General features: G+C 69.9%; 209 protein-coding genes, 1 tRNA gene, 6 pseudogenes and 1 riboswitch (2 of these 217 cut by a window edge). Of the genes and pseudogenes, 137 read left to right on the forward strand and 79 right to left on the reverse strand.

Annotated elements, in window-relative coordinates; all coding sequences use genetic code 11:
* On the reverse strand, positions 1 to 89 hold the 5' end (the start) of the coding sequence (locus G6N10_RS15525) for a hypothetical protein (RefSeq protein ID WP_085095018.1). 427 nt of this gene lie to the left of the window's left edge; only the first 89 of its 516 coding nucleotides appear in the window; the start codon lies at positions 87 to 89; its stop codon lies beyond the left edge, outside the window.
* Between the two features lie 469 nt (positions 90 to 558).
* Between G6N10_RS15525 and G6N10_RS15530 the strand changes: the two genes are divergently transcribed.
* Positions 559 to 720, forward strand: a complete 162-nt coding sequence (locus tag G6N10_RS15530; protein ID WP_163742530.1) for a hypothetical protein — start codon at positions 559 to 561, stop codon at positions 718 to 720.
* Positions 721 to 888: 168 nt separating this feature from the next.
* Here the strand turns inward: G6N10_RS15530 and G6N10_RS15535 are convergent, their stop codons facing one another.
* Both G6N10_RS15535 and ponA2 read right to left on the reverse strand, forming a co-directional pair.
* On the reverse strand, positions 889 to 1,851 hold the full coding sequence (locus G6N10_RS15535; RefSeq protein ID WP_085095016.1) for a metallophosphoesterase: 963 nt from the start codon (positions 1,849 to 1,851) through the stop codon (positions 889 to 891).
* Positions 1,852 to 1,913: 62 nt separating this feature from the next.
* A complete protein-coding gene (gene ponA2 / locus G6N10_RS15540; protein WP_085095014.1) occupies positions 1,914 to 4,358 on the reverse strand; it encodes a transglycosylase/D,D-transpeptidase PonA2 in 2,445 nt (814 codons plus the stop codon).
* A gap of 268 nt (positions 4,359 to 4,626) precedes the next feature.
* Between ponA2 and G6N10_RS15545 the strand changes: the two genes are divergently transcribed.
* A complete protein-coding gene (locus tag G6N10_RS15545; protein WP_085095012.1) occupies positions 4,627 to 4,980 on the forward strand; it encodes a WhiB family transcriptional regulator in 354 nt (117 codons plus the stop codon).
* Between the two features lie 6 nt (positions 4,981 to 4,986).
* On the opposite strand, the gene G6N10_RS15550 is transcribed toward G6N10_RS15545, so the two are convergent.
* Positions 4,987 to 6,117: an ArsA family ATPase gene (locus tag G6N10_RS15550; protein ID WP_085095010.1), complete on the reverse strand. Its 1,131-nt coding sequence runs from the start codon at positions 6,115 to 6,117 to the stop codon at positions 4,987 to 4,989.
* Positions 6,117 to 7,124 (reverse strand): ATPase BagA, encoded by a 1,008-nt coding sequence (locus G6N10_RS15555; protein WP_085095008.1) that lies wholly within the window; start codon positions 7,122 to 7,124, stop codon positions 6,117 to 6,119. The genes G6N10_RS15550 and G6N10_RS15555 overlap by 1 nt, the downstream gene beginning before the upstream one ends.
* A gap of 48 nt (positions 7,125 to 7,172) precedes the next feature.
* Between G6N10_RS15555 and G6N10_RS15560 the strand changes: the two genes are divergently transcribed.
* Genes G6N10_RS15560 through G6N10_RS15570 form a run of 3 tightly spaced genes read left to right on the forward strand, consistent with a single transcriptional unit; the run spans position 7,173 to position 8,604 of the window.
* Positions 7,173 to 7,334 carry a Sp36 family protein gene (locus G6N10_RS15560; protein WP_109750471.1) on the forward strand — a complete coding sequence of 54 codons (162 nt, stop codon included), beginning with the start codon at positions 7,173 to 7,175 and terminating at the stop codon, positions 7,332 to 7,334.
* Positions 7,335 to 7,336: 2 nt separating this feature from the next.
* Positions 7,337 to 7,798 (forward strand): RidA family protein, encoded by a 462-nt coding sequence (locus tag G6N10_RS15565; RefSeq protein WP_085095006.1) that lies wholly within the window; start codon positions 7,337 to 7,339, stop codon positions 7,796 to 7,798.
* Between the two features lie 5 nt (positions 7,799 to 7,803).
* Positions 7,804 to 8,604 carry an MBL fold metallo-hydrolase gene (locus tag G6N10_RS15570; protein ID WP_085095004.1) on the forward strand — a complete coding sequence of 267 codons (801 nt, stop codon included), beginning with the start codon at positions 7,804 to 7,806 and terminating at the stop codon, positions 8,602 to 8,604.
* Between the two features lie 267 nt (positions 8,605 to 8,871).
* Here the strand turns inward: G6N10_RS15570 and crp are convergent, their stop codons facing one another.
* Both crp and G6N10_RS15580 read right to left on the reverse strand, forming a co-directional pair.
* Positions 8,872 to 9,546, reverse strand: coding sequence for a cAMP-activated global transcriptional regulator CRP (gene crp, locus G6N10_RS15575; protein ID WP_085095002.1), 675 nt, complete (start codon positions 9,544 to 9,546; stop codon positions 8,872 to 8,874).
* 105 nt (positions 9,547 to 9,651) lie between these two features.
* Entirely contained in the window at positions 9,652 to 9,936 is a 285-nt protein-coding gene (locus G6N10_RS15580) for a hypothetical protein (protein WP_133055114.1), read from the reverse strand.
* A 150-nt stretch (positions 9,937 to 10,086) separates the two neighbouring features.
* On the opposite strand from G6N10_RS15580, the gene nth reads away from it, so the two are divergent.
* The 4 genes from nth to marP are packed head-to-tail and all read left to right on the forward strand — an operon-like array spanning position 10,087 to position 13,381.
* Complete coding sequence (nth, locus tag G6N10_RS15585) at positions 10,087 to 10,767, forward strand: endonuclease III (RefSeq protein ID WP_085095104.1); 681 nt, start codon at positions 10,087 to 10,089, stop codon at positions 10,765 to 10,767.
* Positions 10,768 to 11,394, forward strand: coding sequence for a TlpA disulfide reductase family protein (locus G6N10_RS15590; RefSeq protein WP_085094998.1), 627 nt, complete (start codon positions 10,768 to 10,770; stop codon positions 11,392 to 11,394).
* A complete protein-coding gene (locus tag G6N10_RS15595; RefSeq protein WP_085094996.1) occupies positions 11,394 to 12,197 on the forward strand; it encodes an NUDIX hydrolase in 804 nt (267 codons plus the stop codon). The genes G6N10_RS15590 and G6N10_RS15595 overlap by 1 nt, the downstream gene beginning before the upstream one ends.
* On the forward strand, positions 12,194 to 13,381 hold the full coding sequence (gene marP, locus G6N10_RS15600) for an acid resistance serine protease MarP (RefSeq protein WP_085094993.1): 1,188 nt from the start codon (positions 12,194 to 12,196) through the stop codon (positions 13,379 to 13,381). Before G6N10_RS15595 ends, marP begins: the two co-directional genes overlap by 4 nt.
* A gap of 15 nt (positions 13,382 to 13,396) precedes the next feature.
* Here the strand turns inward: marP and G6N10_RS15605 are convergent, their stop codons facing one another.
* On the reverse strand, positions 13,397 to 14,356 hold the full coding sequence (locus G6N10_RS15605; protein WP_085094991.1) for an alpha/beta fold hydrolase: 960 nt from the start codon (positions 14,354 to 14,356) through the stop codon (positions 13,397 to 13,399).
* 4 nt (positions 14,357 to 14,360) lie between these two features.
* Positions 14,361 to 14,864 (reverse strand): phage holin family protein, encoded by a 504-nt coding sequence (locus G6N10_RS15610; RefSeq protein WP_085094989.1) that lies wholly within the window; start codon positions 14,862 to 14,864, stop codon positions 14,361 to 14,363.
* A 150-nt stretch (positions 14,865 to 15,014) separates the two neighbouring features.
* Here G6N10_RS15610 and G6N10_RS15615 point away from each other — a divergent pair, with 150 nt between their 5' ends.
* Positions 15,015 to 15,734, forward strand: a complete 720-nt coding sequence (locus tag G6N10_RS15615; RefSeq protein WP_085095102.1) for a S1 family peptidase — start codon at positions 15,015 to 15,017, stop codon at positions 15,732 to 15,734.
* 7 nt (positions 15,735 to 15,741) lie between these two features.
* On the opposite strand, the gene acs is transcribed toward G6N10_RS15615, so the two are convergent.
* Complete coding sequence (gene acs / locus G6N10_RS15620) at positions 15,742 to 17,706, reverse strand: acetate--CoA ligase (RefSeq protein ID WP_085094987.1); 1,965 nt, start codon at positions 17,704 to 17,706, stop codon at positions 15,742 to 15,744.
* A gap of 99 nt (positions 17,707 to 17,805) precedes the next feature.
* On the opposite strand from acs, the gene G6N10_RS15625 reads away from it, so the two are divergent.
* Positions 17,806 to 18,546: a Fic family protein gene (locus tag G6N10_RS15625; RefSeq protein WP_085095100.1), complete on the forward strand. Its 741-nt coding sequence runs from the start codon at positions 17,806 to 17,808 to the stop codon at positions 18,544 to 18,546.
* 429 nt (positions 18,547 to 18,975) lie between these two features.
* On the opposite strand, the gene G6N10_RS15630 is transcribed toward G6N10_RS15625, so the two are convergent.
* The gene (locus G6N10_RS15630; protein ID WP_085094985.1) at positions 18,976 to 19,839 is read right to left on the reverse strand and encodes an HAD-IB family hydrolase; all 864 of its coding nucleotides are present in this window, start codon (positions 19,837 to 19,839) and stop codon (positions 18,976 to 18,978) included.
* Positions 19,840 to 20,246: 407 nt separating this feature from the next.
* On the opposite strand from G6N10_RS15630, the gene ssd reads away from it, so the two are divergent.
* From ssd to G6N10_RS20490, 7 genes are read left to right on the forward strand one after another with little or no spacing between them, the layout of a single operon-like run.
* Entirely contained in the window at positions 20,247 to 21,308 is a 1,062-nt protein-coding gene (gene ssd, locus G6N10_RS15635) for a septum site-determining protein Ssd (RefSeq protein WP_085094983.1), read from the forward strand.
* Complete coding sequence (locus tag G6N10_RS15640) at positions 21,305 to 22,468, forward strand: TadA family conjugal transfer-associated ATPase (protein ID WP_407663988.1); 1,164 nt, start codon at positions 21,305 to 21,307, stop codon at positions 22,466 to 22,468. Before ssd ends, G6N10_RS15640 begins: the two co-directional genes overlap by 4 nt.
* Positions 22,465 to 23,241 (forward strand): type II secretion system F family protein, encoded by a 777-nt coding sequence (locus G6N10_RS15645; protein WP_085094981.1) that lies wholly within the window; start codon positions 22,465 to 22,467, stop codon positions 23,239 to 23,241. Before G6N10_RS15640 ends, G6N10_RS15645 begins: the two co-directional genes overlap by 4 nt.
* Positions 23,238 to 23,810: a type II secretion system F family protein gene (locus G6N10_RS15650; protein WP_085094979.1), complete on the forward strand. Its 573-nt coding sequence runs from the start codon at positions 23,238 to 23,240 to the stop codon at positions 23,808 to 23,810. Before G6N10_RS15645 ends, G6N10_RS15650 begins: the two co-directional genes overlap by 4 nt.
* Before the next feature lie 21 nt (positions 23,811 to 23,831).
* Positions 23,832 to 24,047: a DUF4244 domain-containing protein gene (locus G6N10_RS15655; protein ID WP_085094977.1), complete on the forward strand. Its 216-nt coding sequence runs from the start codon at positions 23,832 to 23,834 to the stop codon at positions 24,045 to 24,047.
* 59 nt (positions 24,048 to 24,106) lie between these two features.
* Positions 24,107 to 24,382, forward strand: coding sequence for a TadE family type IV pilus minor pilin (locus tag G6N10_RS20485; RefSeq protein WP_234810514.1), 276 nt, complete (start codon positions 24,107 to 24,109; stop codon positions 24,380 to 24,382).
* 28 nt (positions 24,383 to 24,410) lie between these two features.
* Positions 24,411 to 24,737, forward strand: coding sequence for an Rv3654c family TadE-like protein (locus G6N10_RS20490; protein ID WP_234810513.1), 327 nt, complete (start codon positions 24,411 to 24,413; stop codon positions 24,735 to 24,737).
* Here G6N10_RS20490 and G6N10_RS15665 read toward each other — a convergent pair.
* Both G6N10_RS15665 and G6N10_RS15670 read right to left on the reverse strand, forming a co-directional pair.
* Entirely contained in the window at positions 24,734 to 25,747 is a 1,014-nt protein-coding gene (locus G6N10_RS15665; protein WP_085094972.1) for a PAS domain-containing protein, read from the reverse strand. The genes G6N10_RS20490 and G6N10_RS15665 overlap by 4 nt on opposite strands.
* A gap of 140 nt (positions 25,748 to 25,887) precedes the next feature.
* A complete protein-coding gene (locus G6N10_RS15670) occupies positions 25,888 to 28,191 on the reverse strand; it encodes a DNA 3'-5' helicase SftH (RefSeq protein ID WP_109750474.1) in 2,304 nt (767 codons plus the stop codon).
* A 220-nt stretch (positions 28,192 to 28,411) separates the two neighbouring features.
* Between G6N10_RS15670 and G6N10_RS15675 the strand changes: the two genes are divergently transcribed.
* The 3 genes from G6N10_RS15675 to topA all read left to right on the forward strand — a co-directional run bounded on the left by G6N10_RS15675 (position 28,412) and on the right by topA (position 32,294).
* Positions 28,412 to 28,615, forward strand: coding sequence for a cold-shock protein (locus tag G6N10_RS15675; RefSeq protein ID WP_005138711.1), 204 nt, complete (start codon positions 28,412 to 28,414; stop codon positions 28,613 to 28,615).
* Positions 28,616 to 28,744: 129 nt separating this feature from the next.
* Positions 28,745 to 29,323 (forward strand): hypothetical protein, encoded by a 579-nt coding sequence (locus G6N10_RS15680; RefSeq protein WP_085094969.1) that lies wholly within the window; start codon positions 28,745 to 28,747, stop codon positions 29,321 to 29,323.
* A gap of 157 nt (positions 29,324 to 29,480) precedes the next feature.
* Positions 29,481 to 32,294: a type I DNA topoisomerase gene (gene topA, locus G6N10_RS15685; RefSeq protein WP_179962843.1), complete on the forward strand. Its 2,814-nt coding sequence runs from the start codon at positions 29,481 to 29,483 to the stop codon at positions 32,292 to 32,294.
* 4 nt (positions 32,295 to 32,298) lie between these two features.
* Here the strand turns inward: topA and G6N10_RS15690 are convergent, their stop codons facing one another.
* On the reverse strand, positions 32,299 to 33,921 hold the full coding sequence (locus tag G6N10_RS15690; protein WP_407663989.1) for an adenylate/guanylate cyclase domain-containing protein: 1,623 nt from the start codon (positions 33,919 to 33,921) through the stop codon (positions 32,299 to 32,301).
* Positions 33,922 to 33,997: 76 nt separating this feature from the next.
* On the opposite strand from G6N10_RS15690, the gene G6N10_RS15695 reads away from it, so the two are divergent.
* Together G6N10_RS15695 and G6N10_RS15700 are read left to right on the forward strand one after the other, a co-directional pair.
* Positions 33,998 to 35,212 carry a DNA polymerase III subunit delta' gene (locus tag G6N10_RS15695; RefSeq protein ID WP_085094965.1) on the forward strand — a complete coding sequence of 405 codons (1,215 nt, stop codon included), beginning with the start codon at positions 33,998 to 34,000 and terminating at the stop codon, positions 35,210 to 35,212.
* A gap of 42 nt (positions 35,213 to 35,254) precedes the next feature.
* A tRNA-Thr gene (locus G6N10_RS15700) sits at positions 35,255 to 35,330 on the forward strand.
* A gap of 112 nt (positions 35,331 to 35,442) precedes the next feature.
* Here the strand turns inward: G6N10_RS15700 and G6N10_RS15705 are convergent.
* The 4 genes from G6N10_RS15705 to G6N10_RS15720 are packed head-to-tail and all read right to left on the reverse strand — an operon-like array spanning position 35,443 to position 38,669.
* A complete protein-coding gene (locus tag G6N10_RS15705) occupies positions 35,443 to 36,513 on the reverse strand; it encodes a tyrosine-type recombinase/integrase (protein ID WP_085094963.1) in 1,071 nt (356 codons plus the stop codon).
* Positions 36,510 to 36,704 carry a helix-turn-helix transcriptional regulator gene (locus G6N10_RS15710; RefSeq protein WP_085094961.1) on the reverse strand — a complete coding sequence of 65 codons (195 nt, stop codon included), beginning with the start codon at positions 36,702 to 36,704 and terminating at the stop codon, positions 36,510 to 36,512. The genes G6N10_RS15705 and G6N10_RS15710 overlap by 4 nt, the downstream gene beginning before the upstream one ends.
* Positions 36,701 to 38,224 carry a replication initiator gene (locus G6N10_RS15715; RefSeq protein ID WP_133055113.1) on the reverse strand — a complete coding sequence of 508 codons (1,524 nt, stop codon included), beginning with the start codon at positions 38,222 to 38,224 and terminating at the stop codon, positions 36,701 to 36,703. The genes G6N10_RS15710 and G6N10_RS15715 overlap by 4 nt, the downstream gene beginning before the upstream one ends.
* A 31-nt stretch (positions 38,225 to 38,255) precedes the next feature.
* Positions 38,256 to 38,669: a hypothetical protein gene (locus G6N10_RS15720; RefSeq protein ID WP_085094957.1), complete on the reverse strand. Its 414-nt coding sequence runs from the start codon at positions 38,667 to 38,669 to the stop codon at positions 38,256 to 38,258.
* Positions 38,670 to 38,800: 131 nt separating this feature from the next.
* Between G6N10_RS15720 and G6N10_RS15725 the strand changes: the two genes are divergently transcribed.
* Together G6N10_RS15725 and G6N10_RS15730 are read left to right on the forward strand one after the other, a co-directional pair.
* Positions 38,801 to 39,643: a GntR family transcriptional regulator gene (locus tag G6N10_RS15725; RefSeq protein ID WP_085094955.1), complete on the forward strand. Its 843-nt coding sequence runs from the start codon at positions 38,801 to 38,803 to the stop codon at positions 39,641 to 39,643.
* Positions 39,640 to 40,281, forward strand: a complete 642-nt coding sequence (locus G6N10_RS15730; protein WP_085094953.1) for an HAD family hydrolase — start codon at positions 39,640 to 39,642, stop codon at positions 40,279 to 40,281. The genes G6N10_RS15725 and G6N10_RS15730 overlap by 4 nt, the downstream gene beginning before the upstream one ends.
* A gap of 93 nt (positions 40,282 to 40,374) precedes the next feature.
* Here the strand turns inward: G6N10_RS15730 and pstS (G6N10_RS15735) are convergent, their stop codons facing one another.
* From pstS (G6N10_RS15735) to G6N10_RS15750, 4 genes are read right to left on the reverse strand one after another with little or no spacing between them, the layout of a single operon-like run.
* The gene (gene pstS / locus G6N10_RS15735; RefSeq protein ID WP_085094951.1) at positions 40,375 to 41,499 is read right to left on the reverse strand and encodes a phosphate ABC transporter substrate-binding protein PstS; all 1,125 of its coding nucleotides are present in this window, start codon (positions 41,497 to 41,499) and stop codon (positions 40,375 to 40,377) included.
* A gap of 50 nt (positions 41,500 to 41,549) precedes the next feature.
* Positions 41,550 to 43,010 (reverse strand): FAD-dependent oxidoreductase, encoded by a 1,461-nt coding sequence (locus G6N10_RS15740; RefSeq protein WP_085094949.1) that lies wholly within the window; start codon positions 43,008 to 43,010, stop codon positions 41,550 to 41,552.
* A 19-nt stretch (positions 43,011 to 43,029) separates the two neighbouring features.
* The gene (gene pstS / locus G6N10_RS15745) at positions 43,030 to 44,124 is read right to left on the reverse strand and encodes a phosphate ABC transporter substrate-binding protein PstS (protein ID WP_085094947.1); all 1,095 of its coding nucleotides are present in this window, start codon (positions 44,122 to 44,124) and stop codon (positions 43,030 to 43,032) included.
* Positions 44,125 to 44,174: 50 nt separating this feature from the next.
* Entirely contained in the window at positions 44,175 to 44,867 is a 693-nt protein-coding gene (locus G6N10_RS15750; RefSeq protein WP_085094945.1) for an arsenate reductase/protein-tyrosine-phosphatase family protein, read from the reverse strand.
* A 202-nt stretch (positions 44,868 to 45,069) separates the two neighbouring features.
* Between G6N10_RS15750 and lpdA the strand changes: the two genes are divergently transcribed.
* Positions 45,070 to 46,464 carry a dihydrolipoyl dehydrogenase gene (gene lpdA / locus G6N10_RS15755; RefSeq protein WP_085095094.1) on the forward strand — a complete coding sequence of 465 codons (1,395 nt, stop codon included), beginning with the start codon at positions 45,070 to 45,072 and terminating at the stop codon, positions 46,462 to 46,464.
* Between the two features lie 72 nt (positions 46,465 to 46,536).
* On the opposite strand, the gene G6N10_RS15760 is transcribed toward lpdA, so the two are convergent.
* Both G6N10_RS15760 and G6N10_RS15765 read right to left on the reverse strand, forming a co-directional pair.
* The gene (locus tag G6N10_RS15760) at positions 46,537 to 46,929 is read right to left on the reverse strand and encodes a MerR family transcriptional regulator (protein WP_085094943.1); all 393 of its coding nucleotides are present in this window, start codon (positions 46,927 to 46,929) and stop codon (positions 46,537 to 46,539) included.
* Positions 46,930 to 46,940: 11 nt separating this feature from the next.
* Positions 46,941 to 48,482: a SulP family inorganic anion transporter gene (locus tag G6N10_RS15765; protein ID WP_085094941.1), complete on the reverse strand. Its 1,542-nt coding sequence runs from the start codon at positions 48,480 to 48,482 to the stop codon at positions 46,941 to 46,943.
* Between the two features lie 211 nt (positions 48,483 to 48,693).
* Between G6N10_RS15765 and G6N10_RS15770 the strand changes: the two genes are divergently transcribed.
* The 14 genes from G6N10_RS15770 to G6N10_RS20495 all read left to right on the forward strand — a co-directional run bounded on the left by G6N10_RS15770 (position 48,694) and on the right by G6N10_RS20495 (position 60,616).
* Positions 48,694 to 49,068, forward strand: coding sequence for an ArsR/SmtB family transcription factor (locus G6N10_RS15770; protein ID WP_085094939.1), 375 nt, complete (start codon positions 48,694 to 48,696; stop codon positions 49,066 to 49,068).
* Positions 49,065 to 50,153 carry an ACR3 family arsenite efflux transporter gene (gene arsB, locus G6N10_RS15775; RefSeq protein WP_085094937.1) on the forward strand — a complete coding sequence of 363 codons (1,089 nt, stop codon included), beginning with the start codon at positions 49,065 to 49,067 and terminating at the stop codon, positions 50,151 to 50,153. The genes G6N10_RS15770 and arsB overlap by 4 nt, the downstream gene beginning before the upstream one ends.
* A gap of 10 nt (positions 50,154 to 50,163) precedes the next feature.
* Positions 50,164 to 50,835: an arsenate reductase ArsC gene (locus tag G6N10_RS15780; RefSeq protein WP_109750470.1), complete on the forward strand. Its 672-nt coding sequence runs from the start codon at positions 50,164 to 50,166 to the stop codon at positions 50,833 to 50,835.
* Positions 50,836 to 50,875: 40 nt separating this feature from the next.
* Complete coding sequence (locus tag G6N10_RS15785; RefSeq protein WP_085094935.1) at positions 50,876 to 51,292, forward strand: arsenate reductase ArsC; 417 nt, start codon at positions 50,876 to 50,878, stop codon at positions 51,290 to 51,292.
* Complete coding sequence (locus G6N10_RS15790; RefSeq protein ID WP_085094933.1) at positions 51,289 to 51,705, forward strand: arsenate-mycothiol transferase ArsC; 417 nt, start codon at positions 51,289 to 51,291, stop codon at positions 51,703 to 51,705. Before G6N10_RS15785 ends, G6N10_RS15790 begins: the two co-directional genes overlap by 4 nt.
* Positions 51,705 to 52,097, forward strand: coding sequence for an arsenite efflux transporter metallochaperone ArsD (gene arsD, locus G6N10_RS15795; protein WP_085094931.1), 393 nt, complete (start codon positions 51,705 to 51,707; stop codon positions 52,095 to 52,097). The genes G6N10_RS15790 and arsD overlap by 1 nt, the downstream gene beginning before the upstream one ends.
* Positions 52,098 to 52,132: 35 nt before the next feature.
* Positions 52,133 to 53,104, forward strand: a complete 972-nt coding sequence (trxB, locus tag G6N10_RS15800; RefSeq protein ID WP_085094929.1) for a thioredoxin-disulfide reductase — start codon at positions 52,133 to 52,135, stop codon at positions 53,102 to 53,104.
* Positions 53,101 to 53,433, forward strand: a complete 333-nt coding sequence (gene trxA, locus G6N10_RS15805; RefSeq protein ID WP_085094927.1) for a thioredoxin — start codon at positions 53,101 to 53,103, stop codon at positions 53,431 to 53,433. The genes trxB and trxA overlap by 4 nt, the downstream gene beginning before the upstream one ends.
* A 58-nt stretch (positions 53,434 to 53,491) precedes the next feature.
* On the forward strand, positions 53,492 to 55,276 hold the full coding sequence (gene arsA / locus G6N10_RS15810; RefSeq protein ID WP_085094925.1) for an arsenical pump-driving ATPase: 1,785 nt from the start codon (positions 53,492 to 53,494) through the stop codon (positions 55,274 to 55,276).
* The gene (locus tag G6N10_RS15815) at positions 55,273 to 56,340 is read left to right on the forward strand and encodes a permease (RefSeq protein WP_085094923.1); all 1,068 of its coding nucleotides are present in this window, start codon (positions 55,273 to 55,275) and stop codon (positions 56,338 to 56,340) included. Before arsA ends, G6N10_RS15815 begins: the two co-directional genes overlap by 4 nt.
* Positions 56,341 to 56,371: 31 nt before the next feature.
* On the forward strand, positions 56,372 to 56,608 hold the full coding sequence (locus G6N10_RS15820) for a thioredoxin family protein (RefSeq protein WP_085094921.1): 237 nt from the start codon (positions 56,372 to 56,374) through the stop codon (positions 56,606 to 56,608).
* A gap of 13 nt (positions 56,609 to 56,621) precedes the next feature.
* On the forward strand, positions 56,622 to 57,446 hold the full coding sequence (locus tag G6N10_RS15825; RefSeq protein ID WP_085094919.1) for a sulfite exporter TauE/SafE family protein: 825 nt from the start codon (positions 56,622 to 56,624) through the stop codon (positions 57,444 to 57,446).
* A 96-nt stretch (positions 57,447 to 57,542) separates the two neighbouring features.
* Complete coding sequence (locus G6N10_RS15830; RefSeq protein WP_085094916.1) at positions 57,543 to 58,592, forward strand: ArsO family NAD(P)H-dependent flavin-containing monooxygenase; 1,050 nt, start codon at positions 57,543 to 57,545, stop codon at positions 58,590 to 58,592.
* Between the two features lie 1,307 nt (positions 58,593 to 59,899).
* A complete protein-coding gene (locus G6N10_RS20495) occupies positions 59,900 to 60,616 on the forward strand; it encodes a Fic family protein (RefSeq protein ID WP_234810511.1) in 717 nt (238 codons plus the stop codon).
* Positions 60,617 to 60,661: 45 nt separating this feature from the next.
* On the opposite strand, the gene G6N10_RS15840 is transcribed toward G6N10_RS20495, so the two are convergent.
* Both G6N10_RS15840 and G6N10_RS15845 read right to left on the reverse strand, forming a co-directional pair.
* Complete coding sequence (locus G6N10_RS15840; RefSeq protein WP_085094912.1) at positions 60,662 to 60,973, reverse strand: DUF3303 domain-containing protein; 312 nt, start codon at positions 60,971 to 60,973, stop codon at positions 60,662 to 60,664.
* Positions 60,974 to 61,077: 104 nt separating this feature from the next.
* Positions 61,078 to 62,097: a beta-ketoacyl-ACP synthase III gene (locus tag G6N10_RS15845; protein WP_085094910.1), complete on the reverse strand. Its 1,020-nt coding sequence runs from the start codon at positions 62,095 to 62,097 to the stop codon at positions 61,078 to 61,080.
* 64 nt (positions 62,098 to 62,161) lie between these two features.
* Between G6N10_RS15845 and G6N10_RS15850 the strand changes: the two genes are divergently transcribed.
* From G6N10_RS15850 to G6N10_RS15865, 4 genes are all read left to right on the forward strand, one after another.
* Positions 62,162 to 62,548: a DUF6394 family protein gene (locus G6N10_RS15850; protein WP_085094908.1), complete on the forward strand. Its 387-nt coding sequence runs from the start codon at positions 62,162 to 62,164 to the stop codon at positions 62,546 to 62,548.
* A gap of 3 nt (positions 62,549 to 62,551) precedes the next feature.
* The gene (locus G6N10_RS15855; protein ID WP_085094906.1) at positions 62,552 to 64,288 is read left to right on the forward strand and encodes an NAD-binding protein; all 1,737 of its coding nucleotides are present in this window, start codon (positions 62,552 to 62,554) and stop codon (positions 64,286 to 64,288) included.
* 382 nt (positions 64,289 to 64,670) lie between these two features.
* Positions 64,671 to 67,079: a PE-PPE domain-containing protein gene (locus G6N10_RS15860; protein ID WP_085094904.1), complete on the forward strand. Its 2,409-nt coding sequence runs from the start codon at positions 64,671 to 64,673 to the stop codon at positions 67,077 to 67,079.
* A 453-nt stretch (positions 67,080 to 67,532) separates the two neighbouring features.
* Positions 67,533 to 69,881, forward strand: coding sequence for an alpha/beta hydrolase family protein (locus tag G6N10_RS15865; protein WP_085094903.1), 2,349 nt, complete (start codon positions 67,533 to 67,535; stop codon positions 69,879 to 69,881).
* 65 nt (positions 69,882 to 69,946) lie between these two features.
* On the opposite strand, the gene G6N10_RS15870 is transcribed toward G6N10_RS15865, so the two are convergent.
* Positions 69,947 to 70,324, reverse strand: coding sequence for a carboxymuconolactone decarboxylase family protein (locus tag G6N10_RS15870; protein WP_085094901.1), 378 nt, complete (start codon positions 70,322 to 70,324; stop codon positions 69,947 to 69,949).
* A 481-nt stretch (positions 70,325 to 70,805) separates the two neighbouring features.
* On the opposite strand from G6N10_RS15870, the gene G6N10_RS15875 reads away from it, so the two are divergent.
* The gene (locus G6N10_RS15875) at positions 70,806 to 72,032 is read left to right on the forward strand and encodes a hypothetical protein (protein WP_085094899.1); all 1,227 of its coding nucleotides are present in this window, start codon (positions 70,806 to 70,808) and stop codon (positions 72,030 to 72,032) included.
* Positions 72,033 to 72,110: 78 nt separating this feature from the next.
* Here G6N10_RS15875 and G6N10_RS15880 read toward each other — a convergent pair whose 3' ends face one another.
* On the reverse strand, positions 72,111 to 73,886 hold the full coding sequence (locus tag G6N10_RS15880; RefSeq protein WP_085094897.1) for a hypothetical protein: 1,776 nt from the start codon (positions 73,884 to 73,886) through the stop codon (positions 72,111 to 72,113).
* Positions 73,887 to 73,890: 4 nt separating this feature from the next.
* Positions 73,891 to 74,868 carry a UDP-glucose 4-epimerase GalE gene (gene galE / locus G6N10_RS15885; RefSeq protein ID WP_085094895.1) on the reverse strand — a complete coding sequence of 326 codons (978 nt, stop codon included), beginning with the start codon at positions 74,866 to 74,868 and terminating at the stop codon, positions 73,891 to 73,893.
* Positions 74,869 to 74,937: 69 nt separating this feature from the next.
* Between galE and G6N10_RS15890 the strand changes: the two genes are divergently transcribed.
* Positions 74,938 to 75,876, forward strand: coding sequence for an SDR family NAD(P)-dependent oxidoreductase (locus G6N10_RS15890; RefSeq protein WP_085094893.1), 939 nt, complete (start codon positions 74,938 to 74,940; stop codon positions 75,874 to 75,876).
* 463 nt (positions 75,877 to 76,339) lie between these two features.
* Here G6N10_RS15890 and G6N10_RS15895 read toward each other — a convergent pair whose 3' ends face one another.
* The 3 genes from G6N10_RS15895 to G6N10_RS15905 all read right to left on the reverse strand — a co-directional run bounded on the left by G6N10_RS15895 (position 76,340) and on the right by G6N10_RS15905 (position 78,273).
* Positions 76,340 to 77,185: a PDDEXK family nuclease gene (locus G6N10_RS15895; protein ID WP_085095090.1), complete on the reverse strand. Its 846-nt coding sequence runs from the start codon at positions 77,183 to 77,185 to the stop codon at positions 76,340 to 76,342.
* An 84-nt stretch (positions 77,186 to 77,269) separates the two neighbouring features.
* Positions 77,270 to 77,614 carry a DUF2304 domain-containing protein gene (locus tag G6N10_RS15900; protein ID WP_085094891.1) on the reverse strand — a complete coding sequence of 115 codons (345 nt, stop codon included), beginning with the start codon at positions 77,612 to 77,614 and terminating at the stop codon, positions 77,270 to 77,272.
* Entirely contained in the window at positions 77,611 to 78,273 is a 663-nt protein-coding gene (locus tag G6N10_RS15905) for a polyprenyl-phospho-N-acetylgalactosaminyl synthase PpgS (protein ID WP_085095088.1), read from the reverse strand. The genes G6N10_RS15900 and G6N10_RS15905 overlap by 4 nt, the downstream gene beginning before the upstream one ends.
* A gap of 271 nt (positions 78,274 to 78,544) precedes the next feature.
* On the opposite strand from G6N10_RS15905, the gene G6N10_RS15910 reads away from it, so the two are divergent.
* The gene (locus G6N10_RS15910) at positions 78,545 to 78,988 is read left to right on the forward strand and encodes a hypothetical protein (RefSeq protein WP_133055112.1); all 444 of its coding nucleotides are present in this window, start codon (positions 78,545 to 78,547) and stop codon (positions 78,986 to 78,988) included.
* A 1,114-nt stretch (positions 78,989 to 80,102) separates the two neighbouring features.
* Complete coding sequence (locus G6N10_RS15915; protein WP_163742533.1) at positions 80,103 to 81,221, forward strand: DUF5631 domain-containing protein; 1,119 nt, start codon at positions 80,103 to 80,105, stop codon at positions 81,219 to 81,221.
* On the opposite strand, the gene G6N10_RS15920 is transcribed toward G6N10_RS15915, so the two are convergent.
* From G6N10_RS15920 to G6N10_RS15930, 3 genes are read right to left on the reverse strand one after another with little or no spacing between them, the layout of a single operon-like run.
* Entirely contained in the window at positions 81,218 to 82,474 is a 1,257-nt protein-coding gene (locus G6N10_RS15920; protein WP_085094887.1) for a polysaccharide biosynthesis protein, read from the reverse strand. The two genes, G6N10_RS15915 and G6N10_RS15920, sit on opposite strands and share 4 nt — an antisense overlap.
* A 28-nt stretch (positions 82,475 to 82,502) precedes the next feature.
* Complete coding sequence (locus G6N10_RS15925) at positions 82,503 to 83,828, reverse strand: M1 family metallopeptidase (protein ID WP_085094885.1); 1,326 nt, start codon at positions 83,826 to 83,828, stop codon at positions 82,503 to 82,505.
* Positions 83,825 to 87,709: a Pls/PosA family non-ribosomal peptide synthetase gene (locus G6N10_RS15930; protein WP_085094883.1), complete on the reverse strand. Its 3,885-nt coding sequence runs from the start codon at positions 87,707 to 87,709 to the stop codon at positions 83,825 to 83,827. The genes G6N10_RS15925 and G6N10_RS15930 overlap by 4 nt, the downstream gene beginning before the upstream one ends.
* Before the next feature lie 206 nt (positions 87,710 to 87,915).
* Between G6N10_RS15930 and G6N10_RS15935 the strand changes: the two genes are divergently transcribed.
* Entirely contained in the window at positions 87,916 to 88,881 is a 966-nt protein-coding gene (locus G6N10_RS15935) for a TerC family protein (protein WP_085094881.1), read from the forward strand.
* A 169-nt stretch (positions 88,882 to 89,050) separates the two neighbouring features.
* Here the strand turns inward: G6N10_RS15935 and G6N10_RS15940 are convergent, their stop codons facing one another.
* On the reverse strand, positions 89,051 to 89,539 hold the full coding sequence (locus G6N10_RS15940) for an inorganic diphosphatase (protein WP_085094879.1): 489 nt from the start codon (positions 89,537 to 89,539) through the stop codon (positions 89,051 to 89,053).
* Positions 89,540 to 89,671: 132 nt separating this feature from the next.
* On the opposite strand from G6N10_RS15940, the gene dacB reads away from it, so the two are divergent.
* The 4 genes from dacB (at position 89,672) to hpt (ending at position 93,657) form a co-directional block, all read left to right on the forward strand.
* The gene (gene dacB, locus G6N10_RS15945; protein WP_085094877.1) at positions 89,672 to 91,051 is read left to right on the forward strand and encodes a D-alanyl-D-alanine carboxypeptidase/D-alanyl-D-alanine endopeptidase; all 1,380 of its coding nucleotides are present in this window, start codon (positions 89,672 to 89,674) and stop codon (positions 91,049 to 91,051) included.
* A complete protein-coding gene (locus G6N10_RS15950; RefSeq protein WP_085094875.1) occupies positions 91,048 to 92,085 on the forward strand; it encodes an Rv3626c family coenzyme F420 biosynthesis-associated protein in 1,038 nt (345 codons plus the stop codon). Before dacB ends, G6N10_RS15950 begins: the two co-directional genes overlap by 4 nt.
* Entirely contained in the window at positions 92,064 to 93,020 is a 957-nt protein-coding gene (gene tilS, locus G6N10_RS15955; protein ID WP_085095086.1) for a tRNA lysidine(34) synthetase TilS, read from the forward strand. Before G6N10_RS15950 ends, tilS begins: the two co-directional genes overlap by 22 nt.
* 64 nt (positions 93,021 to 93,084) lie before the next feature.
* Entirely contained in the window at positions 93,085 to 93,657 is a 573-nt protein-coding gene (gene hpt, locus G6N10_RS15960; protein ID WP_109750469.1) for a hypoxanthine phosphoribosyltransferase, read from the forward strand.
* Between the two features lie 7 nt (positions 93,658 to 93,664).
* Here hpt and G6N10_RS15965 read toward each other — a convergent pair whose 3' ends face one another.
* Together G6N10_RS15965 and G6N10_RS15970 are read right to left on the reverse strand one after the other, a co-directional pair.
* A complete protein-coding gene (locus G6N10_RS15965) occupies positions 93,665 to 94,396 on the reverse strand; it encodes an SIMPL domain-containing protein (protein ID WP_085095084.1) in 732 nt (243 codons plus the stop codon).
* A gap of 10 nt (positions 94,397 to 94,406) precedes the next feature.
* Positions 94,407 to 95,288, reverse strand: a complete 882-nt coding sequence (locus G6N10_RS15970) for an alpha/beta fold hydrolase (protein WP_085094871.1) — start codon at positions 95,286 to 95,288, stop codon at positions 94,407 to 94,409.
* Positions 95,289 to 95,440: 152 nt separating this feature from the next.
* Between G6N10_RS15970 and ftsH the strand changes: the two genes are divergently transcribed.
* From ftsH to G6N10_RS16055, 17 genes and pseudogenes are all read left to right on the forward strand, one after another.
* Positions 95,441 to 97,831, forward strand: a complete 2,391-nt coding sequence (gene ftsH / locus G6N10_RS15975; protein ID WP_085094869.1) for an ATP-dependent zinc metalloprotease FtsH — start codon at positions 95,441 to 95,443, stop codon at positions 97,829 to 97,831.
* Positions 97,832 to 97,848: 17 nt separating this feature from the next.
* A complete protein-coding gene (gene folE / locus G6N10_RS15980; protein WP_085094867.1) occupies positions 97,849 to 98,469 on the forward strand; it encodes a GTP cyclohydrolase I FolE in 621 nt (206 codons plus the stop codon).
* Positions 98,466 to 99,305, forward strand: a complete 840-nt coding sequence (gene folP, locus G6N10_RS15985; protein ID WP_085094865.1) for a dihydropteroate synthase — start codon at positions 98,466 to 98,468, stop codon at positions 99,303 to 99,305. Before folE ends, folP begins: the two co-directional genes overlap by 4 nt.
* Positions 99,302 to 99,661, forward strand: coding sequence for a dihydroneopterin aldolase (folB, locus tag G6N10_RS15990; RefSeq protein WP_085094863.1), 360 nt, complete (start codon positions 99,302 to 99,304; stop codon positions 99,659 to 99,661). The genes folP and folB overlap by 4 nt, the downstream gene beginning before the upstream one ends.
* Positions 99,658 to 100,173, forward strand: a complete 516-nt coding sequence (gene folK, locus G6N10_RS15995) for a 2-amino-4-hydroxy-6-hydroxymethyldihydropteridine diphosphokinase (RefSeq protein WP_085094861.1) — start codon at positions 99,658 to 99,660, stop codon at positions 100,171 to 100,173. The genes folB and folK overlap by 4 nt, the downstream gene beginning before the upstream one ends.
* Positions 100,170 to 100,646, forward strand: a complete 477-nt coding sequence (locus tag G6N10_RS16000; RefSeq protein ID WP_085094859.1) for a DUF3180 domain-containing protein — start codon at positions 100,170 to 100,172, stop codon at positions 100,644 to 100,646. The genes folK and G6N10_RS16000 overlap by 4 nt, the downstream gene beginning before the upstream one ends.
* 86 nt (positions 100,647 to 100,732) lie before the next feature.
* A complete protein-coding gene (locus G6N10_RS16005) occupies positions 100,733 to 101,983 on the forward strand; it encodes a DUF6779 domain-containing protein (RefSeq protein WP_163742536.1) in 1,251 nt (416 codons plus the stop codon).
* A gap of 129 nt (positions 101,984 to 102,112) precedes the next feature.
* Complete coding sequence (locus G6N10_RS16010; protein WP_085096784.1) at positions 102,113 to 103,024, forward strand: Rossmann-like and DUF2520 domain-containing protein; 912 nt, start codon at positions 102,113 to 102,115, stop codon at positions 103,022 to 103,024.
* Positions 103,021 to 103,955, forward strand: a pseudogene (gene panC, locus G6N10_RS16015) (pantoate--beta-alanine ligase); the annotation flags it as partial. The gene G6N10_RS16010 and the pseudogene panC, both read left to right, overlap by 4 nt.
* Before the next feature lie 4 nt (positions 103,956 to 103,959).
* Positions 103,960 to 104,379, forward strand: a complete 420-nt coding sequence (gene panD, locus G6N10_RS16020) for an aspartate 1-decarboxylase (RefSeq protein ID WP_085096778.1) — start codon at positions 103,960 to 103,962, stop codon at positions 104,377 to 104,379.
* The gene (locus G6N10_RS16025; protein WP_085096775.1) at positions 104,379 to 105,173 is read left to right on the forward strand and encodes a type III pantothenate kinase; all 795 of its coding nucleotides are present in this window, start codon (positions 104,379 to 104,381) and stop codon (positions 105,171 to 105,173) included. Before panD ends, G6N10_RS16025 begins: the two co-directional genes overlap by 1 nt.
* A gap of 43 nt (positions 105,174 to 105,216) precedes the next feature.
* Positions 105,217 to 106,722, forward strand: a complete 1,506-nt coding sequence (gene lysS / locus G6N10_RS16030; RefSeq protein ID WP_085096771.1) for a lysine--tRNA ligase — start codon at positions 105,217 to 105,219, stop codon at positions 106,720 to 106,722.
* A gap of 92 nt (positions 106,723 to 106,814) precedes the next feature.
* On the forward strand, positions 106,815 to 107,165 hold the full coding sequence (locus tag G6N10_RS16035; RefSeq protein WP_085096768.1) for a histone-like nucleoid-structuring protein Lsr2: 351 nt from the start codon (positions 106,815 to 106,817) through the stop codon (positions 107,163 to 107,165).
* A gap of 243 nt (positions 107,166 to 107,408) precedes the next feature.
* Positions 107,409 to 109,928 (forward strand): ATP-dependent protease ATP-binding subunit ClpC, encoded by a 2,520-nt coding sequence (gene clpC1 / locus G6N10_RS16040; RefSeq protein ID WP_085096765.1) that lies wholly within the window; start codon positions 107,409 to 107,411, stop codon positions 109,926 to 109,928.
* Positions 109,929 to 110,012: 84 nt separating this feature from the next.
* Positions 110,013 to 110,103, forward strand: a riboswitch (cobalamin riboswitch).
* 10 nt (positions 110,104 to 110,113) lie between these two features.
* On the forward strand, positions 110,114 to 110,332 hold the full coding sequence (locus tag G6N10_RS16045; RefSeq protein ID WP_085096762.1) for a CbtB domain-containing protein: 219 nt from the start codon (positions 110,114 to 110,116) through the stop codon (positions 110,330 to 110,332).
* Between the two features lie 20 nt (positions 110,333 to 110,352).
* Positions 110,353 to 111,192, forward strand: coding sequence for a CbtA family protein (locus G6N10_RS16050; protein WP_085096759.1), 840 nt, complete (start codon positions 110,353 to 110,355; stop codon positions 111,190 to 111,192).
* A complete protein-coding gene (locus G6N10_RS16055) occupies positions 111,189 to 111,731 on the forward strand; it encodes a histidine phosphatase family protein (protein ID WP_263993519.1) in 543 nt (180 codons plus the stop codon). The genes G6N10_RS16050 and G6N10_RS16055 overlap by 4 nt, the downstream gene beginning before the upstream one ends.
* Positions 111,732 to 111,743: 12 nt before the next feature.
* On the opposite strand, the gene G6N10_RS16060 is transcribed toward G6N10_RS16055, so the two are convergent.
* The 3 genes from G6N10_RS16060 to G6N10_RS16070 form a co-directional block, all read right to left on the reverse strand.
* On the reverse strand, positions 111,744 to 113,042 hold the full coding sequence (locus tag G6N10_RS16060; RefSeq protein WP_234810573.1) for a serine hydrolase: 1,299 nt from the start codon (positions 113,040 to 113,042) through the stop codon (positions 111,744 to 111,746).
* Positions 113,043 to 113,073: 31 nt separating this feature from the next.
* A complete protein-coding gene (locus G6N10_RS16065; protein WP_085096754.1) occupies positions 113,074 to 113,388 on the reverse strand; it encodes an antibiotic biosynthesis monooxygenase family protein in 315 nt (104 codons plus the stop codon).
* Between the two features lie 68 nt (positions 113,389 to 113,456).
* Positions 113,457 to 114,692 (reverse strand): low temperature requirement protein A, encoded by a 1,236-nt coding sequence (locus tag G6N10_RS16070; RefSeq protein WP_234810572.1) that lies wholly within the window; start codon positions 114,690 to 114,692, stop codon positions 113,457 to 113,459.
* 56 nt (positions 114,693 to 114,748) lie between these two features.
* Here G6N10_RS16070 and G6N10_RS16075 point away from each other — a divergent pair, with 56 nt between their 5' ends.
* A complete protein-coding gene (locus G6N10_RS16075; RefSeq protein ID WP_085096748.1) occupies positions 114,749 to 115,507 on the forward strand; it encodes an alpha/beta fold hydrolase in 759 nt (252 codons plus the stop codon).
* Here G6N10_RS16075 and G6N10_RS16080 read toward each other — a convergent pair.
* Positions 115,504 to 116,409 carry an iron-sulfur binding domain-containing protein gene (locus tag G6N10_RS16080; protein ID WP_085096746.1) on the reverse strand — a complete coding sequence of 302 codons (906 nt, stop codon included), beginning with the start codon at positions 116,407 to 116,409 and terminating at the stop codon, positions 115,504 to 115,506. The two genes, G6N10_RS16075 and G6N10_RS16080, sit on opposite strands and share 4 nt — an antisense overlap.
* On the opposite strand from G6N10_RS16080, the gene G6N10_RS16085 reads away from it, so the two are divergent.
* Both G6N10_RS16085 and G6N10_RS16090 read left to right on the forward strand, forming a co-directional pair.
* Complete coding sequence (locus tag G6N10_RS16085) at positions 116,408 to 117,037, forward strand: carbonic anhydrase (RefSeq protein ID WP_085096743.1); 630 nt, start codon at positions 116,408 to 116,410, stop codon at positions 117,035 to 117,037. The genes G6N10_RS16080 and G6N10_RS16085 overlap by 2 nt on opposite strands.
* A gap of 85 nt (positions 117,038 to 117,122) precedes the next feature.
* Positions 117,123 to 117,908, forward strand: a complete 786-nt coding sequence (locus G6N10_RS16090; protein ID WP_179962845.1) for a hypothetical protein — start codon at positions 117,123 to 117,125, stop codon at positions 117,906 to 117,908.
* 4 nt (positions 117,909 to 117,912) lie between these two features.
* Here the strand turns inward: G6N10_RS16090 and disA are convergent, their stop codons facing one another.
* Genes disA through G6N10_RS16105 form a run of 3 tightly spaced genes read right to left on the reverse strand, consistent with a single transcriptional unit; the run spans position 117,913 to position 121,047 of the window.
* Complete coding sequence (gene disA, locus G6N10_RS16095; RefSeq protein WP_085096740.1) at positions 117,913 to 118,992, reverse strand: DNA integrity scanning diadenylate cyclase DisA; 1,080 nt, start codon at positions 118,990 to 118,992, stop codon at positions 117,913 to 117,915.
* Between the two features lie 6 nt (positions 118,993 to 118,998).
* Positions 118,999 to 120,453 (reverse strand): DNA repair protein RadA, encoded by a 1,455-nt coding sequence (gene radA / locus G6N10_RS16100; protein ID WP_085096737.1) that lies wholly within the window; start codon positions 120,451 to 120,453, stop codon positions 118,999 to 119,001.
* 30 nt (positions 120,454 to 120,483) lie between these two features.
* Entirely contained in the window at positions 120,484 to 121,047 is a 564-nt protein-coding gene (locus G6N10_RS16105) for a copper chaperone PCu(A)C domain-containing protein (RefSeq protein ID WP_308206100.1), read from the reverse strand.
* A 292-nt stretch (positions 121,048 to 121,339) separates the two neighbouring features.
* Between G6N10_RS16105 and carD the strand changes: the two genes are divergently transcribed.
* The 5 genes from carD to rlmB are packed head-to-tail and all read left to right on the forward strand — an operon-like array spanning position 121,340 to position 125,402.
* The gene (carD, locus tag G6N10_RS16110) at positions 121,340 to 121,828 is read left to right on the forward strand and encodes an RNA polymerase-binding transcription factor CarD (RefSeq protein WP_085096734.1); all 489 of its coding nucleotides are present in this window, start codon (positions 121,340 to 121,342) and stop codon (positions 121,826 to 121,828) included.
* 8 nt (positions 121,829 to 121,836) lie between these two features.
* Positions 121,837 to 122,520, forward strand: coding sequence for a 2-C-methyl-D-erythritol 4-phosphate cytidylyltransferase (gene ispD, locus G6N10_RS16115; protein ID WP_085096731.1), 684 nt, complete (start codon positions 121,837 to 121,839; stop codon positions 122,518 to 122,520).
* Complete coding sequence (ispF, locus tag G6N10_RS16120; protein WP_085096728.1) at positions 122,517 to 122,996, forward strand: 2-C-methyl-D-erythritol 2,4-cyclodiphosphate synthase; 480 nt, start codon at positions 122,517 to 122,519, stop codon at positions 122,994 to 122,996. The genes ispD and ispF overlap by 4 nt, the downstream gene beginning before the upstream one ends.
* Positions 122,997 to 123,024: 28 nt before the next feature.
* On the forward strand, positions 123,025 to 124,461 hold the full coding sequence (gene cysS / locus G6N10_RS16125) for a cysteine--tRNA ligase (RefSeq protein ID WP_085096725.1): 1,437 nt from the start codon (positions 123,025 to 123,027) through the stop codon (positions 124,459 to 124,461).
* Positions 124,461 to 125,402 carry a 23S rRNA (guanosine(2251)-2'-O)-methyltransferase RlmB gene (rlmB, locus tag G6N10_RS16130; protein WP_085096722.1) on the forward strand — a complete coding sequence of 314 codons (942 nt, stop codon included), beginning with the start codon at positions 124,461 to 124,463 and terminating at the stop codon, positions 125,400 to 125,402. The genes cysS and rlmB overlap by 1 nt, the downstream gene beginning before the upstream one ends.
* A gap of 16 nt (positions 125,403 to 125,418) precedes the next feature.
* Here the strand turns inward: rlmB and G6N10_RS16135 are convergent.
* Positions 125,419 to 126,349: pseudogene (locus tag G6N10_RS16135) on the reverse strand (MBL fold metallo-hydrolase).
* On the reverse strand, positions 126,346 to 127,116 hold the full coding sequence (locus G6N10_RS16140; RefSeq protein WP_085096719.1) for a LamB/YcsF family protein: 771 nt from the start codon (positions 127,114 to 127,116) through the stop codon (positions 126,346 to 126,348). Before G6N10_RS16140 ends, G6N10_RS16135 begins: the two are co-directional and overlap by 4 nt.
* Positions 127,117 to 127,189: 73 nt before the next feature.
* On the opposite strand from G6N10_RS16140, the gene G6N10_RS16145 reads away from it, so the two are divergent.
* Genes G6N10_RS16145 through G6N10_RS16160 form a run of 4 tightly spaced genes read left to right on the forward strand, consistent with a single transcriptional unit; the run spans position 127,190 to position 130,885 of the window.
* Positions 127,190 to 128,104: a metal ABC transporter solute-binding protein, Zn/Mn family gene (locus G6N10_RS16145; protein ID WP_407663991.1), complete on the forward strand. Its 915-nt coding sequence runs from the start codon at positions 127,190 to 127,192 to the stop codon at positions 128,102 to 128,104.
* Positions 128,091 to 128,900 (forward strand): metal ABC transporter ATP-binding protein, encoded by an 810-nt coding sequence (locus G6N10_RS16150; RefSeq protein WP_085096716.1) that lies wholly within the window; start codon positions 128,091 to 128,093, stop codon positions 128,898 to 128,900. The genes G6N10_RS16145 and G6N10_RS16150 overlap by 14 nt, the downstream gene beginning before the upstream one ends.
* A complete protein-coding gene (locus tag G6N10_RS16155; protein WP_085096713.1) occupies positions 128,901 to 129,758 on the forward strand; it encodes a metal ABC transporter permease in 858 nt (285 codons plus the stop codon).
* Positions 129,759 to 129,793: 35 nt separating this feature from the next.
* Complete coding sequence (locus tag G6N10_RS16160) at positions 129,794 to 130,885, forward strand: Rv3575c family transcriptional regulator (protein ID WP_085096710.1); 1,092 nt, start codon at positions 129,794 to 129,796, stop codon at positions 130,883 to 130,885.
* Here the strand turns inward: G6N10_RS16160 and otsB are convergent.
* Positions 130,882 to 131,631: a trehalose-phosphatase gene (otsB, locus tag G6N10_RS16165; RefSeq protein WP_085096707.1), complete on the reverse strand. Its 750-nt coding sequence runs from the start codon at positions 131,629 to 131,631 to the stop codon at positions 130,882 to 130,884. The two genes, G6N10_RS16160 and otsB, sit on opposite strands and share 4 nt — an antisense overlap.
* A 1-nt stretch (position 131,632) precedes the next feature.
* A complete protein-coding gene (gene kstR / locus G6N10_RS16170) occupies positions 131,633 to 132,307 on the reverse strand; it encodes a cholesterol catabolism transcriptional regulator KstR (protein ID WP_085096811.1) in 675 nt (224 codons plus the stop codon).
* 104 nt (positions 132,308 to 132,411) lie between these two features.
* Between kstR and G6N10_RS16175 the strand changes: the two genes are divergently transcribed.
* Positions 132,412 to 134,508, forward strand: coding sequence for an acyl-CoA dehydrogenase family protein (locus G6N10_RS16175; RefSeq protein WP_109750532.1), 2,097 nt, complete (start codon positions 132,412 to 132,414; stop codon positions 134,506 to 134,508).
* Positions 134,509 to 135,095: 587 nt separating this feature from the next.
* On the opposite strand, the gene G6N10_RS16180 is transcribed toward G6N10_RS16175, so the two are convergent.
* Positions 135,096 to 135,701, reverse strand: a complete 606-nt coding sequence (locus G6N10_RS16180) for a hypothetical protein (RefSeq protein ID WP_085096701.1) — start codon at positions 135,699 to 135,701, stop codon at positions 135,096 to 135,098.
* Positions 135,702 to 135,723: 22 nt separating this feature from the next.
* A complete protein-coding gene (locus G6N10_RS16185; RefSeq protein ID WP_085096698.1) occupies positions 135,724 to 136,782 on the reverse strand; it encodes a ferredoxin--NADP reductase in 1,059 nt (352 codons plus the stop codon).
* Between the two features lie 166 nt (positions 136,783 to 136,948).
* On the opposite strand from G6N10_RS16185, the gene hsaA reads away from it, so the two are divergent.
* The 5 genes from hsaA (at position 136,949) to G6N10_RS16210 (ending at position 141,966) form a co-directional block, all read left to right on the forward strand.
* On the forward strand, positions 136,949 to 138,139 hold the full coding sequence (gene hsaA / locus G6N10_RS16190) for a 3-hydroxy-9,10-secoandrosta-1,3,5(10)-triene-9,17-dione monooxygenase oxygenase subunit (RefSeq protein ID WP_085096695.1): 1,191 nt from the start codon (positions 136,949 to 136,951) through the stop codon (positions 138,137 to 138,139).
* 14 nt (positions 138,140 to 138,153) lie between these two features.
* On the forward strand, positions 138,154 to 139,005 hold the full coding sequence (gene hsaD / locus G6N10_RS16195) for a 4,5:9,10-diseco-3-hydroxy-5,9,17-trioxoandrosta-1(10),2-diene-4-oate hydrolase (protein WP_085096692.1): 852 nt from the start codon (positions 138,154 to 138,156) through the stop codon (positions 139,003 to 139,005).
* A gap of 14 nt (positions 139,006 to 139,019) precedes the next feature.
* Positions 139,020 to 139,919: an iron-dependent extradiol dioxygenase HsaC gene (hsaC, locus tag G6N10_RS16200; RefSeq protein WP_085096689.1), complete on the forward strand. Its 900-nt coding sequence runs from the start codon at positions 139,020 to 139,022 to the stop codon at positions 139,917 to 139,919.
* Positions 139,916 to 140,497, forward strand: coding sequence for a 3-hydroxy-9,10-secoandrosta-1,3,5(10)-triene-9,17-dione monooxygenase reductase subunit (gene hsaB, locus G6N10_RS16205; RefSeq protein WP_085096686.1), 582 nt, complete (start codon positions 139,916 to 139,918; stop codon positions 140,495 to 140,497). Before hsaC ends, hsaB begins: the two co-directional genes overlap by 4 nt.
* Before the next feature lie 119 nt (positions 140,498 to 140,616).
* On the forward strand, positions 140,617 to 141,966 hold the full coding sequence (locus G6N10_RS16210) for an MFS transporter (RefSeq protein WP_085096683.1): 1,350 nt from the start codon (positions 140,617 to 140,619) through the stop codon (positions 141,964 to 141,966).
* Here the strand turns inward: G6N10_RS16210 and G6N10_RS16215 are convergent.
* The 5 genes from G6N10_RS16215 to fadD3 all read right to left on the reverse strand — a co-directional run bounded on the left by G6N10_RS16215 (position 141,963) and on the right by fadD3 (position 147,857).
* Positions 141,963 to 143,078, reverse strand: coding sequence for a pyridoxal phosphate-dependent aminotransferase (locus tag G6N10_RS16215; protein WP_085096807.1), 1,116 nt, complete (start codon positions 143,076 to 143,078; stop codon positions 141,963 to 141,965). The genes G6N10_RS16210 and G6N10_RS16215 overlap by 4 nt on opposite strands.
* Positions 143,079 to 143,129: 51 nt before the next feature.
* Complete coding sequence (gene ipdE2 / locus G6N10_RS16220; RefSeq protein ID WP_085096680.1) at positions 143,130 to 144,083, reverse strand: acyl-CoA dehydrogenase IpdE2; 954 nt, start codon at positions 144,081 to 144,083, stop codon at positions 143,130 to 143,132.
* The gene (locus G6N10_RS16225; RefSeq protein WP_085096677.1) at positions 144,080 to 145,036 is read right to left on the reverse strand and encodes an acyl-CoA dehydrogenase family protein; all 957 of its coding nucleotides are present in this window, start codon (positions 145,034 to 145,036) and stop codon (positions 144,080 to 144,082) included. The genes ipdE2 and G6N10_RS16225 overlap by 4 nt, the downstream gene beginning before the upstream one ends.
* Before the next feature lie 127 nt (positions 145,037 to 145,163).
* Positions 145,164 to 146,309 (reverse strand): acyl-CoA dehydrogenase family protein, encoded by a 1,146-nt coding sequence (locus G6N10_RS16230; RefSeq protein ID WP_085096674.1) that lies wholly within the window; start codon positions 146,307 to 146,309, stop codon positions 145,164 to 145,166.
* Complete coding sequence (gene fadD3, locus G6N10_RS16235) at positions 146,310 to 147,857, reverse strand: 3-((3aS,4S,7aS)-7a-methyl-1,5-dioxo-octahydro-1H-inden-4-yl)propanoate--CoA ligase FadD3 (RefSeq protein WP_085096804.1); 1,548 nt, start codon at positions 147,855 to 147,857, stop codon at positions 146,310 to 146,312.
* Between the two features lie 54 nt (positions 147,858 to 147,911).
* Between fadD3 and ipdE1 the strand changes: the two genes are divergently transcribed.
* The 3 genes from ipdE1 to G6N10_RS16255 all read left to right on the forward strand — a co-directional run bounded on the left by ipdE1 (position 147,912) and on the right by G6N10_RS16255 (position 150,259).
* A complete protein-coding gene (gene ipdE1 / locus G6N10_RS16240) occupies positions 147,912 to 149,069 on the forward strand; it encodes an acyl-CoA dehydrogenase IpdE1 (protein WP_085096671.1) in 1,158 nt (385 codons plus the stop codon).
* Between the two features lie 20 nt (positions 149,070 to 149,089).
* Positions 149,090 to 149,878 (forward strand): (5R,7aS)-5-hydroxy-7a-methyl-1-oxo-2,3,5,6,7,7a-hexahydro-1H-indene-carboxyl-CoA reductase, encoded by a 789-nt coding sequence (ipdF, locus tag G6N10_RS16245; protein ID WP_085096802.1) that lies wholly within the window; start codon positions 149,090 to 149,092, stop codon positions 149,876 to 149,878.
* Between the two features lie 171 nt (positions 149,879 to 150,049).
* Entirely contained in the window at positions 150,050 to 150,259 is a 210-nt protein-coding gene (locus G6N10_RS16255) for a hypothetical protein (RefSeq protein WP_163742138.1), read from the forward strand.
* Here the strand turns inward: G6N10_RS16255 and G6N10_RS16260 are convergent.
* The 3 genes from G6N10_RS16260 to G6N10_RS16270 form a co-directional block, all read right to left on the reverse strand.
* Entirely contained in the window at positions 150,243 to 150,992 is a 750-nt protein-coding gene (locus G6N10_RS16260; RefSeq protein ID WP_163742141.1) for a hypothetical protein, read from the reverse strand. The two genes, G6N10_RS16255 and G6N10_RS16260, sit on opposite strands and share 17 nt — an antisense overlap.
* Before the next feature lies 1 nt (position 150,993).
* Complete coding sequence (locus G6N10_RS16265) at positions 150,994 to 153,141, reverse strand: hypothetical protein (RefSeq protein ID WP_085096665.1); 2,148 nt, start codon at positions 153,139 to 153,141, stop codon at positions 150,994 to 150,996.
* Positions 153,142 to 153,205: 64 nt separating this feature from the next.
* Positions 153,206 to 154,204 carry a hypothetical protein gene (locus tag G6N10_RS16270; RefSeq protein WP_085096662.1) on the reverse strand — a complete coding sequence of 333 codons (999 nt, stop codon included), beginning with the start codon at positions 154,202 to 154,204 and terminating at the stop codon, positions 153,206 to 153,208.
* 111 nt (positions 154,205 to 154,315) lie between these two features.
* On the opposite strand from G6N10_RS16270, the gene G6N10_RS16275 reads away from it, so the two are divergent.
* The 13 genes from G6N10_RS16275 (at position 154,316) to G6N10_RS16335 (ending at position 174,479) form a co-directional block, all read left to right on the forward strand.
* Positions 154,316 to 155,035 (forward strand): DUF4190 domain-containing protein, encoded by a 720-nt coding sequence (locus tag G6N10_RS16275; protein WP_234810571.1) that lies wholly within the window; start codon positions 154,316 to 154,318, stop codon positions 155,033 to 155,035.
* Between the two features lie 73 nt (positions 155,036 to 155,108).
* On the forward strand, positions 155,109 to 155,759 hold the full coding sequence (locus tag G6N10_RS16280) for a DUF4190 domain-containing protein (protein WP_085096659.1): 651 nt from the start codon (positions 155,109 to 155,111) through the stop codon (positions 155,757 to 155,759).
* Between the two features lie 18 nt (positions 155,760 to 155,777).
* A complete protein-coding gene (locus tag G6N10_RS16285) occupies positions 155,778 to 156,347 on the forward strand; it encodes a hypothetical protein (RefSeq protein WP_085096656.1) in 570 nt (189 codons plus the stop codon).
* Positions 156,348 to 156,355: 8 nt separating this feature from the next.
* A complete protein-coding gene (locus G6N10_RS20615) occupies positions 156,356 to 159,235 on the forward strand; it encodes a vWA domain-containing protein (RefSeq protein ID WP_085096653.1) in 2,880 nt (959 codons plus the stop codon).
* Positions 159,235 to 162,783: a tubulin-like doman-containing protein gene (locus G6N10_RS16295; RefSeq protein ID WP_085096650.1), complete on the forward strand. Its 3,549-nt coding sequence runs from the start codon at positions 159,235 to 159,237 to the stop codon at positions 162,781 to 162,783. The genes G6N10_RS20615 and G6N10_RS16295 overlap by 1 nt, the downstream gene beginning before the upstream one ends.
* Positions 162,784 to 162,785: 2 nt before the next feature.
* Positions 162,786 to 165,437 (forward strand): hypothetical protein, encoded by a 2,652-nt coding sequence (locus G6N10_RS16300; RefSeq protein ID WP_085096647.1) that lies wholly within the window; start codon positions 162,786 to 162,788, stop codon positions 165,435 to 165,437.
* Positions 165,438 to 165,439: 2 nt separating this feature from the next.
* Entirely contained in the window at positions 165,440 to 167,461 is a 2,022-nt protein-coding gene (locus tag G6N10_RS16305; protein ID WP_085096643.1) for a SaeA-related protein, read from the forward strand.
* Positions 167,458 to 169,881 carry a GAP1-N2 domain-containing protein gene (locus G6N10_RS16310; protein WP_085096640.1) on the forward strand — a complete coding sequence of 808 codons (2,424 nt, stop codon included), beginning with the start codon at positions 167,458 to 167,460 and terminating at the stop codon, positions 169,879 to 169,881. Before G6N10_RS16305 ends, G6N10_RS16310 begins: the two co-directional genes overlap by 4 nt.
* Positions 169,881 to 170,792: a hypothetical protein gene (locus tag G6N10_RS16315; RefSeq protein ID WP_133055146.1), complete on the forward strand. Its 912-nt coding sequence runs from the start codon at positions 169,881 to 169,883 to the stop codon at positions 170,790 to 170,792. Before G6N10_RS16310 ends, G6N10_RS16315 begins: the two co-directional genes overlap by 1 nt.
* Before the next feature lie 11 nt (positions 170,793 to 170,803).
* On the forward strand, positions 170,804 to 171,964 hold the full coding sequence (locus tag G6N10_RS16320) for a hypothetical protein (RefSeq protein ID WP_085096796.1): 1,161 nt from the start codon (positions 170,804 to 170,806) through the stop codon (positions 171,962 to 171,964).
* A 52-nt stretch (positions 171,965 to 172,016) separates the two neighbouring features.
* Positions 172,017 to 172,616 (forward strand): TetR family transcriptional regulator KstR2, encoded by a 600-nt coding sequence (gene kstR2, locus G6N10_RS16325; protein ID WP_085096634.1) that lies wholly within the window; start codon positions 172,017 to 172,019, stop codon positions 172,614 to 172,616.
* Between the two features lie 11 nt (positions 172,617 to 172,627).
* The gene (gene fadA6, locus G6N10_RS16330) at positions 172,628 to 173,791 is read left to right on the forward strand and encodes a steroid 3-ketoacyl-CoA thiolase FadA6 (protein WP_085096631.1); all 1,164 of its coding nucleotides are present in this window, start codon (positions 172,628 to 172,630) and stop codon (positions 173,789 to 173,791) included.
* Positions 173,792 to 173,795: 4 nt separating this feature from the next.
* Entirely contained in the window at positions 173,796 to 174,479 is a 684-nt protein-coding gene (locus tag G6N10_RS16335; protein WP_234810574.1) for a M15 family metallopeptidase, read from the forward strand.
* On the opposite strand, the gene G6N10_RS16340 is transcribed toward G6N10_RS16335, so the two are convergent.
* Positions 174,400 to 175,065 carry a TetR/AcrR family transcriptional regulator gene (locus G6N10_RS16340; RefSeq protein ID WP_085096628.1) on the reverse strand — a complete coding sequence of 222 codons (666 nt, stop codon included), beginning with the start codon at positions 175,063 to 175,065 and terminating at the stop codon, positions 174,400 to 174,402. The genes G6N10_RS16335 and G6N10_RS16340 overlap by 80 nt on opposite strands.
* Positions 175,066 to 175,099: 34 nt before the next feature.
* Between G6N10_RS16340 and G6N10_RS16345 the strand changes: the two genes are divergently transcribed.
* The gene (locus G6N10_RS16345; protein WP_085096625.1) at positions 175,100 to 175,783 is read left to right on the forward strand and encodes a DUF899 family protein; all 684 of its coding nucleotides are present in this window, start codon (positions 175,100 to 175,102) and stop codon (positions 175,781 to 175,783) included.
* A 1-nt stretch (position 175,784) separates the two neighbouring features.
* Here G6N10_RS16345 and ipdC read toward each other — a convergent pair whose 3' ends face one another.
* The 4 genes from ipdC to echA20 are packed head-to-tail and all read right to left on the reverse strand — an operon-like array spanning position 175,785 to position 179,240.
* Positions 175,785 to 176,861: a (3aS,4S,5R,7aS)-5-hydroxy-7a-methyl-1-oxo-octahydro-1H-indene-4-carboxyl-CoA dehydrogenase gene (gene ipdC, locus G6N10_RS16350; RefSeq protein ID WP_085096622.1), complete on the reverse strand. Its 1,077-nt coding sequence runs from the start codon at positions 176,859 to 176,861 to the stop codon at positions 175,785 to 175,787.
* Positions 176,858 to 177,604, reverse strand: a complete 747-nt coding sequence (gene ipdB / locus G6N10_RS16355) for a cholesterol ring-cleaving hydrolase subunit IpdB (RefSeq protein WP_085096619.1) — start codon at positions 177,602 to 177,604, stop codon at positions 176,858 to 176,860. Before ipdB ends, ipdC begins: the two co-directional genes overlap by 4 nt.
* Positions 177,601 to 178,488 carry a cholesterol ring-cleaving hydrolase subunit IpdA gene (gene ipdA, locus G6N10_RS16360; protein ID WP_085096616.1) on the reverse strand — a complete coding sequence of 296 codons (888 nt, stop codon included), beginning with the start codon at positions 178,486 to 178,488 and terminating at the stop codon, positions 177,601 to 177,603. The genes ipdB and ipdA overlap by 4 nt, the downstream gene beginning before the upstream one ends.
* A complete protein-coding gene (gene echA20 / locus G6N10_RS16365; RefSeq protein WP_085096613.1) occupies positions 178,485 to 179,240 on the reverse strand; it encodes a (7aS)-7a-methyl-1,5-dioxo-2,3,5,6,7,7a-hexahydro-1H-indene-carboxyl-CoA hydrolase in 756 nt (251 codons plus the stop codon). The genes ipdA and echA20 overlap by 4 nt, the downstream gene beginning before the upstream one ends.
* A gap of 54 nt (positions 179,241 to 179,294) precedes the next feature.
* On the opposite strand from echA20, the gene G6N10_RS16370 reads away from it, so the two are divergent.
* Positions 179,295 to 180,071 (forward strand): SDR family oxidoreductase, encoded by a 777-nt coding sequence (locus G6N10_RS16370; protein ID WP_109750531.1) that lies wholly within the window; start codon positions 179,295 to 179,297, stop codon positions 180,069 to 180,071.
* 28 nt (positions 180,072 to 180,099) lie between these two features.
* Positions 180,100 to 181,005 carry an SDR family oxidoreductase gene (locus G6N10_RS16375; protein ID WP_085096610.1) on the forward strand — a complete coding sequence of 302 codons (906 nt, stop codon included), beginning with the start codon at positions 180,100 to 180,102 and terminating at the stop codon, positions 181,003 to 181,005.
* A 92-nt stretch (positions 181,006 to 181,097) separates the two neighbouring features.
* Here G6N10_RS16375 and G6N10_RS16380 read toward each other — a convergent pair whose 3' ends face one another.
* A complete protein-coding gene (locus G6N10_RS16380; RefSeq protein WP_163742539.1) occupies positions 181,098 to 182,378 on the reverse strand; it encodes a histidine phosphatase family protein in 1,281 nt (426 codons plus the stop codon).
* Between the two features lie 231 nt (positions 182,379 to 182,609).
* Here G6N10_RS16380 and G6N10_RS16385 point away from each other — a divergent pair, with 231 nt between their 5' ends.
* The gene (locus tag G6N10_RS16385; protein ID WP_163742543.1) at positions 182,610 to 184,661 is read left to right on the forward strand and encodes an HNH endonuclease signature motif containing protein; all 2,052 of its coding nucleotides are present in this window, start codon (positions 182,610 to 182,612) and stop codon (positions 184,659 to 184,661) included.
* A 6-nt stretch (positions 184,662 to 184,667) separates the two neighbouring features.
* Here the strand turns inward: G6N10_RS16385 and G6N10_RS16390 are convergent, their stop codons facing one another.
* From G6N10_RS16390 to G6N10_RS16400, 3 genes are read right to left on the reverse strand one after another with little or no spacing between them, the layout of a single operon-like run.
* Positions 184,668 to 185,147, reverse strand: a complete 480-nt coding sequence (locus G6N10_RS16390) for a nitroreductase family deazaflavin-dependent oxidoreductase (RefSeq protein ID WP_085094147.1) — start codon at positions 185,145 to 185,147, stop codon at positions 184,668 to 184,670.
* A gap of 9 nt (positions 185,148 to 185,156) precedes the next feature.
* Positions 185,157 to 185,537: a DUF8021 domain-containing protein gene (locus G6N10_RS16395; RefSeq protein ID WP_085094145.1), complete on the reverse strand. Its 381-nt coding sequence runs from the start codon at positions 185,535 to 185,537 to the stop codon at positions 185,157 to 185,159.
* Entirely contained in the window at positions 185,537 to 186,688 is a 1,152-nt protein-coding gene (locus G6N10_RS16400; protein ID WP_085094143.1) for a steroid 3-ketoacyl-CoA thiolase, read from the reverse strand. Before G6N10_RS16400 ends, G6N10_RS16395 begins: the two co-directional genes overlap by 1 nt.
* Before the next feature lie 144 nt (positions 186,689 to 186,832).
* On the opposite strand from G6N10_RS16400, the gene G6N10_RS16405 reads away from it, so the two are divergent.
* From G6N10_RS16405 to G6N10_RS16470, 15 genes are all read left to right on the forward strand, one after another.
* Entirely contained in the window at positions 186,833 to 188,077 is a 1,245-nt protein-coding gene (locus G6N10_RS16405) for a cytochrome P450 (protein ID WP_085094141.1), read from the forward strand.
* 29 nt (positions 188,078 to 188,106) lie between these two features.
* Entirely contained in the window at positions 188,107 to 189,105 is a 999-nt protein-coding gene (locus G6N10_RS16410) for an acyl-CoA dehydrogenase family protein (RefSeq protein ID WP_085094139.1), read from the forward strand.
* Positions 189,105 to 190,265: an acyl-CoA dehydrogenase FadE29 gene (fadE29, locus tag G6N10_RS16415; RefSeq protein ID WP_085094137.1), complete on the forward strand. Its 1,161-nt coding sequence runs from the start codon at positions 189,105 to 189,107 to the stop codon at positions 190,263 to 190,265. The genes G6N10_RS16410 and fadE29 overlap by 1 nt, the downstream gene beginning before the upstream one ends.
* Positions 190,262 to 191,239, forward strand: coding sequence for a bifunctional MaoC family dehydratase N-terminal/OB-fold nucleic acid binding domain-containing protein (locus G6N10_RS16420; RefSeq protein ID WP_085094135.1), 978 nt, complete (start codon positions 190,262 to 190,264; stop codon positions 191,237 to 191,239). The genes fadE29 and G6N10_RS16420 overlap by 4 nt, the downstream gene beginning before the upstream one ends.
* The gene (locus G6N10_RS16425) at positions 191,236 to 191,640 is read left to right on the forward strand and encodes a MaoC family dehydratase (RefSeq protein ID WP_085094133.1); all 405 of its coding nucleotides are present in this window, start codon (positions 191,236 to 191,238) and stop codon (positions 191,638 to 191,640) included. Before G6N10_RS16420 ends, G6N10_RS16425 begins: the two co-directional genes overlap by 4 nt.
* Positions 191,641 to 191,642: 2 nt before the next feature.
* The gene (locus G6N10_RS16430) at positions 191,643 to 192,797 is read left to right on the forward strand and encodes a 17-hydroxy-3-oxo-4-pregnene-20-carboxyl-CoA lyase (RefSeq protein ID WP_179962902.1); all 1,155 of its coding nucleotides are present in this window, start codon (positions 191,643 to 191,645) and stop codon (positions 192,795 to 192,797) included.
* Between the two features lie 197 nt (positions 192,798 to 192,994).
* Positions 192,995 to 193,714 carry a response regulator transcription factor gene (locus G6N10_RS16435; protein ID WP_085094129.1) on the forward strand — a complete coding sequence of 240 codons (720 nt, stop codon included), beginning with the start codon at positions 192,995 to 192,997 and terminating at the stop codon, positions 193,712 to 193,714.
* Positions 193,715 to 194,110: 396 nt separating this feature from the next.
* On the forward strand, positions 194,111 to 195,595 hold the full coding sequence (locus tag G6N10_RS16440; RefSeq protein WP_085094127.1) for an AMP-binding protein: 1,485 nt from the start codon (positions 194,111 to 194,113) through the stop codon (positions 195,593 to 195,595).
* A 10-nt stretch (positions 195,596 to 195,605) separates the two neighbouring features.
* Positions 195,606 to 195,827: an acyl carrier protein gene (locus G6N10_RS16445; protein WP_085094125.1), complete on the forward strand. Its 222-nt coding sequence runs from the start codon at positions 195,606 to 195,608 to the stop codon at positions 195,825 to 195,827.
* On the forward strand, positions 195,824 to 197,212 hold the full coding sequence (locus G6N10_RS16450; protein ID WP_085094123.1) for a flavin monoamine oxidase family protein: 1,389 nt from the start codon (positions 195,824 to 195,826) through the stop codon (positions 197,210 to 197,212). Before G6N10_RS16445 ends, G6N10_RS16450 begins: the two co-directional genes overlap by 4 nt.
* The gene (locus G6N10_RS16455) at positions 197,209 to 198,177 is read left to right on the forward strand and encodes a KamA family radical SAM protein (protein WP_234810475.1); all 969 of its coding nucleotides are present in this window, start codon (positions 197,209 to 197,211) and stop codon (positions 198,175 to 198,177) included. Before G6N10_RS16450 ends, G6N10_RS16455 begins: the two co-directional genes overlap by 4 nt.
* Positions 198,178 to 198,354: 177 nt before the next feature.
* Entirely contained in the window at positions 198,355 to 199,854 is a 1,500-nt protein-coding gene (gene istA / locus G6N10_RS16460; protein ID WP_085100250.1) for an IS21 family transposase, read from the forward strand.
* Entirely contained in the window at positions 199,851 to 200,024 is a 174-nt protein-coding gene (locus tag G6N10_RS20620; protein WP_276509296.1) for a hypothetical protein, read from the forward strand. The genes istA and G6N10_RS20620 overlap by 4 nt, the downstream gene beginning before the upstream one ends.
* Before the next feature lie 11 nt (positions 200,025 to 200,035).
* Positions 200,036 to 200,581 (forward strand): IS21-like element helper ATPase IstB, encoded by a 546-nt coding sequence (gene istB, locus G6N10_RS16465; RefSeq protein WP_276509313.1) that lies wholly within the window; start codon positions 200,036 to 200,038, stop codon positions 200,579 to 200,581.
* A gap of 282 nt (positions 200,582 to 200,863) precedes the next feature.
* Positions 200,864 to 201,409, forward strand: coding sequence for a hypothetical protein (locus tag G6N10_RS16470; protein ID WP_322790474.1), 546 nt, complete (start codon positions 200,864 to 200,866; stop codon positions 201,407 to 201,409).
* On the opposite strand, the pseudogene G6N10_RS16475 reads toward G6N10_RS16470, so the two are convergent.
* Positions 201,351 to 202,662 (reverse strand): annotated as a pseudogene (locus G6N10_RS16475) (IS256 family transposase). The gene G6N10_RS16470 and the pseudogene G6N10_RS16475 sit on opposite strands and share 59 nt — an antisense overlap.
* A gap of 136 nt (positions 202,663 to 202,798) precedes the next feature.
* Between G6N10_RS16475 and G6N10_RS16480 the strand changes: the two are divergent.
* A pseudogene (locus G6N10_RS16480) lies at positions 202,799 to 202,978 on the forward strand (integrase core domain-containing protein); the annotation flags it as partial.
* Here G6N10_RS16480 and G6N10_RS20760 read toward each other — a convergent pair.
* The 9 genes from G6N10_RS20760 to G6N10_RS16525 form a co-directional block, all read right to left on the reverse strand.
* Positions 202,940 to 203,251 (reverse strand): hypothetical protein, encoded by a 312-nt coding sequence (locus G6N10_RS20760; RefSeq protein WP_163742546.1) that lies wholly within the window; start codon positions 203,249 to 203,251, stop codon positions 202,940 to 202,942. The pseudogene G6N10_RS16480 and the gene G6N10_RS20760 overlap by 39 nt on opposite strands.
* Positions 203,241 to 205,556, reverse strand: a complete 2,316-nt coding sequence (locus tag G6N10_RS16490; RefSeq protein WP_085100111.1) for a heavy metal translocating P-type ATPase — start codon at positions 205,554 to 205,556, stop codon at positions 203,241 to 203,243. The genes G6N10_RS20760 and G6N10_RS16490 overlap by 11 nt, the downstream gene beginning before the upstream one ends.
* A gap of 77 nt (positions 205,557 to 205,633) precedes the next feature.
* The gene (locus G6N10_RS16495) at positions 205,634 to 205,846 is read right to left on the reverse strand and encodes a heavy-metal-associated domain-containing protein (RefSeq protein ID WP_085100108.1); all 213 of its coding nucleotides are present in this window, start codon (positions 205,844 to 205,846) and stop codon (positions 205,634 to 205,636) included.
* Positions 205,847 to 206,475: 629 nt separating this feature from the next.
* Entirely contained in the window at positions 206,476 to 207,879 is a 1,404-nt protein-coding gene (locus G6N10_RS16500) for an IS1380 family transposase (protein ID WP_163742322.1), read from the reverse strand.
* Between the two features lie 120 nt (positions 207,880 to 207,999).
* On the reverse strand, positions 208,000 to 208,812 hold the full coding sequence (locus tag G6N10_RS16505) for a class I SAM-dependent methyltransferase (protein WP_085092600.1): 813 nt from the start codon (positions 208,810 to 208,812) through the stop codon (positions 208,000 to 208,002).
* A 149-nt stretch (positions 208,813 to 208,961) separates the two neighbouring features.
* Positions 208,962 to 209,972, reverse strand: coding sequence for a cation diffusion facilitator family transporter (locus tag G6N10_RS16510; RefSeq protein WP_085092599.1), 1,011 nt, complete (start codon positions 209,970 to 209,972; stop codon positions 208,962 to 208,964).
* On the reverse strand, positions 209,969 to 210,391 hold the full coding sequence (locus G6N10_RS16515; RefSeq protein ID WP_085092598.1) for an ArsR/SmtB family transcription factor: 423 nt from the start codon (positions 210,389 to 210,391) through the stop codon (positions 209,969 to 209,971). The genes G6N10_RS16510 and G6N10_RS16515 overlap by 4 nt, the downstream gene beginning before the upstream one ends.
* A gap of 40 nt (positions 210,392 to 210,431) precedes the next feature.
* Entirely contained in the window at positions 210,432 to 211,631 is a 1,200-nt protein-coding gene (locus G6N10_RS16520) for a sensor histidine kinase (RefSeq protein ID WP_085092597.1), read from the reverse strand.
* Positions 211,628 to 212,383, reverse strand: coding sequence for a response regulator (locus G6N10_RS16525; RefSeq protein ID WP_109750368.1), 756 nt, complete (start codon positions 212,381 to 212,383; stop codon positions 211,628 to 211,630). The genes G6N10_RS16520 and G6N10_RS16525 overlap by 4 nt, the downstream gene beginning before the upstream one ends.
* Before the next feature lie 188 nt (positions 212,384 to 212,571).
* Between G6N10_RS16525 and G6N10_RS16530 the strand changes: the two genes are divergently transcribed.
* A complete protein-coding gene (locus G6N10_RS16530) occupies positions 212,572 to 212,796 on the forward strand; it encodes a hypothetical protein (RefSeq protein ID WP_163742549.1) in 225 nt (74 codons plus the stop codon).
* A pseudogene (locus G6N10_RS16535) lies at positions 212,793 to 213,399 on the forward strand (pyridoxal-phosphate dependent enzyme); the annotation flags it as partial. The gene G6N10_RS16530 and the pseudogene G6N10_RS16535, both read left to right, overlap by 4 nt.
* 41 nt (positions 213,400 to 213,440) lie before the next feature.
* Here G6N10_RS16535 and G6N10_RS16540 read toward each other — a convergent pair.
* Positions 213,441 to 214,757 (reverse strand): IS256 family transposase, encoded by a 1,317-nt coding sequence (locus G6N10_RS16540; RefSeq protein ID WP_011896149.1) that lies wholly within the window; start codon positions 214,755 to 214,757, stop codon positions 213,441 to 213,443.
* A gap of 150 nt (positions 214,758 to 214,907) precedes the next feature.
* Here G6N10_RS16540 and G6N10_RS20510 point away from each other — a divergent pair.
* The 11 genes and pseudogenes from G6N10_RS20510 to G6N10_RS16590 form a co-directional block, all read left to right on the forward strand.
* A pseudogene (locus G6N10_RS20510) lies at positions 214,908 to 215,249 on the forward strand (hypothetical protein); the annotation flags it as partial.
* 970 nt (positions 215,250 to 216,219) lie between these two features.
* The gene (locus tag G6N10_RS16550) at positions 216,220 to 217,743 is read left to right on the forward strand and encodes a multicopper oxidase family protein (RefSeq protein WP_085099983.1); all 1,524 of its coding nucleotides are present in this window, start codon (positions 216,220 to 216,222) and stop codon (positions 217,741 to 217,743) included.
* Positions 217,744 to 218,382: 639 nt separating this feature from the next.
* The gene (lpqS, locus tag G6N10_RS20795) at positions 218,383 to 218,799 is read left to right on the forward strand and encodes a putative copper homeostasis (lipo)protein LpqS (protein ID WP_133055186.1); all 417 of its coding nucleotides are present in this window, start codon (positions 218,383 to 218,385) and stop codon (positions 218,797 to 218,799) included.
* 111 nt (positions 218,800 to 218,910) lie between these two features.
* Positions 218,911 to 220,020, forward strand: coding sequence for a PLP-dependent cysteine synthase family protein (locus G6N10_RS16555; RefSeq protein ID WP_085099980.1), 1,110 nt, complete (start codon positions 218,911 to 218,913; stop codon positions 220,018 to 220,020).
* Entirely contained in the window at positions 220,017 to 221,279 is a 1,263-nt protein-coding gene (locus G6N10_RS16560; protein ID WP_407663992.1) for an MFS transporter, read from the forward strand. Before G6N10_RS16555 ends, G6N10_RS16560 begins: the two co-directional genes overlap by 4 nt.
* Positions 221,280 to 221,523: 244 nt before the next feature.
* Entirely contained in the window at positions 221,524 to 221,910 is a 387-nt protein-coding gene (locus tag G6N10_RS16565) for a BlaI/MecI/CopY family transcriptional regulator (RefSeq protein ID WP_085099974.1), read from the forward strand.
* Positions 221,907 to 222,848 (forward strand): M56 family metallopeptidase, encoded by a 942-nt coding sequence (locus G6N10_RS16570; protein ID WP_085099971.1) that lies wholly within the window; start codon positions 221,907 to 221,909, stop codon positions 222,846 to 222,848. The genes G6N10_RS16565 and G6N10_RS16570 overlap by 4 nt, the downstream gene beginning before the upstream one ends.
* 435 nt (positions 222,849 to 223,283) lie before the next feature.
* Positions 223,284 to 225,515 (forward strand): heavy metal translocating P-type ATPase, encoded by a 2,232-nt coding sequence (locus G6N10_RS16575; protein ID WP_085099968.1) that lies wholly within the window; start codon positions 223,284 to 223,286, stop codon positions 225,513 to 225,515.
* A 133-nt stretch (positions 225,516 to 225,648) separates the two neighbouring features.
* Positions 225,649 to 226,353, forward strand: coding sequence for a F510_1955 family glycosylhydrolase (locus G6N10_RS16580; RefSeq protein WP_308206007.1), 705 nt, complete (start codon positions 225,649 to 225,651; stop codon positions 226,351 to 226,353).
* A gap of 169 nt (positions 226,354 to 226,522) precedes the next feature.
* On the forward strand, positions 226,523 to 227,038 hold the full coding sequence (locus G6N10_RS16585) for a YncE family protein (RefSeq protein WP_179962846.1): 516 nt from the start codon (positions 226,523 to 226,525) through the stop codon (positions 227,036 to 227,038).
* A 59-nt stretch (positions 227,039 to 227,097) separates the two neighbouring features.
* Positions 227,098 to 228,125, forward strand: the 5' portion of a protein-coding gene (locus tag G6N10_RS16590; RefSeq protein ID WP_085099962.1) for a tyrosine-type recombinase/integrase. The gene runs 112 nt beyond the window's last position; 1,028 of the gene's 1,140 nt are visible here — the first part of the coding sequence; its start codon is at positions 227,098 to 227,100; its stop codon lies off the right edge, out of view.

Below are 228,125 nucleotides of genomic sequence, written 5' to 3' on the forward strand. Positions count from 1 at the left end.
AGCCGCTTGGTCTTGGTGTGGTGCAGCTTCGTGCCCTCGGCGTGGTCGGTCAGGTCGGCCTGGATCTGGTCGGTGATGTTGGCGTTCATGTCGTGCTCCTTCCGGCGTTGTGGCTGATACCCGGGGGGGTATCGAAATTCAAGTTAATCACCGAGGATCGTTCGCACACAAGTTCGAAACCGTCACCCGGGGTCACGGCCGGGGTCACCGGATGGTTCGTAGAGGGCAGTAGAGGATGTCACACCACCGTATGCAACACCGCCGATAAGAGCGGTCGAGGTGGTCGTGACTGGGGATTCCGGGGAGGGCTGCGCTTCGTCCCGAACGAAGCACGCTACCAAGCTGCGCCACACCCCGAGTGAAGCCTGGACAGCGTATCGCACCGATACCCCCGGAAGCCAAACGCCCTCCTGTCGGTGGTCGGGGCCACACTTGAGGCGGTCGCCGAGGGCGATCACGTAACGGTTCGGGATTAACGCGGAGTGTCGGGGAGGTTATACGCAGCAGACAACGCAACCTTTGACAGGACCACACCTGCTGGGAAGGAAGTGGGCGATCATGACCGCTCTGGGTGCGACCATTTACGGCGGCTTCTTTGTCCTCGCGGCGCTCTGGCTCGGGCTCACCCGTGAGTCGGCCGACGCCGAGATCGACGACTACAACGACACCGCCGCGCCCAAGCGCGCACGGGTGCTCGCCGGGCGCGGCGTGCTGCGCTGAGCCGGCCCACCCGGTTCCTCGCGGGCTCGTTCCTCGCCCGCTCGTCAGTCAGCCGGCGCCTTTACGGCTGACCTTTCCTCGCGGGCTCGTTCCTCGCCCGCTCGTCAGTCAGCCGGCGCCTTTACGGCTGACCTTTCCTCGCGGGCTCGTTCCTCGCCCGCTCGTCAGTCAGCCGGTACTGACCGCCGTGGGCCGCTTGCGGTCCAGCCCGAGGTCGGCGTCGCGCCCGCCGGTGGGCGCCGCGGTCAGCGTCAACAGGGTGGCCTCCGGGCGGCAGCAGAACCGCAGCGGCGCGAACGGCGAGGTGCCGATCCCGCCGGACACGTACAGCGCGGTGTCGGTGCCCCACCGCGAGGCGCCCCGGGCCCGGGTGCGGTCCAGATCGCAGTTGGTGACCAGCGCGCCGTAGAACGGCAGGCGCAGCTGCCCGCCGTGGGTGTGCCCGGCCATGATCAGCTGGTAGCCGTCGTCGGCGAACCGGTCCAGCACCCGGGTGTAGGGCGCGTGCACCACGCCGAGGCGCAGGTTCGCCGCCGGGTTCGGCGGCCCGGCGATGGTGTCGTAGCGGTCCCGCTCGATGTGCGGATCGTCGACGCCGGCCGCGGCGATGGTCAGCCCGGCCACCTCAATCTCGCGGCGGGTGTGGGTCAGATCCAGCCAGCCGCGCTCGGTGAACGCCGCCCGCAGGTCCTGCCACGGCAGCGGGTTGCCGTGCACCCGGTGGTCCTTGTCGGTGAGGTACTTCGCCGGGTTCTTCAGCGTCGGCCCGAAGTAGTCATTGCTGCCGAACACGAACACCCCGGGCACCGCCAGCAGGTCGCCGAGCGCCTGCACCACCGCGGGCACGGCGCGCGGATGCGACAGGTTGTCGCCGGTGTTGACGACGAAATCCGGCTCCAGCGACGCCAGTTCGCGCAGCCAGGCCTGCTTGAGCTGCTGGCCCGGCCGCATGTGGATGTCGGACAGGTGCAGCACCCGCAGCGGGGTGGAGCCGGGGGAGAGCACCGGCATGGTGACCTCGCGCAGCGCGAAGGCGTTGCGTTCGATCAGCGAGGCGTAACCGACACCAGCGATTGCAGCACCGAGGGACACCGCGGCCGTGGTCTTGAGGGCGGGCAGAACTGCGGGCATGGCCTCAGCCTACTGCCCGGCTGCCACCGGCACCCGGGTTCACGGTCGCACCGGCCCGCGGCCTACGGCGGCGGCGGTGGCGGCGGCGGCCCGAGCACCGGCACGGTGATCGGCGGCAGACCCGGAATCTCCACCACCGTGGAACCGAACTCCTGCGGGGGCATCGGCAGCCCCACCGGCGGCGGCGGGGGCGGCGGCGGGGCCGGCGCGACGCCGTTGCTCAGCAGGATGGTGACGATCGAGCCCGGAATGGTTTGGCCGTTCGGCGTCGTCCCGGTCACCGTCCCGTAGCTCGACGAGCTGTTGACGTACGACGGGTTCTCCGCCACCTGGAAGCCGACCTCGGTGAGCCGCTGTCGGGCCTGCTCCTGGGTCAGCCCGGCGACGTTGGGCACCCGCGAGTTCGGGCCGCCGTCGACGAACCGCGGATCGGTCGGCGGCAGCACCACGTCGCCGAAGTTGGTGGCGATCGGCTTCATCGCGGCGAACCAGCTGCGGGCCGGCTCGTTGCCGCCGAACAGGTTGCCGTCGCCGCACTGTCGCAGCGGGAACGAGCACAGCTCGCCGGGGTTGTTGGAGTCGTCGTAGATGTAGTTGGCTGCGGCCAGGGTGTTGGTGAACCCCAGGAAGCCCGACGAGCGGTGCGCGTCGGTGGTGCCGGTCTTGCCCGACATCGGCAGGTCCCAGCCCACGCTGCCGGCGGCCGGGGCGGCGGTGCCGCTGCCCAGGTGGTCCTTGCTCAGCGCGACGGCCAGGGTGTTGGCCAGCCCCTCGGGCACCACCTGCTCGCAGGTCTGGGTGGTCACCGAGATCTTCTTGCCGTGCCGGTCGGTGACCTCTTCGATCGGGTTCGGCGGGCACCAGGTGCCGCCGGAGGCCAGTGTGGCGGCCACATTCGACAGCTCAAGGGCGTTTACCGCGAACGGCCCCAGGGTGAACGAGCCGATGTTCTGCCGCTTGATGAAGTCGGCCAGGCTCTCGTTCTTGTCGTTCTCGTAGGCGCGGGCGGTGCCCGGGTCGGCGTAGGACCGCAGGCCCAGCTTGATCGCCATGTCGACGGTGCGCGGCACCCCGATCTGCGAGATCAGCTTGGCGAACGCGGTGTTCGGCGACGTCGCCAGCGCGTCGGTGACGTTCATCGGCGAGCGGTACGACGAGCCGCCGGAGTTCTGCACGCACCAGGTGTCCTTGGGGCAGCCCTTGATGCCGCCGCTGCCCAGGCCCTTGGCGTCGAAGCGGTTCGGCACGTCGAGCATGAAGTTGGTGCCCATGCCCAGCTCGAGTGCCGCGGCCACGGTGAACACCTTGAAGATCGATCCGGCGCCGTCGCCGACGAGGGAGAACGGCTGCGGCTGCATGGTCTGCCCGAGCGCGTCGTCCAGCCCGTAGGTGCGGTTGCTGACCATCGCCAGCACCGGATGGCTCTCCTTGCCCGGCCGGATGATGTTCATCACGCTGGCGACGCCCGCCGCGTCCGTCGGCGCGAACTGGTCGACGGCGCCCTTGGCGGTGGCCTGCACGTCGGGATCCAGCGTCGTCTTGATCAGGTAGCCGCCCTTGGAGACCTGCTCCTTGCTCAGGCCGGCGCGGGCCAGGTACTCCTGCACGTAGTCGCAGAAGAACGCCCGGTCGCCGGCGGCGATGCAGCCGCGCGGCAGCTCGTTGGGCTGCGGCAGGATGCCCAGCGGCTCCTGCTTGGCGGCCCGTAGTTCGGCGGCCTTGGCCGGGACGTTCTCGATCATGGTGTCGAGCACGATGTTGCGCCGGGCCAGCGCGCCGTCGGGGTTGACGTAGGGGTCCAGCGCGCTTGTCGACTGCACCAGGCCCGCCAGCAGCGCCGACTGCTGCCAGTTCAGGTTGATGGCGTCGATGCCGAAGTAGGTCTGGGCGGCGTCCTGGATGCCGAAGGCGCCGTTGCCGAAGGACACCAGGTTCAGGTAGCGGGTCAGGATCTCCGGCTTGGTGAACGTCTTGTCCAGGGTGAGCGCCATCCGGATCTCGCGCAGTTTGCGGGCCGGGGTGGTCTCGATCGCGGCGCGGCGCTCGGCGTCGGTCTGGGCCAGCACCAGCAGCTGGTAGTTCTTCACGTACTGCTGCTCGATGGTGGAGCCGCCGCGGGTGTCGACGTCACCGGAGGCGTAGCCGGCCACGCCGGTCAGCGTGCCCTTCCAGTCGACGCCGTTGTGCTCGGCGAACCGCTTGTCCTCGATCGAGACGATCGCCAGCTTCATGGTGTTGGCGATCTTCTCGCTGGGCACCTCGAACCGGCGCTGCGAATACAGCCAGGCGATGGTGTTGCCCTTGGCGTCGACCATGGTGGTCACCGCGGGCGCGTCGCCCTCCAGCAGCTGCGCCGACCCGTTGGCCACCACGTCGGTGGCCCGGTTGGAGGCCAGCCCGACGATCCCGGCGATCGGGAACAGCATCGCGGCCACCAGCACGCTGGCGAGCAGGCAGCACCAGGCCAGCTTCACGATGGTCCCCGCGAGTTGCGGACGGTCCGACATGGCTACAGCGTAACGGCGGTGTTCGTGGCCCGGCAGGGACTCCCGTACTGGCCGGTAGAACCGTGATTCGGCCGGGCCGAGACGGCCGTCCCAAAAAAGTGCGGGGCCCGGTGTTGCATTCCGTGGCCCCGCGGGCCTAACTTAAACACACAATGCGACATACGTAACACACGTATATGCACTGTGGCGCAGATCGCAATGGCGTTTACGTAACGGTCTGAGCCGTAGGAGCGCCGCCTCGGGCGGCCAGAGCGATAGGGGATCGCAGGTGTCAGTGAGCCGGCCAGCATCGCGCAGGACCAACATGTCGGCGGTCAACGGTGTCCTTCAGGGCGCCGAGGCCGAAGCCCGAATTGCCTGGGTCTCCAAGGCCCGGTGCCGCGGCGCCGATCCCGATGAGCTCTTCGTCCGCGGCGCGGCGCAGCGCAAGGCCGCCGTCATCTGTCGGCACTGCCCGGTGATCAGCGAATGCGGCGCCGACGCGCTGGACAACCGCGTCGAGTTCGGCGTCTGGGGCGGCATGACCGAGCGGCAGCGCCGCGCCCTGCTCAAGCAGCACCCCGAGGTGGTTTCCTGGGCCGACTTCTTTGCCGCCCAGCGGAAGCACCGCAGCGTCAGCTGACCGCGCTCAGCCGGCCTGCAGTTCCCCGGTGATCTGATCGGCGATCGCCCGCAGCGCATCCAGGTCCGACACATCGAACGGCAGCGACGGCACACCCACGATCCGCACGTGCGGGTTCGCCCCGGTGAACCGCGACAGCAGCCGGATCTCCCGCTTGGCCGTCAGCGCCCGATCCGCGTGGATCCGCAGCACCCCCGCGCCCAGCGAGGCCGGGTCGGTGCTTTCCAGCTCGATGGCCCCGTCGATCGCCCGCTCCGCGGTCAGCGCCGAGAGCGTCGGATGGGTCCGGTTCAGGATCAGCCCGGCCAGCGGCATCGCCTCCTGGGACAGCCGGTCGACGAAGAACGTCGCCTCCCGCAGCGCGTCCGGCTCGGCCGCCGAGACCACCACGAACTGGGTGCCGCGCCGCTTGAGCAGCTCGTAGGTGCGGTCCGCGCGATCCCGGAACCCGCCCAGCGTGCTGTCGAGCGACTGGATGAACGACGAGGCGTCGGCGAGCATCTGCGAGCCGAGCACCGTCGACATCGCCTTCATCGCCAGCCCGACGGCGCCGGCCACCAGCCGCCCGATACCGCGGCCCGGGGCCAGCAGCAGCCGCCACAACCGGCCGTCCATGAAGCTGCCGAGCCGCTTGGGCGCGTCCAGGAAGTCCAGCGCGTTGCGCGACGGCGGGGTGTCGACGACGACGAGGTCCCAGCGATCCTGGGCCAGCAGCTGGCCCAGCTTCTCCATCGCCATGTACTCCTGCGTGCCGGCCAGTGAGGTCGCCACGGTTTGGTAGAACTGGTTGTTCAGGATGCTCTCGGCGAGCCCGGGCTCGGAATTCTCGATCACCATCTCGTCGAAGGTGCTGCGCATGTCGAGCATCATCGCGTGCAGCTCGCCGGGCACCTCCTCGGGCAGCGGCACCCGCTGCGGGGTGTTACCCAGATCGGTGATGCCCATCGACTGGGCCAGCCGCCGGGCCGGATCGATGGTCAGCACCACGACGGTGCGGCCGTACTCGGCGGCGCGCAGCGCCATCGCCGCGGCGGTGGTGGTCTTGCCGACGCCGCCGGCGCCGCAGCACACCACCACCCGGTTGGCCCGGTCTTTCAGGATCGCGCCCAGGTCGAGGGCCTTGTGCGTGCCGGTCATCACCGCACTCCTTGCTCGGCCAGCACCTCGGCCAGTTCGTAGAGGCTGCCCAGGTCGACGCCGTCGTTGATGGCGGGCAATTCCAGTCGGGGGACCTCGACGTCGTCGAGCGCGGCGGCGCTGTTGGCGCGGGTCCGGATCAGCGACGCGTGCTCGATGGTCTCGGTCAGCAGGCCGGCGAAGTCCTCGTCGGACGGGTTGATGCCTACCCCGGCCAACTCGGCCCGGATCGTCGTGGCGTCCAGGTCGCCGTCGGCGGCCGGCTCGAGCACCTCCATCGGCAGGAACGCCGGGATGTTGCGGTTGACGATGACGGCGCCCACCGGCAGCTCCAAGGACCGCAGCTCACCGACCGCCTCCACCGTCTCCTGCAGCGGCAGCGACTCCAGCAGGGTCACCAGGTGCACGGCGGTCTGGTCGGAGTGCAGCAGCTTCACCACGCCCTCGGCCTGACCGTGCACCGGCCCGCCCTTGGCCAGCTGGGAGATCGCCTTGGTGACGTCGAGGAACTTGCCGATCCGCCCGGTCGGCGGGGAGTCGACCACCACCGCGTCGTACACCGGCCGGCCGGACTTGTCGACCCGGGTGACGGCCTCCTTGATCTTTCCGGTGATCAGCACGTCGCGCAGGCCCGGGGCGATGGTGGTGGCGAACTCGATGGCGCCGATCCGGCGCATCGCCCGGCCGGCCAGACCCAGGTTGTAGAACATGTCGAGGTATTCCAGGAACGCCGACTCGATGTCCAGCGCCAACGCGTTGACCACGCCGCCGCCATCGGCGGTGGCGATCTTGGTCTCCTGGTAGGGCAGCGGCGGAACGTCGAACAGCTGCGCGATGCCCTGGCGGCCCTCGACCTCGACCAGCAGCACCTTGCGGCCGCCCGCCGCCAGCCGCAGGGCCAGCGCCGCGGCCACGGTCGACTTGCCGGTGCCGCCCTTGCCGCTCACGAAATGCAGCCGAACTTCGGACAACCGGGTCGGCCAACCGACGGGAGAAGGGGGCGCCATGAGAGCAGCCTAAACAACGGCGCTGGGGGCGGCGTTAAGCTCGGCAATATGACCCAACCGCAAGCCTGGGAATACGCGACCATTCCACTGCTCACCCACGCCACCAAGCAGATCCTCGATCAGTGGGGCGCCGACGGCTGGGAGCTGGTCTCCGTGCTGCCCGGCCCGACCGGCGAACAGCACGTGGCCTACCTGAAGCGGCCGAAGTGAGCATGGCGGCGAAACCGTCCGAGCGCCTCGCCGAACTGGGCTACTCGCTGCCCGAGGTGGTTCGGCCGCTGGCCGCCTACCTGCCCGCCAAGCGGGTCGGCGAGCTGGTCTACACCGCGGGCCAGTTGCCGGTGCGCGACGGCGCGCTGCTGGCCACCGGCAAGGTCGGCGCCGCGGTCAGCCCCGGCGACGCCGCCGAGCTGGCCCGGATCTGCGCGCTCAACGCGCTGGCCGCGGTCGACTCGATCGTCGGCATCGACCAGATCGTGCAGGTGGTCAAGGTGGTCGGCTTCGTCGCGTCGGCACCCGGCTTCAACGGCCAGCCCGGCGTCGTCAACGGGGCCTCGGAGCTGCTCGGCGAGATCTTCGGCGAGGCCGGCGCGCACGCCCGCTCGGCGGTCGGGGTCTCCGAGCTGCCGCTGGACGCCCCGGTCGAGGTCGAGCTGATCGTCGAGGTCAGGTAGCCGCGATGGCCGCGCCGACCGAGCACCCGGCCTACGGCGTGCTGCGGCCGGTCACCGACACGGCCTCGGTGCTGCTGTGCGACAACCCGGGCAAGATGACCCTGGAGGGCACCAACACCTGGGTGCTGCGCGGGCCCGGCGCCGACGAGATGGTCGTCGTCGACCCCGGTCCCGACGATCACGAGCACCTGGCCCGGCTGGCCGAGCTGGGCCGCATCGCGCTGGTGCTGATCAGTCACCGGCACGGCGACCACACCGACGGCATCGACACCATGGTGTCGGCGACCGGCGCCGTGGTGCGCTCGGTGGGCAGCGGTTTTCTGCGCGGGCTCGGCGGCCCGCTGACCGACGGCGAGGTGATCGACGCGGCCGGGCTGCGGATCACCGTGCTGGCCACCCCGGGCCACACCGCCGACTCGGTCTCGTTCGTGCTTGAGGGCACCCGCGGGCAAAACGGCGCGGTGCTCACCGCCGACACCGTGCTGGGCCGCGGCACGACCGTCATCGACAGCGAGGACGGCGGGCTGCGGGACTACCTGGACTCGCTGGACCGGCTCGGCGCGCTCGGGCCGCTGCGGGTGCTGCCCGGACACGGCCCCGACCTGCCCGACCTGGTGGCCGTCACCGACATGTACCGGGAGCACCGGCAACAGCGGCTGGACCAGATCCGCGCGGCGCTGCGCGAGATCGGCGAGGACGCCGGCGCGCGGGCGGTCGTCGAGCACGTCTACACCGATGTCGACGAGAACCTGTGGGACGTCGCGGAATCGTCGGTGCGCGCCCAACTGGACTACCTGCGCGGCTAGCGGGCCGGAGCAGCCGTCGTCGCCCAGCGCCCCGCGCCGGAGCAGCCGCCGTCGCCCAGCGCCCCGCGCCGGAGCAGCCGTCGTCGCCCAGCGCTCACTTACGTACACCCAGATCGGCGTGTCGCGTGCAGGGATGAGCGCTCGCGGAAAGGACCGTCGCCCAGCGCGCAACCGTGTACACCCACATCGGAGTGTCACGTACCAGGTTGAGCGCTCGGCGGCAAAGGGCTGCCGCGCTCTGCGGAAAGGGCTACCGAGCTTGCGGCGTCACCGCGCTCGGCGGGCCAGCCGTTCGCTGTCGCTGATCAGCACGCTCTTGCCCTCCAGCCGGATCCAGCCGCGCTGGGCGAAGTCGGCCAGCGCCTTGTTCACCGTCTCCCGCGACGCGCCGACGAGCTGCGCGATCTCTTCCTGGGTCAGGTCGTGGGTGACCCGCAGCGCGGCGCCCTCCTGGGTGCCGAACCGCTGGGCCAACTGCAGCAGCTGCTTGGCGACCCGGCCCGGCACATCGGTGAAGATCAGGTCGGCGAGGTTGTTGTTGGTGCGACGCAGCCGCCGGGCCAGCACCCGCAGCAGCTGCTCGGCGATCTCCGGGCGGTCCTGGATCCACGCCTTGAGCGCGTCGCGGTCCATCGAGACCGCCCGCACCTCGGTGATGGTGGTCGCCGACGACGTCCGCGGGCCCGGGTCGAAGATCGACAGCTCGCCGAACATGTCCGACGGGCCCATGATGGTCAGGAGGTTCTCCCGGCCGTCCGGCGAGCGGCGGCCGATCTTCACTTTGCCGGAGATGATGATGTAGAGCCGGTCGCCCGGCTCGCCCTCGGCGAAAATGGTGTGTCCCCGAGGGAAGTCGACGGGCTGCAGCTGTTTGGTCAGCGCGGCGACGGCGGTGGGTTCGACTCCCTGGAAGATTCCGGCCCTGGCCAGGATCTCGTCCACGTTGCCCCTCTACAGTTCTCTGGTGGTCTGATACGCGCCGACCAGTGTGGGAATCGGCAGCGCTTCGGCCAGTGTAAAGGTCGTCACACCGGCAACGAGGTCACGCTACACATCATTGGTGCGCCGAGTCGGCTGAAACTGCGGATTCATCGCCGCCGGGCGGAAAACTCGGGTCGGCAGCCCCGGCTCGTCGAGCACGCTCATCAGCGGGTACGGCGGCCCGGAATTGGCCGGCGCGCCCCCGATGGCGCGCGGCCGGCTCCGCTCGATCAACTCCAGCAACTCCCGTTCGCCGTCGTCGAGTTTGCCGAGCAGCTTCTCCACGCGCTCCAGCGCGAACGTCCCCAGCATCAGCAGGCTGGGGACCAGCGTGGGGATCAACCATGACACGAATCGCAGTTAACACCGGCAATATCTCAGGGCGATCACGTTTTGCCGACCGCTCGGTCGCACTTCGGCGCGTCGGCATCGCCTACCCTGTGACGGGTGACGAAGGCCAAGCAGGAGACCCGGTTGGGGCTGGTCCGACGGGCCCGGCGGATGAACCGGAAACTGGCCGTCGCGTTCCCGCAGGTGTACTGCGAACTGGACTTCACCAACCCGCTGGAACTGACCGTCGCGACCATCCTGAGCGCCCAGAGCACCGACAAGCGGGTCAACCTGACCACCCCGGCCCTGTTTGCTCGATACCGCACCGCGCTGGACTACGCCTCGGCCAACCGGGTCGAGCTGGAGGAGCTGATCCGCCCGACCGGCTTCTACCGCAACAAGACGTCCGCGCTGATCGGGCTGGGCCAGGCCCTGGTGGAACGGTTCGACGGCGAGGTGCCCGCCGCGATGGCGGAGCTGGTCACGCTGCCGGGCGTCGGCCGCAAGACCGCCAACGTGGTGCTCGGCAACGCCTTCGGTGTCCCCGGCATCACCGTCGACACGCACTTCGGCCGGCTGGTCCGGCGCTGGGCGTGGACCGATGAGGAGGACCCGGTCAAGGTGGAGAAGGCGGTCGGCGAACTCATCGAGCGCAAGGAATGGACCCTGCTCAGCCACCGGGTGATCTTCCACGGCCGCCGGGTCTGCCACGCCCGCAAGCCGGCCTGCGGGGTGTGCGTGCTGGCCTCGGACTGCCCGTCCTACGGCATCGGCCCGACCGACCCGCCGACCGCGGCGAAGCTGGTCCGGGGCCCGGAGACCGAGCACCTGCTCGCGCTGGCGGGGCAGTAGATGACCGGCACCGGCCGCACCATGATCGCGGTGATCGCCGTGCTGGTCGCGCTGGTCGCGGTGTTTGTGCTGGAACTGCGCGGGTCGCCGGCCGAGCCGGACGCCCCTGCCCCGGCGGTCGACGCCGCGGCGCTGGCCCAGGCCCGCGCCGACGCCGCGCTGCCGCCGTGTCCGTCCGGCGGCGACGGCACCGAGGTCGCCGCGCTGGCCGAGGTCACCGTGGCCTGCGCCGCCGACGGCGACCCGGTCCGGGTGGGCCCGGCGCTGGCCGTCGGCACCCCGGTGGTGCTGAACCTGTGGGCGTACTGGTGCGCGCCGTGCGCGGCCGAGTTGCCCGCGCTGGCCGAGTACCAGCGCCGCGCCGGGGACACCGTCACGGTGGTCACCGTGCACCAGGATCGCAACGAGGCGGCCGGGGTCGCCCGGCTGGCCGAACTGGGCGTGCGGCTGCCCACCCTGCAGGACGCCGACCGTCGCATCGCCGGTGCGCTGGGCGTTCCGAACGTGATGCCCGCCACCGTCGTGCTGCGCGCGGACGGTACCGTTGCCCAGATCTTGCCGCGGGAATTCGCCCACGCCGACGAGGTCGAGGCCGCGGTCGCCGCGGCGCTGGAGAAGCCCCGGTAATGCCGGTGGCCGGTGCGGTCCGGAACGACGAAGAGGTGGTGCGCATGCCGATGCCCGGGTCCCCCGAGGTGTCCCCGGCCTGGCTGCGCCCGCTCGTCGACAATCTCGACGGGGTGCCCAAGGCCTATCGCCGCCGGGTGCCGCTGGATGTCCTGGCCGCGATCACCGCGGCCAGCGCCACCGCGTCGCTGACCGGGACCCGGCGCGACGCCGCCGTGCTGGTGCTGTTCTCCGGTGCCCCCGACGCCGGGCCCGACGGCGGCCCGCCCGCCGACGCCGACCTGCTGGTCACCGTCCGCGCCTCCACACTGCGCCACCACGCCGGGCAGGCCGCCTTCCCGGGCGGTGCCGCCGACCCGGAGGACGCCGGCGCGGTGTCGACGGCGCTGCGGGAGGCCGCCGAGGAGACCGGCCTGGACACCTCCCGGCTGCGCACATTTGCCACCCTGGACAAGATGTTCATCCCGCCGTCGAACTTCCACGTGGTGCCGGTGCTGGCGTACTCCGCCGACCCCGGCCCGGTCACGGTGATGGACCCGGCGGAGACGGCGATGGTGGACCGGGTGCCGCTGCGGGCGTTCGTCAACCCGGAGAATCGGCTGATGGTGTACCGCGCCACCGGCAGCAAGCGGATGGCCGGGCCGGCGTTTCTGCTCAACCGGATGCTGGTGTGGGGCTTCACCGCGCACGTCATCTCGGCGATGCTCGATGCCGCCGGGTGGGCGCGCCCTTGGGACAGTAAGCGTGTGATGGAACTCGATGATGCGATGGCGCTCGTCGGTGGAGAGGACTTGACCCGATGACGTCGTCGCAGTGGCTGGACATCGCGATCGTTGCGGTGGCGTTCGTCGCCGCGGTGTCCGGCTGGCGCTCCGGCGCGCTGGGCTCGCTGATGTCGCTGGTCGGCGTGGTCCTCGGCGCGGTGGCCGGCGTGCTGCTGGCGCCGCACCTGGTGTCCGGCATCGACGGCGACCGGATGAAGCTGTTCGCGACGCTGTTCTTGATCCTGGCGCTGGTGGTGATCGGCGAGATCGCCGGCGTGGTGGTCGGGCGGGCGGTCCGCGCGGCGCTGGAGAACCCGGTGCTGCGGGTGGTCGACTCGGTCGTCGGGGTGGCCGTGCAACTGGTGCTGGTGCTGGCCGCGACCTGGCTGCTGGCCACCCCGTTGACCACCTCGGGCCAGCCGAACCTGGCCAACGCGGTGCGCGGTTCGGTGGTGTGGGGCTACGCCGACTCGCTGGCCCCGGAGTGGCTGCGCGAGGTGCCCAAGCGACTCTCGGCGCTGTGGAACACCTCCGGCATGCCCAGCGTGCTTGAGCCGTTCGGGCGCACCCCGATCGCCGAGATCAGCGCCCCGGACCCGGCCCTGGCGACCAGCCTGATCGTCGAGACGGTGCGCCCCTCGGTGGTGAAGATCCGCGGCGTCTCGCCGGGCTGCCAGAAGGTGCTGGAGGGCACCGGGTTCGTCTTCGCGCCCAACCGGGTGATGTCGAACGCGCACGTGGTGGCCGGTTCGGATTCGGTCACCGTGGAATCCAACGGGCAGAGCTACGACGCGACCGTGGTGGCCTACGACCCCAACGCCGACATCTCCATCCTGGCGGTGCCGGAACTGCCGGCCGCCGCGCTGGAGTTCAACGACGACCGGGCCGACCCCGGCACCGACGCCATCGTGCTCGGCTATCCCGGCGGCGGCGACTTCCAAGCCACCCCGGCCCGGGTGCGCGAGGTCATCGAGCTCAACGGCCCGGACATCTACCGCACCACCACCCTCAACCGCGAGGTGTACACGATCCGCGGCACGGTCCGGCAGGGCAACTCCGGTGGTCCACTGATCGACCGCAGCGGCCGGGTGCTCGGGGTGGTGTTCGGCGCCGCCGTCGACGACGACGACACCGGTTTCGTGCTGACCGCCGAGGAGGTCCGCCGGCAGCGGGACAAGGTCGGCAACTCCGAGCGGGTGCCGACGGGGTCCTGCGTCGGGTAGGAGTTGCCCGGGAGGTCAGGCCCGCAGCTCACCGAGGAACCGCCCCAGCTGGTCGTTGACCGCGTCGGGGGCCTCCTCGTGCGCGAAGTGCCCGGCCCCGGGGATCGTGACGAAGCGCCCGTGCGGCGCCCAGCGCCTGCTGCGGGTGACGGCGTCGGCCAGCACGTAGGGGTCGGCCGCGCCGTGCAGGTGCAGCACCGGGATGGTCAGCGGGCGGTCCATCGCCCGCATGAAGCGCCTGCCCTCCGAGCGCAACTGGCTGCGCACCGCCCAGCGCTCGTATTCCAGCGCGCAGTGCGCCGCGCCGGGGATCCGGAACGCCACCCGCAACTGCGCGATGGTCTCGGCGAAATCCGCGGTCTGCTGCCAGGCCGGCGAGGCGCGGTGCCGGATCAGCGCCTCGAGTTCGCGGGCGTTGTGCCGGGTCAGCTGGTGTTCGGGCCAGCGCGGCAGCTGGTGCTGCAGCAGCGTCGGCAGCAGCGCGCGGCCCTGGTCGCGACGGGTCAGCGCGGCGCGTTTGAGGGCCGCCGGGTGCGGCGAGCTGACCACGGCGATGGCGTCGACCCGCCGCGGATGCAGCACCGAGGTGGCCCAGCAGACCAGCCCGCCGTCGGCGTGCCCGACCAGGGTGGCCGAGGTGTGCCCGAGCGCGCCGATCAGGCCGGCGGTGTCACCGGCCAGCGTCCAGCCGTCGTATCCGCGGGGCGGCTTGTCGCTGCCGCCGTACCCGCGCAGGTCCACCGCGACCACCCGGGCGCCGGTCAGGCCGCGCAGTTGGTGGCGCCAGGACCACCAGAAGCCGCCGAACCCGTGCAGCAGGATCACCAGCGGCCGGTCGGTCGGTGCGACGGCGGTGTCGGCGTCGGTCAGCGGGTCGGCCTCCACCACGTGGAAGCGGATGCCGTTGGCGTGCACGTCCAGGTGGCGCCACGGACCGCCGAGTCGGACGGCCGACGGGTCCGGCGGCGCTACCAAACCGTCACCAGCCGGACGGGTCGGTGGTCTTTTCCGGGACCGGGCGCGCAGTCGCGGCCCGGTCCCCGCCGGAGAACATCGCGCGGGCGTCCTGCACCGTCCCGATGGTCATCCGGGGCCCGCGGATGCGGCGAACCTTCAGGTAGGCCAGGAAGCCGAGCAGCGCGGCCAGGGCCAGCATGACCACGAAGACGATCAGGAACGCCGCCCAGCGCACCAGCCAGACGTCGAGGACCTCCACGGCCAGGAAGAAGCCGATGAACGAGGAGTACAGCAGCACCACGATCGCGGCGATGGCGAACCCGCTGCCGGCCACCCCGCGCTTCACGTCGCGGGTGATCTCGGTCTTGGCCAGCTCCACCTCGGCGCGCAGCAGGGTGGACACCTGGACGGTGGCTTCCTTGACCAGATCCCCGATCGAGGACTCGTCGGTGACCGCGTGCGGGTCCACCAGGGGGATGGACGTCACGGTCGCGGGTACGCCGTTGCGACGGTCAGCTTTGCTCACGGACGATCCTCCGGGGGTCGTGGCGGGTGCACCTTATGTTGCCATGCGGGCCGCGGTGGCACGAGCCCGGGAGTTCTCGCCGGTAGGCTGGTGCGGCGAAACACCTGCGGTCGTGGTCGGGAACTGCAGCCGTTGATCCGGGAGGTTGTGGTGCGGTCCGATTGGCGCAGGTTTGCCGGTGTGCGGATGCTCGTCGCGGGGTTGGGCGTTGTCGGGGCGGCGGTGCTGATGCCGCTGGCCGGCGGCGGGACCGCCGGCGCCGCGGAGAAGGTGGTGCTCGGCGGTGGCTCCGGCATCACCATCGACGGCGACGCGCACTGCACGCTGACCGCCATCGGCACCGACGTCCGCGGTGACCTGATCGGCTTCACCTCCGCGCACTGCGGCGGCCCGGGCGCGCTGGTCGCCCCGGAGTCCGACGAGGCCCTGGTGGTCGGCGAGATGGTGGCCGGCAACGAGGCGCTGGACTACGCCGTCATCCGCTTCGACCCGGCGCTGGTCACCCCCACCAACAACGTGGAGGGCTTCGTCATCGACGGACTCGGCCCGGACCCGGCGTTCGGGCAGGTGGCCTGCAAGCTCGGCCGCACCACCGGCCAGTCCTGCGGCGTGACGTGGGGTCCCGGACAGGATCCGGGCACCATCGTCAACCAGGTCTGCGGCGCGCCCGGGGATTCCGGGGCGCCGGTGACGGTCAACAACAAGCTGGTCGGGATGATCCACGGCGCCTACAGCGACGCGCTGCCGACCTGCGTGGTCAAGTTCATCCCGCTGCACACCCCGGCGGTGACGATGTCGTTCAACACCCAGCTGGCCGACATCACCGCGAAGAACCGCCCGGGCACCGGGTTCCGTCCGATCGGGACCTGACCGGGCGCTACTTGGCCGCCCGGATCGCCTCGAAGACGCTGGCGTCCAGCAGGGCCGAGGTGTCACCCAGCGGCCTGCCCTCGGCGACGTCGCGCAGCAGCCGCCGCATGATCTTGCCGCTGCGGGTCTTCGGCAGCTCGGGCACCACGTGGATCTCCCGCGGCTTGGCGATCGGCGAGATCTCCCGGGCCACCTCGGCGCGCAGTTCATGGACCATGTCGTCGCGGCCGAGCTCCTTGGCGTGCTCCTTGAGGATGACGAACGCGCAGATCGCCTGCCCGGTGGTGGCATCGGTGGCCCCGACGACGGCGGCCTCGGCCACCCCGGCGTGCCCGACCAGCGCGGACTCCACCTCGGCGGTGGAGATCCGGTGCCCGGAGACGTTCATCACGTCGTCGATCCGGCCGAGCACCCAGATTTCGCCGTCGCTGCCGTAGCGGGCGCCGTCGCCGGCGAAGTACCAGCCCTGCTCGGCGAACCGCGACCAGTAGGTCTCCACGAACCGATCCGGGTCGCCCCAGATGCCGCGCAGCATCGCCGGCCACGGCTTGTCCAGCACCAGGTAGCCGGTGGTGTGCTCACCGAAGTCCGGCGACGGCGCCAGCTCGTTGCCGTCGTCGTCGACGATCTTGGCCGAGATGCCCGGCAGCGCGCGCATCGCCGAGCCGGGCTTGCAGTGCGTGACGCCGGGCAGCGGGGCGATCATCGCCGCGCCGGTCTCGGTCTGCCACCAGGTGTCCACGATCGGGGTGTTGTCCTGGCCCATCACGTGCCGGTACCAGCGCCAGGCCTCCGGGTTGATCGGCTCGCCGACCGAGCCGAGCAGCCGCAGGCTGGACAGGTCGTGCTCGCGGACCAGCTCGCGGCCCCACCGCATGAAGGTGCGGATGACGGTCGGGGCGGTGTAGTAGATCGTGACGCCGTACTTGTCGATGACCTGGAAGTGCCGGTGCTCGTCGGGGGAGGCCGGGGTGCCCTCGTAGAGCACCTGGGTGGCGCCGTTGGCCAGCGGTCCGTAGACGATGTAGGTGTGCCCGGTGACCCAGCCGATGTCGGCGGTGCACCAGTAGACGTCGGTCTCGGGCTTCAGGTCGAACACGTAGTAATGCGTGTAGGCGGCCTGGGTGAGGAAGCCGGCCGAGCTGTGCACGACGCCCTTGGGCTTGCCGGTGGTGCCCGAGGTGTAGAGCAGGAACAGCGGGTGCTCGGAGTCGAAGGCCTGCGGGGTGTGCTCGTTGGAGACGGTGCTCATCGCCTCGTCCCACCACAGGTCGCGGCCCGCGGTCATCGGGGTGTCCATCCCGGTGCGGCGCACCACCAGCACGTGCTCGACGGTGTTGGCGTCGGGGTCCAGGCCCTCGAGGGCCTCGTCGACACCGGTCTTCAGCGGCACCGCCGCGCCGCGGCGGAACTGTCCGTCGGTGGTGATGACCATCTTCGCCTCGGCGTCCTCGATCCGGGCGCGCAGCGCGGTCGAGGAGTAGCCGGCGAACACCACCGAGTGCAGGGCGCCCACCCGCGCGCAGGCCAGCATGGCCACCACCGCCTCGGGGACCATCGGCATGTAGATCGCGACCCGGTCGCCCGCGGTGACGCCGAGGTCGGTCAGCACGTTGGCGGCCCGGCAGACCTCGTCCTTGAGCTCGGCGTAGGTCAGCGACCGGGCATCGCCGACGGGTTCGCCCTCCCAGTGAATGGCCACCCGGTCGCCGTGCCCGGCCAGCACATGCCGGTCCACGCAGTTGAAGGCGACGTTGAGCTTGCCGCCGCCGAACCACTTGGCGAACGGCGCCCCGGACCAGTCCAGCACCTCGGTGAAGGGGGTGTTCCAGCTCAAGCGATTGGCCTGGGTGGCCCAGAAGGCGAGCCGGTCCGCGTCGGCCTCGTCGTACATAGCCGCAGTCGCGTTGGCGCTTGCAGCGAACTCCGCCGAGGGCGGGAACAGTGGCAGCTCGGGTTGCGTCTCGGTCATTCCTGTGAGACTAGTCACCGAACGTTGCATTTCGGTTGCCAGTCACAGATTCCCGGCCGGAATCCGGCTGCGGCGGGTCCGCGAGTAGCGTTGGCCGCCGTGAGCACCGACCCGTTGGCCCCGTTGGCCCAGCTGCCCGGGGTGGCAGAGGCCGCCGACGCGGCCCGCGACGCGCTCGGTAAGGCGCACCGCCATCGCGCGAACCTGCGCGGCTGGCCGGTGACCGCGGCGGAGGCGTCGCTGCGGGCGGCGCGGGCCTCCTCGGTGCTCGACGGCGGCGCGCTCAAGCTCGACGAGGACTCCGCCGCCGACCCGGTGTTCGCCGGTGCGCTGCGGGTGACCCAGGCGCTGGAGGGTGGCGAGACCAACCTGATCGGGGTGTGGCGGCGGGCCCCGCTGCAGGCGCTGGCCCGGTTGCACATGCTGGCCGCGGCCGACCTGGTGCCGGAGGACGCGCTCGGCCGGCCCCGACTCGAGCCCGAGGTGTCGGCGCGGCTGGATCTGCTGTCCCGGTTGGTGACGGGCGGGTCGAAGGTACCCGCGCCGATCCTGGCGGCGGTCGCACACGGGGAGATGCTGGCGCTGGCCCCGTTCGGCAGCGCCGACGGCGTGGTGGCCCGCGCGGTCAGCCGGCTGGTGACGATCGCGACCGGCCTGGACCCGCACGGGCTCGGCGTGCCGGAGGTGTTCTGGATGCGCCGCCCGGGTGACTATCGCAGCGCGGCAGCGGACTTTGCCTCGGGCACCGAGCAGGGACTGCGCGACTGGATCCTGCTGAGCTGCCGGGCGATGCAGGACGGCGCCCGCGAGGCGCTGTCCATCGCGGACGCGAAGAAGTAGCCGGGCGCGAAACGTAAAAGCGGGCGGCGCCCCGAGGTGTCTCGGATCGCCGCCCGCTAGCACGGAGTACCGGTTACCAGGCGTGCTGGGTGGGTTGCGCGGGGTGGCCTCGGCGTTCTTGCGAGACGACCCATCGCGGCCCCACCCCTGGGGTCATATGCATGGATTCGTGATTCGCAGTTACGCAGGCCCGCAACACTTCTGCCCTGTCAGCGGCTATGGCTCCGCGTGGGTGCCGGGGTCCGTGCTGGGTAGTCCGGGTCGGGAGGCGGAACCTTCTCTTCTGGTTCGGTCTTGGCCTTCCCGGTCTGCCGTGCCTCCTTTGTACTACGTGACGGCCGTCACAGCAAGCACCAAACCGCGCAATGTGCCAAATCCGTTATCCGCGTCCCGATTTCGGCGCCGCCGGGCGCGTTCGGTCGGTGGCGCTCAGTCGGTCGCGCCGGGGCGGTGCAGCAGCGTGTAGGCGGCCGCGCCGGCGGCCAGCGCGCTGATCGCGACGGCGGCCGTCGTCGCCACCGCCGCCGTCGACGGGGCCGGCAGCCGGTCCCGCAGCGACACCGAGTTGGTGAACGTCCGCACCGGCCAGTCCCGGGCGGCGGCCTCCTTGCGCAGCGCCCGGTCCGGGTTGACCACGGTCGGGTGGCCGACCTCGGAGAGCATCGGCAGGTCGGTGATCGAGTCGGAGTAGGCGTAGCAGTGCTCCAGCTGGTAGCCCTCCAGCTCGGCCAACTCCCGGATCGCCTCGGCCTTGGTCTCGCCGTAGCAGTAGAACGCGATTTCGCCGGTGTATTTGCCGTCCTGCTCGACCATTGTGGTGGCCATTGCGTGGGTGGCGCCCAGCGCCTTGGCGATCGGGGCGACCACCTCGTCGCCGGAGGTGGACACGATCACCACGTCGCGTCCGCACAGTCGGTGCGCGGCGATCAGGTCGGCGGCCTCGGCGAAGATCAGCGGAGTCACCACGTCGTGCAGGGTCTCGCTGACCACCGCTTTGACCTGCTCGACATCCCAGCCCGTGCACATAGCGGTGACGAACGAGCGCATGCCCTCCATCTGGTCATGATCGGCGCCCGACATGAGAAATAGAAATTGCGCATAGCTGGATTTGAGAACGGCGCGCCTATTCAGCAGTCCTTGATTAAAAAAGTGTTTGCTAAACGCGAAGACGCTGGATTTTGCGATGACCGTCTTGTCGAGATCGAAGAACGCGGCGGCGCGGACGGGGCCGGTCGTAGAGAGGGCATCGTCGCCGTTCGCGGCGGGTCCGGGAGCGGCTTCGGTGGCGGGCACGAGTCAAGGATAGGCACATCGCCGCCGCGTACCGTCATGGCCTGCAAAATGGCAGTTCGCACCATGTGTCAGAGACTGAAAAAATGCACTCTATGTCGAAAGTTCGTGCCATTCGGACACTTGCACATCATGCACTTTCGGTGTGTATAGTAGGCATTACCCGGCTTACGCTGGGGGTGTTTCAGCCCGACCCCCCGGGGCTGAAATACGACGACCTCCGCCTCCTCCCCCCCTGGCGGGGGTCGTCCCTTTTCTGGGGGAAGTTCGCTGAGGCGCAGCCCCGAATCTTCTTGGCTTTTTCTCAGGTTTATTTGTCGGCCCGGATATTCGTCCCCAAACGCAAATCCATCCCCAGCCGTGCCGCGACGACCGGCACCCGATGACCCGCGGGCCGCACGCTGGCAGACATGCCCGCCGCCGGAATCCTCAGCATCCTCGCCGGAGCCGACCTGTCCGGCGATCTGGACCGGGTGGCGGCCGCCGCCGGGCTGCGCATCGCGCACCAATCCCGCACCTTGGGCCTGGACCGACGGGCCTGGGACGCGGCGACGGTCATCGTCGTCGACGCCGACGGGGCCCGGCGCGCCGCGGCCCGCGGGATGCCCCGGCGCCCCGGCATCGTCGTGGCCTGTGCCGCGGTCCCCGGCGAACCGGACTACCGGGCCGCGGTGTCCGTCGGCGCCCAGCAGGTGCTGCGCATCCCGGCCGAGGACACCACCCTGCTGCGGGTCATCGCCGACGCGGTGCGCGCCGCGCCGCGGTCGGCGGCCACCGGCGCGGTGCTGGCCGTCGTCTCCGGGCACGGCGGCGCCGGCGGGTCGCTGTTCGCGACCGCGCTGGCCCACGGTGCGGGCACCGCGCTGCTGGTCGACCTGGATCGGCACGGTCCCGGCATCGACCTGATGCTCGGGAGGGAGAACCAGAGCGGCCTGCGCTGGCCGGACATCGTCGTGCAGGAGGGCGGCCTGGACTGGGACGCGGTGCGCGCCGCGCTGCCCGGTGACGACGGGGTCAGCGTGCTCTCGCACCGCCGCGGCTCCGAGAAGGAGATCCCGCCGGGGGCGGTGTCCGCCGTGCTCGAGGCGGGATCGCGCGGCGGAGCGACGGTGATCTGCGATGTGCCGCGCTGGCCCGGCCCGGCCGGCCGGGCCGCGCTGGCCGCCGCCGATCTGGTCGTGGTGCTCGGCCAGGCCACCGTCGGCGGTGCCGCCGGCAGCGCCGCCACCGCGCGGGCGATGCGGGCCGGCAACCCGAACGTCGGCCTGGTGGTCCGCGGCCCCGCCCCCGGCGGACTGCGCGCCGAGGACGTCGCCGCGGCCGCGGGCGTCCCGCTGCTGGCGGGCATGCGCCCCGAACCGAAGGCGGCGCAACGGCTGGAACGCGGCGCGCTGCGGCCGCGGCCCGGCGGGCCGCTGGGCCGGGCCGCCGCCGCGGTGCTCACCGCCGTGACGCGAGCGAGCTCACCATGACCGCCGCGCAGCTGGCGGCGCCGCTGATCGACCGGGTCCGGGAGCGACTGGCCGCCGAGCCCGGGCCGCTACGCCCGGCCGTCGTCGCCGCCGCCATCCGGGCGGAGTCCGGCGGTGTGCTCGGCGACACCGAGGTGCTCGCCGGGCTGCGGCTGCTGCAGACCGAACTCACCGGGGCCGGGCCGCTGGACCCGCTACTGGCCCGCCCCGGCGTCACCGACGTGCTGGTCAGCGGACCCGACTCGGTGTGGGTCGACGACGGAAACGGCTTGGCGCGCAGCACAATCCGATTTGACGACGAGGCCGCGGTGCGCCGGTTGGCACAGCGGCTGGCGCTGGCCGCCGGTAAGCGCCTCGACGACGCCCAGCCCTGGGTCGACGGCCTGCTGACCGGCTGCGGTCGCCACCCCGTCCGGCTGCACGCCGTGCTCCCGCCGATCGCCACCGACGGCACCGCGATCTCGCTGCGGGTGCTGCGCCCGGCCGAGCAGAGCCTGGCCGCGCTGGTCGCCGCCGGCTCCATCGCCGCGCCGGCGGCCGCGCTGCTGGGCCGGGTGATCCGGGCCCGGCTGGCGCTGGTCGTCACCGGCGGGACCGGGGCGGGCAAGACCACGCTGCTGGCCGCGCTGCTGGCCGAGGTGCCCCCGGGCGAGCGGATCGTCTGCGTCGAGGACGCCGCCGAGCTGGCCCCGCCGCACCCGCACCTGGTCCGGCTGGTCGCCCGCGGCCCCAACATCGAGGGCGCCGGCGAGATCACCGTCCGGCAACTGGTGCGCCAGGCGCTGCGGATGCGCCCGGACCGGATCGTGGTCGGCGAAGTCCGCGGCGCCGAGGTCGTGGACCTGCTGGGCGCACTGAACACCGGGCACGACGGCGGCGCGGGCACCGTGCACGCCAACAGCCCCGCCGAACTGCCCGCCCGGCTGGAGGCGCTCGCGGCGCTCGGCGGCCTGGACCGCGCCGCCCTGCACAGCCAGCTGGCCGCCGCGATCCGGGTGGTGGTGCACCTGGGCCGCGATCGCGCGGGCCGGCGCCGGCTGACCGAGATCGCGGTGCTGCGGCCGGACGGCGGCATCGCCACCGCCTGGCACGTCGAACGCGGCCGCGGCCCGGGCGCCGACCACCTCGACGCGCTGATCCGCGCCGGGGAACCGCGATGATCACGGCCCTGCCGGCCGCCGCGCTGCTGGTTGCCGCGCTGCTGATCGCACCCGGCCCACCGCGGCACCGGCTGGGCCTGTCGCCGCGGTCTCCGCGGCGGCCGCCCGCCCTGGCGTTTGCCGCGCCGCTGCTGGCCGCCGCGCTGGTCTCCCCGGCGCTGCCACCGGCGATCGCGCTGCTCGGCGCGACCGCCTGGGCCCGGCGCCGCGCCGCCCGCCGGCGCCGCGACGCCGAGGCCGAGGCGCGCGCGCTGGCCGACGCGCTGGAGATGATGGTCGCCGAACTGCGGGTCGGCGCGCACCCGGTGCACGCCCTGGCGCTGGCGGCCGAGGAGACCGGCGGCCCCGCCGGTGCCGCGCTGAGCGCCGTCACCGCGGCGGCCCGGCTCGGCGGTGCGGTGCCCGCGGCGCTGGCCGCCGCCGCGGACCGCTCCGCGCTGCCCGGGCACTGGCACCGGCTGGCGGTGGCCTGGCGGCTGGCCGGCGAGCACGGCCTGGCGATCGCGGAGGTGCTCGCCGCGGCCCACCGCGACGTGCAGGAACGCCGCCGCTACGCCGACGAGGTGGCGGCCGGGCTGGCCGGCGCCCGGGCCACCACCGCGATCCTGGCCGGGCTGCCCGGGCTGGGCCTGCTGCTCGGGCATGCGCTGGGCGCCGACCCGTTGGCCTTCCTGACCGGCCCCGGCGGCGGATGCCTGCTGCTGGGCACCGGATTCCTGACGGCCGGGCTGCTGTGGGCCGGCCGGATCACCGATCGGCTGACCCGGCCATGACCGGCGCCGCGGTCCTGCTCGCCGCCGCGCTGCTGGCCTGGCCCGGCCCGCCGCGGCACCGGGTCGGGCCGGACCGGCGCCCGATCGGCCGCCCGGCGCGCGGCGCGCGGCGATCCGATCCCCTGGCGCTGGCCGCGGCGTTCGACGTGCTGGCGGTCTGCCTGCGCGCCGGCATGCCGGTGCCTGCCGCCGCCCGGGCCGCGTCCGCCGCCGCGCCGCCGGAGCTGGCCGGGCTGCTGCGCGGCGCCGCCGACCTGCTGGCCCTTGGCGCGGACCCCGCCCGGGCCTGGGCCGCACCGACCGGGCGCATCGAGCCGAGCTGCGCGGACCTGCTGCGGCTGGCCCGTCGCTCGGCGTCCTCGGGCACCGCGCTGGCCCAGGGCGTCACCGAACTCGCCGACCGGGTCCGCCAGGACGCCCGGCACCGCGGCGCGGCCGCCGCCGAGCGGGCCGGGGTGCTCATCGCCGGCCCGCTCGGGCTGTGCTTCCTGCCGGCGTTCGTCTGCCTCGGCATCGTCCCGGTGATCGCCGGGCTGGCCGGCCGGGTACTCGGCTCGGGAGTGTTGTGAAACCGCGAAGGGAGAACACAGATGAGGAAACGACGCAAAAGCCATTTGGGTCAACGGCTTTCGGCTCGGACCTGGGCGCTGGCCGCCGACGAGGCGGGCATGAGCACCGTCGAATACGCGATCGGCACCATCGCCGCGGCCGCCTTCGGGGCGATCCTCTACACCGTGGTGACCGGGGATTCGGTGGTCGCGGCGCTGACCGGGATCATCGGCCGGGCGCTGAGCACCCGGAGCTGACCGATGACCGCGGCGCGGGCACCGTCGAGGCGGCGCTGGCGATCGCCGCGCTGGTCACCGTGCTGGTGCTGGCGGTGGCCGGGCTCGGCGCGCTCTCGGCGCAGGTCCGCTGCGTCGACGCCGCCCGGGAGGCGGCCCGGCTGGCCGCCCGCGGCGACACCGACGGCGCGCTGTCCGCCGCCGCGGCCGTCGCCCCGCGCGGGGCCACCATCCGGATCGAGCCGGCCGGGGACACCGTCCGGGCCCGGGTCCAGGTGCCGGTGCCGCTGCTGCCGGGCCTGGCCGTCACCGCGACCGCGCTGGCGGCGGCCGAACCGGGATCGCGGCGGGGGTGACCGCGGCGCGGCGACCGTGCTGGCGGCGGTGCTGGTTGTCGTGCTGGTCACGGTGACCGGGTTCGCGGCGTGGCTGGGGGCCGCCGTCGTCGCCCGGCACCGGGCCCAGTCCGCCGCCGACCTGGCCGCGCTGGCCGCCGCCGCGGCGCTGCCCGCCGGCGCCGACGCGGCCTGCCGCCGGGCCCGCCGGGTGGCCGCCGGGGCGGTCGTCACCGACTGCCGCGTCGAGGGCCTGGACCTGGTGGTGGTCGTTGAGGTCGGTGTTCCGGTGCGGCTGCCCGGCCTGGCGCCGGCCACCGCCCGCGCGGCGGCCCGCGCCGGACCGGTCGCCGAGAACTCACCGGCCGACAGCTAGCCCGACGTCCGGGCCCGATCGTCTTCGGCCAGTTCGCATTCGGTGGCCCGCCGCATCGCCATCAGACCGGTGAACACGCCGGGCTCCAGCTCGATCCGGTTGATGGTGATGTGCACCGGAACCCAGTCGGATTCGGTGTGCGACAACCGCACGATCCGGGACGCACCGCCCGGATCGAACTCGGCGGGCATGCTCTGCAGCCGCTCCAGGTCGTCGGGGTGCACCGAGTCGGCGCGCCAGTCGTAGTAGGGCGACGGTTCGTCGAGCCACTTCAGCAGTGCCCAATTCCTCAGGTCGACCAGCGCCCGGTAGGTGCCCGGCGTCGCCAAGCCCTCCAGGATCCGCTGCGCCAGCGAATCCGGTTCCACCACACCGCTTTCCCGCTCACTGACCCAGTTCATCCCGCGCAGCAGCACGTGCTCGGTGCCGTCGTCGGCCTCCTCCACCACCACCCGGGCGACGAACGAACCGGTCAGCGGGCTGCCGTCGGCGGCGACGAGGTCCCAGGTCTCGTAAATGGTGTCGTCGGGCTCCCGGCGCAGCGCCAGCGCCAGCAGCTTGGCCTCGCCGGTTCGCAGGGCGCCGGCGGACAGATCGCTGGCGAAGGACCGGCCGTGCACCGGCGCGTTCTCCGGATCCTCGCCGCGGTTGATCAGCGCCTGCGGACTGTCGGTCGCCTCCCCGATGGTCAGATCCCAGGTGATCGGGCCGGGCAGCGGACGCTCCGGCGGCTCCTCGTCGGCCGGGCCGATCCACACGTGCACGCCGTGCACCCGGCCGTCGGTCATCGTCACCGGCTCGGTGCGGATGACCCGCTTCTGCTTGGGGGTCAGGCTGGCCAGTCCGGCGTTGTTGGCGACGGTCTCGGCGACGGCGGTCTGGATCGCCGACAGGTACGGGCTGCGGCGCAGGTAGCTGCTGATCGGAACCAGGTCCTTGGCGAACTTGCCCGCCGCGACGACGACGGGTTCGCTGCCCAGGGTCTCAAGCAGCAACCACTCTTGGTGCATACCGAGGATCTTAGCGGCGCGGGCCCGCCGATCGTGCCGTCAGCTGGCGGCGGCCGGGCATCGGTCCAGCTCGGCCGGCACCGGATCGCCGCCCGGCCGAGGTGGGCTTGGCCACCGCGGGCCGCCGCGGGTGACCCGGGTCATAGCGTGCGCCCGATCCGATCCAGCACCAGCCGCAGCACCGCCACCGCCCCGGCCTTGTCCAGCGGGTCGTTGCCGTTGCCGCACTTGGGCGATTGCACGCAGGACGGGCAGCCCGCCGGGCATTCACACGCCTCGATCGCCGCCGCGGTGGCGCCCAGCCACACCGCGGCCTGCCGGTAGCCCTGCTCGGCGAAGCCCGCCCCGCCGGGATGCCCGTCGTAGACGAACACCGTGGGCAGCCCGTCGACCGGGCCGATCGCGGTGGACAGCCCGCCGATGTCGCCGCGGTCGCAGCTGGCCACCAGCGGCAGCAGCCCGATCGCGGCGTGCTCGGCGGCGTGCAGCGCCCCCGGGATGCGCAGCGCGTCGACGCCGGCGGCGGCCAGCGCCTCGACGGTGATGGTGTACATCGCCGCGACGGTCGGCAGCGTCTGGCTGGGCATGTCCAGCTCGACGAAGTCCAGCACCTCGCCGCCGGAGCGCCGGCGCAGGAACCCGGTCACCTGGTGTTCGACGGTCACCGGCACCACCCCGAGGGTGACGTCGTCGAGGATCCGCTGCTCGCCGGCCCCGGTGACGGCGATGTCGACGCGTTCCCGCGACGACGTGCGGTAGCCGGGATCCTCGGCGTGCACGAACGCCACGCCGTCGGCGAAGTCCAGCGCGTCCACCAGGTACGTCTCGCCCTGATGCAGGTACACCGCGCCGGGATGCACGCTGGCCGGTGCCTGGCCGACCCCGGTGCTGCCGAGCACCCGTCCGGTGCCGGTCTCCAGGATCGCGATCTGCCCGCCGGAGGAGCCGCGAATGTCGACGCCGGGGTGCGGGTCGGGGCCCGGGGTGGGGAAGTACCGCCCGGCGCGGTGCCGCAGCAGCCCGTCGTCGATCAGGTCGTCGACCACCGGCTCGGCGTCCCAGTCCCGGACTTCGGCCTCGGTCAGCGGCAGTTCGGTTGCCGCGCAGAGCAATTGGGGCCCCAGCACGTACGGGTTGGCCGGGTCGATGACCACCCGCTCGACCGGCTTGTCCAGCAGCGCCTCGGGGTGGTGCACCAGGTAGGTGTCCAGCGGGTCGTCGCGGGCCACCAGCACGATGAGCGCGCCCTGCCCGCGCCGGCCGGACCGGCCGGCCTGCTGCCAGAACGACGCGACGGTGCCGGGGAAGCCGGCCAGCACGACGGCGTCCAGCCCGGACACGTCGATGCCGAGCTCCAGGGCGTTGGTGGTGGCCAGCCCGCGCAGCGTGCCGTCGGCCAGCGCCCGTTCCAGCGCGCGACGGTCCTCGGCCAGGTAGCCGGCCCGGTAGGAGGCCACCGTGTCGACCAGGCCCGGGGCGATCTCGGCGAGCCGGGCCCGGGCGCCCAGCGCGGTCAGCTCGGCGCCGTGCCGGGACCGGACGAAGGTCAGGGTGCGCGCGCCCTCGGCGACCAGCCCGGCCATCACGGTGGCGGCCTCGGCGCCGGCCGAGCGGCGCACCGGCGCGCCCTGCTCGCCGGTGACGTCGGTGCGCAGCGGCGGTTCCCACAGCGCGACGGTCCGGGTGCCGTGCGGGGAGCCGTCGACGCTGACCTCCTCGACCCGCTGCCCGATCAGCTCGGCGGCGGTCTGCCCGGGCGCGGCGGTGGTGGCGCTGGCGAAGATCACCGTCGGGTCGGCGCCGTAGCGGGCCGCCAGCCGCAGCAGCCGGCGCAGCACCATCGCCACGTTGGAGCCGAAAATGCCGCGGTAGTAGTGGCATTCGTCGACGACGAGGTAGCGTAGGCCGCGCAGGAACACCGACCAGCGGGCGTGGTTGCGCAGCAGCGACAGGTGGATCATGTCCGGGTTGGAGAAGATCCACCGGGACCGGTCCCGGGCGAACCGGCGGATCTCGGCGGCGGTGTCGCCGTCGTAGGCGCTCGGTGCGACATCGGTGAGCCCGGCCGCCCCGGCCAGGGCGTGCGCGACGGCCAGCTGGTCGTGCCCGAGCGCCTTGGTCGGCGCCAGGTACAGCGCCCGGGCCCGCGGCTCGGTGGCCAGCGCGGACAGGATCGGCAGCTGATAGGCCAGCGACTTGCCCGAGGCGGTGCCGGTCGAGATCACCAGGTGGCTGCCGCGGTGGGCCAGGTCGGCGGCGCGGGCCTGGTGCGACCAGGGCGCGGTGATGCCGCGGCCGGCGAACGCCGCCGCGACGTTCGGGGGCACCCAGGCCGGCCAGTCCGCCGGCACGCCGGCGGTCGCCGGGAGCTGCGCGACGTGCCGCACCGGGTCGCCCTCGGCGTCGCCGACCAGGGGTGCCAGCAGCTCGCTGCCGAAGTTCACGGTCACATCCGGAATTGTTCACCAGATTGTTTCGGCAGGGCTGTCGCGGTGCTTCCGGACGTGATTGGATGAGGGCGGTCGCAGCTTCTGTGTGGTGTCAAAACTTTCGCAGGATCGACGTTGCGGTCGTTGTTCCTGCGAAGGATGGCGGTCACAACGGGCCACGGTGCTCCGAAGTGGTGTGCCGTACCCGAGAAGTACAGTAAGGAAAGATCGAAAGATGCCACAGGGAACTGTGAAGTGGTTCAACGCCGAAAAGGGCTTCGGGTTCATTGCCCCCGAGGACGGCTCCGCCGACGTTTTCGTCCACTACACGGAAATTCAGGGGTCGGGCTTCCGCACCCTGGAGGAGAACCAGCGCGTGGAGTTCGAGGTCGGCCAGAGCCCCAAGGGCCCGCAGGCCACCGGCGTCCGCGCGGTGTGAGTCAACCGACGTAAACGCAATCCCCCCGATCCACCCGCCCGGGTGATCGGGGGGATTTCGTTTTGTCTCCCGGGCGCGTCCACCCCGTCGCTGCCGACCGACCGGGCGTCGCTGCCCTAGTGTCGAGGGATGGATCAGCTGTCGTTCTTCTCGGCTGAGTCGGTGCCGCCCGCGGTCACCGACGTCACCGGGTTGCTCGCGACGGCCGGCCAGATCCTCACGGTGCGCGACGGGGTCCGGGTGTCGGTGGTCGTCGATCAGTTGTGGCGGGCGGTCGCCATCGCCGCGATGATCGTCGAGTCCGGGCTGCAGGCCGAGGTGACCCACACCGAGGAGAACACCCCGCTGGTCCGCACCGCCGTCGACGCCCGGCTGGTGCCGATCGCGATCGGCTGGACGCGCGGGGCGGTCAAGACGGTGCCGGCGGACTGGGTGCCGGGCTCGCGGGAGCTGCGGATCTGGACGCTGGCCGCGGGCAGTCCCGACGGCGACCGCTACCTGCTCGGCCTGGACCCGCACGCCCCCGACACCCATTCGCCACTGGCCTCGGCGCTGATCCGGGCCGGTATCGCGCCCACCCTGATCGGCACCCGGGGCAGCCGTCCGGCGCTGCGGATCAGCGGCCGGCGCCGGCTGTCGCGGCTGGTGGAGAACATCGGGGAACCCCCGGCGGACGTCGAAGCGTTCGCACATTGGCCACGGGTATGACACGGTGACCACAGGCCCTCGGCTTGCACAGGCCGCGGCAGAATGCAAGATTGGCCGCGGCGGCACGCGCTGACGGGCCGCACGACATATATAAGGACAGACGGCCCGCGGCCGTCCGCAGTGGGAGCGTAGGGGCAAGTTGGCTGGCAACGGAACCGTGAAGCGACTGGTCATTGTCGAGTCGCCGACCAAGGCCCGCAAGATCGCCGGGTACCTGGGCCCCAACTACATCGTGGAGTCCTCCCGCGGCCACATCCGCGACCTGCCGCGCAACGCCGCCGACGTGCCGGCCAAGTACAAGCAGGAGCCCTGGTCCCGGCTGGGGGTCAACGTCGACTCGGACTTCGAGCCGCTCTACATCGTCAGCCCGGACAAGAAGAGCACGGTCACCGAGCTCAAGAACCTGCTCAAGGGCGTCGACGAGCTCTACCTGGCCACGGACGGTGACCGCGAGGGCGAGGCCATCGCCTGGCACCTGCTGGAAACCCTCAAGCCGCGGATCCCGGTCAAGCGGATGGTGTTCCACGAGATCACCGAGCCGGCCATCCTGGCCGCCGCCGAGAACCCCCGCGACCTGGACATCGACCTGGTCGACGCGCAGGAGACCCGCCGCATCCTGGACCGGCTGTACGGCTACGAGGTGTCCCCGGTGCTGTGGAAGAAGGTCGCCCCGCGGCTTTCGGCGGGCCGGGTGCAGTCGGTCGCGACCCGCATCATCGTGCAGCGCGAGCGGGAGCGGATGGCGTTCCGCAGCGCCGGCTACTGGGACATCGTCGCCGAACTCGACGCCAGCGTGTCCGACCCGGGCGCCACCCCGCCGGTGTTCAGCGCCCGGCTGGTCAACGTCGACGGGCTGCGGGTGGCCACCGGCCGGGACTTCGACTCGCTCGGCGCGGTCAAGAAGCCCGCCGAGGTGGTGGTGCTCGACGAGGCCGGCGCCAACGGGCTGGTCGCCGGACTGTCCGGGGCCGCGCTGACGGTGTCGTCGGTGGAGGAGAAGCCCTACACCCGGCGGCCGTACGCGCCGTTCATGACCTCGACGCTGCAGCAGGAGGCCGGGCGCAAGCTGCGGTTCTCCTCCGAGCGCACCATGAGCGTGGCGCAGCGGCTGTACGAGAACGGCTACATCACCTACATGCGTACCGACTCGACGACGCTGTCGGCCAGCGCCATCGACGCCGCCCGCAACCAGGCCCGGCAGCTCTACGGCGAGGAGTACCTGCACCCGACGGCGCGGCAGTACACCCGCAAGGTCAAGAACGCCCAGGAGGCGCACGAGGCGATCCGGCCGGCCGGCGACACCTTCGCCACCCCCGACGCGGTGCGCCGCGAGCTGGAGAACGACGAGTTCCGGCTCTACGAGCTGATCTGGCAGCGCACGGTGGCCTCCCAGATGGCCGACGCGCGGGGCACCACGCTGAGCCTGCGGATCGCCGGTGCCGCCGCCGACGGCCGCGACGTCACCTTCGCCGCCAGCGGCCGCACGCTGACCTTCGCCGGCTTCCTCAAGGCCTACGTGGAGACCGTCGACGAGCTGGCCGGCGGCGAGGCCGACGACGCCGAGCGGCGGCTGCCGAACCTGCGCCAGGGCCAGCAGGTCAGCGCCAACGCACTGACCCCGGACGGGCATTCGACCAACCCGCCGGCCCGCTACACCGAGGCGTCGCTGATCAAGGCGCTGGAGGATCTCGGGATCGGCCGGCCGTCGACGTACTCGTCGATCATCAAGACCATCCAGGACCGCGGCTACGTCTACAAGAAGGGCAGCGCGCTGGTGCCGTCCTGGGTGGCGTTCGCCGTGATCGGTTTGCTGGAGCAGCATTTCGCGCGGCTGGTGGACTTTGACTTCACCGCCGCGATGGAGGACGACCTCGACGCGATCGCCGGCGGACAGGAGCGCCGCAGCAACTGGCTGCGCAACTTCTACTTCGGCGGTGAGCACGGCGCGGAGGGCTCGATCTCGCGGGCCGGCGGGCTCAAGCAGCTGGTCGGCGGCAACCTCGACGGCATCGACGCGCGGCTGGTCAACTCGATCAAGCTGTTCGACGACGCCGAGGGCCGCGCGGTCAACGTCCGGGTCGGCAACTACGGGCCCTACCTGGAGCGGATGGTGCTCGGCGAGGACGGCGAGCCGACCCCGCAGCGGGCCAACCTCAACGATTCGCTGACCCCCGACGAGCTGACCCTGGAGCTGGCCGAGGAGCTGTTCGCCACCCCGCAGGACGGCCGCAGCCTGGGCGTCGACCCGGAGTCCGGGCACGAGATCATCGCCCGGGAGGGCCGGTACGGGCCGTACGTCACCGAGGTGCTGCCGGCCCCGCCGGAGGATCCCGAGGACGGGGTGGGCGCGAAGAAGTCCAAGAAGCCGACCGGCCCCAAGCCGCGCACCGGGTCGTTGCTGCGCAGCATGGATCTGCAGACGGTGACGCTGGAGGATGCGCTCAAGCTGCTGTCGTTGCCGCGGGTGGTCGGGGTCGATCCGGACAACGGCGAGGAGATCACCGCGCAGAACGGCCGGTACGGGCCGTACCTGAAGCGCGGCACCGATTCGCGTTCGCTGGCCACCGAGGACCAGATGTTCACCGTCACCCTGGAGGAGGCGCTGAAGATCTACGCCGAGCCCAAGCGTCGGGGACGCCAGGCCGCGGCCACCCCGCCGCTGCGCGAGCTGGGCACCGATCCGGTGTCGGGCCAGCCGATGGTGATCAAGGACGGCCGGTTCGGCCCGTACGTGACCGACGGCGAGACCAACGCCAGCCTGCGCAAGGGCGACGAGGTCGCGACGATCACCGACGAGCGGGCCTCCGAGCTGCTGTCGGACCGTCGGGCCCGCGGGCCGGCCAAGAAGGCCACCCGCAAGGCTCCGGCCAAGAAGGCCGCCGCGAAGAAGGTGGCTGCGAAGAAGGTCCCGGCCAAGAAGACGGCCGCCAAGAAGACGGCCGCCAAGAAGGCCGCAGCCAAGAAGGCCTAGCGGCTTAGGTCTGCACCTCGTCGAGCGCGGCCAGCCGGATCGGCCGGGCCAGCTGGGTGGGCTCGGTGCGCCCGCGCAGCTGCACGATCTCCCCGACGTTCCAGGCCAGCGCCTCGGCGTCGGTGGCGTCGGCGACGGCGGTGGCCGAGGCGAGCACCCGGTCGGGCTCCAGCTTGGCCAGCTCGGTCAGCCGGGCGGCCTCGTTGACCGGGTCGCCGATCACCGTGTACTCGAAGCGGGCCTGCGCGCCGATGTGCCCGGCGATCGCCCGCCCGGCCGAGACCCCGATGCCGAACTCGTCGCCGAGCAGCGGCAGCAGGTTGTCGTGCAGCTCGCGGGCGGCGGCCAGCGCGGCGCCGGAGGTGTCGGGGTGTTCCAGCGGTGCGCCGAAGATGCACAGCGCCGCGTCGCCCTGGAACTTGTTGACGAACCCGCCGTAGCGGTCGACGGTGTCGACGATGACCCGGAAGAACTCGTTGAGCAGGATCACCACCTCGCCGGGCGGGCGGGTGGCGGTCAGGTACGTCGAGCCGACCAGGTCGACGAACAGCACCGCCACGTCGCGCTCCTGGCCGCCCAGCTCGGTGCCGCGCTCCAGGGCCCGGCGGGCCACGTCCTCGCCGACGTAGCGGCCGAACAGGTCCCGCAGCCGCTGCCGTTCGGCCAGGTCGCGGACCATGTCGTTGAACCCGGCCTGCAGCAGCCCGAGCTCGGAGGCGTCGTAGATCTGCATGTGCGCGTTGTAGTTGCCGCGCTGGACCTCGCCGAGTGCCCAGCGCAGCTGGCGCAGCGGGTCGGCGATGGACATCGCGGCCAGCACGGTGCCGGCCAGGCCGATCACCAGCGCCGCGCCGGCCAGCATCAGGATCGGGGTGAACAGCTGGTCGGGGGAGGCGTTGAGCACGTTGGTCTTGCCGGCGACCACCGCCAAGACGATCGAGAGCACCGGGACGCCGGTGGACAGCACCCAGGTCAGCACCAGGCGCTGGATCACCCCGGCGGCGTGGAAGTTCTCCGGCACCCCGCCGCGCAGCGCGGCCACCGCCACCGGGCGCAGCACCCGCTCGGACTGCAGGTAGCCGATGATCGAGGTGGCGGTCGCGCCCAGCGCGGTGGCCACCGCCAGCACCGGGGCGGACTGCGCGGCGACCGGCCAGCTGGCGCTGATGAACACCACGCCGCCGATCAGCCAGTTCGTTGCGCTGATCATGGTGCGGTAGATCGGCATCCGCAGCGCGCGGGTCCGGGCCAGGTCGGTGGCGGCCGGGTCGGGGTCGGTGAGCAGCCCGTCGCGGCGCTGCCAGCGGAACACCGGGGCCAGCAGCCACAGGCTGTAGATGGCGCCGATGGTGAACGCGACGAACAGGTAGATCAGGAACACCGCCAGGTTGGTCGCCGGCAGGTCCTGCAACTGCACCCGGTCCTCGCCGGGCAGCCCGAACCGCAGGAAGCCCAGCACGAACAGTGCGCCGATGATGTCGGCCTGCAGCATGCCCAGGGTGAACACCGGCCAGGGCGTGCGGACCACCCAGCGGGCGAACGCACTGATGCGCGCCGGGTGCAGCCAACCGAGGTTCACCGGTAAACCGTATCCGGCGGGAGCGGTGAATCTGAACCGCTTCACCACAGTTGGACCCCGATGGGGCGGTAATCGGCGTGCGAGCCGGGCGTGGGCGTCGGTGCCGGGCACTATTCTGTCGGTGATGTCCCGGGTATTTGCGCGGCTGGTCGGCCAGGATGCGGTCGAAGCCGAGTTGACGGCCGCCGCCACGGCGGCCCGCGGTGACACTGCTCACAACGCGGGCGCCGGTTCGGCGATGACGCACGCCTGGCTGATCACCGGCCCGCCCGGATCGGGCCGATCGGTCGCCGCCCAGTGCTTCGCGGCCGCCCTGCAGTGCACGTCAGAGGGGGTGCCGGGGTGCGGGCAGTGCAAGGCCTGCACGACGACGATGGCCGGCACGCACGGCGACGTCCGCCGGGTGGTGCCCGAGGGACTTTCGATCGGCGTGGCCGAAATGCGCGGGATCGTGCAGATCGCGTCGCGCCGGCCCAGCACCGGCCGGTGGCAGGTGGTGGTGGTCGAGGACGCCGACCGGCTCACCGAGGGAGCGGCCAACGCGCTGCTGAAGGTGGTGGAGGAGCCGCCGGCGGCGACGGTGTTCCTGCTGTGCGCGCCGTCGGTCGATCCGGAGGACATCTCCGTCACGCTGCGCTCGCGGTGCCGGCACGTCGCGCTGACCACCCCGTCGGTCGAGTCGATCGCCCGGGTGCTGACCGATGGCGACGGCCTGAGCGAGGAGGAGGCGCACTGGGCGGCCTCGGTCAGTGGCGGGCACGTCGGACGGGCCCGCCGGCTGGCCGTCGACCCGGAGGCCCGGCAGCGCCGGGAGCAGGCGCTGGCGCTGGCCGGCGAGGCGACCATGCCGGGTCGGGCGTTCGGCGCGGTGGAGGCCCTGGTGAAGGCGGCCGACGAGGAGTCCAAGGCGCTGACCGCCGACCGCAACGTCGCCGAGACCGAGGAACTGCGGACCGCGCTGGGGGCCGGGGGCACCGGCAAGGGCGCGGCCGGGGCGATGCGCGGGGCCGCCGGCGCGCTCAAGGACCTGGAGAAACGGCAGAAGTCCCGGGCCACCCGGGCCGCCCGCGATGCGCTGGACCGGGCGCTGATGGACCTGGCCGGCTACTTCCGGGATGCGCTGATGGTGTCCTCGGGGGCGGGTGCGGTGACGGCGAATCACCCGGACATGGCCGAGCGGACCGCCCGGCTCGCCCAGCACGCGCCGCCGGACCGACTGCTGCGCTGCATCGAGGCGGTGCTGGACTGCCGCGAGGCGCTGGCCGGTAACGTCAAACCCAAGTTCGCCGTCGACGCGATGGTCGCCACGGTCGGCCAGGCGCTGCGTTCCGACCAGTAGCCCCGGGCCTGTAGACTCTGCTGCGCCCGGTGCGCCGGGCACGCCGCCTTAGCTCAGTCGGTAGAGCAATTCACTCGTAATGAATAGGTCAGGGGTTCGATTCCCCTAGGCGGCTCCATTTTGTCCACGCACGTCAGCCCGGCTCTGATGGCTGGCGGGCCCGGTCAGACCGGCCACCGTGCCGCCATTGTGGGCACGCTTTGGGCACATCACCCGGTGCCCGGGGATTCTCACGTCGGTTTCCTCAGGTCGTTTAGGGCGGCGGCGACGGTGTCGAGTTCGTCGTCATAGAGATGGGCGTAGATGCGGGCGGTGGTCGTGATGGAGGCATGGCCCATCGCCTTTTGAATCCATCGGAGGTCCGCACCGGCCAAGCGGGCCAGACTGCCGAATGTCCGCCTCAAGTCGTGCGGTGTCACGCCCTCCAAGCCCAGCGACTCGATCGCCTTGTCCCATCCTGACCGGGCGCGCCAGTTTCCGTTCCGGAGGTGGCCGCCCTCAGGTGCCGGAAACACCAAGTCGTTCGGGCGGCGACCCTCGATCCTGGCCTTCAGGATGTCCCGGAGAAACGCGGGAATGCCGATATCGCGAGTCGAGGCGACACTCTTGGGGACATCGACGTCCATGTGGCCCGCGACTTCGGTCGCCCGCTCGAAGACCCGCACCCGATTGCGCGCCAGATCAACGTGGAGGACGCGCAAGCCAGCAGCCTCCGACCAGCGCAGCCCGAGGTAGGCCATGCACAGCACGATGTCTCCATGCTCGCCGAGTTTGTCGGCGAGGGCGTCGACCTCGTCAGCGGTCAGGATGCGCTCCCGGGCCGGGGGACGGGCCGGGAGGTCGACGCCCCGCGCGACGTTGTGGGGCAGCCGGCGGGTAGAGACACCGTGCTCGAGAATGAGGCACAGGACTCGGTGGGCGTATCTGACGGTCTCGGCTCCTTTGGTCTTCGACAGCGAGGCGACCCAATCGGCGACATCGCCGTGCTCGATCTTGCCGATCGGCCACAGCTGGAACTGATTAAGCGCATGTTGCATCGCGACGCGGTAGTTCTGCGGCGTCGTCTTCCGGCGGTGGGTCAGAGTAGTGCGCTCGTACTCCTGCCAGAGGCTGAGCAGTGTCATGCGCCCGCGCTGCGGGTCCACGAACTCGCCCCGGCGCATCCGACCACGCAACTCGGCTTCGAAGTCCTCGGCGTCACGGCGGCGGTCAAAGGTTCGTGAACGCTGGCGCTGATCCGGGGTGCGATAGCGGACGCGCCAACGCACCCGGCCGGCGGCATTGAGTCGCTTCTCGATCACGCGGCCCTCTTCGTCTCTTCGATCCAGCGGAGGACCGCGGCCGCGTCGAAGCGGCGATGCTTGCCGATCTTGAAAGATGGCGGCCCCTCGCCATGGATCGCCCAGTGATGGACGGTCGACACCGGGACGCACAGGATCTCGGCGACGTTCTTGACCGTCAGCAGCCGGGGGAACGTAATGCCGTCGTTCATCGTCTGTCCTTCCTCTGGGTGATTGCGTCTCGCGTCTGTTCGGCCCGCCACTGCGCGTACTCCCGTGATCGCGCTGCCGCCGCAAGCGCGAGGGCCCTGTCGCCGCTGCGTGTCCAGCCGCTCCCTTGGAAGGCCCACGCTCCGACGATCAGCGTCGAACTCTCCTCGTCCGCGAGTAGCCGCTCTTCGAGTCCCGTTGGGTCAAGCGGCTTGCCGCGGCGCTCGAGGTCGGCTCGCAAGAGTTGGAAGCGATGCCGGGCACGTCGCAGCGCTCCGAGGGTGATCGAGTATCGCCGCGACTTGGTCGAGAAATGACCGCGAAAGCCAAGCGTCCGGTTCCGCTTGAACAGCAGCAGATATGGAGAATCCTCACCCGCCGCCATGCCGCGGGTGGCGAGTTCCTTGCACGTCTGCTCAAGCTGCCGCAGATGAGGGCCGCGGAGTTGCCCGTGATCCAGTTCAGCGACGTCTTTGGTGGCGTACTTCGCGAGATAGCCGGCGACCTGCTCGGCATGTAGCGAATCCGTTTGGTAGTCAACGCCTTTGGCCCCGCGAACCGGTCGGATGTCGATCTGGGTGCCCCATTGGATGAGTCGGCTGGTGTCCTCGGCGTCGATGGCAGGCGCGAAGTACTCGACACCGTTGATCACGCGTCGGAACGTCTCCGCCAGCTCGGCCTCGTCCAACGGCGATGGTGAGCCAGGGCCTGACGGTCCGTCGAGGCGGAACAGGGCGTGGAAGTGGACAAGTCCTCTTGTCTGGAACTCAGCTACCTTCGCGTACTGGAGCGACGCCGACTCCCCCAGCGATTCCTCGGGTACGTCCAACTTCGCGGCGATCGCCCGGCGCAGTGCCATCACCGTCCGGCGCCAGAGTTCAGGGGCCCACCAGTTCCAGACGACCGCGCCTTCCCAGTCGTAGCACTCGTCACAAAGCGGGGCGCCGCCGTGAGGGTCGTGGGGTTCGTGAATGGCCATGCAGCTCGTCGGCCGTCCGTGCCGACAAGTCTCTGACATGTCGCGGGGTCGGCACCGGCCGCCGGCAGTAGAACCTCCGACCGGCCGCGGCCCGTGAACAGAGCCGAACGAGGGAGCGGTGAACGTAGCGAACAGCACGGGATTACTGGCCACGCCGGTCGATACGGTTTTGCCGCCGACCAGGCCCGCTCGAAGCATCTCGAACGTGTCGCGGGCGTAGACCCGGGAGCAGGACGGACATACGTCGGCGCGTCTGTTGCCGCAGGGGCGGTAGACGACGCCGAGCGGGGACTGGTCGGACGAAAAGGTATCCAGCACTTGGCCTGTCGCGGCGTCCACGGTGGTCGAGCTTCCGACCAGGCGCACGGGGTTCGCGCAGTAGCCGACCCTCGCCGCGGTATCCGCCCATGCATCGAAGGACCCGTCTGCGATCCGTTGGATCAGCGCTTCCGTGGTAGCCGAGCTGAACTCGGCGATATCGAGCGGTGCGGTGTCCCCGAACCCGGGAAATCCTGAGTTCGGGGACACCGCTGATGCGCTCACTTGAGTGCCGATTCCTGATTGCGGCCGAGGACTATGCGGCGCCCTTGTCCACTGCGCTACCAGGCGCAAAGATGCCGTCGGCGCGGAAGGACCACGCGATGCGGGGTCGCGATCCGGTCTCGTCGATGTAGGGCAGTGCCGTCAGCCCGGCGAACTCGATCGGCGTCCACGGGAAAGGCGTCTTGTTCGCCGGGACGACCGGCTGGGTCTTGGACAGGAACTTCACCGTCACGGCCGTGTCGCGCTTGGCGGCGTCCGGATCAGCGTCGAGGACGGTCGCCTGCCACATTGGCAGCCCGGACTCCTTCTCGACCGACTGGGGCCGAACGCCGTCCGGTCCGATCGGGGAGTTGAAGTCGAGGACGGGCTCGATGCCGCCCTTCAGGTACGCGCCGCTGGGGAACACGGCCGAGTGGGCGAGGGGGATTCGCTTCTGAATGGTCAACGGTAGATCCCTTCAACGGTTTGGCTAGCCATTTCCAGCCAACCGCAGTATATGGACAACCATGCCGTTCATGTCAAGGGTTTAGGGCCGTGTTGGCCAGGCGGGCTGATCAACTCTGTACGCTCAGCTGCATGAGCCTTGACCTGGATGACCCGAGGCCGCCGTATCAGCAGGTGGCCGCCAAGCTGCGGGCGGCGATACTGACGGGGAAGCTGGCACCGGGGGAGCGGTTGCCCACGCAGGTCGAGTTGTCGAAGACCTATGGCGTTGCGCGAATGACTATTCAGCAGGCGCTGCGCATCCTCAGGGACGATGGTCTGATCGCGACCCGGCAGGGGAGTGGCATGTTCGTGCGGCAGCGGACAACGCGGCCGATCGCACTGAGACCCCATATCGAGCAAGGCTTCAAAAGCCCTCAGGTGCGCATCGACTTTTCGGGCTATACGGCAGAGACGCTCAACGGCATTCTCACCGAGCCGCTGGACCAAATTCGTAACGGCAGCTTGTCACCCGAGTCGATTCGACTGCGACTTCTGCTGCCAGACCTCGGTGCGTCGTTGGCTCTCCCAATCGCCGTCGATCGTGACGCGACTCAGTCGCAACTCGCCCGCGAGAGAATGGCGGCGATCAGCGACCGCCATGTCGGGCTGATCCAGGCGGCTGTCGAGGAACTTGTAGGATTGGATCTGGTACCCGATGCGAAAGTAGCTGTGCGCCTTTACGAATCGGCACCCCTGTTTAAGGTCTACATCATCAATGACGCCGAAACCTTCTTCGGTTACTACCCCGTTATGCGTCATGACGTGACGCTCGATCGCAAGAGCGTCGCGATCTACGACCCAATGGGTAAAGACGCTGTGATGTTCCACTACAGCGACGATGGTGACCCGGATTCGACCTCAACCCAGTTCCTCACGCAGACCCGTAACTGGTTCAACAGCATTTGGGACTCGATCGCTCAGCCGCTTCCATGACTGACGCCGAGGCAATCATCGCAAGCGCCGGCGCGCTGCTCCTTGATTTCGATGGGCCGATCACTGCGCTCATGCCGGCGCCACTGAATGCCGAGGCCGCTGATCGGGCACGTGCTGCGCTGCAACATGTTTCGCTTCCCGACGAGATCCAGTCAACTACGGATCATCTGGCCGTTCTGCGCTATGTCGCAGCGTTCATGCCCGCCGAACTGAATCGCGTGGAGGCCGCCTGCTCTTCTGCAGAGGTCGCCTGCGCGCGACGCAGCCAGCCGAGTCCGGAGATACGGACAATGCTCAGAAATGCGCAACGCCAAACGATTCCCGTCGCGATCGTAAGCAACAACAGCCAGTCCTCGGTCGAGGAGTTCCTACAACGCTTCAGTTGGACCGCACCGATCCAGGTGCTCGCATGCCGAACACCGGCGACGGTGCTGAGGTTGAAGCCGGACCCGTACCTCGTGCGTACAGCTGTTGAACAGCTCGATGTGGACGCTGGCCGCTGTGTCTTCGTCGGTGACTCGGCCACCGATGTCGAGGCGGGGCGGGCAGTGGGAGTGCGAGTAATCGGATTGGCGAAGACGCCGCAACGTGGGCAGGAGCTGCTCGACGCCGGTGCTGTAGCCCTGATCGAGCGTTAGCGGACGCCGCCAGCTCGGCGCCATAACTCCTGATGGAAGGATGGCGGATCCGCCGGAGATTTGCAGTTGGAGAACGCTGAGCCCACGGATTCTTTAGGTGATGCTGTTGACCGCGGTGGCGATTTTGCTTTGAAATTCCGCGGGCAGAGGGATGTAGCCGACCTTGTTGAGGTCGGTTTGGCCGACGGTGACCGCTGCTTGGAGGAAGGCTTTGACGGCTTCGCCGGTGGTCGGGTCGGGGTAGCGGGAGCAGACGATCGCGTAGCCGGCGAGGAGGATGGGGTAGCCGAATTTCGCGCTGGGCTGGAAGGCCGGGGTCATGTCGAGGACCAGGTTGTTGCCTTGGCCGGTGATCGTGACGGGGGCGATGGAGGTGCCCGTCCAGTCGGTGCCGATGTGGGTGATGCCGGCGGGGGTTTTGATGTCAGCGGTCGACAGTCCCTGGTTGATTGCGGAGGACCATTCGTTGTAGGTGATCGCACCCGGGGTGGTTTTCACCGCTTCGGCTGTGCCCTGATTTCCGGGGGCGCCTTGGCCCACGCCGCCCTTGAATGTCTTCCCGGCGCCGCGTGTCCACGACCCCGCTGATGCGGTCTGTAGGTATTGCTGGAAATTGTCGGTCGTCCCTGATTCGTCGCTGCGGTGCACGACCCGGATTTCTTCGGCGGGCATGGATGTGCGGGGGTTCGGATGCGCCCTGCCGGCCGGCAAGTTCAGTGCCTCGATTGCCGGGTCGTCCCACCGGGTGATGGCACCGGAGAAGATGCCGGCCAGGGTGGGGCCGTCGAGGATCAGGACGTCAACGTCGGGGAGGTTGTAGGTGATGGCGATCGGTCCGAATACGATCGGGATGTTGAGCGCGTCGGCGCCGCCGCAGCGCTGTTTTGCAGCGTCGTACTCCTTGCCTTGAAGTGGTGAGTCGGAGCTGCCGAAATCGGTTTTTTTGCTGAGGAATTCCTGGATTCCGGCTCCGGATCCGTTGGCGGTGTAGGTCAGCGTTCGTCCCGGGCATGCGTCTTGGTAGGCCTTGGTGAAGTGGGCTATTGCGGCGGTTTGGGCGGTCGAGCCGCTGGCGGTTAGGTCTTGTTTGCCTGCGCAGGCGACGGTGGCGTCCTCGGCGTAGGGCTGCACGGGCCCGGTCCGGGAACACGATGCGGTGAGCAGGGCGGCTGCTGCGGTGATCGCGGCCGTCGCGGCCAGGAAACGGTTGTTGGCCATGGTGGTTGACTCCTTGGAAAGCGGTGACGAGGGCCTGTTTGCGGACGGTCTCAGAGCGGGGCGGATGAGGCATCCCGACGGCCGTTGGCGGCGTGCAGATCCCGCCGTTGGGCATCGAGTTGGTGTTCGCGGGTCCACGCTTGGGCGGCGATTTGGGTGGCGTCCCAGGGGGAGCCGAGCGGGGGTGTGTAGGACAGGTCGAGCTCGTTGAGGCCCTCGACTGTCATTGAATGAAACAGGGCTGCTGCGTAGGTGTCGACGCGTTTGGACACCTCGGCGCGGCGGTGACCGACGAGTTGGGCTCCGAGGAGCCGCCCGCTGGCGGCGTCTCCGGTGATGCGGATATGCAGGGGGGTAGCGCCGGGATAGTAGGCCTTGTGATCGTCGGGGGCCGATGATGTGGTCACGGGCTGCCAGCCGGGGTTGACCGGGCGGGCCTCGTGTTCGCGAAGGCCGGTGCGGGCGGCCACGAGGTCGAACACTTTGACGACCTGGGTGCCCAGGCTCCCAGCGAAGCGGGCTTTGCCGCCGAGGGCGTTCTCGCCGGCGACGCGGCCCTGTTTGTGGGCGGTGGTGCCCAGCGGCAGCCAGGTGATGCCGAGGAGCCGGTGGTGGGTGTGCACGCAGTCCCCGGCGGCGAAGACGTCGGGCAGGGTGGTGCGCATGGCCTCGTCGACGGCGATGGATCCCTTGACGCTCAGCTCAGCGCCGGCATCTGCGGCCAGTGCGGTGTCGGGTGTCACGCCGACCACTACCAAGACGACGTCGACGACGCGGACGGTGGTCTTTCCATGGTGGGTGGTTGTCAGCGAAATCGCCCCGGTCTGGGTCCGCGCGATGGCCGTGACGGTGGTGTCGGTGAGGACCTCGACGCCGTTGCGTTCCAGTTCGGCGTGGATCAGCGCACCGAGTTCGGGGTCCACGGTGGGTAGCACTTCGGGCAGGGCTTCGATCTGGGTGACGGCGATTCCCCGGGTGGTGAGGGCTTCGGCCATTTCCAGTCCGATGTATCCGGCTCCGACGATGGCCGCTGTCTTGGGGTTTCGATTCGTCAGGGATTCCATCACCGCGAAGGTGTCTCCCATGGAGTGCAGAAGGTGCACCCCGTCGGCGGGTCCCAGCGCATCGGGGCCGTGCAGTCCGGTGATCGGTGGGCGAAAACTCAGTGCTCCGGTGCCGACAATCAGCGCATCGTAGGGCAGCAGGCCGGGATTTCCGGCCGGGTCGAGGACCTCGAGGGTGTGGTCGGCGGGGTTGATGCGGGTGGCCCGGGTGTCGGTGCGGACCTCCATCCCGGTGGCTGCCAGGTCGGCGGCGGTGCGGTGGGCGAGGTTGGTCCAGTGGGTGACTTCGCCGGAGACGTAGTAGGGGATCCCGCAGATGGAGAAGTTGGGGTAGGCGTCGGCGACCACCACCGTGACGTGGGTGTCGGGGTCGAGTTCGCGGGCCCGCAGGGCGGCGCTGATTCCGGCGTCGCTGCCACCGACGGCGACGATACGGCGAGTTGTCATGGGCGTGGCTCCTGAGGGGTCATCTGATGGCGTTGACGGCGTCGGCGACTCTTGCCTGGAATTGGTCGGGCAGCGGGAAATAGCCGTGGTCTTCCAGGTTGACTTGTCCTTGGGTGACGGTGGACTGCAGGAATGCCCGCACCGCGGTGCCGGTCTGGGGATCGGAATACGTCGAGCACACCAGTTGGTAGGTGGCCAGCACGATCGGGTAGGCGCCCGGCTCGGTTGGGTTGTAGAACGTCGAGGTGTCGAGCACCAGGTTGTTTTCAGCACCGGTGATGGTGGCGTTCGCGATGGTCTTCTGCACGGTGGCCGCGTTGATCGTGACCGGTTCCGGTCCCGCGGAGGTCAGGATCTTGGCGGTCTTGAGTCTCAGGTCCTGGGCGAATGACCACTCGTTGTAGCTGATCGCGCCCGGGGTGTTCTTCACGGTCGCCGAGGTGCCCTCGTTGCCGGCGGAGCCCTGGCCGACGCCGCCGTTGAAGACCTTTCCGGTTCCCTTGCCCCACGCGCCGCCCGAGGCGGCATCGAGGTAGCGCTGGAAGTTGGCGGTGGTGCCGGAGCCGTCGCTGCGGAAGACCACCCGAATCGGTTCGTCCGGAACAGCGGGGTTGCGATCTTTGATCGCCGGGTCGTTCCACCGGGTGATGGACCCGTTGAAGATCCTGGCCAGCGTCGGGGCGTCCAGGACCAGCGTGTCGACGCCGTCGAGGTTGTAAGTGATGCCCAGTGGGCCGAAGACCACCGGCAGATTCCAGGCTTCCGAGCCGCACCGCTGGCGGGCCGTGGTGTACTCGTCGCCGGCCAGCGGGGAGTCCGAGCCGCCGAAATCGGTTCGGCCGTCCAGGAATTCGCTCACCCCGGCCGCGGAGCCGTTTGAGGTGTAATCCACCGTCTTCCCTGGGCAGGTCTTCTGATAGACCTCGACGAACCGGGCCATCGCGTTCGCCTGCGCGGTCGACCCGCTGGCGACCAGGGTGTCCTTGCCGCCGCACTCGACCGTCGCTGACTCCGCGTAGCTGGGCCGGCCTTGATCGCTGCCGCATCCAGCCACCAGCAGCACGGCCGCGGCAACGATGGACAGGGTGGCGGAGCGGTTCAGCGAAACAACCATGGCAGATGCCCTTCGGTTTGGACTGATTGACATCGGCGGCCCTATCGGTTTCACGGCCGTCGCCGCCGTTGGCCGCCGTCGACAGTCACAGCCAGCCGGTCGATCCGGGCAACCAGCTCGTCGAGGGCGTGATCGAACGCCCGGGCGCCCCCCGCCGTTACGGGATCGGCGATCGACCAGTGCAGCCGCGCCGTCTCGGGAGGCAGCTCTTCGTGAACGTTGTCGCACACCGCCACGATGAGGTCGGTGGGGCGGCGCACGTCGTCGAGGTGGCGCGGACGGCCGGGCCGCATCGCCAGGTCATGGCGGGCCGCCGCGGCGAGCGCGCCGGGGTGCACCCGGGCAGCGGGTCGGGTGCCGGCCGAGGCCGCAGGCAAGCGGCTGCGCCGATTCCACACCGCGACCGCTAGTTGGCTGCGCGCGGAGTTCTGGCTGCACACGAACAACACCCGTTCGAACTGCAGCGACACCGGCGGCACCAGCAGATCCAGCGCGGCGGGGATCAGTTGCAGGTAGGTGCGGCGACGATCGCCCTCGGAGCGGACCCGCCGCAGCAGGCCGGCGCCTTCCAGCACACCCAGATGATGGGCCAGCAGGCTCGAGGACATCGACACCGCACGTTGCAACTCCGACGGTGAGGCGTCCGCCAACAGCAGTCGGTCAACGATCGTCAACCGGCCGGGATCAGCCAGGGCCGCATGAACCTGCACGCGCCGCAACGCCTCGGGAGAAAGCTCAACCATGATTGAGTCAATGTGCGCTGAGTGAGATCGGTGTAGCAACGGATGCACCGAAAGTCCGCCAGCCCTTCACCTGCTGTTCATTGCGGCGTCGGATCCGGTTCGCCGTCGGCGCCCCTGGCGCGGGCGATGACCGAACCGCGCCGGCGAAGATGTGTCGGTTCGGCACTTGTGCGAGGCTGCTTCGCCCATGGATTCTGGGGTGATGACTCACTATGACGTTGTCGCTCTCGGTGGCGGTCCCGGCGGCTACGTGGCCGCCATTCGCGCCGCCCAGCTCGGCCTGAACACCGCGGTGATCGAACCGAAGTATTGGGGTGGGGTGTGCCTCAATGTCGGGTGCATCCCGTCGAAAGCGTTGTTGCGCAACGCCGAGTTGGCCCACATTTTCACCAGGGACGCTCAGACGTTCGGGATCAGCGGGCAGGTGAGTTTCGACTACGGGGCGGCGTTCGACCGCAGCCGCACGGTGGTCGACGGGCACGTCGCCGGTGTGCACTTTCTGATGAAGAAGAACAAGATCACCGAGATCAACGGCTACGGCCGCTTCACCGACCCCAACACCATCGAGGTGAGCCTCAACGACGGCGGCACCCAGATCGTCACCTTCGACAACGCGATCATCGGCACCGGCAGCAGCGTGCGCCTGGTGCCGGGAACCTCGCTGTCGGCCAACGTGGTCACCTACGAGGAGCAGATCCTGTCCCGGGAGCTGCCGCGCTCAATCGTGATCGCCGGCGCCGGCGCCATCGGCATGGAGTTCGCCTACGTGATGGCCAACTACGGCGTCGAGGTGACCATCGTCGAGTTCCTGCCGCGGGCGCTGCCCAACGAGGACGCCGAGATCTCCAAGGAGATCGAGAAGCAGTACAAGAAGCTCGGGGTGACGATCCGCACCGGCACGAAGGTGGAGTCGATCAGCGACGACGGGTCTGCGGTGACCGTCGTCGTGAGCAAGGACGGCACGACCGAGGAACTCAGGGCCGACAAGGTGTTGCAGGCCATCGGGTTCGTCCCCAATATCGAGGGCTTCGGGCTGGAGACCACCGGTGTGGCGCTGACCGACCGCGGCGCGATCGCGATCGACGACTACATGCGCACCAACATCGCGCACCTGTACGCCATCGGTGATGTGACCGCGAAACTGCAACTGGCCCATGTCGCCTCGGCGATGGGGGTGGTGGCCGCCGAGGCCATCGCCGGCGCCGAGACGATGCCGCTGGGCGACTACCGGATGCTGCCGCGGGCCACGTTCTGCCGACCCCAGGTCGCCAGCTTCGGACTCACCGAGGAACAGGCTCGCGCGGAAGGCTATGACGTCACGGTGGCGAAGTTCCCGTTCAGCGCCAACGGCAAGGCCCACGGCCTGGCCGAGCCCACCGGGTTCGCGAAGGTCATCGCCGACGCCAAATACGGTGAGCTGCTCGGCGCGCACCTCATCGGGCCCGACGTCTCGGAGTTGCTGCCCGAACTCACCTTGGCCCAGAAGTGGGACCTGACGGTCACCGAGTTGGTCCGCAACGTCCACACCCACCCCACCCTGTCGGAGGCGCTGCAGGAATGCTTCCACGGCCTGGCCGGCCACATGATCAACCTGTAGGGCCCGCCAGGACTTCGACTACTCGGTGATCGTGAGAGTCGCCGTCCACGGCGTAGTGGTCTGAGTCGAGTCCTAATTTTCAGCGCCGAAGACCTCGTCGGCCCGCGCGGTGAGTAGTTCGGCCAGTTCTTCGGCGTAGGCGAGTTGTGTGCGCAGTCTGGTGGCGCTTTCTTGGGCTTTGGTTCGGCAGTGCTGCAGGTAGTTCGCCGCGGTAGTGCGCTGCTGTTGCGATGCCCCGGCGTCGTTGAGGGCATCCAGTGAGTCCAGGAGGTCTCTCATCTCGGTGAGGGTGAATCCCAGTGGTTTCATTCTGCGGATGACGAGCAGGCGGTCGATGTCGGCTTCGGTGTAGAGACGGAACCCGCCGGTCGAGCGCGCCGATGGGGTCACCAGCCCGACCTCGTCGTAGTGGCGCACGGTCGTGATGGACAACTCGGTGCGTGCCGCGACGTGTCCGATCTGCATGTGCCCGTAGGTCAATGTTCTGCTCCCAGATTTCCGGAGAGCAGGTCGTGGCGGTCGGCGGAATCGGTGTTCAGGCCGATGATGTCGACGTGTTTGCCCTTCGCGCGGTACTTCGTGGTGACCGCGTCCAGGGCCGCGACGGTGGAGGCATCCCAGATGTGGGAGTCGGACATGTCGATCACGATATTGCGTGGATCGTCGATGTAGTTGAACTGGTACACCAGGTCGTTGCTGGAGGCGAAGAACAACTCACCGGTCACCCGGTAGACGACGGTATCGGGGGTGCCGTCGTGGTCGTCGTCGGTTTCCGCGATCTTCTCCACGGTGACCATGTGGGCGACGCGGCGGGCGAAGAGCACCATCGCGGTCAAGGCGCCGACGATCACCCCGTAGGCAAGGTTGTGCGTGACGACGGTGACCACAACGGTGGCCAGCATGACCATGGTCTCGCTGCGCGGCATGCGGCGCAGCGTCGCCGGTGTGATGCTGTGCCAGTCCATCGTGCCGACCGAGACCATGATCATCACCGCCACGAGTGCGGCCATTGGGATCAGGGCCACGATGTCACCCAGCCCGACGACCAGACCCAGAAGAAACAGCCCGGCCAGGAACGTCGAGATCCTGGTGCGGGCACCGGACACCTTGACGTTGATCATGGTCTGGCCGATCATCGCGCAGCCGCCCATGCCGCCGAAGAAGCCGGTCACGACATTGGCGACGCCCTGGCCCCAGCCTTCGCGGGTTTTGTTGCTGTGGGTGTCGGTGATGTCGTCGACCAGCTTGGCCGTCAACAGGGATTCGAGCAGTCCCACCAATGCCATCGCCAGGGCGTAGGGGGCGATGAGTGTCAGGGTCGACCAGGTCAACGGAACGTCGGGAAGGAACCAGGCCGGCAGGCTCGAGGGCAACTCTCCTTCGTCGCCCACGGTGGGAATCTGTACCGAGAACACGATCGCCGCAGCGGTCAGGAGCACGATCGCGACCAAGGGCGCGGGAATGATCGTCGTCAGCTTCGGCAGGAACACCATGATGATCAGGCCGACGGCCACGAACGGGTACACCAGCGCGGGCACCCCCAGTAGATGGGGCAACTGGGAGGTGAAGATCAAGATCGCCAGGGCGTTGACGAAGCCGACCATCACGCTGCGCGGAATGAACCGCATCAACCGGGCAACGCCCGCAACGCTGAGCAGGATCTGGAAAACCCCCGCAAGCAACACCGCCGCCACCAAATAGTCCAGCCCGTACTGTCGGGCCAGGGGCGCGACCACCAGGGCGATCGCACCGGTGGCCGCCGAGATCATGGCGGGGCGGCCTCCGACGATCGCGATCGTCACCGCCATCGTGAACGAAGAGAACAACCCGACCCGGGGATCGACGCCAGCGATGATCGAAAACGAGATCGCCTCCGGGATCAGCGCTAGAGCCACCACCAGACCGGCGAGCACCTCGGTCCGCAGCCGTTTCGGGGATCGCAACGCCGCCATCACCGACGTGCTGGGATCACCGGCTTCGCGCACAGCGGATGAAGGCGAAATCGGTTGAGACGACACAGTTGTCCGTTCGGTCCAGGCACCGCAGTGGCACATAATCGTTTAGGGGAGTCTGCTGCGTAGTCGCGAGAGCAACGCGATAGCGCAACCGCAGCGATGGGAATCACGCGGCAAGCCAACACCGCCGACCCTACTCTCACCCGAGGTTAGAGTGTGAATCCCACAGGCCCAATGGGTTGACCCCTGATTGGACGCCTGTCAATATCGACCTATGTCGAATCACGGGTTGTCCGGGGATGCCTGTCCGGTGGCGCCACTGGTGGCTGAGCCGCTGAGCTTGGCCTCGGCGGTGGAGATGGCCGCGAAGTTCAAAGCCCTGGCGGATCCGGTGCGCCTGCAGCTGCTGAGTTCGGTGGCCAGCCATGCCGGGGGTGAGGCGTGCGTGTGCGACATCTCCGCCGGTGTGGAGGTGTCCCAGCCCACGGTGTCGCATCACCTCAGGGTGCTGCGCGATGCGGGGCTGCTGACGTCGCAGCGCCGGGCCTCGTGGGTGTACTACGCGGTGGTGCCCGAAGCCTTGGCCGCGCTGTCGGGGCTGTTGAGCGTGGCCACTGATTCCGCCGCGGCAGTGGGGGTTTCGGCATGACCGACACGGTCAGTCCCGAAGCGCCGGTCGCCGGCCGGCTGTCCACCCTGGATCGTTTCCTGCCGGTGTGGATCGGTGTGGCAATGGTGGTGGGCCTGCTGTTGGGCCGCTGGATCCCGGGGTTGAACACCGCCCTGGAGAAGGTCCAGATCGACGGCATCTCCCTGCCGATCGCCCTGGGTCTGCTGATCATGATGTACCCGGTGCTGGCCAAGGTCCGCTACGACCGTCTCGACACCGTCACCGGTGACCGCAAACTGCTGATCAGTTCGCTGGTGTTGAACTGGGTGCTCGGCCCGGCCCTGATGTTCGCCCTGGCCTGGCTGCTGCTGCCGGACCTGCCGGAATACCGCACCGGGCTGATCATCGTCGGCCTGGCCCGCTGCATCGCCATGGTCATCATCTGGAACGACCTGGCCTGCGGGGACCGTGAGGCGGCCGCGGTGCTGGTGGCCCTGAACTCGGTGTTCCAGGTCATCATGTTCGCCGCCCTGGGCTGGTTCTACCTGTCGGTGCTGCCCGGCTGGCTGGGCCTGGAGCAGGCCGGAATCTCCGCCTCGCCGTGGCAGATCGCCAAATCGGTGCTGATCTTCCTCGGGATCCCCCTGCTGGCCGGCTACCTGTCCCGCCGACTCGGCGAGAAGGCCAAGGGCCGGCAATGGTACGAAAGCAAATTCCTCCCGAAGATCGGCCCGTGGGCACTTTACGGCCTGCTGTTCACCATCGTGATTCTCTTTGCCCTGCAGGGTGATCAGATCACCAACCGGCCGTGGGACGTGGCCCGCATCGCCCTACCCCTGCTGCTGTACTTCGCGATCATGTGGGGCGGCGGATTCCTGATGGGCGCCGCACTGGGACTTGGGTACGCCCGGACCACCACCCTGGCGTTCACCGCGGCGGGTAACAACTTCGAGTTGGCGATCGCGGTGGCCATCGCCACCTTCGGTGCCACCTCCGGGCAGGCCCTGGCCGGGGTGGTCGGCCCGCTGATCGAAGTACCAGTCCTGGTCGGGTTGGTCTACGTATCCCTGGCGTTGCGGAAACGCTTCCCCGCACAGCCCAGCCCAGCAACCCGCCAACCGTAAAGGAGTCGCGATGCACGACAACGAGACCGCCGCCGCGCACACCACCGCCGATCTGCTGATGCCCCAGGCGGTGCTGTCGCGGGCCGCGCAGAACCTCGCGGCGAGATATGACGGGGTGTTCTCGCCACAAACGGTGGAGAGGTATGTGTTCGAGTCGTATGCCTCGCTGCGCCGCACCGCCCGCATCCACAACCACCTGACTGCTCTGGCCACCCGGTTCGCCGCCGACCGACTGACCGCGCTGGCGCAGGCGCAGGGCGCAGCACCCAAGGATGTGCCGGAGGTGTTGTTCATCTGTGTGCACAACGCGGGCCGCTCGCAGATGGCCGCGGCGCTGCTCAACCACCACGGTCAGGGGCGGGTCCATGTGCGCTCCGCCGGGTCGGCACCCGCGGAGGAGATCAACGCGCAGGTCATCGCGGCGATGGCCGAGATCGGGGTTGATCTGGGTGAGGAGTACCCCAAACCGTTGACCGACGACGTGGTCGCCGCCGCCGATGTGGTGGTGTCCATGGGCTGCGGGGACGCCTGCGCGGTCTATCCCGGCAAGCGCTACCTCGATTGGGCGATCGACGATCCGGCCGGTCAGCCCTTGGACGTGGTGCGGGCGATCCGCGACGACCTCGATACCCGCATCCGTGCACTGCTCACCGACCTGACCGCCCCGTTCTTGTCCGCATGACCTCCCCATCCGATCTCATTCCGAAAGGGCGTTTACTGACATGGCTTCTCGTCCCAGCGTGTTGTTCGTATGCATCCACAATGCGGGCCGTTCCCAGATGGCTGCGGGCTTCCTGCGCGACCTGGCCGGGGATGCCGTCGAGGTCCGCTCCGCGGGCAGCGACCCGGGCCCGAGCATCAATCCGGCCGCGGTCGAGGCGATGGCCGAGGTCGGTATCGACATCTCCGATCAGTCCCCGAAACTGCTCACCCATGAGGCGGTCGAGACCTCCGATGTGGTGATCACGATGGGCTGCGGGGACGCCTGCCCGGTGTTCCCCGGCATCAGCTACCGCGACTGGCAATTGGAGGACCCGGCCGGCAAGGGTATCGGCGCCGTGCGCCCCATCCGCGACGAGATCCGGACCCGGGTGCAGTCCCTGGTCGCCGAACTGCTGCCCGCCCAACCAGCCTCATGACCAAGCCCTCGGTGCTGTTTGTCTGCGTGAAGAACGGCGGCAAGTCCCAGATGGCCGCCGGACTGATGCGCAAGGTCGCCGGTGACCGGGTCGAGGTGTACTCGGCGGGCACCGCGCCGGGTTCGGCGATCAATGCGCTCTCGGCGCAGTCTTTGCTCGAAGTCGGTGTCGACATCACCGGCGAGCACCCCAAGCCGATCGACCCGGCCCTGCTGGGCGAGGTGGACCTGGTGGTCACCCTGGGACGTGAGGCCCGCGTCGACGTGCCTCCTGGGACCCGGCTGGAGAACTGGGACACCGACGAACCCTCCGAGCGCGGCATCGAGGGGATCGAGCGGATGCGGCTGGTCCGCGACGACATCGCCACCCGCGTGGACACACTCAACGAACAGCTGACCGAGAAGGAGAAGTGATGAGCAAGATCGAGGTATTCGAGCCGGCCCTGTGCTGCGCCACCGGGATGTGCGGGGAAGACGTCGACCAGGCGCTGGTCACCTTCTCCGCCGACATGGACTACATCCGCAGCAGCGGCGGTGACATCGCCCGCTACAACCTGGCCAGCGAACCGCAGGCCTTCGCCGACAACGAGGCCGCCAAAGCCTTCCTGCACGTGTCCGGCTCGGCCGGGCTTCCCCTGATCCTCGTCGACGGGGTCACCGCCATGACCGGGCGTTACCCCGACCGGGCGCAACTGGCCAGCTGGGCGGGTCTGGACACCGCCCCCGCCGGGGGCACTGAGCTGGGCCTCACCGCCGCGGCGTCCGAGGGTGGCTGCTGCGGCGGTGCGGCCTCCAGCTGCTGCTAACCCGACACCCTTCACGCACCCACAGAAAGACGGTTATGAGTTCACAACCCGTGCATGACGTCATCGTCATCGGATCCGGCCCGGCGGGCTACACCGCGGCGATCTACGCCGCCCGCGCCGAGTTGAATCCTCTTGTCTTCGAGGGCACCTCGTTCGGGGGTGCGCTGATGACGACTACCGAGGTGGAGAACTATCCGGGCTTCCGCAGCGGTATCCAGGGGCCTGAGCTGATGGAGGAAATGCGCGAGCAGGCCCTGCGGTTCGGCGCCGACCTGCAGATGGAGGACGTCGAATCGGTGTCGCTGGACGGACCGGTCAAGGAAGTCGTGACCGCCGGCGGCCAGACGCACCGGGCCCGTGCGGTGATCCTGGCCATGGGTGCCGCCGCCCGCTACCTGGGCGTGCCCGGGGAACAGGAACTGCTCGGCCGCGGAGTCAGCGCGTGCGCCACCTGTGACGGGTTCTTCTTCAAGGAGCAGGACATCGCCGTGATCGGCGGCGGCGACTCGGCCATGGAGGAAGCCACCTTCCTCACCAAGTTCGCCCGCAGCGTCACCATCGTGCACCGGCGCGAGGAGTTCCGGGCCTCCAAGATCATGCTGGAACGCGCCCGCGCCAACGACAAGATCCGCTTCCTGACCAACACCACCGTCATCGCGGTCGACGGCGAGAGCACGGTGACCGGCCTGCGGGTCCGCAACGCCCTCACCGGTGTGGAATCCACCCTGGCAGTCACCGGGGTGTTCATCGCCGTCGGGCACGACCCTCGCTCGGAGTTGGTCCGCGGAGCCGCGGAACTGGACGCCGAGGGCTACGTGGTGGTCCGCGGCCGAACCACCGCCACCTCAGTCGAGGGTGTCTTCGCCGCCGGGGACCTCGTCGACCATTCCTACCGGCAAGCCATCACCGCTGCGGGCAGCGGCTGCTCGGCGGCTATCGACGCCGAACGGTGGCTGGCCGACACCCACCACACCGCCACCACCGCGATGATCGGAGCACACCAATGAGCACCACCAGCACCCCGCTGACCGTCACCGACGACTCCTTCGCCGCGGACGTCCTGGCCAGCGAAACACCTGTCCTGGTGGACTTCTGGGCAGCCTGGTGCGGGCCATGCAAGATGGTGGCCCCCGTACTGGAGGAGATCGCCAAAGAGAAAGCCGGGGTGCTGACGGTGGCCAAGATCGACGTCGACGCCAACCCCTCGACCGCCCGTGACTTCCAGGTCGTCTCCATCCCCACACTGATCCTGTTCAAGGACGGCACGCCGCTCACCCGGATCGTCGGCGCCAAGGGCAAAGCCGCTCTCCTCACCGCGATCGCTGACGTCATCTAGCGGCAGCATCGTCGAACACCCTTCCCTGCTGTGCCACCGACCAGAGGACCCGTTCCCGATGAAGTTCCTTGACCATCCGCCGCGCTTTCTGTTCTTCACCGGCAAGGGCGGGGTGGGCAAGACCTCCATCGCGTGTGCCACCGCGATCACCCTGGCCCGGCAGGGCAGAACGGTGCTGCTGGTCAGCACCGACCCGGCCTCCAACGTCGGGCAGGTGTTCGGGCTGACGATCGGCAACGCCATCACCGCGATCCCCGACGTGACGGGCCTGTCGGCGTTGGAGATCGACCCCGACCAGGCCGCCGAGGCTTACCGGGAACGCATCGTTGGACCGGTGCGCGGGCTGCTGCCCGAGGCGGAGTTGGCGTCGATCACCGAACAACTCTCCGGGTCGTGCACCACCGAGATCGCCTCGTTCAACGAGTTCACCGAGCTACTCACCGACGCCGGCGGTCAGATCGGGTCATTCGACCATGTGCTGTTCGACACCGCCCCGACCGGCCATACCATCCGGCTGCTGCAACTGCCCGGCTCCTGGACGGACTTCCTCAACGAAGGCAAGGGCGACGCCTCCTGCCTGGGCCCGCTGGCCGGCTTGGAGAAGCAGCGCGCCGTCTACGCCACCGCCGTGCAGGCGCTGGCTGATCCGACCCGCACCCGGCTGGTGTTGGTGGCCCGCGCGCAGACCTCGACGCTTGCTGAGATCACCCGCACTCACCGGGAACTGGCCGCGATCGGACTGACGCATCAGTACGTGGTGATCAACGGTGTGCTGCCCGCCCCCGCCGATGACGGCGACCCGCTGGCCTCGGCGATCCACCGTCGCGAACAGGCCGCGATCGCCGCCCTGCCTGAGGAACTGCGGGCGCTGCCGCTGGATCAGGTGGAGCTCAAGGCGACCAACATCGTCGGAATCGACGCCCTGGCAACACTGTTCATTCCGGACGTCAGGGCAGACGAGGCCGAGGTGCCTGCCGTCGAGGTGCCTGACGCGCCCCTGGCCGCGCTGATCGACCAGATCGCCGCCGGCGACAAGGGCCTGATCATGTGTATGGGTAAGGGCGGGGTCGGCAAGACCACCGTGGCCGCCGCGATCGCCGTGGCATTGGCCCAGCGCGGCCACCCGGTGCACCTGACCACCACCGACCCGGCCGGCCATCTCACCGACACTCTGCACGGCACCCTGGAGCACCTGACCGTGTCCAGCATCGACCCCGTCGAGGCCACCCGGGCTTACCGCGAGCACGTCCTGGCCACCAAAGGCGCGGACCTCGACGAGCAGGGCCGGCTGCTGCTTGCCGAGGACCTGCGCTCACCCTGCACCGAGGAAGTCGCTGTCTTCCAGGCCTTCTCGAAGGTCATCGCCGAATCACGCCGACATTTCGTGGTCGTCGATACCGCCCCGACCGGACACACCCTGTTGCTGCTGGATGCCACCGGCTCCTATCACCGCGAAGTTGCCCGCCAGTTGGGCGACCGGCACTTCACCACCCCGCTGATGCGGCTGCAGGACCCCGAGTCGACCAAGGTCATCATCGTCACCCTCGCCGAGACCACCCCGGTCCTGGAGGCCGCCGGCCTCAAGAGTGAACTCGAACGCGCCGAGATCCACCCCTGGGCCTGGGTCATCAATAACTCCCTGGCCGCCGCCGAGCCCACCGCACCGCTGCTGCGCCGCCGCGCCGCTGCCGAGACCGCCCAGATCGACACCGTGCGAAACGATTACGCCGACCGCATCGCCGTGGTGCCCCTGCTGCCGGTGGAACCCGTCGGCATCCCCGCCCTCACCCAGCTCGCCAACGCCCGCGACACCGTCGCTGCCGACCGTACGGTGAACAGGTGAGTATCGCCTCCCGCCATGTCTCCGACGCCGGTCCGGGTGGCCCGTCGGAACGCACGCGGACCCTCGGCGTTCTGCTGCTCGCCGCACTCGTCTGGGCCGCCCTCTATGCCCTGAACGAGTACATCTGGGATGCGATCGTCGGTTGGCTGGGACTCGATCTGCAGACCCGTGCCGTCGGTGCGGTGCATTTCTTCCTCTACGACACGGTGAAAATCTTCCTGCTGCTCACCGGACTGATGTTCGTGGTCGGCATGCTGCGCGCGAGCCTCGATCTGGACAAGGCCAGGGACTACTTGCAAGGCCGCGGACTGTTCGTCGGGTTGGTGCTCGCCGTCGTTCTCGGCGTCGTGACGCCGTTCTGCTCGTGCAGTTCAATTCCGCTGTTCATCGGGTTCGTTGCCGCGGGCATCCCGCTGTCGATCACGCTCACGTTCTTGATCGCCTCACCGCTGATCAGCGAGATCGCCGCGATCATGATCGGTGACCAGTTCGGCTGGCATATCGCTGCGGTCTATGTGGCCGCCGGCAGTGTGCTGTCCCTGGTGATCGGCTGGATCTTCTCGCGCTTCGACCTCACACGGTGGGTCGAGCCCATGGTGTTCGCGACGAAGGTGGGGGCGCTGCGCGCCGACGGGCACGTGCCCACGCTGGCTGAGCGGGTCGATGCCGCGCTCGAGGAGACCAAGGACATCTTCCGCAGCGTGTGGCTGTGGGTCCTGCTCGGAGTCGGCATCGGCGCGGTCATCCACGGGTGGGTTCCCGCCGACTTCTTCGTGCGTTTCGCCGGACCGGACAACCCGTTCGCGGTCGTGGTCGCGACCTTGGCCGGGGTGCCGCTCTATGTCAACGGCGCCGGCGTCGTGCCCATCGCCGAAGCCCTGTGGGCCAAAGGAATGTCGCTGGGCACGGTGATGGCGTTCACGATGAGCACCATCGCCCTGTCGATTCCGCAGGCGGTCATGCTGCGCCGAGTGCTCAAGCCACCTCTGTTGGCGATCTTCTTCGGGACGGTGACCGTCGGAATCATGATCATCGGATTCCTGTTCAACCTCGTTGGCCGATAGCCCAACCCCTTCAACGAACGGAGTTGTTCTCATGATCGTCAAAATCCTCGGTCCCGGCTGCCGCAACTGTCACAGCCTGGAGGAACGCACACGGGAGGCGCTGGCCCAACTGGGACTGGACGCCGAGATCCAGGCTGTCACCGACTACGCCGAGATCGCCGGCTACGGCGTGATGAAGACCCCCGGACTGGTGGTCGACGAGGAAGTCCTCGTGGCCGGAAAGGTCCCCAGCGCCAAGGAAATCGCCCAACTCCTCGCCGCACGCTGACGGCCCGCCGTCAGTGAGTGAACCGGTCTTCCCCGCAACATCTCATCCGGCGACCACGTCCAGGTCGCTGACCGCAGCGATTCTGGCCGGGGTGTCGGTCGGGGCTCTGGGCGGCCTGATCGGGTTGGGGGGCGCCGAGTTCCGGTTACCGCTGCTGATCGCAGTGTTCGGGTTCGCCGCTTTGCAGGCCGTGATCGTCAACAAGGCCATGAGCCTGATCGTCGTGCTCACCGCTTTGCCCGCTCGGCTGATCGCCGTGCCCTTCTCCGAGGTCGCGGCGCAGTGGACGATCATCGCCAATCTGCTGGCCGGCAGCCTGGCGGGGGCGTGGATCGGCGCGACGTGGGCCACCAGAATGCGGTCGGCGACTCTCTACCGGATTCTCGCAGTTCTGCTCGTCGTGATCGCTGCGGCCCTGGCGGCATTTCACCTGAACACCGTTGAGCCCCTTGCTCTTCCGCCCGCGATACAGCTGATCGCCGGACTCATCGCCGGTGCGCTGATCGGTGTTGTGGCCGCCCTCATGGGAGTCGCCGGCGGAGAACTCCTGATCCCCACCATCGTGCTTCTCTACGGCATCGACATCAAACTGGCCGGCAGCCTGTCGCTGGCGGTGTCACTGCCCACGATGCTGGTTGCCTTCGCCCGATACAGCCAAGACGCCAGCTTTCACATCCTGAACGCCAACAAAGCATTCGTCCTCACCATGGCAGTCGGCTCCATCCTGGGCACCCTGCTCGGCGCAGCGCTACTCACGGTTATCCCCAGTGGCGCGATCGTCCCCGCTCTGGTGCTGATCCTGCTCGTCTCGGCGGCTAAAGTCTGGGCTCACCGTTAACGCTCACGGCACTGGTTCGGTGAGTCAAGAAATGGAGCGGACTGTGCGATCCGGCGCCGACAGCGATCACCCGGCACGTTCTGGGAAGGTGCCGGGATGAGCAGCGAGGACGTCGACGTGGCCGTGATCGGGGGCGGTCAGGCCGGACTTGCCGCGGGCTACTACCTACGCCGAGCGGGGCACCGCTTCGTCATTCTCGACGACCAGCCAGCCCCGGGTGGTGCCTGGCCGCACACCTGGGCGTCGCTGACCCTGTTCTCCCCGGCCTCGTACTCATCCCTGCCGGGATGGCCCATGCCCAACTGGCCCAACGGCTTTCCCCCCGCACGGCACGTCGTCGAGTACCTGCGCGCCTACGAACAGCGCTATGAACTCCCCGTGCGCCGCCCCGTCCACGTGGACAAGGTCATCCGCGACGGTGACCACCTTGTGGTGATGACGTCCGCAGGCCAGTGGCGTGCCCGAGCCGTGATCAGCGCGACCGGCACCTGGCACCAACCCTTCTGGCCGATCTACCCCGGTGCCCGCGACTTCCGCGGCCAGCAGCTGCACACCGTGCACTACCGCGACGCCGCCCCCTTCGCCGGCAAGCACGTCGTGGTGGTCGGCGGCGGAAACTCCGCCGCCCAACTGCTCGCCGAGATTTCCGAAACCACCACCACGACCTGGGCCACCCACACCCCGCCGCGGTTCCTGCCCGACGACGTCGACGGCCGGGCGCTGTTCGATATCGCCACCAGACGTGCCGCCGACCTCGCCGCCGGGCGCCCCGACACCGGCGGCATCGCCAGCCTCGGCGACATCGTCATGATTCCCACCGTGCGTGCTGCCCGGGAACGCGGCGTGCTGCACGCCGTCCCGATGTTCGAGGGGTTGAACGCCGACGGGGTCTACTGGGCCGACCGCGAGCAACGCGCCGACGTCATCGTGTGGGCAACCGGCTTCCGCCCCGCACTGGCCCACCTGCGACCACTGCACCTGCGGGAACCCGACGGCACCATCGCCGTCGACGGCACCCGGGCCGTCAAAGAACCCGCCCTGCACCTGCTCGGATACGGCGACTGGACAGGACCAGGCTCGGCAACAATCATCGGCGTCGGCCGCACGGCCCGCGCCGCTGTGGAACAACTGCTGGTTGAAAACTGAAAGCCCTGCCCTCACTCGTCGTGCTGCCGTCGAGGCGCCGAACTAAGACGTAAGCGTAGGGTCCTCGGATTCGTCACGAAAGCCGGAAGAACCAGATCGCCAAATGGAGTGGCGCAGGCGATAAAATAGTAGGAGGCCCCGCTGGGGATCGGGTCCCGTGAGAACTTTCCTTACTGATTCAAGCGCGCCTTCGGCGCGGTAGATACGAGACACGGTTCGCACCCGATCTTCCAACGGATTCCGGTCGGTAAGACCCTCCGTCTGTGAATTCACGCCGCGGCGGCCGCGACGGCGACGGCAACCCTCTGGGCCCTTACCGGCGGACGCAAGCTCGCCGCCCGCTCGTCGTCGGGCACTCGCTCCTCCTCGGGCACGCCGCCGCCTGGGGGCGGCGGCTGGGGCCCCCACCCCACCCTCGTCGTCGCTCGGCCGCGCCGCCGGCGTTCGGCGCCACCGGTAAGACCCGCCGGGCCGCCGGCTCTGTCGCTCAGGGCGGCCGCCGCGGTGTGCAATTCACAGCCTCCGGGCCATTACCGCCTTCATCCTGTGATCAGATCATCGGCCGCGACCGCCTCATCCGCCGCGTGATGGCGGGCCAGGAAGCAGCGCGGAACGTGGGCACATTTTGGGCACAAGCCACACGAAGCGCTTGGATCAGTTGGACCGAGTTCGTACGGTTCGTGCGGTTCGCGAGGGTTCATTCCGGCCGACCCGAGGCGGGAAACCTCTCGTAATGAATAGGTCGGGGGTTCGATTCCCCCAGGCGGCTCCATCGTGGAGTCGGCGAGGCTGATCCCACATACAGGTTCCGGTGGTCGGGGCCGCATCTGTGACGCAATCCCCGTAGAGGTGCAGCGCCGGTGGCCCGACGGCTCATGACGGCCAAAAGTGTACGATGTCCTCAAAGTAAACGAACAGTACGAAATTTCGCGCGTATCGGCAGGTGGACACGTCGAAATCATTCGGTTTGTATTGTTTTGACGCAAGCGTACGAAGCGTCAAGAGGTCGACGACAGGGTTGGGATGTGGCTGGTAGGGGACGGCCGGCTCGAAGCGAGATCTACCACCGTCTAGATACGCAGATTGCTGAGCTTTGGAACAGGCTCGGCGGCCTACCAAGCCCGCTGGAGGCTGCAGGGATCTGGCGAGGAATCTGGACGGCTGAAGCTCACCATTCGACGGCCATCGAGGGGAACACGCTCGTCACATCCGAGGTCGAGCAACTCCTGGAGGAGGGCCGCGCTGTCGGAGCCAAGCGCCTCCGGGAGTACATGGAGGTAAAGGGGTACGCAGACGCTGCGGACTGGGTGTACAAGGAAGGCATCCAGCCATCGAGTTACGACCCCGGGCAGATCATCACCATGCAGGATGTGCGTCGAGTGCACCATGAGGTGATGACGTTGGTCTGGAGGGTCGAGCCCCACCCCGACGCAACGCCAGAGGAAGGTCCCGGCTCGTTTCGTCAGCACGACATAGCAAAGTTCGCCGGGGGGATGAAGCCGATCCCTTGGCCACTTGTGGATTCTGCGATGACCGATTGGCTACGCCAGGTCAACGCCATAGAGCCGCGCTCCGCGAACTTTCCCGAAGAAATTGCAAAGGTCCACAGAGACTTTGAAGCCATCCACCCATTCCTTGATGGCAACGGACGTACCGGACGATTGGTCCTCAACCTGATTCTGGTTCGGATGGGTTACCCGCCAGCCATCATCTACAAGGGTGATCGAGACAAGTACTTGCGAGCGCTGCAGCGGGCCGACGGCGGTGACTGCGGAGCGCTGGGAGAGTTCATTGCTCGCGCGATCCTCGACAACCTCTACAAGTTCATCGTCCCTGCGATAGCTGGACCCGCGCGTCTCGTTCCGCTTGGCGCACTGGCTACCGACGCAATGAATGCGGCCACATTGCGGGTTGCTGCCAATCGAGGAGCGCTACAAGCAACCAAGGGTGCAGACGGTCAGTGGAGATCGAGCCGCCTGTGGGTTGATGAATACGCCGCTAACCGATACAAGCGCAGGCGCTAGGCAGCCCCAGGCGGCTCCAGCTTGGAGTCGGCGCGATCCCCGGCCTCAGGGGACCGACTCCAGGAAGTCGATTCCGGCGATCATCGCCTGGATCCCGTCGGCGATGTCGACGACGGGCACGACCTGGTAGTCGAGCATGAAGGCGAATTTGCCGGCGGTTTCGGTGATGTCGGCCGGATTGTCGGTCTCGATCACCGCGGCGCCGCCGGACCCGTCGAGCCGGGCCAGGAACTGGTGATAGGTGGTGGTCTCCGGCAGCGTCCACTTGGAGTAGACGGCCAGCCCCCGGCGCAGCGAGGCCTCGTTCTCCTGCGCGGAGCCGGTGAGCCGGTAGGTCCAGGACACGAGATATTTCATTTCATCCCTCTCACGCAACAGGGATGACGGGCGCCACCCCCGGTAACGAGCCTAGGAAGGCTCGGGGTGGGCGGCGTCGTGCAAACGGTTGATCTTTGCCCGGACTACGTCGCCGCCGGCGGCGGTGGCATCCGCACCACCTGCGCGGCGTAGCTCAGGCCCGCGCCGTAGCCCAGCAGCAGGGCCAGATCGCCGGCCTGGGACGCGCCGCTGCTCAGCAGTTCCTCCATCGCCAGCGGGATGGAGGCCGCCGAGGTGTTGCCGGTGTGGGTGATGTCGTTGGCGACCACCACCTCGGGCCCCAGTTGCAGGCTCTTGGCCAGCAGTTCGGTGATCCGGACGTTGGCCTGGTGCGGGACGAACGCCTGCAGGTCCCCGGGGCCGATCTTGGCCAGCTCCAAGGCGCGGGCGGCGACCTTGCTCATCTCGAAGGCCGCCCAGCGGAACACCGCGGTGCCCTCCATCCGCAGGTAGGGGCGGACTCCGGTGGGGTTCTCGGTGTAGTCGATCCAGTCGATGTCCTGGCGCACCGCGGCGCCCTGGCTGCCGTCGCTGCCCCACACCGTCGGGCCGATGCCCGGCTCGGAGGTTTCGCCGACGACGACGGCCCCGGCCCCGTCGGCGAAGATGAAGCAGTTGCCCCGGTCGGTCATGTCCAGGGTGGGGGAGAGCTTCTCCGAGCCGATCACCAGCACCTTGGCGGCGCTGCCGGCGCGCAGCATGTCCGCGGCGATGGAGATGGCGTAGCCGAAGCCCGCGCAGCCCACGTTGACGTCGAATCCGGGGGTGCCCTGCGCGCCGACGCCGGAGGCGACCAGCGGGGCGCACGCCGGGGTCTGCACGAAGTGCGTGCTGGTGGCGACGATGACGGCGTCGATGTCGGCGCCGGTGAGCCCGGCGTTGGCGATGGCCCGGCGCCCGGCCTCGATCGCCATCGACGCCGCGGACTCGTCGCGGCCGGCGAACCGCCGGGTCTTGATGCCGGTGCGGCTGACGATCCACTCGTCGGAGGAGTCGATGCGCTGGCAGATCTCGTCGTTGGTGACGACCCGTTCGGGCCGGTACGCCCCGATGCTCAGCAAACCGACGTGCTCGATGCCGGCGGTAACCGCGATCTCACCCATACCGGGTGATGTTAGGGGCGTGGTCCCGGGCCTGGTACGCGGTTCGGCCGGATACGCTCAAGCGGTGAACTTGGAAAAAGTGGTTTTCGGCTTTTTCGTATTGCTGGCGGCCACCCTGAATTTCGGGTTTTTCATCGGCGACATCTCCGATCCGCAGGTCCACAATGTCGTCGAGCTGTTTTTGGCGGTGGTGGTGAACCTGATCGCGACGGTGCTCAAGTTCGGTGACCGCACCCAGATGGGCGCGATTCACCTGGCCGCCAGCCTGGTCGCGGTGCTGCAGTTGCTGGCCGCCGCGACGATGTGGGTGTGGGCGACCCAGGTGTCGGCCGAGGGCCTGAACGCCCAGCACACCGCCAGCGTGGTGTCGCTGTCCGGTGGCGCGCTGCTGGCCAACCTGGTGTCGATCACCCTGCTGGTGGTGGAGACCTCCTCGTACCGGCGCCGCTGAGTCGTGATCAGCCCGAGCAAGCTGCTGAACTTCCGGCCGCGCCGGGTCGAGTCGCGCGGCCGGGCGCGGGTGGCGGTGCCGACCGGCATCGAGACGACCGACGCGTTGTTCGTCCTGCTGCGCCGAATGCGGGCGCCGCTGATCGTGGTGATCGTCGGGTTCAGCGTCTCGACGGCCGGGATGATGGCGATGCCGGGGGTGGATGCGGCGGGCAATCCGTACCGGTTGACGCTGTTCGACGCGTTCTATCAGATGACGATCACGCTGACCACGGTCGGCTACACCGAGGCGCCGCACGCGTTCAGCTATCCGCAGCGGATGTGGCTGACGCTGTCCATCTTCATCCTGGTGATCTCCTGGGCGTACACCATCGGTGCGTTGCTGGCGGCGTTGGGGGACAACGCTTTTCGGGAGTCGCTGGCCCGGCAGCGGTTCCGCCGGCGGGTGGCGAGGATCCGTGAGCCGTTCCTGTTGATGCTCGGCTACGGCACCGCCGGGCGCACCGTGAGCCTGGGGCTCGACGAGCAGCGGCGCCGGTTTGTGGTGGTCGACCGACAGAAACACCAGATCGATGCGGCCAGCATCGACGCGCACACCTCCGATGTGGCCGCGCTGGAGGGCGACTGTGTCAACCCGGCGGTGCTGGGCATGGCCGGGCTGGGCAAGGACAACTGCCGCGGGGTGCTGGCGCTGACCGACGACGACGAGGCGAACCTGGCCGTGGTGATGTCGGTGTCGCTGCTGCGCCCGGACCTGCCGGTGTACGCCTGCTGTCAGGCCCGCGACGTGCAGTACCGGATGGAGGACTTCTCGCCGGCGGCGGTGATCAACCCGAACGACCGCTACGGCGGATACCTGGCGTTGGTGCTGCTGCGCCCGATCACCCACCAGCTGCTGACCTGGCTGATGGACAACGACGAGAACCGGCTGCCGGAGCTGCGCACCGGGCTGGCGCACGGCCGCTGGGTGGTGTGCGGGGACGGTGAGTTCGCCGAACAGGTGACCGCCGATCTGACCGAGCTCGGCCTGGACGTGCATCGCCTGATGCCGACGCTGGGTCCGCTGGATCTGCACGAGACGGTCGGCTTCGTGGCCGGCACCGACAACGACATGACCAACATCGCGCTGGCCGAGCATGCCCGGCTGGCCAACCCGGAGGTGTTCGTCTCGATCCGCCAGCGCGACAGCATGCACCAGTCGCTGCTGGACGCGCTGGACGTGGACTCGGTGTTCGTCTGGACCGACCTGGTGGCCCGGGAGGTGCTGGCCCGGGTCGTGCACCCGAACTTCTGGCGGTTCGTCGAGGAGGCGGTGCAGCAGGGCGACGAGTGGGCCGAGCAGACCCGCGATCGGCTGGTGCGGCGGTGCGGGAAGAAGGTGCCCGAACGCGCCGCGGTGGTGCTGTCGCCCGAGGAGGCGCCGGCGGTGGCCCGCTGGCTGGCGGACGGCAACACCCTGACCGTCGGGCAGCTCACCCGTCATCCCGACGACCGGCGCCGGCCGCTGTCGCTGCTGATGCTGATGGTGGTGCGCGGCGATCAGCTGATCCTGACCCCCGACGACGACACCGAGCTGCAGATCGGTGATCACCTGCTGCTGGCCGGCACCGACGACGGCCTGGCCGACCTGTCCGATGCGCTGTTCTATTCGGCGACCATCGAATACCTGGCGACCGGGCGCGAGGTGGCCACCACCTGGGTGTGGCGGATGCTGACCGAGCGGCGGCGGGCCAGGCGGTAGGGGCGGCTTCCTGGGTGGACCCTGGGCGCGACGCTCCGCATAATCGCACTTATTCTGCGATTTTCAGCTAACCGGGGTGCGACGGCGGGTGGACGTTTCGGTGGTCTGGGGCCGAATTGGTGTAGTCCCGAACTGCTCCTCCGCGACAGCTCGCCCGAGCCGCGATCATCAGGTCGGATAATCGAAACTCGTTGATGCTCAGGCGCGTTCGGGAGCAGTGCTCTTGTAACACGTTCCAGTCGAGGGTTTGCGGATTTCTACCGCGCGGTAGCGACCGTCGGTTGTTTGACTAGGGAAATTCCCTGCCGGAATTGGCGAAAGTGGGCTGCGCGAGGACCTATGTTTTCGGTTCAACAAACTGAAGATTTCCTGAGGGGGGACGATGGGGCAGCGTCGGCGGAAGCGCGGCAAGGCGGCATTGGTGGGCGGCGCGGCACTCGCGGCGGCCGTCAGCATGGGGATCGCGCCGACGGCGCAGGCCATCACCAGTCAGACGACGGTGGTCGGGGTGCCGGAGTGGCTGCAGTCGATCGTCGGGGACGGCGGCGGCGTCATCGCTCCGCCGGGCACCAGTGCCGAGGACGTCTACAACGTGCTCGCCACCCAGGACCCTGGCCCAATGGTGGGCTGGGGTGTTGCGCCCAACGGGGTGGAACTGAAGCCGGAGTGGGTGACCTGGGTGGACAGCATCATCAACTACGGGTTGGGGCGCTGCGTCGGCGGGTGCACGTCCCATGGGCAATGGGTTTCGCCAACCGGGGTGTTCAACGACAATCTGAAGCCGAAGATTCTGTCCGGTGAGATCGATCTGCAGGAATTGCAGGGTCTGGAAATAACTGATGTCGGGACCATCACCGGTCTGATCAACAAGCTCGGCATGCGCGACTCGCTCTACCTGTATTCCCTCAGTGACGCACTCAGCGACGAAAACTGGTCGGAGGCAGGGGTTCTGGCGAGCGTGTTGAACTGGACTGCCTACATTCAGAACACGAACCTGATCGGGTTCGGCGACGGCAATCTTGTTGTGGCCGACGCCTACCGACAGTTTGTCCAGGCCGTCAAGGACGGTGATGTCCCGGTCGGTGCACCGCTCACCGAGGGCACCGAACTGACCATCGTGTCGGGCGGTGAACAGAAGGACAAGAAGCTCTCTGCTACCTGGAGTAACGGGTTCAGCCCGAAGATCACCTACCCGGACGCGCCGGGCGTGGAGTTCACCACCAACGATGGCGGCGTCGTCGACATCACCGCCGTCGTGCTGGCAATGCTGCGCAATCCGGGCCGGGGCAACGGTGGCCTGTACACCCGGTTCAGGCCGCTCTACGAAGCGCTCAATGGCGTCGACCCGCTGTCTCCGGAGCGCGAGAACGTACTGCCGGATGGGGTTACCGAAGCGGATCTGTTCAACCTGGTGGCGCCGGAACTGAAGGACCTCGACCTGTCGGAGGTCGACAATGTCGGCGAACTGATGACGGTGCTCAACTCGGTCAACCTCGGCGCCACCGATCTGGATGTTGACTCGATGCTGTCGAACCCCGAGCAACTGGGCGAACTGCTGGATCTGCTGAACGCGGTCAACCACCAGAAGATGCTGGTGACCATCAAGGCGGACGCGACCTGGGCCTACGACTACATGTCCGATGCCCCGGTGACGGCCAACCCGATCGCCTGGGCGAACTCCGCGATGTCGGTGCTGTCGCTGCTGGACCTGGCCGGGGTGACCGGCGACGGGGACATTTCGAAAACCGGCCTGACGATTTACCAGGTGCCCGAGGGCGAGCGTGACGCAGGCACCTACTACCTGACCCTGACCCAGAATCAGTTGCCGCTGGTCGCTCCGCTGCGCCTGCCGGCCCAGCTGATCAGCAAGGCCACCGGCGAGCAGATCGGCACTCCGGTCGCCGACACCTTTGAGCCGTTGCTGAAGATCCTGACCAACATCGGTTACACCGACGTCATCACCCCGCAGCAGTTGGCCAACGGCGAGTTTGACCCGGCCAAGTACGACGCCTACGACCGCAGCTATCTGGAGATGCACAACCCGGTGCTGTTTGGCACTCAGACGCTGGAGCTGCGCGAGATCGCGCAACTGCAGGGCGATCTGCTCTCCGCGGTTGGCCAGGGGCTGCACGACGGTTGGAACTCCTCGGTCCGTTCCACCGCCTACCGGCTGATGGACGCCCTCGGCGTGGAGCGCAGCGAGGAACTCGACGAGGTGCTGGCGGCCCCGGCCGACGCCATCCGCAAGGTGGGCGCGGAGGCCGGGGCGACGGTCAGCGACGCGCTGGTCAAACTCCACGACGCGCTGCCGCAGGAGATCCAGGACGTCATCAAGACCGATACCCCCGAGGAGCAGGAGCGCCTGGGCGAGGTCTACAAGTTCGTCGGTGAGGGGCTCGTCCCGGTCAAGCAGGGCGTCGATCAACTCAACGCCGAGGTGACCGGGGGCCTGGCAGAGGCCGATGCCGGCCTGACCGGCGGGCGGCTGACCAAGGCGGTGAAGCAGCTGACCGCCAACCCGGTGGGCCCGGTGCTCGATGCCGCGACGGACCTGCAGAAGCGCGGGACCAAGCTGCAGAGCAGTCTGACCAAGGCGCAGAAGGATGCCGACGACGTCGTCGAGTCGGTGAAGTCCGGCAACCCGAAGGACATCGGCAACACGGTCAAGGCCAAGGTCGACAAGCGCGTCGACCGGGCCAAGAAGGACCTGGACAACGGGGTCGCCAAGGTGAAGGAGACCGTGAAGAAGGTCAAGGACGCCGTCAAGAAGGTCACCAAGACCGGCGAATAGTCACTCGGAACGGTCGCGTTCCGTCCAGACCCACGGTGGGGTCCCTGCTGAGGCAGGGGCCCCACCGTCGTTTGTGACGGCTGTTTCGGCCACGGCGCGATGCCGCCAACCTTCAGCAGAATCTCAGATGCTTGGTCGCACCGCGCTGCCACCAAGTATTTATTTGCGTGTGCTGGCTATCGTCGGCGTGCGGTGCTGTTGTGGGGCGCGACGTGCAGTCTCGGTTGTGGCTACTTGGCTGAATCCCCTGGTGGGGGCCGTGCGGCCCGCGTTGGGGGGCGGTTGTGCGGGCAGGCGCCCGCACCCGTGCCGCCGCGGCGGGGCGAACCCTAGGTGTTTGCTGACGCAACCACATGAACATAACCGCACCTATCGTGATGAAAGCCTGAGAGCGACCTGATAGATTTCGGTACAAGTTGTTATCTACGTCACGTCGCACAAGGAGCACGGCTCATGTCACAGCCCACCCCCACCCCGCTGCTCAAGGCCAAGTCGCAGGCGATCCGCGCGGCGGCCGCCGCGACCGCGATTACTGCGGCCACCGCTCTTACGGTCGGATTGGTGGGCCCCACGGCCGTCAGCTACGTGTCCAGTGCCGGCCAGAGCGAGGTTTCGGTCACGCAACCGCGCACGGTCAGCGCCGATGTTCAGCTCGCCGCCATCGGCGACATGATCGGCATTTACGGTGTCGGCCCGGTTTTTCAGGCGCTGCGTATGGCCGGGATGGGCAACCCGAGGTCCATCATCACCGGGGCGGTGAATCTGATCGGAAACGACGCACTCACCCAAGCGGCCGAGACGCTGCTCGATGCGCTGGAGGCGATTTCCCCGATTGATGCGCGCGTACCGGGCTTCGGACCGGCGGGTGTGTACGACGCGGTGAACGGGTTGGAATACAGCGCCGGGATATTCGGCGGTTTGGATGACATCGTTGAAATCCTTGAAGATTTGGAATGGATTCCGGGTTTGGGGGATGACATCGCCGCCGTGGCAAATAACCTTGCCACCGTGCTCAACCAGCGTCGTGCCATCATTCTGGGGACCGGCCTCGGTGGCACTGACGCGGCGATTGCGCTGCGTCAAATGATCGCTGATGTCCAGTCCGACAGTGAACTGTGGGGTGACGATCACAACGGAGTGACCGGGGTAGTCGCCGTGTTGCTACGTAACCCGTCTCGGCCCGGGGGCGGCCTGATGGCGTTGGTTACCCCGATCAGTGATTTGGTGGGGCTGAACTTCAGCAACCCTGAGGCCGGTAGTTTTACAAACGAGGATGCAGAGTCCAATGATTCCGGCTTGGCGACCAAGGTTCTCAACATCAGCATTACCGATATCGGGTGGAAATACGATCTGGTCTCCGACGCCCCGTCGTCAATGAATCCGCTGGCTTGGGCGAATTCCGTTGCCGGCGTCGTGATGCCGACGTACCTGTTGCCGGCCGACTTGTCCACGGCCGGGGGTGCGATCGGCGACATGATTTACCCCGGCGTGGTGAATGCACTGATGGATGCGGCGCAGGTGACCCTGGATCCGACCGGTGGGCAGGGTAGCTCGCTGCTTCTGCAGGGGACGGAGCTTGAGGTGGTGGGTGACGCGGTGGACGGAGTGCTCGGCGATGTGCTCGGCGCCATTGGCGACTCGGTCGGCCTCGAGATTGACTTCCCGTTCGCCGGTGACGCCACCTATATCACCTACGACTCCGGAAACCTTCCGCTGTTGGAACCGTTCCACGTTCTGCCGCGCCTGCTCGGCTACACGGGTGCAACCGTCTCCACTCCGATCGTGGACTCGTTCGAGAACGTCCTCACCCAGATGGTGGACGCCGGATACAAAGACGTCAAGGTCACCGACGTCGACGGTGACGGAGTTCTCGAATTTGCGCGCACCACAGCTGGAATCGCCGCGGGTGCTGCGGAACAGACCGACCTCTTCCTCTTGCCGGACTACCTCAACTGGGCGCAACGGTTCGAGATTCCGCAAACAGTGTTCGATTCCACGATCTCGGGCATTCAGGACAGCCTGCTCAACCCGGCGGCCTACAAGTACAACCTGTGGGGCTGGAACGCGGGCGAGTTCATCAACGACAATGAACTTCTGCTCAGTGTCTCCGAAGCGGTCAACAACGGCATTGATGCGGTGAAGGGGCCGATCAATCAGCTGATCAATAGCGGCCAAGAAGCTCTGGGTCCTGTGGCCGAGACCTTGGACACGGCATCCGGTCAGGTCAACGGTCTCCTGCTGGCAGCCCGGGGTGTCGTCGGCGGCAAGGTTGATGTGAGTCCGTACCTGTGGGATGCGAACCGCAAGGTTAACGATCTCACCAGCGGACTGGATGACGGTGGGATCCCGGGTGTGGTGACGCGGGCCTTCGAGAGCCTGACCGGTGGTTTGGCCGGCTCTCAGACGCAGCAACTCCGCGTCGCCTCCGATCCGGAGCCGTCGTCCGCGAAGGATGCGCTCGCAGCCCTTGGCGGGAAAACACTGCTTAGCGACAGCAAGTTGTCAAACGATGCGAAAGAGGTCGCGGCGGCACTAAAGGATCCGAGTGCGGCGCTCAAGGGTGTCGGTGACGGAGCCCGAATCAAGGAATCCCTCGGGAAGGTCAAGGGCAACCTGGCCGCCGAGAAGACCCGCGCCGACCGGCTCGTCGGCGCGGTGAAGTCGGGCAAGCCCGAGAACGTCGTCAAGACCGTGACGGGGAACGCCAAGGAACGCGTTACTCAGGTGGCGAAGGATCTGAACGACGGGGCCAAGAAGGTCGAGAAGACCGTGAAGAAGGTCACCGGGCAGGACGCGGCCTGACCAACCCAGCCAAGCTCAAGTGCCCTCGCCGAAATGGCGGGGGCACTTGGGCTTTCGATGGCTGGTTAGCGCTCGAACGCCTTGATCGCGGCGTCCTTGGCGGTGTTGGCCGCCGGGAAGCCGGCGTAGCCGGTGGAGTGGTAGACCACCTCGGCGAGTTCATCCTTGGTCAGCCCGTTGCGCAGCGCGATCGCAAAGTGCGACTCCAGTTCGTTCTCGGCGCCGAGCGCGATCAGGATGCCCAGGGTCACCAGCGAGCGGTCCCGTCGTGACAGGCCGTCCCGACTCCACAGCCGGCCGAAGATCGACTCCACCCCGATGTCCATCAGCTCGGGGGCGAAGTCGGACTTGGCGGCGAAGTCGACGTCGGCGTCGTCGTCGGGCAGCAGGCCCGGCAGCATCTCGCGGAACACTGCGAGGCCCTGGGCGCGGAAGTTAGACATGCTCAGTATTCTGCCACGGCACATTCGCCGGCTGGTCGGGCCGGTTGGCGTCGGCGGCGGCCACCGTTGAGCGAAACCCGGGGCAGGCGCCGCCCGGCACAGCTAAAACTCAGGAGATTCACCCACTTTGTGGCCGGCGTGGGTGGGGCTCGCGGGTTGCCCGGATGCCGGTGAACGGCCTGCGGACATTGCCCGCGCATCTCTGCTCCCGCGGCTCGGGGCGCCGATGTGCCGCCAAGGAGGCTGGTCAAGCCACGTGAGCTGGGTGGATGGGACATGCTGCCCGGCGTCCCCGGCTACCGGATCGCCGGGCCGCCAGCCGGGGCGCCCGAATTCTGGCCGATTCCTGGCGAAAGTCGCTGCTCAGAAGGGGCGGCGCTCTTGCGTACGACAATAGCTCGACTTACGTCGCAATATCTCAGGAAAAGTTCAGTTAGCGTGCCTCGGGGAGTCAATCAAGGATCAATCCGAGGGGGAAACAATGAGGACCAACGCGCGACCACTCGCCACCGCCGGTGTGGCCATCGTGGGGGCCGGCCTGCTTGCCGTGACACCGATCACCGCGACCAACGGCGACACCATGGCGCTGCGGGCCAGTGACCAGTCCGTTGCACTGACCGCCGCGTTCAGCCCGACCGCGTCGCCGGAATCGCTGCTGTCGGTGACGGCCGGACGCCTGCTGGAGCAGATCCGCCAGGCGCCGCTGGTGCCGGCCGTGATGGTGCTCGCTGCCGTCGGCGGCGACACCCAGCGGCTGTACTCGCAGACCCGGCAGGTCATCGACATGCCGCTGTACGTCCTGGATCCGACGTTCGAGGCCGTCGCCAATGGCCTGCCGGCCGGGATCGGCGGGGGCACCGACCACGACACGTCGACGACCGCGGGCGACGGCGAGATCATGAAGTTCCGCAACCAGGTCCAGGCCGCGCAGACCGAACTCCGCAACGGGATTGCGGACAGCCTGGGCGTGGTCCCCGACGGCACGCTTGGCGATACGAACTACGCCTGGACCGCATCGAACCTGCTGCTCAAGTCGAGCATCGACAGCGCCAGCCTGGCCGTTCAGATCCCGATGGCGCTGGTGAAGCTCACCGAGGCCGTCGTGTCCGGGGAGAGCGCGGAGAACGTGTACAAGATCGCCCGCGACATCGTCGACGGGCCGCAGTGGGCGATCGACTCCGGCATCGACGGTGTCGCGACGATCCTGCCGGAGTCGCTCGGCGGGGGCACCGACTACATCCGGGGCGTCGAAACGTCCCAGGACGGTGCGCTGCTGAAGTTCCGGAACAAGGAGATGCTGGGCCTGCGCAACCAGGTCCGGGTGGGTGTCGCCGGTCTCGTCGGCGCCGACACCGTGGATAAGAACGGCATCCTGCCGGGTGAATCCGGCTACACCCCGTCCGTCACGACGACGTCGCTCAGGACCGCGGACACCGACTCGGGCACGGACCTGCGGGCGCAGCTGTCCAAGCAGACCGAGAAGCTCCTCACCGGCGAGAACAGCAGCGTGAAGAAGCGCGTCAACGAGGTCAAGGGCATCGCCAAGGACGTCGGCAGCCTCAAGCTGGACTCGGCGGGCAAGAAGGCCGGCGAGGCGGTGATGGCCCGCGTCAAGCAGGCCGGGCAGGACCTGGAGAACGGCGTCAAGAAGGTTCGGGAGACGGTGAAAAAGACCTTCTCCAAGAAGGACTCCGGCGACCAGTCGTAGCCGAGACGACGGGAGCGGGGCGGTGCCGACGGGCATCGCCCCGCTGCTGCGTTCGGCGGTCCCGGCCGGTGGGTACCGCTACAGCGGCGCCAGGTAGCCCAGCGGCCCCGAGGCCAGGCACACCGCCAGCGCGGCGGTGTTGGCCCGCACGGTGATCGCCTGCCCGGCCCCCGGCAGCCGGACGAACACTCGGTTCAGGCCCGGATGCACCGGCACCTTCACCTCGGTGCCCTCCTCGAGCGACATCAGCAGCGAACCCTCGGAGTTGGCCAGGTAGTTGATCTCGGTGGTCCAGTCCGACGGCAGCAGCGGGCCGTCCAGCGGCATGCGCACCGGCGCCTCGGTCTGCACCAGGTAGCCGCACTCGGGCACCGGGCCGGGCAACAGCGTCCGCACCCAGGTCACCTTCGCCTCCAGCAGCCGGCCGGCGGAGTCGAACATCCGCAATTTCGTTGTGGCCGGGGCGAACTCGGGGCGCTGCGGCAGCAGCGCGAACAGGTGACTGGCCAGGTTCTCCGGGTACTGCATGCGCTGCAGGATCATCGGGTCGACCTCCTGATCCAGCAGCGGGGCATCGGAGTCGGCGCGCGCGGCGGCCAGCGTCGACCGGGCGTTCTGCAGATACCCGCGGGTCGGGTTGTCGCGCCAGCTGGTCAGGAACGTCGCCGTCGAATACAGGCTCGAGGCCAGGAACGCCGCCAGCACCCCGGCCACCGCCAGGGTGCGGGCCGGCGAGGCGTCCAGTCGGTGCGCCGACGGCCGGTTCGGGGCGCAGAACCCGACCGCGGCCAGCAGCGCCAGCACCATCACCAGGTCCGGGAAATACCGCAGCGTCTGCGCCAACTCCAGGGCGGTGAACTGCGAGGACCGCATCAGATAGATCGGGATCTGACACGCCACCGAATAGCCCAGCGCCACCAGCCACACCGGCGCCAGTCGCTGCTTGCGGGCCAGCGACACCGCCACCGCCGCTGTCAGCGCCACCCAGCCGAGCACCATCACCGCCGTCGGCGGCACCCCCCACGGCGAGGCCGGCGCCCAGCGCTGCCAATCCCACGGCCCGCCCACCAGGCCGGGCACGATGCCGTGGGTGAACGAGCGCTGCAGCAGCCGCCACGTCATCGGCAGGTCGGTGCTCCACCGGCCCTGATCGACCACCGAAATGTACAGCCCGATCCACCCCGCGGTGATCGCCAGCAACGTGACCCACAACGCCCGGCCGCGGCGCCACACGCTCTGCGCCGCCGGCCACAGACCGCCGCCGGACCGCACATAGGTCAGCAGCGTGGCCACCGCGAACGCCACGAACGGGATCACCGCCGACTTCTCGAAGAACAGCAGGCCGCCCAGAAATACCAGCGCCCCGCCGATCGCGTGCCGACGATTCCCGGTGCGCACCAACAGGATCGCCTCCGCGCATACCCAGGCCAGCGCGGCCTGCAGCGGCAGCGCATTCAGCCCCGCGGCCCACCACGCGAACGACGGAACCCCCAGCGGGGTGAACAGCGCGAACGTCAACGGCACCAGCAGCACCGGCCGCCAGCCCAGGATCACCCACAGCGCCCGCAGCAACGCCAGCGACGCCAGCAACTGCAGCAGCACCAGGCTCAACGCCGGGCCGGCCCACACCAGCGGCGCCGCCCGGGTGATCAGCCCGCCGAGCAGGAACGCCCCGGGCATCACGTGCCCGTCGTGATCGTCGAACAGGTAGCCCGCCGACAGCAGCGGCTGGGTGCCGGCCCGGCCGACCAGCACCAGGTCGTCCCAGTAGAAGTAGCCGCCGAAGGCCAGCACGGCGCGCACCGACAGCTGCACCGCGATCAGCACGGCGGCGGCCAGCGCGACCCGGTTCAGATTGCTAGCCCGGATATGCGTCTCCCGCCCGCTGCCGGGCGTGCCAGGCGCTGGCCACCATGTCGGTCAGGGAATGCCGCATCCGCCAGTCCAGGTCGCGGGCCGCCAGCTCGCCGGCGGCCACGATGCGGGCCGGGTCGCCGGGCCGGCGCGGCGCGATCTCGGGCTCGAAGTCGATCCCGGTGACCTCGCGCATGGCGGTCATGATCTCGCGCACCGAGGTGCCCGAGCCGCTGCCCAGGTTGTAGACCGGCTCGACCGGCTGGCCGCTCTGCAGCCGCCGGGCGGCCGCGACGTGCGCCATCGCCAGGTCGGCGACGTGGATGTAGTCGCGCACGCAGGTGCCGTCGGGCGTCGGGTAGTCGGTGCCGTTGATCCGCGGGGTCCGGCCGTGGAACAGCATGTCGAACACCAGCGGGAACAGGTTGAACGGGCTGACGTCGAACAGCTCGTCGGACCCGGAGCCGACCACGTTGAAGTACCGCAGGCTGGTGTGCTGGAACGCGCCGGCCGCGGCGACGTCGCGCAGCAGCCACTCGCCGATCAGCTTGCTCTCCCCGTACGGGGACTCCGGCCGGGTCGGGGTGGACTCGTCGACCAGCTCGGTGTCGGGGGTGCCGTAGGTCGCCGCGCTGGAGGAGAACACGCACTTGTCGACCCCGGCGTCGGCCATCGCCGCCAGCAGCGTCACCATCGCCGACACGTTCTGGGTGTAGGTGTGCAGCGGCCGGGTCACCGATTCGCCGGCGTACTTGTATCCGGCGATGTGAATGACGCCGACGACGTCGTGCTCGGCCAGGGTGGCGCGCACCGCGTCGCCGTCGAGCAGGTTCGCCCGGACCAGCGGGACGTCGTCGGGCACGAACTGCGGCAGACCGGTCGACAGGTCGTCGATCACCACCACCGCGATGCCGTCGGCCCGCAGCGCACGCACCACGTGCGCACCGATGTATCCGGCGCCGCCGGTCACTAGCCAGGTCACGGTGTCCCAGAGTATCGACCGCGCTGAATCTTTGCTGCCCGGACCGGGCCCGCTGGGTACTGTGGCACGGTGCGTGCACTGGTCACCGGCGCGGCCGGGTTCATCGGGTCGACGCTGGTCGATCGGCTGCTCGCGGACGGGCACTCCGTCGTCGGGGTGGACAACTTCGCCACCGGCCGGGCCCGCAACCTCGAACATCTCGCCGAGCACCCGGAGTTCTTCTTCGTCGAGGCCGACATCGCCGAGGCCGACCTGGTGGCGGTGTTCGCCGAGTTCAGCCCCGCCGTGGTGTTCCACCTGGCCGCCCAGATCGACGTGCGGGCCTCGGTCGCCAACCCGGCCTTCGATGCGACGGTCAACGTCACCGGCACCCTGCGGGTCGCCGAGGCCGCGCGCCAGACCGGGGTGCGCAAGGTGGTGCACACCAGCTCCGGCGGCTCCATCTACGGGGTGCCGTCGTCGTTCCCGGTGTCCGAGACGGTGCCGGTGGACCCGCGTTCGCCGTACGCGGCGTCGAAGGTGTGCGGCGAGCTCTACCTGCAGACCTTCGGGCACCTGTACGGGTTGGCGTGCTCGCACATCGCGCCGGCCAACGTCTACGGGCCGCGCCAGGACCCGCACGGCGAGGCCGGGGCGGTCGCGATCTTCACCCGGGCGCTGCTGGAGGGCACGCCCACCACGGTGTTCGGCGACGGCTCCAACACCCGCGACTACGTCTACGTCGACGACGTGGTCGACGCCTTCGTGAAGGCCGGCGCCGGGGCCGGCAACGGGCAGCGGTTCAACATCGGCACCGGGATCGAGACCTCGGACCGGGCGCTGCACACCGCGGTCGCGCGCGCGGCCGGGGCGCCGGACGACCCGCAGTTTCGCCCGCCGCGGCTCGGGGACCTGCGGCGATCGTGCCTGGACAGCTCCCGAGCGGCCGCGGTGCTGGGCTGGGCGCCCAAGGTGTCGCTGCCCGACGGGATCGCCCGGACGGTGGAGTACTTCCGCGGGCTGGGGTAGGGGCTTCTTCGGGTGTGGCTGTTACGGCCGTCGTACCCACGCATGTGCCGCTTCCTCAGCAGTTTCGGCTGTCGCCCCGTCGTATGTGGCTGCCTGAGCGGCCATTTCGGGCCGTCGCCCCCACGATTTGTGTTGCTTCCCGGCTGTTTCGGCCGCCGCCCCCACGATTGGTGCTGCTTCCCGGCAGTTTCGGCCGTCATCCGCGTCGGATGTGGCTGCGTGAGTGGCTGTTTCGGCCGCCCCCGCGTGGTGTGTGAAAATATTTTCACTCTCGCGCTCGACTGTGAAAATATTTTCACACACGACGGGAGCAGGCCTTCGAGCCTGTGGCGCGTGATATCAACTGGGGCCCGCGATGCGTGTGTGCCGTCGAACTGCTGCAGCACCCCGCCGTCGCCGCCGAAACCCCCGTCGCGCGCACGTCCCGCAACCCGAACCCGCCGAAACCCCCGTCGCCCTCGATTCAGCTCCGGCGCTTGGCGAGCGCCTCGTTCACCCAGCCGGCGATGGTGGATTCACTGTCGTCGCTGGTCACCCGGATGACGATCCAGCCGTCGTGCTCCAGCCGAGCGATGCGTCGGCGGTCGGTTCGGAACTGCCCTCGATTGGTGCGGTGGTGGTCGCCGTCGTACTCGATGGCGATCTTCCACTGCGGCCAGCCCATGTCGAGGTAGGCGTACACGTATTCGTCGTACTCGTCGTAGACCGGGATCTGCGTCTGCAGCGGCGGAAATCCCATCCGGCCCAGCGCCAACCGCAGCCAGGTCTCCCTCGGCGACTGCGCGCCGCCGTCGACCAGCGCCAGGGTGCGGCGGGCCTCGGCGATGCGACGCCGGCGCGGGGACTGCCCGGCGAGCACCAACGCCGCGGCGGGCGTCGTCTTGGTTGCCTGCAGCAGCGCATCGATCGCCTTGACGGCTTCGTCCCGCGGGTACCAGCAGGCCAGGTCGAGGATGGTGCGGGCGACCGTGGTGACCGTCATGCCCTGCAGCGTCATGGTGTCCCCGTCGCGGAGCCGATCGCTGTGGACGACGACCCCCGGGTGCCGGTGCCGGTTGGTGTAGATCAGCTCGGCGGGCTGGTCGGCGTCGATCCACTTGCTGCCGTGCAGGAGCGCCGCGGAGTATCCGGCGATCGTCCCGCGTCCCCGGGACCAGCGCCACGCCGCGCGCACCCGGTGCATCGCGGTGGGGGTGCTGCCGGCGCGCAGGTACACATTGGGCAGCAGGCGAAGGTGGTGGTTGGTCAGCTGATAGGCCGTGACGTTGTTCTCGCGGCGTTCGGCGCCCCCGATGAATACCTCGTCCATGGTGCCGACTGTGCCGACGATGCCGCGCCGCGGCACTTCAGTTGTGACCGGGCTGTGCATGAATCCGCGGCTCGGGGCCCGTCGTCAGGCGTCGTCGGCGGGGACCTGGGCGTTTTGCAGCGCGACGGCCCGGGCCAGCCGCGCATACTTGACCTCCAGGTCCCGGAACCTGATGTAGGTGCTCATCGTGGTGAAGATGAACACGATGGTCAGCACGTAGGTGATCAGGTCGGCGCCGCGGGTGACCCCGAGCAGGCGCGCCAGCGTGGTGGTGTCTTCGGGGCGCAGGATCGCCCAGATCGCGGCGATGACGAACAGCAGGAAGCCGACCTTGACCCAGGCGCGGCTCTTGGCGCTGGAGCGCGACCGCATCAGGTAGAACAGCAGCGCGACGATCGAGCCGATCAGCAGGATCTGGATCCAGTTCATCGCGGCAGCCTCTTGCGCAGGAAGCCGTCGAACACGATGTTGATGCCGTTGAGCAGCGGCTGGCCCTTGGACATCGAGTAGTCGGTGTAGAGGATTTCGACGGGTTGTTCGGCCACCCGCCAACCGTTTTCGAGGATCAGCGCGATGAACTCGCTGGCGTGACCCATCCCGTTGACGGTGATGTCGAGGTCGCCGGCGACGGTGCGGTTGAACACCCGCAGGCCGTTGTGTGCGTCGGTCAGTTTGAGTTTGCGGCTGGTCGGGCTCAGTGCGGCGACGGTCTTGAGGACGATCCGTTTGAGGATCGGGACGCCGGTTGGCGGGCCGGCGGCGAAGCGGGTGCCCACCACGATGTCGACGTCGCCGTGCCCGAGCCGCTCGATCATCGCGACGACATCGCGCACCTGATGCTGGCCGTCGGCGTCGAAAGTGGCGAACACCTGAGCGCCGGGACGCTTGCGGGCGTACTCGACGCCGGTCTGGATCGCCGCGCCCTGGCCGAGGTTCACCGGGTGGGTGACGACGTGCGCGCCGGCCTGCCGGGCCAGGGCCGGGGTGTCGTCGTGACTGCCGTCGTCGACGACGACGACGTTGGGAAAGGTCGCGCGCAGGTTGCCGATCACGTCGGCAATGACGCTCGCCTCGTTGAAGGCGGGCATGATGATCCAGGCATGGTGGTACGACTCGTCGATCCAATCAGCGTACGTGCTTGGCCCGTCAATACGCGCGGCGACCTGCGGCAACGCCGGACTCACAGCGACTTCCCAGCATCGACGGGATCGTGCCGAACCGAATAGCGCATTCCGTTTGGAGGGCTACGCTTTTCCTATGGCGTCGTTGCCGCCACCGCCCGCGGGTGTTCCGGGTTGGGCGTCGGCTCCGGCCAGGGGGTCCGGGCCGTCGCGTTGGACTGCGCGGGTCGCGCTCCTGGTGGCGTTCCTGGCCTGCATCCTCGGCGTGATCGGTTGGTTCCGGCCGGTGGTTCCCGATCCTGTTGCCGCGCCGACCTACAGCGACGAGGAGGTTGCCGCGGCGACGGCGAAGGTGTGCGCGGCGTTTGAGGAAGCGTGGACGGCGATCAGCGTGACGTCGCAGGCGGAAGCGGGGGATGATCTATCGTTGAAGTACGCATATGCTGCAAATTCCCGGCTAGCGCTAGTTACAGGCAGTGCCTCAATTGAGCGCAGTCTCGACCCCCCTGCGCCAGTCGATCTTGTCGACGATGTTGACGCCTTCTCGGGGGCGGCGTTGAAAATGGCAATTTTAACGTTGTCTGGAACTTCGCAAAGCGACCAAGCGTATGGCTCTGCGAAGTCGGATCTCGTTGAGAAAAAAGATGTCTTGAGAAAATCATGTGGCCCAGGCCCTCGATAGGTGCGACCCTGCGGGTGGGTTGATCGGCATGACTGATTATCCGCCGGGTCAGTGGACGCCATTGCTGATTGGCCGACAATGGCCGAGTTCGTCTACTGTTGCCGCGTTGAACCTCGCACACACCAACAGAAGTGTCACTGAAGGAGAGTTTCGGACGTTTGCGGCGACATTGCAGCGGGCGGTAGAAGGTCCGCTGGTTGATCAGCAGGGCGTCACAGCTGATGACATGCGCTCCGCGTTACGGTCAGCACAGGTTGATGCTTTGGCTATAGCGGACGTCAGTCGGTCCAAGGGGCAGGCTTATTCTCGGGCGCTGGACGCGATCGAAAATCTTCGAGCTGGCCTAACAAATTATGCAGAAAGGGGTAATCAAGAGATATCTGAGATTCAAAAATCGAAGTCAGAAAATGGGATGAAAGTCTCAAAAATTCTAGACGTGATCCTGCGGTATCAAAACCAGTCCGACCATGCGGCCGGTCTCGCCGCCCAGACGATTATGCAGGATGCGCAATCAATTTCTGAACTGCAGGGAGGCCCGTTGCTGCGTGAGCTTGCCACGATGGGTGGACTCAATCCGGATCGGGCCTCAGGGCGTGCCGGTGAGCAGGAAATCCGAAAATTTGTTGAACAATATCTTGAAAGTGCGGATTCTGTAGATGGCATTGGTGACTCGCCAGGGCTGAGTTCAGGTGTGGGGGATTCGTGGTCCGCTTCTCCAGGCTCTGATGTTCAGCAGCCTGGGCAGGGCGTATCGGTTGCCCCAGAGTTGCCCTCTGAAGCGCCAATAGTCGGGGGTGGACGTCCGCGCGACCTGACTCCAGATCGATTAGGGGATTCCCTTGCTGCAGGGATACCTGGAGATTTTCAGTTCGCTTCTGGCGGACCTGTAGCTACCTCGCGGGATGGGCTGACCTCGAATACTCTGCCCGGAAACTCCATCACGCTCGCACCCCCGGTTAGCAGATTCGAAGTTCAGAATGGGCCGGTACCCGTGCAGAACTTGCAGTTTGGTACCGGGTCACCATTGCCAGGGACCGCCCCGCCCCTCCCGCCCGCCCTCACCCCCCAAGGCCTCGTCGACAACTTCACCGAGGGCATGCGCACGGGCACGCCAATGTCGATCGCCACGGGTGAGGCCGCCTCGGCGGCGCTCCCGGTCCACCCGTCGCCCGTCGCGCCGATGCCGACACCAACGCCGCCGCCGCTGCCACCCGTCGAGCCGGGGCACGTGGAGTACGCGGCTGCGCCGCCGGGGCCAGCGGCACCGGCAGAGAACAGCTACCAGCCGGTGGTGCTCGGGCAGGCGCCGCCGGCTGCCGTAGTGCCTCCCGCCCCAATGGCGCCAACACCACCGCCGGCACCCGCGGTGCTGCCGACCTACGGCTCGGACCTGCGCCCCGCCGCCCCCGCACTCCCACCGCCGCTGCCGCCGGCGCTGCCGGCGGCAGCGGCGGTGGGACCGGCAGCCGGCCACGGCCTCATCAACCAGCCCGCCGTCGTCCGGCAACCCGTCACCCCGAACCCGCTCGCGGCTACAGCAGCCCAAGCCCAAACCCAGGTCCCAGCGCCCACCGCCGCGGCCTTCGCAGTCGCCACCGGCGCGACCATCGGGGCACTCGGCGAGGAGCAGGCGGCTACCGAGCATCTGCGGCGACTCCTCAACGCCGTCGCCCGCCAACAGCCACTGCTGGCCTGGGCGATCGGGGAACACCCGGACGGCAGCACCGTCGTCGTCACCGACCTGGCCAGCGGTTGGCTGCCTCCCGGCATCGAGATCCCGGCAACGGCATCGGTTCTCGACCCGCGACCACGCCGCGGCGGGATCGAGGAGTTGCTCGGCGCGGCCGTCCGCGCGGTTACCCACCTGCCGGGCCAGCACATTCGCCAGGGCGGCGAACCGGTCAACCTGTCCACCCGCCCGGTGTCTGCCCCGCCGATCGACGATCTGGGCTGGCAACTCGGCAGCGCCACCCAGTGGCGGGACGGGCTGCCCCGGCTGGCGCACACCCTGGCCCGGGCGGTCGCCGCCGGCACCGGGGTGCTCGACAGTGAGATGGCGCTGCTGCGTGAGCATCTGGGCGCCGCGGCGGCCGCGGTGCTCGCCGGCTACCCGCACCCCGATCCGGCCGCCGTGGGCAACTGGCAGCTCCTGGCCTGCATCGGGGCGCTGGCCGCCGGACGTGCACGCGCGGCGAACTACCACCTGGCCTGGTTCCTCGCGCTGAACCCTTAGGTCCGCGCCAGCGCCCCCAGGTGCACCGCGATCCCCACCAGCGGCCCGCACACCAGCGCCACCACGGTCCGCTGCTCGAGTTCCAGCGGCAGCATCAACAGCAGCGCCGCCGCGACGGTCGCCCCGACCCACCCCAGCGAGTAGGCCCGGTGCAGCGCGGCGGCCACCGTCGCGGCGCCGGTCACGGTGAGCACCGCGATCGCCACCGCGCCGGCGGTCAGCCAACCCAGCAGTGCCCCGGGGGCCACGTACTCCGGGCCGAAACCGGCCCGCATCAGCCACGGCCCGGTCAGGTAGGCGGCTACCACACCCAGCCCGCCGATCACCGCGACCAGCGTCACCGGCCGCATCAGCGCCCGCAGCCGATGCCCGCGCTCGTCGACGAAATGCGCAATCAGGTTGCCCTGCATGGCGGTCAGCGGCACCAGCAGCGGCGCCCGGGTCAGCGTCACCGCCAGGATCACCACGCCGCCGGTCGCGCCGAGCTCACCGGAGGTGGCCTGCAGCAGCACCGGGAAACCCATCACCAGGATGGCGCTGGCGCCGGCCGCGGCCACCGCGTGCGAGGCCCCGCGCAGAAACGATCGGGGCGTCTCGTGGGCCACCAGCCCCGCGGCGTGCCGGGTGATCGGCGAGGCGAGCAGCAGCAGCAGCCAGGCCACCGACCCGGCAACCGTCGCCCACAGGAAACCGCCCAGGCCCCACCCGATCAGCACCGTCGCCACCGCGACCGCGACCCGGATGCCGGCGTCGGTCACCATCAGCGCGCCGTACTGGGTCCACCGGTTGTCCCCGGCGAGCACCCCCAAAAGTGTTGCGTGCAGGCAGAAACAGGCCAGCCCCACCGCCAGCAGCAGCACCGACAGCACGGTGTGCTCGACGAAAACGTGCCCGGCCCAGCCGATTGCGGTCCCGACGATCAGCAGCCCGGACACCAGCCCGACCCCGGCGGCCACCCGCATCGGATGGGTGACCGCGCCCGCCGGAGCGCCGACCGTGCCCGCCGACCGCAGTGCCACCCCCGAAGAACCCCCAGCCCCGGCCAGCCGGATCTCCCGGGTGCTCTGCTGCAGCAGCCCGTTGGCCGCCCCGGTGAACAGCCCGAACGCGCCCCAGAACACCCCGAAGATGGAGAACCCGGCCGGCTCCAGATCGCGGGCGGCCAGGTACAGCACCAGATAGCCGCACACCGCGGTCACCGCGGTGGCCACCCCGACGCGGGCCACGCTGGACCGGGTGGCGGGTCCGGTCACCGCGCGGCCAGTCGCGAACCGGCGGTGATCACGGCGCGTCCAGCGGCGGCACCGGCCGGGAAAACAGCCAGGCGTCCCACAGCCAGCGCAGCGACGAGCGGTGATACTTGGCGGCCAGGCCGAGGAAATCGTCGGTCACCACCGAGGAATGCCGGTAGCGCGTCGTCCAATCCTGCAGCAGCGCAAAGAAGTTCTCGTCGCCGATCTCGCAGCGCAGCACGTGCAGGGTCAGCGCCCCGCGCTTGTACACCCGGTCGTCGAACATGTCGGCCGGGCCCGGGTCGGCCAGCAGCAGGTCGGCGGGGGCGTCGGTCAGCTTGCGGTGATAGCGCCGGGCCAGGTCCCCGGCCGACAGCCCGCCGGCGTGCTCGGACCACAGCCATTCGGCGTAGCAGGCGAAGCCCTCGTGCAGCCAGATGTCGCGCCAATGCCGCACCGTCACGCTGTTGCCGAACCATTGATGCGCCATCTCGTGGGCGATCAGCCGCTCCGAATCCCGGCTGCCGTCACAGTGATTGGCGCCGAAGATGGACACCCCCTGGGCCTCCAGCGGAATCTCCAGCGAATCGTCGGTGATCACCACGGTGTACCCCGAGGACAGCGGGTAGGGCCCGAACAGCGTGGTGAACAGCTGCATCATCTGCGGCTGCTTGTCGAAGTCGACCGCGAAGCTGCGCTTGAGCCGGGCCGGCAGCACCGCCTGCATCGGCACCGGCGACTTGGGGATCCGCACCGTCTCGTACATGCCGATCTGCAGGGTGACCAGATAGGCCGAGGTCGGTTCGGGCAGTTCGTAGACCCAGGTGGTGCGCCCGGCCCGCGCCTTGCGGGACACCAGCTCGCCGTTGGACACCACCCGGTACGGGCTTTCCGCGCTGATCTGGATGTGATAGCTGGCCTTGGCGCTCGGGTGGTCGTCGCACGGGAACCACGACGACGCCCCGTTGGGCTGCCCGGCGACCAGCGCACCCTCCTCCAACTCCTCGAAACCGACCTCACCCCAGGGGGTTTGCAGCGGTCGCGGCGAGCCGGAATAGCGGACCGTCACGGTGAATGCCGCGCCGGCCGGCAGTGGCGCGGCCAGGGTGATGTTCAGCTTGTCCCGCGCGGCCCGGAAGTCCTTGGGCGCCTTACCGTTAACCAGTACCTTCGAAACCCGTAGTGCCGCAGACAGATCCAGTGAGAAACTGGACAGTGAGGCCAGCGTGACGGCGGTGATCGTCACCGTCCCCTCCAGCCGGTTGATCGCGACCTTGTAGTCCAGCGCCAACTCGTAGCGCGACACCCGGTAGCCGAAGTTGCCGACCCCCGGGAGGTAGGGGTCGATGACCGGCGCCTTCTTCGTCTTGCTCATTTCTTTTTCTTCTTCGAAACCTGCCACGGCGCAATCGGATTGCCCTGCCAGCGGGTCGACGGCGGGACCTCGTCGCCGCGCATCACCAGCGAGGCCGGGCCCACCGTTGCGCCCGCGCCGATCCGGGCGGCCGGCAGTGCCACGCAGTGCGTGCCCAGCGTCGCGCCGTCCTCCAGCACCACGGTATCCATCCGCATGATCCGGTCGTGGAACAGGTGGGTTTGCACCACGCAGCCGCGGTTGACGGTCGCCCCGTCGCCCAGCCGCACCAGATCCGCCTCGGGCAGCCAATAGGTTTCACACCACACCCCGCGCCCGATCGAGGCGCCCAGTCCGCGCAGCCACAGGTTCATCACCGGGGTGCCGGAGGCGGCGCGGGCGAACCACGGCGCGGCGACCGTCTCGACGAAGGTGTCCGACACCTCGTTGCGCCACACGAACGACGACCACAGCGGATGCTCGACGGTGCCGATCCGGCCGACGGTGATCCACTTGGCCGCCACCGCGATCACCCCGGCGATCGCCCCGGCGGCAAGCAGCACCAGCCCGCACCCGGCGGCGGCCACCGCGAAACCGAACCGCAGTGCCAGCCACTGCAGCGCCACCAGCACCGCGACGCCGATCGTGAAGCTCGCCATCACCGGGATCACCCGGCAGGTCTCGGCGATCGAGCGGGCGATCTTGAGCCGCAGCGCCGGGTGGAAGGTGCGCACCGCGTCGGCGTCGGTGGGCTGACGGCGCAGCCGCATCGGCGGGCTGCCCAGCCACGACGAGCCGCGCTTGGCCTTGCGCGGGGTGGCCGAGAGCACCGCGACCAGCCCGTCGTCGGGCACCCGTCGGCCCGGCTGGGTGATGCCGGAGTTGCCCAGGAACGCCCGGCGGCCGATCGTCGCCGTCGCCACGTGGATCCAGCCGCCGCCCAGCTCATAGGAGGCCACCGAGGTGTCGTCGGCCAGGAACGCGCCGTCCTCCACCACGGTGAACTTCGGGATCAGCAGCGCGGTGGAGATCTCGGTGCCGCGGCCGATCTTGGCGCCCAGCAGCCGCAGCCACGGCGGGGTCAGCAGCGCGGCGTAGATCGGGAACAGATAGTTCCGGGCGGCGTCCATCAGCCGCTCGGTGGCCCACAGCTGCCAGCCGCAGCGGCTGCGGACCGGGTGGTAGCCCTCCCGCAGGCCGATCGAGGCCAGCCGCACCAGCAGCACCGTCAGCAGCGCGTAGCTCGCGAACGAGGCCAGCGCGGCGACCGGCACCCACGGGGCGGCGGCGAGCATCGCCTCGGGCAGGGTTGCGGTGGCGCGCACCGCGTACCCGAGGATCGCCAGCCCGACGGCCAGCGCGGCCAGCGGCAGCGCGGCCAGCAGCATCGAGGTGATCCCGTAGATCGGCACCCAGTGCACGGCGCGCGGCGGGCGGTGATCGGGCCAGGGGTGCCGGGCCTTGCCGGACTTCACCGCCGGCGAGCCCCGCCAGAACTGGTTGTTCTTCACCTTGCCGACCACCCCGGAGCCCGGCGCGACGTCGGCGTTCTTGCCGATCACCGCGCCCGGCAGCAGGGTGGTGCGGGTGCCGATGGTGGCGTCGTTGCCGACGATCACCGGCCCGACGTGGAACAGGTCCCCGTCGATCCAATGCCCGGACAGGTCCACCTCCGGCTCGATCGAGCAGCGGTGCCCCAGCGACGCCATTCCGGTGATCGGCGGCGCGGAGTGCAGGTCAACGCCCTTGCCGACCTGGTTGCCCAGCGCGCGGGCGTAGTAGACCAGCCACGGCGCGCCGGCCTGGTTCTCCGCGCCGGACGCCTCGGCGAGCCGCTCGGCGATCCACACCCGCAGGTGCTCGGAGCCGCCGCGCCGGTAGCTGCCCGGCTGCAGGCCCGACAGCATGGTCCGGGCGGCCAGCGCGGCGATCCCCATCCGGCCGACCGGGGTGATGAACAGCAGGAACGCGATCGTCACCCACCACCAGCTGATCGGCGCCAGCCACGGCACCGGGGTCAGCGCGGCGGCCACATTGTTCAGCAGCGCCAGCCAGGTCACCCACTGCAGTCCGGACAGCGTGGCCAGCGGGATGGACAGCAGCACCTGGGCGAACTGGGTGCGCCGCGGCGTCGGCGCGACGATCCGCGGCTCCACCGCCTTGGCCGGGTTCATCTCGTCGAGGAAGCCGGCCAGCGAACCGAGCCGGGGATGGTCGTAGAGCTGGGCGACGGTGACCTCGGGATAGCGCCGGCGCAGCGCGGCGACCAGCTGCGCCGCCGACAGCGAACCGCCGCCGAGGGCGAAGAAGTCGGCCTCCGGACCGTCGATCGAGGCGCCGAGCACATCGCGCCACAGCTCGGCCAGCCAGCCCATGGTGCCGCCCAGGTCGGGGCCGTCGTTGTCGGCGCCGCCGGGCGGCGGCCAGGGCAGCGCATCGCGATCGACCTTGCCGGAGGTTCGGGTGGGCAGCTCGTCGATCAGCACCAGCCGGGGCACCAGCGCCGCGGGCAGCGCGGTGGCCAGCGCGGCGCGGGCCGCGGCCAGGTCGAAGTTCGGGTCGGCCGAGGCGATGTAGCCGACCAGCAGGGGAGTGCCGCTGGCGGTCTTGCGGACCGCCGCCGCCCCGCCGGACACCCCGGGCAGGTGCACCAGCGCGTTGTCCACCTCGCCGAGCTCGATCCGCCGGCCGCCGACCTTCACCTGGTCGTCGGCGCGGCCCTGGAAGTACAGGCCGTCGGGCTCCAGCCGGACCAGATCGCCCGAGCGGTAGGCCCGCGACCAGCCCAGCGTCGGCATCGGCGCGTACTTCTCGGCGTCCTTCTCCGGGTCCAGGTAGCGGGCCAGACCGACCCCGCCGATCACCAGCTCGCCGATCTGCCCGTAGCCCACCGGCACGCCGTCGGCGTCGACGACGGCCAGGTCCCAGCCCGGCAGCGGCAGCCCGATGCTGACCGGGCTCTCCCCGTCCAGCCGGGAACCGCAGGCCACCACCGTCGCCTCGGTGGGGCCGTAGGTGTTCCACACCTCCCGGTTGTCCTCGCCGGCGGCGAGTCGCTCGGCCAACTCCGGCGGGCAGGCCTCGCCGCCGAAGATCAGCAGCCGCACCTGCTCGAGCGCCTCGGCCGGCCACAGCGCGGCCAGCGTCGGGACGGTGGACACCACGGTGATGTCCCGCGACACCAGCCACGGGCCCAGGTCCATGCCGCTGCGGACCAGCGAACGCGGGGCGGGCACCAGGCAGGCGCCGTGCCGCCAGGCCAGCCACATCTCCTCGCAGGACGCGTCGAAGGCCACCGACAGCCCGGCCAGCACCCGGTCGTCGGGGCCCAGCGGGTTGTCCTGGCAGAACATCTGCGCCTCGGCGTCGACGAACGCGGCGGCGTTGCGGTGCGTGACGGCGACACCCTTGGGGGTGCCGGTGGACCCGGAGGTGAAGATGATCCAGGCGTCGTCGCGGCCCAGCGGCCGCCCGGCCTGCCAGCCGCGCGACGAGCCGGGTCCGCGGACCAGGCCCTTTTCGGTGATGATCCCGACCACCTGCGCCTCGCCGAACACCAGCTCGGCGCGCTCGGGCGGGTCGTCGGCGTCGACCGGAACGTAGGCCGCGCCGGCGGCCAGGGTGGCCAGGATCGCCACGTACAGCGAGTAGCTGCCCGACGGCATCAGGATGCCGATCCGGTCGCCGCGGCCGATGCCGCGGGCGGCCATCCAGGCCACGCTGGACTCGATGTCGGCGATCAGTTCGCTGTAGGTCAGTTGGACGGTGCCGTCGTCGATGGCGGCGGCGTCGGGGTAGCGCGCCGCGGTCTCGTAGAGGATGTCGACGAGGGTGCGCGGCGGGGTTGCGCGATCGGACAGCCGGTACTGGTCGGGAATGGCACGCACGTCCTCAGCTGTCACACCGCGATCCTATGCCGGGGCTCGCGGGCCACGATTTCCCCGCGCCGGGCGCAGCTGTCACACTGTTGGGCGAGGGGAGTATTCCTTCGCCGCGGTGCCGTCATCACGTCGACTGCCACCAGGAGACCGGTGCCGCGGGTCGGGTTCGCGACGGCGGCCCGGCGGCAGAGACCTCGGGCGTATTTCCGCGACCGGAGGCTTCTCGTATGCACGTATCCACCCTGGAATGGGCGATCACGCTGAGCGTGACCATCGCCGTCCTGCTGTTCGACGTCATCGTCATCGCCCGCCGTCCGCACGAGCCGACGATGCGCGAATGCGGCGTCGCCCTGTCGGTGTACGTGGGTCTGGCGCTGGCGTTCGGCGCGTTCGTCTGGAACTTTCACGGCAGGCAGTTCGGCCTGGAGTTCTACGCCGGCTGGCTCACCGAGTACAGCCTGTCGATCGACAACCTGTTCATCTTCATCATCATCATGGCCAGCTTCCGGGTGCCGCGGAAGTACCAGCAGGAGGCCCTGCTGGTCGGCATCATCCTGGCGCTGGTGTTCCGCGGCATCTTCATCGCCCTCGGCGCGGTCGCCATCGAGCGGTACTCCTGGGTGTTCTACGCGTTCGGCGCGTTCCTGATCTACACCGCGATCAAGGTGGGCCGCGACTCCGACCACAGCGACGACACCGAGAACGCCGTCGTCCGGTTTGCCCGCAAGCGGCTGAGCTTCACCGACACCTGGGACGGGCTGCGGCTGTGGGTGCACGAGGACGGCAAGCGGCTGATGACGCCGATGTTCCTGGTCATCCTCGCCCTCGGCAGCACCGACCTGATGTTCGCGCTGGACTCCATCCCGGCGATTTACGGGCTGACCCAGCAGCCGTACCTGGTGTTCACCGCCAACCTGTTCGCGCTGATGGGGCTGCGCCAGCTGTACTTCCTGATCGGGGACCTGCTGGACCGGCTGGTCTACCTGCCGCAGGGGCTGGCCGTCATCCTCGGGTTCATCGGCGTCAAGCTGATCCTGCACGCCCTGCACGAGAACAGCCTGCCGTTCATCAACGACGGCCGGGGCCTGCACGTGCCGGACATCCCGACGCTGTGGAGCCTGGCGGTGATCATCCTGACGCTGTTCGTCACGATGATCGCGAGCCTGATCAAGACCCGGATGGCGCGGCGCTGAGCCGGGCGCTGCGTGGTTGCGCCCAGCGCTCACCTGGGTACGGGACACGCCGACGCGGGTGTACCAGGTTGCGCGCTCACGGCAAAAAGGGGCCGCGCTACAAGGGCGAGCGCGCCAAAAGGGGGTACCAGGGTGAGCGCGGCAAAAGGGGGCCGCGCCCCAAAAAGGCTCAGTGCCCGGTGGCCTTGAAGCGCTCGATGGAGCGCTGGATCTCGGCCTCGGCCTCGTCGCGCCCGACCCAGTCGGCGGCCTTGACGTACTTGCCCGGCTCCAGGTCCTTGTAGTGCACGAAGAAGTGCTTGATCGCGTCCAGCTCGAAGCTCGACACGTCGGTGATCTCCTTGATGTGGTCCCAGCGCTTGTCGCCGGCCGGCACGCAGAGCACCTTGGCGTCGCCGCCGGCCTCGTCGGTCATGTTGAACATGCCGATCGGGCGGGCCTCGACGATCACACCGGGGAACACCGACTGCGGCAGCAGCACCATGGCGTCCAGCGGGTCGCCGTCCTCGCCGAGGGTGTCCTCGATGAAGCCGTAATCGGCCGGGTAGCCCATCGGGGTGTAGAGGTGGCGGTCCAGGCGCACCCGGCCGGTGGCGTGGTCGACCTCGTACTTGTTGCGGTCGCCCTTGGCGATCTCAATGGTCACGTCGAATTCCACGCCGCACGGCTCCTTCGGTTGGGACAGGCTCGGCGGGAACTTTATCGCGGCCGCGCCCGCCGGCCCAGACCCCGCCCCCGCCACGGCGCGCGCACCGACCCGCGGCGCGGCCGGGGCGATACCCTGCATGCCATGCATCCCAACCGCTGGCGCCGGGGCCGCTACGTCGCGTTCGGCTCGGTGGTGCTGACGCTGATCGTGGTGGCGGTGATGGTCGCCGCGCTGCTCGCCGACGGGGACCGCACGCCCGACGCCGCGCTGCCGCCGGTCCCGGCCGCGATCACCCCCGACCCCGGCGTCGTCCCGGTGTCGGCGACGGCGCCGATGCCGACAACCAAGGGCCTGGCCGCCGCGCTGGCCGGGCCGCTGGCCGACCCGGACCTCGGCGCGCTGACCGGCCGGATCGCGGATGCGCTGACCGGCAGGCAGCTGTGGGCCCAGGGCGCCGACGTGCCGATGCAGCCGGCGTCGACCAACAAGGCGCTGACCGCGGCCGCCGCGCTGCTCACGCTGGACCGCGAGGACCGGCTGACCACCCGGGTGGTGGCCGCCGACCAAACCGACCAGCCCGGCGTCATCGTGCTGGTGGGCGGCGGGGACACCACCATCTCCACCGCCGCGCCGGGCACCCCGACCTGGTACCGGGGCGCCGCCCGGATGTCCGACCTGGCCAATCAGGTGCGCCGCAGCGGCATCAAGGTGACCGCCGTGCAGGTCGACACCTCGCTGTACAGCGGCCCGAAGCTGGCACCGGGCTGGGACCCGGAGGACATCGAGGGCGGCGACATCGCCCCGATGGAGTCGGTGATGATCGACGGCGGCCGGGTCCAGCCGACCACCGTCGAATCCAAGCGGTCGATGACCCCGGCGCTGGACGCCGGCCGCGCGCTGGCCGCCGCGCTGGGCGCCGACCCGGACACCGTCACCACCGCACCCGGCCCGGCCACCGGCCGCGAGCTGGCCTCGGTGCAGTCCGCGCCGCTGATGCAGCGGCTGACCGAGATGATGAACGCCTCGGACAATGTGATGGCCGAGGCGATCGGCCGCGAGGTCGCCGCCGAGCTGCACAAGCCGCTGAGCTTCAACGGTGGGGTCGCCGCCGTCACCGCCGCCCTGACCGGGATCGGCATCAACCTCAAGGGCGCCGTGCTGCGCGACGGCAGCGGCCTGTCGGTCGACGACCGGCTGACCGCCACCACCCTCGACGAGGTGATGTCGGCGGCCACCGGCTCGCAGCACCCGCAGCTGCGCCCGATGCTGGATCTGCTGCCGATCGCCGGCGGCAGCGGCACCCTCGGCGACCGTTTCCTGGGCGACGCCAACCGCGCCACCGCCGGCTGGTTGCGCGCCAAGACCGGCTCGCTGACCGGCACCAACGCGCTGGCCGGCGTCGTCACCGACCGCTCCGGGCGGGTGCTGACCTTCTCCTTCCTGTCCAACGGCGCCGGACCGACCGGCCGCACCGCGATCGACAACCTGGCCGCGGTGCTGCGGACCTGCGGCTGCACATGACCGAGGCCAGCCCGGCGCGCGCGGTGGACTGGGCGATCGCCGCCGAGCTCGGCGCCCGGCTGGCCCGGCCCGGCCCGCCGATCTCCGACTACACCCGCAGCCAGGTGATCGCCGCGCTGGCCGACGCCGCCCGGCGCGCCGAGCCGCTGGTCCGCGAGGTCAGCGGCCTGTCGGCGGGCGGCCCGGTGCCCGAGGCCGGCATCGTCGACCGGGCGCAGTGGATCCGCGCGGCCGCCGGCGGCATGCGCGCCATGCTGGGGGGCGCCGAGCCGGGCCCCGGCCCGGGCGGGCTGGCCGGGCTGGCGGCGGCGGCCGCCGGCCGGATCGCCGGCGTGCAGACCGGCGCGGTGCTGGCGTTCATCTCCTCGGGCATCCTCGGCCAGTACGACCCGTTCGGCGCCGACGGGCCCAAGCTGCTGCTGGTGTACCCCAACATCGTCGCCGTCGAGCGGCAGCTGCAGGTGCGGCCCGAGGACTTCCGGCTGTGGGTGTGCCTGCACGAGGTCACCCACCGGGTCCAGTTCACCGCGAATCCGTGGCTGGCCGGCTACATGTCCGACACCCTGGCGGTGCTGACCGCCGACGCCGGCGACGACGTGACCGCGGTCCTGGGCCGGCTGGCCGACTACGTCCGGGACCGCCGGGACGGCGTGATCGGGCTGCTGCGCGCGGCGGCGGCCGAGCCGCAGGCCGCCGCCCTGGACCGGTTGCTGGTGCTCGGCACTCTGCTGGAGGGCCACGCCGACCACGTGATGGACGGCGTCGGCCCGGCCGCGGTGCCCTCGGTCGGCACCATCCGGGCCCGCTTCGACCGGCGCCGCGGCCGCCAACAGTCGCCGATCCAGCGGGTGCTGCGCGCCCTGCTCGGGGTCGACGCCAAGATCGCCCAGTACACCCGGGGCAAGGCGTTCGTCGACGCCGTCGTCGGACAGGTCGGGGTGGCGCGCTTCAACGCGATCTGGACCGGCCCGGACACCCTGCCGCTGCCCGACGAGATCGACGTTCCGCGGCGCTGGATCGACCGGGTGCTGTGAGCGCCGCCGCCCGGGTGCGCGCGGCGGTGGCCGGGTTCGCGGCGGGCGTCGACGGGCCGTGGTGCGTGGCGCTGTCCGGCGGCGCGGACTCGCTGGCGCTGACCGCCGCCGCGGCGGCGCTGCGCCCGACCGTCGCGCTGATCGTCGACCACCGGCTGCAGGACGGGTCGGACCGGGTCGCGGCGAGGGCCGCCGAGCAGGCGCTGGGGCTGGGCTGCCAGGCCGCGGAGATCCTGACGGTCACCGTCGGGGCGACCGGCGGCCCGGAGGCCGCCGCCCGCACCGCCCGCAACGCCGCGCTGCAGGACGGCAGGGGCGGCCGGCCGGTGCTGCTCGGGCACACCCTCGACGACCAGGCCGAGACGGTGCTGCTGGGGCTGGGCCGGGGCTCCGGGCCGCGGTCGATCGCCGGCATGCGGACCTGGGCCCCGCCCTGGGGCCGGCCGCTGCTGGGCCTGCGCCGCGCGGTCACCGCCGCCGCCTGCGCCGAGCTGGGGCTGACCCCGTGGGCCGACCCGCACAACACCGACCCGCGCTTCACCCGGGTCCGGCTGCGCACCGAGGTGCTGCCGCTGCTGGAGGAGGTGCTCGGCGGCGGGGTCGCCGAGGCGCTGGCCCGCACCGCGGCCGCCCTGCAGGAGGACGGCGACGTGCTCGACGACGCCGCCGCCGCGGCGCTGGCCGGCCTCGACGAGCCGATCGCCGCGGCGGCGCTGGCCGGCCTGCCGACGGCGGTGCGGCGACGGGTGCTGCGCGGCTGGCTGCTGGCCGGCGGCGCGGTCCGGCTGACCGACCTGCAACTGCGCGCGGTCGACGCGCTGGTCACCGACTGGCGCGGCCAGGGCGGGGTCGCCGTCGGCGGCGGCGCCCCCGGCGCGCGGTTGTTCGCCGAGCGCCGCGACGGGGTGCTGCGACTGCGTCAGGAGCCGATCTGAGCGCCCGGGCGGGCCGGTGAACCCGGGGTGTTCGCGGCCGGGGCGCGCATGGCACGCTGTCCAGGTGTCCGCGCACCCCGAGCTGTATCCCGGTGACATCAAGTCGGTCCTGCTGTCCGAGGAAGCCATCGCCACCCGGACCGCCGAGCTGGCCGAGCAGGTCGCCGCCGATCACCGCGCCAACGGCGGCGATCAGGACCTGCTGCTGGTCACGGTGCTCAAGGGCGCGGTCATGTTCGTCACCGACCTGGCCCGCCGGCTGCCGGTGCCGACCCAGCTGGAGTTCATGGCGGTCAGCTCCTACGGGCTGTCCACCTCGTCGTCGGGGGTGGTGCGCATCCTCAAGGACCTCGACCGCGACATCAACGACCGCGATGTGCTGATCGTCGAGGACATCGTCGACTCCGGGCTGACGCTGTCCTGGCTGCTGCGCAACCTGGCCACCCGGCATCCGCGGTCACTGCGGGTCTGCACGCTGCTGCGCAAGCCCGAAGCCGTGCGCGCCGACGTGGACATCGCCTACATCGGCTTCGACATCCCCAACGAGTTCGTCGTCGGCTACGGGCTGGACTACGCCGAGCGCTACCGCGACCTGCCCTACATCGGCACCCTGGAGCCGCACGTCTACACCAGCTGAGCTGGGGTCAGTTCAGTTCCCAGTCCACGTTGACGGTGAAGCCGACGGTCTGCTGGCCCGGCTCCAGCGGCACCGGGGAGGCCATCGCGGCGCGCGGGCCGACCGGGTTGGGCGGCAGCTCGACCTGATCGGCGGACTCGGAGATGGTCAGGATCTTGCCGAGCTGCATCCCGGCCATCTCGGCGTACTGCTCGGCGCGGTCCCGGGCATCCTCGAACGCCTGGGTCCGGGCGTCGCGGACCAGCTGGGAATCGTCGCTGATGGTGAACTTCACCGAGTTGATCCGCAGCGCGTCGCCGCCGTTGAAGACCACGATGCCGAGGATTTTCGAGGCCGAGCCGACGTCGCGGATGGTCACGTTGATCGAGTTCGACGCCTGGTAGCCGGTGATCGCGGTGCCGTCCGGCCCGAACTGCGGCTGCAGCGTCACATTGGTGGTGGCGATGTCGGACTTGCTGACCCCGGCGCCGACCAGCGCGTCGATCACGGTGCGCTGCCGGTCGTTGGCCTGGTTCATCGCGGTGGTGGCGTCGGCGGCGGTGTAGTTGATCGCCGCCATGGTGTTCAGCGTGTCGGGGGTGCCCTGCACCTGGCCGGTGCCGGTGACGCTGACCGTGCGCGGGGTGCCGTTGGCGCTCGGCGGCGGGGCGTCGCAGCCGGCCAGGCCGACGGCCAGCGCGGTGATCGCCGAGGCGGTGCCGAGACGGACGAGGGTGCGGGATCTTCCGGCGCTGGGCATGTCCTGCACCCTAACTGTTGCGCCAGTCGGCCAGGGCCGGGCTGCACAGGAATTCGATCAGCTCGGCGTTGACCTCGGCGGGGCACTGCTGGGTCAGCCAGTGCCCGGCGCCGTCGATGATTCGCTCCCGGTACCGCCCGACGGCGACCTGGCGCGCGCGGTCGGCCCGCAGGAACCCGGCCAGCGGGTCCGCGCCGCCGACGATGAACAGGGCCGGGGTGTCGAAGGTGGCGCCGGCCAACTCGGGGGTGCTCGCCCAGTTCCGGTCGAAATTGCGGTACCAGTTCAGCCCGCCGGTGTACCCGGTGCGGGTGAACTCCGCGACGTACCGGTCGAACGTCTCGTCGTCGAGCCAGTCCGGGCGCCCGCCGAACACCCCCGCGACGGTGCCGGCCGGGTCGGCGCCCAACTCGGCGTCGGCCACCCCGGGCCGCTGGAAGCGCAGGATGTAGAAGTCCGGGCCGAACTTCGCGAACGCCTCGGTGGGGGCGATCTTCGCCCGCGGCACCGGTGGCACGCTGATCCCGACGGTGCCGGCCACCCGGTCCGGGTGCAGCATGGTCAGGTTCCACACCACCGTCGCGCCCCAGTCGTGGCCGACGAAGACCGCCCGGTCGGCGTCGGTGAGCGCGTCGAGCAGCCCGATCAGGTCGCCGGTCAGGGCGTGGATGTCGTAGTCGGTGACCGCCTCCGGCCGCGACGATCCGCCGTAGCCCCGCTGGTCGGGGGCCAGCACGTGGAATCCGGCGGCGGCCAGCGCCGGGATCTGCTGCCGCCAGCCCAGGGCCAGGTCGGGGAAGCCGTGGGCCAGCACCACCACCGGGTCACCGACCCGGCCCGCCTCGGTGACCCGCAGGCTCACTCCGTTGACGGCGACATTTCTGACCGGCATCGGTCCAGCCAAGCACGTTGCGCCGGGCGGGTCGAGGGGCCGGATTCCGACGGGCGGGCCGCTCCCCGTCGGCGTCACGGTAACCTGTGAGGTGCCCCGGGAGCGCACGTGGAAGGACCTGACCGGCCCGCACCTTCGGCCGAAAGCCAACGATGAACCGAAAAACTGTCGTCCGTACGTTGACCGTAGTCTTCGCCCTGCTCGTGGTGGGCCTGTTGATCTTCTATTTCAGCGACGACACCCGCGGCTACAAACCGGTCGACACCTCGGTGGCCGTCGCCCAGATCGCCGAGAACAACGTCGAATCCGCGCAGATCGACGACCGGGAACAGCAGCTGCGGCTGGACCTCAAGGACGGCAAGGCCGCCACCGAGGACTCCACCAAGATCATCGCCAAGTTCCCGACCGGCTACGCGGTTCCGCTGTTCAACGACCTGAGCGCCAAGGGCGCCAAGATCAACACCACCGTCAACCAGGGCAGTGTGCTGGGCTCGCTGCTGATCTACATGCTGCCGCTGCTGCTGTTGATCGGCCTGTTCGTGATGTTCTCCCGGATGCAGAGCGGCGGCCGGATGGGCTTCGGCTTCGGCAAATCCCGGGCCAAGCAGCTCAGCAAGGACATGCCCAAGACCACCTTCGCCGACGTCGCCGGCGCCGACGAGGCGGTCGAGGAGCTCTACGAGATCAAGGACTTCCTGCAGAACCCCAGCAGGTATCAGGCGCTGGGCGCCAAGATTCCCAAGGGCGTGCTGCTCTACGGTCCGCCCGGCACCGGTAAGACGCTGCTGGCCCGCGCGGTCGCCGGCGAGGCCGAGGTGCCGTTCTTCACCATCTCCGGCTCGGACTTCGTCGAGATGTTCGTCGGCGTCGGCGCCTCCCGGGTGCGCGACCTGTTCGAGCAGGCCAAGCAGAACAGCCCGTGCATCATCTTCGTCGACGAGATCGACGCCGTCGGCCGGCAGCGCGGCGCGGGCCTGGGCGGCGGCCACGACGAGCGCGAGCAGACCCTCAACCAGCTGCTGGTCGAGATGGACGGCTTCGGCGACCGGCAGGGCGTCATCCTGATCGCCGCCACCAACCGGCCGGACATCCTGGACCCGGCGCTGCTGCGCCCGGGCCGCTTCGACCGTCAGATCCCGGTGTCCAACCCGGACCTGGCCGGCCGCAAGGCGGTGCTGGCGGTGCACGCCAAGGGCAAGCCGATCGCCGCCGACGCCGACCTGGACGGGCTGGCCAAGCGCACCGTCGGGATGTCCGGCGCGGACCTGGCCAACGTGATCAACGAGGCGGCGCTGCTGACCGCCCGGGAGAACGGCACCATCGTCACCGGGGCGGCGCTGGAGGAGGCCGTCGACCGGGTCGTCGGCGGGCCGCGGCGCAAGAGCCGGATCATCAGCGAGCACGAGAAGAAGATCACCGCCTACCACGAGGGCGGGCACACCCTGGCCGCCTGGGCGATGCCGGACATCGAGCCGATCTACAAGGTGACGATCCTGGCCCGCGGGCGCACCGGCGGGCATGCCGTCGCGGTCCCCGAGGATGACAAGGGCCTGATGACCCGTTCGGAGATGGTCGCCCGGCTGGTGTTCGCGATGGGCGGACGGGCCGCCGAGGAACTGGTATTCCGGGAGCCGACGACCGGCGCGTCCTCTGACATCGAGCAGGCCACCAAGATCGCCCGCGCGATGGTCACCGAGTACGGCATGAGCGCCAAGCTCGGCGCGGTGAAATACGGCACCGAGCACGGGGATCCGTTCCTGGGCCGCACCATGGGCAGTGCGCCGGACTACTCGCACGAGGTGGCCCGCGAGATCGACGAAGAGGTCCGCAAGCTGATCGAGGCCGCGCACACCGAGGCCTGGGAGGTGCTCACCGAGTACCGCGACGTGCTTGACGAGCTGGCCGGCGAGCTGCTGGAGAAGGAGACCCTGCACCGCAAGGAGCTCGACCGGATCCTGGCCCGGGTGACCAAGCGGCCGCGGATCACCGCGTTCGACGACTTCGGTGGGCGCATCCCGTCGGACAAGCCGCCGATCAAGACCCCCGGCGAGCTGGCCATCGAGCGCGGCGAGGAGTGGCCCCGCCCGACCCCGGAGCCGGCGTTCAAGGCGGCGATCGCCCAGGCCACCGCCGAGGAGGCCGCCCGCGAGCCCGGCCAGCCCGGCGGCAATGGGGCGCCCAACGGCGCCCCCGGCTACCAAACCCCCTACGGCGCACCGAGTTACGCCGGCCAGGGCAGGCTCGGCCCCGGTGCCCCGGACTACGGCACCCCGGAGCACGGCGCCCCGGACTACGGCGCCCCGGCCGGCTGGCATGCGCCCGGCTGGCCGCCCCCGGAGCAGCCGCCGCGGCACTACCCGGCGCCGCAGAACCCGCCGCCGCCGGCGCACTACCGGCCGCCGGACTACCCGCAGGCCGGGTACCCGCCCGCGGGGTACCCGCAGGCTCCGGCCCCCGAGGGGCAGGCGCGGCACCGCCAGCAGCCGCCGCCGGAGCAGTACCCCGACGACGCGAACCGGCCGCGCCCGCCGGCCCATGGGTGAATACCAACGGAGGCCCGATGACGACGCAGGCTCACCCCGCGCCCCGGCAGGCCGGCGCCGAGGACTACCCGGTGTTCGACCAGCCCCGCGCCGAGGCGGCGGTGCGCGAACTGCTGCTCGCGATCGGTGAGGATCCGGACCGGCAAGGGCTGCGGGACACCCCGGCCCGGGTCGCCCGATCCTTCCGGGAGATCTTCGCCGGCCTGTACAGCGACCCGGATGCGGTGCTGGACACCACCTTTGACGAGCAGCACGACGAGCTGGTGCTGGTCAAGCAGATCCCGATGTACTCGACCTGCGAACACCACCTGGTGTCCTTCCACGGCTTCGCCCATGTCGGCTACATTCCCGGCGTCGACGGCCGGGTGACCGGGCTGTCCAAGATCGCCCGGGTGGTCGACATGTACGCCAAGCGCCCGCAGGTGCAGGAACGGCTGACCGGTCAGATCGCCGACGCGGTGATGCGCAAGCTCGACCCCCGCGGGGTCATTGTGGTGGTCGAGGCCGAACACCTGTGCATGGCGATGCGCGGGGTGCGCAAGCCCGGCGCGGTCACCACCACCTCGGCGGTGCGCGGACAGTTCAAGACCGACAAGGCATCTCGCGCCGAGGCGCTGGAACTGATTCTGCGTAAATGACCCCCGGTCTGGGCAGTGGCGTCCAGGTGCTGGGCGTCGTGAACGTCACCGATGATTCGTTTTCCGACGGTGGCCGCTTCCTCGATCCCGAACGCGCTGTGGCGCATGGCCTTTCGCTGCTGGCCGACGGGGCGTCGATCATTGATGTGGGCGGCGAGTCGACCCGGCCCGGCGCGGTGCGCATCGATGCGGAGGTCGAACTGGGCCGGGTGCTGCCGGTGATCCGGGCGCTGGCCGGCGCTGGCGCGACGGTCAGCATCGACACCATGCACGCCGACGTCGCCGCCGCCGCGCTCGCGGCCGGGGCCGGCCTGGTCAACGACGTCTCCGGCGGCCGCGCCGATCCGGGCATGGCGCCGCTGCTGGCCGAGGCGTGCGTGCCGTGGATCCTGATGCACTGGCGCTCGGTGTCCGCCGCGGCGCCGCACGCCGTCCCCGCATACGCCGACGTGGTCGCCGAGGTGCGCACCGAACTGCTGGCCGCGGCCGACGCGGCGGTGGCCGCCGGCTGCGCGCCGGAGAACCTGATCATCGACCCGGGCCTGGGCTTCGCCAAGGACGCCCAACACAATTGGGCGCTGCTGCACGCGCTGCCGGAGCTCGTCGCCACCGGGCTGCCGGTGCTGGTGGGGGCCTCCCGGAAACGTTTCCTCGGTGCGCTGCTGGCGGGCGCCGACGGCGCGCTGCGGCCGCCAGCCGGCCGGGAGGTCGCCACCGCGGTGATCTCCGCGCTGGCCGCCGAACACGGCGCCTGGGGCGTGCGGGTGCACGACGTCGCCGGCACCGTCGACGCGGTCCGGGTGGCCGGGGCCTGGAGTGCCGGAGGACCGCGGTGACCGACCGAATCGAACTGCGCGGCCTGACCGTCCGCGGCAACCACGGGGTCTTCGAGCACGAGCGGCGCGACGGCCAGGACTTCATCATCGACGTCACGCTGTGGATGGACCAGCGCCGCGCCGCGGCCAGCGACGAGCTGGCCGACACCTACGACTACGGGGTGCTGGCCCAGCGCGCCGCGGAAATCGTTGCCGGGCAACCCCGCAACCTGATCGAGACGGTGGCCGCGGAGATCGCCGAGGACGTGCTGGCCGACGCCCGGGTGCAGGCCGTCGAGGTCACCGTGCACAAGCCGTCCGCGCCGATCCCGCTGAACTTCGCCGACGTGGCCGTGGTGGCACGGCGATCCCGGTGAGTACAGCGGTGCTGTCGATCGGCAGCAACCTCGGGGACCGGCTGGCGCTGCTGCAGTCGGTGCTCGACGAGCTGGCCAGCCGGGTGCGCGCGGTGTCCGGGGTGTACGAGACCGACCCCTGGGGGCCGGTGCCCCAGCAGGCCTTCCTCAACGCCGTCGTCATCGCCGAGGCCGAGCTGGACCCGATCGGCTGGCTGGAGCTCGGTCAGGCCATCGAACAGGCCGCCGGCCGGGTCCGTGAACTGCACTGGGGCCCACGCACCCTCGACGTCGACGTGATCACCGTCGGCGATCCGGCGCCGGTGCGCCGGGACACCGAGCGGCTGACCCTGCCGCACCGCTACGCCCGGGAGCGGGCCTTCGTGTTGGTGCCGTGGCTGGACGCCGACCCGGCCGCCGAACTCGAGGTGGACGGGGTGCTGCGCCCGGTCGCGGAGCTGCTGGCCGCACTCGGCCCCGACGAGCGGGCCGCGGTGCGGGCCACCGACTGGGAGTTACGCCGTTGCGGATGACCCGGATTCGTGAGCTGCTGGTCGTCGCGGCGCTGGCCGCGGTGGCCGGATTCCTGGCGGTGCTGCAGATGTACCGGTGGTTTCCGCCGATCACCTTCCGCAGCGGCATCTCGCTGCTGGTGCTGGCGATCGGGGAGGCCGGCTGGGGCTGGTACGTGCGGCGCAAGATCGCCGACGGCGAGATCGGCGTCGGCGGCGGCCGGCTGCACCCGCTGGCGGTGGCCCGCAGCCTGATGATCGCCCAGGCCTCGGCGTGGGTGGGCGCGCTGGTGTTCGGCGGCTGGGCCGGCATCTCGGTGTACCTGCTGGAGCACCGCGGCACGCTGGCGGTGGCCGCCGCGGACACCCCCGGCGCGCTGGCTGCGGCGCTGTGCGCGCTGGCGCTCGCCGCGGCCGGGATCTGGCTGCAGCACTGCTGCAAATCCCCGGGCGAGAGCACCGAGGACCCGGACGCCGACGCCCTGGAGGACTGAGGCCGCCCGGGGTCGACGGGCGCCGGGTGCGGAAACGCCGAGGCACGTCACCCGGTTTGACCAGTGCCCGCGGGTACAGTCAGCCCATGACCGATCTGTCCCGCGGCGCCCGCAACCGGCGCGGCGGCCGCAGGCCGGGGTGGCTGCTGCTCACCGTCTTGTTGGTGCTGACCATCGTGGCCGGCTCGGCCCTGGTGTTCAGCAGCAGCGTCGAGCTGCTCAAGCTTGCCGTCGTGCTCGCGCTGTGGGCCGCGGTGGTGGGCGCCTTCGTGTCGGTCATCTACCGCCGCCAAAGCGAGGCCGACGCCGCCAAGGTCCGCGACCTGAAACTGGTTTACGACCTTCAGCTGGACCGCGAGATCTCCGCGCGCCGCGAGTACGAGCTGTCGGTGGAGAGCCACCTGCGCCGCGAACTCAGCCACGAACTGCGCTCGGCGGCCGCCGACGAAGTCGCCGCGCTGCGCGCCGAATTGGCCGCGCTGCGCACCAATCTGGAGATTCTGTTCGACACCGACCTCGGGCACCGCCCGGCCCTGGAGCACGAACAACTCGCCGCCATCGAAAACGAACGCGGCTATCACGAGCCCGATCCGACCTTCGGGCCGCCGGACCGGGTCGCCAGCAGCCGGATCACCGCCACCCGCGAGGAGTACCGGCCCGGCCGCGATGAGGACGACGTGGTCCGCACCGCCGAGACCCCGATCATCGACGTGCCCGAGGAACCGCTGGAGCCGGTCGGACGGTCCGAGGGCCGCCGCGGTTCGCACCGCCGGGCCGGGCACGAGTCCTGGGCCATGCCGCCGGCCCCGCCGCCCGCACCGCCGGTCGTGCCCACCCCACCGCCCGCCCCGCCGGTGCCCCCGCCGCCCGCGCACTATCGGCCGTCCCCACCGCCGCAGCCCCAGCAGCCGTACCAGCGCCCGCCGGAACCGCACGTCCCGGCGCACGCCTCGGCCGACGCCCCGGTGCTGCGCCCGGCCCCGGCCCCGCCCGCCCCGCCGCCGGCCCCCGAGCCGCCCGCGCACGCCGCGGGCCCGGCGATGACCCCGCCGCCCGCCCCGGTCCCGCCGCCGGATCACGAACCCGCCGAGTCGGCCCCCCGCGGCAGGCACGCCGGCGGGCAGCAGCGCCCCGGCCGGCACGCCGGGGGTGCGTCCCCGGCACCGTTCGCCGGGCAACCCGAACCCGCGCCCCAGCCCCAGCCCGAGCCCGAGCCCGAACCCGCCGGCCGGCACCGCGGACCGGAGTCCGGCACGCCGGAGACCGCCGCCGAGTTGCTCGCCCGGCTCAACAAGACCCCCGGCGGCGGCGGCAGGCGCAGGCGCCGCGAGGACTGATCCGGTCGCCAGTGAGGTGCGGCACATCGCTGGGGAGCTGACCGGCGTGCGCGCTAATATCGCCGTGACCGTCCGGTACCCGCCACGCGGGACTGGAACGAACGACGAAATCTCTGTGAGGGTGCTGCGATGGAGCAGCTCGATGGGTTGCGCCCGGCCCGGCTCAAGGTCGGCGTCATCTCCGCCGGCCGGGTCGGCACCGCGATCGGCGTCGCGCTGGAACGCGCCGACCACGTCGTCGTCGCGACCAGCGCCATTTCCCCGGCGTCGCGCCGGCGCGCCCAGCGGCGGCTGCCCGACACCGAGATCCGGCCCGTCGACGAGGTCGCCGCGGCCGCCGAACTGCTGATCCTGGCCGTCCCGGACGCCGAACTGCCCGGCCTGGTGCACGGGCTGGCGGCGACCGCGGCGGTGCGCCCCGGCAGCATCGTGGTGCACACCTCCGGCGCCAACGGCACCGCGATCCTGGCGCCGCTGACCGAGCTCGGCGCGCTGCCGCTGGCGATCCACCCGGCGATGACCTTCACCGGCGCCGACGAGGACATCGACCGGCTGTCCGGGGCCTGTTTCGGCATCACCGCCGCCGACGAGATCGGCTACGCCATCGCCGGCTCGCTGGTGCTGGAGATCGGCGGCGAACCGTTCCGGGTCCGGGAGGACGCCCGCACGCTCTACCACGCCGCGCTGGCGCACTCCAGCAACCACCTGGTCACCGTGCTCGCCGACGCGATCGACGGGCTGCGCGCCGCGCTGACCGGCCAGGAACTGCTCGGCCAGGAGCTCGTCGGGGATGCCCCCGGCGGGCTGGCCGAACGCGTCATCGCCCCGCTGGCCCGCGCCGCGCTGGAGAACACCCTGGCCCGCGGGCAGGCCGCACTGACCGGCCCGGTGGCTCGCGGGGACGCCGCGGCCGTCGCCGGTCACCTGGCCGCCCTGACCGAGGCCGACCCGAACCTGGCGGCCGGTTACCGCGCCGCCGCGCTGCGCACCGCCCAGCGCGCCCACGCCCCACAGGAGGTTTTCGAGGTGCTCACCCGATGACGCCGCAGCCGAGGTTTGTTGCCGGCGAACTCAACGTCTACCGCGATCCCGCGCAGATGACCGCGGTCAGCCGGGTGCTGCGGCGCACCGGCCGGCGGCTGATGCTGGTGCCGACCATGGGCGCCCTGCACGAGGGGCACCTGAGCCTGGTCCGCGCCGCCAAGCGGGTGCCGGGCGCGGTGGTGGTGGTGTCCATCTTCGTCAACCCGCTGCAGTTCGGGCCGGGCGAGGACCTCGACGCCTACCCCCGCACCCTGGATGCGGACCTGGAGCTGCTGCGCGCCGAGGGCGTGCAGATCGCGTTCACCCCGACCGCCGCGCAGATGTATCCCGACGGGCCGCGGACCACCGTGCTGCCCGGGCCGATCGGCGACGAGCTGGAGGGCGCGTCGCGGCCGGGGCACTTCGCCGGGATGCTGACCGTGGTCGCCAAGCTGCTCGGCATCGTCGCCCCCGAGCGGGCGTTCTTCGGTGAGAAGGACTACCAGCAGCTGGTGCTGATCCGGCAAATGGTCGCCGACCTCAACATCGACGTCACGGTGGTCGGGGCGCCGATCGTCCGGGAGGCCGACGGGCTGGCACTGTCCTCGCGCAACCGCTACCTGGATCCGGTGGCCCGCGAGCAGGCCACCGCGCTGTCGGCGGCGCTGCTGGCCGGCACCCGGGCCGCCGGCGAGGGCGCCGAGGCGGCGGTGGCCGCCGCCCGCGAGGTGCTCGACTGCGTGCCGGACATCGAGGTGGACTACCTGCAGGCCCGCGGCGTGTGGCTGGGACCGCCGCCGGCCGTCGGCCCGGCCCGGCTGCTGGTCACCGCCCGGGTCGGTGGCACCCGACTGCTCGACAACGCCGCGATCGTGATCGGCGGATCGGCCGGCACCGAACACGCCCCGGACGCCGGATAGCCCCGGACCCCGACAGCCCAGGAAGGCACCCACATGCAGCGCACCATGCTCAAGTCCAAGATCCACCGCGCCACCGTCACCCACGCCGATCTGCACTACGTCGGTTCGGTCACCATCGACGCCGACCTGATGGACGCCGCCGACCTGTTGGAGGGCGAGCAGGTCACCATCGTCGACATCGACAACGGCAACCGGCTGATCACCTACGCGATCACCGGTGCCCGCGGCAGCGGGGTGATCGGAATCAACGGTGCCGCAGCGCATCTGGTGCACCCCGGGGACCTGGTGATCCTGATCGCCTACGGGGTGATGGAGGACGCCGAGGCCCGCCGGTACGAACCGCGGGTGGTGTTCGTCGACGCCGACAACGTCCCGGTCGACCTGGGCGCGGACCCGGCGTTCGTGCCCGAGGACCTGGCCGGCGAACTGGTGTCGCCGCGGGGGCTGCCCTGATGCTGCTGGCCGTCGACGTCCGCAACACCCACACCGTGGTGGGGCTGATCGCCGGCAGCGGTGAGCACGCAAACGTGCTGCAGCACTGGCGGATCCGCACCGAACCCGAGGTCACCGCGGACGAACTCGCGCTGACCATCGACGGGCTGATCGGTGAGGACACCGAACGCCTGACCGGAGCGGTGGCGCTGTCCACGGTGCCGTCGGTGCTGCACGAGATCCGCAACATGGCCGGCCAGTACTGGCCGAGCGTGCCGACCGTGCTGGTCGAACCCGGTGTGCGCACCGGGATCCCGCTGCTGGTCGACAACCCCAAGGAGGTCGGCGCCGACCGGATCGTGAACTGCCTGGCCGCCTACCGCAAGTACGGCACCGCGGCGATCGTCGTCGACTTCGGCTCGTCGATCTGCGTGGACGTGGTCAGCGCCAAGGGCGAATTCCTCGGCGGCGCGATCGCCCCCGGCGTGCAGCTGTCCACCGATGCCACCGCCGCCCGCTCGGCCGGGCTGCGCCGCGTCGAGCTGACCCGGCCGCGCTCGGTGATCGGCAAGAACACCGTGGAATGCATCCAGGCCGGCGCGGTGTTCGGCTTCGCCGGTCTGGTCGACGGCCTGGTCAGCCGGATCCGCCGCGACATCGACAGTGCCGAGGTCGCCGTCGTCGCCACCGGGCACACCGCACCGCTGCTGCTGGAGGTGCTGGAGACCCCGGCCCGGCACGACCGGCACCTCACCCTCGACGGTCTGCGGATGGTGTTCGAACGCAACCGCGACGGCGCCGCCCGGCGCGGCTGAGCCGTCCGGCCGGTGCCCCGGCGACCCACTAGGCTGGCACGACGTGAGCGCTGCCGAGATCGACGACGACCTGCCCGAACAGTTCCGCATCCGCCAGGCCAAGCGGGAGCGGCTGCTGGCCGCGGGCATCGAGCCCTACCCGGTGACGGTGCCGCGCACCCACAGCCTGGCCGAGATCCGCGCCGCCCACCCCGACTTGGAGCCCGACACCGCCACCGGCGCCATCGTCGGCGTCGCCGGCCGGGTGGTGTTCTCCCGCAACTCCGGCAAGCTGTGCTTTGCCACCCTGCAGGACGGTGACGGCACCCAGCTGCAGGTGATGATCAGCCTGGCCGGCGTCGGCGCCGAGGTCCTGGAGGCCTGGAAGACCGACGTCGACCTGGGCGACATCGTGTTCGTACACGGCGAGGTGATCAGCTCGCGGCGCGGGGAACTGTCGGTAATGGCCGACTCCTGGCAGCTGGCGGCCAAGGCGCTGCGCCCGCTGCCGGTCGCGCACAAGGAGATGAGCGAGGAGTCCCGGGTGCGGCAGCGCTACGTGGACCTGATCGTGCGTCCGGCCGCCCGCGAGACCGCCCGCACCCGCGTCAAGGTGGTCCGCGCGCTGCGCAACGCGCTGGAACGCCGGGACTTCCTCGAGGTCGAGACCCCGATGCTGCAGACCCAGCCCGGCGGCGCGGCGGCCCGGCCGTTCGTCACGCACTCCAACGCGCTGGACACCGACCTGTACCTGCGAATCGCGCCGGAATTGTTCCTCAAGCGCTGCGTGGTCGGCGGGTTGGATCGGGTATTCGAGCTGAATCGCAACTTCCGCAATGAGGGCGCCGATTCCACGCATTCCCCGGAATTCTCGATGCTGGAGACCTATCAGGCCTACGGCGACTACAACGACTCGGCGGTGATGACCCGCGAGGTTATTCAGGAGGTCGCCGACGAGGCGCTGGGCACCCGTCTGGTGTCGTTGCCCGACGGCTCGGACTATGATCTCGACGGCGAATGGCAGTCGCTGGAAATGTATCCATCATTGTCGGCGGCGCTCGGCGAGGAAATCACCCCGGCGACCGCCGAGGATCGACTGTGGGCAATCGCCGATCGGCTCGGGGTGGAAATCGCCCGGGACCGCGGATACGGGCACGGGAAACTCGTCGAGGAACTCTGGGAGCACACCGTCGGCGACGGGCTGTGGGCGCCGACGTTCGTCCGGGACTTCCCGGTGGAGACCACGCCGCTGGTCCGCCAGCACCGCAGCATCGACGGCGTCACCGAGAAATGGGACCTCTACGTGCGGGGTTTCGAGCTGGCCACCGGGTACTCGGAGCTGATCGACCCGATTGTGCAGCGGCAACGGTTCGTCGCCCAGGCCGCCGCCGCCGCGGCCGGTGACGACGAGGCGATGCTGCTCGACGAGGACTTCCTGGCCGCGATGGAGTGCGCGATGCCGCCGACCACCGGCACCGGAATGGGGCTGGACCGGCTGTTGATGGCGCTGACCGGCCTGTCAATTCGGGAAACGGTTTTGTTCCCGATTGTCCGCAGGCACGGCAACTGATTAGGTGATTTACCGGCTGCGGAGCAAATGCGGTACATTGGGCCGCGGATTCCCAAATCGGCGAATTTGTCCCGCGAAAGGTAGCGCGCATTATGGCGAGGAAAGTCACAGTCACCCTGGTCGATGATTTCGACGGTGAGGCTGCTGCCGATGAAACCGTGGAATTTTCCCTGGATGGCGTGACCTACGAGATCGACCTGTGCGCGGCGAATGCCGAAAAGCTGCGCGGTGACCTGAACAAATGGGTGGAATCGGCCCGCCGGGTCAGCGGTCGCCGCCGGGGTCAGCGTCCCGCCGCCGCGGGTGCCGGCCGGGGCCGTGCCGCCATCGATCGGGAGCAGAGCGCGGCGATCCGGGAGTGGGCGCGCGGTGCGGGCCTGAACGTGTCCAGCCGGGGCCGCATCCCCGCCGAGATCATCGAGGCCTACAACTCCGCGAAGTGACGCGAGGCAGTTCCAACGGCCACTCCGGCGGCCGGGCAATTTCGCTGGTGGCGAAGCAGCCCGGCCGCCGGAAACGATTTGGGCACGTGATGGCGTTGCCTATCGCAGATCCGGTTGCCGGGGGGCAACCCAAGGTGCGGCAGCCGGGAGTACGGCCCACTAGAGTGGGCAATATTGAGGTCGCCGCGACCGGAGGTACCCCGAAGGCGGCGTCCCCGAACTGAGGGAAGCAGGTAACCGCGGATGTTCGAAAGATTCACCGACCGCGCGCGTCGGGTCGTCGTCCTGGCTCAAGAAGAAGCCCGGATGCTCAACCACAACTACATCGGCACCGAGCACATTCTGCTCGGCCTGATCCACGAGGGCGAAGGCGTCGCCGCCAAGTCCCTGGAATCCCTCGGCATCTCCCTGGAGGGCGTCCGCAGCCAGGTCGAAGAGATCATCGGCCAGGGCCAGCAGGCGCCGTCGGGGCACATTCCGTTCACCCCGCGGGCCAAGAAGGTCCTGGAGCTGAGCCTGCGCGAGGCGCTGCAGCTCGGCCACAACTACATCGGCACCGAGCACATTCTGCTCGGCCTGATCCGGGAGGGCGAGGGCGTCGCCGCCCAGGTGCTGGTCAAACTCGGCGCCGAGCTGACCCGGGTGCGCCAGCAGGTGATCCAGCTGCTGAGCGGCTACCAGGGCAAGGAGACCGCCGAGGCCGGTACCGGCGGGCGGGGCGGCGAGGCGGGCACCCCGTCGACGTCGCTGGTGCTCGACCAGTTCGGCCGCAACCTGACCGCCGCGGCCGCCGAGGGCAAGCTCGACCCGGTGATCGGCCGGGAGAAGGAAATCGAGCGGGTCATGCAGGTGCTGAGCCGGCGCACCAAGAACAACCCGGTGCTGATCGGTGAGCCCGGCGTCGGCAAGACCGCCGTGGTGGAGGGCCTGGCCCAGGCCATCGTCAACGGCGAGGTGCCCGAGACGCTCAAGGACAAGCAGCTCTACACCCTGGACCTGGGCTCGCTGGTGGCCGGCAGCCGGTACCGCGGTGACTTCGAGGAGCGGCTGAAGAAGGTGCTCAAGGAGATCAACACCCGCGGCGACATCATCCTGTTCATCGACGAGCTGCACACGCTGGTCGGGGCGGGTGCCGCCGAGGGCGCGATCGACGCGGCCAGCATCCTCAAGCCGAAGCTGGCCCGCGGTGAGCTGCAGACCATCGGCGCCACCACCCTCGACGAGTACCGCAAGTACATCGAGAAGGACGCCGCCCTGGAGCGCCGGTTCCAGCCGGTGCAGGTCGGCGAGCCCAGCGTCGAGCACACCATCGAGATCCTCAAGGGCCTGCGGGACCGGTACGAGGCGCACCACCGGGTGTCCATCACCGACCCGGCGCTGGTCGCCGCCGCCACCCTAGCCGACCGCTACATCAACGACCGGTTCCTGCCGGACAAGGCGATCGACCTGATCGACGAGGCCGGCGCCCGGATGCGGATCCGCCGGATGACCGCGCCGCCGGACCTGCGCGAGTTCGACGAGAAGATCGCCGACGCCCGCCGGGAGAAGGAGTCCGCGATCGACGCGCAGGACTTCGAGAAGGCGGCCAGCCTGCGCGACAAGGAGAAGCAGCTCGTCGCCCAGCGGGCCGAGCGGGAGAAGCAGTGGCGCTCCGGTGACCTGGACGTCGTCGCCGAGGTCGACGACGAGCAGATCGCCGAGGTGCTCGGCAACTGGACCGGCATCCCGGTGTTCAAGCTGACCGAGGCCGAAACCAGCCGGCTGCTGCGGATGGAGGATGAGCTGCACAAGCGGATCATCGGCCAGACCGACGCCGTCAAGGCGGTCAGCCGGGCGATCCGTCGTACCCGCGCCGGGCTGAAGGACCCCAAGCGGCCGTCCGGCTCGTTCATCTTCGCCGGGCCGTCCGGCGTCGGGAAGACCGAGCTGTCCAAGGCGCTGGCGGAGTTCCTGTTCGGCGACGACGACGCGCTCATCCAGATCGACATGGGCGAGTTCCACGACCGGTTCACCGCCTCCCGGCTGTTCGGCGCGCCCCCGGGCTACGTCGGCTACGAGGAGGGTGGCCAGCTGACCGAGAAGGTGCGGCGCAAGCCGTTCTCGGTGGTGCTGTTCGACGAGATCGAGAAGGCGCACCCGGAGATCTACAACACCCTGTTGCAGGTGCTGGAGGACGGTCGGCTGACCGACGGCCAGGGCCGCACGGTGGACTTCAAAAACACCGTGCTGATCTTCACCTCGAACCTGGGTACCTCGGACATCTCCAAGGCGGTCGGGTTGGGCTTCACTTCCGGTGGCGGTGAGAACAACTACGAGCGGATGAAGCTCAAGGTCAACGACGAGCTCAAGAAGCATTTCCGGCCGGAGTTCCTCAACCGGATCGACGACATCATCGTCTTCCACCAGTTGACCAAGGACGAGATCATTCAGATGGTCGACCTGATGGTCGGCCGGGTGACCAAGCAGCTGCGGGACAAGGACATGGACCTGGCGCTGACCGGCCAGGCCAAGGCGCTGCTGGCCAAGCGCGGCTTCGACCCGGTGCTCGGGGCCCGGCCGCTGCGCCGGACCATCCAGCGCGAGATCGAGGACGCGCTGAGCGAGAAGATCCTGTTCGAGGAGGTCGGACCGGGGCAGGTTGTCACCGTCGACGTCGAGGGCTGGGACGGCGAGGGCAGCGGCGAGGATGCGAAGTTCACCTTCGCCGGCGCGCCGAAGCCGGCCCCCGAGGCAACCGACGTGGTGGCCATCGCCGCCGAGTGACGCGATCGAAAAAGGACTGGCCACCCCCGACCGGGGTGGCCAGTCCGTTTCGGGGTTACACTTCCGCGGGAAGGACGGGGCAAGGAATCCGGTGTGAATCCGGGGCGGTCGCGCCACTGTAAAGCCAGACCCGAGGCCCGTCGCAAACCTCGACCGGGACGCGCACGCCCGGAAAGGAACCGAACATGACCGCTCCCCAGGTTCGCCAGAGCCGCACCGCCGTCGTCGACCTGTCGGCCGCCCGGGCCATCGTGTGGCTGACCGCCACCGCGTTCCTGGCGCTGGTCGCGCTGTACTTCATCGGCGTCGATCAGGGCGCCACCTCGGTGTTCGGCGCCGACAACACCTACGTGCATGAGTTCCTGCACGACGCCCGCCACCTGCTGGGCTTCCCCTGCCACTGACGAGCCGGGGACAGCTGAATATGGAAAAGCAGATCATCGGCCGCGGTGTGCTGGCCGGTCTGATTGCCGGTGCGCTCGCATTCATCTGGGCCAGGGTGATGATCGAGCCGATCATCAACCGCGCCATCGAATTCGAGGCCGGCACCGCCGCCGCGCATCAGGCGCTGGAGAGCGCGTCCGCCGGCGGGCACGGGCACGGCGGTGGCGGGCACGGCGGTGGCGGGCACGGCCACGGCCACGGCGAGGGCGCCGAACTGTTCACCCGCACCGTGCAGTCCGGCCTGGGGCTGGGCGTCGGGGTGGTGCTGTTCAGCATCGCCCTGGCGGCGCTCGCGGCGGTGGTGTTCTGCGTGGTCTATCCCCGCGTCGCGCTGTCGGCCCGGTCGCTGGCCATGCTGGTCAGCGCCGGGATGCTGGTCGCGCTGAGCCTGGTGCCCGCGCTGAAGTACCCGCCCAGCCCGCCGGCCACCAGCGTCGATGAGACCATCCGGGAACGCGCGTTCCTGTACCTGCTGATGGTGGTGATCTCCGGGGTGCTGTTCGTCGGGGCCATCGTCTGCGGGCACAAGGTGGCGGAGAAGTACGGCACCTGGAACGGGGTGCTGGCCGGGGTGGCCGACTACCTGGTGACCGTCGGCATCGCGATGGCGCTGCTGCCCGGCGTGCACGAGGTGCCCGGGCCGCTGCGCGACGCCACCGGCCACATCGTCTTCGAGGGCTTCCCCGCCGAGGACCTCTACGACTTCCGGCTCTACGCGATGGGCCTGCAGGTGATCGTCTGGGTCACCATCGGCGTGGTCTTCAGCGCGCTGCTGCACCGGCTGCTCGACAGCAGGGAGAAGCAGGCCCTGAGCGCGTGAGCGCGACCGGACCGGCCCGGCTGACCCTGGTGTCGCACGGCATGACCGACGCCATGTCGGCCGGGCTGTTCGCCCGCGACGAGCCGCTCAACGCCCTGGGGCGGCGGCAGCTCGACGCGCTCGGTGAACTGCGGGCCGATCGCGCGGTGTGCGGCCCGGAACTGCGGGCCCGGCAGAGCGCGCAACAGCTGGGCCTGACGGCCACCGCGGAGCCCGCGCTGGCCGACCTGGACGCCGGCGGGTGGCGGGGCCGCTCGGCCGAGGACCTGCAGCCGGCCGAGCTGATCGCCTGGCTGACCGACCCGGACGCCGCCCCGCCGGGCGGGGAGTCGATCACCGTGCTGACCGAACGGGTCGGCGGCTGGCTGGCCGCCCCGGTGCCGGGGCGGACGGTCGCCGTCACCCACCCGGCGGTGATCCGGGCGGCGGTGCTGGTCGCGCTGAACGCGCCGGCGGTGTCGTTTTGGCGGATCGACGTGCGGCCGGGCGGCGCCACCGTGCTGCATCACCGCGGGACCGGCTGGACCCTGCGAACCTGACTCGGGTCCGGCTCAGCCGGTCGGAATCAGCCGGAACAGTGCCTTGGTGACACCCATCAGCCAGGCCCCGGTGCGCGGGCCGTGGAAGGTGTCCCAGTTGGTCTGCAGGCTGACCACCCACGGCTGGCCGGTGCGGTCCTCGGCGTACCAGCTGAAGGTGAGGTCTCCGGGCAGGTTCCCGGCCTTGGCCCCGATGTAGGGCCACTGCGCCGGGTCCAGGTCGATGCCCGGGAGGTCGGCCATGATGTCGCGCACCGGGGCGGCGGCGCCGACCGCGATGCGCTGCAGCGCGGTGTGCACCCGGCAGATGTCGGCGGCGGTGCCGAACCACTCCACCCCGTACGGCGAGGCCGGTTCGTGGGTGCGCAGCGGATCGGAGTCATACCGGGCGGCGGCGGCGCGGCGCAGCAGCGCGGTGCGCTGCGCGCGGTCGCCGTCGCGCCACTGCTCGCGCAGGTCCGGTCGGCCCCAGCCGATGGAGAACAGCTCGTGCATGGTCGGGAACGGCGTCAGCGCGGCCGGGTCGTGGTGGCCGGCGTCGTGCAGCGCGCGCTCGACCGCGCGCCTGCCGACCTTCTCGATCAGCAGGTCGGTGGCCATGTTGTCGCTGCTGGAGATCATTTTTCCGGCGGCCAGCCGGACCGGGATCCGCTGGCCGGGGCGCATCAGGTCGAACGCCGAGGAGCCGACCGCCTTGGACCGCGCGGTGATGGTCAGCTCGTCGTCCCAGGACAGCCGGCCGGCGAGCACCTCCTGGGCCACCGCGTAGAGCACGTAGGTCTTGAAGATCGAGGCCAGCGGCAGCGGCAGGTCGGTGTTGGTGCCGGCGATCGGCTCGCAGCGGCCGTCGACGACCCGCGACACCTGGTAGGAGTAGCGCCCGCCCAGCCGGGACAGCACGGTGTCCACGTCGGCGAACGACCCGATGTGCGGCGCCGGGGTGCTCACCTCGAACCGGTCCACCAGCGTCGAGGAGCCGGTGCGGATGTCGATGTTCTGCCTGCCGCCGTAGCCGGTGGCCAGCTGCAGTTCGGCCGAGCCCGCACCGAGCTGAATCCCGGCCACCGTGTAGGGCCGCTCCCACCACAGCTGGTCCATCGCCGCGGTGACGAAGTCCACCTGATCCGGGCCGGCCAGCGTCTTGATGCTCTCGGTGCCGATCGGCCAGTCCGAGTTGAGCATGTCGACGATCTGCTGGGCCCGCACGCCCTGCGGGGTGCCGGTACTGATGTGCACCTCGCCGGCGTTGGCCGACGGGGTGGAGTTGGTGGTGCAGCTGGTCAGCGGGACGGCGGCCAGCACGACGCTCAACAGCGCCGCGCACCGCCGGACCGGGCTGCGGTTACTTGCCCGAACCGGCAACGTCGAGCACTACCTCGAATTCAAGCAGGCTGGCCCCGGTGGCCACCGGCTGCGGCTTGTGCTCACCCTGGTGGGCGGCTCGGGCCGGACCGTCGGCCCAGGCCCGGAACGCCTCGTCGGACTCCCACTGGGTGACCACGAAGTAGCGGTCCTCGCCGGCGGTCGGGCGCAGCAGCTGGAAGCCCAGGAAGCCGGGCTGGCCGTCGACCGAGTGGGCGCGGTTGGCGAACCGCTTCTCCAGCTCGGGGCCGGCGCCCTCGGGAATCTCGATTGCGTTGATCTTCACCACAGACATTGCGCTGGATCCTTACCGCTCGACAGGTGCAACATCCACCACGATAGCGGCAGGCCCGGGCCGGCCGGTCAGCCGAGCCGCTCCCGGCGCCGGCCGCCGGCCCAGCGTTCCTCCACCACGACCTGCACCACCAGCGCGATCGCGCTGCACACCAGCGCGGTCAGCGGGGTGGCGCCGGCGGCGACCGCGACCAGCCCGGCGCCGAGCAGCGCCAGGGTGACGCCGACCGACACCGCGCGCGGGCCGTCGAAGCCGGTCAGGTAGCCGTCCAGCACGCCGATCCCGACGACCACCAACGCCAGCGGTGCCACGAACGAGCCGGCCACCACCAGGTTGCTCACCTGTGCCTCGCGGGAGATGCCGAGCGCCTCGACGTGCAGGCCCGCGCCGAACGCGGCGATCGCGACGAACAGCAGGATGTGGCCGTAGCCCCAGGGGAAGCATTTGTGCGGGGCCCGGCGCAGCGCGTCACCGGTCGGCACCGAGAAGTAGATCCACCAGATCGTCAGGTTCAGCGCCATCGCGGCGAGCCCGAGCACCGCGACGTCGGGCTGCCAGCCCTGCTGCTTGACCAGCGCCTGCAGCGCCACGACGGTGCCGACCACCCCCTCGCCGAGGGTGATGATGGTCAGCAGCCCGTACCGCTCGGCGATGTGGTGCGGGTTCCACGGCGTGCGCTCGCCACGCTCGGCGAGCAGCGGCCCGCCGAGTTCGACCGCGTACAGCAGCAGGCCGAATGCCACCAGCGCGCCCAGCGAGAACGGCACCTGGGCGGAGACGATCCAGCCGATCTGCGCGAGCGCGATCGTCACGATGTAGGTCAGCGCCGCCCGGCGGTGCCGCGTTGCGGACACCGCGACCCGGGTCCACTGGGCGAGCAGGGCCACCCGCATGATCACGTAGCCCAGCACGATCACCGAGTTGTCCGGCGCCTGGCCGGCCCGGATCGAGGCGAAGAACGGCTCGACGCCGAGCGCCAGGATGCAGACGCCGACCATCTGCAGCATGGTGACCACCCGGAACAGCCAGTCGTCGGTGTCGAATGCCGAGGCCATCCAGGTGAAGTTGATCCACGCCCAGATCGCGGCGAACGAGCAGAACCCGAAGCCCAGGAAGGCCTGCCGGTAGTGCGCCTCGGCCAGCGCCTCGGCGAGCTGGACGCCGGAGATGGAGAACACCACCACGAAGGTGAGGTCGAAGAGCAGCTCCAGGGTGGTGGAGACCCGGCCCTGCTCGCCCGGATCGCGGCCGGTCATCCGGGCCAGCCGGCGCTGCGCACCGGTCAGCGCACGGTCTGCTGTCACGGTGGGCCTCCCGCGCTCGGTCGGAGCTTTTCCTGGGACGTAAGCTACCGCCTGCCATGGCTTCGGATCCGATCACCTATCGCGGCGGGCGCGGCCGCCCGCTGCTGCTGGTGCACGGCCTGATGGGCCGCGGCAGCACCTGGTCGCGGCAGACCGAGTGGCTCACCGACTTCGGCGCGGTGCACACCTACGACGCGCCCTGGCACCGCGGCCGCGACGCCGCGCGGCCCGGCCGGATCAGCACCGAGGCGTTCGTCGCCGAACTCCGCGACGCGGCGGCCGGCCTGGGCGAGCCGGTCACCCTGGTCGGGCACTCGATGGGTGCCCTGCACTCCTGGTGTGTGGCCGCCCAGGCCCCCGGGCTGGTGCGGGCGCTGGTGCTCGAGGACATGGCACCGGACTTCGTCGGGCAGACCACCGGGGTGTGGGAGCCGTGGGTGCACGCGCTGCCGGTGGAGTACACCGACTCCGAGGCGCTGATCGCCGAGTTCGGGCCGATCGCCGGGCGCTACTTCCTGGAGGCCTTCGACCGCACCGAGACCGGCTGGCGGCTGCACGGCTACCCGGGCGACTGGGTGCAGATCGCCGCCGAATGGGGCACCCGCGACTACTGGGCGCAGTGGCGCGCGGTGTCCGCGCCCGCGTTGCTGCTGGAGGCGGGGTTCACCGTCGCGCCGCCCGGGCAGATGCGCAAGATGGCCGAAATCGGTTCTGCGGCAAGCTATGTCAAAATCCCCGCGGCCGGGCATCTGATTCACGACGACGCGCCGGAGGCCTACCGGAGCGCGGTCAGCGACTTCCTGCGGGCAACCTAACCCTCACCGCACAGCGCGAACAGTCCGGCGCCGGTCTGCTCCACCAGCCCGTCGACGAGCAGCGAATCCAGCGCCCGATCCCGCTGGGCGGGGTCGGTGGTCCAGGCCAGGTCGAGCTGACCGCGGGTGACCGGGCCGGTGGCCGCCCGCAGCACATCCAGCAGCCGGCCGCGGACCTGCCGGTCGGTGCCCGCGTAGCGCTGGGTCCGCCGGGCCGGGGCCGTCGACGCCGGATAACCGGCCTCGCGCCACCGGCACGACGACAGCGGGCACACCCCGCAGCGCGGCGCCCGGGCCGTGCACACCAGCGCGCCGAGCTCCATCAGCGCCGCGGAGAACCGGGGTGCGACGTCGTCGGCGGGCAGCAGCGCGGCCACCGCGGCCTCGTCGCGCACCGGGGCGGGCGAGCCCGGCTCGGCCACCCCGTCGACCGCCCGGGCCACCACCCGGCGGACATTGGTGTCGACGACGGGCACCGGCCTGCGGTAGGCGAAGCAGGCCACCGCCCGCGCGGTGTAGCTGCCGACGCCGGGCAACCCGAGCAGCGTCTCGACGTCGTCGGGCACCGTGTCGTCGTGCTCGGCGGCGATCCGCACCGCGCAGTCGTGCAGCCACTTGGCCCGGCGCGGGTAGCCCAGCTTGCCCCAGGCCCGCAGCACCTCGCCGGGTCCGGCCGCCGCCGTCGCCGACGGGGTGGGCCAGCGCGCCACCCAGTCCAGCCAGATCGGCAGCACCCGGGCGACCGGGGTCTGCTGCAGCATGAACTCGCTGACCAGGATCTGCCACGCGCTCACCCCGGGCGCGCGCCAGGGCAGCTCACGGGCGTGCTCGTCGAACCAGGCCAACAGTTCGGCCGCCTCGAGTGCGCGGCCCGCGGAACGGGGGTGCACTATGTCAACCATGCCCAATTCGAATCCGATCTCCGCGTGGAAGGCACTCCGGGAGGGTAACCAGCGCTTCGTCGCCGGTAAGCCCGACCACCCCAGCCAGAGCATCGATCACCGCGCCAGCCTGGCCGCCACCCAGCGACCGACCGCGGTGGTGTTCGGCTGCGGGGACTCCCGGGTGGCCGCGGAGATCATCTTCGATCAGGGCCTCGGCGACATGTTCGTGGTCCGCACCGCCGGGCACGTGCTGGATTCCGCGGTGCTCGGTTCCATCGAGTACGCGGTGACCATCCTGCGGGTGCCGCTGATCGTGGTGCTCGGCCACGACAGCTGCGGTGCGGTCAGCGCCGCCCTCGACGTGCTCGACGGTGGGGAGGTGCCGCCGGGCTACATCCGCGACGTGGTCGAGCGGGTCACCTCCTCGGTGCTGCTGGGCCGGCGCGACGGGCTCAAGACCGTCGACGAGTTCGAGGCCCGGCACGTGCTGGAGACCGGTGCCCAGCTGGTCGCCCGCTCCGCCGCGATCAGCGAGGGCGTGGAGGCCGGCACCCTGGCGATCGTCGGGGTCACCTACCACCTGGCCGACGGCCGCGCCTCGCTGCGCGGGCACCTCGGCGACATCGGCGACGTCGACCAGGGCTAGCCGTTCGGGCGGGCGACACGCCGAGACGGGTCGATGTTGAAGCGCTGACCGGCCATTACCGTGGATGCGTGATGGATGTGGGTATGTGATGGAGATGGAAAGCCGTGGGCCGCTCCCGCCGGAGATCTACCGGCGGCGCCGCGCGCTGGCGATCGGGGTCGCCGCGGCGGTACTCGTCGTCATCCTGATCATCGTGTTCGCGCTGAGCCGCGGCGGTTCGTCCGACGAATCGGCAAACACCGCGGGCACCGAGACCTCGCAGGCCCCCGAGGAGACCAAGAGCCCGGTGCTGCCGCCCGCGGCGGAGGGCCCGGAGCCCAAGCCGACCCCGACCAAGGCCGTCGAACCCCCACCGGTGCTCAAGGCCGGCGACGACTGCACCGATTCCACCCTGGCGGTCAAGGGCATCACCAACGAGCCGCGCTACGTGGTCGGCGATCAGCCGAAGTTCACCATGGTGGTCACCAACATCGGCACCGTCGCCTGCAAGCGCGACGTCGGCGCCGCGGTGCTGTCCGCCTACGTCTACAGCCTGGAGAACAAGCGGCTGTGGTCGAACCTGGACTGCGCGCCGTCCAACGAGACGCTGGTGCAGACCATCGAGCCGGGCAAGCAGGTCACCACCGAGGTGACCTGGACCGGGATGAACTCGGCGCCGGACTGCCCGCTGCCGCGGCAGCCGATCGGCCCGGGCACCTACAACCTGGTCGTGCAACTGGGCAACCTGAAATCCGCGCCGGTGCCGTTCGTGCTGACCGACGCCGCGCACGGCGGCGCAGGCGAGCCGGTGCCGCCCGGACCCGAGAGCGAGCCCGCCCCCGAGCCGCCCGCCGAGCCCGCGCCGGAACCGGCTCCCGGGCCCGGTCAGTAGCGGCTCAGGCCAGCCGGTCGGCGATCGTCGACTCGGCCAGCTGGGACAGTCCCTCCCGGACGTGCCGGGCCCACATCGCGCCGATCCCGTCGACCGACTGCAGGTCGGTGGCGCTGGCCGCCAGCAGCCCCTGCAGCGAGCCGAAGGTGCGCACCAGCAGGTCGACGTGGGCGAACTGCAGCCGCGGGATGGCGGCCATCGCCCGGTAGCCGCGCGGGCTGACCGCGGAATCCTGGGCCTCCACCGTCGGCGGGTAGCCGAACACCCGGGCCAGCGCGGTGAAGTCCAGCAGGTCGGTGTCCGAGAGCGTGTCGAGCTCCTCCAGCGTCGCGGCGACCTGCGTCTTCGACGGCGCCTGCGGGTGGGCGTGATAGTCCCGCACGATCAGTTCCCGGTCGGTGTCGTTGCCGCCGAGCAGCTCTTCCAGCTGCAGCCGCAGCTGTCGGCCGTCGGTGCCCAGCTCGACGACGTCATTGTCGATCTCGGCGCCGATCCGGCGCACCATCTCCAGGCGCTGCACCACCGTCATCACCTCGCGCAGCGTGACGAAGTCCTCGATCTCCCCGGCGGACAGCTCGCGGCTGACCTCATCGAGCCGGGTCTTGTAGCGCTCTAGGGTGGCGATCGCCTGGTTGGCCCGGTTCAGGATGGTCGCCGAATCGGCCAGCACGTGGCGTTCCCCGGCGACGTAGACGGTGACCATGTTCATCGAGTGGCTCACCGAGATGACCGGGCAGCCGGTCTGCACCGCGGTGCGCTCGGCCGAGCGGTGCCGGGTGCCGGACTCCTCGGTGGGGATCGACGGATCCGGCACCAGCTGCACGTTGGCCCGCACGATCCGGTCGCCGTCGTCGGAGAGCACCACCGCGCCGTCCATCTTGGACAGCTCCCGCAGCCGGGTCGGGGCGAACCGGACGTCCAGGGCGAAGCCGCCGTCGCAGACCGCCTCGACCCGCTCGTCATAACCCAGCACGATCAGCGCGCCGGTGCGTCCGCGCAGGATCCGCTCCAGACCGTCGCGCAGCGGGGTGCCGGGCGCCAGCCGGGTCAGGGTGGGGCGCAGCGCGGGCTTGTTACTGCTCACAACCGGTCATTCTGCCGCACCGCGCGGGTCGACGACCCGCAGGTTGGGCCGCGGCGGCGGGCTGATCTGCGGCACCGGCTCCGACGGCGCCGCGGCGATGTCGAGCATCTGCCGGATCGCCTCGGCCAGGGTGGCCGACTGCAGCAGTCGCAGCCCCCGGGGCGCCTTCCCGGTGCCCGCCGGCACCAGCGCGGTGCGGAAGCCCAGCCGGGCGGCCTCGGCCAGCCTGCGGTCCATCCCGGTGACCCGGCGCAGGTCGCCGGCCAGCCCGACCTCGCCGATGGCGATCGTCGAGGTGGGCAGGCACAGCCCGGCGTAGGAGGTGGTCACCGCCAGCGCGATGGCCAGGTCCGAGGACGGGTCGGTCAGCCGCATCCCCCCGACGGTGGACAGGTAGACGTCGTGGCGGGCCAGGTCCAGCCCGGAGTGCGCCTGCAGCACCGCGGTGATCATCGCGGCGCGGGACTGGTCGATGCCGCTGACCGCGCGCCGCGGGGAGGGCACCTCGGCGGCCCCGACGAGGGCCTGCACCTCGCCGATCATCGGCCGCTTGCCGTCCAGGGTGACGGTGACCGCGGTGCCCGGCACCGGGGCCGCCCGCTGGTCCAGGAACAGTCCGGACGGATCGGCCACGCCCTCGATTCCGTTGTCGCGCAACAGGAAACAGCCGACCTCGTCGGAGGCGCCGAACCGGTTCTTCACCCCGCGGACCAGCCGAAGCGCGGTGTTGCGGTCACCCTCGAAGTGCAGCACCACGTCGACCAGGTGCTCCAGTGAGCGGGGCCCGGCGATCGCGCCGTCCTTGGTGACGTGACCGACCACCAGCAGCGCCACCCCGGGCGCCGGCGCGGATTTGGCGTAGCCGGTCAGCGCGGTGATCACCGAACGGACCTGGGTGACCCCGCCGGTGACCCCGTCGGTGTCGGTGCTGGACAGGGTCTGCACCGAGTCGATGATGACCAGGCTGGGCCGGACCGTCTCGATGTGGCCCAGCACGGTGTCCAGATCGGATTCGGCGGCCAGGTAGACGTTGTCGTGGGTGCAGCCGGTGCGTTCGGCGCGCATCCGGATCTGGCCGGCCGACTCCTCCCCGGACACGTACAGCGCGCGGTGCCCGGCCAGCGCCCAGCGGTGCACCACCTCCAGCAGCAGGGTGGATTTGCCGACGCCGGGCTCCCCGGCCAGCAGGGTGACCGAGCCCGGCACGATGCCGCCGCCGAGCACCCGGTCCAGTTCGTCGATGCCGCTGGGGGCGTGCCGGGTGGTCTCCGGGTCGATGGCGCTGATCGGCTGGGCGGCCGAGGACGGCGCGACCGGCCGTCGGGCCCGCCCACCGAGCGCGGTGAGGGTGGCTACCTCGTCGACGGTGCCCCAGGTGCCGCACTCCGGGCAGCGACCGACCCACTTGGCGGTGACGTGGTCACATTGCGAGCAGCGGTACTGAGAGCGGGTCTTGGCCACCCGGTGAGGCTAGCCGTGCGTGCCGACAGTTCAGGGCTGACGCGGGGCGTTGCCCGCCGAGATCGGCACCGCGACGGTGACGTCGCCGCCCTTGTCAAAGGTGAAGGTGAAGTCGTAGGTCAGCCCGTTGGAGATCGGCTTGCTCAGCTTGACCTGGGCCTCGGCCTTCTTCAGGCCCTCGACCTTGCCCAGCTCGGTGGCGCCGTGCGGGTCGCCGACCATCAGGGATTCGCTGGGGCCGATCTTGATCGGCAGCGCCGGGCTGGTGACGCTGACCTCGCCGACCGGGGAGGTGATGGCGACCAGCGAATCCTCGCCGGTGATCGCCTCGTTGATGGCGGTGAACATCAGCGCGACGCTCGCGCCGGGCTTGACCTCGTCGCCGGTCTGCTCGACCTGCAGGTGCAGGTTGCGCAGCACGATCTGCGGATCGGTGCCGACGCTGGCCTCGGTGCCGTTGACGGCCGGAGCCTGGGTGGCGACCTGGGACACCTGGCCCGCGCTGCAGCCCGCCAGAACGGTGGCGCTGGTCAATGCGGCGACGGCCAGTCCGGTGCGAATGGCGATGGCCCGGCGGGTACCAATACGGATCACGGAATGCCTCCTGCTCACGGACAGTAGGTCGAAGCGTAGTGGGTGGGTTGCGCGGGTGGAAGCATCGGGGCCGCGGTTCGGCCACCGGCGGCTGCGGTCCGGGCGACCTTTGCGCCCGGATGTGGCGCCCGCCATAACGGCGTGTTGCGGGCCCGCGCGGCACCGCGGGATGCATGTTCGAATTGCCCTGTCAACCCCCACCGTAACGCCGTCGTGCCCCTGACCTGCACCGTTGTTCGGCGCGCGGTTTCCGGACGTGGTATCTTAGAGACGTGAAAGGGGCTCGAAACTGATGATTTTCAAGGTCGGAGACACCGTCGTCTATCCACACCACGGTGCCGCGTTGATCGAAGCGATCGAAACCCGAACCATCAAGGGCGAGGCGAAAGAGTATCTCGTTCTGAAGGTTGCTCAGGGTGACCTGACGGTTCGAGTGCCCGCCGACAATGCCGAATACGTCGGTGTCCGCGATGTCGTCGGCCAGGAGGGCCTGGACAAGGTCTTCCAGGTGCTGCGCGCCCCGCACACCGAGGAGCCCACCAACTGGTCGCGCCGCTACAAGGCGAACCTGGAGAAGCTGGCCTCCGGCGATGTGAACAAGGTGGCCGAGGTGGTCCGCGACCTGTGGCGTCGGGACCAGGAGCGCGGCCTGTCCGCCGGCGAGAAGCGGATGCTGGCCAAGGCCCGGCAGATCCTGGTCGGCGAGCTGGCGCTGGCCGAGAACACCGACAATGCGAAGGCCGAGATCATCCTCGATGAGGTGCTGGCCGCCGCGTCGTAGGCAGCATCATGGCCCGCACGATTGCAATCGTTCCGGCCGCGGGATCCGGCACCCGGTTGGGTGCCGGTGTCCCGAAGGCCTTCGCCCGGCTTGAGGGCCGCACCCTGGTGCAGCGCGCGCTGGCCGGGCTGGCCGCCTCCGGGGTGGTCGACGGGGCCGTCGTCGCGGTACCGCCGGCCCGCTTCGAGGAAGCCGATCTGGTTCTCGGCGACTCCGAGCTGCCGGTGACCGCGGTCGCCGGCGGATTCGAGCGCACCGACTCGGTGCACAACGCCCTGGACGCCATCGGCGACGCCGACTTCGTCCTGGTGCACGACGCCGCCCGGCCGCTGACGCCGCCGGAGGTGATCGTCCGGGTGGTCGAGGGCCTGCGCGCCGGGCACGCCGCGGTCATCCCGGTGCTCGGCCTGGTCGACACCATCAAGGCCGTCGACGCCAACGGTCAGGTGCTGGGTACCCCCGAACGGGCCGGCCTGCGCGCCGTGCAAACCCCGCAGGGCTTCACCGTCGAGGTGCTGCGCCGCGCCTACCAGCGGGCCGGGACCGCGGTGTTCAGCGACGACGCCGGGCTGGTCGAGCACATCGGCACCCCGGTGCAGACCGTGCCCGGTGACCCGCTGGCCTTCAAGATCACCACCCCGCTGGACCTGCTGACGGCCCGCGCGGTGCTGCGCGGCGGCCCGGTGGAATGACCGCGCTGCCGCGGGTCGGGCTCGGCACCGACGTGCACCCGATCGAACCGGGCCGGCCCTGCTGGCTGCTCGGCCTGGAGTTTCCCGGGGTGGACGGCTGCTCGGGGCACTCCGACGGCGACGTCGCCGCGCACGCCATCTGCGATGCGCTGCTGTCGGCCGCCGGCCTCGGCGACATCGGCGGGGTCTTCGGGGTCGGCGACCCGCGGTGGGCCGGGGTGACCGGCGCGGCCATGCTCAGCCACGTCCGCGGGCTGCTGGCCGAGGCTGGATTCAGCATCGGCAACGTGGCCGTGCAGGTGATCGCCAACCGGCCCAAGATCGGCCCGGTGCGCGATGCGGCGCAGCGGCTGCTCAGCGATCTGCTCGGCGCGCCGGTGTCGGTGTCGGCCACCACCACCGACGGTTTGGGGCTGACCGGGCGCGGCGAGGGCCTGGCCGCCGTCGCGACGGCGCTGGTGGTCACGGCCTCGTGAGCCGAACAACCCGGTAAGCTGGCCCGTCGTGACCGACAGCGGCGCCCGGGCTGAGGGCCTGAGACTGCACGACACCATGACCGGTGCCGTGCGCGACTTCGTCCCCGTCCGGCCCGGCCAGGCGTCGATCTACCTGTGCGGGGCCACCGTGCAGGGCCTGCCGCACATCGGCCACGTCCGCAGCGGGGTGGCCTTCGACGTGCTGCGGCGCTGGCTGCTGGCCAAGGGCTACGACGTCGCGTTCATCCGCAACGTCACCGACATCGACGACAAGATCCTGACCAAGGCCGCCGACGCCGGCCGGCCGTGGTGGGAGTGGGCGGCCACCCACGAGCGGGCCTTCACCGCCGCCTACGACGCGCTCGGGGTGCTGCCGCCATCGGCCGAGCCGCGGGCCACCGGCCACATCACCGCGATCGTCGAGCTGATCGAGCGGCTGATCGACACCGGGCACGCCTACACCGGCGCCGGCGACGTCTACTTCGACGTGCTCAGCTACCCCGAGTACGGCGCGCTGAGCGGTCACCGGGTCGACGACGTGCACCAGGGCGAGGGCGTGGCCACCGGCAAACGCGATCAGCGTGACTTCACGCTGTGGAAGGGCGCCAAGCCCGGCGAGCCGTCCTGGCCGACGCCGTGGGGCCGGGGCAGGCCGGGCTGGCACTCCGAGTGCGTGGCGATGGCGCACGAATACCTCGGGTCGAGCTTCGACATCCACTGCGGCGGCATGGACCTGGTGTTCCCGCACCACGAGAACGAGATCGCCCAGGCCGTCGCGGCCGGCGACGGCTTCGCCCGGTACTGGCTGCACAACGGCTGGGTCACCATGGGCGGCGAGAAGATGAGCAAGTCGCTGGGCAACGTGCTGTCCATCCCGGCGGTGCTGGCCCGGGTCCGGCCCGCCGAGCTGCGCTACTACCTGGGCAGCGCGCACTACCGGTCCATGCTGGAGTTCACCGAGGTCGCCCTGCAGGACGCCGCCCGGGCCTACTCCGGGCTGGAGGACTTCCTGCACCGGGTCCGCACCCGGGTCGGCGCGGTGCCGGTCGGGCAGTGGACGCCGCGGTTCGCCGCCGCGCTCGACGACGACCTGTCGGTGCCGATGGCGCTGGCCGAGGTGCACGCCGCCCGCGCCGACGGCAACCGGGCGCTGGACGCCGGCGACCACGACGGCGCGATGGCCCAGGCCGGCGCGATCCGGGCGATGATGGGCATCCTGGGCTGCGATCCGCTGGACGAGCGCTGGGAGCTGCGCGACGAGACCGTCGCCGCGATGTCGGCGCTGGACCACCTGGTCAACTGGGCGCTGGAGGACCGCGCGCAGGCCCGCGACCGGCGGGATTGGGCGGCCGCCGACCAGATCCGGAACCGGCTGGCCGCCGCGGGCGTCGAGGTCACCGACACCGCCGACGGCCCGCAGTGGGAATTGGGTTCCGGTGTCCCGAACGCGGAGGTAGTCAGCTGATGGCCGGAAACTCGCAGCGCCGCGGCGCGATCCGCAAGGCGGGCAGCAAGAAGGGGCCGGTGGTCGGGTCCGGCGGTGTGCGCAGGCGCGGCCTGGAGGGCCGCGGCGCCACCCCGCCCGCGCACCAGCGGCCCAACCATCCCGCGCACAAGCGGGCCAAGCAGGCCGCCCGCTCGCAGCAGGGCAGGCACCGCAAGACCGACGAGACCGAGACCGTGCTGGGCCGCAACCCGGTGCTGGAGTGCCTGCGGGCCGGGGTGCCGGCCACCGCGCTGTACGTGGCGATCGGCATCGACACCGACGAGCGGGTCACCGAGTCGGTGGCCCGGGCCGCCGACACCGGCATCGCGATCCTGGAGGTGGCCCGCCACGACCTGGACCGGATGAGCACCAACGGGCTGCACCAGGGCATCGCGCTGCAGGTGCCGCCGTACCAGTACGCGCACCCCGACGATCTGCTGGCCGAGGCCCGTGGGGACATCACCCCGCCGCTGCTGGTGGCCCTGGACAACATCTCCGACCCGCGCAACCTCGGCGCGATCGTCCGGTCGACGGCCGCGTTCGGTGGGCACGGGGTGCTGATCCCGCAGCGCCGGTCGGCCTCGGTCACCGCGGTGGCCTGGCGGACCTCGGCGGGCGCGGCGGCCCGGCTGCCGGTCGGCCGGGCGACCAACCTGAACCGCACCCTCAAGGACTGGGCCGACGCCGGGCTGCAGATCGTCGGCCTGGATGCCGAGGGCGACACCGGGCTCGACGAACTCGACGCCTCCGGCCCGATCGTGGTGGTGGTCGGTTCCGAGGGCAAGGGGCTGTCCCGGCTGGTCCGGCAGAACTGCGATGCCGTCGTGTCCATCCCGATGGCCGGGCCGACCGAGTCGCTGAACGCGTCGGTGGCCGCCGGCGTGGTGCTGGCCGAGATCGCCCGGCAGCGCCGGCGCTGAGCCCGGCCCGCCGGGCTTACCGCGGCGCCGGGGCCCAGGGGTCCTCGCGGCGCCACACCGTCGGCAACCGCAGCGCGACGCCGTCGGCGTCGGCCAGCTCGCCGAGCACCCGCAGCGTGACGTTCAGGTCGTCGGCCGCGTACGGCAGCGCGCGCAGCGGCAGGTGCAGCGGCCGGAAGAAGTCGTCCCAGTGGATCCCGACGACGGTGTGCGCCCCGACGGTGCGCACCGTCTCGGCCCAGTAGTCGCGCAGGTAGGACTCGGGTTGCCGGCCCAGCTGGCCCAGCCCGAGGTAGGCGACCTCGGCGCGCTGCCCGGCCAGTGCGCCCGGGCGGAACCCGGCGCTGCCCTGGATCAGCAGCCGCCGCCCGGTCGGGGTGTGCCGCACCAGCGTCGCCCAGGCCTCGCCGCAGCGGTAGGCCGAGACCCGCGCCGGGGGACGCACCGGCGCGGTGACCGGGCCGGGGAAGCGATCGGGCGGGCAGTGCCCCGATTCGATCAGGGTGACCTCGAAATTGCCGATCGGCACCGCCGAGCCCGGGTCGACGACGACGATCCGGTCCTCCGGCAGGCCGTGGCCGCGGCCGATGAAGGCCGTCGACTGCCCGCCGATCAGCGGCGCGCCGGTCAGCTCGGCGACCAGCGCGCTGTCCAGCGCGTGGTCGTAGTGGGTGTGCACCGGCAGCACCGCGGCCAGGTGCTGCACCCCGGCGCGGGTCAGGCAGCCCTGCACCCGGGGCCGGGACGGGGCGATCTTGCCCAGGGCCAGCCGGGTCAGCCCGGGCCGGCTGAAGAACCCGTCGGTCATGATCGGGGTGTTGCCGTCGTCGAGCAGCAGGGTGGACACCCCCCAGCCAGCTGATCGCCGGGGCGGCGTCGGCGCCGGCGGCGGCCACCGTGAAGCGCCCGGCGTGCTCGGCGAGCTTCGGGCGGCCCGGTCGCCTCACGTGAACGGCTGCAGGTCGATGTCGTGCTGGCGCAGCTGTTCCCACACCGCCGCGGCGATGTGCGGGGCGCCGGGGGAGTCGCCGTGCACGCAGATCGACTGCACGTGCACCGGCACCACCGAACCGTCGACGGCCGCCACGACGCCGTCCTTGACCATTCGCACCGCGCGCTCGGCGATCGCGGCGGGATCGTGCAGCACCGCCCCGGCCTCCCGGCGGGACACCAGGGTGCCGTCCGGGTGGTAGGCCCGGTCGGCGAACACCTCGGCCACGGTGCGCAGCCCGACCATCGAGGCCTGCCGGAACAGTTCGGAGCCGGGCTGGCCGAGCAGCGGCAGCTCGGGGTTGACGGCGTGCACCGCCGCGGTCACCGCGCGGGCCTGAACCGGGTGGGTGGCCACCGAGTTGTACAGCGCGCCATGGGGTTTGACGTAGCTGACCCGGGTCCCGGCGACCTCGGCGACCGCCTGCAGCGCGCCGATCTGGTAGATCACGTCGGCGAACAGGTCCTCGAAGGTGACGTCGATGAACCGCCGGCCGAAGCCGTGCAGGTCGCGGTAGCTGACCTGGGCGCCGATGTGGGCGCCGGCCTCGGCGGCCATCCGGCAGACCTCCAGCAGGCCGGCGGGGTCGCCGGCGTGGAAGCCGCAGGCCAGGTTCGCGCTGGTGATCATCCCGATCATGGCCTCGTCGTCGCCGATCCGCCAGATCCCGAAGCCCTCGCCGATGTCGGCGTTGAGATCCACGGTGAACTTCGCCTCGCCCATCCGCTCAGGGTAGGCCGGTCGCCGCGGCGAACCCAAGGTGCGCCGGTAACTGAAAACGGTTATCGTTACCGCCGTGGCGTTCGGGACGAGACTTCGGCTGGCCGCGCTGGCGGCGGCGCTGACGCTGCCCGCCGCCCTGACGGCCTGCACCACCGACGACGGGCCCGCGCCGGCCGGCCGGGGCGACTGCCCCACCGACCCGGTGGCCGTCGTCGTCAGCCTCGATCAGTGGGGCGACATCGTGGCCCGGCTCGGCGGCTCGTGCGCGACGGTGACCACCCTGCTGGCCGGCTCCGCGGCCGACCCGCACGACTTCGAACCGCCGCCGGCCGACGCGGTCCGGATGTCCGGCGCGCAACTGGTCGTGCTCAACGGCGGCAACTACGACGAGTGGGCGGCCAAGCTGGCCGCGACCTCGGCGCCCGGCGCCCCGGTGATCAGCGCGGTGGCGCAGGACGGCAACCCGCACGTCTGGTACGACCCGACCGCGGTGACCCGGGTCGCCGACGCCGTCACCGCCCGGCTGGCCGAACTGGCGCCCGGTGCCGCCGACTACTTCGCCGAGCGCCACGGCGTCTTTGCCCAGCAGCTGACCCCGTACACCGCGGCGATCGCGAAGATCAAGGCCGGCGCCCCCGGGCGCAGCTACGCCGCGACCGAGCCGGTGTTCGACCCGATGGCCGAGCAGCTCGGCCTGGTTGACCGGACCCCGGCCGGCTACCGGGCGGCGGCCGCCCGCGACAGCGACCCGGCGCCCGCGGACCTGTCGGCGTTCCTGCGGCTGCTGTCCGACCGCGGCGTCGACCTGCTGATCTTCAACACCCAGACCCAGGGTGCGCTGCCCGCGCAGCTGCGCGACGCGGCCCGCGCGGCGGGCGTGCCGGTGGTCGAGGTGACCGAGACCATTCCGCCGGGCACCGGTTCGTTCCTGGACTGGCAGCTGGGCCAGCTGCGCGCGGTCGGCGAGGTGCTGGGTGTCGCGGTTTAGCCACCCCCGCGACGACCAGGACACCGCCGGGGCACCGGCCCTGGAGTTCCACGACGTGTCGGTGGTGCGGGGCGGCCGGCTGATCTGGTCGGAGGGCACCTTCACGGTGCCGGCCGGCGGCATCACCGCGGTGATCGGCTCCAACGGCTCGGGCAAGACCACGCTGCTGCAGGTGGTGCTCGGGCTGCTGCCCGCGGCCAGCGGCACCGTCCGGGTGCTCGGCCGGGCGCCCGGCACCGCCCGGGTGCAGAACGAAATCGGCTATGTGCCACAGCACTACGCCGCCGAGGCGGGCAACGCGATCCGGGCCCGCGACGCGGTGCTGCTGGGCCTGGTCGGCAACCGGTGGGGCTTCGGCTTCCCGACCGCCGCCCAGCGCGACCGGGTGGACCGGGTGCTGGAGGCGGTCGGGGCCGCCGACCTGGCCGGCAGCCGGCTGTCCCAGCTCTCCGGCGGGCAGCGTCAGCGGGTGGCGATCGCCGAGGCGCTGGTGTCGCGGCCCCGGCTGCTGGTGCTCGACGAGCCGCTGGCCGCCATCGACCTGCGCAACCAGCGCGAGATCATCGCGCTGCTGGACCGGGTCCGCGAGGAGTTCGCCGTCACCGTGCTGGTGGTGGCCCACGACCTCAACCCGCTGCTCGGGGTGCTTGACAGCGCCATCTACCTGCTCGACGGGCACGCCCACTTCGCGGCGCTGGATCAGGTGGTCGACGAGGAACTGCTCAGCCACCTCTACGGCACCTCGGTGCAGGTCGTGCACACCCCGCAGGGCGAGCTGTACATGCGGAGCCGCTAGATGACCACGACCGTGCTGGCGCTGGGCTACCAGCAGAACTGGTGGGAGATCCTCACCTCGCCGTTCATGCGCAACGCGCTGCTCGGCGGCACCCTGGTGGCGCTGGCGGCCGGGCTGATCGGCTACTTCATCGTGGTGCGCAGCAGTGCCTTCGCCGCGCACGCGCTGGCGCACATCGGTTTCCCCGGGGCGACCGGCGCGGTGCTGCTCGGGCTGCCGGTCGGGGCCGGGCTGGCGGTGTTCTGCGTCGGCGGCGCGCTGGTGATCGGGGCGCTGGGCAACCGCGCCGACGAGCGCGAGGTGGCCACCGGGACGGTGCTGGCCGTCGCGACCGGCCTGGGCATGTTCTTCAACTCGCTGGCCACCACCAGCAGTTCGACGGTCACCAACGTGCTGTTCGGCAACCTGCTGGCGGTCACCGACGACCAGCTGATCGGGTTCGGCATCGGGGTCGCGCTGCTGGCCGTGGTGGTCGCCGCGGTGTACCGGCCGCTGCTGTTCGCGTCGGTCAACCCGGCGGTGGCCGAGGCCAAGGGTGTGCCGGTGCGGGTGCTTTCGGTGGTGTTCATGGCGTTGCTGGGGGTGGCGGTCACCATGGCGGTGCAGGCCGTCGGCACCCTGCTGCTGTTCGCCCTGGTGGTCACCCCGGCGGCCACCGCGATCATGCTGACCGCCCGCCCGCCGGCGGCGATGGCGGTCTCCGCCGGGCTGTCGGTGTTCGGGGTGTGGGCCGGGCTGGCCGCCTCGGCGATGTTCAACATTCCGCCGAGCTTCCCGATTGTCACCATCGTCGGCGCGGTGTGGCTGGCGGTGTGGTTCGGCGCGTCCCGGACGCGCCGCGGCACCGTGGTGGCCTGACCCGGGTTCGGCCGAAACCCGGTTACCGTGGAGCAATGTCCCGGAGCCCGCACCCGCGCCGCCGGGCGACGCTGGCTTCGCTGGCTTCCGAGCTCAACGTGTCCCGGACCACCATCTCCAACGCCTACAACCGGCCCGACCAGCTCTCCACGGAGCTGCGCGACCGAATCCTGCAGGCCGCCAAGCGACTCGGCTATCCGGGGCCGGACCCGGTGGCGCGGTCGCTGCGCACCCGCAAGGCCGGCGCGGTCGGGTTGGTCATCGCCGAGCCGCTGACCTACTCGTTCTCCGACCCGGCGGCGCTGGAGTTCGTCGCCGGGCTGGCACAGACCTGCGAGGAGGCCGGCCAGGGCCTGTTGCTGGTGGCCGCCGGGCCGGGCCGCAGCCTGGCCGACGGCGCGAGTTCGGTGCTCTCGGCCGGGGTGGACGGCTTCGTGGTGTACGCCGCCGCGGGCGACGACCCGTACCTGAAGGCGGTGCTGGACCGCCGGCTGCCGACGGTGGTGATCGACCAGCCCCGCGAGGTGCCCGGGGCGTCCTGGATCGGCATCGACGACTACGCCGCGATGCGCGAGCTGGCCGAGCACGTCCTTGGCCTGGGGCACCGGGAGATCGCGGTGCTGACCATGCGGCTGGGGGACCGGGACGGCGAGGTGGCGCTGGTCGACGAGGACCGGCTGCGGGCCAGCACGTTTCACACCCAGGCCGACCGGATCGCCGGGGTACGCGACGCGATGGCCGCGGCCGGCCTTGACCCGGCGGGGCTGACCCTGGTGGAGGCGCTGCGGCAGGGGCCGACGGCAGGCGGGGCGGCCGCCGAGCTGGCGCTGCGCAGCAACCCGCGGCTGACCGCGCTGCTGTGCACCGCCGACGCGCTGGCGCTCTCGGCGATGGACTACCTGCGCGGCCACGGCATCTACGTGCCCGGCCAGATGACCGTCACCGGTTTCGACGGGGTGCCCGAGGCGCTGCGCCGCGGCCTGACCACCGTCGCCCAGCCGACCGTGGCCAAGGGCCGCCGGGCCGGGGAGCTGCTGCACCACCCGCCGCGCTCGGGCGAGCCGGTGATCGAGACGCTGCCGGTCGAGCTGATCCGCGGCCGCACCTCCGGCCCGCCCGCCGGTTAGCCGTCGCGGGCGGCCCGCAGGAACGCCAGCACCGCGACCACTGCGGCCGGATCCTCGACCCGGTGCGCCGCGGCAGTCGGGCCCTGGCCGACCTTGACCCCCACATCGGCGCCGCCGAGCCGGTCGAACACCGTCTCGTCGGTGACGTCGTCGCCGAGGAAAACCACGGTTTCGCACCGTAATTCGTCGCGCAGCCGCTGCACCGCGGCGCCCTTGTCGGTGTGCAGCACGGAGAACTCCAGCACCGCCTTGCCCGCGGTGAGCTTGGCCGGCCAGTTGCGGGCGGCGGCCCGGGCCCGGTCCAGCGCGGCCGCGCCGACGCTCGGGGCGGCGTTGCGGATGTGCAGCGCGGCGCCGGCGGGTTTGGCCTCCACCGTCACCCCGGGTGCGGCTTCGGCGATGTCGGTGAGCGCGGCGAGGATCTGCTCGCGCAGCGCGGTGTCGATGGCCGCGTCGAAGCCGTCCTCGAACTCGGCGCCGTGGCTGCCGACCAGACGGATCGGCGCCCGGGCCCCGGACAGCAGGCGCAGGTCGGCCAGCGCGCGACCGGACACCAGCGCGACGGTGACCCCGGGCAGCTCGGCCAGCGCCGTCAGCGCGGCCAGCGCGCCGGGCGCCGGGCGGGCGTCGGGCGGGTGCGCGACGATCGGCGCGAGGGTGCCGTCGAAGTCGGCGGCGACCAGCAGCCGCGGCGAGCGGGCCGCGGCAGACAGGGCCTCGCGCAGCGCCGCCGGCGGTCCGGGCACGCTAGATCCGCGGGTTCTCGTCGTCCCCGATGAGCAGCCGGACGGCCAGGTCGAGGCGCTTGCTGACGTCGGCGGCCGAGGCGCGCCGGGTCAGCCAGGCCAGCAGGTTCGACAGCCACACATCCGAGAGCACCCGGGCGATGTGGAACTGGTCCTCGGTGGGTTCCCCGTCGGCGGCCATCGCCCGGGCGAACATCGAGTCGATGATCTTCTCGACGTGGTCGACCTCGCCGGCGGCCGAGGCGTCGGCGAACACGTAGGCCCGCGCCATCGCCTCGGTCAGCAGCGGGTTGCGCTGCATGGCCCGGTTCAGCTTGGACACCATCGAGGTCAGCCGGGCGAACGCGGTGCCGCCGGTGACCGGGATCCGTTCGGCCTTGGCGTCGATGCGCTCGAACTCCCGGCCCAGCGCGGAGACCAGCAGGTGCACCTTGGACGGGAAGTAGCGGTACAGGGTGCCGACGGCGACGTCGGCGCGGTCGGCGACGGCGCGCATCTGCACGGCCTCGTAGCCGCCCTTGGAGGCGATCGCCATGGTGGCGTCCAGGATGCGCTTGCGGCGCTCGCGCTGCGCGTCGGAGCCCAGGTCGGCGTCGCTGAGCACCGATACGGGCTGCACCTCGCGGGGTTCGGCGCCGGGTGTGGCGGATGCTTTGCTGGATGCGGTGGTGGACATACCGAGGGCTGCTCCTTTCGTGCTCGTCGCTACCAATATTAGAACACGTTCTAGTAGGCTGCAGTGGCCTTGTTCCGCTTCCTGAGGAGGCCGTGTTGTCCGCGGTGCCAGCATCCACCATCGACGAACAGTCCGCCGCGCGTGAACTCGTGCGCGATTGGGCCGCCTCGTCGGGAGCCATCGCGGCCATCCGCGCCGCCGAAACCGAGAATCCCGACGCCTGGCGGCCGGTGTTTGCCAAGCTCGCCGAGCTCGGGCTGTTCGGGGTGGCGATCCCGGAGGACCGCGGCGGTGCCGGCGGCGCCATCGCCGACCTGTGCGCGATGGTGGACGAGGCCGCCTGCGCCCTGCTGCCCGGGCCGATCGTGTCCACCGCGCTGGCCACCCTGGTCGTTGACGACGAGGACCTGCTGGCCGAGCTGGCGGAGGGCACCCGCACCGCGGGACTGGCCCTGACCGCCGAGCTGACCTGGGCCGACGGTGCCGCCACCGGGGTGGCCGAGCATGTCGTCGGCGCCGATCCGGCCGGCCTGCTGGTGCTGCCGTCGCCGGCCGGCTGGCTGCTGGTCGACGCCGCCGCGGCCGGGGTGCGGATCGAGGCGCTGACCCCCACCGACTTCTCCCGCCCGCTGGCCCGGGTGCTGCTGGACGGGGCGCCGGCGACGCTGCTGGCCGCCGACGCCGCCCGGGTGCGCGACCTGGCCGCCACCTTGTTTGCCGCCGAGGCCGCCGGGGTGGCCCGCTGGTGCCTGGACACCGCCGTCGACTACGCCAAGGTCCGCGAGCAGTTCGGCAAGCCGATCGGCAGCTTCCAGGCCGTCAAGCACCTCTGCGCGGAGATGCTGATCCGCGCCGAACAGGCCGCGGTCACCGCCGCCGACGCCGCCCGCGCGGCCGACGCCGGCGACCCCGAGCAGCTGGCCGCCGCCGCCGCGGTGGCCGCCGCGGCCGGTATCGACGCGGCGATCGGCAATGCCAAGGACTGCATCCAGGTGCTCGGCGGGATCGGTTTCACCTGGGAGCACGACGCCCACCTGTACTTCCGCCGCGGCTACGGCATCGGCGGGCTGCTCGGCGGCCGGGAGCACTGGCTGCGCCGCACCGCCGCCCTCACCGTGGCCGGTACCCGTCGTCGGCTCGGGGTGGACCTCAGCGAGGTCGAGGCGCTGCGCGCCGGCATCGCCGCCGAGGTGGCCGCCGTCGCCGCGCTGCCCGAGGAGCAGCGGCAGCGGGCGCTGGCCGAGTCCGGGCTGTTGGCTCCGCACTGGCCCGCGCCCTACGGCCGCGACGCCGCCCCGGCCGAGCAGCTGCTGATCGACCAGGAGCTGGCCGCCGCCGGGGTGGAGCGCCCGGACATCTCGATCGGCTGGTGGGCCGCGCCGACCATCCTGGAACACGGCACGCCCGAGCAGGTCGCCCGCTTCATCCCGGGCACCCTGGACGGCTCGGTGTACTGGAGCCAGCTGTTCTCCGAGCCGGGTGCCGGCAGCGATCTGGCGTCGCTGCGCACCAAGGCCGAACGCGTCGAGGGCGGCTGGAAGCTGACCGGGCAGAAGGTGTGGACCTCCAATGCGCACCGGTCGAACTGGGGCGTGTGCCTGGCCCGGACCAACCCGGATGTGCCCAAGCACAAGGGCATCAGCTACTTCGTGCTGGACATGTCCAGCCCCGGCATCGACATCCGCCCGCTGCGCGAGATGACCGGTGAGGCGCTGTTCAACGAGGTGTTCCTGGACGGCGTGTTCGTGCCGGACGAGCTGGTGATCGGCGCGGTCGACGGCGGCTGGCCGCTGGCCCGCACCACGCTGGCCAACGAGCGGGTCGCGATGGGCGGCGTCGACAAGGGCATGGAGGAGCTGCTGGCGCACTTCGCCGGCACCGAACTGGACCCGGCGGCCGCCGACCGGCTCGGCGCGCTGATCGTCGAGGGCCTGACCGGATCGCTGCTGGACCAGCGGATCGCCGAGCTGGCGATGGGCGGCCGGGACCCGGGCGCGCAGTCCTCGGTCCGCAAGCTGATCGGGGTGCGCTACCGCCAGGCGCTGGCCGAGCAGGTCATGGAGACCACCCCCGGCGCCGGGCTGGTGGACAACCCGCAGACCCGGTACTTCCTGAACACCCGCTGCCTGACCATCGCCGGCGGCACCGAGCAGATCTTGCTCACCGTCGCCGCCGAGCGGCTGCTGGGCCTGCCGCGGTAGCCGGGCTCGGGCGCGGGCGCGGCGGCTCGGGGGCGGCGGCTCGGGGGCGGCGGTGCGTCGCGGGTGCACTCCCAGCCGGCTGCCGGCATCGAGTGAGAACTCAGGGACGCTGGTGAGAACGCAGGGACGCTGGTGAGACGTTCTGGTGGGGTCCGAAATCGAGTGAGAACTCAGGGACGCTGGTGAGACGTTCTGGTGGGGTCCGAAATCGAGTGAGAACTCAGGGAGCTTGGTGAGAACGCAGGGACGTTGGTGAGACGTCAGGGCGGGGGTTTTCATCGAGTGAGACATTGTGGCGGGGTCTACTCGCACAACGCATCCCAGGTGTCTCTTTCGATGACGAGCGCCGTCCTGGGTTCTCTCTAAGCTCCCTGACGTCTCACGAGGCTCCCTGAGTTCTCACTCGATGAACCCGGCCGCCGAAAGTTCTCACGAGGCTCCCAGGGTTCTCACTCGATGAGCGCGGCCGCCGAAAGTTCTCACCGGCGTCCCAGGGTTCTCACTCGATGAGCGCACCCGGCAAAAGTTCTCACCAGCGTCCCTGAGTTCCCCCTCGATGACGACGTTCGCCAGGAGCGCCCGCCGGGTCAGCTGAACTTCACCTGCGCGCACGCCGTCGGGGTGGTCAGGTTGACCCCGCCGTAGACCACCCGGATGTTCGAGCACGCGATGAACGTCGGGCCGAGGGATACCTGGCCGTTGGCCCAGTTCAGCGGTATCGAGGTGCCGTCGATCCGGAACCGCTCGATCGGGCCGCCGCCGAAGTAGGTGGCCGAGATCTCGGTGCTGTTGATCGACTTGAGCTGCTTGCTGAGCACGTTGGCGTGGTTGGCACCCTTGACCTCGCGAGGCATGCCCGACGGCGCGCTGTACTCGGCCTCCTGCCAGGTGTCGCGGTCGTTGCTGCGCAGCGTGACGGTCTGCCGGGCCCAGGCGTCGCCGGGGAACCCGATCGGGCCGTTCGGGGTGAGCAGGTTGGCCTGGGTGTCCCAGTAGCAGCGTCCCTCGGCCGTCACGCAGTTGGCGGTGACATGCATCTCCAACTGGGTGACCGGGTCGACGGGGACCGACTTGACGTCCGAGGCCATCGCGGCGGCCGCCTCGGGCGCTTGGACCAGCGCCGTCGAGGTCAGTCCGGCCGACAGCAGCGCGGCCGCACCGGCCGCGGCGAAGATCTTCCTGTGCACGTTCATCGCAATCAAAGTTAGGCGCTCGCTACTCGTCGTAGGTGACTTCGACAGAATTCGACACCGGCCGGGCCTGGCAGGCCAGGATCAGCCCCTCCGCCAGGTCGTCGGGTTCCAGCACGTCGTTGACGGCCATCTCGACCTCGCCGGACTTGCACAGCACCGCGCACGCCCCGCAATGGCCCTCGCGGCAGGAGAACGGGGCGTCCAGGCCCTTGTCCAGCAACACGTCGAGCAGCGGCGCCTTGCGCGGCCAGCTGAACTCGTGGGTCTGGCCGTCGAGGGTGGCCACCACGGTGGCCGGCGGCTCGTCGTCGTCGTCGGTCTCGATGACCACCTTGGCGAACGGGTCGGAGTCCAGCGACCGGAACACCTCGATGTGCACCCGCTCGTCGGGCACCCCGAGCCCGGTCAGCGCCTCGGCGGCCGCGGTCATGAACGGGCCGGGCCCGCAGATGAAGGCCGGCCGGTCGGTGAACGGCGCGGCCAGCCGGCCCAGCGCGGTGGCGTCGGGCAGGCCCTGCACGGACTCCAGCCAGTGCAGCACGGTCAACCGGTCCGGGTGGGCGGCGGCCAGCTCACGCAGCGCGGCGGCGAAGATGACCGAGCGTTCGTCGCGGTTGGCGTAGATCAGGGTGACCTGCCCGGAGCCGGTGGCCAGCGCGGACTTGGCGATCGCCAGCATCGGGGTGATGCCGCTGCCGGCCGCCAGCAGCAGCAGGTCGGCGTCGAGCCGGTCCGGAACGAAGGTGCCCGACGGGGCGAGCACGTGCATCCGCAGGCCGGCGTGGGCGTGATCGCACAGCCAGTTCGACGCGTACCCGTCGACGGTGCGCTTGACGGTGACCGCCAGCGCGTCGTCGGTGTGCGGGGAGCTCGACAGCGAGTAGCAGCGCGCCACCGAGCCGGTCTTCTCGCTGGGCACCCGCAGGGTGAGGAACTGGCCGGGGGAGTAGCGCAACCGCTCGGGCGCGATGTCGGCGCCCTCGGGCACCCGGAACACCAGGGTCCGGGCATCATCGGTCTCGGCGATGACCTCGGCGATCTCCAGCGCCAGCACGTGTGTGCCGAGCGGCTCCTCTGTCACGGCGTTCCCTCACTTTTGTCGTTACTAGAACATGTTATAGAAATGAACCGTCGCAGGTCCAGCCGTTGCAGGCAGGCGTACTCGACACAAATGGTAACGTGTTCTAGTCTTTTCATGGTCGGCGTCAGGAACGCAGGCACAGATCGCACCCAACGGGAGGTAGCAAGTGACATCCATTGAACAGCGTGACGTGCAGGCGGTGCTGGCCGGCATCGACGAGCTGCTCCCGCAGCTCCGCGAGCGCGCCCAGGCCACCGAGGACCTGCGTCGGCTGCCCGACGAGAACATCGCGGCCCTCGAAGAGGTCGGCTTCTTCAAGCTGATCCAGCCCGCCCAGTGGGGCGGCCTGGAGTGCGACCCCACGGTCTTCTACGAGGCGGTGCGCCGGCTGGCCAGCGCGTGCGGCTCGACCGGCTGGGTCGCCGGCATCCTCGGCATCCACAACTGGCACCTGGCCCAGTTCGACCAGGCCGCCCAGGACGAGGTGTGGGGCGAGGACGCCTCGACCCGGATCTCCTCCTCCTACGCCCCGATGGGCGCCGGCGTGGTCACCGAGACCGGTGACGGCTACCTGGTCAACGGCTCGTGGAACTGGTCCTCCGGCTGCGACCACGCCAGCTGGGCGTTCCTCGGCGGCCCGGTCATCAAGGACGGCCGCCCGGTCGACTTCGGCAGCTTCCTGATCCCGCGCACCGACTACCAGATCGACGACGTGTGGCACGTGGTCGGGCTCAAGGGCACCGGCTCCAACACCATCGTGGTCAAGGACGTGTTCGTGCCGCGGCACCGCTTCCTGTCCTACAAGGCGATGAACGATCACACCGCCGCCGGCCTGGTGAACAACACCGCCCCGGTCTACAAGATGCCCTGGGGCACCATCCACCCCACCACCATCTCCACCCCGATCGTCGGGATGGCCTACGGCGCCTACGACGCGCACGTCGAGCACCAGGGCCAGCGGGTCCGCGCGGCCTACGCCGGCGAGAAGGCCAAGGACGACCCGTTCGCCAAGATCCGGATCGCCGAGGCGGCCAGCGACATCGACGCCGCCTGGCGTCAGCTGATCGGCAACGTTGCCGAGGAGTACGCGGCGCTGACCGCAGGCGAGGAGATCCCCTTCGCGCTGCGGGCCCGGGCCCGTCGTGACCAGGTGCGTGCCACCGGTCGGGCGATCGCCTCGATCGACCGGCTCTTCGAGGCCTCCGGTGCCACCGCGCTGTCGGTCGACGCCCCGGTGCAGCGGTTCTGGCGCGACGCGCACGCCGGTCGCGTGCACGCCGCCAACGATCCCGAGCGCGCGTACCTGATCTTCGGCAACCACGAGTTTGGCCTGCCCCCGGCCGACACCATGGTCTGATCGGAGGGCGCCGCATGACGACCTTCGAATCCACCTCGCGCTACGCCCAGGTGCGGCCCGACATGAAGCTGCACTACCACGAGGCCGGCGACCCGTCGGCCGAAACCGTGGTGCTGCTGCACGGTGGCGGGCCGGGTGCCTCCAGCTGGTCGAACTTCGGTAAGAACATCCCGGTGCTGGCCGAGCGTTTCCACGTGCTGGCCGTCGACCAGCCCGGCTACGGGCACTCCGACAAGCACACCGAGCACGAGCAGTACAACCGGTACAGCGCCACCGCGCTGCTGAACCTGTTCGACCATCTCGGGCTGGAAAGCGCTGCGCTGGTGGGTAACTCGCTCGGCGGCGGCACCGCGGTCCGGTTCGCGCTGGACAACCCGGGGCGCGCCGGACGGCTGGTGCTGATGGGTCCGGGCGGGCTTTCGACGAACCTGTTCGCGCCGGACCCGACCGAGGGTGTCAAGCTGCTCGGCCGGTTCAGCATGGAGCCGACCCGGGAGAACCTGGAGAAGTTCCTCCGGATCATGGTGTACAACCAGAAGCTGATCACCGAGGAACTGATCGACGAGCGGTTCGCGATCGCCAGCCAGCCGGAGTCGCTGGCCGCGACCCGCGCGATGGGTAAGTCGTTCGCGGGCGCCGACTTTGAGCTCGGGATGATGTGGCGGGACGTCTACAAGCTGCGTCAGCGGGTGCTGCTGATCTGGGGCCGCGAGGACCGGGTCAATCCGCTGGACGGCGCGCTGGTGGCGCTCAAGCAGATTCCGCGGGTGCAGCTGCACGTCTACGGGCAGTGCGGGCACTGGGCGCAGCTGGAGAAGTTCGACGAATTCAACGAGCTGACGGTCGATTTCCTGACCGCCGGCTAGGAAAGGGCACCGCGATGGGCATCCGTTCACTGGGCTATCTCCGCGTCGAGGCCACCGATATGGCGGCCTGGCGCGAGTACGGGCTGAAGATCCTCGGCATGGTCGAGGGCAAGGGCAGCGTCGAGGGTGCGCTGTACCTGCGGATGGACGAGTTCCCGGCCCGGCTGGTGATCGTCCCCGGTGAGCGGGACCACCTGCTGGTTGCCGGCTGGGAAACCGCCAATGCCGCTGACCTGCAAGGCATCCGGGACCGGCTGACCGCGCAGGGCCACCCGTTCCGGGAGGCCGATGCGGCCGAGCTGGCCGACCGCCGGGTCGACGAGATGATCGTGCTTGACGACCCGTCGGGCAACACGCTGGAGATCTTCCACGGCGTGGCGCTGGAGCACCGCCGGGTGGTCAGCCCCTACGGGCACACCTTCGTCACCGACACCCAGGGCCTGGGCCACGTGGTGATCACCACCACCGACGACGTGGCCTCCACCCGGTTCTACCGCGATGTGCTCGGGTTCCGGTTGCGCGACTCGATGAAGCTGCCGCCCCAGGTGGTCGGCCGCCCGGCCGACGGGGACCCGGCCTGGCTGCGGTTCTTCGGGGTCAACCCGCGGCACCACAGCCTGGCGATCATGCCCGGGGCCACCCCCAGCGGCATCGTGCACCTGATGGTCGAGGTGGGCAACAGTGACGACGTCGGGCTGTGCCTGGACCGCGCGCTGCGCCGCAAGGTGAAGATGTCGGCGACGCTGGGCCGGCACGTCAACGACAAGATGCTGTCCTTCTACATGAAGACCCCCGGCGGCTTCGACGTCGAATTCGGCTGCGAGGGACTGGAAGTCGACGACACCGACTGGGTGGCGCGGGAGTCCACCGCGGTCAGCCTGTGGGGCCACGACTTCTCCATCGGCTTCCGGTGACCGACGGGCCGAACGCCGCGCCGGGCTTCGACGCCCGGGCCTTCCGCAATGTTCTCGGCCAGTTCTGCACCGGCGTCACCATCATCACCACGGTGCACGACGGCGAGCCGGTCGGTTTTGCCTGCCAGTCCTTTGCCGCGCTGTCCCTGGACCCGCCGATGGTGCTGTTCTGCCCGACCAAGGTGTCCCGGTCCTGGGCGGCCATCGAGGCCAGCGGGCATTTCTGCGTGAACGTCCTGGCCGAGCAGCAGCAGCACGTCTCGGCGCGGTTCGGCTCGCGTGAGCCGGACAAGTTCGCCGGCATCGACTGGCGGCCCGGGGTGCTCGGCTCCCCGGTGCTCGACGGGGTGCTCGCGCACATCGAGTGCACGGTGGCCACCGTGCACGACGGCGGCGATCACCTGGTGGTGTTCGGCGCGGTCCGGTCGATGTCGGAGGCGCCCAAGGTCAAGCCGCGGCCGCTGCTGTTCTACCGCGGCCAGTACACCGGGATCGAGCCCGACAAGAACACCCCGGCGGACTGGCGTAACGATCTCGATATGTTCCTGACCGCCACCGACCGGGATACCTGGCTGTAAATTCGCAGGTGGAATGCTTCCGAGCCGGCGCGCGGGGGTGTTGAATAACAACGGTGTAACTCATCCACATTGTGGACAGACCCTGTGGACAACCCTCCCCGGGCGAGAAGGAGCCGCCGATGACCGCGCCGAGGATCACGCCGAAGGACCCGCCCGGCACCGGACTGCGCCGCGTCGTCGTCGCGTCGATGGCCGGCACCGTGGTCGAGTGGTACGAGTTCTTCCTCTACGGCACCGCCGCCACCCTGGTGTTCTCCAAGGTGTTCTTCCCGCAGACCGGCAGCGACCTGGACGCCATCCTGGCCGCGTTCGTCACCTACGCCGTCGGCTTCGCCGCCCGGCCGCTCGGCGGCCTGGTGTTCGGCTACTTCGGTGACCGCTACGGGCGCAAGACCCTGCTGCAGCTGTCGCTGTTGCTGGTCGGCGCCGCGACCTTCCTGATGGGCTGCCTGCCGACCTTCGGCCAGGTCGGCTACTGGGCGCCGCTGCTGCTGGTGGTGCTGCGCTTCGTGCAGGGCTTCGCGGTCGGCGGGGAGTGGGGCGGCGCGGTGCTGCTGGTCGCCGAGCACAGCCCGAACCGGGCGCGGGGCTTCTGGGCCAGCTGGCCGCAGGCCGGGGTGCCGGTCGGCAACATGCTGGCCACCGTGGTGCTGCTGGTGCTGACCTTCCTGCTGTCGGACTCGACGTTCCTGTCCTGGGGCTGGCGGGTGGCGTTCTGGCTGTCGGCGGTGGTGGTGCTGATCGGCTACTACATCCGCACCAAGGTCACCGACGCGCCGATCTTCGTGGCCGCCCAGCGCGAGGCCGAGGCGCAGATCAAGACCGCGCTCAACGCCATCGAGGTGATCCGCCGTTACCCGCGGCCGGTGTTCACCGCGATGGGGATGCGCTTCGCCGAGAACATCATGTACTACCTGGTGGTCACGTTTTCGATCACCTACCTGAAGGTGCACGCGGGCGTGGCCACCACCAATATCCTGTGGTACCTGCTGATCGCGCACGCCGCGCATTTCATCGCGATCCCGCTGGTGGGCCGGGCCTCGGACCGGTTCGGGCGCCGGCCGGTGTATCTGGTCGGAGTGCTGCTGACCGCCAGCTGGGGGTTCTTCGCGTTCCCGATGATGGACAGCGGGAACTACGCGGTGATCACCGCCGCGGTGGTGATCGGCCTGTTGTTCCACGCCCTGATGTACGCCCCGCAGCCCGCGTTGATGGCCGAGATGTTCCCCACCCGGATCCGGTACACCGGGGTGTCGCTGGGCTATCAGGTCACCGCGATCTTCGCCGGCTCGCTGGCCCCGATCATCGCGGTCAAGCTGCTGGCGGACTTCGAATCGTCGGTGCCGATCGCGATCTACCTGGCCGGCGCGTGCCTGGTCACGCTGATCGCGCTGGCGTTCGCCCGGGAAACCGCCGGCATCGATCTGCACGACCTGGACCGTGCCGACGAGGCGGCCCGGGCCGGCTAGCGGGCCAGCCAGCCGCCGATCCGGGACACCGCATCGTCGACGTCGGCGGGCGGGCCGGCGAACGACAGCCGGACGAACCGGTGCCCGTCGCGGGTGTCGAAGTCGATGCCCGGGGCGATCGCGACGCCGGTCTCGGCCAGCAGCCGCGCGCAGAACTCCTGCGAGTCGTCGGTGTGGTCGGAGACGTCGGTGTAGACGTAGAACGCGCCGTCGGTGGGGGCCAGCCGGGTCAGCCCGATGCCGCGCAGCCCGTCGAGCAGCCGGGCCCGGTTGGCGGTGTACTCGGCCAGGTTGGCCTCGGCCTCGGCGACCGATTCCGGGGTGAACGCCGCCACCGCGGCCAGCTGGGACAGCGCCGGCGGGCAGATGGTGAAGTTGCCGGTGAGCCGGTCGACGGTGCGCTGCAGGTCGGTGGGCACCAGCAGCCAGCCCAGCCGCCAGCCGGTCATCGCGAAGTACTTGGAGAAGCTGTTCACCACCACCGCGTCGCGGGAGGTCTGCCAGGCCGAACTGGTCGCCGGCGCGCCGGGATAGACCAGGCCGTGGTAGACCTCGTCGCTGATCAGCCGGACCCCGTGCTCGGCGCACCAGGCGGCGATCGCCGCCAGCTCGGCGGGTTCGATGACGGTGCCGGTCGGGTTGGCCGGGCTGGCCACGATCACCCCGTCGGGGCGCGGGTCGAGCTCGTCGAGCATCGCGACGGTCGGCTGGAACCGGGTGTCCGGTCCGCACGGCAGGTCGAGAACCCGGCAACCCAGCGCGGAGAGGATGTTGCGGTAGCAGGGGTAGCCGGGGCTGGGCACCACCACCCGATCGCCGACGTCGAAGCAGGCCAGGAAGGTCAGCAGGAAGCCGCCGGAGGAGCCGGTGGTGATCACCACGTCGTCGAGGTCGACCTCGATGTCGTAGCGGGCGGCGCAGTCGGCGGCGATCGCCTCGCGCAGCTCCGGCAGGCCAAGGGCGACGGTGTAGCCGAGCTGATTGGCCTGCAGCGCCGCCGCGGCCGCCGCACGAACCGGGGCGGGCGGTCCGACCCGGGGCTGGCCGGCGGACAGGTTGACCAGGTCACCGTGGGTCTGCTGGCGCTGGGCGGCCGCCTGCCAGACGTCCATCACGTGAAACGGCGGGATCCCGGCCCGCAGTGCGGTCTTCACCGGCTCAGGCTACGCGAGCGCGACGGGTTCCAGCCGGCGCAGCGCGTCGCCGACGGTGCCCAGCAACTGCGCGCTGCCGTGCGCCCGCTTGAAGTACAGCTGGATGTCGCATTCCCAGGTGATCGCGATGCCGCCGTGGATCTGGATGGCCTCACCGGCCACCGCGCCGAACGCCTCGGTCGCGGTGACGTGCGCCAGCGCGGCGGACTCCGGGCTCGGGTCGGCCAGCGCGGCGTCGACCACCGCACCGGCGGTCTGCACCAGCACGTACAGGTCGGCCATCCGATGCTTGAGCGCCTGGAAACTGCCGATCGGCCGGCCGAACTGCACCCGCTCCTTGGCGTAAGCGACGGTGAGCTCCAGGCAGCGGGTGGCCGCGCCGACCTGCTCGGCCGCCAGCAGCAGCGCGGCGAGGTCCGCCAGCCCCGGGTCGGTGCCCAGCGGCACGGTCTCGCGCGGGGTCAGCCGGGACAACCGGCGGGTGGGGTCCATGGTCGGCAGCGGGTGGGCGTCGAAGGCGGTCCACCGGGACAGCGTGCCGTCGGCCGCGCCGATGACGACGTCGGCGACGTCGCCGCCGGCCACCACCTCCGGGTCGAAGACCACCGCGCCGATCGAGGACCCCTCGGCCAGGGCGCCCAGGGTGTCGCCGTCGGGCTCCTCGACCGACAGCAGCGCCAGCTCGGCCAGCGTGCTGCCCAGCAGCGGGGAGGGCACCAGGTGCCGGGCCAGCTCGGCGAGCACGGCGGCCGCGTCGATGAGCCCGCCGCCGGCGCCGCCGAGATCCTCGGGCACCACCAGGGCGGCGGCGCCGACCTGCTCACACAGCAGCTGCCAGAGCCGTTCGTCGTAGCCGCGCTCGGAGTCCAGCGCCGCGCGCACGGCCTCCGGCCCGGCGTGCCGGCCGATCAGGTCGGCGACCGTCGAAACCAGCAGGGCGCGTTCTTCTTTGGTGGTGCTCACAGGGCCTCCAGGACGCGACGACGATGAACGGTGGGATCACCCCAGGCGCTGCGGATGGCCTGCACCCGCAGCAGCAGCAGCGACAGGTCGTGCTCCTGGGTGAAGCCGATGGCGCCGTGGGTCTGCAGCGCCGACCGGGCCGCCAGCAGCCCGGCCTCGCCGGCGGCCACCTTGGCGGCGCTGGCGTCGCGGATCGCGGTGTCGGTGCCGTCGGCCAGCGCCAGGGCGGCGCCGTAGACCAGCGGGCGGGCCAGCTCCAGGGCGATGTGCACGTCGGCCAGCTTGTGCTTGATGGCCTGGTAGGAGCCGATCACCCGGCCGAACTGGGTGCGCTGCTTGGCGTATTCGACCGAGGCGTCCAGCAGCGCCGAACCCGCGCCGACGAGCTGGGCGGCGGTGGCCAGTGCCCCGAACGCGCCGGCCCGGGCGGTGTCCACGGCCCAGGAGTCACCGGTGGCGGTGACGTCGAACAGCGTCCGGCTCGGATCGATGGAGGCGTGCCCGGCGCCGACCTCGGCCACCGCGGCCTGCCCGTCGGCCGCGGTCAGGGTCAGCCCGGCGAAGTCGGCGTTGACCGCGCGCGGCTGGTCGCCGGCCAGGGCGACGGTGGCGATCAGCTCACCGGAGGCCAGCGCCGCGCTGCGTTCGGCATCGCCGGCCAGCAGCAGCGGTGCCACCGCGACGGATTCGGTGACCGGTCCCGGCACGCACCAGTAGCCCAGTCGCTGGCAGGCCACCACCAGGTCGACCGGATGCGCGCCGATGCCGTCGTGCTCCTCGGCCACCAGCAGCGCCGGCACGCCGAGATCAGCCAGGGTCGACCACAGGGCGCCGGCGGGGTCGGTGTTGCCGTCGCCCCAGGCCCGCACCGCGGCCGGTACGTCGGCCGCCGACAGGGCGGCATCGATGCTCGCGGCGAAGTCCCGCTGCTGTTCGTCCAGATCAAAATGCATGATTCCCTAAGCCCCTATCGGCTTTCCCGCGGCCATGTCGGTGTGCTGTCCAAGTGCCTTCATGCCTTGGGCTCCCGAGGCAGGCCGAGGAGGCGCTCGGCGGTGTTTATCGGCTGTCCAAGTGCCTTCATGCCTTCGGCTCCCGCGGCAGCCCGAGCAACCGCTCGGCAATGATATTGCGCTGAATCTCGTTGGTGCCCGCGTAGATCGGGCCGCCCAGGGCGAACAGGTAGCCGTCGGTCCACGGCCCGGCCAGCTCGGCGTCGGCGCCGCGCAGGTCCAGCGCGGTCTGGTGCAGGTCGACGTCGAGGTCCGACCAGAACACCTTGGTCACCGAGGACTCGGCGCCCAGCTCGCCGCCGGCGGCCAGCCGGGTGACGGTGCCGAAGGTCTGCAGCCGGTAGGCCTGCGCCTTGATCCAGGCGTCGGCGACCCGGTCGGTGAAGATGTCCCGGATGGCGGCATCGGGCTGGGACTTCCACTGCGCCACCAGTCGGTCGGCGACCGAGGTGAACCGGGCCGGGCTGCGCAGCGACATGCCGCGCTCATTGGACGACGTGCTCATCGCCGCCCGCCAGCCCTGGTTCGGTTCGCCGATCACGTCCTGGTCGGGCACGAACACGTCGTCCAGGAAGATCTCCCCGAAGCCGGTCTCGCCGCCGAGCTGGTGGATCGGGCGCACGGTGATGCCGGGGGCCTTCAGGTCGAACATGAAATAGGTCAGCCCGTGATGGCGCTGCGCGGTCGGGTCGGAGCGAAACAGCCCGAATGCGCGCTCCCCGAACGGGGCCCGCGAGCTCCAGATCTTCTGCCCGCGCAGCAGCCAGCCACCGTCGGTGCGGGTGGCCGTCGAGCGCAGCGAGGCCAGGTCGCTGCCGGACTCCGGCTCCGACCAGGCCTGCGCCCAGATCTCTTCGCCGCTGGCCATTTTCGGCAGGATGCGCTCCAGCTGCTCGGTGGTGCCGTGCGCGAACAGCGTCGGCGCCAGCATCGAGGTGCCGTTGGCGCTGGCCCGGCCCGGGGCGCCGGCGGCGAAGTATTCCTCCTCGTAGACCACCCACTGCAGCAGCGTCGCGTCGCGGCCGCCGTACTCCTTGGGCCAGGCGATCACCGAAAGGCCGGCGTCGTACAGGATCCGGTCCCAGCGCCGATGCTGAGCGAAGCCGACCTCGGTGTCGTAGGACTCGGTTGGGAAGTCGGCGCGGTGGGCGGCCAGGAACTCGCGCACCTCGGTGCGGAAGTTCTCCGTCTCGTCGTCGAAATGCAGGTCCATTCAGGCCCTTTCCCTCAGCAGTGGTTTGACGACCTTGCCGCCGGGGTTGCGCGGCAGCGCGTCGAGGAACTCCACCGATCGCGGAGTCTTGAAGTTGGCCAGGCTCTCCCTGGCGTGCGCGATGACGGTCGCCTCGTCGAGTTCGGCGCCGGGCAGCCGCACCACGAAGGCCTTGCCGACCTCGCCGAGCCGCTCGTCGGGCACCCCGATGACCGCGGCCTCGGCGACCCCCGGCAGCCGGGACAGCACCTGCTCGATCTCGGCCGGGTACACGTTGAACCCGCCGCAGATGTACATGTCCTTGAGCCGGTCGGTGATGGTGAGGTTGCCTGCGGCGTCGACGGTGCCGATGTCACCGGTGTGCAGCCAGCCGTCGGCGTCGACGGCGGCGGCGGTGGCCTCGGCGTCGTCGAGGTAGCCGAGCATCACGCACGGCCCGCGCAGCAGCACCTCGCCCGCGGCGCCGGGCTCGCCTGCCCCGTCGATGCGCAGCTCGAAGTCGGCGATCGGGCGACCGCAGGTGCTGGCCACCGTCAGTGCGTCGTCGTCGGGGCGGCACATGGTGCCGAAGCCGGCGGCCTCGGTCAGGCCGTAGGCAGTCAGCACGATGTCGATGTCCAGCTCGGACTGCATCCGCTCGATCAGCACCACCGGAACGGTGGCCGCGCCGGTCACCGCGAACCGCAGCGAGGACAGCTCGTGGTCGGGGCGCGCCGGGTGGTCGAGCAGGGTCTGGAAGATCGTCGGCGGCCCGGGCAGCACGGTGATCCGCTGGGCGGCAACCAGTTCCATCGCGCCGACCGGATCGAAGGTCAGCTGCGGCACCAGGGCGGCCCCGGTCTGCAGGCAGGCCAGGATGCCGGCCTTGTAGCCGAAGTTGTGGAAGAACGGGTTGATGCACAGGTAGCGGTCGGCCTCGGTCATCTGGCCGCAGTCCGCCCAGGCCGCCGAGCCGGCCAGCGACTGGTGGTGCGCGCATAGCACACCCTTGGAGCGGCCGGTGGTGCCGGAGGTGAACAGGATGTCGGAGACATCGGTGGGCGCCACCGCGGCGGCCCGGCGGTCGGCCTCGGCCAGCAGCTCCGGGTCCGCGCCGCGGGCGACGAAGTCGTCCCAGCCCGGATCGGCGGTCTGCACCGGGATCCGGACGATGTGCCGCAGCGCGGGCAGTTCGTCGCGATCGAGTTCGGCGGAGCGATCGGCGCCGAGGAACTGCCCGGCGCACAGCAGCAGCGGGGCGCCGGTGCGGGCCAGGATGTCGGTGGCCTCGGCCGCGGTGTAGCGGGTGTTCAGCGGCACCACGACGGCGCCGGCCCAGTGCGCGGCCAGGCAGCCGACCACCCAGTGCCAGGTGTTCGGCGACCAGATCGCCACCCGGTCGGCGGGGGCCACGCCCAGATCGATCATCGCCGCGGCGGCCCGGCGCACCTCGTCGCGCAGTCCGGCGTAACTGATCGTCCGGTCCGGCGTGACCACGGCGTCGCGGTCGGCAAAGATCCGGGCGCTCCGGTCCAGCACCGCAGGAGTGGTCTGCGGAACGCTCATCATCGATTGCTCCCACACGAGTAACAAAGCAAGTGCTTGGTAGGTTAGCCTACAGGGGTGATTGGGGTCGAGGAGTTCCGGGCCGAGGTCCGCGGTTGGCTGGCCGACAACCTGGTCGGTGAGTTCGCACAGTTGAAGGGGCTCGGTGGTCCGGGCCGTGAGCACGAGGCGTTCGAGGAACGCCGAGCCTGGAATCAGCACCTGGCCGCGGCCGGGCTGACCTGCCTGGGCTGGCCGGTCGAGCACGGCGGCCGCGGGCTGTCCGTCGCGCACCGGGTCGCGTTCTACGAGGAGTACGCCCGGGCCAACGCCCCGGACAAGGTCAACCACCTCGGTGAGGAACTGCTCGGGCCGACGCTGATCGCCTTCGGCACCCCCGCCCAGCAGCAGCGCTTCCTGCCCAGGATCCTCGACGTCACCGAGCTGTGGAGCCAGGGCTACTCCGAGCCGGGCGCCGGCAGCGACCTGGCCAACGTGGCCACCACCGCGACGCTCGACGGCGACCAGTGGGTGATCAACGGCCAGAAGGTGTGGACCTCGCTGGCGCACTGGGCGCAGTGGTGCTTCGTCATCGCCCGCACCGAGCGCGGCTCCAAGCGGCACGCCGGGTTGTCCTACCTGCTGGTGCCGCTGGACCAACCGGGCGTGCAGGTCCGCCCGATCGTCCAGTTGACCGGCGACTCGGAGTTCAACGAGGTCTTCTTCGACGACGCCCGCGCCGACGCCGACCTGGTGGTCGGCGAACCCGGCGACGGCTGGCGGGTGGCGATGGGGACGCTGACCTTCGAGCGCGGCGTCTCCACCCTGGGCCAGCAGATCCGCTACGCCCGCGAGCTGTCCGGCATCGTCGCCCTGGCCCGCGACAACGGCGCCATCGACGACCCGCTGATCCGGGACCGGCTCACCCGGGCCTGGGTGGGGCTGCGCGGGATGCGCGAATACGCGCTGGCCACCATGGACGTGGAGCGCCCCGGTCAGGACAACGTGTCCAAGCTGCTGTGGGCCAACTGGCACCGCGGCCTCGGTGAGCTCGCGATGGATGTGCTCGGCACGTCCGGGCTCGTCCTGGAGGACGGCGAGAACCCCGACTTCAGCGAGTGGCAGCGGCTGTACCTGTTCTCCCGCTCGGACACCATCTACGGCGGATCCAACGAGATCCAGCGCAACATCCTCGCCGAGCGCGTGCTCGGCCTGCCCCGGGAAGCGAAAGGCTGAGCACTATGGACTCGAGCAAGGTGAACCTGAGCATTGCCCCCGCCGAAATCGAGGGCCACAACCTGCTGAGCGGACGGGTGGTCGTGGTGACCGCCGCCGCGGGCACCGGCATCGGCTCGGCGACCGCCCGCCGCGCTCTGGCCGAGGGCGCCGACGTGGTCATCTCCGATCACCATGAGCGACGGCTGGAGGAGACCCGGGCCGAGCTGGCCGGCCTCGGGCTGGGCCGGGTCGAGGCGATCGTCTGCGACGTGACCTCCACCGCCGCCGTCGACGCGCTGATCGCCGGCGCCGCCGCCGCGATGGGCCGGATCGACGTGCTGGTCAACAACGCCGGGCTGGGCGGGGAAACCCCGGTCGTCGACATGACCGACGACGAGTGGGACCGGGTGCTCAACGTGTCGCTGACCTCGGTGATGCGGTCCACCCGTGCGGCGCTGCGGTATTTCCGCGACGCCGGGCACGGCGGGTCGATCATCAACAACGCCTCGGTGCTGGGCTGGCGCGCCCAGCACTCCCAGTCGCACTACGCCGCGGCCAAGGCCGGGGTGATGGCGCTGACCCGGTGCAGCGCGGTGGAGGCCGTCGAGTTCGGGGTGCGGATCAACGCGGTGTCCCCGAGCATCGCCCGGCACAAGTTCCTGGAGAAGGTCAGCTCCGCGGACCTGCTGGACCGGCTGTCCGACGGCGAGGCGTTCGGCCGGGCCGCCGAGCCGTGGGAGGTTGCCGCCACCATCGCATTCCTGGCCAGTGACTACTCCAGCTACCTGACCGGCGAGGTCATCTCGGTCTCCAGCCAGCGCGCCTAGCGCGGGCCGGAGAACCTGCACAATTCCTTCACATTCGCCGCGCGGAAGGCCCACGAACGGGCCCTAGTGTCGGAGGAATGCAGCGGATCCTGGTCGTCGAGGACGAGCCCACCATCCTCGCGGCGATCGTGGCGCGGTTGCGCGCCGAATCCTTCGAGGTGCACACCGCGGTTGGATGCCGGCTACCTGTCGACCCTGTCACCGGATGCCGACGCCGCGCTGCTCCGGTTGCCCGAGCAGGCCCGCCGATGCGTGGCACGCCCGCAGCAGCCGGCGCGGTCCTGGACCGAGTTCAACCTGTCGAGATCGCAGGCGCTGCCCGCGGCCGGCGCCGCGGTGTCGGGGTGCTCGTCCTACACCGGCGTCAGCCGAACGGGTTGAAATCGCCCGGCCGGGCGGTCGGCGGCGGCGGGCCCGCCGGCCTCGGCGGCGTCGCCGCGGGCCGCAACACGACGGTGGCCTCGGCGTCGTCGCCGCGGGCCGCCGGGGGCGGCAGCGACGGGCGACCGATCCCGGGCCACAGCAGCACCGCCGCGGCGACCGCGGCCAGGATCAGCAGCGGGCCGATCACCCAGATCAGCGCGCCGAACCAGCCGACCTGCGCGCCGGGCCGCAGCACCAGGGCCACGCCGGAGGCGACGATCAGCGCCGCGGAGTTCAGCACCGACAGCAGCCGAGCGGCCCGGTGGCCCCGGCGATTGCCGACGACCAGCGCCAGCATCGCCACCGCCCAACCGCCGAGACCGGCGGCCAGCGTCACCGCGGTGGGGGTCAGCGCGCCGAATTCCCGGTACTGGTAACGGAATTCGGGCAGCGCAAGTAGGGTGAGGGCGGCCGTCGACACCAGCACCGCGGCGATCCCGCCGAGCAGCAGGTTGGCGGCGAACACCCGCTCGGGCAGCCGCGCCCCGGACGCCGGTGCCGGACGTGCCGGAGCCGGGCGTGCCGAGGCCGGACGCACCGGTGGTGCGGGTGCGGGTGCGGGCGGGGGAGCCGCCGGCGGTGCGCCCCACCCGCCGCCGAACGGGTCCGGGCCGCCGAAGCCGCCCCCGCCGAACGGGTCCGCCCCCGAACCGCTGCCGCCTCCGCCGTGGGTCTGCCAGGGCTTGGACATCTCAGATCCCCCGTCCGGCGCGGCGCCGCCGCCAGATCAGCGTCCCGCCGACCGCACCCCAAACCGCGACCGGGGTGAGGATCGCCAGGTAGAACAGCACCCGCTGGGGCGCCGGTGTCGGGATCCGGAACGGCGTCCACGGGGTGACCTGCATCGGCCACAGCTGGGCGGGGTCCCCGACCACGGTCGCGCCGCCGAGCCAGATCTGGTCCTGCACCGCGGTGGTCCCGGCCAACGGTGCCCGGGCGACCGCGGTGAGTTCGGGGTAGTCCTGCGCGAACTTCTCGGCACCCACATCGTTGAGCTCGACCTTGAAGAAGTCCACCCCGCCCCAGGCCTTGTTGTGGGTCCAGGTGACGTCGCCCACCTTGGTCTGCCAGGTGAAGATCGGCTTGGCGTTGTTGAACGAGGTGACAAAGCGGTCGAACACCTCGCGCTGATCCCAGTCGGTGGTCCACTTGTCGACGTTGCCCGAATCGATCTGCTTGGCATACTGATTCGGTTTGATCGCGTTGCGCTTGCGATACCACTCCGCGGCCACCCGGCTGGCGTACACCCGGCGCAGGTCGGCGAACTCCGGATCGTGATTCACCGACTGGACCACCGCGGGCATGATCATCTTTTCGTACAGCTCGCCGTTGCTCGTGGTGATCGCCGGGTCCTGGTCGGGGCAGCTCTGCCCTGGGCTGACGTCACTGTCCTCCTTGCCGAGTTGCACGGTCAGCGGGATCTCCAGGATGTAGAGCTGATCGCCGTCCTCATGGATGCTGGCGGGCAGCGGTTCGATCCACTGGCGGCGGCCCAGGAAGCACTTGTTCTCGCCCTGCAGCACCTCCATGAACTTGCGGCCCAACTCGGTGTCGGAGCGCTGCATCCGCCCGGACGCCTCCTTCATCTCCAGGTCGGCCTCCAACAGCACCTGGCCGGCCTGAGTCCGGCCGAACGCCGGGTCAATGATGCGGTCGGGTTCGTAGGGATGGAGGTTCACCCAGAACTTCTCCGGGGACAGCGCCAGCCACACGTTGAGGGCATCGGTCGCCATGGCGGCGTTGCGTCGCCCGCCGAAGGACGGGGCGCCGTCGGGCAGGCTGCCGGTCCGGAAGGCGTAGCGGTTGACGGGATTGCCGTTCACCGAATCGGTCACGTACCGCAGTTCCAGCGAGGTGAAGTCGATACCGCCGAGGTCACCGGCCGGGGTGCCCCCGGGCTGCGGGGTCGGGTTCTCGACCGGGTTCGGGCCACCCTGCTCGCCTTCGATGTCACCGAGGATGTCGGTGGAGACCTGCTCGAATTCGGCCTGATCCTGCGGGTTGTCGAACGACTCGGCGATCGCCTCGCTGTTGATCGTCGACCCGGTGGGCTGGGTTGACTCCGGCACCCCGACGGTGAGCAGGTAGCGGACGGTGACCGGGGGCCCCGAATACCCCTCCAGCGCCTTTTTGATCCAGGCCACGGTTTCCGGGGTGGGCTCGGAACCGAAGATCAGGACCAGCTCCGAACCGGCCTTGGCGAGGTCCACCAGGTTCTTCTTGAACTGCGCCCTGGCGTGGCTGTTGAGCGTGGATCCGGACTTCAGCTCGAAGACCACCCGGTCGCCGACGGGCGGGATGCTGACCTCGCCGCCCTTGTCGTAGGTGTTGGTGATGTCGTAGGGCCGGCTCTTCTCAAGCAGTTCCGCCGGGAGCCGCGCGTTGGTGCGCCACTGGGTCGGGTCCAGGCCGAACTTCTCGAAGACGAACTTCTCGAATGCCATGCCCTTGCGCTGGTTCTCGATGATGGTGATGTACGCGTCGCGCCACCGCTCAAAGCTCCACTTGCCCTTGTACATGGTCCAGCGCTTGAGGAAGTGCTCCAGCGTGCCGGGCGTCAGCGTCTTGAGGTCCAGATCGTAAATATCGTGATCAATGAGGTACTTCTGACTGAGTTGCTCCGAACCCTTCGTTAGCGTCGCCAGGGTTGGGTCGACGCCCTGGTAGTAGTACCCCTCGGGCGTGCCGGTGGCCGGGCCGGCCGCGGGGTCGAGGGCCGGCAGGGTCGCCGCGATCGCCGACGGCGCGGCGACGGCCATTGGCGCAGGCGCGATGCCAAGCAGGCACAGCGCCGCGACCAGTAGGGCCGAGATGATGCGGGACGAAATCAGTTTGGGCATGGCGTGCCTCCGGAACGGATCAATCGGGGGAAGTCAGGAGTGATGCCGCACCGCGGCGTCGGGATCACGACCGCCAACGGTCGAATTTCCTGCGCGACTTTCGATCCTGGTCCTCCGCCGCGGAGCTCAGGATGATGTATGGCAAGGACACGGCGGCGTTGTCGCTGCTTTGGAGTTCGAAGTGGGCGAGGTCGGAGTCGGTCGGCATGTCCCGCCAATCGCGGTAGACCCAGCGGGACGGCCGGCCGCCGCGCCGCTGCGCCTCACCGAGGTACCAGACGGCACCCTCGATCAGGAAACGGTTCTGCGGGGCGTCGAGGTCTTGCGGGCCGGTGGCGTGCGCCGCCACCAGGTCGTCGAGGCGGTCCAGCGATTCCCCGCCGAAATCCCAATCCCCCGGGTATCGCTCGGCCCAGCTGTGGAATTCGTTGTCCCACTTGGCCAGCCAGGCGTTCAGGATCGGGGACGGGCCGGGGATGCCGTAGCAGTCCCCGACGCCGGGGGTCTCGGTCTGCTCGGGTGCCCAGTCCGGATGCGCCGCGGCGTAGTCGGACACCGCCGCGGCCAACTCGTCGTAGCGCGACCGCCAGGGGTCTCCGCCGCGGTCGCTGAGCGCCGAGAGCACCAGGTGCAGCGGCGAGATCGCGGCGATGCCGAGCACCGGATCGGGGGCCAGCACCGGGATGCCCGGCGGGGTGCCGGCCGGGTTGGCGTCCCAACCCCAGTAGCCCTCGGTCAGCGCGGCCAGCACCGCGGGATCGGTGATCTGCGGCCGACCCCGCTCGGCGAACCCGGGTTCGTCGTCCCAGTCCCAGCGTCCGCTGCAGACCTGCAGCAGGGTCTCGCCGAGATAGCCGGCGATCGCCAGCAGGTCGGGCCGCTGGTCGGGGTGGATCGCCTCGGCCGGGGTGTCGTAGGCCAGCCGGAGATCGGCCAGCAGCTCGGTCAGGGTGGCGGCGGCGAAGTCCAGCGGCGTGGCGTCGGGACCGCGGTCGTCGGCGAGTCCGGTCAGGGCGGGGGAGATCCCGCCGGCCCAGTCCGCCGCAAGGTCGTCGCGAGTCATGGCGGTGAGTCTAAAGCCGTTCGGTGGCCCTCGACGACGCCAAACCGGCCCGGGAAACGGGTGCGGCCAACTCGCGTCATGCCCGGCTCCGGTGGCCCGTAAACTCACCTGGTGACTTTCAGCGGCCCTGGCGACCCGTTCGGCGGCGACCCGTTCGCGGCGGGCGGGCAGAATCCCGCGGGCATGCCACCGGTGAATTACGGCATGCCGCCCGCGGCCCCGTTCGGCGACCCGGGCGCGCCCTACGGCGCCCCCGGCTACCCGGGGGCTCCGGTCCCGCCGCCCACCGGTGAGGTCAACACCCTGGCGACTCTGTCGGTGGTGTTCGCCTTCGTCTTCGCCCCGGTCGGCGCGGTGCTCGGGCACCTGGCGTTGTCGCAGATCAAGAAGCGCAACCAGGCCGGGCGCAACCGGGCGATCCTGGGCACCACGCTGTCCTACGTGATCATCCTGCTGGCGATCGTCGCGCTGGTGATCTGGCTGCTGCTCGGCGACGACGACGGCGGGTCTGCCACGACGACGACCACCGCCACCACCACATCGGCGCAGACCAGCATCACCTCGACGGTGATCACCGCGTCGCCGAAAACCCGGCCGACGGTCAAGGTGGAGGAACTGCAGGTCGGCGACTGCGTCGAGATCCAGCAACTGCGGCCCGACCCGGACAAGCCGACTGCCGACGAGATCCATATCTACCGCGCGAAATGCGAAATTCGCGACGGGGTATTCCAGGTCAGGCAAATGACCGGCGATAAATCGCAATGCCCGGCCAATTACCTCTTCAACAAAGCGGAAACGTTATTCGCCTGTTACGTGAAGTTCGAGCAATGAGCCCTGAGCTGCGCCGGATCTGGCGCCCGGATTGCCGCCGCGTCGCCGGCCCGAGGTCCGATAGACTGCACCGGTGACATACGGCGGAGACCCATTCGGGCAACAATTTGGTGATCCGTTTTCGCCCGCGAGCTCCGGCCCACCCCCCACCTCCGGTGGCTACGGCGCGCCCGGATTTCCGCCGCCGGGCCAGCAACCTCCGCTGAACACCTTCGCGGTCCTCGCGCCGATCTTCGGGGTGCTCATCCCGCCGGCCGGGGTGGCGTTCGGTCACCTCGCGCTGCCGCAGATCAAGCGGACCGGGCAGCGCGGTCACCTGTCCGCGGTCGCGGGCCTGGTGCTCGGCTACCTGCTGACCGTCGCACTGGTCGTCGGGCTGATCCTGTTCGCGCTGCTCGGCGGCGACGACGACGACGCGACGGTCACCCCCACCACCACGGCGGCCGCCACCCCGGCGCCGACCAAGACGGTGACCTCGATGGCGCCGCCGCCGACCCGGAAGCGGGACAAGATCAACCTGGAGGCGGCCACCGTCGGGATGTGCGTGGAGATCCAGAGCCGGGACACCGGCGCCGACGCGCTGGATCTGTTCGAGGTGGAATGCGAGCAACGAGACGGGGTGTACACCGTGGTCAAACGGGTGGCGGCGAGTTCCGATTGCAACACAACCTATGCCGCCGCACCGCCCAACCGGGCGTTCGCGGTCTGCCTGAACAAGTACTGACGAGGTCGGATAGGACATATGCCGCCGTCGAATCCCTTTGACTTCAGCGACTTCGGGGGGCGCCCGCAGGCGCCGCCGACGGGCCCTCCGTCCGGCGGCTTCGGTCCGCCCTCGGGCGGCTTCGGCCCGCCGTCGAGCCCGTCGGGCTTCACGCTGCCCCCGCAGGCGCCCCAGCAGCAGGGCCCGGCCGGCGGCTTCGACCCGTTCTTCGGCGAGTCCGGCGCGCCGGTCGGCGGCGAGGAGGCGTTCGGCGGCCCGTCGGCGCCGATGGGCCCGCTGACCGTCTCCGGCCCACCGATCCGGCTGATGGCCGCCGCGCTGGGCATCGCCGTGCTCGGCGTGCTGCTCGGGCTGGTGTCGGTGCTGCTCGGCTCGGTGCTGGTCGCGCTGCTCGGCTGGCTGTTGGCCGGCCCGGTGGCGATCGGGGCGCTGGCCTGGTTCGGCGCCGCCGACACCCGCCGGCGCACCAGCTCGGTGTATTCGGCGCCGGCGTGGCTGGCCAAGGCCAATTGGGTGGTGCTGGGGTTTTCCGCGATCGGCATCGCCCTGAGCGCCTGGCAGATCGCCCTCTGGGCGGGAAGGCTGTAGGGGCCGATATGCGAACTCTGTTCTCTCGTTGTGCGCTGCTGCTGGCCGCGCTGGCCCTGGCGCTGCCGGCCGGCCTGCTGCTGGCCACCCCGGCCGGGGCCACCGACAACGCCGCCGTGGACCGCTTCGGCGCCTGCCTGGCCGGCCAGAAGGCCGGCGACCTGCTGATCCTGTTCGACGAGTCCGGCAGCCTGACCGACTCCGATCCGGCCGCCGCCCGGGTCAAGGCCGCGCAGTACCTGGCCGACACGCTGGCCCGGTACGCCGACCGCACCAACGCCAAGCTGGACGTCGGGATCGCCGGCTTTTCCACCGAATACACCATGCGCAAGGACTGGAGCCCACTCAACGGCCAGACCGTCGACCAGGTGAAGGCCGAGATCGCGCCGATGGCGCAGCACAACACCGGCCTGGACACCGACTACTGGCAGGCCCTCGACGGCGCCCGGCAGGCGCTGGCCGGACGCACCGGCGGCAACCCGAACCGCTGCCAGGCGATCGCCTGGTTCACCGACGGCAAGATCGACTTCACCCAGCGGCCCGGCGGCCGCGACTACGCGCCGGGGGTCGACCTGGACACCGCCGAGGGCGTCGCGGCGATGACCGCCAAGGCCACCGAGGAGATCTGCCGGCCCGGCGGCATGGCCGATCAGGTGCGGTCCTCGAAGATCGTGATGCTGGCCATCGGGCTGGGCGATGACAAGTCCGACGTCGACTTCGACGTGCTGTCGGCGATCGCGACCGGCAAGGGCATCAACGGCAAGGCCTGCGGCAAGATCCTCGATCCGGTGCCCGGCGGGTTCTATCCGGTCAGCAACATCGACGACATGCTGTTCGCCTTCGACGCGCTCAACCCCGATCCGAAGATCGAGGACACCAAGGGCGTCTGCGCCCAGGGCGAGGTCTGCCAGGAAGCCCGGCACAACTTCGTGCTGGACCGCTCGGTGAAGTCGGTCAGCATCGTCGGCTCCGGCGGCGAGCCGGGCATCGTGCCGCACCTGATCGCGCCGTCCGGCCAGCAGGTCGAGCTGCCCAAGAGCGAGGGCAAGAGCGAAACCACCGTCGACGGCATGCCGGTCAGCTACGAGTGGCAGTCCGACTCGGCGCAGACCATCACCATCTCCAGCGCCGGCCAGCCCGGCTGGGTCGGGCAGTGGGCGATCGTCTACGTCGACACCACCGGCGAGCACCCGGACGCGCTGTCGCGGGTCATCATCCACATCACCACCGACATCTACCCGGCGCTGGTCGTCGACCCGAAGAAGTCGTGGCGGGCCGGCCAGCTGGTCAAGGGCGTCACCTTCGGCCTGGTCGACGGGCAGGACAAGCCGATCGACCCGGCCGGCATCGCCGGTTCGGCGGCGCTGTCGGTGTCGGTCGCCGCCGACGGCGCGCCCCCGGTCATCGTGCTGAACGCGGTGCCCAAGGACGTCATCGCCAAGCCGGTCGACATCGACCTGTCCGGCCTGCGGCCCGGCCCGGCCAAGGTGAAGATGTCGCTGGTCATCACCACCGCCCCGGCACTGGACCCGGCCGGGGTGCAGATCGCCCCGGGCACCCAGCTCACCCCGCAGCAGGTCGACAAGCCGATCCAGCTGCTGCCCAAGCTCGGGCTGCCGGTGCCCGGCGAGCAGATCGACTTCGGCACCGTCGAGGGCGTCAAGGGCGCCACCGGCACCTTGTCCATCACCGGGCCGGGCTGCGTGTGGATCGACGGCGGCGCCACCGCCACGGTGTCGGCGGGCCCGGAGGACATCGGCACGCTGCGGCTGAGCTCGGCCGCCGACGGACCGGGCAACTGCCTCAAGGTCGACGACGGCCAGCAGGGCACCCTGGAGGTGGCGCTCAACAGCGAGCGCAACGGGCACGGCGGACTCAACGGCACGGTGCCGCTGCACATCGCCCCCAAGGACCACCCGGACGAGGCCGAGACCGTCGACATCGCGTTCACCGCCTCGATGGTGAACCCGCTGAGCACCACCAACTTCATCCTCGCGCTGCTGGCCGCGCTGCTGCTCGGCCCGGGCATCCCGGTGGCCCTGCTGTACCTGGCCAAGTGGTACGTCGGCAAGATCCCCGGCGAGCCGATGCTGGCCGAGCGGATCGGCGTCACGGTCGATCACGGCGTGCTGGCGCGCGACGGGGAACAGTTCGCGCTGGCCGAGGATGACCTGGTCAGCCCGGTGCCCGGGCTGGCCGAGGGGGTGCGGGAGTTGACCGTGCTCGGGGTGGACCTGTCGGTGGTGACCGGGCGCAGCCCGCTGGGCACCGCGCACGTCAAGGTCACCGCCGAGGGCCTGGTGTCGGCCGGCTCCGAGCTGCCCTCGACCGACGACAGCGGGCTGGCGGCCGTGCTGCCGCTGGCCGTGCACGGCAAATGGCTGCTGCTGCACAACCCGGCCGGACCGCCGGACCAGGCCGAGATTCTGGTGATGGTGCCTGGAACGTCCGACCTCGCCGCCCGGCAGAAGCTGTTCGAGGAGATCGAGCGCAAGGCCCCGGACATGCTCGCGGCGCTGCGCCGCCGGGCCGAGGCGGCCAACCTGGTGCCGGTCGGCGCCGCGGCCGGTGAACCGGCCTCGCCGTTCGGTGGCCCCCCGGCGCCCGGCCCGGGCTTCGGTGGTCCGGACCCGTTCGGCGGTGGCGGCTTCGGCGATCCGATGCCCCCGCCGCCGATGCCACCGCCGCCGATGCCCCAGCGGCCGATGCCGCCGCAGCGGCCGGGCCCGCCGCCGGGGTTCAACCAGCCGGTGCCGCCGCCGCAGGTGGATCACCAGGCCGACACCATGAACGCCCCGATCCGGCGGCCGGGCAACCAGCCGCCGGCACCACCCCCGCCCGCCGGGCGGCCCAATGACCCGTTCGACCCCTTTGGAGGAGGATCCTGATGCGCCGTTTCCTAGTGGTTGGCTGCGGTGGCTCCGGTGGAGCCACGCTGGCCTACATGATGGATCAGCTGCGCTCGGAACTGCTCGGCGCCGGGGTGCATTCGCTGCCCGCGGGCTGGCAGTTCGTGCACATCGACGTGCCAAGCGGCGCGGAATCCGGGCCCGACGGCCTGGCCAACGTGCCGTCGCAGGGCGGCAGCTACGTCGGCACCGGACCGCAGGGCAGCAGCTATGCCACCCTGGACAGCGCGCTGTCGCAGCGGTTGGCGGCCGAGGGCGCGCTGGACGCCATCGCCACCTGGGCGCCGCGCAGCCCGGAGGGCGTCACCAACCCGATCTCCGCAGGCGCCGGCCAGTACCGGGCCATCGGCCGGATGATCACGCTGAGCAAGGCCGGTGAGGTCCGCCAGCGGCTGCAGAACGCCTGGGACCAGATGTTCCGGGTCGAGGCGATCTCGGAGATGTCCCGGCTGCAGGTGCCCGGCATGGGCCGATTCGATCCCAATGAGCCGCCGCTGGTGCTGGTGGTGTCCTCGATGGCCGGTGGCGCCGGCGCCTCGATGGCGCTGGACATCTGCCGGCTGCTGACCCTGGTGTCGGGCCTGGACCCCAAGCTGATGGGGGTGTTCATGGTGACCCCGGACATCTTCGACTCGCTGCCGGAGAGCGCCCGGATCGGCGTGCGGGCCAACGCGCTGGCGATGCTCGGCGAGATCGTCGCCAGCCAGTCCGGCGCGGCCCGCGATCACGACGTCCGGATCCTGCGGGCCCTGGGCCAGCAGCACGGCGACGGCGAGCCGATCCCGTTCGCCCGGGTGTTCCCGGTCGGGCGCTACGTCGGCGCCGACCGCACGCTGTTCGGCGACGGCTCGCAGAACGCCATCTACCGCGGCCTGGGCCGCGGCCTGGCCGGGCTGATGATGTCCGGGGTGGCCAGCGACCAGTTCGTCTCCTACGACCTGGGCAACACCGCCTCCCCGGCCGGCGACCGCGACCTGCTGGGCTGGGGCAACAAGATCTGGGACCCGCTGCCGTGGGGCACCTACGGGTTCGCCAGCCTGAGCATGGGCCGGGACCGCTACGCCGAGTACGCCGCGCAGCGGCTGGCCCGCAGCTCCGCCGACAAGCTGCTCTACGGCCACCTGCAGCCCGGCAACCCGGCCTCGGGCACCGAGCAGCTCGACTCGCTGCTGGACAGCCAGTGGGGCGCGATCTGCAACGGGCTGGGCCTGCCGCCGGCCACCGGCGACGAGGCCAACCGGATCCGGGTGCTCGGCGGCTGGATGACCAACCTGGCGCTGCCGCCGCGCGCGGTGGCCGCCACCACCACCGGCATCATCGAACGCCAGCTGCGCGGCTACCTGCCCAACCCGGCCGGGATGACCGGCGAGCAGTGGGTGCCGATCTTCCGGCAGGCCGTCGCCAACCGGCGCGGCGCGCTGGACCAGGCGGTCACCGAGGCCGGCTACCAGCTCGCGCACGCCTGGCACCGGGAATTCGCCGACCGGATCGACCACATCGCCACCCGCTCGGTGGCCGGCTTCAGCCTGCCCTACGCGCGCGGCGCGATCGACATGCTGCGCCGCTACATCGACGACGAATTGTCCACCGCGATGGGCGATCTCGGTTCGATGGGGCCCAAGGACATCGTCGGCCTGCCGCCGAATGTGGAGAGCACGCTGATGTCGCTGCGCGGCGTGATGGCCAACGCCGACCAGGTGCTGCACACCGCGCTGGACGGCTTTGCCGGCAACATCCGCCGGGCGCTGTATGCGGCCGCGTCGCGCAAGATCGCCGAGGTGTTCAAGGTGATCGGCGGCGAGGTGCTCGGCCCGCTGAGCAAGTCGCTGTCCGAGGCCCAGGTGATCCTGGAGAACGCCCGCAGCGAGCAGCCCTCGGACCTCGGGCTGGCCCGGCTGGCCACCGACCAGTACGTGGCCTGGCCCGCCGACGCCGACGAGTTGGTGCCCGGCCGGTTCGCCGAGGCCAACAACGAGGTGCTGCTGATCAACTCGACGGCGTTCAAGGCCCGCTACGAGCTGGACCTGCCCAAGGCGCTGTCCAGCGGCCCGGGCGCCCCGCCGTTCTACGCCGCGGTCGCCGAGAGCACCAGCCGGGTGATCTCCGGGGAGTGGCCCACCACCGGCGGCCAGGCCGCACCGGGCGGGCTGCTGGAGCGCACCACCACCTGGGTCACCCGGGCGTTCGGCACCGACCCGGAGACCGGTGCCTCGCTGGTGCCGTCGCTGGCCCAGTACGACGTGCACGTGCGCCCCGCCGAGCTGCTGGTGCGGGCCCGGCTCTACATCTCCCGCCCGGGTGAGGCGTTCGACGAGTTCTGCAAGGTGTCGCTGCGCGACTACATCCAGGGCGTCGGGGCATCCGAATCCGAGCTGGGCGCCCGCCGCCGCGACGTGGTGGTGAAGTTCAACGAGGCGCTCGCGCTGGCCCGGCCGCTCGCCTCGGTCAACGACCAGAGCCTGCAGGCGGTACACCCCGGGCAGCGGTTGGAGTACCGGTACAAGTTCTCCGAGGTGCCGTTCCTGGGTCAGTCGGTGTCCGACGAGTTGACCGAGGCGCTGCGCTCCAACCCGCGCATCGACCAGGCCACCCGGGACAACTACGGCCGGGCGCTGTCCGACGAGGACAGCGTCACCCACATCGACCTGTTCGGCTCGTACCCGAACTACTCGCCGCTGGCGTTCGACTCGGTGCTCAAACCCGTTGCGCAGCAGTGGTCCTCGACCGCCGGGCCGGCCCGCGGGCCGTTCTGGCGACTGCGCCGGTCCCGGCCGCTGTCGGCCTCGCTGCCGATGGGCGACGACGAGCGACGCACCATGACCGCGGGCTGGTTCCTCGGTCAGATCACCGGCCGGATCCAGATCCCGCCGTCGCCGTTCACCGAGCCGGTGCGGATCTACGACGACGAGAACTCCACCTGGGTGCCGTTCCCGAACCCGCTGCTGACCCCGCCCTCGGAGTTCACCGCCGCCTATGACTGGCTGCCCGCGGTGCTGGAGGGCATCCTGCTGGCGATCGCCGCCTCGCTGGAGCCCCCGGTGATGCGGTCGCTGCGGCCCTACCGGGTGCTGCGCGAGCTGTACGACGCCAACTCCCAGGACCCGGCCAGCGGCATTGTGGAACTGGCCGCGGTGGCCCGGCTCGCCGACTACCTGCGGGACGGCTCGACCGGCCAGCTGGCGTCCCGGGTCCCCGACGTCGCGGCGGCGGGCACCGCCAGCGCGCGGGCCGATGCCGCCGTCGCCTGGCTCACCACGGTCCGCGACCTGGCCGCCCAGTACCTGCCGGCCGGCCATCCCGGGGCCAGCCCCGGCGGCGCGTTCAGCACCGTCGCGACCCGGGCCAAGGCCAGCAAGACGCCGATCTTCCGGGATCTCGCGCCGGACGTGTTCTGGGCGACCGACACCCTGATGACCAAGATCCGGGAGGCCGAGCGGCTGGTGGAAACCGGCTTCGCCGCACCCGGCGGGTCCGCCGCCGACGGCTCGGGTGAATTCCTCGACATCCCCGAGGGGGGGACGTTCTGACCATGACCAACTCCGGACCGGATGCCATCACCGTCCTGCTGGTGCCGCGCGGTGAGGCCACCGAGATCGTCTCGGTGCTGACCGACTACGCCGCGGTCGAGTTGGCCGACCCGTTCGTCTGGGTCGACCCGGCCGACCTCGGCCGCACCTCGGTGCCGGCCACCCACGTCCGCGGTGGCCGCTCGAATCCCGTTGTGCTGCAGCAGGTGCTGACCGAGCAGCGGTACCGGCGGGTCCGGGTCGCGGTGCTGGTGCCGGCCGACGCGCCGGCCGACGCCCGCGCGCACGTCACCGCCGAGCAGGCCCTGGAGCAGGCGGTCCGGGCCGCGGTGGTCGGCACCCCGATCACCCTGCTGCGGTTGCTGTTCACCCGCGGTTCGGCCGAGGCCCGCGGCTACGACCCGGCGCTGGTGCTGGAGGGCTGGCACAACCTGCTGGTGGCCCCGGAGGATTCGGCCGGACCGACCCTCGGCTCGGTGGTGCTCGACCGGCTCACCGACCCGCTGGACGTGGCCACCCACGTCACCCCGGTGGTCGCGGCGGCCTGCGGGCTGTGGCACGGCATCGACCGCTCGGTGTTCGACGAGATGGCGATCCTGCCCGGCCACACCCTGCGCGCGGTGCGCGCCTACTACCGCGAACTGGACGCCGCGGGCGTGGAGGACCAGCTGCGGATGCAGTTGTTCGACTCGGCCGGGCGGCTGCCGCTGCCGCGCTCCACCACCAGCCCGGTGGTGTACGTGCAGGACGTCGCGCTGGCCACCCAGACGCTGGCCCGCGGGCTGTGGACCAAGCACCGCGACGTGCTGCGCGGCAACCGGGTCGAGGTCGCCGCCCGGGAGACCGAGGCGGTCTCGCCGTGGGAGGCGCTGAAGACCTTCCTGTCCTTCCTCGGCGCGGCGCTGCGCAACGCGCCGGCCGCCTGGCTGCAGGGCATGCTCGGCTCGGTGCAGTCGGTGGTCGCCACCACCGTGCAGCACGCGGTGTTCGGCAAGGACAATTCGGCGTTCGAGGTCGTCGCCAACGCCAAGCTGGCCAGCTGGGCCGACATCGGCCGCGGCGCCGAGGAGATCGCCTCGGTGCTCGACGCGGCCGGCGGCGCCACCCAGATCGCCCAGTCCGACCTGTCGAGCGTGTGGAACGACTACGTCAACGGTGCCCTGACGCTGGCCGACGGCGGGCGTCGCACCGCCGGGATGGAACCGATCGCGGTCGGCGCGGCGGTCGGGGTGCTCTCCAGCGCCGCCGACGTGGTGCCCGCGGCCGCCGACGCCTTCACCGGGGTGCCCGCCTCGCTGGCCGCCGTCGTCGGCATCCCCAGCGTGGCCGGCGGCGACGTGCTCGGCGCGACGGACCTGCGCGGCCGGCTGGAGGCCTCCTTCAGCGATCCGGCCGCCGGCGTCGAGGCCCGGCACGCCCACGAGCAGCTGCACCACTGGCAGGGCGCGACCGGCCGCAGCTACGCCGGCCAGGTCGGCACCATCCTGGCCGACTTCCTGGGCCGGGCCCGCGGCGAGGTGACCACCCTGGTCGGCCAGATCCGGGAGGCCGCCGAGCGGGTCGGCATCGACGAGAAACTGCGCGCCCGTCAGCAGACCATCGCCACCATCATCCGGACCGCCGGCTGGACGGTGTTCGCCGCGCTGATCCTGCTGCTGGGCATGGCCGCCCTGAGCTGGGTCAGCTGGAAGTTTGCCCTGACGGTCGGCGGCATCGTGGTGGTGCTGTACTTCGTCGCCTCGCTGATCCTGTTCATCGTCAGTCAGCGGCACCTGTTCGCCGAACTCAACCTGCGCAAATCGCAGATGAGCGAACTGGAGGCGATGCAGTTCAACCTGCGCGCCGCGGTCACCGACGTCGGCCGGCTGTCGGCGGCCTACGGGCAGCTGATGGCCTGGAACCGGGTGCTCGGCGAGGTGCTGCGCACCCCGTTCGGGCCGGTCCAGCCGCCGCGGCCGCGCCGCAGGCACATCGTCGACGGGCTGCCCCGATCCACCCAGATCGGCATCGCGGCGCCCGCCGACGGCGACGCCGAGGCCACCGCGCACGGGCTGCAGCAGCAGCTCTACGGCATCGGCTGGCTGTCCGGGCCGTGGGAGCAGATGCTCGCCGGGGTGGCCCGCCAGGTGCGCGACGAGCCGACCTCGCTGTTCCGGATGCCCGGTGTCGGCACCGGCTCGGCGCTGGACGGCTGGTCGTATGCGGTGGCCACCGGCACGGTGAAGTCCGAGGGCGCCAGCGCGCTGTGGTCCCGGGTGCAGGCGATGTTCGACGACCCGGCCAGCGGGATCGCCGAGACGCTGACCGCGGGCGTGCTCAACCCGTCGACCGGGGCCCGGGTGTCGCCCAGCGAGTTCAGCGCCGGACTGCTCACCCCGCGCACCTCGGTGCCGGCACCGTTCGACGCCTCGCTGTTCACCGCGACGGCCAGCACCGCGGGCCGCTCCACGGTGGCCTACGACGAGTCCGACGTGGACCGGGCGGGCCTGGAGTACCGCGCGGTGGTGGTCCAGGTCGGCGACGGGCTGCCGACCTACGACTTCGCCATGTTCGCCCAGGGCGCGGACTCCATCCAGTTCGAGAAGACCACCCAGATGCGGCTGCCCAAGCCCGGCGACGACGACCTGCCGCCGGCCGACTCGATGGTGTTCTAGCGATGACCGAACCCAATCAGTCCGACGCCGACCCGAGGCTGGCGGCCCTGCTGCGCTGGCGCGACGGGCTGATCGCGGCGGGCACGGTGACCGCGGCGTCGTTCAAGGAGGCGCACATCCGGCTGGTGCTGCGCTCCGGGCGCACCGCCGCCGAGCAGCTCCGGGCGATGCTGCCCGGCCCGGTAGCCGAGCACGCCGAGGAAATGGCCCGGGTGCTGCGGGAGGCCGACGGCCCGTCGGCCGCGCCGCCGGCCGGCCCGGGCCCGGACGCCACCCAGGTGGTCCGCACCCTGGCCCCGACCGGCGGCGCGACCGGCGGGGCGCACGCCGTCCCGCAGTCCGGGTTCGCGCCGTTCCAGTTCGTCCGCACCGACCACGAGGTGGCGCCGGTGTCGCTGCGCCGGGCCCGGGAGGGCGCCGGGGTGGAGCTGTCCTGGCCGCCGTTCGCGGCGGCGCCGGGCGGCTACGTCGTCTACCGGGTGATCAGCAGCGACGAGGGCCGCGGCTACTCCCCGGACCACGGCCACCAGATCACCGCCACCGCCGCGACCAGCGTGCGCGATCCCCGGCCGGTGACCGGGGCGCTGCGGCACCTGCAGGTATGGGTCAACGCCGGCCGGGACCGGGACGCCGCGCTGGCCGCCCAGCCGGTGCTGCACGCCGCGGGCGTGCTGGTCGGCACCCTGTCGGACTTCGAGATCCGGGAGGACTCCGGCCGGGTCATCGGCAAATGGCAGGTGCCGCCCGGGGTGGCCGCGGTGCACATCTACCGGGTGCCGGTCGAGCTCGCCGCCCGGTCCGGCCCGGCGTTCCGGATCCTGGCCGACGGCCCGAACCTCACCGGCTTCGTCGACGACGACGCCGAACGCGGCCGCCGCTACGTCTACCAACTGCGCTGCGAGGTCGACGTCGACGGCGTGGTCCGGCTGTCGGACTACGTGCAGGCCGAGGTCCGGGTCTCCGCGGTGCTGCTGCCGGTCGAGGACCTGGCGCTGACCACGCACGCCGAGCGCGCCGGCGGGGTGGCCTTCGACCTGTCCTGGACCGCGCCCGCGTTCGGCGAGGTGCGGGTGTACCGGACCGCCGAGCCGCCGAACGCCGACGCGGCCCGCAACGAGCTCGACGAGGGCGCCCTGGAGCACGTCGGGCTGACCCACGCCGCGCAGCTCAGCCATCCGATCACCGAAACCGTCGACCCGGCGGGGGTGCGGCACGCCCGGATGTCCGGGGTGCCGTGGCCGGCGGACTGGCACCGCGCCTACTTCACCCCGGTCACCGTGCTGGACGGCCGGGCCCGGCTCGGCCGGCCGGAATCCTCGGTGCGCACCGGGCTGATCAGCGACGTGTCGCTGGTGGAGTACTGCAACAAGCAGGTGCTGACCTTCGACTGGCCGCAGGGCGCGGCCTCGGTGCGGATCTTCATCGCGCCGCGCGGCCACGACCCGCGCCAGGGCCTGAACGGCCGCAGCTACGAGATCTCGCTGGCCGACTACGAGAAGGAGGGCGGCAAGCACTTCGTCAACGAGCTGCCGCACCGCGGCTGCTCGCTGCACCTGGTGCCGGTCGCCTACACCGGCGGGCGGCCGGTGCTCGGCGCGCCCGCGTCGGTGGACTACGGCGGCCTGCTGCGGCTGTGGTACGACGTGCGGGTGCTCGCCGGGCCGGACGGCATGCCGATGACCGCGGCGGTGCGGATCCGCGCCGAGAACGACGCGGCCGGCTCGCCACCGTTCGTGCTGGTGCACAACCCGGACCGAATCCCGTTGGCCGCCAACGACGGAACCGCCATCGACATGTGCCAGCTGGACGCCGCCGGGCGGCCCACCTCGGGCCGGGTCAAGGCCTTCCAGTGGTCGTCGTTGAGCGCCGCGGGCAGCACCGAGACCTGGGGCGGCGACGTGTCCGGGCGGCTGGGCTGGATCCGGCTGTTCGCCGACCTCAGCCCGGACCGGCTGCGCCGGCTGGCGCTGCTGGATCCGCACGTCGACGCGCTGCGGCTGCGCCCCGGACCGGTACCGCAGTGACGGCGCCGGAGCGCTTCGCCCAGCTGACCTACACCTCCTTCGACGCCCCCGGCACCGCCGGCGGCTGGCAGGTCAAGCAGGTGCTCGGCCGGATCACCGAGCCGGAGCAGCGGCTGCTGGTCGCCAACGTGCACACCACCTTGAACCCGGTGGGCGGTGTGCCGACCTACCCGTCGCCCGAGCAGATCGCCGAGCTGCCGCGGCGGCTGTGCTACCGCCCGGTCGAGTCGGGTGCCGGCTACTGGCACACCGTGGCCGCCGGCACCGACAGCACCGGCCGGCCCGGCAACGTGTTCGCGCACGTGCTGCTGGACCGCACCCCCGCCCCGACCGCGATCCGGCCGATCGAGCGCTGGCGCTCGGCGGACTGGCTGACCCCCTACGGCCCGGCCGCCGTCGGCGCCGCCGTGCTGCCGGCCCGGGAACCCGGGGTGGGCACCGCAATCACCGCGCAGACCGTGCTGGACTTCGCCTGCGCCACCGACGTGTGGCGGCTGGGCACGCTGTGCGTGCTGCTCGACGCGGTGCTCGCGGCGATGCGGACCAACTCCACCGTGGTGCTGGGCGCCGCGTCGCCGGACACCGCCGCGCGGTGGATCGGGCTGGTCAGCTACCTGATGTCGGCCGGCACCGCCGCCCGGTTCGGGTTCAGCACCTTCGACCGGGCCACCGAGCTGTCCCAGCGCGCCGAGCATCTGATCGCGGTGCCGGAGTCCGACCTGGACGCCATCACCGAGCGTGACCTGGTGCTGATCGGGGAGTCCGAGCCGGTGTCGCTCGGCGAACTCGGCGGCCAGCCGCACCGCACCGCCCGCGGCCGGGAGGTGCCGGTCACCGAATGGTCGGTGATGGCGCAGGTCGCGCTGATCGATCCGGTGGAGGCGGCGGTGCTGCTCGACGCGATCGACGACGTGGCCTCCCGGGTCGACGACGACGGCCTGCACCCGGCGCTGCCGATGGCGATGGCGGTGCTGGCCCGCGAGGAGTTCGCCGACGCCGCCGCCGAGGCCCGCGCGGTGATCGCCGAGTGGTCCCCGCCGCAGCTGGCCGCCAGTCCGGAGGTCGGCCGGCTGGTCGCCGACGAGGTCAGCCGCCGCGCCGGGGTCAGCACCGAGGACGCCGCGCGGGCGGCCTGCGCGGCCACCGGCGGCCTGGCCCAGGCCCTGACCGCGGTGTACCTGACCCGGGCCTGCGCGGACACCGACTGGCTGGATCGGCCGGCCGCGCTGCCGGTGCCGGCCTGCCGACTGGAGGCGGCCACCCTGGACCCGGCGGTGCGCACCGAGCTGTCGGCCCGGCTGGCGGCGCTGCGCGCGGCGGGCCCGGCCCGGCTGCTGCGCGCGGTCGACCTGCTGGGCTCGGTCGGGCTGGGCGCGCTGACCGGACCGGTGCTCGACGCCGACCTGGCCGGTCTGCTTGCCGACCCCGAGCGCGGCCCCGAGCTGATCGCCCGGTTGCCCGGCCCGGTCGGTTCGGGGGTGCGACGGGCGCTGGCGCAGCGGCTGTTCGGCAAGTCCGACGGCGGGGTGCCGCGGCTGCACCCGCGGGTGCTGGACTGGCTGGCCGAGGCCTGCGAGCGGCCCACCGTGGTCGCCGCGGCGGCCGCCGATCCGGGCCACCCGGTGTGGATCGCCGCCGTCGTGCACGCGCTGCGGGCGCTGGGCACCGGATCGGACGCGCTCGGTGACCGGCAGTTGGCCTACTGGTGGCTGGCCCGCCGCGGCGCCGGCGCCGACCGGCTGGAGCCGATCGCCGGGACCGAGCCGTGGGAACCGGCGGCGCTGCTGGCCGCGGTCGGCCCGCGCGGACCGTTCCCCGGGGCGGTCACCGCGGCGACGCTGCTGACGGCCACGGCCGGACCCGACACGGTGGAACTGGCCGGCCGGGTGATCGGCGCCGGTGCCGACGACCGGGCGGTGGCCTGCGCGGCGGTGTGGGGCCTGAGCCCGGCCGAGTGGATCGGCAACGGCTACCTGGGCAGCCACTTCGCCGCCTACACCCCGTTCTGGGACACCGAGGCCGCCGCCCTCGGGCCGGCGCTCGGCCGCGACTTCGTCGCCCGGCTGCTGCTGATCGCGGTGCTCGCCGCGACCGCCGGGGCTCGGCCGCCCGCGCTGCTGGCGAGCGCGCAGATCGACCCGATGCTGACCGCCGAGACCGCCTACCAGGTGGAGCAGCTGGTCGCATCGGGGACCATCGAGGCCGACGGTGTGCTGGCCGCGGTGCTGCTGTCGGCCGAGAACGGGCATTCCGAACCCGGCGTCGGCCCGGTGCTGGGCGCACTCGGGCCGCGGCTGTCCGACCGTGCCGATCCGGAGGCCGTCGCCGCCGCGGTGGCCCGGATCACCGGCGACAACGACCTGCGCCGGTGCCGACGGCTGGTCAGCAAGAACCTGTCCGGGACGAATGGGAGCAGATGATGCCGATTTACCTGCTGGGGGCCCGCACCGCTCGGGTTGAGATTCCCAATCAGCCGCTGGCGGTGTCGATCAGCGGCTCGGTCAGCGGCGCCGCGCTGTACGTCGAGCCGTCGGCCAATGTGGTCCGGGTCAACGCGCACCTGGCGGTGCTGCCGGCGATGTCCGGCCCGGTCACCATCGGGGTGGAGCCGGTCGGTGCGCCGACCTTCGGGCACGGCACCGTGGTGCACCTGAGCATCGGCCCGGACAACCAGTCCGACCTCGACCCGGTCCAGATCGGTTTCGACCCGGTCGATGTGTCCGGCGCCGGAGCGATGGAGCTGGCCGCGCTGACACCGGCCGGCCCGCGCGTCGAGGTGGCGGTGCGGGCGGTCGCCGACAGTCCGCTGGGGCCGTTGGCCGCGATGGCCCGGACCGCCGCGCGCCGGGCCGGTGGCGCCCGGCAGCGGCCGCGCTCGGGGTCGCTGACCATCGCGGTGGACACCTCGGCCTCGATGCTGCCCGCCTTCACCGACGGCAGCGTGGCCGCCGCCGTCGACGTCATCGTCGGGGTGGCCGACGTGGCCGGCATCGGCGACGTCGACGTGCTGCTGGTGGGCTCGCGGACCGCCGCGGTGCGGGCGCCGGCCGCCGAGCTGGCCGCCGCGGTGGCCGGCACCCAGGTGCGCTGGTCGGCCGGCGCGCGCTGGTCGGCGCTGCCTTCGGGGGTGCGCACCATCGCCGTCACCGACGCCCGGGACGTGCCGGTGGGCCGGCTGCCGGTGCTGCGGATCACCGGTGACCCGCGCTGCGCGCAGCTCGGACCGGTGCTGGTCCCGCCGCCGTCGGGCGGTGCCGCGGACCGGGCGCTGGCCGAGGACCCGGCCACGCTGGACCGGTTGGCGGCCGGGCTGCTGGCGGTGCTGACATGATCCCGGGTCCGGTGACCAAGTGCCCGCGGTGCTTCTCCATCATCGACGACAACGCCTACGCCTGGACGGTGCCGGACAATGTGCCCGGGCAGCGCTACCGGGACCCGGTGGGCTCGGCCTATCACGGCGCCGACGTCGACTGCGGGCCGATTCACGTGGTGAACCGGCCGCCCGGCTACGCCGGTCCGCTGCCGGCCAGCGCGGAGGAGGCCAGCCGCGCGCTGAACGCCCCGGTGGTGGAGATCTGCCCGGTCTGCCGGTTCACCTTGCCGATCGGCTGGCGCGGCGGCCAGGCGATCTGCATCGCGATGGCCGGGGCGCGCGCCACCGGCAAGAGCCTGTACGTGGCGGTGCTGATCAAGCAGCTGGAACTGCTGTGCGAGCGGCTCGGGGTGTCGATGGAGCCGGCCACCCAGGCCACCGCCAGCGCCTACGCCAGCATCTATGAGCGTCCGCTGTTCGAGCAGCGCGGCCTGATCCCGCCGACCCCGGCCGCGCACACTCAGGCCTCCGGCCAGCGTGAGCCGCTGGTCTACAGCATCGGGTCCTGGCACGGGCTGCGCCGGTTCGTGGTGCTGCGCGACGTGGCCGGGGAGGACCTGGAGGCCGGCAACCTGTCCGCCCCGCACTTCCGGTTCTTCACCAACGCCGACGCGGTGTTCTTCATGTTCGACCCGCTGCGGGTGCAGGTGATCCGCGACCAGCTGCACGATCTGCTGCCCGCGCAGTCCTTCAGCGGCGGCGACCCCCGCTCGGTGCTGTCGAATCTGCTGCTCGCGGTGGGCGACGGCCGGCCCCGGCTGGCGGTGATCCTGTCGAAATTCGATGCGCTGCGGGTGCTTTCGGAGGTGGAGGGTTCGGCCTGGAGTCAGGTGATGTCGAATCCGGGCGCGGCGTTCATGCGGGACAGTTCCTCCAGCCGCAGCTACGACGAGGCCGACGGGCAGTTGCTGCACGAGGAGGTGCGCAGCCTGCTGCAGCGGCTGCACGGCGGGTCGATCATGACCGCGGTGGAGAACCCGGCCAGCGGGGCGCAGCTGCCGGTCCGCTACTTCGTGGTCTCGGCGCTGGGCCAGCCGCCGGTCGGCAACCGGCTCAACCCGAAGGGCATCGCGCCGTTCCGCTGCGCCGACCCGCTGCGCTGGGTGACCTCCGGGTTCGGGGTGCTGTAGCGCGGCCTCACCGCAATGGACCTAGCAAGCGCTTGGTTGCTATCCTGGCCGGGTGGAGAAGGAGCCGACCCGGCGCGAGGAGCTGCTCGAGCTCGCCGCGGCCATGTTCGCCGAGCGGGGGCTCAAGGCCACCACGGTGCGCGACATCGCCGACGCCGCGGGCATCCTCTCCGGCAGCCTGTATCACCACTTCTCCTCCAAGGAACAGATGGTCGAGGAGGTGCTCGGCACCTTCCTGAACTGGCTGTTCACCCGCTACCGGGAGATCCTGGCCACCGAGACCAACCCGCTGGCCCGGCTGCGCGGACTGTTCCTGGCGTCCTTCGAGGCCATCGAGCACCACCACGCCGAGGTGGTCATCTACCAGGACGAGGCCAAGCGGCTGTCCGGCCAACCGCGGTTCGCCTTCGTCGACGAGCGCAACCGGGAGCAGCGCGAGATGTGGGTCGGGCTGCTGCGCGAGGGCATCGCGGCGGGCGAGTTCCGCGCCGACATCGACGTCGACCTGGTCTACCGCTTCATTCGTGACACCACCTGGGTGTCGGTGCGCTGGTACCGGCCCGGGGGCCCGCTGACCGCCGAACAGGTCGGCCGTCAGTATCTCGACATCGTGCTCGGTGGCATCACCGACGCGGATTCGGCACACCGGTAAGGAGTTCGGATATGACTGCACAGGCCTATGTCGTTGACGCGGTGCGCACCGCGGTTGGAAAGCGCGGCGGCGCGCTCTCGGGGGTGCACCCGGTCGACCTCGGCGCGCTGGCCTGGCAGGGCCTGCTGGGCCGCGTCGACGTCGACCCCGCGGCCGTCGACGACGTCATCGCCGGCTGCGTGGACGCGCTCGGCGGGCAGGCCGGCAACATCGCCCGGCTGTCCTGGCTGGCCGCCGGATTCCCCGAGGAGGTCCCCGGGGTCACCGTGGACCGCCAGTGCGGATCCAGCCAGCAGGCGATTTCCTTTGGCGCCCAGGCGATCATGTCGGGCACCGCGGACCTGATCGTGGCCGGCGGCATGCAGAACATGAGCCAGATCCCGATCTCCTCGGCGATGATCGTCGGCGAGCAGTTCGGCTTCACCTCCCCGACGAACGAATCCAAGCTGTGGCTGCAGCGCTACGGCGACCAGGAGATCTCGCAGTTCCGCGGCTCGGAGATGATCGCGCAGGAGTGGGAGCTGTCCCGCGAGGACATGGAGCGCTTCGCCCTGGAGAGCCACAACCGGGCCTTCGCCGCCATCAAGGCCGGCAACTTCGAGGCCGAGATCCTGCCGGTGGAGACCGACGGCGGGACCTTCCGGGTCGATGAGGGGCCGCGGGAATCCAGCCTGGAGAAGCTGGCCGGGCTCAAGACCCTGGTCGACGGCGGCCGGCTGACCGCCGCGATGGCCAGCCAGATCTCCGACGGGTCGGCCGCGGTGCTGCTGGCCTCCGAGCGGGCGGTGCGCGAGCACGGGCTGACCCCGCGGGCCCGGATCCATCACATCAGCACCCGCGGCGCCGACCCGGTGCGGATGCTGACCGGCCCGATCCCGGCCACCCGGTACGCGCTGGAGAAGACCGGCCTGTCGATCGAGGACATCGACACCGTCGAGATCAACGAGGCGTTCGCGCCGGTGGTGATGGCCTGGCTCAAGGACACCGGCGCCGACCCGGCCCGGGTCAACCCCAACGGCGGCGCGATCGCGCTGGGCCACCCGCTCGGCGCCACCGGCGCCAAGCTGTTCACCACCATGCTCAACACCCTGGAGCGCACCGGTGGCCGCTACGGTCTGCAGACCATGTGCGAGGGCGGCGGCACCGCCAACGTCACCATCATCGAACGGCTCTAGGCCGATCACCCGGGCACGCACCGGCGCCGCCGTGCTGGCGGCGGCGGTGCTGCTCGCGGGCTGCGGCTCCGGCCCGGCCCCGGCGCCCCCGGCGCCCACCCCGGCCCCGCCGCCGGCGGCCACCCCGGCGCCCGACGGGACCCCGGTCAGTGCCGCGGAGCTGGGACCGAGCTGGCACGCCGGCTGCCCGGTCGGTCCCGGCGAGCTGCGCCGGGTCGAGGTCGAGCACCTCGGCTACGACGGCAAGATCCACCGCGGCGCGCTGATCGTGCACCGGTCGCTGGTGCCGCAGGTCCGGCAGATCTTCGCCGAGCTGCTCGCGGTGAAATACCCGATCGAGCGGATCCGCACCGTCGAGCGGTACCCGAACGCCGAGGACGAACTGTCCATGCGGGACAACAACACCTCGGCGTTCAACTGCCGCGGCATCCCGGGCTCGGACAGCTGGTCGCTGCACGCCTATGGCCGGGCCATCGACCTCAATCCGCTGGTGAATCCGTACATTTCGAAGTCCGGCCGGCTGGAACCGGCCACCGCCGCGGAGTATGTGGACCGCAACCGGCGCCACCCCGGCACGCTGATCGGCGGCGACGACGCGGTCCGGGCGTTCACCGACCGGGGCTGGAGCTGGGGCGGGGACTGGACGGATCCGAAGGACTACCAGCACTTCGAGTCGCCCCGGCGATGATGTCGTCGACGGCGCGCTCGGCGAGCCGTTCCAGGGTGGCCGGGTCGGCGCCGCGCAGCGGTCCCTGCAGTGCCAGCCCGGCGAAGCCGTGCACCGCCGACCAGCACGGCCATTCCGCATCGGTGCGGCGGTCTCGGCTGAGCTCGCCGCCGGTGACCATCGCGTCCAGTGCCTGCTGCAGCGCCAGAAACGGTGCGGCCCGGGCGGTTTCGCTGGGCGCGGCGAAGAACGCCACGGTGAACCAGCCGGGTTCGGCCAGCGCGAACCGGATGTAGCCCAGCCCGACCGCGCGCAGCAGTTCCCGGCCGGTGGGCGCCGCGGCGGGCCGCGCCGACCCCATCTGTGCCACCATCCGGTCCTGGATGGCGAGCGACACCGCGGCCAGCAGGGCGTCGCGGTCGGCGAAGTGCCGGTAGGCGGCGTTGGGCGACACCCCGGCCAGTCGGGTCGCGGCGCGGATGGTCAGCGCGTCGGGCCCGCCGGCCCGGGTGAGTTCCAGTCCGGCCTCGATGAGTGCGGCGGCCAGGCTGCCGTGGTGATATCCCGTCTTGACTCCCTCGCCGAATGAAGTGTACGTTGTGAACATTAGCATGTGGACACCGTGAACATTGGAGGACGTCATGCCCGCGAATGCGCTACCGCCGATCGTCGACCGGCGGACCTGGGACGAGGAGATTGCCCGGCTGCGGGTCCGGGAGAAGGCCGCCACCCGGGAGCTCGACGACATCGCCGCGGCGCGCCGCCGGCTGCCGATGCTGGAACTGCCCAACTACCTGCTGGATTCCGCGGACGGGCCGGTGCGCCTGGTCGATGTCTTCGACGGCCGGTCGCAGTTGATCGTCTACAGCCACATGTGGAGTCCGGGCGCGCAGTGGCAGTGCTCGGGCTGCACCGGTTACACCGCGCAGTTCCGCGAACCGCACTTCCTGGACAACTACGACGCGCGATTCGTCGTGGTCACCGCGGGCCCGATCGACGAGGCGCTGGCCTACCGCGCCGCCGTCGGCAACCTGCTGCCCTGGTACTCCACCGCCAACAGCGATTTCGGCGCCGACATCGGCGCGCCGCCCGGGGGCGGCTTCATGCTCAATGTCTTCCTGCGCGACGGGGATCGGGTGTTTCGCAGCTGGTACACCACCGGCCGCGGCATCGAGGCGCTCAGCCACACCTTCGCGCTGATCGACGCGCTGCCCTACGGCCGGCGCGAGGACTGGCAGGATTCGCCGACCGGCTGGCCGCAGGGCCCGGCCTACACCGGCTGGCAGAGCTCGCCGGAAATCGCCGGGCACTACGGCCCCGGTTGAGCTACTCCCGGATCAACCCGGTCGCGGCGTTGAGCTGCTCGATGGCCTCGGCGACGATCGCCGGGACCAGCTCCGCGCAGGACGGCAGGTCCTCCAGGATCCCGGCCACCTGACCGGAGGCCAGCACGCCGGCCTCGGTGTCGCCGTCGACCAGCCCGGCCTTGAGCAGCATCGGGGTGTTGGCCGCCATCACCACCTGCGACCAGGTCAGGTCCTTGCCCTTGCGCATGGTCAGGCCGTCGCTGACCATCGACCGCCAGGTCATCCCGGTCATCTTCTTGAACTTCTGCGCGTTGGCCACCGCGGCGGCCAATCCGCGTGCCGGCGAACCGCTTTCCAGCTTCTCCACCAGCCCGGTGCGCAGCACCCGGTGCGGCATGCCGTCGACCCGGGTGGACACCACGGTGCCGTCCAGGGCGGCGGCCAGGTAGCGCTGCTTGACGGCGTCGGGCACCGTCGAGTCCGAGGTCAGCAGGAACCGGGTGCCCATCGCCACCCCGGCCGCGCCGTAACTCAGCGCGGCGGCCAGCCCGCGGCCGTCGAAGAACCCGCCCGCGGCGACCACCGGCATCCCGGTGTCGGCGACGGCGTCGAGCACCGAGGGCAGCAGCAGCGTGGTGGCGACCGGGCCGGTGTGCCCACCGCCCTCGCCGCCCTGCACGATCACCGCGTCGGCGCCCCAGGCCGCCACCTTCTTGGCGTGCTTGGCCGCGCCGATCGACGGAATGACCACCACGCCGGCCTCTTTCAGCCGGGCGATCAGCTCGGGCTTGGGCGCCAGCGCGAACGACGCCACCCGCACGCCCTCGCGGATCAGCAGGTCGACCCGCTCGCCGGCATCGCCGGCGTCGGCCCGCATGTTGATCCCGAACGGCTTGTCGGTGGCGGCCTTGACCTTGCCGACCGCGACGGCCAGCTCGTCGAGGGTCATCGTCGCCGAGGCCAGGATGCCCAACCCGCCGGCATTGGCGGTGGCGGCGACCAATCGGGCGCCGGCCACCCAGCCCATCCCGGTCTGCACGACCGGGTGCTCGATACCGATCAGCTCGGTCAGCGGGGTGCTCAGCCGGGGGCTCACGCCCGGACTTCCTTGCTGCGCAGCGACTTCGGGTCCAGCGTCGCGATCAGGTCCAGCTCGGCGTAGCTGGGGGCGCGGGTGACGCCGGCCTGCTCCAGGCCGGCCACCTCGAAGGAGGTGTTCTCCACGACCTGCTCGGGCGTCACGCCCGGGTGCAGGCTGACCGCGCGCATGCTGTGGTCCGGGCCGGCGAAGTCGAACACCCCGAGGTTGGACACCACCTGGTGCACGTTGAGGAACCGGTAGGCCGGGTTGTCCGGATCGACCTTGTCCCAGCCGACGCCGGAGACGATGTCCACCGACTCGCAGAACACCCGCTTGGTGTGGTTGCCGACGAAGTAGCTGGTGATGTGGTTGATGGTGTTGCCGGGGGCGCCGCGGACACCGAACATCTGCCGGGTCGGCTGCTGCACCGGCCCGAACGCCGAGAGGTTCTGGTTGCCGAACCGGTCGATCTGGTTGGCGCCCATCACCACGTGGCGACGGCCCCAGGCCAGCGTCTCGAAGACCCGGCCGAACGGCATCCAGCCCTCGATCGCCGCGGGCGCGCCGATCGGCGGGGTGTCGGCGATCAGCCGGGCCTCACCGTCGCTCAGCACGATGTCGGGGGCGAAGCTCAGTCGGGCCAACCGGGCGCCGATCGACACCACGGTGGTCATCGGCGACACCATGATCTCCCCGGCGTCACGGAACAGTTCGGCGCAGGCGATCACGCAGATCTCGGCGGTGCTCACGTCGCTCATTTGTCGGTCTCCTTCGCGGCGGCGAACCGGCGGACCGCGGCCTGGTAGTCGTCCTCGCTGCCGGACAGGTACGTCTGGGTGAACTGCGCCCAGGTCTCCGGGTCGCCGGCGGCCTCGGCGTAGTGCCGCTGGAACTTCTCGTCGCGGCGGTAGTCGGGCTCGTTGGTGGTGAAGTGCGCGCCGCCGGGGGCCTCGACGACGGCGTCGACCATCATCCGGTTGATCAGCAGCTGCTGCGGCACAACCGAATCCACCAGCTCGGCGGTCGGGACGACCTTCTCCACCGACAGGAAGCGGCGGTCGGCGGCCATCAGGTACAGGTCGTCGAAGTACGGGTCGATGCCGGTGTAGGCGGCGTTGCCGCGGGCGTCGCCGAGGTTCAGGTGCACGAAGGCGGCGTCGAGGTTCAGCGCGGGCATCGCGATGAGTTCCTCGTGCTTGCCGTCGGTGGGGTACGGGCTGGTGACGGTCCGCAGCTCGTCGCCCCAGAACGCCCGCACGTCACTGCCGAGTCCGGCCCGGATCGGCAGGAACGGCAGCCGCTGGCCGGCCGCCTGCAGGCCGCAGCGCAGCATGCCCTCGTCCATCTCGCGGGCCTCGATCGCGCCGCTGGTGCGGGCCTTGGCGAACCACGGGTCGTAGAACGGCGGGGAGTCCAGCGAGACGAAGCCGTAGTAGGCCCGGCGGACCTTGCCGGCCGAGCACAGCAGGCCGAGATCCGGTCCGCCGTAGGTCACCACGGTCAGATCGGTGACGTCGGTGCGCAGCAGCGCGCGCACGAACGCCATCGGCTTGCGGCGCGAGCCCCAGCCGCCGAGGCCGATGGTCATGCCGCTTTCGATCTGCGCGACGGCGGCGTCCAGAGTCGTTGTCTTGTCGGTCATTTGTTTCCCTTTTCGGTGCCGGCGAAGGCGTCGCGGTGTTCGTCGGAGACGCCGGCGAGGTTGAGCTCGAAGGTGAAGCCCTGCTCCATCCGGTAGCTGGCGTTGACCCGCTGCACGTCGATGAGGTTCAGCGCCTCCTTGGCCGCCCGGATCACCCGGGTGTCCTTGGCGGCGATGTCGCGGGCCACCCGCAGCGCGGACTCGTCGAGCTCGGCGCGCGGCACCACCTCGTGCACCGAGCCGAACTGGGCCAGGGTGGCCGCGTCGACGGTGGCGGCGGTGAAGAACAGTCGCCGCATCATGTGCTGCGGGACCAGCCGGGACAGGTGGGTGGCCGCGCCGAGCGCGCCGCGCTCGACCTCGGGCAGCCCGAAGGTGGCATCGTCGGAGGCGACGATGACGTCGGCGTTGCCGATCAGGCCGATGCCGCCGCCGACGCAGAATCCGTTGACCGCGGCGATCACCGGCACCGCGCACTCGTAGACCGCGCGGAAGGCCTCGTAGCAGCCGCGGTTGGCGGCGATCAGCGCGTCAAAGCCCTCGGTGCGCTGCATCTCCTTGATGTCGACGCCGGCGTTGAAGCCGCGGCCCTCGGCCCGCAGGATCACCGCGTGGGTGCTGGGGTCGCGGCCGGCCGCGGTGATGGTGTCGGCCAGTTCGAACCAGCCCGCCGAGGGGATGGCGTTGACCGGTGGGTAGTCGACGGTGACCGAGACGATGCCCGGTTCGACGGTTTTGGATGTGATCGGCATGGCGTCTCCTGGGCCGGTAGGCAAAGCAAGCACTTGCTTGGTACGCTAACACACGTGACCGACCAGACTGATCCCGCGATCAACCTCGGCCTGCGCGACCGGGTGGTGTTGGTGACCGGCGGGGTGCGCGGCGTCGGCGCCGGCATCAGCGCGGTGTTCGCCGACCAGGGTGCGACGGTGCTGACCTGCGCGCGCCGCCCCGTCGAGGGCTCGCCGTATGAATTCCTGGCCTGCGACGTCCGCGACGACGACGCGGTCCGCGAGATGCTCGACGACGTGGTGGCCCGACACGGCCGGATCGACGTCGTGATCAACAATGCCGGCGGTTCCCCGTACGCGGCCGCCGCCGAGGCGTCGGCCAACTTCAGCCGCAAGATCATCGAGCTCAACCTGATCGGGCCGCTGCAGGTCGCCCAGCACGCCAACCGGCACATGCAGACCCAGTCGCGCGGCGGCTCGATCATCAACATCTGCAGCGTCAGCGGCCGGCGGCCCACCCCGGGCACCGCCGCCTACGGCGCGGCCAAGGCCGGCCTGGAGAATCTGACCTCGACGCTGGCGGTGGAATGGGCGCCGCGGGTGCGGGTCAACAACATCGTCGTCGGCATGGTGGAGACCGAACAGTCCGAACTGTTCTACGGCGACGCCGACTCGCTGGCCCAGGTGGCGGCCACGGTGCCGCTGGGCCGGTTGGCCCGGCCCGCCGACATCGGTTGGGCCGCCGCCTATCTGGCCTCGGACCTGGCCGGCTACGTCAGCGGCGCCAGCATCGAGGTGCACGGCGGCGGCGAGCCGCCGGCGTACCTGGACGCCTCCAGCGCGAATAAGTAAGTAACAGTGGATCAATCGAGGAGCAGCAATGGGATTGCTTGACGGCCGGGTTGTCATCGTCACCGGGGCAGGCGGCGGCATCGGCCGCGCCCACGCGCTGGCCTTTGCGGCCGAGGGCGCACGGGTCGTGGTCAACGACATCGGGGTGGGCCTGGACGGCTCGCCGGCCGGCGGCGGCAGCGCCGCCCAGACCGTGGTCGACGAGATCGTCGCGGCCGGGGGAGAGGCCGTCGCCAACGGCTCGAACGTCGCCGACTGGGAGCAGGCCGCCGCGCTGATCCAGACCGCGGTCGACACCTTCGGCGGGCTCGACGTGCTGGTCAACAACGCCGGCATCGTGCGCGACCGGATGTTCGCCAACACCAGCGAGGAAGAGTTCGACGCGGTGGTCGCGGTGCACCTCAAGGGGCACTTCGCCACCATGCGGCACGCCGCGGCGTACTGGCGGGCCAAGTCCAAGGCCGGCGAGACCGTCGACGCCCGGATCATCAACACCAGCTCCGGTGCCGGCCTGCAGGGCAGCATCGGGCAGGCCAACTACAGTGCCGCCAAGGCGGGTATCGCCGCGCTCACCCTGATCGGCGCCGCCGAGATGGGCCGCTACGGGGTGACCGTCAACGCGATCGCGCCGTCGGCGCGGACCCGGATGACCGAGACGGTGTTCGCCGACATGATGGCCACCCAGGGCCAGGCGTTCGACGCGATGGCGCCGGAGAACGTCTCCCCGCTCGTGGTGTGGCTGGGCAGCGCGGCATCCCGCGAGGTGACCGGGCAGGTCTTCGAGGTCGAGGGCGGCAAGATCCGGGTCGCCGAGGGCTGGGCGCACGGCCCGCAGATCGACAAGGGCGACCGCTGGGATCCGGCCGAGCTGGGGCCGGTGGTTGCCGACCTGCTGGCGCAGGCGCGTCCCGCGGTGCCGGTCTACGGCGCCTGATCCGACCTGACGATCATGGCCCCCTCGAAATTCGAGGGGGCCATGATCTTTTCGGTGTGGGCCTGGGTGGTGTGGGCCTAGGCGGCGTGGGCCTAGGCGGCGTCGGCCGCCTTGCGGACGGTGTCCCGCGCCTGCTTGACGACCTTCTTCACGTCGGCGGTTGCCTTGTCCACGGTCTGCTTGACCCGCTCGCCGGTCTGCTTGACCGCGTCCCGGACATCCGAGCGGGCGTTGTCGGCGACCACGCGCAGCCGCGGCCGCGGTGCGTCGGTGTCGTCGGCGCCGGCCGTCCGGGTGGTCAGCGTTGCGCCGAGGTCCGAGGCCGAGCTCTTCAGCTCGTCGACCAGACCCTTGGCGGTCCGGGTGGCGGCGGGGCGGTCCGCGGTGCTGTCGGCCAGGGCCGTGGACTGCCCGCCGGGCAGCAGGCCCCGCACCGCGTCGACGGTGTCGGTGACCGAATCCTTCACGAACTTGACCCCGGCCTCGCCGACGTCACGGACACCCTCGCCGGCGGTGCTGACGATCGCCCCGGCGTCCAGGGCCAGCACCGGCTGGCGCATGTTGTACAGCGCGGTCTGCGGCGCGACGGCCAGGTCACGGGTGTTGACGAACATCTTGGTCGGGTAGTTGGCCGGGCCGACCTCCTTATCGCCCCAGCGCTTGAGCTCCCACTCGCCGGCGGCGTCCTTCTCCACGACGACGACGTCGGTGTTGTCCAGCCGGTTGTTCAGCAGCAGCATCAGATCCGGGTTGTTGACGTTCATCAACGTCCACATCATGATCGTCGCGCCGTGCGAGAACACCACGGCGTTGTCGCTCTCCTCGTCGACCTGGTCAAGCGCGTTGGTCATCCGCTCGTTGAACTCGTTGCCGTTCTCGCCACCGGGGATGCGCAGGAACCGGGCGCCCAGGGTCCAGCCCAGCGGCACCGCGATGTAGCCGAGCCGACCGAGCCCGCTGTTCTCCGGGGCCCCCTCGAAGATGCCCGCGCCGATCTCCTGGACGCCGATCCGCTCCCCGGCGCGGCCCGGGTTGGTGTACTCCCCGCCCAGGATGGTGACGGGCCGGGGCGTCTCGTTATTTTCCTCGTACCACTTGGAGAGTGGCTTCGCGGTCTGCTGGGTCCGGATCATGGTGGAGGCGTAGATGCCGTCGTACTTGGTCAGGTCGTAGCCGTACCCCTGCAACTTCGCCGGCACACCGGCGGCCTGATCTTCGCCCAGCTCAGTCAGCTCCGGCCCCGGGATCGAGGTGTCGATGTGGTCGGCCGCGTTCGCCACCGATTCGCCGTGCCGAACGAACGTGACGGTCAGCGCCAGCGAAGGGATCGCGGTGATGACCAGCAGACAGAAGGCGGTCAGTGCCGTCGCCACGGCGATGAGTGGACGTCGTGAACGTCCGGCGAGGTGGTCCATGTTGGCTCCGTCGGGTAATGGATGGTGTCGGTCCACACATTCCCCCCGCACTGTGTGCGTGCTCACTGTACACACTTTGGGATCTGTTCACTAAGAATTTCTACGCCCGTTCCGAGGCATTTCTCAGGCGGATACACCGGCCCGGCAGCGCGGTGGCGGCTGTCGGTGGGTCGGCGTACTCTCGACAGTATGTTCGAAAGATTGGATCGCGAGGCGCTGACCAGTGCAGATGCCGCGGATCTGGTCGCCACGATCTCCGCCTCGGCGCTCGCCGATGCGGCCGCGGCGGCTGCCCGGTACGCCGCGATCGGCGAACTGCTGGCCCGCAATGAGGCCGAGGCCGACGCGCACGCCGCCTACGACGGCTGGACGGCGACCACCGCCGAGGTCGGCGCCGCGATGGGCATCAGCGCCCGCCGCGCCGGATCCCTGCTGCACGCCGCCAAGGCGCTGCGGACTCGGCTGCCCAAGATCGCCGCGCTGCTGGCGACCGGGGCGGTCTCCGAGCGGATCGTCGCGGTCGTCACCTGGCGCACCCGGCTGGTGATGGACCCGCAGGCCGCGGCCGAAATCGACACCGAGTTGGCCGCCGCGGTCGAGCAGGCCGCCCGCTACGGCGGGGTGGGCACGCTGTCCAACGACAGCCTGGACATGCTCGTCGACGCGGCGATCTGCAAGCACGATCCCGATGCGGTGCGCCGGATCCATCAGGCCGCCCGCGCCCGCGACATCTCCTTCGGCAAGCCCGACGACGAGACCGGGCTGCGCAGCGTGTACGGGGCGGTGCTGGCCACCGATGCCCCGATCATCGACGCGGTGCTGAGCTCGTTGGCCTCCTCGGTGTGCCCGGAGGATCCGCGCAGCATCGGGGAGCGGCGTTCGGATGCCTTCGCGCTGCTGCACACCGGCATCACCGCGCTGCCGTGTCGGTGCAATCGGCCCGAATGCCCGCAGAACACCACCGGGGCCACCGACGGCAACGGGGTGGTGGACCGGACCCGGGCGGGCTCGGTGGTCATCGAGGTGCTCGCCGATCAGGCCGCGATTGAGCAGGCCATCGCCGAGGCTGCCGGCAAACCGAGCATCGGCAGGCCGTGGCTGGAGTCCCGGAAGCGCACCGTCTGGGTTTACCCGCCCGGCACCGACTGGTCCGGCGGGATGACCCCGGAGGAGATCGCCGAGATCACCGACACCGCGCGACGCGACGCCGGGCCGGGCTGGCAGACCCGCCGGCCCGTCGACCCGGCCGGGCAGCTTGGCCTCTGGGAACACCGCCCGGTGAGCATGCCGGCCGCCCTGAGCGATTCGGCGATCGACGCCGAGCTGGCCGCGCTGCTGACCGCCGACGCCGCGGAGCCGCGGCCCTGCGCGCGTCATCGCGGGCTCCCGCCGGATCAGCCGCCGGATCAGCCCCCGCCGGGTCAGCCCCCGCCTCCGCCGCCGCGGAATCCGCCCCCACCCCCGCCACCCCCGCCACCGCCCCCGCCACCCCCGCCACCGCCCCCGCCGGTCGTGGTGCCGGAGTGCGATCGCGGCGTCGCGGTGCAGATCGGTGGTGGGATCGTGCCGATACCGCTGCTGGCCGAGCTGGTGCGCACCGGCGCGAAGATCCGCGCACTGCGGCGCCCGGACCGCACCCCGGAGAAGCACTACCGGCCGTCACGCCGGCTGGCGCTGTGGGATCAGGCCCGGGATCTGACCTGCCGGTTCCCCGGCTGCGGGAAGCCCGCCGACCGCTGCGACATCGACCATGTTCGCCCGTACCCGCGCGGCCCCACCCATCCGGGCAACAACGCCTGCTACTGCCGCACCCACCACCTGGGCAAGACCTTCGGTGGCTGGAGCTCGGAGCTGGCCGCCGATGGGACGCTGACCTGGACCAGCCCGCACGGGGCCGGCTACACCACCGTGCCGCTGTCGGCGCTGCTGTTTCCCGGCTGGAACACCGAAACGCCGCTGCCCCCGGCGAAGAAGGCCCCGGGCAAGAAGGACGGCGCCGCAGGCAAGGAGGACGGCGCGCCGCCGGAGCACCGGGGATTGGCGATGCCGAAACGGCCTCGTACCCGCGAGCAGGATCAGCTGCGCGGCATCGAGGCCGAACGCGCCGCCAACCACATCGAGAACGCCGCATACGACGCCGAGATGGCCAAGGTTCTGGGTCCGCTCACTCCGAAACCCCGGCCCGAGCCCGAGCCCGAACCTGAGCCCGACGACGACGACGGCGAGCCGCCGCCGTTCTGACCGGGGCTAGGCCGGATCGCAGATGACGATCGGGATCTTGCGATCGGTGTAGGAGCGGTAGTTCACGAAGTCCGGGTACATCGCGTCCAGCTTGGGCCAGTACTCGTCGCGCTCGGCGTCGGTGGCGTCGCGGGCCACCAGCGCCAGGGTCTGCGTCTTGGTCTGGAACGAGATGGCCGGGTCGGCCTTCAGGTTGAGGTACCACATCGGGTTCGTCGCCCGGCCGCCCTGCGAGGCGACCAGCACGATGCGCCCGCCCTCCTGCAGGTACAGCAGCGGGCTGTCCCGCGGCTCACCGGACTTGCGGCCGGTGGTGGTGAGAATCCCGACCGCCGCGCCGCGCAGGAACTTGTCGCCGAACCGGCCCCCGGACTTCTTGAACAGCCAGGTCTGGGCGCGCGACATCCATTTGATCGCGGTGCCGGTGGACGGCGCGTTGAGCCGCTGCACCTGCTTGGCGTTCAACGGGCGGGGGGTGTTGGCCATGGCGGCAACCTATCTCGTCAGCGTGGGCCGGATGTTGGCGCTGATGTGGTGGATCTGCGCGGTCGGGGCGTCGGCCGGGATCAGGAACGTCTCGTCGACCACCGCGCCCACCCGGCGGCCGAACAGCGCGGGCTTGGTGGACAGCTCGAACACCGCCCGGATGTGATCGCCGTCGACGCTGAACTCCGGGGTGCTGACCGCGCGGATCAGCTTGAACTGCGGACCGTTGTTCAGGCTGCGGCGCAGGTGATCCCCGGACCGCCCGGTCTTGATGCCCAGCTCGTAGCGCACGCAGTCCGGGGCGAACGGGACGTCGTCGCCCCGGTGGTCGGCCAGCGCGCTGATGTAGGCCTGCGCGGCGGCGATGCGGTCGGCGTCGGTCAGCGGCATCAGAGGCGCTCGATGATCGTTCCGGTGGACAGCGCCCCGCCGGCGCACATGGTGATCAGCGCGGTGGACTTGTCGGTGCGCTCCAGCTCGTGCAGCGCGGTGGTGATCAGCCGGGCACCGGTGGAACCGACCGGGTGCCCCAGCGCGATCGCGCCACCGTTGACGTTGACGCGGTCCATGTCGGCGCCGTGCACCTGCGCCCAGGACAGCACCACCGAGGCGAACGCCTCGTTGATCTCGACCAGGTCGATGTCGCTCATCGACATGCCGGCCTTCTCCAGCACCCGCGCGGTGGACTGCACCGGCCCGTCCAGGTGGTAGTAGGTCTCGGCGCCGACGTTGGCCTGGCTGACGATGCGGGCCCGCGGCTTGAGCCCCAGGGCCTTGGCCTTGTCCTCGTCCATCCACAGCACCGCGGCCGCGCCGTCGGAGATCTGCGAGGAGTTGCCGGCGGTGTGGATGCCGCCCTCGATGACGGGCTTGAGCGCGGCCAGCCCCTCGGCGGTGGTGTCCCGCAGGCCCTGGTCGCGGCCGACCATGGTCAGCTCGGCGGTGGGCTGCTTGTTCTCGTCGATCACCGGGGCCTGGATCGGGGAGATCTCCCGATCGAAGCGGCCCTCGGCCCAGGCCTGCTTGGCCCGCAGCTGGGAGGCCAGCCCGAGCGCGTCCACGTCGGCGCGGGTGATGCCGCGCCGGCGGGCGATCCGCTCGGCGGCCTCGAACTGGTTGGGCAGGTCGATGTCCCAGGACGCCGCCCGCGCGCCGCCGCCGTTGGCGCCCAGACCGACCCGGCTCATCGCCTCGATGCCGCAGGCGATGCCGATGTCGATGGCGCCGGTGGCGATCAGCCCGGCGATCAGGTGGTTGGCCTGCTGGGCGCTGCCGCACTGGCAGTCGATGCTGGTGGCGCCGACGTGCTCGGGCAGCCCGGCGACCAGCCAGGACTGCCGGGTGACGTTGTTCGCCTGTTCCCCGTACTGGGTGACGCAGCCGCCGATAACCTGTTCCACGTCGCCGGCGTCGATGCCGGCCTTCTCCACCACGGCCCGCTGGACGGCGCCGAGCAACTCGGTGGCATGCAGGCCGGACAGCCAGCCGTTCCGTTTTCCGATCGGACTGCGGGTGGCTTCGACGATGACAGGATTACTCATGTCCGCCAGGCTAGAACACGTTTCATTACTCTGACAAGCGACGATGTGTCGGTGCCTTTGATCTGCGGTCAGACCGTGTTTCAATGGTGGCAATTGGCACTAGACCGTGTTGTTTGCGGACCCGCTGGAGCAAGGAGAAGACCAATGGCGCACCTCAGTTTCCCCAACACCTTCGATCCGCTGGACGCCGACCTGAACCTGCAGGGGTTGCCGGTTGAGCAGCTCGCCGAGCTGCGCAGGTCCGAGCCTATCCACTGGGTCGACGTTCCGGAGGGAACCGGCGGGTTCGGTGACAAGGGCTACTGGCTGGTGACCCGGCACGCCGACGTCAAGGAGGTGTCGCGCCGCAGCGACGTGTTCTCCTCGGCGATGAACGGTGCCATCCCGGTCTGGCCGCAGACCATGACCCGCGAGGCCGTCGACGTGCAGCGCGCGGTGCTGCTCAACATGGACGCGCCGCACCACACCCGGCTGCGCAAGATCATCTCCCGCGGCTTCACCCCGCGCGCCGTCGGCCGGCTGCGCGAGGAGCTCAACGCCCGCGCCCAGCACATCGCCAAGACCGCGGCCGCGATGGAGGTCGGCGACTTCGTCGAGCAGGTCGCCTGTGAGCTGCCGCTGCAGGCCATCGCCGAGCTGATCGGCGTGCCCCAGGAGGACCGCGACAAGCTGTTCCGCTGGTCCAACGAGATGACCGCCGGCGAGGACCCCGAGTTCGCCGACATCGATCCGGCGATGTCCTCCTTCGAGGTGATCACCTACGCCATGAAGATGGCCGAGGAGCGTCGCAAGAACCCGACCGACGACATCGTCACCCAGCTGATCGAGGCCGACATCGACGGCGAGAGCCTGACCGACGACGAGTTCGGCTTCTTCGTCATCATGCTCGCGGTCGCCGGCAACGAGACCAGCCGCAACTCGACCACCCACGGCATGATCGCGTTCGCCCAGCACCCCGAGCAGTGGGAGCTCTACAAGCGCGAGCGCCCGGAGACCGCGGTCGACGAGATCGTCCGCTGGGCCACCCCGGTCTCGGCGTTCCAGCGCACCGCCAACTGCGACACCGAGCTGGCCGGCGTGCAGATCAAGGAGGGCCAGCGAGTGGTGATGTCCTACCGCTCGGCCAACTTCGACGAGACGGTCTTCGAGGACCCGCACACCTTCAACATCCTGCGCGACCCCAACCCGCACGTCGGGTTCGGCGGCACCGGTGCGCACTACTGCATCGGCGCCAACCTGGCCCGGATGACCATCAACCTGATCTTCGAGGCGATCGCCGACCACATGCCCGACATCACCCCGATCGGGGAGCCGGAGCGGCTGATGTCCGGCTGGCTCAACGGCATCAAGCACTGGCAGGTCGACTACACCGGTCAGGCCGGTAAGTAACCAACCCGCCGGAACGAGGAGCAAGCACAGTGGATTTCAGTCCCGACCCGCAGCAGCAGGCCGTCGCCGACGTCGTCACCTCGGTGCTCGACCGTGACAACTCCTGGGCCGCCCTGGTCGACGGCGGCGTGGCCGCCCTCGGTGTGCCGGAGCGGCTCGGCGGCGACGGCGTCGGGCTGCCAGAGATCGCGACCGCGCTGACCGAGATCGGTCGGCACGGCACCACCGGCCCGGCACTGGGCACCCTCGGGCTGGGGCTGCTGCCGCTGCTGGCGCTGGCCACCGACGAGCAGCAGGACCGCTACCTGGCCGGGGTGGCCGGCGGCGCGCTGCTGTCCGCCGCGCTCAACGAGCCGGGCACCGCGCTGCCGGAGCAGCCCGGGGTCACCCTGGCCGACGGCCGGCTCAACGGCACCAAGATCGGCGTGCCCCACGCCGACGGCGCGCAGTGGCTGCTGGTCACCGCCGACTCCGGCGTCGCGGTGGTGTCCCCGCGCGGCGAGGGCGTCGCGCTGACCCGGACGCCGACCGCCAACGGCTCCGAGGAGTTCGTCGTCACCCTCACCGACGCACCGGCCGACGGGGTGCTCGACGGCGCCACCGCCGCGGATGTCAATCGGCTGGCGCTGGCGGCCTACGGCTCGTTCGCCGCGGGCCTGACCGCCGGGGCGCTGCGGCTGACCGCCGACTACGTCGCCACCCGCGAGCAGTTCGGCCGGCCGCTGTCGACGTTCCAGACCGTCGCCGCGCAGCTGTCCGAGGTGTACATCACCGCCCGCACCATCGCGCTGCTGGCCACCTCGGCGGCCTGGCGGCTCGCCGAGGACCTCGACGCCGACGAGGACCTGACGATCCTCGGATACTGGGTGACCTCGCAGGCGCCGGTCGCCATGCGCACCTGCCACCATCTGCACGGCGGCATGGGCATGGACATCACCTACCCGATGGACCGGTACTACTCGTCGATCAAGGACCTGGCCCGCTGCCTGGGCGGTCAGGCGCAACGACTCGAGCTGGTGGGAGCGTAATGTTCATCGATCTGACGCCCGAACAGCGGGCGCTGCAGGCCGAGCTGCGGGAATACTTCTCGACCCTGATCACCCCCGAAGAAGCCGCCGCGATGGAGACCGACCGGCACAACGAGGCCTACCGCACGGTGATCAAGCGGATGGGCTCGGACGGCAAGCTCGGCGTCGGCTGGCCCAAGGAGTACGGCGGCCTGGGCTTCGGCCCGATCGAGCAGCAGATCTTCGTCAACGAGGCCAACCGCGCCGACATCCCGCTGCCGATGGTCACCCTGCAGACCGTCGGGCCGACCCTGCAGGTGCACGGCACCGAGGCGCAGAAGAAGCAGTTCCTGCCCGGAATCCTTTCCGGCGACGTGCATTTCGCTATCGGCTACTCCGAGCCGGAGGCCGGCACCGACCTGGCGTCGCTGCGCACCACCGCGGTCCGCGACGGCGATCACTACATCGTCAACGGCCAGAAGATGTGGACCACCGGCGCGCACGACGCCGACTACATCTGGCTGGCCTGCCGCACCGACCCGAATGCCGCCAAGCACAAGGGCATCTCGATCCTGATCGTCGACACCACCGATCCGGGCTACTCGTGGACGCCGATCATCCTGTCCGACGGCGCGCACCACACCAACGCCACCTACTTCAACGACGTGCGGGTGCCCGCCGACATGGTGGTCGGCGGGGAGAACGGCGGCTGGAAGCTGATCACCACCCAGCTCAACCACGAGCGGGTCGGCCTCGGCCCGGCCGGCCGGGTGGCCGGGATCTACGACCAGGTGCACAGCTGGGCGACCACCCCGGGCTCGGACGGCGTCACGCCGATCGAGCTGCCCGCGGTGCGCCGGCTGCTCGGCCAGATCAAGTCGATCTGGCGGATCAACGAGCTGCTGAACTGGCAGGTCGCCGCCTCCGGCGAGACGATCGCGGTGGCCGACGCCGCCGCGACCAAGGTGTTCTCCACCGAACGCATCCAGGAGGTCGGCCGGCTGGCCGAGGAGATCGTGGGCTACGGCAATCCCGCCGACCCGCACACCGGCGAGGTGCTGGTCTGGCTGGACAAGATGACCAAGCGCAACCTGGTCATCACCTTCGGCGGCGGCGTCAATGAGGTGATGCGCGAGATGATCGCGGCCTCGGGCCTCGGCGTGCCGCGGGTGCCCCGATGAGCGGCGAGCGCCAGGACCTGGCGGCGGGCATCGAGGCGATCAAGGCCGCCGGGCGCAGCGCCCCGCGGCTGGGCCGCGACCCGGTCAACGAGCCGATGATGCACCACTGGCTCGACGCGATCGGCGACCGCAACCCGATCTATCTGGACGAGGCGGCCGCGCAGGCGGCCGGGCATCCCGGCGTCGTCGCCCCGCCGGCGATGATCCAGGTGTGGACCATGATGGGCCTGGGCGGGGTGCGTCCGGACGACGACCCGCTCGGCAAGATCATCGAATTGTTCGACGCCGCAGGCTATGTCGGTGTGGTCGCGACCAACTGCGAGCAGACCTATCACCGCTACCTGCGCCCCGGCGAGCAGGTCGGGATCAGCGCCGAGCTGACCGACGTGATCGGGCCGAAGCAGACCGCCCTGGGCGAGGGCTACTTCGTCAACCAGAAGATCACCTGGACCGTCGGCGACGAGGAAGTCGCCGAAATGATGTGGCGCATCATGAAATTCATTCCCGCCGACCGGCAGGCCCCGGCCACCACGGTGCCCGAGGACCTGGACCCGGACAAGCTGATGCGGCCGGCCGCCTCCCGGGACACCAAGTTCTTCTGGGACGGCGTCAACGCGCACGAACTGCGCATCCAGCGTCGCGGCGACGGCGTGCTGCAGCATCCGCCGATCCCGGCGGTGTGGCGCGATCATCAGGTCGAGCCGGTCGCCGGCACCGACTGGGTGGTCGGCTCGGGCAACGGCACGGTGTTCAGCTACGTGGTGCACCACGCGCCGAAGGTGCCCGGGCGCTCGCTGCCGTTCATCATCGCGCTGGTCGAGCTGGAGGAGGGCGTCCGGATGCTCGGCGAGCTGCGCGGGGTGGACCCGGAGTCCGTCGAGATCGGCATGCCGGTTCAGGTCGGCTATCTGGACTTCCCGGACAGCGACGTGAGTCCGGCCTGGACCCTGTACCACTGGGAGCCCCGCGCATGAGCACCGTGACACCGACCGTCGGCAGCACGCTGCCGGAGCTGGCCATCTACGGCGATCCGACCTTCGTGGTGTCCACCGCGATCGCCACCCGCGACTACCAGGACGTGCACCACGACCGGGACCAGGCGCAGGCCAAGGGCTCCAAGGACATCTTCGTCAACATCCTCACCGACACCGGGCTGGTGCAGCGCTACCTGACCGACTGGGCCGGGCCCAGTGCCCGGATCCGTTCGATCGGGCTGCGGCTGGGTGTGCCGTGGTACGCCTACGACACCGTCACCTTCCGCGGTGAGGTGACCGCCGTGGACGGCGATCTGGTGACCGTGAAGGTCACCGGGTCCAACAGCCTCGGTGACCACATCATCGCCACCACCACCCTGACCATGGGAGCTTCCGAGTGAGCCTGTCCGGTAAGGCGGCAATCGCCGGCATCGGCGCGACCGACTTCTCCAAGAACTCCGGCCGCAGCGAGCTGCGGCTGGCCGCCGAGGCGGTGCTCGACGCGCTGGACGACGCCGGGCTGGCGCCCGCCGACGTCGACGGCCTGGTCACCTTCACCATGGACTCCAACCTGGAGACCGCGGTGGCCCGGTCCACCGGCATCGGTGAGCTGAAGTTCTTCTCCCAGATCGGCTACGGCGGCGGCGCGGCCGCCGCGACCGTGCAGCAGGCGGCGCTGGCGGTGGCCGCCGGGGTGGCCGAGGTGGTGGTCGCCTACCGCGCGTTCAACGAGCGCTCGGAGTTCCGGTTCGGCCAGGTGATGACCGGGCTGACCGTCAACGCCGACTCCCGCGGGGTGGAGTACAGCTGGTCCTACCCGCACGGGCTGAGCACCCCGGCCGCCTCGGTGGCCATGGTGGCCCGTCGCTACATGCACGAATACGGCGCCACCAGTGCCGATTTCGGCGCGGTGTCGGTCGCCGACCGCAAGCACGCCGCGACCAACCCCAAGGCGCACTTCTACGGCAAGCCGATCACCATCGAGGACCACCAGAACTCCCGGATGATCGCCGATCCGCTGCGGCTGCTGGACTGCTGCCAGGAGACCGACGGCGGCGTGGCGATCGTGGTCACCACCCCGGAGCGGGCCCGCGACCTGCGGCAGCGCCCGGCGGTCATCGAGGCCGCCGCCCAGGGCGCCGGCGCCGACCAGTTCACCATGTACTCCTACTACCGCGACGAGCTCGGGCTGCCCGAGATGGGCGTGGTGGGCCGCCAGCTCTGGGCGCAGTCCGGGCTGAGCCCGGCCGACATCCAGACCGCGGTGCTCTATGACCACTTCACCCCGTACACCCTGCTGCAGCTGGAGGAGCTGGGCTTCTGCGGGGTGGGCGAGGCCAAGGACTTCATCGCCGGCGGCGCCATCGAGCTGGGCGGCCGGCTGCCGATCAACACCCACGGCGGCCAGCTCGGCGAGGCCTACCTGCACGGCATGAACGGCATCGCCGAGGGTGTCCGCCAGCTGCGCGGCACCTCGGTCAACCAGGTCGACGGCGTCGAGCACGTGCTGGTCACCGCGGGCACCGGGGTGCCGACCTCCGGGCTTATCTTGGGCTGAGTTTCTGCCGGCGCGATCGCGCCGGAGTGTCGGAAATTGTCGGAAATTCTGTGAATTTCCGGCCAACTGTTGCCAGCGAACCCGAAGCTATTTAGTGTACGCATTCAGAGCGATGCCGGAGGTGTCGGGGGAGCGCGGGCATCGCGGCTAAGGGCCACGATTGGGGGCCGCGCAATGTGCGGAATTCTCGGGAACACATGATCGACGGCGAGGCGACGCTGGAGGTCGCCCCCGACGGCGGCCCAGCGGACCGGGTTCCGGTGTCCGACCTGAGCGTTCCGGTACTGATCGTCGACGACTACACGCTGTCGAGGGACAACCTGGTGACGGCGCTGGCCGGATGCGGGCACACCATCGGCGCGGCGCGGGATTTGCCGTCGATGCTGCAGGCGAATGCGCAGATCGCGCCGGAAATTGTGCTGTTCAACATTCACAATCGGGACTGCGAAATGTTGATGGTGTCGATGCTGCAGCTGAATCCGCAGGCCCGGATCATTGTGCTCGGGGTGCCCGCCGACGACGAGGTTGCGATCGTGAAGTGCGCGGAGATCGGCGTGGTCGGCTACCACATCCGGTACCAGTCGATGGCCGAGCTGATGGGGGTGATCCGGCGGGCCGCCGCCGGGGAATCCTTCTGCACACCGGAGATATCGACGGTGCTGCTGCGCCGATTGTCGGAGCTGGCCGCTCAGCGGCAGGCCGGCACCCCGACTCCGATGCTCACGACTCGCGAGGCGGAGATTCTGCGGATGCTCCGGATGGGCCTGTCGAATAAGCAGATCGCCGCGGAACTCTGCATCGCCGTGCACACCGTGAAGAATCATGTCCACAGTTTGTTGGCCAAATTGGCGGTCAGGACCAGGGCCGAAGCTGCGGCGTTGCCCTCGGGTGTGGACGACTGCCCGCCCGGTTGCTGAAGCTGAGCGCGCCGCCGCGGGGCCTAGTTCCAGATCCAATCCGCGGATTCATCGGAGAATCGCTGTGACGGCGTGTGCCGCCGGTCTGATGGTGACTGCGCCGGTTGTGGACCACCGAGAGCCCGGCGATCTGGCCGGAACGCCCGCCTGAGAACTAGTCCCTGGATCGGGCAAAATTCGCTCCGATGACCTATAGGCGGCGGTGGCGCCGGCGCCGATAGTGATCTGGTGATCAGCAACGGGGGGCGATGGCCGGCGGGGTCCGCGGCCAGCTCCGACCGCGGGTGCCCCGCGGTACAGCCGTGTCCCAAGGCCGGCTTCGTCGCGGTCCCCGACGGAGCCGGTCGACACGGGCAGGGCGGGGCGGGGAGCGCCACCGCCGTTGCTGCTGGAGGCGTGATCACGGATTTCACGGCCGCTGCTCGAGCCTGGCCCGACCGCACGGCTGTCGTGCACAACGGGTCGGCCATCAGCTATCGGGAGTTCGCCGGACGAGTCCGTGGTACGGCCCGGCGTTACCGGTCCGTTGGCATTGACGCGGACGGGTCGGTCGGGCCGATCGGTGCGCTGGTCGCACCCGAACCCGCCGTGGGACAACACCTGCTGGCGATACTGCAGGCCCGCGCCACCTACTGCCCGATCGACGCAACCCAGCCGATCGCCCGCCAAGAGGTGCTCGCGGCCGCGCTGGGCCTGGACCGGTTGTTCGCGGTGGCCGCTCACCGGCGCGGGCCGGCCAACCTGCAGATCGACAGGCTCGCCGACTACCCGCCGCGTCCAGATGCCGAACTGCCGCAGGCGAAACCGGGGGATCCGGCGTATGCGCTGTGCACGTCCGGGTCAACCGGATCCCCGAAGCCGGTGCTGGTTCCGCATGGCGCACTGGCCGTCACGGTGCGCGCCCTCAGAAAGCTGTTCGAGCTCACGCCCGAAGACCGCGTCCTCCAATTTGCTTCGCTCGGTTGGGACACCTGCCTGGAGGAGATCTTGCCCGCGCTGACCGCCGGCGCCGCCCTGGTTTTCGATGACGCGGCGCATTCGGGGTCGTTCCAGTCCTTCATCCGAATGCTGACAAACCAGAAGATCACCGTCGTTGACCTGCCGACCGCGTTCTGGCATGAATTCGTGCTCTTTCTGTCCGAGGAGCCGACGACCCTGCCCGAGAGCCTCCGATTGGTGGTGATCGGTGGCGAGCGGGTCGACCCAACCCGGTTGCGGCAGTGGCGTGCGCTGCCGGTCGGGCGGATCAGGCTGCTCAACACATACGGATGCACCGAGACGACGATGGTGACCCATGCTGTGCAACTGAGCGGCCCCGGTACCGAACCAGGCATCGAGGCCGGCGAGGTTCCGATGGGCAGGCCGCTGCCCCATGTGCGTGACCACGTCACCGAAGGTGGCGAGCTGTTGGTGTCTGGGCCGGGACTGGCGACCGGCTACCTCGGACTGCCGAACGCCACCGCAGCCGGTTTCGAAGTTGCCGACCATGGCTGGGGCCCCGATCGGTGGTTTCACACCGGGGACCTGGTCCACCGCGGCCGGAATGGTCTGCTGTACTCGCGTGGACGCGCGGATGAACAAGTGAAAGTCCTTGGTGTGCGGGTACATCCGGCCGAGGTCGAGGAGCAGCTGAACGCGCACCCCGCGGTCGGGGGCGCGGTTGTGGTCGGCGAGCGCTCGCTGGGACGCACCTCGTTGACCGCATACGTGGTTCCGGCCGCGCTGACGACGGCGGAAGAACTGCAACGGTATCTCCGGCTGCGCCTGCCCAGTCAATTCGTCCCCAGCAAGGTGACGTTCGTCTCCGCGCTGAGCTACACCGTCAGCGGCAAGGTCGACCGGGCCGCAACACGCTGTGCTGCAGCGCATTCCAATGTCTAAGGGGTAGTCGATGAGTACCGTCCGCATCGTCGAGATCTTCCGCAGGGTTTTGAACACGGCCGAAGTGACCCCGTGCTCGGACTTCTTCGCACTCGGTGGGGATTCGCTGCTGGCAACCCGGGTGCTCAGTGCGATCGCGCGGGACTTCGGGGCCGAACTCTCGTGGGAGGACTTCATCGAGAATCCCTCGGCAGCGGGGCTTTTCGCCAAGGTCGCCGGGGCGGCGTCATGACCGAGGAGGCCGTGGGTGTCATCGTCGTCGGTGCCGGGCTGGCGGGCCTGACAGCCGCGGCCGAGCTGGTGTCGGCCGGCACCGAGGTGGTCGTGCTGGAGGCCCGTGATCGGGTCGGCGGCCGGATGCTTGGCGTCCCGATATCCCCGGGCGTCGTCGCAGATGGCGGCGCCGCCTATCTCGGAGTCCGGCACACCGAACTGCTCAGACAGCTTCGGCAGCACGGGCTCGATGTCGTCCCCACGGCGATGGCCGGGGCAAGCACGTTTCTGATGTCGGACCGCCAGACGACCACCCCGGGCCGGCTGCCTCCGCTGGACGTGGTCGCGATCGGCGATCTGTTCGATCGGCTCGAGGGCCTGGTCGCCGGGGTTGATCCGCAGGCACCCTGGCAGACCCGTGGGGCCGAGCGTCAGGACCGGTGCACGGTTGCGCGCTGGATGGCCGAGGACGTGCGGCATCCGGATGCAAGAACGTTCCTGCCGCTCTTCCTCGGCGAGATGATGGCCGCCGACCCCGCCGCCATCTCGGTCCTGCATATGGCCTTTTATCTGCGCTCGGGTGGCGGAATCCGCTATCTGAACGCATTTGACGGAGGGGCTCAGCAGTGGCGCATCAACGGGGGATCCCACCGGTTGTGCGAGGCGCTGGCCGACCGGCTTGTCCGGCCGGTGCGGTTGGGGCATCGGGTCGTTCGCATCGACCAGGATGCCGATGGGGTTGTCGTGCGGTGTGCGCCGGGCGTCGATGGCGAACCCCGTCGGTATCGGGCCGATCGGGTGGTCGTCGCGGTTCCCCCGCTGTTGGCGCAGAACATTGAATTCCGGCCCGGCCTCGCCACGCCGCGAGCGACCGCGGTCACCGGGCGCGGTTGCGCGGCAAAGGTACATCTGGGCTACCCGTCCCCGATATGGCGTGAGCACGGACTCTCCGGATGGTCGATGAGCACCGACGGGCCATTGCTGTCGACCGTCGATGACTCGCCACCGGATGGATCGGTGGGCGTGTTGACCGGATTCGTCACCGGCGCGGCGGCCTCGGCGTTTTCGGCGCTGACGGCGGCGGCGCAGCGCGCTGCGGCGCTGGACCACGTCGGCCGACTGTTCCCGCAATTGCCGCCGCCGACGCGATGCACGGTGACGGACTGGCTGGCCAGCGACTACAGCAGGGGCTGCTACGCCGCACTGTTTGGCCCGGGGGACTGGTTGCGGCTCGGGCCCACCCTCAGCGATCCGCACGGACGGGTGCACTGGGCCGGCACGGAAACCAGCCTGGAGTTCTTCGGCTTGATGGAGGGCGCGATCAGGTCCGGGCGTCGGGTCGCCGCTGAACTGATCCAGTCCGCCGAACCGGTGGTGCCGCCGCGAGAGGTGCTGGCGCCGTGACGATTCTCAGTGCGGTCACGCACCCGGCACCGACGGGGTACACCGCGGCCGCCGATCAGCCGTACAGCTATGTGCGCCGGGAGTTGTGTGAGCCGGACTGGCGGCGCTATCCCGGTTGGGCCGCGGTCACCGAGGCGCAATGGCGAGATCCGCAGTGGCAGCGGGCGCATTCCGTCAAAAACATCACGCAGCTGCGCGCCGTGGCCGGGGACCTGCTCGATGAGCGGTTCTATGGCGACCTGGCCGCCGATCAGGCCAGAAAAGCAACGATGTCGATGTTGCTGCCCCCGCAGATGCTGAACACCATGGTGCCGGACTTCCCGCCGGAGGCAACCGGGTTCACCGAAGAGTTCTACGCCGATCCGATTCGGCGGTACATGCTGCCGGTGCTCAGCGACCGAAACCGGGAATGGGTGTCGCACCCGTACGCCGAGCGGGATTCGTTGCACGAGAGCGATATGTGGGTGGTCGAGGGACTGACCCATCGCTACCCGACGAAGGTGCTGGCCGAACTGCTGTCAACCTGCCCGCAGTACTGCGGGCATTGCACTCGGATGGATCTGATCGGGAATTCAACTAGCACGGTCAGAAAATCCAGCCTGCTGCTGGCGCCCGCCGACCGCCAGGACCAGATACTGAACTACCTACGTGCCACCCCCGCGGTGCGCGATGTTGTGGTCTCCGGTGGGGACGTGGCGAACCTGCCCTGGCCCCGCCTGGAATCCTTCCTCCTACGGCTCCTCCAGATCGAGTCCATCCGCGACATCCGGTTGGCGACCAAGGCTCTGGCAGCGTTGCCTCAGCACTGGTTGCAGGCCAAGGTGGTCGACGGGGTGCATCGGGTGGCAACGACCGCCGCTGCGCGTGGGGTGAACCTCGCGTTGCACACCCATATCAACCACGTGCATTCGGTGACCCCGTTGGTTGCCGAGGCGACCAGGGTGTCTGTGATCGTCTATAGGTAGTCCGTTTCGGCGGGGTTTTCCTGCCAGCTGCGCGGCTGGTTTCCTGCCATTTCAGCGGTAAGAATCCGGCCAGTCGGTGCTGCGGTGGTGTGTCCCTTCGTAGGTTCTCTCGCGGTGCTGCTGCGGTTGTGCAGCGGCTCGTGGAAGGGGAGAACCGGAAAGCAGATGACGATAGCTATGACGATGCAAGAACAGATCCGGAAGCTCGACGCTGCCGGTGTTTCGGCCCGCCAGATCGCCAAGGATCTGGGGATCTCCCGCGACTCGGTCGCGAAATACATTGCCGTGCAGGATTTCTCACCGAAGCCGCCGGTGATTCATCGGCGTCCGGGTGCTTCGGTGCTGACCGGGTTCACGTCGGTGATCGATGAGTGGCTGGCCGAGGATGAGGGTCGGCCCCGCAAGCAGCGCCACACTGCCCAGCGGGTCTGTGACCGGCTGGTCGCCGAACACGGGTATGGGGGGTCGTATTCGGCGGTGCAGCGCTATGTGAAGGCCTACCGGGCCGCGCGCCGCAGCGCGCGGCAGGGGTTCTCCGAGTTGGTGTGGCCGCCGGGGGTCGGGCAGGTCGACTTCGGGCAGGCCCAAGCGGTGATCGCCGGGGTGATGCAGGTGCTGCACGTGCTGGTGGTCACCTTCCCGCACTCCAACATGCGCTATGTCCAGGCCTATCCGGGGGAAACTGCTGAGAGCGTGTGCCATGGCCTGCGGGTGATCTTCGAGCACATCGGCGGCGCGGCGCGGGAGCTGATTTTCGACAACGCCGCCGGGGCGGGGCGCCGTCGCGGGGAGAAGGTCGTCGAATCGACGCTGTTTGGGGCGTTCCGCGCGCACTATCGGTGTGCGGCGCGGTACTGCAACCCGTATTCCGGGCATGAGAAGGGCAGTGTGGAGAACGCGGTGGGGTTCTTGCGCCGCAACCTGATGGTCCCCGAACCCCGGGCCGAGAGCTTGTCCGGGCTCAACGCGATGCTGCTGGCCCGCTGCGAGGAGCTCGCCGCCACGGGGCATTACCGCAAGCAGACCCCGATCAGTGAACTGTTTGACGCCGACCGGGCCGCGCTGCTGGCGCTGCCCGGTGTCGGGTTCGACCCGGTGCGCTATGTGGCGCGGCGCACCGACAAGACCGGCAGTCTGCTCGTCGAGGGCCGTTCCTACTGCGCCGGGCCGGCGATGGCCGCCCAGACGGTCACCGTCGGAGTGCGTTTTGACCGCATCGAGTTCCTCGATGCCCACGGCCACCCGGTGATCTCATTGCCGCGGGCCTACACCAACACCACCGAGACGGTGTTCGACCCGGTGGCACTGTTGCCGCTGCTGGCGGCCAAGCCCGGCACCTGGGGCAACTCCCCGGTCCGCGCCCTGGTCAGCGACCCGGTGCGGGACTGGCTCGACGCCGCCGCCGTCCGGGAGCGCCGTGACATGCTCGCCGCGATCCACGCGGCGGCCGGCCCAGCGGGCTTCGGCAACACCATCATCGCCGCGGAGACCGTCATCGCCACCGGCGCCGCGGAACCAGCCGCGGTCGGCATGCTGGCCCGGCGCATCGCCGCCGGCGCCGAACCCCTGGCCTCGGCCGTGGACCTGAGCGTCTACGACACCCTCGCCATCGCCGAGGCCACAGCACTGGACCAAACCGCGATGGCCGCCGCTGACGCCGGGCAGGTGTCGGCGTGAGCGCGGTCAGCGTCGCCGATGTCGTCGCCGCGGGCCGGCAGGCGTATCTGACCGTGGCGGTGCTGCAGGAATGGGCGACCAAGGCCACCCCGCGCCAGCGTGAGTATCTCCACGGGATGCTGACCGCGGAGAACGACTCCGGGCCCGTTCCCGGCGGGCCCGGCTGCTGACCGCCGCCCGGCTGCCCGCAGCCAAATCCCTCGACGGCTACGACTGGACCGCCGTCGGGTTCCCCGACGGCTACGGACGCCAGCAGCTCGCCGACCTGGAATTCCTCGACCACGCCCAAGACCTGATCCTCTTCGGCGATGTCGGGACCGGCAAAACGCATCTGGCCACCGCCTTGGCCGCCGAAGCCTGCCAGCGCGGCATCCCGGCCCGCTACTTCACCACCTCCAGCCTGGTGATGACGCTGCGCCGCGCCAAAGACACCGGCCGCCTCGACCGGGAGCTGGCCACCCTCGCCAAAATCCCGCTGCTGGTCCTCGACGAACTCGGCTACCTACCGATCGACCCCGAAGGAGCGCGGCTGCTGTTCCAGGTCATCTCCGAGGCCTACGAAAAACGCAGCCTCATCATCACCACCAACCTTGAATTCTCGAAGTGGGGAACGGTGTTCGGAGACGACAACATGGCCGCGGCGATCATCGACCGCCTCGTGCACCACGGACGGCTCCTACGCTTCCGCGGCGACTCCTACCGCGTCAGCCACGCCCTCATGAAATGACCCCACCCACCGGACCAGGAAAACCAACAGCGATGACCGAACACCCTACGCCCACCTCGGCGTCCCCGACGCCACCGAACGAGACCGCCTCAACACCGCGATGCTCACCGGCGACGGCGAATCCGACTTCTACGACGGCACCGGCCGCCCCGCGCCCTAGCCCGACAACTTCGACGATTGGAGCCCCGCCACCAGCCCCCACCGACACCGAACCCCCACCAGCCACCCTTCTGACCCACCCCCTCCGACCACAAATCCACAGTGCCGCAACACAATCCGACCATGACCCAGCCCATCGCCCAACCGCAGCGCTCACATGGCCGGAAATCCCAACAACATGGCCGGAAAATTAGCGCTCAAACGGCCGGAAACCTATTGACAAAACACACCAGGGCACTGCTCGACGCTGGGTTGCGTGACGTGCGGAACCAAGGGGTGCTGCTGCGCGGGGTGAATGCGACCTCCGCCGATCTGCTGGATCTGTGTTTCGCACTGCAGGGCGAAGCCGGCGTGCTGCCCTACTACTTCTACATGTGCGACATGATCCCCAACGCCGAACACTGGCGCATCGCCGTGTGGGAAGCCCAGCAGCTGCAACTGGAGATCATGGGCTATCTGCCCGGCTTCGCCACACCGCGAATCGTCTGCGACGTGCCCTACGTCGGCAAAAGGTGGGTCCATCAGGTGGCCTATTACGATCGGATCCGGGGCGTGTCGCACTGGAGCAAGAATTACCGAGGAATTGTCAATACCTGTGGATCGGGGTGTTTCAGGCGACCTCCGTCCCGGCGTGCTGATCGTCGTCTGAGGGCGGTGTCTGCGGCGTGATGTCGGCGGGACGCTCAAGCAGCTTGCCTTTGTGGAAGGCCGCGCCAGCGCGCACCAGGGCAACCAGGTGCGGGGCGTTGACAGCCCGCCAACGGGCCGCGGCGGCATCGATCAGCTTGTAGGCCATGGCCAGACCGGCCACCCGCGATCCCGGCCCCTTGGTCACCTTGGTCCTCAAACGCACTGTGGCGAAGGTGCTTTCGATCGGATTGGTCGTACGCAGGTGGATCCAATGTTCGGCCGGGTACTTGAAGAACTCCAGCAGCACATCGAGGTCGTCGGTGATCTTGGCGACCGCCTTGGTACTTGGCGCCGAAATCGACCTCGAACGCTTTCACCGCGAGCTGGGCCTTGTCGATATCCTCGGCGTTGTAGATCTCCTTGAGTGCCGCCAGGGCCGACGGGTGTGCTGATTTCGGCAGTGCGGCAAGAACATTAGCCTGCTTGTGGAACCAGCACCGCTGCTCTTTGGTGGCCGGGAACACCTCACGCACCGCTTTCCAGAACCCGAGCGCACCGTCACCGACGGCGAGCACGGGGGCGGTCATGCCGCGCCGTTTGCAGTCGCGCAGCAGATCGGCCCACGACTCGGCCGATTCACGGTAGCCGTCGCTGATCGCCACCAGTTCCTTGCGCCCGTCGGCGCGCACACCGAGCATCACCAGCAGGCACAGCTTCTCCTGGTCCAGACGGACCTTGAGATGGATGCCGTCAACCCACAGGTAGACGTAGTCGGTGCCCGACAGATCGCGGCGACCGAACGCGGCGGCCTCGTCTTGCCACTGCGACGTCAGCCGGGTGATCGTGGATGCCGACAGCCCGGCACCGGAGCCGAGGAACTGCTCCAGGGCCGGGGTGAAATCGCTGGTCGACAAGCCATGCAGGTACAGCAGCGGCAGGACCTCACTCATCTGCGGAGACTTGCGCGCCCAGGCCGGCAGGATCGCGGAGGAGAACCGCTTGCGTTCGCCCGTGTCCAGGTCGAGGCGGCGGTCGTTGACCCGCGGAGCTTTCACCTCGACTGCGCCGGCCGCGGTCAGCACCTCACGGGCTTGGTGGTAGCCGTTGCGCACCACCAGTCGGTGACCGTTGTCATCAAGCTGGTCGGCGTACTGAGCCACGTAGGCAGCGACCTCAGCCTGCAACGCCGTGGCCAGCATCTGCCGAGCGCCGTCGCGAACGATCTCATCGAGCAATGAGCGTCCGCCGGTTTCGTCGTTGGTCTCCTGGCCATCGTGAACTACGGTGAGCATGGGCGTACCTTCCCAACCAGCGCGCCAACGCCGGTCTTGATCGAATACCTGATTCCGTAATGATCATCCTCGGGAAGGTGCGCCCATTTTCACGCCCCCACGCCGAGGCTCATCCACAGGTATTGATCATTGCTCCCGGCTTCGTGATGAACTGCTCAACTCGTGGCGGTTCGACTCCCTGCTGGAAGCCAGGGTGCTCATCGAGGACTGGCGTCGTGACTACAACGCCAATCGGCCCCACACCGCCCACGGCGACCTCACCCCGGCCGAGTTTGCCCTACAGTGGGCCACGACCCATCAACCGAAAGTCGCATAACGACTGGACCACAAAACGGGTCCCCCTCACTCCTGCGGGGATGAATGCGGCAGGCACGCCGAGCGCCACGAACACTGCCGAATTTGCACCGAAGTGTGCCGACGTTGCGAGCAGGCGTGCCAGCAGCTGCTTACATCGCTGGGCTGATCCTGCTAACTTCCAGGAGCGCACCGACCTGGCGAACGCATCAGTGACATGGCTGATCTCGGCACCTGCGTTGCCGACCTGCGCTTTTGCCTCGACGACGCAACCCTTGAGGTGGTCATCGACCATTCGCTGCGGCTCGCGCACTTGCCGCAATGAGCGCGGGCCCCTTAGCGGCTTGGCTGTTGAACGACCGAAGACGCAGGCTGTTTCCGACGACGAACACGCTGGAAAATGCCATCGCTGCCCCGGCCAGCATGGGGTTGAGTAGGCCCAGTGCCGCCAGCGGTATGGCCGCGACGTTGTAGGCGAACGCCCAGAACAGGTTGGTTTGGATGGCGCGCAGCGTGCTGCGGGACAGGCGAATCGCGTCTGCGGCACTGCGCAGATCGCCGCGTACCAACGTGATGTCGGCTGCTTCGATGGCGACGTCGGTGCCGGTGCCCATCGCCAACCCGAGGTCGGCCTGCGCCAGGGCCGCGGCGTCGTTGACGCCGTCGCCGACCATTGCGACCACTTTGCCTTCGGTCTGCAGTCGGGCGACAACCTCAACTTTTTCCTGTGGCATCACCTCCGCGATGATCTGGTCGATGCCGACCTCGGCACCGATCTGGTGGGCCACGATGGCGTTGTCTCCAGTCAGCAGCACCGGTGTCAGGCCCAGAGCGATGAGGTCGGCGACCGCTTGCGCGCTGGTGGGTTTGACTTGGTCGGCGATGGCCAGCAGACCCCGGGGCTGACCGTCCCATGCGACGGAGACCACCGTCTTCCCTTGCCTCTCGGCGTCGGTTTTGGCCTCGGCAAGCTCAGGGGGCAGCGGCAAAGACCAGTCGGCGAGCAGTGATTCACGCCCGACCACAACGGCGTGGCCGTCGACGATGCCTCGGACGCCCTTGCCTTCCACGTTGGCGAAATCCTGCACTGGGGGCAACGTCCCAAGCTCCGCGGCCGCACCGCTGGAGATTGCCTTGGCAATGGGATGCTCTGAGGCATCCTCCAGCGCTCCGGCGAACCTAAGCAGGTCGGCGCGGTCGGTACTGGCGGCGGGAATCACATCGCTCAGCGCCATCTTGCCGGTGGTGACCGTGCCGGTCTTGTCCAGCACCACCGTGTCGATGCGGCGAGTGGACTCGAGCACTTCGGGGCCTTTGATGAGGATGCCGAGTTGTGCCCCGCGCCCGGTGCCGACCAGCAGTGCGGTCGGGGTGGCCAGACCCAGCGCGCACGGGCAGGCAATGATCAGCACGGCGACCGCCGCGGTGAACCCTGCGCTGGCGGGAAAGCCAGCGACAAGCCACGCGCCGAGTGTAACCAGCGACACGGCGATCACGATCGGAACGAAGACGGCCGACACCCGGTCGGCCAGACGCTGCACCTGCGCCTTACCGGACTGGGCGTTTTCCACCAGCTTGGCCATCTGCGCCAGCTGGGTGTCTGAGCCGACACGGGTGGCCCGCACAATGATTCGGCCGCCGGCGTTGACGGTGGCCCCGGTGACAGCGTCGCCCGCGGCGACCTCCACCGGCACCGATTCCCCGGTGAGCATGGAGGCGTCGACGGCTGAGCTACCCGATACGACGACTCCGTCGGTAGCGATCTTTTCGCCTGGCCGCACGACGAACTCGTCGCCGGGAGCGAGCCGGTCGATCGGTATGCGGGTCTCGACACCGTCGCGCATGACCGCCACGTCCTTGGCGCCCAGTTGCAGCAACGCCCGCAGTGCCGCCCCCGCCCGGCGCTTGGAGCGTTTCTCGAAGTATCGGCCAAGCAGCACGAACATCGTCACGCCCGCCGCGACCTCGAGGTAGATGTTGGCCGCACCATCGCTGGGAGCGACGGTCAGCGTGAATTCATGGGTCATGCCCGGCATGCCGGCGGTGCCGAAGAGCAACGCATACAGCGACCACAGCAGTGCGGCCGTCGTGCCCAGTGAGATGAGGGTGTCCATGGTGGCCGTACCGCGACGCAGGTTCGTCAGCGCGGCCTTGTGGAACGGCCAGCCTGCCCACGCGACCACCGGGGTGGCCAACGCCAGAGAAACCCACTGCCAGTAGGTGAACTGCAGGACAGGGACCATCGCCATGGCGATGACTGGAACCGATAGCACGATGGCACCGATCAGGCGACGACGCAGCGCGCTCAGTTCCGCGCCGTCGGCATTCTCAACGCCGGAGCCGGCGCCGTGATCCTCGCCGCGCCGCAACGTCGCAGTGTAGCCGGTCTTGTCGACCTCGGTGATCAATGTCTGAGGGTCGGTTCCCGACCGCACGGTGATGTGGGCCTTTTCGGTGGCGTAGTTCACGGTGGCGGTGACACCGTCGAGTTTGTTGAGATTGCGCTCGATGCGCGCAGCGCAGGAGGCGCATGTCATGCCCCTGATATCGAGTTCGACGTGGGCACCGGCGGGCGTGGGTTGCACCGATGATGTTGACATTCAGGACTTCCTCTCAGGCGGGGGACGCATCCGCGGACTCATGGCCGCTGCCGCGGCAACACGCTGGGTCAGGGTGGTCAGCCAACCCGCACAGCGGTGTATCCGGCCTCGACGACCGCTGCCAACACCGCGGCATCGGCGGCGGGCTCGTCGCTTGTCACCACCAACTTTCCCGTCGCAGCACTCACCTCTGCCCGCTTAACACCGTCAAGATCGCGGACTGCGTCTCGAACCGACGACTCGCAGTGCCCGCAAGTCATCCCCGTAACGCGGTATTCCGTCGTAGTCATCCCGAGCTCCCTTTCTCATGATGGCGATGCGGCGATGTTGTTACGCCCGAGCGCCGAGCAAAGCAGCGCCGTCGTCAACCGCCACCATATACCCCTATGGGGTATACAAGAAGGGTGCACGCGATTCTTCATCGAATCTTCATGCGTCCAGTGACGCCGGCCATATCGAGTTGAGGCCAGGACCATTGGGCGTACGGCTTGAGTCAGTAGACAGGCATGCTGATGTTAAACAAGAAATAGGCGAAGGGGTGATCTCACGATCATCGCGATGGTGTTGATCCGGGCGGCGTGAATTTCGGTCGTGGTGTTGGCCATCCGCTACTTGGCTCGTTGCACCAAGTTGTCGCGCATAACCTCTTGGGGCGCAGAGGATCTGCTGCAAGCAGGGCGACGCGCACGGTGAGTTCCCTTGATGGGCCATGCGCTGGGGCGGCCGAGGCGGTGGCTCACCATTCGGTATGTCGCTCCGCGACGCCCATGCAGCACAACGGTTAAGCCTCGATCCGTGGATCGACCCGGTTGAGGTGTCTGGGGATTGATTTTTGCGGTGCTGTGGGTGGTGGGCAGCGTGTAGCTGCTGGTCTGTCCAGCTTTTCCTGTGTGCTCCGGTCGGGCCTTTCGGCGGGTGGTCAGGTGGGGATTGCCGCTGGTGGGCTGTATCCGATGGTGTTGCGCCACAGGGTGGTCCACGTTGATGCCCAAGGCCAGTGGCTGGGTAGGTGCAGTGTCGGCCGCCGTTGGGGTCGGGCAAGTCGGGCCGGAATGTTGACGATGCGGCGGCGCAGTGTGGATCCTCGCGCGACGGCGTTCGTCGCGCCGGCCAGGACACCGGCCGCGCGCAACAGATTGTGGGCGATCGCGGCGCACAGGATCCAAGCCGAGTTGGCCCCGAACCGCCCCGAAGGCATGTGCGCCAGGGGTCCGTCGATGAGGTCGGCGAACACGGTTTCGATGATGGCGTGGCGGCGGTGGGTGATGTCGGCGGCATCGATCGGTTCGTCGGTGTCGGTGAAGAACGGGTGGTACCGCCACACCGGGAACAGGGCGTCTGGGTAGCGGGCGTCTTTGACGCGGCGCACGATCAACCGTGCAGTGACCGGGTGATCGGTGGAACTGAAAGCGGTGTAGGTGGTTTCGGCGACTTCGGCGTCGGAGATCCATCCGCCGGTGTCGGGGTCGCGCACTGCGCCGGGGTAGTTGACCGGAATCCAGGCGTTGTTATCGATGGAGTCGATGGCCGCGGCCACGGCGGTTGACTTGGTCAGCACCAGCGAGAATCGGGCTCCGGCGCGGCGGCAGGCAGTCGCCACGGTGCTGTTGCCGTACGCCGAGTCGCCGCGCACCAGAATCTGCCCGGTAACACCAGCGGCACGTGCGGTCGCCACGGCCTGAGCGATCATCTGGGCTGCGCCCTTACCGGAGTTGGTCTTGCCTGCCCGCAACCGCGCACCGGCGATCACCGGCGCACCGCTGTCGGTGCTGATCGTGGCAACCAACGGCGACAGGCCCTTGCGCAGGATCTGCTTCCCGGCGATCTTGGTGTGCCCATACGAGGCCCCTTGTTTGGCGTGACCAAAGACCGGGCGCAGTAGCGAGTCGATGTCGACGAAGGCCCGCACGTCGGCGCCGGGGATCAGATCGACGCGCGAGCACAGCGCGGCCAGGTGCTCGCGCAGCACTGATTCGAGTTGGCGGGTGTGCCCGAAGGTGAACTCCCGCAACAGGGTTCCGATCGTCGATGATGCGTACACGCCGTCGAAGAGGGTCTTCATCCCGCCCGAGCGCACGATATCGAGGTCATCGATGCTGTCCGCGCCGGCACACATGCCGGCGATCAGGGTGGTCAGCTTCGGGGACGGATTGGCCGCACCAGATTTGATCCGCTCGCAGGTGAAACGAACCTTCTGCTCCAACAGCACCGAAAGGCGGCTCTGTTGAGCCAAGGTCATCACCGGCACCAGCCCGGCGCACGACACGAGATGCTCATCATCGAAGACCGCCGACGACGTGGTGAACCTGTGGGACACTTGCACCGGAAGTGCCTTTCTTGGGCTGTTCAGATTGTGGTGTGGTAACTCCAATCATCGCAGCTCAGAGGGCACTTTCCCTATTGCGACACCCGGTCACCCGGTCAATTCTTCGGTGGATCGAGGTTAAGACGCCACAACGACGTGCGTGGACATCTGGAACATCAACTCACCGTCCACGACATGACCTTCGATCACCGGTGCAAGCTCGCCCGCAACAGCTGCGATCAGCTCGGTCCGGGTTTCGGCACTCATCTGGATAAACGCAGGCACTGAGGTCGCCGCGCCGGCGACGGTGAGCGACACGAAATGCTCAGGCGAGGCGAATCGCACGACGAGGGATCGTGGATGGATCGCAGCCTGTTCAAAGCCCGCGTCCGCAAAAAGCGACTGCAGCTCGTCTGCCTTACCTAATGAGAAGGCCACGGCCAGATCAGAGGTTGCCGCACCAAGATGGCGGGCGGTGGCTTCGAACAGTGCTTTGTAGATCGGATGTGCATCGAGAGGCTGCCAAACGCTGAACGCCGCCATGCCGGTGCGGACCAATACGCGGCGGGTTTCATGCAGTGCTGCAATGCGGTCTGCAAAGAATTGAAGTCCCTGCTGGCATAGCACCAGGTCGACGGTTCGACCCGGCAGATCATGGCTCGCTGCGTCACCTTCTCGCCATTCAATGACGGCACCTGCCGGCGGGGGAGCGGCACGCCCGACGGCGAGCATGCCCGGATTGATATCCAGTGCGATCACGTGGCCTTCGGCTCCGACCGTCGGTGCTACTTGGCGTGCGACGCTGCCGGTACCGCAGGCCAGGTCGAGAACTCTTTCGCCGCGCCTCGGCGCGGCATACTCGAGGAGTACGCGCGTGAAAGGGTCGGCGATCGCACGGCCCAAATAGCGCTCGTAGACCTCGGCGGGATCGCGGCTGTCCACTTCGCTCACGGCGTTTCTCCCTTCCTGCCAGCCAACGTTACTCGTAGCCAGTGTGATCCGAGTGCCGCGAACCTCTCCAAAACAGTTCTCAACTTGTCTCGACGCCGTGTAGCGCGGTTTCGGGCGGTGGGCGGTGGATTTGGCTGTCTGGGGCCTTGTCAGGCCGGGTAGGCGTGGATGAGCGCTGTGGAGAGTTTGGGAACGGCGTGGGTGAGGGTGTGTTCGGCGTTGTGGGCGATCTTGTGCGCGTCGAGAAGGCCGAGGGTGGGGTCGATGTCGAGTTCGGCGTCGGCGTGTAGGCGGTGGCCGATCCAGCGCATTCTGAGGCTGCGTACCTCTGTGACGCCGGGTTCGGCGGCAAGCGCGGCTTCGGCGGCGTCGACGAGTTCGGGGTCCACACCGTCGAGGAGTCGGCGGAACACGTCGCGCGCCGCGGTGCGTAGAACGGCGAGGATGGCGACGGTGATGAGGATTCCGATGATCGGGTCGGCCAGGGGGAAGCCCAGCGCGACACCGCCGGCGCCGAGAAGCACGGCCAGCGAGGTGAATCCGTCTGTGCGGGCGTGCAGGCCGTCGGCGACGAGGGCGGCTGAGCCGATTCGGCGGCCGACGCGGATGCGGTAGATCGCGATAAGTTCGTTGCCGATGAACCCGACGAACCCGGCGGCGGCGACCCAGCCGACATGGTCGATGGGGACCGGGAGAATCAGGCGGCGTACAGATTCGTAGGCGGCGATCGCTGCCGACAACGCGATCATCGCGATGACGAATAGTCCAGCAAGGTCTTCGGCGCGGCCGAAGCCGTAGGTATACCGCCGGGTGGCTGCTCGCCGACCAAGCACGAAAGCAATCCACAACGGTATGGCGGTCAGCGCGTCGGAAAAGTTGTGGATCGTGTCGGCGAGCAGCGCGACCGAGCCCGAGATGGCCACGATGACGAGCTGAGCGAGCGCCGTGACGCCTAGGACGACGAGGCTGATCTTCACCGCGCGAATGCCCGCGGCGCTGGATTCCAGCGCGTCGTCGATGCTGTCGGCGGCGTCGTGAGTGTGCGGAGCGAAGACTTCCCGCAGCGCGGTTTTGGCTCTCCCGCCCCGGCCAACATGGTCGTGATGAGAACCGCCGTCGCTATGAACGTGCTGGTGCGCCTGATGCGCCTGGTGCGTCATGCGTCGCGTCCTCCTCGCTGCCGTGGCGAGGCGTGGGACTCGGCGATGAGGTGCAACTCGCGCAGTTCTGCGGTGCCACGGTGATGACCGGGCGTGCCGGGGCCGGCGTGCTCGGCATTGAACACCGCATCGGTCACCAGTTGCCCGATGTGATCGTTTTCGAGGCTGTAGAAGATGGTGGTGCCCTCACGGCGAGTACGGACCAACCGGGCCATTCTCAGCTTGGCCAAGTGCTGCGATACCGACGGCGCCGGCTTACTGACGTGCTCAGCCAGCTCATTCACCGCCATCTCTCGATCGATCAGTGCCCACAGCAGTTGGACACGGGTGGCCTCGGACAGCATCCGGAACACCTCGACGACCAAGGCGATCTGATCGTCCGGGAGCCGCCGCCGGCATCCACCACTATCTGCATTCATACGCAGACAATAGACCAGGGTGGGCCGTGAGTCGAACGAGTCACCCACCGAAGGCGGAGAGCTCGTCATGGCCGGGTGACGCTGGTAGCTGCCGCACGGGGGTGGCGGCTGGGGGGAGCCCGATGGTGAACGTGGCCCCGGTGCCTGGTCCTTGACTGCTTGCGGCGATGGTTCCGCCGTGGGCTTCGATGAGAGCCTTGGCGATGGCCAATCCGATGCCGGCTCCGCCCTTGTCTCGGGTGCGTGCCGCCTCGGCGCGGTAGAACCGCTCGAACACGTGGGGAAGATGTTGCGCGGAGATTCCTTCCCCGGTGTCGGTGACACGGACAATCACGCTTTGGGGTTCGCTGTGAGCCCGCACCTCGACCTGGCCATCGGGGGGTGTGTGGCGTAATGCGTTGTCGAGCAGGTTGGCCAGGACCTGTCCGAGTCGGTGCGAGTCGCCCAACACAGGTGGCAGATTCGGTTGTAGGTGCGCCGACAGAGACACTTGTTCGGCGCGGTACTGCTCGGATGCGGCGCTGACCGCGGTGGTGACCACGTCGTGGAGGTCGATCTCCGACATTGACATCGACGCCGAGCTTTCCTCGGCTTGAGCTAGCGCGGCGGCATCGTGGGCAAAGCGCACCAACCGACGGGTCTGATCGCGCAGCATGGCCACGTTCGTCGGATTCAGCGACTCGACACCGTCCTCCAACGCCTCCATATAAGCCTCCAACACCGCCACCGGTGTGCGGATTTCATGGGCCAGGTCGCCAAATAGCTGGCGTCGGGTAGCTTCCACGTCCTGCAGACGCTCGGCCATCTGATTAAACGCCGATGCCAGCGCATCAAATTCTCGACCCAGGTGCGGTGAGACGACCCGCACGCCGTAGCGGCCGTCGGCGACCGCCGTCGCCGCCGAGGCGACCACAGTGATGGAGCGCTGCAGCCGCCGACTGATATACCAGCTGACGGCGAAGGCGGCCAACGCCGAAACCGCCAACGCGCCGCCCACCGCGGCGGCCATCGCGTATCGAAAGGCCTCCTCGGCGTGGTGTTGCTCGGCGGAGTTGGCGGCCACGCCGGCTTGGCGCAGATGGTCACGAAACAACGGCGGCCCGACGATCGCGGCGACAACCCAGGTGGTCACCGCGCCGGCCAGCAAAACCATTGTTTGGGCGACCAGCAGACGCATACCGATCCCGGGATGGCGCTCGATGTGCAGCGATGCTGTCCGGGAGGTCGCAGGGGCGCTCATTGCCCGTTCCCCATCCGGTATCCGACACCGCGGACGGTGAGGACGTAACGGGGCGTGCTCGCGTTTTCGCCGAGCTTGCGCCGCAGATGGCCGATGTGGACGTCAATGACATGCTCGTCACCGACCCACGGTCCGTCCCGCACCGTTTCTAGTAGCTGGCGACGGGTCAACACCGTCGCCGGACGTGCAGACAAGGCCACAAGCACGTCGAATTCTGTGCGCGTCAACCGGATCGGCTCGCCATCGAGCTCGACCTCCCGCGCGGCGAGGTCAATTTGCAGCGCCCCGAAGCGTCGCGGCGGCGGTGCGTGCTCACCGGCGGCTGCGCCATCGACGGCCACCGAGCGGGGCCGGCGAAGCATTGCGCGGATGCGGGCCACAAGTTCTCGCGGACTGAACGGTTTGGTGACATAGTCGTCGGCGCCGACCGTCAGGCCAACGATCGTGTCGACTTCGGTGTCGCGGGCGGTGAGCATGACCACGTAGGCGTCGGAGAAGGTGCGCAGCTGCCGACATACTTCCAGCCCGTCGATACCCGGCAACCCCACGTCGAGAACCACCACATCGGGATCAAACTCCCGCGCCACGGCCACTGCTTGCGAACCATCAACGGCGATATGGGTTTCGAAATGTTCGCGATTGAGGTAGCTGGCCACCACTTCAGCAAGCGCTACCTCGTCGTCGACGATGAGCGCACGGTAGCCGTGCGCCTCAGCACCTGGCTGTGTTGACTTCTGGTTCATGGTGTTCATGGTGCCCGCTAACCACCGCTCACACATCGCCGACCCAACAACAGCACCAGACTCTCCGCCGCACCGGTAGGACCTTCACCAAATCTTTACTCAACCTGCACCGAATCAGCGGGTGGGCCCCGCCGTGGATTACGCGAGGAGGGCGGATCGACATGTTGCCGTACTGGATACGCGGGCGCCACGCTGGCATGGCTTGGGATGACTGGCTGCTGACTACCGGCATGCTGGTCGGGTTTTGGCTGGCGGTCACCGCGATGACCATTGCGCTGTTCGGCACGGTTTCTGGCGAACGCCCAACCGGCATCGTGGCTTCGTCGGCACCAGGCGGGGAGGTCGACGTTGCCGACACAGCCCACCCGGACCGGCGACACCGCCCGGCCGCGGTGATTGATAAGGAATCGACGATCACATGAGTCATGTCGTGTCTATCCCCACACCGGAACTGCACGCACCGCACTACCGCGGCCTCGACCGCTACGAACGGCCCGAGAACCTTGTCGGGCGTACCCCAGTCCTGCGGATCTCTGAGCCGTTCAGTTCCGCCGACCGGGGATTCTGGACCAAGCTGGAAGGGTTCAATCCCGGGGGGCTGAAGGATCGCCCAGCCCTGCACATGGTCGAGCGCGCCCCGCGCGTAATGACCTGCGCCCGGGTGCGCACATTATCGAATTCACGAGCGGCACCTTGGGTTTAGGGCCTGCCCTGGCCGGAATCGTCTACCGCCATCCGGTGACTCTGGTTACCGATCCGGGTATGGAGCCCATGATCGTGTGGATGCTGCGCGCCTACGGCGCCGACGTCGACATGGGTTACCGACCCGCACCCGACCGGCGGCTGGCAGCAGGCACGCAACGACCGGTGTCGCTGAGCTGATGGCCGGCGACCCCGACGCATGGCAACCCGACCAGTACAACAACCTCAACAATGTTGATACGTATCGGCCACTGGCGTTGGAAGTGCAAACTCAGTGGGGACAAGTCGATGTGTTGGTGTGCTCGGTTGGCACCGTGCCGCACATTGCGACAGAGAAATTGTCAATACCTGTGGATCGGGTTGTTCAGGCGACCTCCGTTCCGGGTTGTTCGGCGCCGTCGGTGGGCGGCTGTGTTGGGGTGATCTCGGTGGGGCGTTCGAGCAGCTTTCCCTTGTGGAAGACCGCGCCGGCGCGGACCAAAGCGACCAGGTGTGGGGCGTTGACGGCGCGCCAGCGGGCCGCGGCGGCGTCGATGAGCTTGTAGGCCATAGCCAGTCCGGCCGCGCGTGATCCCGGGCCTTTGGTGACCTTGGTGCGCAAACGCACTGTGGCGAAGGTGCTTTCGATCGGATTCGTGGTGCGTAGGTGAATCCAATGTTCGGCCGGGTAGTGGTAGAACTCCAGCAGGGTGTCCAGATCGTCGGTGATCTTGGCGACCGCTTTAGGATACTTGGCCCCGAAGTCGACCTCGAAGGCTTTGACCGCGAGCTGGGCCTTGTCGATATCCTCGGCGTTGTAGATCTCCTTGATCGCCGCCAACGCCGACGGGTGCGCTGATTTCGGCAGCGCGGCAAGAACATTAGCCTGCTTATGAAACCAGCACCGCTGCTCTTTGGTGGCCGGGAACACCTCACGCACCGCGTTCCAGAACCCGAGTGCGCCATCGCCGACCGCGAGCACCGGGGCGGTCATGCCGCGTCGCTTGCAGTCGCGCAGCAGATCAGCCCACGACTCGGTCGATTCGCGGTAGCCGTCGGTGATCGCCACCAGTTCTTTGCGGCCGTCAGCGCGCACACCCAGCATCACCAGCAAGCACAGCTTTTCCTGGTCCAGGCGGACCTTGAGGTGGATGCCGTCCACCCACAGGTAGACGTAATCGGTGCCCGACAGGTCCCGGGCGGCGAACGCGCGGGCCTCATCTTGCCACTGACTGGTCAGCCGGGTGATCGTGGTGGCCGACAACCCGGCACCCGAGCCCAGAAACTGCTCCAGGGCCGGCCCGAAATCACTGGTCGACAGCCCGTGCAGATACAAAAGCGGCAGCACCTCGCTCATCTGCGGTGACTTGCGCGCCCACGCCGGCAGGATCGCCGAGGAAAACCGTTTCCGCTCACCAGTGTCGGGGTCGACGCGTTTGTCGTTGACTCGTGGAGCTTTCACCTGCACCGCACCGGCTGCGGTCAACACCTCACGTGGCTGGTGGTAGCCGTTGCGCACCACCAGCCGGTGCCCGTTGTCGTCGAGCTGATCGGCGTACTGGGCCACATACGCGGCGACCTCGGCCTGCAACGCCGCGGCCAGCATTTGCCGGGCACCGTCGCGGACGATCTCGTCCAACAACGAGCGCCCAGAGGCCTCGTGGCCGTTGGCGTCCTCGGCGTCGTGAACTACGGTGAGCATGGGCGTACCTTCCCGAACCAGCGCGCCAACGCCGGCTCATGATCGGACCTACTGACTTTCAGATCATCCTCGGGAAGGTGCGCCCACTTTCACGCCCCCATCCCGAGGCTCATCCACAGGTTCTGATCATTGCTCCATTGCGACTGCCAGCACGCCACCGGCGGATGGAGCGCCGGCGCGGTCGCACTGGTCGCGGGCCGGGCTGCGCGCACCTTCACCGTCGGCACGACGAGCGCCGCGATGTTCCCCGACGGACCCAGCACTTCGACATGTCTACCACGACGACTACTGCCGCCCCCACGATCTTTTGCTCACATCGCCACCGCGCGAGCCTGCGGTGATCGACCATCCACCCAGCGAGTAGTTACATCGTGGACCCGCTGCGAGATCGTCGTTGATCCGGCGCTCACCGGAGGTGAGGTCCGCGGCACCGCGGCGCACTCATCCTCACCCGGACCTTTGGCCCGACCGTCTCAGTGTTCAAACCGCTGACGTTGGCTATGTCTGCCCTGCTGCGAAGTAGTGATACCGCCGGAAGGCGGTAGGCGCGACCGCAATCGGTTTCGTGGGAGTGTCTTCCATCCGGCGGTACATGGTTATCTTGCCGCCGAGTTTCTCGGGGTTTTGGCTGAGGAAACAGAGTCGTTGCAGTTCAGCGTGAGCCGGTATTCAGGTTCAACGATCCGGTAACGATGTCGTGGACGTCGCAACTGTCCAGCCTGCCCCGGAACTACCTCATGATTAGTTCTTAACGACGTTGGACGTGAAACGTTGGTCACCTTGCATTCACTTAGGGGCAGACGGCTGCCGAGTCGGGACGCCACTACTGCCGTGCTGCCTAACTTCGCGATAGCCGCCGCGGCATCGGCATAGGTCTGGCCTACCAAGTCAGGCGCCGCCGCCGCGACCGGGGGCGACAACATTAAACTACTTCCCGCCACGACGACGGCTATCGCCCTCGCGATGGCAATATTCACTTTCACGGTGGGCGCATCCTCCTCGTAGGTGGCATTTCAGCAACGAGTTATGAAAACTGGTGCGGGCCATTTCTTCTCGGCACCCGTCCGTCTCGTCTCAGTCACTGTCTGGGTTCGACCGTGTACTGCGATGTCGGCGTAACGGATGGAGGTCGCGTGAAGACTTGCTTAAGATGCGGTTGAGATGCCTGACATACGTGGCTCCCCTGACGATTTCGTCCGTAGTGAAGCGCTTCGCCCATCAGTTCTTGAACGAATCTTCATTCGATATTGATGGATTCGCGGCGGTTCGAGGGGGACGATAAGACCGTGAGGAAGTCGAGTCGGCGCACGCGAGTCACCAGTGGCGTTGGGATGTTTGGATATCGAGCGCAGTATCGCAGGAGCGGGTTGCCCGGTAACCGACATGTGAGCGGCTCGCTGAGCCAGCGGTGCCCGAACCGGTGTCGGGAACCGGTATCGGTCGCCGCGCGGGAGGGCGAATGATGGGGGACCTGGCGGCGTCGTTCGGCGGTGAGCTGAGCAGACGGAGGTTTCTTGGCGTCAGCGCCGCAGCGGGCCTGGTGTTGGCGGGATGTGCCAGCCGAACCGACGGCACCGTGCCGGATCCGGTGGCGATTGCCGAATCGCGTCGCCCGCACAGTGGCCGTACCGTCAACGCGACACTGAGCGCCCAGCGCACCCGGGCTGACATCGGCGGGGTGATGGCCGAGACGCTGTCCTACAACGACACCGTGCCCGGGCCGCTGCTGAGGGCCAGTGTGGGCGATGAGGTGGCGGTCACCGTGCGTAACCGATTAAACGAGCCGACGTCGGTGCACTGGCACGGCATTGCGCTGCGCAACGATATGGATGGTGCCGCTCCGGCGACCCCCGACATCGACGCCGGGCAGGATTTCACCTACCGGTTCTCGGTGCCCCACCCGGGCACCTATTGGGCGCATCCGCACACCGGCCTGCAAGCGGACACCGGCCTATATCTACCGGTGATCGTCGACGACCCCGCGGAGCCCGGAGACTACGATGCCGAATGGGTTGTGATGCTTGACGACTGGACCGACGGCATCGGATCGAGCCCTCGGCAAATTTATGAAGGGCTGCTCACCATGTCCGGGTCTGCCCACCACATGCCCGGGACCGGTGATATGGACGACATGGCCGCATCCGCGGTTCCCGGGATGGGCGGCACCCGCGGCAGTGAACTGCTCGGTGGCGACGCCGGTGATGTCACCTATCCGTATTACCTGGCGAATGGCCGCATTCCGGGAGCGGCGAGCACATTTCGCGTTAAGCCCGGTCAGCGGGTTCGTATTCGCTTGATCAACGCCGGCTCCGATACCGCGTTTCGGGTGGCGTTGACTGGCCACCGGATGACGGTCACCCATACCGATGGGTTCCCGGTGGCCCCGGCCGAGTTCGATGCGGTGCTGATCGGGATGGGGGAGCGCTATGACGTGGTCGTCACCGCCGGTGATGGGGTCTTCGCCCTTGTCGCGGCCGCGGAAGGCAAGAACTCGGTGGCTCGTGCCCTGCTGGTGACCGGGTCTGGTGCACCTGCTGCAGCGGATTTCCGGCCGGCCGAGTTGTCGGGTCGCGTCGGTACGGTCGCGCAGTTGAGCGCGGCGTCCGCCGTGGCGCTGCCGAACCGCACGGCTGACTTGGCGCTGCCCGCCGACTTGGGTGGGTCAATGAGCCCCTACGCCTGGACGATCAACGGCCGGCCCTTCGCCACCACCGATCCGCTAGCTGTGCAGCAAGGCCAGCGTGTCGCACTGACGTTTAGCAACATGTCGATGATGTGGCATCCGATGCACCTACATGGCCACACTTTCGAAGTCGTGACCCCCGACGGGCGACCCGGGGCCCGCAAGGACACCGTCAATGTGCTTCCCATGCAAAAGCTGACGGTGATCTTTGATGCCGACAATCCAGGGGTGTGGATGCTGCATTGCCATAACACGTATCACCAGGAGGCAGGCATGATGACTAGCCTGAACTACAGCACTTGATCCCTCGACACCGAGCCCCAGCGGCCCACCGGCCAGAGAACTGCCCTGGACATCGTGGATCGCAACGCGGGACTGCCAACGCGCATGTGCCACGCGAGAGCGACACTGCCGGGCCCGGATCCGGCGTTGCGGTTCGCCAGATCGGCCAGCAGCTGGCCACGCTGTCCAAAGCGCCGCGGTGGAGTGTAATTGTTAGCTACCCGCGGGGTCCGGGAGAGACAGTCGGACGATTCAACCGTCGCCGATTACATCGGGGGTCGACTAAGAACCAGTCGATCCGCTCACGTCAATTCGGTGATTCGCGTTACATGCCGCGGGCTGTAACGGTGAGTCACAACTCATCACAAACCGATACACACCGTTGCCGATCCCAAGTTGACCTTGATGCGCGCCAATCGGTCACACTGTGTACGTACGCAAATAGTACTTCAAGCAGGCGCGATGCTCACGCGTGTGTCGCTGGCAGTCGAGGTTCAGGTCAGAATTTGGTGGGACACAGAATGATTGCAGTCGCGACAACATGACATCGAGCACTGCGGCCGGTGGGCACAGGCGTCGGTATCGCGGCCCGGTAACAACACGGCCGCAACTTCGCGCCACAGCTGTGGCGTGGTTGTGCGCTGTTACAGTGGAGAAATTGTGAACTACCACGGCTTGCGCACCACCTCATGGCTGCGCCGACTGGCCGGTTTCGTGCTGGTGTCGTGGGTGCTGGTAGTTGTCGCCACCGAGTGTGGTGTTCCGTGTTTGGATGCACCGGCCCCGACCAGCCCGCACGCTCATGCCTCCTCCCTTGTCCATCAGTTTGCTGATGTCGTTGATCACCCGCACGCCGATGACGGGTCTATGGCGCACGCGCAGCTGAACCTCACCGCCGGAGCGCTGCCCCGCGTCACCACATTGGCTATGGCGCTCGGGCTGGCCTTCGTCGTGGCTTTGGCGCTGGGCGGGTGGGGGACTGCTGTAGGTGTATCGATGCGCGGTCCGCCCCGCCGGGGCCCGTCAGTTCTCTCAGGTCGAGCTATTTTGACTCGTTTTTGCGTCATACGCAGCTGACTGGGCGCGACTGGCCCGGTCCGCCGCACGGGGCCGGGTCACCGACCGCCCAATCACCCACAGCCGTAGCGCTTCTCAAGCGCGGCTTCGACGCAGAAACGACCCAAACCCATGAACCATGACCTATCCGTACACACACCTGACCCGTCTGCCTCACGAAAGCCAGCACTGGGCCGCTGTCACCGGCCTGCCACCCTGGTCGGCCACACCCCGGTGTTGTGGATCGATGCCCCTTTCAGTTCTGGCGCGCGCGGATTTTGGGCCAAACTCGAGGGTTTCAACCCCGGCGGGATGAAAGATCGTCCGGCGATGCACATGGTGCAACAGGCCCTGGCCCGCGGTGATCTACGCCCTGGTGGCCGCATCGTGGAATCCACCAGCGGAACCCTGGGCTTGGGCCTGGCGCTGGCCGGCACGGCATATGGCCATCCGGTGACGCTGGTTGCCGACCCCGGTATGGAACCGATTGTCCAACGCATGCTCACCGCCTACGGTGGGAAAGTGGATCTGGTGGCCGAACCGCACCCACAGGGCGGCTGGCAGCAGGCCCGACGCGACCGCGTCGCCGAGATCTTGGCAGGGAATCCCAACGCCTGGTATCCCGATCAGTACAACAACCCCGACAATGTCGACGCATATCGGGGATTGGCGCTGGAAATGCAGGCACAGCTCGGGACCATTGACGTGTTGGTCTGCTCGGTAGGCACCGGCGGACATTCGGCCGGTGTGGCGCGCGTGCTGCGCGAATTCAATCCCGACTTGCAGTTGATCGGCGTCGACGCCATCGGTTCGACGATTTTCGGCCAGCCCGCAACCACGCGGTTGATGCGCGGACTGGGCTCCAGCATCTACCCCCGCAACGTGGACTACGACGCATTCACCGAGGTCCACTGGGTGGCACCGGCTGAGGCGGTGTGGGCATGTCGCGCCTTGGCGGCCACCCACTACGCCAGCGGCGGGTGGAGTGTGGGAGCGGTAGCGTTGGTGGCCGGTTGGGCAGCGCGAACCTACCCGAAGGGTACGACCATTGCCGCGGTGTTTCCCGATGGTCCGCAACGATACTTCGACACCGTCTACAACGACGACTACTGCCGGACCCACGGACTCCTCGAAGGCCCACCGGGACTAGAGCCAGCGGTCGTTGGCGGCCCGACCGAGCGCGTCGTGCAGTCATGGACGCGGTGTGCGCGCGTGCATGACCCAGCTGTGGTGGCACTGTGAAGGCCTTCGCCGCACAGTTCGGTAGCTTCGGCTGGCCGAGCCGACTTTTGATGATCAACCAGTTCGGCATCAATCTGGGTTTCTACATGTTGATGCCCTATTTGGCGGGGTATCTGGCCGGTCCTCTGGGATTGGCCGCGTGGGCGGTCGGCATGGTGTTGGGGGTGCGCAATTTCTCCCAACAGGGCATGTTCATCGTAGGCGGCACTCTGGCTGACCGCTTGGGCTACAAGCCACTGATCGTGGCCGGATGCCTACTACGTACCGGCGGCTTCGGTTTGTTGGTCGTGGCCGAATCATTGCCAATGGTGCTCATCGCCTCAGCGGCAACAGGTTTCGCCGGGGCGCTGTTCAACCCGGCAGTACGGGCCTACCTCGCAGCTGATTCCGGTGAGCGCCGTGTTGAGGCGTTCGCCGTGTTCAACATCTTCTACCAGGCGGGCATCCTGGCAGGACCGCTGGTGGGCCTGGCGTTGATGATGTTCGACTTTCGGACGACCGCCGCAGCCGCGGCAGTGGTGTTCGCACTGCTGACCATTGCTCAGCTGTTCGCCCTACCGCAACACAGCGCCGCCGATGAACCGAAGAAGACCTCGGTGCTCGACGACTGGCGCGCCGTGGCGGCCAACCGGTCGTTTCTGCTGTTCGCAGTGGCGATGGTCGGTTGCTACGTGCTGTCTTTCCAGGTGTATCTCGCACTGCCCTTGCACGCCGCCATCTTGGCGCCGGACGCCCAATCGGTCTTGGTTGCCGCAATCTTTGTAGTATCCGGAGTCATCGCAGTGGGTGGGCAATTGCGCATTACCCGCATCTTGCGCGCGCGGTGGAGTCCAGGGCGATCCCTGATGATCGGAATGCTGGTTTTAGCCGCCGCGTTCGCGCCCCTTGCCGTCATACCCACCCCTGAACGTTTCGGTCTGGCCGCAGCCGTCATTGCAATACTGGCCGCGGCCGCACTACTGGCGGTCGGATCCGCAGCAGTGTTTCCCTTCGAGATGGACACCGTAGTGTCGCTTTCCCGAAACCGTTTGGTGGCAACCCATTACGGCTTCTATAACACCATTGTCGGTGTCGGCATACTGGTCGGCAACCTGGCCACCGGGGCGCTCATGCAGACCGCACGCGACGCCGGGGCGCCCGAGCTGATCTGGATCACACTGGGTCTGATCGGCGGGCTCACGGCGTTGGCGCTGTTCTACCTCGACCGCAGCGGCCGGTTGCGGCCGGTTGCGGCCGAAATAGCCGCCGAACCCGATTAGCGATGTAAAGCGCGCGGCCCCCTTGTGCAGTGAAAACAGCAGCACCCACGCCGACCTATGCACACATCGTGCCCCGTGCTCTAACTATCCTGCGCTGAACCAGCAGCGCGCCATGGCTGCACGGACCGCTACGTCAGACCGCAGCGGATCGATTGGCCGCCGCTGCGACCAATCGGCCTGTCGAATGGTGGGTGCGTGGCGAGGGGACGGTAGGCTATGCCGTCAAACAGTGGAGGTTCTAGCGGTGCGGGTGCGTGGTTTCGGCCAGTTGGAAGCGGTCATCATGGATCGCGTGTGGAACTACGGTCCCGATGCGGCAGTGACCGTGCGCGATATCTTCGACGAACTGACCTCTGAACGGCGAATCGCCTACACCACGGTGATGTCGACGATGGACAATCTGCACACCAAAGGGTGGCTGGCGCGCGAACGCGACGGGCGGGCCTACCGCTATTGGGCAACACTGACACGCGAACAGCACACCGCGCGACTGATGCACGAGGCGCTCAAGGGCGGCGGACGTTCCGACGTGGTACTCAGCCACTTCATCGAACAGATCGGGTCTAAGGAATCTGAGCGATTGCGCGCTGCGCTGCGTCGGGTGCCAAAGAAACCGCCGAGTAAACGGTGAGCCTCGCCGCCTGCCTGCTGCTGTACAGCATTGCAGTGTGCCTCATCGGCCCGCCGATGCTGCGCCAGCTGACTCGCGCAGGTCACGCTCCGCGCTGCGGTGTCGCCGCGTGGCTGGTCGCAGTTGCCAGTGTTCTGATCAGCTGGTTCGCGGCCGCATTGCTGACCGTGGCAGAGCTGCTCACCGGTGGTGGGCACCACACCGGTGTGCTGGCGTCCTGTTTTGCGTTCGTGTGCGATGTGGTCTTCGGACACGCCGGTCGCATCCCCCAGATACTGCTGCTTGCCGCTGCAGCAGGCGGTGTCATGGCAGTGTCGGTAGCCACGGTCCGATTGGTGAAAGGTTTTGTGGGCCTGCGGGTTCGCACACGTGAGCATGCCGAGGCGGTGCGGCTGGTCGGGCACTCCGCCAGCGATGACGGCGTCTTTGTTGTCGATTCCAGCGAGCGGGTCGCCTACTGCGTGTCAGGGCGGCCGCCGGTCATCGTGGTGACCACCGGCACCCTGGCCGCCCTCGACGCCGACCAACTCGACGCCGTGCTGGCCCACGAACGCGCGCATCTGACCGGCCGCCATCACCTAGTGCTGGCGGCGCTGCACAGCGTTGCCACCGTCTTCCCCAAGCTCACGCTGATGACGCAGGGTGCCACCGAGGTGTCGAGGATGCTGGAGATGTGCGCCGATGATGCCGCAGCTCGTCGCTTCGGTCGCGACACCCTGCTCTCGGGGTTGATGTCTCTGGCCGGGGTGGCGGCGCCGGCCGGAGCAATGGGGGCAGCCGGCGTAGCAACACTGAGCCGCGCCGAACGTCTGGCGGTCCCCGCAACACCGCCGATGCGGATACGCGCTCGGGCGGCGTTGATCAGCGCATCGACGATGATCGCCGGCGGCCCGTTGGTCACTTTTACGCTTATGGCCACAGGCACGCTGGTGTGCTGAGACCTCAAGCCGCCAGAAGACTGACGTGTGAACGTGGTCCTTAGCCTCAGCGACCGAAAACTGCTCGAAATGGACATCGCCGCGCCAAATGACCCGTCCGTTGGACACCCGACTGAGCACGACCCCTCAGATTCCGCAGCGTGTTCGACAGCATGGATACCGCGCTGCCCGCGAACATGATTCGGCTCCGCACGGGCTGGTGTCGCCTTGAATTTCCGAGCGCGAGCCCGGGCTAGTACACGATTGACTTGATCTTGTGCCGATGATGCCACCAACCAAGCTGATCGGGCCGCGTCCTGAAATTTTGACTAACGGCCCGCTGTCGTACTATGTCGGTCAGTAGAAGTTGACGGTAACCATTTCAAGTCTTCGAAGCGTGCGGGGTTCAGTGATGATGACCCGATCAACCCCGCCTACTTGCTGTCAGGAGTTGTGATGTCCGACCCGGAGCAGGGACACGCCGGCCACCAGCCGGGATCCGCCGAACACGAGCACGCCACCCAGACACAGAGCCCAGCGCCCAGCGCCCAAGATCCTCACGCCGGTCACGGGGAGCATCTGGCCCACGTCGGACACGACGCCGATGCCGGGCACGCGGGCCATGATCGACATGCCGGACACGGCGCGCACGGCGAGATGTTCCGCCGCCGGTTCTGGGTCAGCCTTGTTCTGTCGGTGCCGGTGGTGGTGTTCAGCCACATGATCGCCGAGCTGTTCGGCTACACACTGCCGGACTTTCCCGGTATGTCGTGGATCGCCCCGATTCTGGGCACGGTGATCTTCTTCTACGGCGGCATGCCGTTTCTCACCGGCGGCTGGGCCGAGCTGAAGTCCCGCCGTCCCGGGATGATGCTTCTGATCGGGATGGCGATCAGCGTCGCGTTCATCGCCTCCTGGGTCACCACCCTGGGGGTCGGGGGCTTCAACCTGGACTTCTGGTGGGAGCTGGCGCTGCTGATCGTCATCATGCTGCTGGGGCATTGGCTGGAGATGCGAGCCCTGGGTTCCGCATCGGGGGCACTCGACGCGCTGGCCGCGATGCTGCCCGACACCGCCGAGAAGGTCACCGACGACGGAGTCCGTGAGGTCGCTGTCTCGGAGCTGGATCTAGGTGATGTCGTGCTGGTGCGCGCCGGTGCCCGGGTGCCGGCCGATGGCGCGGTCACCGACGGCCGCGCCGAGGTAGACGAATCAATGATCACCGGTGAGTCCAAGCCGGTGACCCGACAGGTCGGCGACACCGTGGTGGCCGGCACCGTCGCCACCGACAGCGCCCTGCGGGTTCAGATCACCGCGGTCGGCGACGACACCGCCCTGGCCGGCATTCAGCGGATGGTCGCCGCCGCGCAAGCTTCCTCGTCACGGGCGCAGGCGCTCGCCGACAAAGCCGCAGCCTTCCTGTTTTATTTTGCGACCGGCGCGGGCATCATCACCTTTTTGGTGTGGGCGCTGCTGCTCGGGAATCTCGATGAGGCGGTGGTCCGCACCGTCACCGTGCTGGTCATCGCGTGCCCGCATGCCCTCGGATTGGCGATCCCGCTGGTCATCGCGATCTCCACCGAACGCGCCGCCCGGGCCGGGGTGCTGGTCAAAGACCGGCTGGCGCTGGAGCGGATGCGCACCGTCGACGTGGTGCTCTTCGATAAGACCGGCACCCTGACCGAGGGGCGGCATCGGGTCACCGGCGTCGTCGCCACGACCGGGATCAGTGAGGAGCAGTTGCTCGCGCTGGCAGCGGCGGTCGAGTCCGACAGTGAGCATCCGGTGGCCCGCGCCATCGTGGCCGCGGCGCAATCGCGCGTGCCGTTCAGTGAGCGGGTCGTCGCTTCGGATTTCCGGTCGCTGCCCGGTCGCGGCGTGCGGGCCAGGGTCGACGGGCTGGACGTTTCGGTCGGTGGCCCGGCGATGCTGGCCGACCTGCGACTGCCGGTCCCCGAAGGTGTCAGCGCGGTGACCCGCGGGTGGGTGCAGCGCGGCGCCTCGGTGCTGCATATTGCCCGCGATGGTCATGTGCTGGGCGCGGTGGCGCTCGAGGATGCCGTTCGGGAGGAATCGCGTCAGGCAATCGACGCCCTGCACGCCCGAAACGTCAAGGTGGCCTTGATCACCGGCGATGCCCAACAGGTCGCCGACGCGGTCGCTGCCGATCTGGGCATCGATGAGGTGTTCGCCGAGGTGCTGCCCGAACATAAGGACGCGAAGGTCGCCGAACTGCAGAACCGTGGGCACCGAGTGGCGATGGTCGGCGATGGGGTCAACGACGCGCCGGCGTTGGCCCGCGCCGAGGTCGGTGTGGCCATCGGTGCCGGTACCGACGTCGCGATCGAGTCTGCTGGAGTGGTGCTGGCGGCCAACGATCCGCGGGCGGTGTTATCGATCATCGAACTTTCGCACGCCAGCTACCGCAAGATGTGGCAGAACCTGGTGTGGGCGACCGGATACAACATCATTGCCGTGCCGTTGGCCGCTGGTGTGCTGGCCCCGATCGGGGTGGTGCTGCCGCCGGCTGCAGCCGCAGTGCTGATGTCGATCTCGACGATCGTCGTCGCGCTCAATGCCCAGTTGTTGCGCCGCCTCGATCTGGACCCCGCCCGCTTGGCCAGCTCCCGACAGGCCACTGGCCGCACCTGCGCGAGCAGAGACGCCGTAGTGAATACCCATGGCTAGATGGTCCTTTCGTGGCTGGGCGGGTGCCGTCATCGCGGTCACGGTGGTGATGCTGGGGGCCTGCACTAGCCCGCCACCGTCGGCGCCGACTCTGCAAGAGCCGGCATCCAGTGTGTCCCCGTCGGCACCTAGTGTGGCTTTGACGCCGGCGCTCGACCATGTGCACGGTCTGCATCTCGACGCGCAGGGGACGGTGTTGGCCGGCACCCACACCGGCTTGGTAGCGATCGACACCGCCGGTCGCACCGCACGCATCGGGGAATCCGACGACGACTTCATGGGGTTGACTGGAGTGCCGGGGACCGACCACCTGTTTGCTTCCGGACATCCTGGAGCGTCGAGCTCGATGCCCAACCCGTTGGGGTTGATCGAAAGCACCGATGGTGGGCGTAGCTGGGCGGCGAAGTCGCTGACCGGCGAAGTCGACTTTCACGCCCTGGCCACCGATGGCGAGGTTCTCGTCGGCTTCGACGGACGAACAGGCCTGTTGATCTCCACCAACGCCGGCATGGACTGGACCGCCGGCGCCGCATTGGCCGCCGCCGCCCTCGCCGTCACCGACACCGGAATATTGGCGCTCACCCGCAATGGACTGCAGCGCAGCACCGACACCGGGCACACCTTCACCGCCGTAGTCGATGCCCCGAGCCTGGCGTTGTTGTCCGCGGCAAAAAGCGGATCCTTGTGGGGGGTCGATACGGACGGCACTACGTGGCGCAGCAGAACCGGCCAGGTGTGGGAGCAGCGCGCGGCTGTCGGGCGGGTTGAAGCACTGTTAGCCATCGACTACGACACCGCCTACGCCGCAAACGCCCAAGAGTTCTACACGTTGGACTGAAAGCGGTCGTTGCTGTCTAGCACGCCCGTCGGCGCCTTGAGCGAGAGATCGGCGCCACGATCGCACCCCGCATCTACGTAAGTAGATAGTATGTCCGTAGGCGGACGGCACGGTGTCGGTGTACCGGGCAGGTGACCTGCAGCCGATTGGGCAGATTACTGTTGGCGGGATGCCGCATGGTCTGCGGCCCTCGGCCGACGGCTCGATCGTCGTGATCGCCAACACCACGGAGGGCGCACTGGACGTGATCGACCCCGCAACTGACACGGTATTGGGTTCTGTTCCGGTGGGCGCGAATCCAGCCCAGGTGGCGGTCACGGCGGACGGGCGGTTCGCGTATGCCGGAATCACCGATCCGTCCGCGGTCGTCAAGGTGGATCTGGACGCCTACACGGTGGTCGCCGCCGCTCCGGTCCCCAGCGACCCCGTGCAGGTGTATCTGACACCCGATGAGGCCACCGTCATATCGGCTGATCAGGGCACCCGCGATGAACCAGGCAGCACGGCGTCGTCGATCGATACCGCGACAATGACGGTCCGCAGCACCGCGACCACTGGTTCAGGACCACACGGTGTGGTCGTGGATACCGCTGGAACGCGGGCATGGGCGACGGCTTCGACAACACACCAGGACGTGACAGTTCCACCTCAGCCGAGTGCTCGACCCGAAATGGCAGCGCGGTGAGGAGGATTGCCGTTGTGCGGCACTGCTCGCCTGTCTGGCGATACCGATAAGCTGCGTGGATGCCGTCACCCGCCGTCCGCGCGGCCGGTCCGGACACGGAGCTGGATCGGCGCACACAGGACAGGATCCTGCGCGCTGCGGCGGCTGCGCAGTCCCCGGGAACACGACGGGCTTACGACAGCGGGTGGCGCCGCTTCGAGAACTGGTGCACCCGCCAGGGGCATCAATCATTGCCTGCCGCACCGGCTGTGGTCGCCGCGTATCTCGTCGACGCCGCAGACACCGTTGACAGTGACGGCCGGCACTCTTACGCCCCAGCGACGTTGAGCAAGTGGGTTGCCGCGATCTCCGACCGCCACCGCCGAGCGGGCGCCGACACCGTGCCGACGCAGCATCCCGTGGTGCTGTCGACAATCGCCGGCATCCGGCGTGAGTACGCCGCCGCGGGGGACCGTCCCCGCTCCCCGAGAGCACCGCTGCTCACCGAGGACGTCCTGAGCATCGTCTCCGCTGCTCGCGAACAGGTGCTCGGGTGGCCAGACGCCGTGCATGAGCGCCGAGATACGGCTCTGCTGCTGATGGGCTTCACCGGCGCCTTTCGCCGCAGCGAGCTGGTCGGGCTTACTGGAGCCGACGTGGTCCTGCACCCCCTCGACGGCGTCCACGTCCACATCCGCCGCTCCAAGACCGACCAGGAAGGGCAGGGGCGGGTACACGCCCTGCCCCGCGCCGAGGACCCGAGACGCTGCCCGCCGTGCGCGTTCGCCCGCTGGGCGCAGGTGGTCGCAGCTTTCGACGACGGCGGACGCTCGGCGGTGATCGCGCTGCTTTCGGGGGAGGACTGCGGCTTGGTCGTTCACGTGTGCCAATCGCCGGGGCAGCGTGAAATCCGAGCCGGCCGTGCGATTTTCCGGGCCATCGCGCAGAACGGGAATCTGTCGGAGACGGCCATGTCGGGGGCCGCGGTGCACGCCGCGATCCGCCGCCGCGCTGCCCGAGCCGGCTTCCCGGCATCCGCGGTGGCTCGACTGGGCGCGCACAGTCTGCGTTCCGGGTTCGTGACGCAGGCGTTCCGCAACGGTGCCGA

The organism is Mycolicibacterium fallax (genome assembly GCF_010726955.1).
Taxonomy (GTDB): Bacteria; Actinomycetota; Actinomycetes; order Mycobacteriales; family Mycobacteriaceae; genus Mycobacterium; species Mycobacterium fallax.

What these genes read in the sequence shown, in the direction of transcription:
- G6N10_RS15900 (WP_085094891.1), bottom strand. Translation starts at nt 77,614, where the DNA reads ATGAACTGGATCCAGATCCTGCTGATCGGCTCGATCGTCGCGCTGCTG.
- nth (WP_085095104.1), top strand. Translation starts at nt 10,087, where the DNA reads ATGAACCGGAAACTGGCCGTCGCGTTCCCGCAGGTGTACTGCGAACTG.
- G6N10_RS16300 (WP_085096647.1), top strand. Translation starts at nt 162,786, where the DNA reads ATGACCAACTCCGGACCGGATGCCATCACCGTCCTGCTGGTGCCGCGC.
- G6N10_RS16085 (WP_085096743.1), top strand. Translation starts at nt 116,408, where the DNA reads ATGCCCAATTCGAATCCGATCTCCGCGTGGAAGGCACTCCGGGAGGGT.
- marP (WP_085094993.1), top strand. Translation starts at nt 12,194, where the DNA reads ATGACGTCGTCGCAGTGGCTGGACATCGCGATCGTTGCGGTGGCGTTC.
- G6N10_RS16395 (WP_085094145.1), bottom strand. Translation starts at nt 185,537, where the DNA reads ATGCCGCTGACCGACGCCGACCGCATCGCCGCCGCGCAGGCCTACATC.
- G6N10_RS15845 (WP_085094910.1), bottom strand. Translation starts at nt 62,097, where the DNA reads ATGGGTGAGATCGCGGTTACCGCCGGCATCGAGCACGTCGGTTTGCTG.
- G6N10_RS16065 (WP_085096754.1), bottom strand. Translation starts at nt 113,388, where the DNA reads ATGTCTGTGGTGAAGATCAACGCAATCGAGATTCCCGAGGGCGCCGGC.
- clpC1 (WP_085096765.1), top strand. Translation starts at nt 107,409, where the DNA reads ATGTTCGAAAGATTCACCGACCGCGCGCGTCGGGTCGTCGTCCTGGCT.
- G6N10_RS15865 (WP_085094903.1), top strand. Translation starts at nt 67,533, where the DNA reads ATGTCACAGCCCACCCCCACCCCGCTGCTCAAGGCCAAGTCGCAGGCG.
- G6N10_RS15550 (WP_085095010.1), bottom strand. Translation starts at nt 6,117, where the DNA reads ATGACCGGCACGCACAAGGCCCTCGACCTGGGCGCGATCCTGAAAGAC.
- G6N10_RS15645 (WP_085094981.1), top strand. Translation starts at nt 22,465, where the DNA reads ATGATCACGGCCCTGCCGGCCGCCGCGCTGCTGGTTGCCGCGCTGCTG.
- G6N10_RS16530 (WP_163742549.1), top strand. Translation starts at nt 212,572, where the DNA reads ATGGCTTGGGATGACTGGCTGCTGACTACCGGCATGCTGGTCGGGTTT.
- G6N10_RS15675 (WP_005138711.1), top strand. Translation starts at nt 28,412, where the DNA reads ATGCCACAGGGAACTGTGAAGTGGTTCAACGCCGAAAAGGGCTTCGGG.
- G6N10_RS16140 (WP_085096719.1), bottom strand. Translation starts at nt 127,116, where the DNA reads ATGGGCGAGGCGAAGTTCACCGTGGATCTCAACGCCGACATCGGCGAG.
- G6N10_RS16050 (WP_085096759.1), top strand. Translation starts at nt 110,353, where the DNA reads ATGGAAAAGCAGATCATCGGCCGCGGTGTGCTGGCCGGTCTGATTGCC.
- G6N10_RS16490 (WP_085100111.1), bottom strand. Translation starts at nt 205,556, where the DNA reads ATGTCAACATCATCGGTGCAACCCACGCCCGCCGGTGCCCACGTCGAA.
- G6N10_RS15905 (WP_085095088.1), bottom strand. Translation starts at nt 78,273, where the DNA reads ATGCCCGCCTTCAACGAGGCGAGCGTCATTGCCGACGTGATCGGCAAC.
- G6N10_RS20760 (WP_163742546.1), bottom strand. Translation starts at nt 203,251, where the DNA reads ATGGTCGATGACCACCTCAAGGGTTGCGTCGTCGAGGCAAAAGCGCAG.
- G6N10_RS16345 (WP_085096625.1), top strand. Translation starts at nt 175,100, where the DNA reads ATGCCCGCGAATGCGCTACCGCCGATCGTCGACCGGCGGACCTGGGAC.
- G6N10_RS15875 (WP_085094899.1), top strand. Translation starts at nt 70,806, where the DNA reads ATGAGGACCAACGCGCGACCACTCGCCACCGCCGGTGTGGCCATCGTG.
- G6N10_RS16555 (WP_085099980.1), top strand. Translation starts at nt 218,911, where the DNA reads ATGAACCATGACCTATCCGTACACACACCTGACCCGTCTGCCTCACGA.
- G6N10_RS16045 (WP_085096762.1), top strand. Translation starts at nt 110,114, where the DNA reads ATGACCGCTCCCCAGGTTCGCCAGAGCCGCACCGCCGTCGTCGACCTG.
- G6N10_RS16495 (WP_085100108.1), bottom strand. Translation starts at nt 205,846, where the DNA reads ATGACTACGACGGAATACCGCGTTACGGGGATGACTTGCGGGCACTGC.
- G6N10_RS16155 (WP_085096713.1), top strand. Translation starts at nt 128,901, where the DNA reads ATGACCACGACCGTGCTGGCGCTGGGCTACCAGCAGAACTGGTGGGAG.
- G6N10_RS16075 (WP_085096748.1), top strand. Translation starts at nt 114,749, where the DNA reads ATGGCTTCGGATCCGATCACCTATCGCGGCGGGCGCGGCCGCCCGCTG.
- G6N10_RS15655 (WP_085094977.1), top strand. Translation starts at nt 23,832, where the DNA reads ATGAGGAAACGACGCAAAAGCCATTTGGGTCAACGGCTTTCGGCTCGG.
- G6N10_RS15650 (WP_085094979.1), top strand. Translation starts at nt 23,238, where the DNA reads ATGACCGGCGCCGCGGTCCTGCTCGCCGCCGCGCTGCTGGCCTGGCCC.
- G6N10_RS15965 (WP_085095084.1), bottom strand. Translation starts at nt 94,396, where the DNA reads ATGCCCAGCGCCGGAAGATCCCGCACCCTCGTCCGTCTCGGCACCGCC.
- G6N10_RS16295 (WP_085096650.1), top strand. Translation starts at nt 159,235, where the DNA reads ATGCGCCGTTTCCTAGTGGTTGGCTGCGGTGGCTCCGGTGGAGCCACG.
- G6N10_RS16215 (WP_085096807.1), bottom strand. Translation starts at nt 143,078, where the DNA reads ATGGACGTCTGGCAGGCGGCCGCCCAGCGCCAGCAGACCCACGGTGAC.
- panD (WP_085096778.1), top strand. Translation starts at nt 103,960, where the DNA reads ATGCAGCGCACCATGCTCAAGTCCAAGATCCACCGCGCCACCGTCACC.
- echA20 (WP_085096613.1), bottom strand. Translation starts at nt 179,240, where the DNA reads ATGCCGATCACATCCAAAACCGTCGAACCGGGCATCGTCTCGGTCACC.
- G6N10_RS15570 (WP_085095004.1), top strand. Translation starts at nt 7,804, where the DNA reads ATGGCCGCGCCGACCGAGCACCCGGCCTACGGCGTGCTGCGGCCGGTC.
- G6N10_RS16405 (WP_085094141.1), top strand. Translation starts at nt 186,833, where the DNA reads ATGGCGCACCTCAGTTTCCCCAACACCTTCGATCCGCTGGACGCCGAC.
- G6N10_RS15530 (WP_163742530.1), top strand. Translation starts at nt 559, where the DNA reads ATGACCGCTCTGGGTGCGACCATTTACGGCGGCTTCTTTGTCCTCGCG.
- hsaD (WP_085096692.1), top strand. Translation starts at nt 138,154, where the DNA reads ATGACGACCTTCGAATCCACCTCGCGCTACGCCCAGGTGCGGCCCGAC.
- G6N10_RS15535 (WP_085095016.1), bottom strand. Translation starts at nt 1,851, where the DNA reads ATGCCCGCAGTTCTGCCCGCCCTCAAGACCACGGCCGCGGTGTCCCTC.
- G6N10_RS16470 (WP_322790474.1), top strand. Translation starts at nt 200,864, where the DNA reads ATGACCCAGCCCATCGCCCAACCGCAGCGCTCACATGGCCGGAAATCC.
- G6N10_RS15640 (WP_407663988.1), top strand. Translation starts at nt 21,305, where the DNA reads ATGACCGCCGCGCAGCTGGCGGCGCCGCTGATCGACCGGGTCCGGGAG.
- G6N10_RS16210 (WP_085096683.1), top strand. Translation starts at nt 140,617, where the DNA reads ATGACCGCGCCGAGGATCACGCCGAAGGACCCGCCCGGCACCGGACTG.
- G6N10_RS20615 (WP_085096653.1), top strand. Translation starts at nt 156,356, where the DNA reads ATGCGAACTCTGTTCTCTCGTTGTGCGCTGCTGCTGGCCGCGCTGGCC.
- ponA2 (WP_085095014.1), bottom strand. Translation starts at nt 4,358, where the DNA reads ATGTCGGACCGTCCGCAACTCGCGGGGACCATCGTGAAGCTGGCCTGG.
- G6N10_RS16510 (WP_085092599.1), bottom strand. Translation starts at nt 209,972, where the DNA reads ATGACGCACCAGGCGCATCAGGCGCACCAGCACGTTCATAGCGACGGC.
- G6N10_RS16005 (WP_163742536.1), top strand. Translation starts at nt 100,733, where the DNA reads ATGACCGATCTGTCCCGCGGCGCCCGCAACCGGCGCGGCGGCCGCAGG.
- G6N10_RS16340 (WP_085096628.1), bottom strand. Translation starts at nt 175,065, where the DNA reads ATGTTCACAACGTACACTTCATTCGGCGAGGGAGTCAAGACGGGATAT.
- G6N10_RS16260 (WP_163742141.1), bottom strand. Translation starts at nt 150,992, where the DNA reads ATGTCCAAGCCCTGGCAGACCCACGGCGGAGGCGGCAGCGGTTCGGGG.
- G6N10_RS15740 (WP_085094949.1), bottom strand. Translation starts at nt 43,010, where the DNA reads ATGACAACTCGCCGTATCGTCGCCGTCGGTGGCAGCGACGCCGGAATC.
- G6N10_RS16385 (WP_163742543.1), top strand. Translation starts at nt 182,610, where the DNA reads ATGTTCGAAAGATTGGATCGCGAGGCGCTGACCAGTGCAGATGCCGCG.
- G6N10_RS16425 (WP_085094133.1), top strand. Translation starts at nt 191,236, where the DNA reads ATGAGCACCGTGACACCGACCGTCGGCAGCACGCTGCCGGAGCTGGCC.
- G6N10_RS16265 (WP_085096665.1), bottom strand. Translation starts at nt 153,141, where the DNA reads ATGCCCAAACTGATTTCGTCCCGCATCATCTCGGCCCTACTGGTCGCG.
- ftsH (WP_085094869.1), top strand. Translation starts at nt 95,441, where the DNA reads ATGAACCGAAAAACTGTCGTCCGTACGTTGACCGTAGTCTTCGCCCTG.
- G6N10_RS16540 (WP_011896149.1), bottom strand. Translation starts at nt 214,757, where the DNA reads ATGCTCACCGTAGTTCACGACGCCGAGGACGCCAACGGCCACGAGGCC.
- arsB (WP_085094937.1), top strand. Translation starts at nt 49,065, where the DNA reads ATGACCGACACGGTCAGTCCCGAAGCGCCGGTCGCCGGCCGGCTGTCC.
- G6N10_RS16420 (WP_085094135.1), top strand. Translation starts at nt 190,262, where the DNA reads ATGAGCGGCGAGCGCCAGGACCTGGCGGCGGGCATCGAGGCGATCAAG.
- G6N10_RS16305 (WP_085096643.1), top strand. Translation starts at nt 165,440, where the DNA reads ATGACCGAACCCAATCAGTCCGACGCCGACCCGAGGCTGGCGGCCCTG.
- G6N10_RS15820 (WP_085094921.1), top strand. Translation starts at nt 56,372, where the DNA reads ATGATCGTCAAAATCCTCGGTCCCGGCTGCCGCAACTGTCACAGCCTG.
- dacB (WP_085094877.1), top strand. Translation starts at nt 89,672, where the DNA reads ATGCATCCCAACCGCTGGCGCCGGGGCCGCTACGTCGCGTTCGGCTCG.
- G6N10_RS16315 (WP_133055146.1), top strand. Translation starts at nt 169,881, where the DNA reads ATGCCGATTTACCTGCTGGGGGCCCGCACCGCTCGGGTTGAGATTCCC.
- G6N10_RS16080 (WP_085096746.1), bottom strand. Translation starts at nt 116,409, where the DNA reads ATGGTTGACATAGTGCACCCCCGTTCCGCGGGCCGCGCACTCGAGGCG.
- G6N10_RS16270 (WP_085096662.1), bottom strand. Translation starts at nt 154,204, where the DNA reads ATGACTCGCGACGACCTTGCGGCGGACTGGGCCGGCGGGATCTCCCCC.
- G6N10_RS16400 (WP_085094143.1), bottom strand. Translation starts at nt 186,688, where the DNA reads ATGAGTAATCCTGTCATCGTCGAAGCCACCCGCAGTCCGATCGGAAAA.
- G6N10_RS16000 (WP_085094859.1), top strand. Translation starts at nt 100,170, where the DNA reads ATGACCCGGATTCGTGAGCTGCTGGTCGTCGCGGCGCTGGCCGCGGTG.
- G6N10_RS15785 (WP_085094935.1), top strand. Translation starts at nt 50,876, where the DNA reads ATGGCTTCTCGTCCCAGCGTGTTGTTCGTATGCATCCACAATGCGGGC.
- G6N10_RS15560 (WP_109750471.1), top strand. Translation starts at nt 7,173, where the DNA reads ATGACCCAACCGCAAGCCTGGGAATACGCGACCATTCCACTGCTCACC.
- kstR (WP_085096811.1), bottom strand. Translation starts at nt 132,307, where the DNA reads ATGTCCACCACCGCATCCAGCAAAGCATCCGCCACACCCGGCGCCGAA.
- hsaC (WP_085096689.1), top strand. Translation starts at nt 139,020, where the DNA reads ATGGGCATCCGTTCACTGGGCTATCTCCGCGTCGAGGCCACCGATATG.
- ssd (WP_085094983.1), top strand. Translation starts at nt 20,247, where the DNA reads ATGCCCGCCGCCGGAATCCTCAGCATCCTCGCCGGAGCCGACCTGTCC.
- G6N10_RS16160 (WP_085096710.1), top strand. Translation starts at nt 129,794, where the DNA reads ATGTCCCGGAGCCCGCACCCGCGCCGCCGGGCGACGCTGGCTTCGCTG.
- G6N10_RS15790 (WP_085094933.1), top strand. Translation starts at nt 51,289, where the DNA reads ATGACCAAGCCCTCGGTGCTGTTTGTCTGCGTGAAGAACGGCGGCAAG.
- G6N10_RS15565 (WP_085095006.1), top strand. Translation starts at nt 7,337, where the DNA reads ATGGCGGCGAAACCGTCCGAGCGCCTCGCCGAACTGGGCTACTCGCTG.
- G6N10_RS15935 (WP_085094881.1), top strand. Translation starts at nt 87,916, where the DNA reads ATGCACGTATCCACCCTGGAATGGGCGATCACGCTGAGCGTGACCATC.
- G6N10_RS16450 (WP_085094123.1), top strand. Translation starts at nt 195,824, where the DNA reads ATGACCGAGGAGGCCGTGGGTGTCATCGTCGTCGGTGCCGGGCTGGCG.
- G6N10_RS15695 (WP_085094965.1), top strand. Translation starts at nt 33,998, where the DNA reads ATGTCCCGGGTATTTGCGCGGCTGGTCGGCCAGGATGCGGTCGAAGCC.
- G6N10_RS16550 (WP_085099983.1), top strand. Translation starts at nt 216,220, where the DNA reads ATGGGGGACCTGGCGGCGTCGTTCGGCGGTGAGCTGAGCAGACGGAGG.
- G6N10_RS16390 (WP_085094147.1), bottom strand. Translation starts at nt 185,147, where the DNA reads ATGGCCAACACCCCCCGCCCGTTGAACGCCAAGCAGGTGCAGCGGCTC.
- G6N10_RS15895 (WP_085095090.1), bottom strand. Translation starts at nt 77,185, where the DNA reads ATGGACGAGGTATTCATCGGGGGCGCCGAACGCCGCGAGAACAACGTC.
- arsD (WP_085094931.1), top strand. Translation starts at nt 51,705, where the DNA reads ATGAGCAAGATCGAGGTATTCGAGCCGGCCCTGTGCTGCGCCACCGGG.
- arsA (WP_085094925.1), top strand. Translation starts at nt 53,492, where the DNA reads ATGAAGTTCCTTGACCATCCGCCGCGCTTTCTGTTCTTCACCGGCAAG.
- G6N10_RS15970 (WP_085094871.1), bottom strand. Translation starts at nt 95,288, where the DNA reads ATGCCGGTCAGAAATGTCGCCGTCAACGGAGTGAGCCTGCGGGTCACC.
- G6N10_RS15555 (WP_085095008.1), bottom strand. Translation starts at nt 7,124, where the DNA reads ATGGCGCCCCCTTCTCCCGTCGGTTGGCCGACCCGGTTGTCCGAAGTT.
- G6N10_RS16520 (WP_085092597.1), bottom strand. Translation starts at nt 211,631, where the DNA reads ATGAGCGCCCCTGCGACCTCCCGGACAGCATCGCTGCACATCGAGCGC.
- G6N10_RS16025 (WP_085096775.1), top strand. Translation starts at nt 104,379, where the DNA reads ATGCTGCTGGCCGTCGACGTCCGCAACACCCACACCGTGGTGGGGCTG.
- G6N10_RS16585 (WP_179962846.1), top strand. Translation starts at nt 226,523, where the DNA reads ATGCCGCATGGTCTGCGGCCCTCGGCCGACGGCTCGATCGTCGTGATC.
- G6N10_RS16010 (WP_085096784.1), top strand. Translation starts at nt 102,113, where the DNA reads ATGGAGCAGCTCGATGGGTTGCGCCCGGCCCGGCTCAAGGTCGGCGTC.
- pstS (WP_085094951.1), bottom strand. Translation starts at nt 41,499, where the DNA reads ATGGCCAACAACCGTTTCCTGGCCGCGACGGCCGCGATCACCGCAGCA.
- G6N10_RS16230 (WP_085096674.1), bottom strand. Translation starts at nt 146,309, where the DNA reads ATGGACCTGCATTTCGACGACGAGACGGAGAACTTCCGCACCGAGGTG.
- lpdA (WP_085095094.1), top strand. Translation starts at nt 45,070, where the DNA reads ATGACTCACTATGACGTTGTCGCTCTCGGTGGCGGTCCCGGCGGCTAC.
- G6N10_RS15870 (WP_085094901.1), bottom strand. Translation starts at nt 70,324, where the DNA reads ATGTCTAACTTCCGCGCCCAGGGCCTCGCAGTGTTCCGCGAGATGCTG.
- G6N10_RS15595 (WP_085094996.1), top strand. Translation starts at nt 11,394, where the DNA reads ATGCCGGTGGCCGGTGCGGTCCGGAACGACGAAGAGGTGGTGCGCATG.
- trxB (WP_085094929.1), top strand. Translation starts at nt 52,133, where the DNA reads ATGAGTTCACAACCCGTGCATGACGTCATCGTCATCGGATCCGGCCCG.
- ipdB (WP_085096619.1), bottom strand. Translation starts at nt 177,604, where the DNA reads ATGAGCGACGTGAGCACCGCCGAGATCTGCGTGATCGCCTGCGCCGAA.
- G6N10_RS15915 (WP_163742533.1), top strand. Translation starts at nt 80,103, where the DNA reads ATGTCGATCGCCACGGGTGAGGCCGCCTCGGCGGCGCTCCCGGTCCAC.
- rlmB (WP_085096722.1), top strand. Translation starts at nt 124,461, where the DNA reads ATGGCCGGAAACTCGCAGCGCCGCGGCGCGATCCGCAAGGCGGGCAGC.
- G6N10_RS15665 (WP_085094972.1), bottom strand. Translation starts at nt 25,747, where the DNA reads ATGCACCAAGAGTGGTTGCTGCTTGAGACCCTGGGCAGCGAACCCGTC.
- G6N10_RS16180 (WP_085096701.1), bottom strand. Translation starts at nt 135,701, where the DNA reads ATGAACGTGCACAGGAAGATCTTCGCCGCGGCCGGTGCGGCCGCGCTG.
- G6N10_RS15730 (WP_085094953.1), top strand. Translation starts at nt 39,640, where the DNA reads ATGACTGACGCCGAGGCAATCATCGCAAGCGCCGGCGCGCTGCTCCTT.
- G6N10_RS16525 (WP_109750368.1), bottom strand. Translation starts at nt 212,383, where the DNA reads ATGAACACCATGAACCAGAAGTCAACACAGCCAGGTGCTGAGGCGCAC.
- G6N10_RS15860 (WP_085094904.1), top strand. Translation starts at nt 64,671, where the DNA reads ATGGGGCAGCGTCGGCGGAAGCGCGGCAAGGCGGCATTGGTGGGCGGC.
- G6N10_RS16575 (WP_085099968.1), top strand. Translation starts at nt 223,284, where the DNA reads ATGTCCGACCCGGAGCAGGGACACGCCGGCCACCAGCCGGGATCCGCC.
- G6N10_RS16225 (WP_085096677.1), bottom strand. Translation starts at nt 145,036, where the DNA reads ATGCATTTTGATCTGGACGAACAGCAGCGGGACTTCGCCGCGAGCATC.
- G6N10_RS16035 (WP_085096768.1), top strand. Translation starts at nt 106,815, where the DNA reads ATGGCGAGGAAAGTCACAGTCACCCTGGTCGATGATTTCGACGGTGAG.
- G6N10_RS16445 (WP_085094125.1), top strand. Translation starts at nt 195,606, where the DNA reads ATGAGTACCGTCCGCATCGTCGAGATCTTCCGCAGGGTTTTGAACACG.
- ispD (WP_085096731.1), top strand. Translation starts at nt 121,837, where the DNA reads ATGGCCCGCACGATTGCAATCGTTCCGGCCGCGGGATCCGGCACCCGG.
- fadA6 (WP_085096631.1), top strand. Translation starts at nt 172,628, where the DNA reads ATGACTGCACAGGCCTATGTCGTTGACGCGGTGCGCACCGCGGTTGGA.
- carD (WP_085096734.1), top strand. Translation starts at nt 121,340, where the DNA reads ATGATTTTCAAGGTCGGAGACACCGTCGTCTATCCACACCACGGTGCC.
- acs (WP_085094987.1), bottom strand. Translation starts at nt 17,706, where the DNA reads ATGACCGAGACGCAACCCGAGCTGCCACTGTTCCCGCCCTCGGCGGAG.
- pstS (WP_085094947.1), bottom strand. Translation starts at nt 44,124, where the DNA reads ATGGTTGTTTCGCTGAACCGCTCCGCCACCCTGTCCATCGTTGCCGCG.
- G6N10_RS15680 (WP_085094969.1), top strand. Translation starts at nt 28,745, where the DNA reads ATGGATCAGCTGTCGTTCTTCTCGGCTGAGTCGGTGCCGCCCGCGGTC.
- G6N10_RS15840 (WP_085094912.1), bottom strand. Translation starts at nt 60,973, where the DNA reads ATGAAATATCTCGTGTCCTGGACCTACCGGCTCACCGGCTCCGCGCAG.
- G6N10_RS15750 (WP_085094945.1), bottom strand. Translation starts at nt 44,867, where the DNA reads ATGGTTGAGCTTTCTCCCGAGGCGTTGCGGCGCGTGCAGGTTCATGCG.
- G6N10_RS15950 (WP_085094875.1), top strand. Translation starts at nt 91,048, where the DNA reads ATGACCGAGGCCAGCCCGGCGCGCGCGGTGGACTGGGCGATCGCCGCC.
- G6N10_RS16435 (WP_085094129.1), top strand. Translation starts at nt 192,995, where the DNA reads ATGATCGACGGCGAGGCGACGCTGGAGGTCGCCCCCGACGGCGGCCCA.
- G6N10_RS15780 (WP_109750470.1), top strand. Translation starts at nt 50,164, where the DNA reads ATGCACGACAACGAGACCGCCGCCGCGCACACCACCGCCGATCTGCTG.
- ipdA (WP_085096616.1), bottom strand. Translation starts at nt 178,488, where the DNA reads ATGACCGACAAGACAACGACTCTGGACGCCGCCGTCGCGCAGATCGAA.
- G6N10_RS16515 (WP_085092598.1), bottom strand. Translation starts at nt 210,391, where the DNA reads ATGAATGCAGATAGTGGTGGATGCCGGCGGCGGCTCCCGGACGATCAG.
- G6N10_RS15710 (WP_085094961.1), bottom strand. Translation starts at nt 36,704, where the DNA reads ATGAACGACGGCATTACGTTCCCCCGGCTGCTGACGGTCAAGAACGTC.
- G6N10_RS16375 (WP_085096610.1), top strand. Translation starts at nt 180,100, where the DNA reads ATGGGATTGCTTGACGGCCGGGTTGTCATCGTCACCGGGGCAGGCGGC.
- G6N10_RS15760 (WP_085094943.1), bottom strand. Translation starts at nt 46,929, where the DNA reads ATGCAGATCGGACACGTCGCGGCACGCACCGAGTTGTCCATCACGACC.
- G6N10_RS15770 (WP_085094939.1), top strand. Translation starts at nt 48,694, where the DNA reads ATGTCGAATCACGGGTTGTCCGGGGATGCCTGTCCGGTGGCGCCACTG.
- G6N10_RS15830 (WP_085094916.1), top strand. Translation starts at nt 57,543, where the DNA reads ATGAGCAGCGAGGACGTCGACGTGGCCGTGATCGGGGGCGGTCAGGCC.
- folE (WP_085094867.1), top strand. Translation starts at nt 97,849, where the DNA reads ATGACGACGCAGGCTCACCCCGCGCCCCGGCAGGCCGGCGCCGAGGAC.
- fadE29 (WP_085094137.1), top strand. Translation starts at nt 189,105, where the DNA reads ATGTTCATCGATCTGACGCCCGAACAGCGGGCGCTGCAGGCCGAGCTG.
- G6N10_RS15590 (WP_085094998.1), top strand. Translation starts at nt 10,768, where the DNA reads ATGACCGGCACCGGCCGCACCATGATCGCGGTGATCGCCGTGCTGGTC.
- G6N10_RS15925 (WP_085094885.1), bottom strand. Translation starts at nt 83,828, where the DNA reads ATGAGCAAGACGAAGAAGGCGCCGGTCATCGACCCCTACCTCCCGGGG.
- trxA (WP_085094927.1), top strand. Translation starts at nt 53,101, where the DNA reads ATGAGCACCACCAGCACCCCGCTGACCGTCACCGACGACTCCTTCGCC.
- istA (WP_085100250.1), top strand. Translation starts at nt 198,355, where the DNA reads ATGACGATGCAAGAACAGATCCGGAAGCTCGACGCTGCCGGTGTTTCG.
- G6N10_RS15725 (WP_085094955.1), top strand. Translation starts at nt 38,801, where the DNA reads ATGAGCCTTGACCTGGATGACCCGAGGCCGCCGTATCAGCAGGTGGCC.
- folP (WP_085094865.1), top strand. Translation starts at nt 98,466, where the DNA reads ATGACCCCCGGTCTGGGCAGTGGCGTCCAGGTGCTGGGCGTCGTGAAC.
- G6N10_RS16285 (WP_085096656.1), top strand. Translation starts at nt 155,778, where the DNA reads ATGCCGCCGTCGAATCCCTTTGACTTCAGCGACTTCGGGGGGCGCCCG.
- ispF (WP_085096728.1), top strand. Translation starts at nt 122,517, where the DNA reads ATGACCGCGCTGCCGCGGGTCGGGCTCGGCACCGACGTGCACCCGATC.
- fadD3 (WP_085096804.1), bottom strand. Translation starts at nt 147,857, where the DNA reads ATGATGAGCGTTCCGCAGACCACTCCTGCGGTGCTGGACCGGAGCGCC.